Source organism: Proteus sp. G2609 (assembly GCF_963896135.1).
In the GTDB taxonomy this organism is placed as follows: Bacteria; Pseudomonadota; Gammaproteobacteria; order Enterobacterales; family Enterobacteriaceae; genus Proteus; species Proteus mirabilis.
On sequence record NZ_CAWQNB010000009.1, the window covers coordinates 1 to 203,125 of the forward strand.

General features: G+C 39.5%; 168 protein-coding genes, 1 other RNA gene, 1 pseudogene and 1 other annotated feature. Of the genes and pseudogenes, 73 read left to right on the forward strand and 97 right to left on the reverse strand.

Annotation, left to right across the window (positions count from 1 at the left end):
- A pseudogene (locus AACV01_RS03335) lies at positions 1-550 on the forward strand (hypothetical protein); the annotation flags it as partial.
- A gap of 101 nt (positions 551-651) precedes the next feature.
- On the opposite strand, the gene brnQ reads toward AACV01_RS03335, so the two are convergent.
- The 3 genes from brnQ to phoB form a co-directional block, all read right to left on the reverse strand.
- A complete protein-coding gene (gene brnQ / locus AACV01_RS03340) occupies positions 652-1,989 on the reverse strand; it encodes a branched-chain amino acid transport system II carrier protein (protein WP_012367452.1) in 1,338 nt (445 codons plus the stop codon).
- A gap of 497 nt (positions 1,990-2,486) precedes the next feature.
- On the reverse strand, positions 2,487-3,779 hold the full coding sequence (gene phoR / locus AACV01_RS03345) for a phosphate regulon sensor histidine kinase PhoR (protein WP_004245160.1): 1,293 nt from the start codon (positions 3,777-3,779) through the stop codon (positions 2,487-2,489).
- Positions 3,780-3,802: 23 nt separating this feature from the next.
- Complete coding sequence (gene phoB / locus AACV01_RS03350) at positions 3,803-4,492, reverse strand: phosphate regulon transcriptional regulator PhoB (protein ID WP_004249004.1); 690 nt, start codon at positions 4,490-4,492, stop codon at positions 3,803-3,805.
- Positions 4,493-4,713: 221 nt separating this feature from the next.
- On the opposite strand from phoB, the gene sbcD reads away from it, so the two are divergent.
- The 3 genes from sbcD (at position 4,714) to AACV01_RS03365 (ending at position 10,397) form a co-directional block, all read left to right on the forward strand.
- Complete coding sequence (sbcD, locus tag AACV01_RS03355) at positions 4,714-5,946, forward strand: exonuclease subunit SbcD (RefSeq protein WP_161682429.1); 1,233 nt, start codon at positions 4,714-4,716, stop codon at positions 5,944-5,946.
- On the forward strand, positions 5,943-9,668 hold the full coding sequence (locus AACV01_RS03360; protein ID WP_161682431.1) for an SbcC/MukB-like Walker B domain-containing protein: 3,726 nt from the start codon (positions 5,943-5,945) through the stop codon (positions 9,666-9,668). The genes sbcD and AACV01_RS03360 overlap by 4 nt, the downstream gene beginning before the upstream one ends.
- 129 nt (positions 9,669-9,797) lie before the next feature.
- The gene (locus AACV01_RS03365) at positions 9,798-10,397 is read left to right on the forward strand and encodes a nitroreductase family protein (RefSeq protein ID WP_004245165.1); all 600 of its coding nucleotides are present in this window, start codon (positions 9,798-9,800) and stop codon (positions 10,395-10,397) included.
- Between the two features lie 121 nt (positions 10,398-10,518).
- On the opposite strand, the gene AACV01_RS03370 is transcribed toward AACV01_RS03365, so the two are convergent.
- The 6 genes from AACV01_RS03370 to AACV01_RS03395 all read right to left on the reverse strand — a co-directional run bounded on the left by AACV01_RS03370 (position 10,519) and on the right by AACV01_RS03395 (position 17,075).
- A complete protein-coding gene (locus AACV01_RS03370; RefSeq protein WP_004245166.1) occupies positions 10,519-10,845 on the reverse strand; it encodes a type II toxin-antitoxin system RelE/ParE family toxin in 327 nt (108 codons plus the stop codon).
- Entirely contained in the window at positions 10,820-11,050 is a 231-nt protein-coding gene (locus AACV01_RS03375; RefSeq protein ID WP_004245167.1) for a ParD-like family protein, read from the reverse strand. Before AACV01_RS03375 ends, AACV01_RS03370 begins: the two co-directional genes overlap by 26 nt.
- 292 nt (positions 11,051-11,342) lie before the next feature.
- Positions 11,343-12,965, reverse strand: coding sequence for a bifunctional metallophosphatase/5'-nucleotidase (locus AACV01_RS03380; protein ID WP_161682433.1), 1,623 nt, complete (start codon positions 12,963-12,965; stop codon positions 11,343-11,345).
- Between the two features lie 18 nt (positions 12,966-12,983).
- Entirely contained in the window at positions 12,984-13,760 is a 777-nt protein-coding gene (locus tag AACV01_RS03385) for a ribonuclease T2 family protein (protein ID WP_004245169.1), read from the reverse strand.
- Positions 13,761-13,842: 82 nt separating this feature from the next.
- Positions 13,843-15,798 (reverse strand): bifunctional 2',3'-cyclic-nucleotide 2'-phosphodiesterase/3'-nucleotidase, encoded by a 1,956-nt coding sequence (locus tag AACV01_RS03390; RefSeq protein ID WP_004248998.1) that lies wholly within the window; start codon positions 15,796-15,798, stop codon positions 13,843-13,845.
- 86 nt (positions 15,799-15,884) lie between these two features.
- Positions 15,885-17,075: a porin gene (locus tag AACV01_RS03395; protein ID WP_223231988.1), complete on the reverse strand. Its 1,191-nt coding sequence runs from the start codon at positions 17,073-17,075 to the stop codon at positions 15,885-15,887.
- A gap of 1,332 nt (positions 17,076-18,407) precedes the next feature.
- On the opposite strand from AACV01_RS03395, the gene rdgC reads away from it, so the two are divergent.
- Entirely contained in the window at positions 18,408-19,316 is a 909-nt protein-coding gene (rdgC, locus tag AACV01_RS03400) for a recombination-associated protein RdgC (protein ID WP_004245172.1), read from the forward strand.
- A gap of 82 nt (positions 19,317-19,398) precedes the next feature.
- Here rdgC and yedF read toward each other — a convergent pair whose 3' ends face one another.
- From yedF to exbB, 14 genes are all read right to left on the reverse strand, one after another.
- Positions 19,399-19,641 (reverse strand): sulfurtransferase-like selenium metabolism protein YedF, encoded by a 243-nt coding sequence (yedF, locus tag AACV01_RS03405; RefSeq protein WP_004245173.1) that lies wholly within the window; start codon positions 19,639-19,641, stop codon positions 19,399-19,401.
- On the reverse strand, positions 19,638-20,864 hold the full coding sequence (yedE, locus tag AACV01_RS03410; RefSeq protein ID WP_004245174.1) for a selenium metabolism membrane protein YedE/FdhT: 1,227 nt from the start codon (positions 20,862-20,864) through the stop codon (positions 19,638-19,640). Before yedE ends, yedF begins: the two co-directional genes overlap by 4 nt.
- 193 nt (positions 20,865-21,057) lie before the next feature.
- Positions 21,058-22,077 carry a hydrogenase expression/formation protein HypE gene (gene hypE, locus AACV01_RS03415; protein ID WP_004245176.1) on the reverse strand — a complete coding sequence of 340 codons (1,020 nt, stop codon included), beginning with the start codon at positions 22,075-22,077 and terminating at the stop codon, positions 21,058-21,060.
- Positions 22,074-23,210 (reverse strand): hydrogenase formation protein HypD, encoded by a 1,137-nt coding sequence (hypD, locus tag AACV01_RS03420; RefSeq protein WP_004248992.1) that lies wholly within the window; start codon positions 23,208-23,210, stop codon positions 22,074-22,076. Before hypD ends, hypE begins: the two co-directional genes overlap by 4 nt.
- Positions 23,197-23,463, reverse strand: a complete 267-nt coding sequence (gene hybG, locus AACV01_RS03425; RefSeq protein ID WP_004245178.1) for a hydrogenase maturation factor HybG — start codon at positions 23,461-23,463, stop codon at positions 23,197-23,199. Before hybG ends, hypD begins: the two co-directional genes overlap by 14 nt.
- Positions 23,454-24,677 carry a hydrogenase nickel incorporation protein HypB gene (gene hypB, locus AACV01_RS03430; protein WP_161682435.1) on the reverse strand — a complete coding sequence of 408 codons (1,224 nt, stop codon included), beginning with the start codon at positions 24,675-24,677 and terminating at the stop codon, positions 23,454-23,456. The genes hybG and hypB overlap by 10 nt, the downstream gene beginning before the upstream one ends.
- Positions 24,678-24,738: 61 nt before the next feature.
- The gene (gene hybE, locus AACV01_RS03435) at positions 24,739-25,233 is read right to left on the reverse strand and encodes a hydrogenase-2 assembly chaperone (RefSeq protein ID WP_004245180.1); all 495 of its coding nucleotides are present in this window, start codon (positions 25,231-25,233) and stop codon (positions 24,739-24,741) included.
- Complete coding sequence (locus AACV01_RS03440) at positions 25,230-25,718, reverse strand: HyaD/HybD family hydrogenase maturation endopeptidase (protein ID WP_161682437.1); 489 nt, start codon at positions 25,716-25,718, stop codon at positions 25,230-25,232. The genes hybE and AACV01_RS03440 overlap by 4 nt, the downstream gene beginning before the upstream one ends.
- A complete protein-coding gene (gene hybC, locus AACV01_RS03445; RefSeq protein ID WP_004248989.1) occupies positions 25,718-27,421 on the reverse strand; it encodes a hydrogenase 2 large subunit in 1,704 nt (567 codons plus the stop codon). Before hybC ends, AACV01_RS03440 begins: the two co-directional genes overlap by 1 nt.
- Positions 27,418-28,599: a Ni/Fe-hydrogenase cytochrome b subunit gene (hybB, locus tag AACV01_RS03450; protein WP_004245183.1), complete on the reverse strand. Its 1,182-nt coding sequence runs from the start codon at positions 28,597-28,599 to the stop codon at positions 27,418-27,420. The genes hybC and hybB overlap by 4 nt, the downstream gene beginning before the upstream one ends.
- Positions 28,586-29,599 carry a hydrogenase 2 operon protein HybA gene (gene hybA, locus AACV01_RS03455; RefSeq protein ID WP_004245184.1) on the reverse strand — a complete coding sequence of 338 codons (1,014 nt, stop codon included), beginning with the start codon at positions 29,597-29,599 and terminating at the stop codon, positions 28,586-28,588. The genes hybB and hybA overlap by 14 nt, the downstream gene beginning before the upstream one ends.
- On the reverse strand, positions 29,596-30,720 hold the full coding sequence (gene hybO / locus AACV01_RS03460) for a hydrogenase 2 small subunit (protein WP_004245185.1): 1,125 nt from the start codon (positions 30,718-30,720) through the stop codon (positions 29,596-29,598). The genes hybA and hybO overlap by 4 nt, the downstream gene beginning before the upstream one ends.
- A gap of 1,824 nt (positions 30,721-32,544) precedes the next feature.
- The gene (gene exbD, locus AACV01_RS03465) at positions 32,545-32,973 is read right to left on the reverse strand and encodes a TonB system transport protein ExbD (RefSeq protein ID WP_004245188.1); all 429 of its coding nucleotides are present in this window, start codon (positions 32,971-32,973) and stop codon (positions 32,545-32,547) included.
- Positions 32,974-32,979: 6 nt separating this feature from the next.
- Positions 32,980-33,990, reverse strand: a complete 1,011-nt coding sequence (gene exbB, locus AACV01_RS03470; RefSeq protein ID WP_161682439.1) for a tonB-system energizer ExbB — start codon at positions 33,988-33,990, stop codon at positions 32,980-32,982.
- Positions 33,991-34,320: 330 nt separating this feature from the next.
- Between exbB and metC the strand changes: the two genes are divergently transcribed.
- Positions 34,321-35,514 carry a cystathionine beta-lyase gene (gene metC / locus AACV01_RS03475; RefSeq protein WP_004245190.1) on the forward strand — a complete coding sequence of 398 codons (1,194 nt, stop codon included), beginning with the start codon at positions 34,321-34,323 and terminating at the stop codon, positions 35,512-35,514.
- Positions 35,515-35,638: 124 nt separating this feature from the next.
- Positions 35,639-36,310: a DedA family protein gene (locus tag AACV01_RS03480; protein ID WP_004248983.1), complete on the forward strand. Its 672-nt coding sequence runs from the start codon at positions 35,639-35,641 to the stop codon at positions 36,308-36,310.
- Positions 36,311-36,487: 177 nt separating this feature from the next.
- Here AACV01_RS03480 and AACV01_RS03485 read toward each other — a convergent pair whose 3' ends face one another.
- Positions 36,488-37,270, reverse strand: a complete 783-nt coding sequence (locus AACV01_RS03485) for a class I SAM-dependent methyltransferase (protein ID WP_004245193.1) — start codon at positions 37,268-37,270, stop codon at positions 36,488-36,490.
- A 187-nt stretch (positions 37,271-37,457) separates the two neighbouring features.
- On the opposite strand from AACV01_RS03485, the gene AACV01_RS03490 reads away from it, so the two are divergent.
- From AACV01_RS03490 to AACV01_RS03500, 3 genes are all read left to right on the forward strand, one after another.
- Positions 37,458-38,615, forward strand: coding sequence for an iron-containing alcohol dehydrogenase (locus AACV01_RS03490; protein WP_087740912.1), 1,158 nt, complete (start codon positions 37,458-37,460; stop codon positions 38,613-38,615).
- Between the two features lie 27 nt (positions 38,616-38,642).
- A complete protein-coding gene (dkgA, locus tag AACV01_RS03495; RefSeq protein ID WP_161682441.1) occupies positions 38,643-39,473 on the forward strand; it encodes a 2,5-didehydrogluconate reductase DkgA in 831 nt (276 codons plus the stop codon).
- 297 nt (positions 39,474-39,770) lie between these two features.
- Positions 39,771-46,847 carry an Ig-like domain-containing protein gene (locus AACV01_RS03500; protein ID WP_161682443.1) on the forward strand — a complete coding sequence of 2,359 codons (7,077 nt, stop codon included), beginning with the start codon at positions 39,771-39,773 and terminating at the stop codon, positions 46,845-46,847.
- A gap of 71 nt (positions 46,848-46,918) precedes the next feature.
- On the opposite strand, the gene AACV01_RS03505 is transcribed toward AACV01_RS03500, so the two are convergent.
- From AACV01_RS03505 to ribF, 9 genes are all read right to left on the reverse strand, one after another.
- Positions 46,919-47,062, reverse strand: a complete 144-nt coding sequence (locus AACV01_RS03505) for a Hok/Gef family protein (RefSeq protein ID WP_012367444.1) — start codon at positions 47,060-47,062, stop codon at positions 46,919-46,921.
- 483 nt (positions 47,063-47,545) lie between these two features.
- Positions 47,546-50,773, reverse strand: a complete 3,228-nt coding sequence (gene carB / locus AACV01_RS03510; protein ID WP_049200827.1) for a carbamoyl-phosphate synthase large subunit — start codon at positions 50,771-50,773, stop codon at positions 47,546-47,548.
- 15 nt (positions 50,774-50,788) lie between these two features.
- The gene (gene carA / locus AACV01_RS03515; protein WP_161682445.1) at positions 50,789-51,952 is read right to left on the reverse strand and encodes a glutamine-hydrolyzing carbamoyl-phosphate synthase small subunit; all 1,164 of its coding nucleotides are present in this window, start codon (positions 51,950-51,952) and stop codon (positions 50,789-50,791) included.
- Between the two features lie 435 nt (positions 51,953-52,387).
- A complete protein-coding gene (gene dapB / locus AACV01_RS03520; RefSeq protein ID WP_012367441.1) occupies positions 52,388-53,209 on the reverse strand; it encodes a 4-hydroxy-tetrahydrodipicolinate reductase in 822 nt (273 codons plus the stop codon).
- Between the two features lie 242 nt (positions 53,210-53,451).
- On the reverse strand, positions 53,452-54,405 hold the full coding sequence (gene ispH, locus AACV01_RS03525) for a 4-hydroxy-3-methylbut-2-enyl diphosphate reductase (RefSeq protein WP_161682447.1): 954 nt from the start codon (positions 54,403-54,405) through the stop codon (positions 53,452-53,454).
- Positions 54,386-54,856 carry an FKBP-type peptidyl-prolyl cis-trans isomerase gene (fkpB, locus tag AACV01_RS03530; protein ID WP_004245205.1) on the reverse strand — a complete coding sequence of 157 codons (471 nt, stop codon included), beginning with the start codon at positions 54,854-54,856 and terminating at the stop codon, positions 54,386-54,388. Before fkpB ends, ispH begins: the two co-directional genes overlap by 20 nt.
- A 70-nt stretch (positions 54,857-54,926) precedes the next feature.
- A complete protein-coding gene (gene lspA / locus AACV01_RS03535) occupies positions 54,927-55,442 on the reverse strand; it encodes a signal peptidase II (protein WP_026164640.1) in 516 nt (171 codons plus the stop codon).
- A gap of 3 nt (positions 55,443-55,445) precedes the next feature.
- Positions 55,446-58,256, reverse strand: coding sequence for an isoleucine--tRNA ligase (gene ileS, locus AACV01_RS03540; protein WP_004245207.1), 2,811 nt, complete (start codon positions 58,254-58,256; stop codon positions 55,446-55,448).
- A gap of 29 nt (positions 58,257-58,285) precedes the next feature.
- Positions 58,286-59,227: a bifunctional riboflavin kinase/FAD synthetase gene (gene ribF / locus AACV01_RS03545; protein ID WP_004245208.1), complete on the reverse strand. Its 942-nt coding sequence runs from the start codon at positions 59,225-59,227 to the stop codon at positions 58,286-58,288.
- Positions 59,228-59,657: 430 nt separating this feature from the next.
- Here ribF and rpsT point away from each other — a divergent pair, with 430 nt between their 5' ends.
- Positions 59,658-59,918, forward strand: a complete 261-nt coding sequence (rpsT, locus tag AACV01_RS03550; RefSeq protein WP_004248964.1) for a 30S ribosomal protein S20 — start codon at positions 59,658-59,660, stop codon at positions 59,916-59,918.
- 74 nt (positions 59,919-59,992) lie between these two features.
- Here the strand turns inward: rpsT and nhaR are convergent, their stop codons facing one another.
- From nhaR to tal, 7 genes are all read right to left on the reverse strand, one after another.
- On the reverse strand, positions 59,993-60,910 hold the full coding sequence (gene nhaR, locus AACV01_RS03555; RefSeq protein ID WP_004245210.1) for a transcriptional activator NhaR: 918 nt from the start codon (positions 60,908-60,910) through the stop codon (positions 59,993-59,995).
- Positions 60,911-61,098: 188 nt separating this feature from the next.
- The gene (nhaA, locus tag AACV01_RS03560; RefSeq protein WP_004245211.1) at positions 61,099-62,277 is read right to left on the reverse strand and encodes a Na+/H+ antiporter NhaA; all 1,179 of its coding nucleotides are present in this window, start codon (positions 62,275-62,277) and stop codon (positions 61,099-61,101) included.
- Between the two features lie 542 nt (positions 62,278-62,819).
- On the reverse strand, positions 62,820-63,956 hold the full coding sequence (dnaJ, locus tag AACV01_RS03565; protein ID WP_004245212.1) for a molecular chaperone DnaJ: 1,137 nt from the start codon (positions 63,954-63,956) through the stop codon (positions 62,820-62,822).
- 106 nt (positions 63,957-64,062) lie between these two features.
- Complete coding sequence (gene dnaK, locus AACV01_RS03570) at positions 64,063-65,988, reverse strand: molecular chaperone DnaK (protein ID WP_004248962.1); 1,926 nt, start codon at positions 65,986-65,988, stop codon at positions 64,063-64,065.
- A 512-nt stretch (positions 65,989-66,500) separates the two neighbouring features.
- Positions 66,501-67,088: a molybdopterin adenylyltransferase gene (gene mog, locus AACV01_RS03575; protein ID WP_004245215.1), complete on the reverse strand. Its 588-nt coding sequence runs from the start codon at positions 67,086-67,088 to the stop codon at positions 66,501-66,503.
- 161 nt (positions 67,089-67,249) lie between these two features.
- Entirely contained in the window at positions 67,250-68,233 is a 984-nt protein-coding gene (locus AACV01_RS03580; protein WP_004245216.1) for an SEL1-like repeat protein, read from the reverse strand.
- 184 nt (positions 68,234-68,417) lie between these two features.
- Complete coding sequence (tal, locus tag AACV01_RS03585; protein ID WP_004248961.1) at positions 68,418-69,371, reverse strand: transaldolase; 954 nt, start codon at positions 69,369-69,371, stop codon at positions 68,418-68,420.
- Between the two features lie 302 nt (positions 69,372-69,673).
- Here tal and yaaA point away from each other — a divergent pair, with 302 nt between their 5' ends.
- Positions 69,674-70,459, forward strand: a complete 786-nt coding sequence (gene yaaA / locus AACV01_RS03590) for a peroxide stress protein YaaA (RefSeq protein WP_004245218.1) — start codon at positions 69,674-69,676, stop codon at positions 70,457-70,459.
- 83 nt (positions 70,460-70,542) lie between these two features.
- On the opposite strand, the gene AACV01_RS03595 is transcribed toward yaaA, so the two are convergent.
- The 4 genes from AACV01_RS03595 to thrA form a co-directional block, all read right to left on the reverse strand.
- Complete coding sequence (locus tag AACV01_RS03595) at positions 70,543-78,873, reverse strand: calcium-binding protein (protein ID WP_161682449.1); 8,331 nt, start codon at positions 78,871-78,873, stop codon at positions 70,543-70,545.
- Positions 78,874-79,052: 179 nt separating this feature from the next.
- Complete coding sequence (thrC, locus tag AACV01_RS03600; RefSeq protein ID WP_046335271.1) at positions 79,053-80,345, reverse strand: threonine synthase; 1,293 nt, start codon at positions 80,343-80,345, stop codon at positions 79,053-79,055.
- 3 nt (positions 80,346-80,348) lie between these two features.
- On the reverse strand, positions 80,349-81,278 hold the full coding sequence (gene thrB / locus AACV01_RS03605) for a homoserine kinase (protein ID WP_041700933.1): 930 nt from the start codon (positions 81,276-81,278) through the stop codon (positions 80,349-80,351).
- Between the two features lie 2 nt (positions 81,279-81,280).
- On the reverse strand, positions 81,281-83,740 hold the full coding sequence (gene thrA / locus AACV01_RS03610) for a bifunctional aspartate kinase/homoserine dehydrogenase I (RefSeq protein ID WP_004245224.1): 2,460 nt from the start codon (positions 83,738-83,740) through the stop codon (positions 81,281-81,283).
- A 21-nt stretch (positions 83,741-83,761) separates the two neighbouring features.
- Positions 83,762-83,880, reverse strand: a sequence feature (Thr leader region).
- Positions 83,881-84,558: 678 nt separating this feature from the next.
- On the opposite strand from thrA, the gene arcA reads away from it, so the two are divergent.
- A complete protein-coding gene (gene arcA / locus AACV01_RS03615) occupies positions 84,559-85,275 on the forward strand; it encodes a two-component system response regulator ArcA (RefSeq protein ID WP_004245226.1) in 717 nt (238 codons plus the stop codon).
- Between the two features lie 183 nt (positions 85,276-85,458).
- Here arcA and creA read toward each other — a convergent pair whose 3' ends face one another.
- Complete coding sequence (gene creA, locus AACV01_RS03620) at positions 85,459-85,935, reverse strand: protein CreA (protein WP_004248955.1); 477 nt, start codon at positions 85,933-85,935, stop codon at positions 85,459-85,461.
- A gap of 201 nt (positions 85,936-86,136) precedes the next feature.
- Here creA and robA point away from each other — a divergent pair, with 201 nt between their 5' ends.
- Complete coding sequence (gene robA / locus AACV01_RS03625) at positions 86,137-87,039, forward strand: MDR efflux pump AcrAB transcriptional activator RobA (protein WP_012368859.1); 903 nt, start codon at positions 86,137-86,139, stop codon at positions 87,037-87,039.
- A 43-nt stretch (positions 87,040-87,082) separates the two neighbouring features.
- On the opposite strand, the gene gpmB is transcribed toward robA, so the two are convergent.
- Positions 87,083-87,730 carry a 2,3-diphosphoglycerate-dependent phosphoglycerate mutase GpmB gene (gene gpmB / locus AACV01_RS03630; RefSeq protein WP_004245229.1) on the reverse strand — a complete coding sequence of 216 codons (648 nt, stop codon included), beginning with the start codon at positions 87,728-87,730 and terminating at the stop codon, positions 87,083-87,085.
- 51 nt (positions 87,731-87,781) lie between these two features.
- Between gpmB and yjjX the strand changes: the two genes are divergently transcribed.
- Positions 87,782-88,321, forward strand: a complete 540-nt coding sequence (gene yjjX, locus AACV01_RS03635; RefSeq protein ID WP_004248953.1) for an inosine/xanthosine triphosphatase — start codon at positions 87,782-87,784, stop codon at positions 88,319-88,321.
- Positions 88,322-88,410: 89 nt separating this feature from the next.
- On the opposite strand, the gene trpR is transcribed toward yjjX, so the two are convergent.
- Positions 88,411-88,722, reverse strand: a complete 312-nt coding sequence (trpR, locus tag AACV01_RS03640; RefSeq protein WP_004248952.1) for a trp operon repressor — start codon at positions 88,720-88,722, stop codon at positions 88,411-88,413.
- 101 nt (positions 88,723-88,823) lie between these two features.
- On the reverse strand, positions 88,824-90,743 hold the full coding sequence (gene sltY / locus AACV01_RS03645; RefSeq protein ID WP_012368858.1) for a murein transglycosylase: 1,920 nt from the start codon (positions 90,741-90,743) through the stop codon (positions 88,824-88,826).
- A 341-nt stretch (positions 90,744-91,084) separates the two neighbouring features.
- Between sltY and ettA the strand changes: the two genes are divergently transcribed.
- On the forward strand, positions 91,085-92,752 hold the full coding sequence (ettA, locus tag AACV01_RS03650; RefSeq protein ID WP_004248950.1) for an energy-dependent translational throttle protein EttA: 1,668 nt from the start codon (positions 91,085-91,087) through the stop codon (positions 92,750-92,752).
- 96 nt (positions 92,753-92,848) lie between these two features.
- Here ettA and AACV01_RS03655 read toward each other — a convergent pair whose 3' ends face one another.
- Positions 92,849-93,640: an energy transducer TonB gene (locus tag AACV01_RS03655; RefSeq protein WP_004245235.1), complete on the reverse strand. Its 792-nt coding sequence runs from the start codon at positions 93,638-93,640 to the stop codon at positions 92,849-92,851.
- A 171-nt stretch (positions 93,641-93,811) separates the two neighbouring features.
- Between AACV01_RS03655 and AACV01_RS03660 the strand changes: the two genes are divergently transcribed.
- The 5 genes from AACV01_RS03660 to AACV01_RS03680 all read left to right on the forward strand — a co-directional run bounded on the left by AACV01_RS03660 (position 93,812) and on the right by AACV01_RS03680 (position 102,777).
- Complete coding sequence (locus AACV01_RS03660; protein ID WP_004248947.1) at positions 93,812-94,360, forward strand: RNA polymerase sigma factor; 549 nt, start codon at positions 93,812-93,814, stop codon at positions 94,358-94,360.
- Positions 94,350-95,363, forward strand: coding sequence for a FecR family protein (locus tag AACV01_RS03665; RefSeq protein WP_012368855.1), 1,014 nt, complete (start codon positions 94,350-94,352; stop codon positions 95,361-95,363). The genes AACV01_RS03660 and AACV01_RS03665 overlap by 11 nt, the downstream gene beginning before the upstream one ends.
- Positions 95,364-95,466: 103 nt before the next feature.
- Positions 95,467-98,217: a TonB-dependent receptor gene (locus tag AACV01_RS03670; RefSeq protein WP_161682450.1), complete on the forward strand. Its 2,751-nt coding sequence runs from the start codon at positions 95,467-95,469 to the stop codon at positions 98,215-98,217.
- A gap of 62 nt (positions 98,218-98,279) precedes the next feature.
- Positions 98,280-99,989 (forward strand): ABC transporter ATP-binding protein/permease, encoded by a 1,710-nt coding sequence (locus AACV01_RS03675; RefSeq protein ID WP_020945167.1) that lies wholly within the window; start codon positions 98,280-98,282, stop codon positions 99,987-99,989.
- On the forward strand, positions 99,979-102,777 hold the full coding sequence (locus tag AACV01_RS03680; RefSeq protein ID WP_161682452.1) for a M16 family metallopeptidase: 2,799 nt from the start codon (positions 99,979-99,981) through the stop codon (positions 102,775-102,777). Before AACV01_RS03675 ends, AACV01_RS03680 begins: the two co-directional genes overlap by 11 nt.
- Before the next feature lie 116 nt (positions 102,778-102,893).
- On the opposite strand, the gene AACV01_RS03685 is transcribed toward AACV01_RS03680, so the two are convergent.
- The gene (locus tag AACV01_RS03685; protein ID WP_004245241.1) at positions 102,894-103,310 is read right to left on the reverse strand and encodes a DoxX family protein; all 417 of its coding nucleotides are present in this window, start codon (positions 103,308-103,310) and stop codon (positions 102,894-102,896) included.
- Positions 103,311-103,579: 269 nt separating this feature from the next.
- On the opposite strand from AACV01_RS03685, the gene AACV01_RS03690 reads away from it, so the two are divergent.
- Positions 103,580-105,598: an oxidoreductase gene (locus AACV01_RS03690; RefSeq protein ID WP_161682454.1), complete on the forward strand. Its 2,019-nt coding sequence runs from the start codon at positions 103,580-103,582 to the stop codon at positions 105,596-105,598.
- A 138-nt stretch (positions 105,599-105,736) separates the two neighbouring features.
- Here the strand turns inward: AACV01_RS03690 and sstT are convergent, their stop codons facing one another.
- Entirely contained in the window at positions 105,737-106,990 is a 1,254-nt protein-coding gene (sstT, locus tag AACV01_RS03695) for a serine/threonine transporter SstT (RefSeq protein ID WP_004245243.1), read from the reverse strand.
- A gap of 723 nt (positions 106,991-107,713) precedes the next feature.
- Between sstT and AACV01_RS03700 the strand changes: the two genes are divergently transcribed.
- The 5 genes from AACV01_RS03700 to AACV01_RS03720 all read left to right on the forward strand — a co-directional run bounded on the left by AACV01_RS03700 (position 107,714) and on the right by AACV01_RS03720 (position 110,202).
- Complete coding sequence (locus AACV01_RS03700) at positions 107,714-108,382, forward strand: DedA family protein (protein WP_004245245.1); 669 nt, start codon at positions 107,714-107,716, stop codon at positions 108,380-108,382.
- Positions 108,383-108,626: 244 nt separating this feature from the next.
- A complete protein-coding gene (locus AACV01_RS03705) occupies positions 108,627-108,932 on the forward strand; it encodes a DUF883 family protein (RefSeq protein WP_004245246.1) in 306 nt (101 codons plus the stop codon).
- Positions 108,933-108,938: 6 nt separating this feature from the next.
- Positions 108,939-109,349 (forward strand): phage holin family protein, encoded by a 411-nt coding sequence (locus AACV01_RS03710; RefSeq protein WP_004248939.1) that lies wholly within the window; start codon positions 108,939-108,941, stop codon positions 109,347-109,349.
- Positions 109,333-109,638, forward strand: a complete 306-nt coding sequence (locus AACV01_RS03715) for a YqjK-like family protein (protein WP_004245248.1) — start codon at positions 109,333-109,335, stop codon at positions 109,636-109,638. The genes AACV01_RS03710 and AACV01_RS03715 overlap by 17 nt, the downstream gene beginning before the upstream one ends.
- 171 nt (positions 109,639-109,809) lie before the next feature.
- Positions 109,810-110,202: a DoxX family protein gene (locus AACV01_RS03720; RefSeq protein ID WP_012368850.1), complete on the forward strand. Its 393-nt coding sequence runs from the start codon at positions 109,810-109,812 to the stop codon at positions 110,200-110,202.
- A 72-nt stretch (positions 110,203-110,274) separates the two neighbouring features.
- Here the strand turns inward: AACV01_RS03720 and AACV01_RS03725 are convergent, their stop codons facing one another.
- Positions 110,275-111,177 (reverse strand): LysR family transcriptional regulator, encoded by a 903-nt coding sequence (locus AACV01_RS03725; protein ID WP_004245250.1) that lies wholly within the window; start codon positions 111,175-111,177, stop codon positions 110,275-110,277.
- Between the two features lie 114 nt (positions 111,178-111,291).
- Between AACV01_RS03725 and AACV01_RS03730 the strand changes: the two genes are divergently transcribed.
- Positions 111,292-111,996 carry a pirin family protein gene (locus AACV01_RS03730; protein ID WP_020945163.1) on the forward strand — a complete coding sequence of 235 codons (705 nt, stop codon included), beginning with the start codon at positions 111,292-111,294 and terminating at the stop codon, positions 111,994-111,996.
- A 106-nt stretch (positions 111,997-112,102) separates the two neighbouring features.
- On the opposite strand, the gene rnpB is transcribed toward AACV01_RS03730, so the two are convergent.
- Both rnpB and rsmI read right to left on the reverse strand, forming a co-directional pair.
- Positions 112,103-112,477, reverse strand: an RNA gene (gene rnpB / locus AACV01_RS03735) — RNase P RNA component class A.
- A 59-nt stretch (positions 112,478-112,536) separates the two neighbouring features.
- Positions 112,537-113,415 (reverse strand): 16S rRNA (cytidine(1402)-2'-O)-methyltransferase, encoded by an 879-nt coding sequence (gene rsmI / locus AACV01_RS03740; protein WP_004248938.1) that lies wholly within the window; start codon positions 113,413-113,415, stop codon positions 112,537-112,539.
- A gap of 61 nt (positions 113,416-113,476) precedes the next feature.
- Here rsmI and AACV01_RS03745 point away from each other — a divergent pair, with 61 nt between their 5' ends.
- The 4 genes from AACV01_RS03745 to dolP all read left to right on the forward strand — a co-directional run bounded on the left by AACV01_RS03745 (position 113,477) and on the right by dolP (position 116,932).
- Positions 113,477-115,249, forward strand: coding sequence for a penicillin-binding protein activator (locus tag AACV01_RS03745; protein WP_049196385.1), 1,773 nt, complete (start codon positions 113,477-113,479; stop codon positions 115,247-115,249).
- A gap of 104 nt (positions 115,250-115,353) precedes the next feature.
- Complete coding sequence (locus tag AACV01_RS03750) at positions 115,354-115,731, forward strand: YraN family protein (protein ID WP_004245256.1); 378 nt, start codon at positions 115,354-115,356, stop codon at positions 115,729-115,731.
- A gap of 22 nt (positions 115,732-115,753) precedes the next feature.
- On the forward strand, positions 115,754-116,344 hold the full coding sequence (gene diaA, locus AACV01_RS03755; RefSeq protein WP_004245257.1) for a DnaA initiator-associating protein DiaA: 591 nt from the start codon (positions 115,754-115,756) through the stop codon (positions 116,342-116,344).
- Between the two features lie 9 nt (positions 116,345-116,353).
- The gene (gene dolP / locus AACV01_RS03760) at positions 116,354-116,932 is read left to right on the forward strand and encodes a division/outer membrane stress-associated lipid-binding lipoprotein (protein ID WP_004248935.1); all 579 of its coding nucleotides are present in this window, start codon (positions 116,354-116,356) and stop codon (positions 116,930-116,932) included.
- A gap of 94 nt (positions 116,933-117,026) precedes the next feature.
- On the opposite strand, the gene ureG is transcribed toward dolP, so the two are convergent.
- From ureG to AACV01_RS03795, 7 genes are read right to left on the reverse strand one after another with little or no spacing between them, the layout of a single operon-like run.
- Positions 117,027-117,644 (reverse strand): urease accessory protein UreG, encoded by a 618-nt coding sequence (gene ureG, locus AACV01_RS03765; protein ID WP_004245259.1) that lies wholly within the window; start codon positions 117,642-117,644, stop codon positions 117,027-117,029.
- A 9-nt stretch (positions 117,645-117,653) separates the two neighbouring features.
- Positions 117,654-118,322, reverse strand: a complete 669-nt coding sequence (locus AACV01_RS03770) for an urease accessory protein UreF (RefSeq protein WP_012368848.1) — start codon at positions 118,320-118,322, stop codon at positions 117,654-117,656.
- Positions 118,323-118,349: 27 nt separating this feature from the next.
- Positions 118,350-118,835 carry an urease accessory protein UreE gene (ureE, locus tag AACV01_RS03775; protein WP_004245261.1) on the reverse strand — a complete coding sequence of 162 codons (486 nt, stop codon included), beginning with the start codon at positions 118,833-118,835 and terminating at the stop codon, positions 118,350-118,352.
- Between the two features lie 27 nt (positions 118,836-118,862).
- On the reverse strand, positions 118,863-120,566 hold the full coding sequence (ureC, locus tag AACV01_RS03780; RefSeq protein ID WP_049199601.1) for an urease subunit alpha: 1,704 nt from the start codon (positions 120,564-120,566) through the stop codon (positions 118,863-118,865).
- Positions 120,563-120,889 carry an urease subunit beta gene (locus tag AACV01_RS03785; RefSeq protein ID WP_004245263.1) on the reverse strand — a complete coding sequence of 109 codons (327 nt, stop codon included), beginning with the start codon at positions 120,887-120,889 and terminating at the stop codon, positions 120,563-120,565. The genes ureC and AACV01_RS03785 overlap by 4 nt, the downstream gene beginning before the upstream one ends.
- Positions 120,890-120,897: 8 nt before the next feature.
- The gene (ureA, locus tag AACV01_RS03790) at positions 120,898-121,200 is read right to left on the reverse strand and encodes an urease subunit gamma (protein ID WP_004245265.1); all 303 of its coding nucleotides are present in this window, start codon (positions 121,198-121,200) and stop codon (positions 120,898-120,900) included.
- Between the two features lie 21 nt (positions 121,201-121,221).
- The gene (locus AACV01_RS03795; RefSeq protein ID WP_004248933.1) at positions 121,222-122,046 is read right to left on the reverse strand and encodes an urease accessory protein UreD; all 825 of its coding nucleotides are present in this window, start codon (positions 122,044-122,046) and stop codon (positions 121,222-121,224) included.
- Positions 122,047-122,539: 493 nt separating this feature from the next.
- Between AACV01_RS03795 and AACV01_RS03800 the strand changes: the two genes are divergently transcribed.
- Positions 122,540-123,421: a helix-turn-helix transcriptional regulator gene (locus tag AACV01_RS03800; protein WP_004245268.1), complete on the forward strand. Its 882-nt coding sequence runs from the start codon at positions 122,540-122,542 to the stop codon at positions 123,419-123,421.
- Positions 123,422-123,424: 3 nt separating this feature from the next.
- Here AACV01_RS03800 and mtgA read toward each other — a convergent pair whose 3' ends face one another.
- The 3 genes from mtgA to arcB all read right to left on the reverse strand — a co-directional run bounded on the left by mtgA (position 123,425) and on the right by arcB (position 127,370).
- Entirely contained in the window at positions 123,425-124,126 is a 702-nt protein-coding gene (gene mtgA / locus AACV01_RS03805; protein WP_049199599.1) for a monofunctional biosynthetic peptidoglycan transglycosylase, read from the reverse strand.
- A 20-nt stretch (positions 124,127-124,146) separates the two neighbouring features.
- Entirely contained in the window at positions 124,147-124,797 is a 651-nt protein-coding gene (gene elbB / locus AACV01_RS03810; RefSeq protein ID WP_012368845.1) for an isoprenoid biosynthesis glyoxalase ElbB, read from the reverse strand.
- A 236-nt stretch (positions 124,798-125,033) separates the two neighbouring features.
- Positions 125,034-127,370, reverse strand: coding sequence for an aerobic respiration two-component sensor histidine kinase ArcB (arcB, locus tag AACV01_RS03815; RefSeq protein ID WP_004245272.1), 2,337 nt, complete (start codon positions 127,368-127,370; stop codon positions 125,034-125,036).
- Positions 127,371-128,035: 665 nt separating this feature from the next.
- Between arcB and gltB the strand changes: the two genes are divergently transcribed.
- The 5 genes from gltB to AACV01_RS03840 all read left to right on the forward strand — a co-directional run bounded on the left by gltB (position 128,036) and on the right by AACV01_RS03840 (position 138,154).
- Positions 128,036-132,493 carry a glutamate synthase large subunit gene (gene gltB / locus AACV01_RS03820; RefSeq protein WP_161682456.1) on the forward strand — a complete coding sequence of 1,486 codons (4,458 nt, stop codon included), beginning with the start codon at positions 128,036-128,038 and terminating at the stop codon, positions 132,491-132,493.
- Between the two features lie 10 nt (positions 132,494-132,503).
- On the forward strand, positions 132,504-133,901 hold the full coding sequence (locus AACV01_RS03825; protein ID WP_004252677.1) for an FAD-dependent oxidoreductase: 1,398 nt from the start codon (positions 132,504-132,506) through the stop codon (positions 133,899-133,901).
- A gap of 523 nt (positions 133,902-134,424) precedes the next feature.
- Positions 134,425-135,699: a C4-dicarboxylate transporter DcuC gene (gene dcuC / locus AACV01_RS03830; RefSeq protein WP_004245277.1), complete on the forward strand. Its 1,275-nt coding sequence runs from the start codon at positions 134,425-134,427 to the stop codon at positions 135,697-135,699.
- Positions 135,700-135,713: 14 nt separating this feature from the next.
- Positions 135,714-136,979, forward strand: a complete 1,266-nt coding sequence (locus tag AACV01_RS03835; RefSeq protein ID WP_161682458.1) for an amidohydrolase — start codon at positions 135,714-135,716, stop codon at positions 136,977-136,979.
- A 149-nt stretch (positions 136,980-137,128) separates the two neighbouring features.
- Positions 137,129-138,154, forward strand: coding sequence for a MerR family transcriptional regulator (locus AACV01_RS03840; protein WP_049216740.1), 1,026 nt, complete (start codon positions 137,129-137,131; stop codon positions 138,152-138,154).
- 78 nt (positions 138,155-138,232) lie between these two features.
- Here the strand turns inward: AACV01_RS03840 and sspB are convergent, their stop codons facing one another.
- The 5 genes from sspB to zapE form a co-directional block, all read right to left on the reverse strand.
- Positions 138,233-138,742: a ClpXP protease specificity-enhancing factor gene (sspB, locus tag AACV01_RS03845; RefSeq protein ID WP_161682460.1), complete on the reverse strand. Its 510-nt coding sequence runs from the start codon at positions 138,740-138,742 to the stop codon at positions 138,233-138,235.
- 6 nt (positions 138,743-138,748) lie between these two features.
- Positions 138,749-139,390, reverse strand: coding sequence for a stringent starvation protein SspA (sspA, locus tag AACV01_RS03850; protein WP_004245282.1), 642 nt, complete (start codon positions 139,388-139,390; stop codon positions 138,749-138,751).
- Between the two features lie 635 nt (positions 139,391-140,025).
- Entirely contained in the window at positions 140,026-140,418 is a 393-nt protein-coding gene (gene rpsI / locus AACV01_RS03855; RefSeq protein ID WP_004245284.1) for a 30S ribosomal protein S9, read from the reverse strand.
- Positions 140,419-140,433: 15 nt separating this feature from the next.
- Positions 140,434-140,862, reverse strand: coding sequence for a 50S ribosomal protein L13 (gene rplM / locus AACV01_RS03860; RefSeq protein WP_004245285.1), 429 nt, complete (start codon positions 140,860-140,862; stop codon positions 140,434-140,436).
- Between the two features lie 449 nt (positions 140,863-141,311).
- Positions 141,312-142,430, reverse strand: coding sequence for a cell division protein ZapE (gene zapE / locus AACV01_RS03865; RefSeq protein WP_020945151.1), 1,119 nt, complete (start codon positions 142,428-142,430; stop codon positions 141,312-141,314).
- A gap of 202 nt (positions 142,431-142,632) precedes the next feature.
- Here zapE and zapG point away from each other — a divergent pair, with 202 nt between their 5' ends.
- The 3 genes from zapG (at position 142,633) to degS (ending at position 145,918) form a co-directional block, all read left to right on the forward strand.
- Positions 142,633-143,037: a Z-ring associated protein ZapG gene (gene zapG / locus AACV01_RS03870; protein WP_004245287.1), complete on the forward strand. Its 405-nt coding sequence runs from the start codon at positions 142,633-142,635 to the stop codon at positions 143,035-143,037.
- A 227-nt stretch (positions 143,038-143,264) separates the two neighbouring features.
- Complete coding sequence (gene degQ / locus AACV01_RS03875) at positions 143,265-144,656, forward strand: serine endoprotease DegQ (RefSeq protein ID WP_020945150.1); 1,392 nt, start codon at positions 143,265-143,267, stop codon at positions 144,654-144,656.
- A 191-nt stretch (positions 144,657-144,847) separates the two neighbouring features.
- Positions 144,848-145,918, forward strand: coding sequence for an outer membrane-stress sensor serine endopeptidase DegS (gene degS / locus AACV01_RS03880; protein ID WP_004245290.1), 1,071 nt, complete (start codon positions 144,848-144,850; stop codon positions 145,916-145,918).
- 40 nt (positions 145,919-145,958) lie between these two features.
- Here the strand turns inward: degS and AACV01_RS03885 are convergent, their stop codons facing one another.
- The gene (locus AACV01_RS03885) at positions 145,959-147,008 is read right to left on the reverse strand and encodes a DUF2157 domain-containing protein (protein ID WP_161682462.1); all 1,050 of its coding nucleotides are present in this window, start codon (positions 147,006-147,008) and stop codon (positions 145,959-145,961) included.
- A gap of 328 nt (positions 147,009-147,336) precedes the next feature.
- Between AACV01_RS03885 and AACV01_RS03890 the strand changes: the two genes are divergently transcribed.
- Positions 147,337-148,248 carry a hypothetical protein gene (locus AACV01_RS03890; protein WP_161682464.1) on the forward strand — a complete coding sequence of 304 codons (912 nt, stop codon included), beginning with the start codon at positions 147,337-147,339 and terminating at the stop codon, positions 148,246-148,248.
- Entirely contained in the window at positions 148,241-149,545 is a 1,305-nt protein-coding gene (locus AACV01_RS03895; RefSeq protein WP_049237054.1) for an SIR2 family NAD-dependent protein deacylase, read from the forward strand. Before AACV01_RS03890 ends, AACV01_RS03895 begins: the two co-directional genes overlap by 8 nt.
- Positions 149,546-149,628: 83 nt before the next feature.
- Here AACV01_RS03895 and murA read toward each other — a convergent pair whose 3' ends face one another.
- The 7 genes from murA to mlaF form a co-directional block, all read right to left on the reverse strand.
- Positions 149,629-150,891, reverse strand: coding sequence for a UDP-N-acetylglucosamine 1-carboxyvinyltransferase (murA, locus tag AACV01_RS03900; protein WP_004245292.1), 1,263 nt, complete (start codon positions 150,889-150,891; stop codon positions 149,629-149,631).
- Between the two features lie 48 nt (positions 150,892-150,939).
- Positions 150,940-151,194, reverse strand: coding sequence for a BolA family iron metabolism protein IbaG (ibaG, locus tag AACV01_RS03905; protein ID WP_004245293.1), 255 nt, complete (start codon positions 151,192-151,194; stop codon positions 150,940-150,942).
- 140 nt (positions 151,195-151,334) lie between these two features.
- Positions 151,335-151,628, reverse strand: coding sequence for a lipid asymmetry maintenance protein MlaB (mlaB, locus tag AACV01_RS03910; protein ID WP_004248922.1), 294 nt, complete (start codon positions 151,626-151,628; stop codon positions 151,335-151,337).
- Position 151,629: 1 nt separating this feature from the next.
- Positions 151,630-152,259, reverse strand: coding sequence for a phospholipid-binding protein MlaC (gene mlaC, locus AACV01_RS03915; protein ID WP_004245295.1), 630 nt, complete (start codon positions 152,257-152,259; stop codon positions 151,630-151,632).
- A 73-nt stretch (positions 152,260-152,332) separates the two neighbouring features.
- Entirely contained in the window at positions 152,333-152,869 is a 537-nt protein-coding gene (mlaD, locus tag AACV01_RS03920) for an outer membrane lipid asymmetry maintenance protein MlaD (RefSeq protein WP_004245296.1), read from the reverse strand.
- 3 nt (positions 152,870-152,872) lie between these two features.
- Positions 152,873-153,652, reverse strand: coding sequence for a lipid asymmetry maintenance ABC transporter permease subunit MlaE (gene mlaE, locus AACV01_RS03925; protein ID WP_004248921.1), 780 nt, complete (start codon positions 153,650-153,652; stop codon positions 152,873-152,875).
- 3 nt (positions 153,653-153,655) lie between these two features.
- A complete protein-coding gene (mlaF, locus tag AACV01_RS03930) occupies positions 153,656-154,468 on the reverse strand; it encodes a phospholipid ABC transporter ATP-binding protein MlaF (RefSeq protein ID WP_004245298.1) in 813 nt (270 codons plus the stop codon).
- A 243-nt stretch (positions 154,469-154,711) separates the two neighbouring features.
- Between mlaF and AACV01_RS03935 the strand changes: the two genes are divergently transcribed.
- From AACV01_RS03935 to rnk, 12 genes are all read left to right on the forward strand, one after another.
- Positions 154,712-155,692 (forward strand): calcium/sodium antiporter, encoded by a 981-nt coding sequence (locus tag AACV01_RS03935; RefSeq protein ID WP_036896005.1) that lies wholly within the window; start codon positions 154,712-154,714, stop codon positions 155,690-155,692.
- A gap of 17 nt (positions 155,693-155,709) precedes the next feature.
- The gene (gene kdsD / locus AACV01_RS03940) at positions 155,710-156,684 is read left to right on the forward strand and encodes an arabinose-5-phosphate isomerase KdsD (protein ID WP_017628220.1); all 975 of its coding nucleotides are present in this window, start codon (positions 155,710-155,712) and stop codon (positions 156,682-156,684) included.
- Positions 156,685-156,711: 27 nt separating this feature from the next.
- Positions 156,712-157,269 carry a 3-deoxy-manno-octulosonate-8-phosphatase KdsC gene (gene kdsC, locus AACV01_RS03945; protein ID WP_004245301.1) on the forward strand — a complete coding sequence of 186 codons (558 nt, stop codon included), beginning with the start codon at positions 156,712-156,714 and terminating at the stop codon, positions 157,267-157,269.
- A 17-nt stretch (positions 157,270-157,286) separates the two neighbouring features.
- Positions 157,287-157,865: an LPS export ABC transporter periplasmic protein LptC gene (lptC, locus tag AACV01_RS03950; RefSeq protein WP_004245302.1), complete on the forward strand. Its 579-nt coding sequence runs from the start codon at positions 157,287-157,289 to the stop codon at positions 157,863-157,865.
- Positions 157,846-158,379, forward strand: a complete 534-nt coding sequence (gene lptA, locus AACV01_RS03955; RefSeq protein WP_004245303.1) for a lipopolysaccharide ABC transporter substrate-binding protein LptA — start codon at positions 157,846-157,848, stop codon at positions 158,377-158,379. Before lptC ends, lptA begins: the two co-directional genes overlap by 20 nt.
- A gap of 6 nt (positions 158,380-158,385) precedes the next feature.
- Positions 158,386-159,111 carry an LPS export ABC transporter ATP-binding protein gene (gene lptB / locus AACV01_RS03960; protein WP_004245304.1) on the forward strand — a complete coding sequence of 242 codons (726 nt, stop codon included), beginning with the start codon at positions 158,386-158,388 and terminating at the stop codon, positions 159,109-159,111.
- A gap of 59 nt (positions 159,112-159,170) precedes the next feature.
- The gene (gene rpoN / locus AACV01_RS03965; RefSeq protein WP_004248917.1) at positions 159,171-160,646 is read left to right on the forward strand and encodes an RNA polymerase factor sigma-54; all 1,476 of its coding nucleotides are present in this window, start codon (positions 159,171-159,173) and stop codon (positions 160,644-160,646) included.
- Between the two features lie 23 nt (positions 160,647-160,669).
- Complete coding sequence (gene hpf, locus AACV01_RS03970) at positions 160,670-160,957, forward strand: ribosome hibernation promoting factor (protein WP_004248916.1); 288 nt, start codon at positions 160,670-160,672, stop codon at positions 160,955-160,957.
- Between the two features lie 155 nt (positions 160,958-161,112).
- Entirely contained in the window at positions 161,113-161,580 is a 468-nt protein-coding gene (gene ptsN / locus AACV01_RS03975) for a PTS IIA-like nitrogen regulatory protein PtsN (protein WP_004245307.1), read from the forward strand.
- Positions 161,581-161,664: 84 nt separating this feature from the next.
- Complete coding sequence (gene rapZ, locus AACV01_RS03980) at positions 161,665-162,519, forward strand: RNase adapter RapZ (RefSeq protein WP_004245308.1); 855 nt, start codon at positions 161,665-161,667, stop codon at positions 162,517-162,519.
- Entirely contained in the window at positions 162,516-162,788 is a 273-nt protein-coding gene (gene npr, locus AACV01_RS03985; protein ID WP_004245309.1) for a PTS phosphocarrier protein NPr, read from the forward strand. Before rapZ ends, npr begins: the two co-directional genes overlap by 4 nt.
- Positions 162,789-162,962: 174 nt before the next feature.
- Positions 162,963-163,373, forward strand: coding sequence for a nucleoside diphosphate kinase regulator (gene rnk / locus AACV01_RS03990; RefSeq protein WP_004245312.1), 411 nt, complete (start codon positions 162,963-162,965; stop codon positions 163,371-163,373).
- A gap of 105 nt (positions 163,374-163,478) precedes the next feature.
- On the opposite strand, the gene pmbA is transcribed toward rnk, so the two are convergent.
- Positions 163,479-164,807 (reverse strand): metalloprotease PmbA, encoded by a 1,329-nt coding sequence (pmbA, locus tag AACV01_RS03995; RefSeq protein WP_004248914.1) that lies wholly within the window; start codon positions 164,805-164,807, stop codon positions 163,479-163,481.
- Between the two features lie 186 nt (positions 164,808-164,993).
- Here pmbA and yjgA point away from each other — a divergent pair, with 186 nt between their 5' ends.
- A complete protein-coding gene (yjgA, locus tag AACV01_RS04000; RefSeq protein WP_004248913.1) occupies positions 164,994-165,554 on the forward strand; it encodes a ribosome biogenesis factor YjgA in 561 nt (186 codons plus the stop codon).
- A 90-nt stretch (positions 165,555-165,644) separates the two neighbouring features.
- Here yjgA and AACV01_RS04005 read toward each other — a convergent pair whose 3' ends face one another.
- The 10 genes from AACV01_RS04005 to mreB all read right to left on the reverse strand — a co-directional run bounded on the left by AACV01_RS04005 (position 165,645) and on the right by mreB (position 177,463).
- Positions 165,645-165,926, reverse strand: a complete 282-nt coding sequence (locus AACV01_RS04005; RefSeq protein ID WP_004245317.1) for a barstar family protein — start codon at positions 165,924-165,926, stop codon at positions 165,645-165,647.
- Positions 165,926-166,432, reverse strand: a complete 507-nt coding sequence (locus AACV01_RS04010; protein ID WP_161682466.1) for a ribonuclease — start codon at positions 166,430-166,432, stop codon at positions 165,926-165,928. The genes AACV01_RS04005 and AACV01_RS04010 overlap by 1 nt, the downstream gene beginning before the upstream one ends.
- Before the next feature lie 93 nt (positions 166,433-166,525).
- Positions 166,526-167,971, reverse strand: coding sequence for a metalloprotease TldD (tldD, locus tag AACV01_RS04015; RefSeq protein WP_004245322.1), 1,446 nt, complete (start codon positions 167,969-167,971; stop codon positions 166,526-166,528).
- On the reverse strand, positions 167,968-168,828 hold the full coding sequence (gene nit1, locus AACV01_RS04020; protein WP_161682468.1) for a deaminated glutathione amidase: 861 nt from the start codon (positions 168,826-168,828) through the stop codon (positions 167,968-167,970). Before nit1 ends, tldD begins: the two co-directional genes overlap by 4 nt.
- Positions 168,825-172,628 carry an AsmA2 domain-containing protein YhdP gene (gene yhdP, locus AACV01_RS04025; RefSeq protein ID WP_161682470.1) on the reverse strand — a complete coding sequence of 1,268 codons (3,804 nt, stop codon included), beginning with the start codon at positions 172,626-172,628 and terminating at the stop codon, positions 168,825-168,827. The genes nit1 and yhdP overlap by 4 nt, the downstream gene beginning before the upstream one ends.
- Before the next feature lie 44 nt (positions 172,629-172,672).
- The gene (gene rng, locus AACV01_RS04030; protein WP_004245326.1) at positions 172,673-174,142 is read right to left on the reverse strand and encodes a ribonuclease G; all 1,470 of its coding nucleotides are present in this window, start codon (positions 174,140-174,142) and stop codon (positions 172,673-172,675) included.
- The gene (locus AACV01_RS04035) at positions 174,139-174,726 is read right to left on the reverse strand and encodes a Maf family protein (protein ID WP_004248907.1); all 588 of its coding nucleotides are present in this window, start codon (positions 174,724-174,726) and stop codon (positions 174,139-174,141) included. Before AACV01_RS04035 ends, rng begins: the two co-directional genes overlap by 4 nt.
- A 51-nt stretch (positions 174,727-174,777) precedes the next feature.
- Positions 174,778-175,266, reverse strand: coding sequence for a rod shape-determining protein MreD (mreD, locus tag AACV01_RS04040; protein ID WP_026090452.1), 489 nt, complete (start codon positions 175,264-175,266; stop codon positions 174,778-174,780).
- A 5-nt stretch (positions 175,267-175,271) separates the two neighbouring features.
- Positions 175,272-176,318 carry a rod shape-determining protein MreC gene (gene mreC / locus AACV01_RS04045; protein ID WP_004245329.1) on the reverse strand — a complete coding sequence of 349 codons (1,047 nt, stop codon included), beginning with the start codon at positions 176,316-176,318 and terminating at the stop codon, positions 175,272-175,274.
- Between the two features lie 101 nt (positions 176,319-176,419).
- Positions 176,420-177,463: a rod shape-determining protein MreB gene (gene mreB, locus AACV01_RS04050; protein ID WP_004245330.1), complete on the reverse strand. Its 1,044-nt coding sequence runs from the start codon at positions 177,461-177,463 to the stop codon at positions 176,420-176,422.
- 686 nt (positions 177,464-178,149) lie between these two features.
- Here mreB and acuI point away from each other — a divergent pair.
- The 9 genes from acuI to fis all read left to right on the forward strand — a co-directional run bounded on the left by acuI (position 178,150) and on the right by fis (position 186,296).
- A complete protein-coding gene (acuI, locus tag AACV01_RS04055) occupies positions 178,150-179,124 on the forward strand; it encodes an acrylyl-CoA reductase (NADPH) (RefSeq protein ID WP_012368829.1) in 975 nt (324 codons plus the stop codon).
- A 433-nt stretch (positions 179,125-179,557) separates the two neighbouring features.
- Positions 179,558-180,001, forward strand: a complete 444-nt coding sequence (gene aroQ / locus AACV01_RS04060; protein ID WP_004245332.1) for a type II 3-dehydroquinate dehydratase — start codon at positions 179,558-179,560, stop codon at positions 179,999-180,001.
- Positions 180,002-180,033: 32 nt separating this feature from the next.
- Positions 180,034-180,504 (forward strand): acetyl-CoA carboxylase biotin carboxyl carrier protein, encoded by a 471-nt coding sequence (gene accB, locus AACV01_RS04065; RefSeq protein WP_004245333.1) that lies wholly within the window; start codon positions 180,034-180,036, stop codon positions 180,502-180,504.
- Between the two features lie 12 nt (positions 180,505-180,516).
- On the forward strand, positions 180,517-181,866 hold the full coding sequence (gene accC, locus AACV01_RS04070; protein ID WP_004245336.1) for an acetyl-CoA carboxylase biotin carboxylase subunit: 1,350 nt from the start codon (positions 180,517-180,519) through the stop codon (positions 181,864-181,866).
- Between the two features lie 230 nt (positions 181,867-182,096).
- Positions 182,097-182,345 (forward strand): YhdT family protein, encoded by a 249-nt coding sequence (locus AACV01_RS04075; protein ID WP_004245337.1) that lies wholly within the window; start codon positions 182,097-182,099, stop codon positions 182,343-182,345.
- Positions 182,335-183,780 carry a sodium/pantothenate symporter gene (gene panF, locus AACV01_RS04080; protein WP_004245338.1) on the forward strand — a complete coding sequence of 482 codons (1,446 nt, stop codon included), beginning with the start codon at positions 182,335-182,337 and terminating at the stop codon, positions 183,778-183,780. Before AACV01_RS04075 ends, panF begins: the two co-directional genes overlap by 11 nt.
- A gap of 24 nt (positions 183,781-183,804) precedes the next feature.
- Complete coding sequence (prmA, locus tag AACV01_RS04085) at positions 183,805-184,686, forward strand: 50S ribosomal protein L11 methyltransferase (RefSeq protein WP_004245340.1); 882 nt, start codon at positions 183,805-183,807, stop codon at positions 184,684-184,686.
- Between the two features lie 321 nt (positions 184,687-185,007).
- On the forward strand, positions 185,008-185,979 hold the full coding sequence (gene dusB, locus AACV01_RS04090; protein WP_004248899.1) for a tRNA dihydrouridine synthase DusB: 972 nt from the start codon (positions 185,008-185,010) through the stop codon (positions 185,977-185,979).
- A 20-nt stretch (positions 185,980-185,999) separates the two neighbouring features.
- Entirely contained in the window at positions 186,000-186,296 is a 297-nt protein-coding gene (fis, locus tag AACV01_RS04095; RefSeq protein ID WP_004245342.1) for a DNA-binding transcriptional regulator Fis, read from the forward strand.
- A gap of 40 nt (positions 186,297-186,336) precedes the next feature.
- Here the strand turns inward: fis and AACV01_RS04100 are convergent, their stop codons facing one another.
- Together AACV01_RS04100 and AACV01_RS04105 are read right to left on the reverse strand one after the other, a co-directional pair.
- Positions 186,337-186,549: a DUF1240 domain-containing protein gene (locus tag AACV01_RS04100; protein WP_012368827.1), complete on the reverse strand. Its 213-nt coding sequence runs from the start codon at positions 186,547-186,549 to the stop codon at positions 186,337-186,339.
- Between the two features lie 104 nt (positions 186,550-186,653).
- Positions 186,654-187,610: an acetyltransferase gene (locus AACV01_RS04105; RefSeq protein ID WP_237584990.1), complete on the reverse strand. Its 957-nt coding sequence runs from the start codon at positions 187,608-187,610 to the stop codon at positions 186,654-186,656.
- A gap of 296 nt (positions 187,611-187,906) precedes the next feature.
- Between AACV01_RS04105 and AACV01_RS04110 the strand changes: the two genes are divergently transcribed.
- Positions 187,907-189,103 (forward strand): cyanate transporter, encoded by a 1,197-nt coding sequence (locus AACV01_RS04110; protein WP_046335254.1) that lies wholly within the window; start codon positions 187,907-187,909, stop codon positions 189,101-189,103.
- Between the two features lie 62 nt (positions 189,104-189,165).
- Here the strand turns inward: AACV01_RS04110 and AACV01_RS04115 are convergent, their stop codons facing one another.
- Positions 189,166-189,882, reverse strand: a complete 717-nt coding sequence (locus AACV01_RS04115) for a glycerophosphoryl diester phosphodiesterase (RefSeq protein ID WP_041700910.1) — start codon at positions 189,880-189,882, stop codon at positions 189,166-189,168.
- Between the two features lie 175 nt (positions 189,883-190,057).
- Here AACV01_RS04115 and ugpB point away from each other — a divergent pair, with 175 nt between their 5' ends.
- The 5 genes from ugpB (at position 190,058) to AACV01_RS04140 (ending at position 195,500) form a co-directional block, all read left to right on the forward strand.
- Positions 190,058-191,362, forward strand: a complete 1,305-nt coding sequence (gene ugpB, locus AACV01_RS04120) for a sn-glycerol-3-phosphate ABC transporter substrate-binding protein UgpB (protein ID WP_041700908.1) — start codon at positions 190,058-190,060, stop codon at positions 191,360-191,362.
- Between the two features lie 67 nt (positions 191,363-191,429).
- Positions 191,430-192,314 carry a sn-glycerol-3-phosphate ABC transporter permease UgpA gene (gene ugpA, locus AACV01_RS04125; protein ID WP_161682474.1) on the forward strand — a complete coding sequence of 295 codons (885 nt, stop codon included), beginning with the start codon at positions 191,430-191,432 and terminating at the stop codon, positions 192,312-192,314.
- Positions 192,314-193,162: a sn-glycerol-3-phosphate ABC transporter permease UgpE gene (gene ugpE, locus AACV01_RS04130; protein ID WP_012368825.1), complete on the forward strand. Its 849-nt coding sequence runs from the start codon at positions 192,314-192,316 to the stop codon at positions 193,160-193,162. Before ugpA ends, ugpE begins: the two co-directional genes overlap by 1 nt.
- Position 193,163: 1 nt before the next feature.
- Positions 193,164-194,258, forward strand: a complete 1,095-nt coding sequence (gene ugpC, locus AACV01_RS04135; RefSeq protein WP_020945134.1) for a sn-glycerol-3-phosphate ABC transporter ATP-binding protein UgpC — start codon at positions 193,164-193,166, stop codon at positions 194,256-194,258.
- Between the two features lie 489 nt (positions 194,259-194,747).
- Positions 194,748-195,500 carry a M48 family metallopeptidase gene (locus AACV01_RS04140; protein WP_036969674.1) on the forward strand — a complete coding sequence of 251 codons (753 nt, stop codon included), beginning with the start codon at positions 194,748-194,750 and terminating at the stop codon, positions 195,498-195,500.
- 39 nt (positions 195,501-195,539) lie between these two features.
- Here AACV01_RS04140 and AACV01_RS04145 read toward each other — a convergent pair whose 3' ends face one another.
- Positions 195,540-196,016 (reverse strand): MarR family transcriptional regulator, encoded by a 477-nt coding sequence (locus tag AACV01_RS04145; protein WP_041700905.1) that lies wholly within the window; start codon positions 196,014-196,016, stop codon positions 195,540-195,542.
- A gap of 113 nt (positions 196,017-196,129) precedes the next feature.
- Between AACV01_RS04145 and AACV01_RS04150 the strand changes: the two genes are divergently transcribed.
- Both AACV01_RS04150 and panM read left to right on the forward strand, forming a co-directional pair.
- Entirely contained in the window at positions 196,130-197,317 is a 1,188-nt protein-coding gene (locus AACV01_RS04150) for an MFS transporter (protein ID WP_020945132.1), read from the forward strand.
- 11 nt (positions 197,318-197,328) lie between these two features.
- On the forward strand, positions 197,329-197,745 hold the full coding sequence (gene panM / locus AACV01_RS04155; RefSeq protein ID WP_046335252.1) for an aspartate 1-decarboxylase autocleavage activator PanM: 417 nt from the start codon (positions 197,329-197,331) through the stop codon (positions 197,743-197,745).
- Here the strand turns inward: panM and AACV01_RS04160 are convergent.
- The 5 genes from AACV01_RS04160 to ftsY form a co-directional block, all read right to left on the reverse strand.
- Complete coding sequence (locus AACV01_RS04160; protein ID WP_060555042.1) at positions 197,721-198,869, reverse strand: glycerate kinase; 1,149 nt, start codon at positions 198,867-198,869, stop codon at positions 197,721-197,723. The two genes, panM and AACV01_RS04160, sit on opposite strands and share 25 nt — an antisense overlap.
- A 93-nt stretch (positions 198,870-198,962) precedes the next feature.
- Complete coding sequence (gene rpoH / locus AACV01_RS04165; protein ID WP_004245383.1) at positions 198,963-199,817, reverse strand: RNA polymerase sigma factor RpoH; 855 nt, start codon at positions 199,815-199,817, stop codon at positions 198,963-198,965.
- A gap of 341 nt (positions 199,818-200,158) precedes the next feature.
- On the reverse strand, positions 200,159-201,136 hold the full coding sequence (ftsX, locus tag AACV01_RS04170) for a permease-like cell division protein FtsX (protein WP_004248880.1): 978 nt from the start codon (positions 201,134-201,136) through the stop codon (positions 200,159-200,161).
- Positions 201,129-201,794, reverse strand: coding sequence for a cell division ATP-binding protein FtsE (ftsE, locus tag AACV01_RS04175; protein ID WP_004245385.1), 666 nt, complete (start codon positions 201,792-201,794; stop codon positions 201,129-201,131). The genes ftsX and ftsE overlap by 8 nt, the downstream gene beginning before the upstream one ends.
- Before the next feature lie 5 nt (positions 201,795-201,799).
- Positions 201,800-203,125, reverse strand: a 1,326-nt coding sequence (gene ftsY / locus AACV01_RS04180; RefSeq protein WP_161682476.1) for a signal recognition particle-docking protein FtsY, incomplete at its 5' end; no start/stop codon positions are given.

A 203,125-nucleotide genomic window follows, 5' to 3' on the forward strand; every position in this document is an offset into this window, starting at 1 on the left:
TAGCTGGTGGGAGTATATAAAAGCGTATAACTCCGGTGAATTTTTTATTGATAGCCAATATGATAAATACCTCGTCATCGGCTGGCTAATTTTTTTCCCCGGTTTTTTATGGCTATTTGGCTATCTCTCTTTCTTTACACCTCCTGTGTACCTTATTGCGGATAGGCAAAGAGGAATACTGTATAGCTATGGCATGGGAAAAGTGCGTTTAACCCGCTATAAAGAGGCGCAATTTGGTTATGCGGGCAATATGTTGGCAATTAAACTATATGGCATTAATGAAAAAACAGGCCAATTAAAAACGATCCTCTATCGCCCCAATGTGTCCCACTACTCCAGTTTCCTAACCAGTACTGACAGTGAAAACCACCGTTTTATCACTTTCCTTAATGCCTATATGCAACAAGGTCGAGATGCCGTTTCATCTGCTGATTACCAAGCCCGTAAGCCCTTTTTATCTTTTGGTAAAAACCCACTTCCTGCTGATTTTGAGCAACAGGTCAAACAGATTCTGGCAAAGCTTGATCAGGAGAAAGAACATCATGCGTAGTTTGGTGAATGGCAGATAAATTATTAAAGAGGTCTATTGAATACATAAAATTAAGCGGGATAAAAATTCTTTCCCGCTTTTTGTTATTTATTTAAAATTAATTATTTGTTTATCCCAGAGTGGATCACTTTTTTATGTTGTGAGCCAGCTACTTTATCGTAAATAGCGCATATAACAATAGTCACTAATACAGGAATTAACCACGCTAATCCTTGCTCACTTAATGGTAATTTAGCCGCCCAATCCGGTAATAAATGTTTTAAATGATCGGATGCTTTAATGGCATCAAAAATGCCAAAAAATAAGCTTATTGCCATTGCAGGGGCAATAATACGGCTTGGATTATGCCAAAAACGTAAAGTGAAACTCATCAGAATAATCACAATACAAGGAGGATAAATCATCACCAGAACAGGAATGGAGAACGCAATCAGTTTACTTAAACCAAGATTAGAGACTACCGCGGAAAATACAGCCAAAATCAATACTAATGTACGATAAGAAATAGGCAAATAGCGGCTAAAAAACTCCGCACAAGCACAAGTTAAACCTACCGCTGTCACCATACAAGCTAAGAAAATAAGCAGAGCTAAAAAGAAACTACCAAAATTACCGAAAGTATGTTGCACATAAGCATGTAAAATATCTGCGCCATCTTTTGCTTCTGGAATAATGCTGCCGCTAGCAGAACCAAGCTTAAATAAACTAAGATAAATCGCCGTTAATAACACACCCGCGATAATTCCCGCCCACATAGTATAACGTGTTAATAAAGACGAATTATCAATCCCTCTTGAGCGGGCCGCATTGACAATAACAATACCAAAGACCATCGCGCCTAACGTATCCATGGTAAGATAGCCATTAATAAAACCTTGGGTAAATGCCATATCTTGATATGCTTGTGTAGCGGGGATCGGCGTTCCTGCTGGCCAAAATAGCGCAGCTAAACCTAATACAGCTAAGGCTAAAATTTTAATCGGTGCCAGAATGTGACCAACACTATCAAGTAATTTTCCCGGATACAGTGAAATACCGATAACAATTAAAAAGTAAATAACACTATAAATAAGTAAGGCAATATCACTATCACCCACTAAAGGGGCAATGCCAACTTTAAAAGAGACCGTTGCGGTTCGAGGGGTGGCAAATAAAGGGCCGACAGCAAGATAAGCGACTATTGCTAATAAAAGTCCCATAGATTTACCAATGGGGGTGCTTAATGCTTCAATTCCCCCTCCCACTTTCGCTAATGCCACCACTGTTAGCACAGGTAAGCCAACTCCGGTTAGCAAAAAACCAATGGCCGCAGTCCAAACAAACTCCCCTGATTGCAACCCCACCATCGGGGGAAAAATAATATTCCCTGCTCCAACAAATAGAGCAAAAGTCATAAAACCTAATGCCAGAATGTCTCTGGAAGTTAATCGATGTGCCATAAGATTTGTTAATATATCGTTATTAGATGGTTAATTTACATTTACTATATAAAGTAAATACAACAAAAATATCAGCAGTATCTATTTTGCTTCATGATGGGTTATTCAGAATAATATTTAAGAATAATCATTTTACACAGAGCAATTACATATTAAATAGAAAAAAGCGCCGATAACTGCTCACAAGTAAAACTTTTATAATGAAAAAAGGCAATAGCTGATCTAAAAAGCAGAATAATCATCTAAAGTATTTTTTCAGGCCAGTGATAACTGTTATATATCGCCAATTATCCCCGATATGATTTGTATATTTTTCACTCACCAAACGGCAATCTAGCCATCAATTAAAGTTCCCATTAATTAATAATATTAAAATTTAACGCTACGATATTAGATTTTATTGATATTGATTTGATGGGTATATGACAAAAATACCTTTATCACCTCTTTTAAAAATAGGTGATAAAGGTACTAATAAAATAAGGATAAAAACGAAATTATTTTTTTTCTGTTAACAATGTTTGCGGCATGATAAAAGAAAAAGTGCTTCCTACACCGACTTTACTTTCAATATTCAGTATTGAGTGATGATGTTGTAAGGACTTTTTGACAATCGCCAATCCAAGCCCTGTACCACCGGTGTGGCGGGAGCGCGCTTTATCTACACGATAAAAACGTTCGGTTAAGCGCGTTAAATGTTCAGCACTGATACCCGGCCCATTATCTGACACACTAAACAACATACCTTGTGGTACTTTTTTCCAACTCACGCGAATAGTCGTACCCTCAGGGGTATGATTTATGGCGTTATAGACAAGGTTAGATACGGCACTACGCAATTGCTCTTCATTACCACGAACAGCCCATTTATGGTCAATATCAAAGATGATATTTTGTTGTTCTTGGCTTAATGAGTGCGCGTCATGCTCAAGCACGCTTAATAGCGCAGGCATATCGACAACCGTGTTCAAATCAATATGAGGCGCAGATTCAATACGTGAAAGCTGTAACAGTTGTTGTACTAATAAGTCCATACGCTTTGCTTGCTCTTGCATGGTCTTAATCACTTTATGTTCAGCTGGGTTTTCTGCGGTATTCTCTTCCATCATCTCAAGATAGCCTTGAATAACCGTTAAAGGTGTTCTTAATTCATGGCTCACATTAGCAAAAAAATCACGTCGCGAATTTTCTAACTTATTCTTCTCGGTCACATCGCGAGCAACCATTAAACGTTGATCATCCGCATAAGGCATTACCCGAAATTCAACAATAGCACCATTATTTAATGCAATAGTTAAAGGGCGGCTAAAATCGGCGACGGTGAAATAATGTAAAAAATCGGGATAGCGCAATAAATTAAAAATATTTTGTCCATTATCATCAGGCCAACGAAAGCCTAGAAGATGCTGAGCAAGACTATTACACCAAAAGATATTTCCTTCATTAGTGATCATCACAACGGCATCAGGTAGGCTTTCCGCCCCACTACGAAAACGCTTAATTAAATCACCTAATTCTCGACGGCGTTTACGGTTACGTTGCTGTGTTTGTCGTATACCATAAAAAATAGGCTCCCAGCCCCCTTTCCCTTCTGGAGGTAATACCGATCTATCGAGCCATAACCATTTAGATAATTTCATTAAATTATAGGCGTGCCATATCAAGGCACTCAGTAATGAGACCACGAGCAACCAAGGAAGGTGGCCAATAAATAGTGATAATACAAAGGCAGGTAAACAAAATAGAAATAGCCCCCACACGAGGGCTTTCCATGAGAGTCGTTCTAACACCAGTTAATTACTCCCTTATCAACTCAAAATCGAGCAGAGAAACGATATCCCGTTCCTCGTACCGTTTGTATCATTCGGTCATGGCCATCTTGCTCTATAGCTTTACGCAATCGACGAATATGTACATCGACAGTACGATCTTCGACATAAACATTGGTGCCCCAAACATAGTTTAGCAACTGCTCTCGGCTATATACACGTTCGGGATGGGTCATAAAAAAGTGGAGAAGTTTAAATTCGGTAGGCCCCATATCAATGGGTTTATCTTGACTGGTAACTCGATGTGAAACAGGATCAAGACTTAATCCATTAAATTCAATCACATCTTCTGCCGACATCGGTGACAATCGTCGTAAAATAGCCTTTACCCGAGCCACCAGCTCTTTAGGCGAAAAAGGTTTAATCACATAGTCATCTGCGCCTGTTTCGAGACCTTTGACTTTATCTTCTTCTTCCCCTTTTGCTGTTAGCATAATAATAGGAATATCACGGGTATTATTTTCACGCTTCATCTGTTTAATCACTTGGATACCCGAGCCTCCGGGGATCATCCAATCTAATAAAACCAGATCAGGGTAAGGGTCAATCAGAAAACTCAATGCAGTATCATAGTCCTCAGCTTCAATAGGCTGAAAACCATTTTGCTCTAATACAAAACAGATCATCTCTCGAATTGCGGTTTCATCTTCAACAACAAGAATACGCCTTGCCATACTCTATCCTGTGTTATTTATATAGAGGGTCATAATGATTATGAGGCACTTTTATGACAGATTTATGACTGACTATGACAATACTGGAATACAGTGTCATTGTTAAGGTAAATAAGGCTAAAATTGGTGCAATTTCACTCAAAATACGTAGCTCATAGGTGGATTTTCACTAAAAAAGTAAGGTGCGCTATACTGACGGCAGTTAACATTAAGGGATAGCAATGCGGATTATTCACACCTCAGATTGGCATTTAGGACAATATTTTTTTACAAAAACTCGCGCCCAAGAGCACCAACAATTTCTCGATTGGCTATTAGCGCAAATCCGTGAACAACAAGTTGATGCAGTTATTGTTGCAGGGGATATCTTTGATACTGGCTCCCCCCCCAGTTATGCCCGAGAGCTTTATAATCGATTTGTCGTCGCAATAAGAGATACTCAGTGCCAACTGATTATTTTAGGGGGTAATCATGATTCTGTGGCAACGCTAAATGAATCTAAATCACTGTTAGCGTGTTTAAATACCACCGTCATTGCTAATGTTCACACTGAAACCCCACAAGCCCCTATTATTCTTTATCAAAAAAATCACACACCTGGAGCATTACTTTGTGCAATCCCCTATTTACGCCCTAGAGATATGATAAATAGCAAAAGTGGGCAATCGGGAGCAGACAAACAGGGCGCTTTAAAAGAAGCGATCGCAGATTATTATCAACGCCAATATCAAGCCGCGCTCGACTTACGAAAACAACTCAATGTTAACATCCCTATCATTGCCACAGGGCATCTGACAACGATTGGCGCCAGTGTTAGCGATTCGGTACGTGAAATTTATATCGGCACATTAGAAGCCTTTAACGCAACCCTATTTCCTCCATTTGACTATATCGCCCTTGGTCATATTCATCGTCCACAGCGCGTCAATAAATCGGGTCATATTCGCTACAGTGGTTCACCTATTCCATTAAGTTTTGATGAAAGTGCACAACAGAAAAGTGTTTGTCTTATCGATTTTGAGCAAGATAAATTAGCGGAAATGACACTATTACCCATCCCTGAGTTTCAGCTATTACGCACTCTTTCAGGCTCGTTACAAGAAATTGCCACACAACTCGAAAAGTTAGCAACACAATATAATGAAATGGATACCACGATTTGGCTAGATATTGAAGTTTCAACTCAAGATTATCTCAGTGATATTCAAAACCGTATTCAAGAGCTAACTCAATCGCCACTCTTTGAAGTGATCGTATTAAGAAGAGCGAGAAAACAACGTCAAGCACTGATGCAAAATGAGAAAGAAACCCTAACTGAACTGACTGTATATGATGTATTTGAAAGGCGCTTAGCTCAACACCAGTTTGAAACCGAGGAAGACAAAATACGGTTAACCACACTCTTTAAGCAAGCGGTTGAAATGGCAGAGCAAGAGGATAACAACGCACGATGAAAATCTTAAGTCTGCGCTTTAAAAACATTAACTCACTCAAAGGCGAATGGAAAATTAACTTTGATCAAGAGCCTTTTGTTAGCAATGGACTATTTGCCATTACAGGCCCGACAGGTGCGGGTAAAACCACGCTCTTAGATGCAATTAGTTTAGCCTTATATCACAGAACGCCACGCTTAGATAAAGTAACCCAATCTCAAAATGAATTAATGACTCGTCACACTGCAGAATGTTTAGCTGAAGTGGAATTTGAAGTTAAAGGGGTTGCCTATCGGGCATTTTGGGAACAACGTCGTGCTAATTATAAAGAAGAGGGAAACTTACAAGCCCCACAGGCTGAGTTAGCAAAAATTAATCGTTTAGGCGGTGAAGATAAAGTTTTAGCCAATAAAATTAGCCAAGTAAAAGAAAAAATAATCTCGATCACCGGATTAGATTTCGATCGCTTCACTAAATCCATGTTGTTATCACAAGGGCAATTTGCTGCATTTCTCAACGCTGATGACAAATCTCGTGCAGAGCTACTTGAAGAGCTTACTGGTACAGATATCTATCGCCATATTTCACAAACAATTTTTAAACATTGGCGCGAAGAAGAGCAGGCTTTAAACACGCTAAAACAACAAGCTCAAATGATGGCATTATTGGATGCAACAACACGCCAAGAGCTATTAACACAACAAGCCAATATTCAAGCACAAGTAACAAGGTTACAAAAAGAGCAACAGGAATACCAAGTTGCTAAGCAATGGCAAGAAAAAGCGCTAGAAATTCAGCAGCAACAACAATCAGCCCAAGCGGGACTCTATGAGGCTCAACAGGCATTAATTATTGCTCAACCCGATATTCAACGCTTAGAAAAAAATGAGCCAGCAGAAAAAATTCGCCCTCTTTATGATGAAAAAAATCGTCGTCTTACAGAGCAAAACTATTTAGCAACACAGTTAACAAGCTTAAAAACAGAAAAACAGGCTATTGAACAACAAAGCCTACCTATCAATAAAAAATTGGCAGATTTTCATGAACAATTAAAAACGCATCATGAGAAAAAACAGCACACTTTACAGTTAATTCGTGAGAAGGTACTGCCTTTAGATAATCAATTGGTGCTGTTACAACAAGAAATTAGTACTAATAACCAACACAAGCATAAATTAGAAAAAATATGCGCTGAATATCTGCAACATTCTCAGTTAGCCGAGAAAAAATTAATCACCACACAACAACAAGTTAATCAATTAAATAACGACTTAACACAACACGCCTATCATGCACAACTTGCGGAAAATCTACCCTTATGGCAACACTATTTTCAGCAATATAATGAAATATCAAACCAATATCTTGCCAACAAAAAACGAGAAACAGCAGAGCAGGAAAAAGTCATAAGTTTGGAAAAAGCATTACAACAAGCTACCCAAACATTAGCCACCCAACAAGAGCAACTTAATTTACAGCAACAGCAACTACAATCTTATCAAACACAATTGGAAGCGCGTCAAAAAGCAGACAAACCCGATGAAATAAAACCGCGATTACAACAAATTAATCTGCAAAAAAATGCATTGGCAAAAATTATAAATTTACACACTCAATTACAACGTAATGGCAAAGAGCAGCAACATTATCAAACTACATTGAGTGAAAATCAGCAAAAAATAGCGACTCTAACCCAAACGATTGCAGAAAATGATCTGGCACTAAAAGAGAAAGCACAACATCTTAAAGATTTAAATGACAACTATCTTTTGCTACAAAAAGTCGCCGAATATGAGCAAGAGCGTGCACGTTTACTGAAAGATAAACCTTGCCCTCTATGTGGCTCAACACAGCATCCTTATGTAGAAACCTATCATGACATCAAACCAGATGAGACAAAGCTACGTTTAGAAGCATTACAACAGCAGGTGCATTCACTCACCATCACCTTAGCCGAACAGCGAACCCAACGGGTAAACTATGGCTCACAAAATAGCACCTTGAGTGACAATATCGCTCAGTTAACCCAAGAGAATAGCGTACTGACCCAACAGTGGCAGACGTTAGCACAAGCACACCATTTACCGTTAGTTGATGATGCAGATAACTTACTGACATTAGAACAATCATTAAATCAGCAAGAGCTTATTCTCACAGAAAAACTTGACAGTTATCAGCAATTAGAAGCCCAAACACATCAAAAGAATACGCATTTTCTCAATGCAAAAGAGCAATTTAATCAACAACAACAATCGGTTAAGCAACAGCAAAATGATTTAGATTATTTGCAAAAAACAATCAAAACCTATCAGCAACAAAGCGAGCACTTGCACCAACAGCAACAACAATTAGCACAACATATTCAGTCAGCGATTGAAAAACAAGGCTATACACTCCCTGAATTTGAGCAGTTCACGCCATGGTTGGCGGCTCGTCAACAAGAGCACCAGCAATATCAAAGTCAGTTAAAAGAGCTTCAGCTATTACAACAAAGCCTACGTGAACAGCAAGTGACGCAAAATGAAAAAAAACGTTATTTAGCAGAAAAACAGGCTGAACTTGAAGCACTATTGGCAAAATTAAGCCAACAACAGCACCAACAAACACAATGGCAGGATCAACGACAAGCCTTATTTGGTTCACAATCTGTAGAGCAGGTACGCAGTGAACTTGATAAACATAGCCAATTTTTACAAACCCAGATTGAGCAATATACTCAAGAAAAAAACCAACTAGAAAACCGACTTAATCAATTAATTGGCCAATATCAAGAGAATGAAAAAGCCCTACAACGAGCAATAACACAAGCACAACAAGCCACTGAACACTATCAACACGCGTTAAAAGAGAGTCTTTTTGCCGATGAAAATGACTTTTTAGCCTCTCTATTATCGGTAGAGGAAAGAACACGTCTGCAAGAGCAGCAAAAACAGCGACTTGATAAACTTTTACAAGAAAAAACGCGCCTTGAGACTCAAGAAAAAGCCTATCAACAACATTTATTACAACAACCATTACTCTCAACACAATGTACTGCTGAGCAATGTAATATCCATTTAGACGACTTAGCAAAGCAACACAAAGCGTTGCAAGAAACACTATTTAGTCTGCAAATACAATTACGCCAAGATGATGAAAAACGGATAGAGCAACAAACACTATTAGCGCAAATAGCCAAGCAGCAAGCGCATTATGATGATTGGAGCTATTTAAATGAGTTAGTTGGCTCTGCATCTGGTGATAAATTTAGTCGCTTTGCCCAAGGGTTAACCCTCGACCATCTTATCTATCTGGCTAATCGTCGCTTAGAAAAACTACATGGTCGTTACTTTTTACAACGCAAAACGACAGGTAGCCTTGAATTACAGATTGCCGATACATGGCAAGCAGATGCTCTACGCGATACACGTACACTTTCTGGTGGAGAAAGTTTTTTAGTCAGCTTATCCCTTGCCTTAGCGTTATCTGATTTAGTCAGTAATAAGACGCAAATTGAGTCACTTTTTTTAGATGAAGGCTTTGGCACTCTCGATCCTGATACACTAGATATTGCTTTAGATGCCTTAGATAGCCTTAATGCTTCTGGCAAAATTATTGGTGTGATCAGTCATGTTGAAGCGATGAAAGAGCGTATTCCGGTACAAATAAAAGTGAAAAAAGCGGGGGGTTTAGGAATAAGTCAGCTAGCACCTGAGTTTAGATATGGTAATAAGAGCAATGAAAATCAATCAGTTAAAGACTAGCTCTAATAATTTGATGTAAGTGGTTAAAATTTTTAGATATCAATAAATCACCCACAGCGTCTATAGTATGTGCATAGATTAGCTCAGGCTAAACAGCTTTAAACGCTTATATTTATCAAGGAGATAAGCATGTCTAACGCATTCACAGAATTAATGAAAAAACGTAGAACAATTTATCATTTAGGTAATCAACTGCCTATTAGCGAAGACAGAGTTGCTACGATCATCAAAGAAGCGGTTAAAGAAAGCCCTAGCGCATTTAACTCACAAACTTCTCGTGTTGTCGTTTTATTTGGTGAACAACATCAGAAACTATGGAATATCGTTAAAGATACTCTGAAAAAATTAGTCCCTGCGGATGCATTTAGCGCAACAGAAGCCAAAATTAATAGCTTTGCTGCCGGTGCAGGTTCCATCCTTTATTTTGAAGATACTGATATCGTTAAAGGGCTTCAAGAGCAGTTCCCACTGTATGCTGAAAACTTTCCTGTTTGGTCAGAGCAAGCCAGTGGTATGGCTCAGCTTTCTGTCTGGACTGCCCTTGCGGCTGAAAATGTAGGGGCATCACTGCAACACTACAATCCAATTATTGATGATGAAGTTCACGCAACTTGGGATATTCCTCGCCATTGGAAATTAAGAGCACAAATGGTCTTTGGCTCTATCGAACAAGAAGCAAGTGAGAAAAATTATATTGAAGATGACGCTCGTTTTAAAATCTTCAAATAATAGACTTTAATATAGACATCTGATCCAAATACCCTCTTTTTATTTTCATTCCTTGCCCACAGCCTCTGTGGGCTTTTTTTTGCCCACGACAAATAATAAAGGGAGCATTAGCCCCCTTCTTTTATGACTTGATCAGTTTAATATCATGCTTTCGCTGCTTTTTCTGAGCTTCATAAAAATTTTCATGAGAGCCTATATGTAATAAATACAGTTCCAGCTTATTGGCAACCCATGAGTAACCTAGTAGTACGGTTAAATCATTAAGTCTAAACTTATGTACTCTAAGATGAGCAAGATCGCCTTTTTTTTGCTCTCCAATTAATGGATTATCGATTATTTGATCAATTTCATCTTCAATGATCTTCACATCAGATCCCGGCAATTTTTTCATTGCCTTTTCAAAACGAGCTGACTGGTAAACATCAATCTCTTTTTGTGGTTCGGACATATCGAGAAACCTTTTTGTTTTCGACTTCCGCCTGTGCCAGTAACAATTCTTCGATAAAGCTATATGGCAGATCGGGATTATCTTCAGCTATACGGCCTATTTTTGCCCAGTGTTCTATTTGTTTAGGAACACTTCTGCTTTTCGCTTCCGCATGAATTTTAGCATCAGACACAAAGTCTTCATCTAATCTTACGGAAATAGCCATTACTTATACTCCAAGCCTCACAGCAGTTATAACTTTAGAACTTTATAATAACGACAAAACGCAATCTTTTGTCGCATAACAAAACAATACACCACAAATTATTCCTTGTAAAGACATTGACTCTTATGTTTATTCCTCCACATTTGGAACAAAAAAACATAAAAAAAAAGAGCAAAGTGCGTAATGAATACAAAGGTAGGGATGGACCCTTTGTGTTCAACACTTTGCTCTCTTTATTTAGTTACGCACCTCTTATAAGAGGTGCTATTTTCACAAGGCGTATGAAAATATGTTATTTACGAGTAATGTTGTTCGCTTTTGGTTGAGCAATAGGTGACTGCTCAGCAAAGTATTTCACTACTGCATCAACATCTGGCACGCTGTAAACCGGATCTTTACCTTCTTTCAGTACAGAGAAGTTACTACCACCTGTTGCTAAGTATTCATTTGCAACTACACGGTAATTCGCTTTCATATCCACAGGCTTACCATCAATACGCATTGATTCAACAATCACACGTTGTCCAACAGGTGCTTTGCTGTCCCATGTATATTGGAAATTACCCGATACCGCTAATACTTGTGGACGTGAACGATCCCACTGTTGCTCTAATAAGCGTTTGATCTGCTCACCCGTTAATGTTTGTGTTAACAGTACATTAGAGAATGGTTGTACGGTATAAATAGCGTTATAAGAAACATCACCACCCGTCATATCAGCACGAATACCACCACTGTTCATTAAGGCGATTTGTGCGCCACCCATATCTTTTGGTTTTGCCGTATATAAATGGGCATCAGCAATAACTTGACCTAGACCCGATTCGCCTGCATCGTTAGTTTGCTTGGTTAAGTTACCTTCTAGTTTACCAATAATACGGTTCGCTAATGGTGTAGCAATTTTCTCGTAAGCTTCTAACAGTTTAGTGACAGCAGGATCTTTTTCATATTTGCGGTTATCAACCCAAATATTACGCGCTTCTACATCAACAACATCTTTCGTTGTTTTATCTAATTTCAGGTCGATACGCGTTAACATTGCGCCATTAGATTGTGCAGAAGTCACTGATCTACCGTTAATAGTACAGTTATAAGCTTGGTGAGTATGACCCGTTACAACAAAGTCAACCGCTGGATCTAATTGTTCAACCACACCAAGTACTTTACCTGTAATACCATTACATGCGTTGATATTTACTGGACCACCATCACGGCGCTGTGCAGCACCTTCGTGGATCAGAACACCAATCGCCTGTACACCTTGAGCTTGTAACTTAGGCACTAAAGCGTTGATTGTTTTTGCTTCATTGTGGAAGCTTAAACCTTCAGTTCCTTTTGGTGTCACGATAGCCGCAGTACCTTCTAAAGTTAAACCAATAAAGGCAACCGGAATACCATTGAACTCTTTAATCACATATTCAGGGAATAACGTTTTACCTGTTTCGTTAACAGTCACGTTAGCCGCTAAATATTGGAAATCAGCACCTTTAAATTCAGTAGGACCTTGACAACCTGTAACTGGATGGCAACCACCGTTTTGCTTACGCAGTAACTCACCCATACCTTTATCAAATTCGTGGTTACCCACTGAAGTTGCTTCTAAACCTGCTAATGACAGCGCTTCAATAGTTGGCTCATCATGGAACATTGAAGATAACAGTGGGCTAGCACCAACCATATCACCGGCAGCTACCACAATATTATTTGGGTTATCTTTTTTCAGCTCTTTGACCAGCGTAGCCATATGCTCAATACCACCAGGCTTGTTTGGACCTGGTGCTTTTAATGCACCATGGAAGTCATTGAGTGCAATCACACGGACATCAATGACGTTCGCTTCGTCATAATTTTTAGCACAACCTGCTAATAAGACGGAGCTTACTGCAAGGGCTACGAGTTTATATTTATGGTTCATTTAAGTTTTATCCCTAGATCAATATTCACGTTTCGGACAATCAATCACTTCGAAATCTTTGCTATAACAAATATAGAATTCATCTCGATTAATTTGAATTTCTTTATCCTTCAATGATGGATTATTTTCTTTTAAGAACTTAATCAATTCACTATTTGAAGGGCGGCCTTCTGGTAACACTAATGCGTCAAATAACGCTTGTTGCTGACCAAAGAATGCTTCTGGCGTATCAAAGGCACAAACGCCATGTTTTTCCCATTCACCTTGCAATAAGTCAATACCCGGTGATGAACATAAGTAAGGTTTAATCGCTGAGTATTCTAATGGTGGTAAATCCCCTTTACATAAACGAGGATGCTTGCGTATGTCTTTCCAGTCACGGCATTCATCCCATGATTTACCATCGCAGGTTTCAGCCCATAGCCCATGAACAATCCAGCCAAATTTATTATCTGAGAAACACTGGATTTCAAATTTATCGAATTCGCGTTTAGCACGCTCTTTTTCGTTATCGTTATTTAAACGCTTAATATTATTTTTTTTATAATCACAAAAAGCCGGTGAGTAATTAATGGCTAATTTAAAGTAATCTGTTGATGCTTTACTATTTTGACCATAACGATCATTTGTCGCAATATAGTCATAATTGGCAGTAGGTGCATCAGGTAAAATACAAGATACGCCTTCAACTAATTTTGCTTGCGGTTTTAATGGTTGTTTAACTTCAGGTGCTTGTGTCACACAACCCGCTAAAATAACAGCTAAAATAGCAGGTAATAGCTTTATAAAGCGCATAAAATCCCCTTAAAGAGCAATAACTGCACTCTTTCACGCCAAAACATGAGAACGACCTGCCCGAATGGACAGGTCTATAAGATTATTTCTTCTCAGTTAGGTCGATTTTGTAAATTGCAAAACCGATATCGTCATTTTCCACAAAGGTCATTGGATACTGAGCAAAATCTTTAATAAAGTTAGCGGCTTTTTCACTTGGTGAAGTTTCAAAGCGAACATCTAATTGTTTATCTGTCTTAATCGGTAAGAAAGACCAATTATTCGCAGCTTTTGTTGCAACTTCGCCATTTTCTTTCGTTTGCTTAGCAATATAAGAAGCTAAGATTGCACGGTTTTCATCTGGTGATGCAAAGGCGATATTGCTTTCACCTGTACCCGCAAATTTACCACCGTATCCACGATAGTTATTGGTTGCAATTAAGAAAGTTGCTTTAGGATCGATAGGTTTGCCTTGGTAAGTGACATTTTTGATACGGTTTGCATCTTTATTGACAACTTGGCAATCAACGTCATATTTAGCAGGCTGAGTTAAATCAACTTTATACTCTACGCCACTGATAGTGTCGAAGTTATAAGTACGGAAACCATCCCAGTTGATTAAGTATTGTGGTTTGGTTGAGTTAGGATCAACTTGGTTCCACATACCCGCTGAACATTCTAACCACTCAACAACATCTGCACCGGTTGCTTTTACAACCACTAATGTATTTGGATACAGATATAAGTCTGCTGCGTTACGGAATGTTAAGTCACCCTTTTCTACTTCAACGAAGTCTGCAGGTGCATTTTTACGTCCGCCGGCTTTAAATGGTGCTGCTGCACCTAATACTGGCAGGCCGTCTAAGTTCGGATCACCTTGAATAAAGTGTTTAGTATAATCAACTTGTGCATCGTTAACGATTTGTACCGTTGGATCACTTTGTACTAAAGCTAAGAAGCTATACATATTAGCTGACGCTTTACCAATATGTTTTCCGACGAAATCACGAGTACCTTGGTGTGCTTTTTCAATGATTTGCGCTAACTCGGCATCACGTTCAACTAATGCTTTTTTGTTTGCTTTATCAAAGATAGGACGCGCTTCACCTGTTGCTTGGGTCATTACCCATTTGCCGCTGTCGTTATTGATAACCATATCGACAACACCTAAGTGATCACCCCATTGGCCTGGCATTACTGCTGGAACACCATTTACAGTGCCTTTAGCAACATCAACACCTTTAATGCCTTCAAATTCTTTACTTGGGAATACGCCGTGAGCATGACCAAACATAATAGCGTTAATGCCATCAACTTCACTCAGATAATAGACTGAGTTTTCAGCCATAGCTTTATAAGGTTCAGAAGAGAAACCAGAGTGAGGGATAGCCACAATCAGATCCGCACCCTCTTTTTTCATTTGAGGAACGAATTTTTTCGCTGTTTCTGTAATATCATTGACAACGACTTTTCCATCCAGATTGGCTTTATCCCAGATTAAAATCTGTGGTGGTACAAAGCCGATATAACCAATCTTGATAGTGTGCTCTTTGCCATCACGATCTTTTACTGGTGTATCAACAATGATATAAGGTGTGAAATAGTTTTTGCCTGTTTTCGCATCCATGATATTGGCATTGATATATGGGAATTCAGCGCCCGCAATGGCTTTTTTCAGGTAATCTAAACCATAGTTAAATTCATGATTACCAAAGTTACCTACGGTATACCCCATGGTATTCATTAACTGGTGCGCTGGATGAGCTTCCCCTTTCTCTAAGCCTTTAGCTGCTTGATAGTCAGCCAGTGGACTACCTTGGATCAAGTCACCGTTATCCACTAAAATCGCATTGGTTGCTTCAGCTTTCGCGGCTTTAATTAAATTTGCCGTACGAACATAACCAAACTGTTCTGTTGGTTTGTCTTTGAAGTAGTCAAAGTCGATTAAGTTACTGTGAACATCCGAAGTCTCCATAATACGGAGATCGACTGTCGCAGCATTCACATTGAATGCGACCAACATTGCTAATGTTGAGATTTTCAACACATTCTTAACCATTACACACCCCTTATATATTGGTTAACAGGAGAGCACAGTTGCTCTCCTTTTATTACTTCTGTCAAACAATACTTGCTTTGATAAAACTAGAAGTACAGACGCATACCAGTTTCAAAGATATATTGTTTTTTATCTTCATAGGCTGGGTTTTCGCTACGAGCATCATCATATGCCATTTCAGCGAATAAACGTAAGTTGTTGTATTTAGATACCGCAAAACGTTTATCTACACCCACAGTATAGGTTTCTTTTTTGTAGTTGAAAGTGTTAGCATCGCCATCACGCAGGTAATAACCCGCATACATACCACTTTCGATACGATCCCAGTGCCATTTCACACCAACACCATATAAATTCGCTTTCCAATCGCCTTTAACTGAGTTCCATTTATAGTCTTTCTCAGTTGCACCTTCTCTTAAGGTTAAGCCAGTATTTTTACCGCGAGATTGACCATAGTCGATACCGATAGAGAATTCGCGACCAGGGAAGAAGTATTCAGCACCGAATGCTAAGATACTATTTTCTGGTTTTTTATTACCAACAACACTATCTGGGTATAGATTAGGCTCACCTACAGCTGCTGAGTAACCCGCATCAAACTCTAAACCGAAAGTTGATTTATAGAAACCAACGACAGAATAGGCATGACGGATATCACCGGTTCTGCGATCGCCATTTTTTCCATCACCATCATTATCTTTACCATCTTTACCCGTTAAAGTTGCCGCTAATTTAAAGCCTTCATAACGGTTTGTTTCAATAAAGATAGTTTGTGGTAAACGGGTCATAAAGTTGTTTTTACCAACCCCTTTACTTGAATAACCTACTGCACGGCCTAATACATCACTAAAGTAAAATACCCCTGTATTACCATAGCCGTAGCTTGATTTTTTCACCCAGTCAATTGGGATATAAGTACGACCAAATTGGATTTGTCCATAATCACGATGAGAAAAACCGACATAGCCTACGCGGTTGTACAGATCAAAGTTTGTTTTCTCATTATCACTGTTGGTTTTTTGAGTATCTGAACCCCACTCTAACTTACCAAACACTTTGATATCGTTAGTCAGTTCATGTGAACCAAAGAAACCGATACGGCTACCATCATCACGCATACGCATTTCATGATCTTTACTTGTCACTTGCGTTTTTAAACGGAACTGACCGTTAACATCAAAACGTGTACCTTTATCGTTGTACACATTTACTGCGTTTGCAGATCCCGACAGAACCAATAAACCTACCAGCGCTGCTAAAGGCTTTAAGCTTTTCATGATTAAAATACCCATCTATTTTCTATAGTTTTATGATTTTCTTTCTAAGGTTAAAAATAATACCGCCGTCTATGATTAACCCTGATTTCAGTTCAAAGAGCCGCCGCCACGGATCTCAAACAAGAAAATCGCTTTTACAACCGTTCATTTTTATAACTGCTATTATTACTCTACTTAATTTTCTTACAGGCTTTAATTTCCTTGACACAGAGATATTCACCAATAAGACACAAAAATAATGTCCTCATTACTATTTAAATAAGGGCATTGCTTTTATTTCTATCCACAAATCGAGTAGAGCATTGAATTTTCGCTGGCATGTTACTCAAAAAAAAGCCTAACTTTCGTGATATAGCCCACAATTACATCAAAGTATATTTTCATGGTTACATACCTAAGTGATGAGCTTCACAATTAAGCTTAAAGATACGTATTTTTTGAACTTAATCAACTTTTTCAAAATACCATTTTTTAATTTTTCTTTTATATTTCATTTTGTTACATAGCTAATGTTTTTGCTAATAAAAAAATTTACCTTGCTATTTAATATATTTAAAAGGACGTATTATTTTTAACCACTAAATAAATAACCCTAAAGATTTAAATATTATTATCTCAATTCTATAATTTTCTATTTTTATATTTACTTGTTATTTAAATAAGCTTAAAAATAAATTTAACTACAATTTAACTCGCAGTAATGAATGACCTACACACTTTATAAGGATAATTAACTAAAAATATCAACCAAGATAGGACAAGAGTAAGGTTTAATTACAATCTCTAATCAATGTTTGTTTATGAACGACGGATTCTATTAATCATAACTAAAGCTAAACTATAACCATAGTTAACATAAAAAGGCTATTTATGCGTTTTTGTCAATTTTCCGCAAAAAAATATTTATATTTGTGATTTAGATCACCATCGTTACCATGAAAAACAACCTGTTACTTTTTCTTAAAACTGTGATAAAAATCACATCCAATCGTCAAGATAAATTTTCTTTTGTAAATTAATGCAGAGATAAATCTGAAAGTGTTGCAAAGAAAGCGTTCAAAAATAGGATAAAAACCCAACTACGTGATAATTATCACATTACGACAATTCTTGAGATTTAGATTATCTCTCCCGTAAAACGATAAGTTAATTAGCAGCAAATAAGAATAAAACTCATTTTCATAAAGTAATTTTACTAATTATTCGATTCAGCTTGAGCACTGTTTTTATACTGTGAGCCGATAATAAATTTCTTTTAAAGGATATTACCTTTTAGATACTGCTAACATTCAGTATCATATTGCTGTTAATCATGATTAAGGGGAATGTCAGATGCTGTGGTTTAAAAATATTTTGGTCTATCGCTTAAATAAAGAGATAGCGCTGTCAATGGATGAGTTAGAACAACAGCTGGCTTCATTAGCATTCACCCCTTGTAGTAGCCAAGATATGACCAAAACGGGTTGGGTTTCACCTATGGGTGATCGTGGCGAAGCACTTATCCATGTTGCAGGTAAACAAGTCATGATGTGCGCACGGAAAGAAGATAAGATCCTCCCCGCCACCGTCATTAAGCAAGCGCTACAAGATAAAGTTGAAAAGTTAGAGGGTGAACAAGGTCGTAAATTAAAGAAAACCGAAAAAGCGACATTAAAAGATGAAGTTGTCCACACGTTACTTCCTCGCGCATTTAGCAAATTCTCACAAACCTTTATTTGGTTAGATTTAGATAAACAATTAGTGATTGTTGATTCAGGTAGTGCAAAACGTGCCGAAGATAATTTAGCCTTATTGCGTAAAACATTAGGTTCGCTACCCGTGGTTCCACTCAATTTTAATGAGTCTGTCGAATCAAAAATGACACAATGGGTTCGTTCCGGTGAACTCCCTGCTGGTTTTACATTAATGGATGAAGCCGAGCTTAAAGCGGTATTAGAAGAAGGTGGCGTGATACGTTGTAAGAAACAAGAGCTTGTCTCTGATGAAATTGCCACTCATATTGAAGCCGGTAAGTTTGTCACCAAGCTTTCTCTTGATTGGGAAGATCGCCTGCAATTCATGCTTTGTGATGATGGCTCTATCAAGCGCATTAAATTTAGTGATACCTTGCGTGAGCAAAACGATGATATTGATAAAGCCGATTTTGCCCAGCGTTTTGATGCCGATTTTGTCTTAATGACAGGTGAACTAAGCGCGCTAATTGAAAGGGTTATCGAAGTACTTGGTGGTGAAGCCGAGTAATTTTATCACCCGATATCATAGTACAAAAAAACAGCCTATCTCACGCTATGATCAGGCTGTTTTTTTATCAATTATTCCGCCGCTATTTTTGAATTAAATAGCGTATTGTCGGCCCATCTTGCTGAATATCTAATACGGTATAACCGTAGTTTTTCGCATCTAAGGGAATATTATTAATAGACTGAGGACAATCGCTTACCACTTCAAGGATCTCACCTTTTTTCAGTGACGGCATCGCTTCTAATGTTGCCACCGCAGGATAAGGACAAGGCTCACCGACCATATCAAGACGATAATCTGGCACTATGGTTTTTTTCTCGTTCATGCGATTTCCTTATTAATTTGTGTTGAAAGCGCTTGCGCTTGTTGCGCTCTTTTGCGGAAGAAATGTTTTTCCCACCAAAGTAGTAATATAAAAGAGAGACCAAGTAGCAGGTAGGTGATGGCTAATCCACCAACTGGACCAAAGGTATCTAATAGGTTGATTTTATCGTAGTCGGTAGCCAGTACCGCAGAAAAATCATCCCAATAGTACGCCAGTATTGTTGAACCAATCACGTTACCTAAACCTACCCACCAAAAGTGGATTTGCCCTTCAACTGCACGATACATCCAGCCTGTTTCACAACCACCAGCAAGCACGATACCAAAACCAAACAACAAACCACCAATAACTGCATTAGGACCGGCCCACATAATTTTCGGTGCAGCACCTAATTGTACATAGCTAAAAATACCCACCGCACTTACTGCCATACCGATAATAATCGCTTTCGCCATATGCGTTCTACCGGTTATCCATAAGTCACGAAATGCGGAAGTAAAACAGATTTGCGCACGTTCAATTAAGATCCCAAAGCCAATTCCCCCCAGCATAGCAAAGCCGAGTTTGGGTGAATCAAATAGAATGATTAATGACCATGCGATCATGGCAAAAAAGATAACCATCCCCAATCGAAAGCGACGTTTTGCACGTTGTTTATCTTGCGTAATAGGTGATGCTTTACTGACTTTTTGCAGTTTTACCGGTATACGAAATAGTGGCATTAATGAAAGTTTGGCACCAAAATAAGAGCCAATAGCAGTAGCAACAGCAAAGAACCAAGCATGCAATGAAAATTGAGGAATACCGGTAAAGAATGCCGCGAGGTTACACCCCATGGCTAAACGTGCACCAAATCCGGCAATAATACCGCCCAAAACGGCCTGAAGAATACGCACTTTATGTTGAGGATGACGAAGTTTGACATTATTGGCCCAAAGTGCTGCCATAATACAACCACCAAACATCCCAATAATCATTACCCCATCAATACGAGTGAGAGGTGTCCCTTCAAGACCAATGATTTTAAAGTAACCCCATTCTTCTGGATGCGCACCAAACCATTGCATCACATGACCGCCCCAGCGAGTAAACTCACCAGTAACTGCCCAGAAAGTGCCGGTTAAACCAAAGTAGTAAGTAGATAAGATACCTGCTGCAATAACCGCCGGAAGAGGCTTCCAGAAACGGATCAGGTATTGAGATTTAAATTCTGACCAAGACATGTTTTTCCCTAGAACTTACCCCCACGAGAGACCCTCTCCACGCAGTAGGATTGGTCGAACATGTTACTCCAAAAATATTTTTATCAAAGGATCAGAATTAAGATAAATGACAGAAGTTTGCGTTATAACAAACTTCTGTAACAGAGAAATAACTTATGAGTATTTAAAAGATCAGTTGAGTGATTTGATTTAATTAACAAATACGGGGTAATGGCTCGTTATAAGGGAGATCTAAAATACGACTTGTGCCAAAAATTCCCGTTAAACGAATATAACGCTCTTCAGTTACTTCACCAATGGTACAAGCATCTTGACCTAAAGTATGTTGATGCAAAGCCTCAAGAACTTGTTTTTCTGCTTGCGGTGACACGACTAATACAATTTTACCTTCGTTAGCAAAATTGAGTGCTTCCAGCCCTAATAATTCACACACACCACGTACAGACTGTTTCATTGGCAGTTTGTTTTCATATACATTCATGCCACAGCCACAGGCTTGAGAAAACTCATGTAAAATAGCGGTCACGCCACCACGAGTTGCATCACGTAATGCACGAATACCGTCAATTTGACGTAAAGGCGCGATCATTGGTTCAAGCACGGCACAGTCACTTTGCAGATCAGCTTCCAATCCTAAATTTTCACGTAAATTTAAGATAGTGGCACCATGATCGCCTATTGTACCGCTGACGATGATCTTATCACCAGCTTTAATGTGACTCGCTGCCCAATCAATTTTACTTGGGATCACCCCAATACCCGCAGTATTAATGAAGATCTTATCCGCAGCACCACGAGGAACCACTTTGGTATCCCCCGTTACAATCTGAATACCTGCTTGTTGTGCGGCTTTTGCCATCGCCATCACCAATGTTTCTAGCGTTTCAAAAGCAAGTCCCTCTTCTAAAATAAAACCACAAGAGAGATAGCGAGGTACAGCTCCACCTACAGAAAGATCGTTCGCGGTTCCGCAAACAGATAATTTACCAATATTTCCACCAGGGAAAATGATCGGATCAATCACATAACTGTCGGTACTAAATGCCAGACGATCGCCCTGTGCTGTGAGATCGGCTAATGCAATACGAGCCTGATCTTCTTTTTCATTCAATAATGGATTATCGAATGCTTTCAAAAATAGCCCTTCGATAAGTTGTTGCATACCTTGCCCACCATTTCCTTGAGCTAAGGTGATTTCATCAGGTTGTTTCATATATTACCTTCACGGCGATACTGATAATAAGCCGCACATGCACCTTCTGATGACACCATTAAGGCACCTAATGCCGTTTCTGGTGTACAACTTTTACCAAATAATGGGCAATCAGAAGGTTTGCATCGTCCGGTTAATACATCGCCACAGCGTGATTGTGGATTATCAGCCACTTGTTGTGGTGCTGGTGTAAAACGTCGTTCAGCGTCAAACTCAGCATAAGCGGGTGTTAGTTGAATACCAGACATAGGGATCTCCCCAAGTCCACGCCATTCACTGCTCTCTTTTAGCATAAAAACATCTTTCAATGCTTTTTGCGCAAGTTTATTGCCTTCATTAGGGACAATACGGCTATATTGATTTTCAATACTTAAAACATAATCTGCATTCTCAGCTTTTGCTTTAAGCTGTTTTACTACCATCAGTATAGCTTGTAATAAATCCAACGGTTCAAAACCTGTCACCACAAAGGGTTTTTCAAATTCATCACATAAAGGTTGATAAGGCGTGCAGCCAATCACCATACTGACATGACCGGGGGCAATAAAACCATCAATACGTACATCTTCTTGCTCTAATAAGCAACGTAAAGTCGGTACGATAGTAATGTGCTGACAAAATAGCGAAAAATTTTTCAGTCCACGTAATTTCGCTTGTTGCAGTGTCATCGCCGTACTTGGCATGGTAGTTTCAAAACCTAAGCCAAAAAATACCACTTGTTTATCAGGGTTATCTTGCGCAATTTTTAATGAATCAAGCGGTGAGTAAACAATACGGATATCACTACCACGACGGCGGGCATCAAGCATTGAACCATGACGACCGGGCACCCGCATCGCATCACCGAAAGTACAGAAAATGACTTCTGGACGGGCTGCAATTTCTAAGCAAGCATCAATGCGCCCCATAGGTAACACACATACCGGGCAACCGGGACCATGAACAAACTCAATCTCTTGTGGTAATAAGCGGTCGAGACCAAATTTAAAAATGGCATGCGTATGTCCGCCACACACTTCCATAATCTGTAATGGGCGAGTGATGGGATGGGGCCATTGTGAAATAGTTTCACGTATTTGAGCTAATAATGCTTTGGCTAATTCGGGATCACGAAATTCATCAACGTATTGCATCATCAGCCTCTTCAAGGGTAACACCATATACATGTTGTAATGCATCCAGAGTATCTTGAGCTTCTTGTTCATCAAGAATACTCATGGCAAATCCAACATGAATAAGCACCCACTTATCTAATAACTCTGACGGGTCACCCTCACAAACCATAGAGATATTAACGGCACGTTTTACGCCACTGACTTCAGCATAAGCGAGTTGGTGGACGTCATCGCCCACCTCAACTATCTTGGCAGGAACACCTAAGCACATAAACGGCTCTCCAACCAAGCTAACCACTCTTCCATACCTTCGCCAGTTGTCGCAGATAATGCAATGATCTCAATATTAGGATTGACGCGACGCGCTGATTCAATGCACGCTTGCACATCAATATTAAGATGTGGCACTAAATCAATTTTATTGATAATCATCAGATCTGCAGCGGCAAACATATGTGGATATTTTAATGGTTTATCTTCCCCTTCCGTTACCGAAAGGATAGCCACTTTATGTTTTTCACCCAGATCAAAACTGGCAGGGCAAACCAGATTGCCAACATTTTCAATAAAGAGAATACTGTTGTCTTTTAAACCTAATTGATGGGTAGCATCATGCACCATTTGTGCATCAAGGTGACAACCTTTACCCGTATTGACTTGAATAGCAGCAACCCCGGTTTCACGAATACGATCAGCATCATTCGTCGTTTGCTGATCACCTTCAATCACCGCACAAGGTACACGTTGCGTTAGCTGTTTTAACGTTTGAGTTAGCAACGTTGTTTTACCGGAGCCGGGACTTGAAACTAAATTCAGCGCCAATACATTTTGCTGGGCAAAATGTTCACGATTATGAACGGCAATTCGATTATTTTTATCCAGTACATCCATCTCAATTTTTAACATTCGTTTTTGGCTAATTCCGGGAGCATGAGTACCGGCTTCCCCTTGCCCATAATGCATGTTGTCATTATCAATAACTGGACTAAATTGTTCTTCGTGTTCATGGCTATGTTCGTGATCATGGCTATGTTCGTGATCATGGCTATGTTCGTGATCATGGCTATGTTCATGTTCATGGCTATGAGTATGTTCATGAGAATGTGCATGATGATCGTCATCATGCCCATGATGATGCTCATGGAACACTTGGGCTTCATTTTGCTGTGCATCATGATAAAAATGGAGATGAACATCGCCACTATTATGGTAATGGTGATGATGAATAATGATAGGCTGACCATGAGTTTCGTAATTGTGCTTATGCTTTTGCTCAGACTTATCAATATATTTATGAACAGTATTCGCTGGAGTAGCATTGTGTTCATGATGATGATCATGCCCATGATGATGGTGATGACCGTGATGGTGATGGCCATGGTCGTGATGATCATGGTCGTGAGAGTGATGGTGGTGATCGTGTGAATGAGGCGCTACGCCTTCAATGCTGACATTACCTTCACCACAACCGCAAGTGCTACACATATTCTGACTCCTGACTATTCAATAAGAAGAATTTGACTCGGTGTCGCGTAAACGTTCTACATTATGATCTTAACTGACCACGAAAAAGGGAACGCCGACTTAAATCAACTTCTGTGACGGATTGTGTCTGAACAGGAAGAGAAAGAGCCATTTTTGCACTGTTTTCTGCTAACTCAACCGCTTGCTCACCTTGTAAATGGCGATCAAGTGGCGACATTAATGAACAAGCCAGATATTGAGCACCATTAGCAAGTTCACCAACGACAAATTTAACCTGACCACAAGGAAGCGCTAAGGCGATACGCTCACCAATTTTACGTCTTGGCCACTCTTGTGATGGCCCGGGCAACACAATAAGCTCTAGCATCCAAGGCGTTAAAATTGTTCCAATCCATTGCTTTTCAAATAAAGTAAATCCCCCTGCTTTTACGGGAATATTTTCTCTATAAAAAGGCAATGCTTGCATCTCTTTTTTGGCAATCTCTCGAAAACTGCTTTCAAGTAATTCAATAGGTGGTTCATCGTATCCCGTGATATCCCAATTTAATTCACTCATGCTGTTACCTCTTTAGGGGTTACGGTGATCCCATGTTCACGCAAAATATTAACCACTTGTTCAAGTGCTATTTCCATCGATCGCTGACCAATATCTGACAATGACATACTTGGCGCTAATGAAGCAGGTTCAATACCCACTAAAATCAGTTTGCGAGGAAATTCATCGGTCATACGTAAAGCCATTAATACATCCGATAGCCCGAGTTGATGCGGTGAAATTTTCTGGGTAAATAATGCAGGTACATCATCATCATGTAATACAAAGATACTGCCCGGCTCGTGCTGGCTTCTTACTGCATCAGCAACAATCAATAAATCTCTTGCAGCAATATCTTGCAAAATTTCCATGCCTGATGTGCCACCATCAATAACATCGACGTTCTCCGGTAAAGAGAAGCGCTCTTCGAGCGCTTCTACGATACGAACACCAATGCCTTCATCGCTTAGTAATAAATTACCAATACCTAAGACAAGTGTACGCATTACAATACCTTCACCTTACTTAATTCTTTACCTGTTAAATCAACCATATGCACAGCACAAGCCATACATGGGTCGAAAGAGTGAATGGTTCTTACCACTTCCAGAGGTTTGTTAGGATCAGCCACCGGCGTTCCCACTAGTGATAACTCATAAGGACCCGGTTCATCATTAAAGTTACGAGGACCCGCATTCCATGTTGAAGGAACAACCGCCTGATAGTTTGTGATTTTGCCATCTTTAAAGACTATCCAGTGAGATAGCATACCGCGCGAAGCCTCTTCAAAACCGACGCCACGATACTCTTTACCCGGCTCAAACTCAGGTTTAATAAAGGAAGCAGTATCTCCACGGCCAATATTATCAACCAGTGATTGCCATAAGAAGTTAAGCGAATCTTGTAATACACAAGCATGAACAGTACGACCAATAATGCGTCCCCAAGTTGACTCTAACTGCTCTGTCACCAAGGTTTGACCGGTTAATTTGGTGTAGATCTGATTAACTTCGTTATAGTGTTTTACTGTGCCTTCATGTTTACCCGCTAAACCACACACTAACCATGCTAAAGTACCTACTTCTACAGGTTTGCCGTAAAATGTGGGTGACTTAACCCATGAGTATTTATTATTTTCATCCCAACCGGTGTATTTAGGACGAGTTAAACCTTCCCATGGTTTTAATGGTTCATCATCTTCATACCATGCGTGTTTACCACTCTCTTCGATGCCGTCTTTCAGGTTTTGATCTTTCCAATCTTTAATTGGACGATAAGTAGAAAAATCAACGCCTTCCATATAGCCACCTGAGAGTAAAAACTCAGTATTATTGCCATTAATAGGCAATTCAGGCACAGATAAGTAGTAATTAGCCCCTTTACCGATTTTTAACCACTCTGGATAATAAGCAGCAAAAATAGCAGTATCCACTTTATAAACCTGTTCAATAAAATCACCCAAGTTATCAATAAAGTGTTTTACATACATTAAACGTTCTAAATTGAGAACATTCGGTGCATCAAGGTTAATTGGGTTAGCAACACCGCCCACTGCTAAGTTTTGAATATGCGGTGTTTTACCCCCTAACACGGCCACAATGCGGTTTGCATCGCGCTGGCATTCCAATGCTTGTAGATAGTGGGCTACCGCAATCAAGTTCACTTCAGGAGGTAATTTCATGGCTGAGTGACCCCAGTAACCATTAGCGAAAATACCTAACTGACCGCTATCAACCAAATCTTGAATTTTCTTCTGCACTTTTCTGAACTCTTCAGCAGAGTTCAATTGCCATTGAGAAACCCCTTTAAGCATCGCTGAGGCTTTTTCAGGATCTGCCTGTAATGCTGCCGTAATATCAACCCAATCCATCGCAGACAACTGATAGAAATGGACGATATGGTCATGAATAATGTGAGAAGCCAAAATTAAGTTACGGATATACTGAGCATTAACCGGAATATCCATCCCTAAGGCATCTTCTACAGCACGTACTGAGGCTATTGCGTGAACCGTTGTACAAACACCACAAATGCGTTGCACAATAATCCATGCATCACGAGGATCGCTTCCTTTTAGGATCTCCTCCATTCCACGCCACATAGTACCGGAAGACCAAGCTTTAACGACTTTTCCGTTATCGATTTCACAGTCGACGCGTAAATGCCCTTCAATACGGGTAATAGGATCAATAGTAATGCGTTGGCTCATGATTTAACCTCAGCCTTTTTTAATTGTATATTTGACTCTGTTTGTGCTGGTAGTACCGGCAGTAAACGGATAATAAGAATGTAAGCAGTAACTTCGAATGCAACGAAGCCAATAGAAATCAACAACTCACTTGCAGTTGGGAAATAGTGATAACCGTTGCCTGGGTTATAAGCGACTAATGAATAGTTCATACGCCACATTGCCGCACCCACTAACATAAATAATGCGCAGACAAATAACATTCTTGGGCTACGACGATTATTTTTCAGGTGCATCAATACCAGAGGAATAAACAACAAGGCACTTTCTGCAAGGAATAACCAAGAGAACATATCCCCTTTAGCGATATAACTCAGCTTACCGTTCCAGATCACTTCACCCCAACGTAATACCAAGAAGGTGATCAGAAGTACTTCTATGATTTTAGTTAACTTGGTAAATAGCGGTGTTTCATCGTCATTAATAGTACGGCTCGCTTTTAATAAAGAACCTTCAAAAATAACAATAGTGAAACCGAGGATAAAGGCGGTTAATAAAGAGAATAGCGGTAGCATTTCATAAGATTGCCACAGAGGATGCACCTTCCAACCTGCCGAAATCATTAATGATCCCATGGAGGATTGGTGCATGGTTGGCAATAAGGCGCCTAGACCAATAATAAAGAACATCGCTTTATTAAGGCGTCTTAACGAAACTTTCCAACCTAAACGTTCCAGTAGTGCAGGTAAAAACTCTAATGCCATCACCATAATGTAGATGGTCATACAAGTTGCTGTTTCAAACAACACGGAGTTAACGTTAAAGTATTGAGGCATAAAGAAGTGAGGCATGTTCCAGTAACGACCAATATCGATTGCAATGGATAATCCACCTAACGAATAGCCGAACAAGCTCGCTAATAATGCAGGACGTACTAAGGGATGAAATTCACCTTTATTACAAACATAAACAGCCCATGCCAGTGCCCAACCACCACACGCAAAGCCTGTTCCGATAAGTAAGTCAAAGGCTATCCAAATACCCCAAGGATAACCGCCATTTAGATCGGAAACATCCCCAAGACCCAATACCAAACGCTTACCAATAAGAATAAAACCAAGCACAGCAAGCGGTAAAAACACTCTAACAGCTAAAGTAAATAACTTACCGCCAAGTGGACGAGGATCATGACTCGACATCGTTATCCTCCTTATGGTGTTCCTGCTCTTGTTTTTTACTATTACGGTTAACCAAATAAGTAATGCCCGCAAGCGCTGCTATTGGTAAAACCATACCTTTATACAGCGTATGTTGAATATGTTCAGAACGCGCACCCGTTGATAATGGAGCTACTTCTGGCATACCTAGGTTTTCAAAAGGCACCGCGGAAAGTACCATCACCTGCGTACCACCACCTTCAAACTCACCATAGATATGATCTTGATATTCTGGGATCTTATGTAGATAAGTATCGCCACCATTAATGGTTTGGCGTGGATAGTGATATTCTTCACCCGCTTTTTTCGCTAACCGGCGTTTTGCTTCTTCAAGCAACTCTTCACGAGTACCAAAAATCACAGCACCTGTTGGACAAACCTCAACACAGCCGGGTAATAAGCCTTTATCTAAGCGCTCCACCCCTTTTTGGTTACATAGTTCACATTTATAAAGCTTACCGAAGGGATCATCATAATCGTATTTAGGAATGTTATAAGGACAACCCACCATACAGTAACGACAACCTGTACAGATATCTGCATGATAATGCACAATACCGGTTTTCGGATCTTTGGTTAACGCTGAAACAGGACACACAGAAACACAGTTAGCATCAACGCAATGCATACATTGTTTCTTAATAAAGGCATAACCGTTTTCCAGTTGATCTTTATTTTCACCTGTTCCATCACGCCAAATTTGAATAATGTTATTTGTGTAAGGACTTAGTTTGTCATTGTTTGACCAGATCGGATCACCATTAGCATAAGTATCACCACGCTCCATGGGTTCCGGATGATTAATTTCCTGACATTTTGTCACACATGCTTGACAGCCTACACAGAGTGTAGAGTCATAGAGCATACCGAGAGCCCCAGGAATTGGAGGACGGTTCTGCGCCGCAGCATGACTCGCAGTGGGTGCCATTCCCGCAAGGAGAACCCCACCTGATGCCAGCTTAAAGAAATGACGCCTATTCACCGTTTATCCTCCTGTGAGGCTCCTGTGGTATTTTTGTCACGGCCTAATTGACGCACAGCCATCACACTTACCCCAGCAACAGCACCAACAACTGCACCTAATAAGCCTGCTGCACCATAAGAAACACCACCACCTTCTTTGGCGTTAACATCGGGTACTTGTGCTTTTGGTGTTGGCTGATAAACATTCGCAAGTTGGAAAATACCTTTCGTAAACCCGACACCCTCTTCATTACAGCCATAGCAAGGGTGACCAATACCAACAGGCCAAATTCCTCCACCAATATCGCAAAATTCTAATGTTGGGCAGTTACCGTAAGTTTCAGGTCCTTTACAACCTAAATGGTATAAACACCAGCCTTGGCGGTGTCCTTCATCACCAAATTCTTTAGCAAAACGACCCGCATCAAAATGAGGACGGCGTTCACAGTTTTCATGTATTAGACGCTCATATGCAAATAGCGGTCTGTTTTTGCTATCTAACTTAGGTAATGAATTAAAGGTAATAATATGTGCAACTGTAGCTAAGAAGTTATGTGGGTTTGGTGGACACCCTGGAATATTGATAACTGTTTTACCCGGTAAAATAGCTTCCAGTGATTTAGCGCCAGTAGGGTTACCTCCAGAAGCTGGTACACCACCCCATGCAGAACAAGAACCGATAGCAATAATTGCCGCCGCACCTTCAGCGGCTTCTTTGATATGCTCAAGAATAGGTTTGCCTGCCACCATACAGTAAATACCGCCATCTTTGTCAGGGATAGAACCGTCGACAACAAGGACGTATTTACCTTTGTATTTCTCCATCGCATTATGTTTGTTTTCTTCTGCTTGATAACCAAAAGCGGAAGAGAGCACTTCGTGATATTCAAGTGCGATAACATCCAGAACAAGGTTTTCAAGTGTTGGGTGAGTCGCACGTAATAAAGATTCCGTACAACCTGTACACTCTTGAGCACCAATCCAAATAACAGGTGGACGTTCAGGTGATGTCATTGCTTGTGACATTTGCGCGGCTGCTTTGCCGCTTAATCCCATGGTAGCTGATAACGCTGCGCACAATTTCATAAAATCGCGTCGGTTAATACCATGTTGGGAAAAAACATTATTCCCCAAGGCCATATATCTCTCCTGATATGATGATTTTTAATTGGAATAATTTTAAAACACCGCCTTTTTAACACTCCGACACAATAATGACTTGATCATTATCAAGCGATAATTCATTAAAAAATAAATTATTCTTTTATGCGAGAAAAAACGTTTCAGCTATTTAATGTTTAAGATGGATTTTTAATATATATGGTCAATTTAAAATTAATTATTCTTTATATAGTAATGATAAAATAAGTAGTAATAATTCTTATTATCAAAAAATGAGCTAATTAAAAATAATACAAATCATTTAAAATCAAACAGATACAGAAAACACAAAAAACAATCAATTTATAAGACAATATATTTAAAATAATACAAAAATAATAATTTATTATTTCTAATTTTCAACCCACATTATTAGAAATAACTTAATATATTTTTTTAATTATAAATATGATGGTTATTTTCATATTATCAACCTTTGTATTACATTATATAAATTGTTAAAAACTGGATTTTATAAATAATAAATAATTACATTAATATCTCTAATTTCATTACTAGATTGATTAATCAACAAAGTTATCTTCATTACGATCTTTATTGATGACTTTATCGTAATCAATACTTAAACCGTCTATATTTTAACCAGTAATCAACCTGTTTTTCTCATAATTTTTCATATAGTTATAAGTATATTCGTTTTTGGAATAACAATTTAGTGTCGTAAAAACGACTTGTTAGATAAGTAATCCATTATAACAACCGGTGGTTATCTCCCAGAAATACTCCACAATAGCTAATTAATATTATTTTGAAATTATTACTAATGGTTATTTTATAACATTGCGATTTTGCTAGTTGGATAACGCTAACTCAATTTTGATGTTAAATATTGGTAGCAAATTGATGCTTGATACTGACAAAGACAAAGTAATAATGTGTTTTTGGCACAATAGCAGAAAAATGTGCCACAAAATCTAAAAACGCCTCGCGAAGAGTGTTAACAATTTGTTGGTGTAGCAGGACTTGCATAGATAGATAGATAGAAAACAACCGATGGTATAAGCGGGCTCTCGACAAGATGAAACACACATTTGCTGCGTAATAAAACAAAAAGCCATAGTACCGCGAAGTACTATGGCTTTTAAATTTATTAAAATAATAAAAATGCTATGTGTAGTTCTCTGCCTTTCTCTTTATATTTTACTCACAACCGACAAAAATATCCGTTGCAGTATAGATAAGTAAATAAAATCAACTTATCAGTAATTGAATGACTGAAAACAACGATCTACCTGGTGTAATAAAAAAAGTAAGTAACCAAAACGGAAACTTAGATAATAAATAAATTAGGCGTTGTTACAGGTTACAACATGTTTCAATTTGTAACTGGAATGCATTATATCCAATAGAATTTTTTGCGCAAGTTTTTTTACACTTAAACCAAATAGAAATAAAAACATTATTAATCATGTGGTTATAGTCATATTTACCATAAGAACAAAAATATTTATCAAATAAAAAGTGAAAAAATATGAATAGTTAACGAATATTGATACTATTGGAACTTTAATAATAGTATCTACTTATTATTAATTGATTCAGCACATAATCACTTAAGTAATTTAATTAATACTGCTATACAAAATTTAATCTAAAGACGATTAATAACATTTAACACTAAAGCTAAATTTTATTTTAGCGCAACTATTAATATACTAGAAAAATAAATAGTACAAAAAGATAACCATATTTATATCTTTGGTGAATAAAAAAGCACTCTATTAATCATTGCAATATGACTGATAGAGTGCTGATATTTTTAAGTATAATATGAGTAAAAAATTAGTTACCCGATGATACGGTTTCCATCCCCACTAGCCCTACTTTGAGGTATCCCGCTTTCCTTAATGAGTCCATTGCCCCCATTAAAGTTTCATAATCGACCGTTTTATCGGCTTGGAAAAAGATAGTCGTTTCTTTATTCGACTGCGTCATAGAATCCAAGACACTGGCCATCGTCTCATGAGTTACCATCTCTTCACCGATAAAAATCTGTTTATCTGATTTAATCGTCAAATAAACAGGTTTTTCTGGCCGAGGTTGAGGCTTGGCACTCGAAGCAGGTAAATTGACTTTAATATCAACCGTCGCTAAGGGGGCTGCTACCATGAAGATAATCAGCAGTACTAACATCACATCAATAAAAGGTGTGACGTTAATATCATGCAATTCATTATCTTCACCTGAATCATTACCAAGATTCATTGCCATAATTCATTACCTTGATTTGCTGTTTTCAATATCTAAGTCACGACTGACTAAGGTCACTACACCTGTTGCAATATCGCCAATTTCACCACGATAACCGGAAATCATACGTGCAAAAATATTGTAAATAATGACCGCAGGGATAGCGGCAATCAAGCCGATGGCGGTTGCTAATAATGCTTCTGCGATACCGGGGGCAACCACCGCTAAGTTGGTAGTTTGAGAATGCGCAATACCAATAAAACTATTCATGATCCCCCAAACCGTACCAAACAAACCGATAAAAGGAGAAATTGCCCCAATGGTCGCTAAATAACCATTACCACGTCCTAATTCACGAATAATAGCGGCGACACGACGCTCCATGCGCATCTCAACACGCTCTTTAATACCGGATGCAACGTGACTCTCTTGAGAGTAAGTACGCTCTAATTCAGCATCATTAAAAAAGTCGGCTGTCGCACTTTTATTGCCAAATTTTTTGCTAATCGCTAATGCCTCTTTGAGGGATTTCGCTTCTACTAATTGCGCACTTTCATTTCTTAAACGACGACGTAATGCTAATAAGTAGCTACCTTTAGCAAAGAACAGCGCCCAAGTGACAATAGAGGCGAGTAGCAAACCGATCATGACACTTTTTACCACGAGATCTGCATTGCGATACATTCCCATAACAGAGAGATCTTCAGCAAATCCCCCTCCAGTGACGATTTCAGGTGTCGCACCTTGCGTGGCATTTTCTGGCTCTAGAGCTGTCTGTGCAGCATCTCCTGTACTCGTCGATGTATTCTCTTCTGCCACTGGTGTTTCAGAAGTTGCAGTTTTGGCTGCTTCCCCCGTTGGCGTTGCCGTATTTTCTGCTGTTGGTGCAATCGTTGTAGTCGCCGTTCCCTGTGTAGAAGCGGTTGAAGAAGTGGCCGTAGTCGCAGGTTGCTCAGTTTGCTTAGCCGGTGTCGTATCCGCAAAAGCAGAGCCTGTCAGACCGATTGCCAATATAATAGAAGCTGTCAAATTACGCATCAGTTGGCCTTTTACTCTCTTTCTTATCTAATTATCTATTCAGTAATGAAGTTTCTATTTCACTACTTACCCAAAATCGTTTATTTACAATCATCCTGTTGCCATCAGGAAAAAGAGAAACGCTCAGATGATATCAAACATGAAGCATTTTGATAGTAATTATCATTACTATTTAGCCATTTTTTTTTCATTTGTCGATTTTTAAGACAATTTTTCGTTATTTCATATAACGTGAAATTTTATCAACTGTCGCGATCCTCTTTTGTACTTCAGTAAAAAATGCATTAACTTGGGGTAAACACATCATTACATAACAAGTAGGTATAAAGGATGACGCAAAAAAAACCAGAAACCTCACTGCTATTAAGTGGTCGATCAAAAAAATATTCACAAGGCGCAGTAAACCCTATTATACAGCGAACTTCATCGGTTATTTTTGATACGGTTGCCCAAAAACGTGAAGCCACCCAAAAACGAGCTGAAGGCGCTCTATTTTATGGGCGAAGAGGTACTACCACGCATTTTGCACTACAAGAGGCACTAACCGAACTAGAACAAGGGACCGGTTGCGCATTATTTCCATCAGGTGCGGCGGCTATTACTCAATCTATTCTTGCGTTTATTGAACAAGGTTGTCATATCCTTGTGACTGGTTCCGCTTACGATCCCACGCAAAATTTTTGTGATCAGATATTAAGTAAATTTTCTGTCACCACAACCTATTTTGATCCCTTAATCGGCACTGAAATTAGTCAATTATTACGCCCTGAAACAAAAATTGTTTTTCTAGAATCACCCGGCTCTATTACGATGGAAGTGCAAGATTTACAAGGTATTATCACTGCGGTAAGACACTATAACCCAAATATTATTATAATGATTGATAATACGTGGGCAGCAGGTTTATTACTTAAACCTCTTACTTTAGGTGCTGATATTTCTATCCAATCAGCGACCAAATATATTATTGGTCACTCAGATGGTATGTTAGGTTTTGCTGTTGCTAATCAACGTTGTTGGCCACAATTACGTGAAAACACGTATTTATTAGGCCAGTGCGCAGATCCGGATACAGCTTATATGGCAGCTCGTGGTTTAAGAACCTTAGCAGTTAGAATGAAACAACATGAGCAAAGTGGATTAGAAATTGCGCGTTGGTTAAAACAGCACCCGCTAGTGGATAATGTCTACCATCCAGCACTCTCTTCTTGTCCGGGGCACACCTATTTTCAACGTGATTTTACTGGAAGTAATGGGTTGTTCTCTTTTAGTCTAAAAAAGATCCTCACCACTGAGGAATTTTCACGTTTTCTGGATAACTTATCCCTGTTTAAAATGGCCTTTTCATGGGGTGGATTTGAATCTCTTATTTTAGGCTATCATCCCAATGATATTAAAGCGATGCGACAATATGACACTCAGCCCACTCTCGCAGGAACCTTATTTAGAGTACATATCGGCTTAGAAAATATTGATGATTTAATTGAAGATCTAGAGCAAGCATTTTTACGTATTTCTAACTAATTCATCTCTTTTTTTATTAAAAAAAAGCTATCCCTGTGGTTTCACAGGGATTAAATCAAACGATCATCTTCTTTTTACGTTAGAATAGCTCTCATATAGTTTTTTTGTGATGCGAGTTCGCCGAATGGGTACATTAAAAGAGATAATTCACGCGCTACTGCAACATGATTATATGGTGCTAGCTGATCCAAATATTTTGTGGATTATTTATATTGTTCTTTTTGTTATTATTATGCTGGAAAATGGGGTTCTACCTGCCGCATTTCTACCCGGCGATACATTATTAATTCTCTGTGGTGCATTAATTGCCAAAGATGTTTTACATTTCTTGCCAACCATTATTGTGTTAGGTACCGCCGCGAGTATTGGTAGCTGGCTTGGCTTTCTGCAAGGCCGCTGGCTAAGTGATACTAAAGTGGTCAAACGTTGGATGGCTCAATTACCCGAACAATATCACCATAAAGCCAATGATCTTTTCCATCGTCGAGGCCTGTACGCACTATTAATTGGCCGTTTTATCGGTTTTGTACGTACATTACTACCAACTTTGGCAGGTTTATCTGAATTACAACAACGTCGCTTCCAACTATTTAACTGGATTAGTGGCTTCTTATGGGTCGGTCTTATTGTCTCATTAGGTTATATACTGAACCTGATCCCTTTTATTCAAAAACATGAAACATTGGTGATGAATATTCTTATGACATTACCAGTATTACTATTAACTGCCGGTTTAATTGGCTCTATTGTGATGTATATTCGTCATCGTAAAAGTAGCAATAACAGCGCCAAATAAGCCATTTCGAGTAACACCAAAAACGCCATTATTTAAAGTAAAAATAATGGCGTTTTTTATGTATTATTCGATGCTGTGACACACGTTCAGTTGTTCATTTTCTTATCTCCTATCCTATTAAGATATTTATAAAACAGATTTATTATTGTAATGGTAATATTTCAACTAATTGATTTATTATATTTTAATGGCTTTCGAAGCAAGAAATGTTGGAATATAACTATCAATTAAAAAACGAGCCTGAGGAGCAAAATCTTCAACAAAATCTTGTAATAAAAAACCTGCTCTTAATTGCCCACCAATCAAATCTGTCAACGAATGACCAAATACAAGTCCGTCTCCCTTTGCAATTTTTTCTTGCAAAATATCTGAAGGTAATGAATTTTGATCACTATAAGGCAAACGATAAGTCGGTCTCATTAATCCTTGTGCACGCAATGCCTGATTTCTGTCATCAACAAAAACTACAGGGTTATAAAAACTCGCCATAAGAACTCCGTTTTTTCTCAATACACGATAACATTCTTGCCAAACAGGATTAACATCAGGTACATAAAGATTTGAAATTGGATGAAAAACAATATCAAAACTTTCATCAGAAAATACCGATAAATCAGCCATATCCCCTTGTTGAGTAGTTAAAGCTAACTGATGTTTTTGTGCCAATTGACTATCTTTACTCAGTTGCCCTTCAGATAAATCAAAAACGGTCACAATGCCACCAGCAGCAGCTAAAATAGGTGCTTGTTGCCCACCTGCTGAAGCTAAGCAGAGTATGTTTTTACCTTTAATATCTGCTAACCACTCCTTTTTAACGGGATTCGGCGTTAAATGTACTTTCCAGTTTCCTTTTTTTGCCTCGATAATTTCTTTATCGTCCACGGGTTTAGACCATTGATTTTGCATTGCGGCTTGTTTATCCCAATGAGCTTGGTTTAATGTTAAATAATGACTTTTCATACTACTCCTTATAAATTAACTACAATTAATAACTATAGTTATGAAAAAAAGGGTTTAACACCCGCATTCATAACCCCGCTGTTATAGTCATGTCATATTATCCCGTCTATATACAGTGAAATAATTTTTCCTAATGATTTGTCATGCTACAGCATATCAAGAACATAAAATTAAGGTGGAAACAACCATGCAAAATTTCACTTATTACTCCCCCACTCGAATTCATTTTGGTCAAGGACAAATTGCAAAATTACGTTCTGAAATTGGGAAAAATGAAAGAATTTTATTAACTTATGGCGGTGGAAGTATTAAGCGCAATGGGATACTTGATCAAGTGCATGCGGCCTTACCAGGGTATCAAATTCATGAGTTTGGCGGTATTGAACCCAATCCTTCGTATGAAACGCTAATGAAAGCTGTTGCTTACGCTCGTTATCACGGTATTACTCATTTACTGGCTGTAGGAGGAGGCTCTGTTGTTGATGGAACCAAATTTATTGCGGCTGCAATACCTTATCAAGGAGAGCCTTGGGAGATTGTCTCTAGCCGAGGTCAGGCAATTGAAAAAGCACTGCCATTAAGCTGTGTACTAACCCTTCCAGCAACTGGCTCTGAAACCAATTGTTTTTCCGTGATCAGTAAAAAACAAACGATGGATAAACAAAGTTTTGCTAGCCCACATGTTTATCCTCATTGCGCTATTTTAGATCCAACTGCAACGTTTTCTTTACCACCAAGACAAACCGCTAATGGCGTTGTTGACGCATTTATTCATATTTTAGAGCAATATCTTACTTATCCGGTAAATGCGCTTGTACAAGATGAATATGCAGAAGGCCTATTAAGGATCTTAATCGAAGAAGGACCGAAAGCCCTCACCTCACCACAAGACTACGATATCCGTGCTAATATAATGTGGACAGCATCCCAAGCACTTAATGGTATTCTTGGTGTTGGAGTACCGCAAGATTGGGCAACCCATGCATTAGGCCATGAAATTACTGCATTACACGGGCTTGATCACGCACAAACCCTCGCGATTGTCTTACCCGCGCTATTAAACGAAAAACGTCAGGAGAAATACGCTAAGTTGATCCAATATGCACAAAAAGTGTGGGGGATCCATCAAGGCTCTGATGCATTTAAAATCGATAGCGCCATCAATGAGACTCGTAAATTCTTTGAACGCATGGGACTAAAAACACGGCTGTCTGACTTTAATATCAGTGAAGCGGATATTCCAGCCTTAGTGCAAAAACTGCAACAACATGGACAAACCGCACTCGGTGAACATCAGGATATCACCTTGGAAGTCAGCCAGCGTATCTATATGGCAGCACTCTAAGTACTTAAAGGCAACTGGAGGTATATAATGAGTAATCCTAAATTGATCCAACTATCTGATGGCAACACTATTCCACAACTTGGACTTGGGGTTTGGCAAGCAGATAATGATCAAGTTATTAAAGCGGTACATCATGCTTTCGACACAGGTTATCGTCTGATTGATACCGCCGCTATTTATCATAACGAAGAAGGTGTTGGTAAGGCATTAAAGCAAAGCACTATTCCTCGAGACGAATTATTTATTACCACCAAATTATGGAACAACGATCAATCCCATGCTCGTGGTGCATTACTTGAAAGCCTTGAGCGATTACAACTTGATTATGTTGATCTCTATTTAATGCATTGGCCAGTGCCATCTCGCGAGCTATACCTTGACGCTTGGAAGCAGATGATTGTGTTACAAAAAGAGGGACTGGTTAAAAGTATTGGGGTATGTAATTTTAAAGAAGAGCACCTTGAGCGCATTATTACAGAAACGGGCGTTTCCCCTGTCATTAATCAGATTGAAATTCACCCATTGATGCAACAAGCTTCATTAAGAGCTTGGAATACCACCCATAATATTGTGACAGAATCATGGAGTCCTTTAGCACAAGGTGGTGAAGGCGTGTTTGACCAACCTATTATTCAGAAACTGGCAGAAAAATACCAAAAAACACCGGCACAAATTGTGTTACGTTGGCATTTAGATAGTGGCTTGGTTGTTATTCCTAAATCAGTTACCCCTTCTCGTATTGAAGAAAACTTCCATATCTTTGATTTCAAATTAGAAAAAGAAGAAGTTGCTGAAATAAAACAACTAGATAAAGGAAAGCGGTTGGGGCCTGATCCTGATATTTTTGTTGATATCTAGTATTTCACGCTCTATAAGTAAGCCAATAGTACTCTTGCTATTGGCTTTTTATTAACTATATCAATGAATATATTTTATATCATTACACTTTAAAATAAGACAAAGTGAATTCATTGTTTTTTAATACATGATTAGCGCATGTCTAACTAAGTCAAATTAAATCTTTATTTACATTTAAAATTTTCATCTGCTATTTTTTATATATTATTAAGTTAATTACTTAAAGTTCAGTTTCTGATATCTAAAAAAACTATAAATACGAAAATCTCATCATTATTTGTTGCGATGAGTTTAAAAATGACGACGTTAAATAATGTACCTTCCCCACGCCCCAGTTCTATTACGAGAAAAGTCGCTTGGCTTAATATTTTTATACAATTAGCATTTCCTATTGTGCCAACCATGCCTACGCAGACTTTTGCCAATGAGAATAATTTTAAAAAACATAATATTAGCGATATAAATCAAAAAAATACTTATCAAGTCAAAGCGGGTGACACCCCAGAATCTATTGCAAAAAAATTTAATATAAAATTATTTAAATTGATTGAAGCTAATCCACAACATGTATCGTTAACGGGTGAGCTAAAAATAAATGATGGAACTATTCTTAATATTCCTAATGAATATTTATTAAAAAAAAAGTGGCTCAATAATCAAGATGAAGCAATCCCCTCTACAGAGGGCGAAGAGCTCGCTAAAATTATTGTTGATAATTCATTTTTACTCAATAAAAATATCGATGTAACACAATATGCAATTAGCCAAATCTCCAGTAAATCCAATCAGAAAATAGAACAATGGCTTAATCAATTTGGGCATGCGCGAGTTTCACTTTCAGCAGATAAAAATCTCACCTTAAAAAATAGCTCAGCGGAATTGTTAATTCCATTATATGAACAAAAAGAGAAGCTGATCTTTGCTCAAACTAACTATCATCGCAAAGATCTTCGTAGCCAATTTAATTATGGTATTGGTTATCGCTATTTTACTGAAAAATTTATGGTCGGCATTAATGGCTTTTATGATCATGATTTAACGCATCATCATAATCGTTTGGGAATTGGCGCCGAAATTTGGCGAGACTATTTCAAATTAAGTTCTAACCATTATCACCGTCTATCAAGTTGGCGAGCCTCTAATAATATCTTAGATTATAGTGAACGCCCTGCGAATGGTTGGGACATTCGAACAGAAGGCTATTTTCCAGCTTATCCACAATTAGGCACTAAATTAATCTTTGAACAATACTACGGTAAAGAAGTTGGTCTATTTGGCAAAGATAAACGGGACAAAAATCCACATACCTACACATTAGGGATTAATTATACTCCGATACCATTAGTCACATTAAATGCCGAGCGTCGTATTGGCTTACATGATCGTGCTGATAATAACTTGAATATCAACTTGTCCTACCGCATAGGAGAATCACTCGCTTCACAACTTAATCCTGATAATGTCAAAGCAATACGTACATTAGCAGGAAGTCGTTATGACTTTGTTAATCGTAATAACGATATGATTTTAGAATATAAAAAGGAAACTTTAGTTTTCCTTTCTATGGTTGATTCAATAAATGGTTATGCTAAAGAGGAGCGCGATTTACAAGTTCAAGTAAAAACAAAATATCCGTTAGCCAATATTGAATGGTCCGCAAGTAAGTTAAATGCCCAAGGCGGGCAAATAAAACATCATGGTGGAACTCACTACACCGTGATTTTGCCTCAATATCAAATTGGTGCAATTGAGAAAAATAGCTATATCATTAGTGCTGTTGCCATTGATACCCATGGCAATCGTTCAGCGCCTGTTCAAACAACGGTTATTGTAGATAAATCGTTAATCAATACGCGTAATAGCCTATTTTCACCTAAACAGAGCCAACTATTCGCTAACGGTGAAGCAACCCAAAAGTTAATATTATCCATCGTTGATAATGATAATTTACCCGTTGATATTGATAGTAAAGAAATTACTTTACAGCAACAGTCTGATACAGAAAAAGGCAATAGCCGTATTTCTACTTTCTCTCGTTTAGCTGCTGGGAAATATCAATTAACGGTTACAGCAGGAAGCATACCGGAAAAATTAACCCTAACCCCCGTATTCCGTGATAATACCTTCAACTCAGCAACCGTGACACTTATTGCCGATAATCAAACTGCCCATATTGCAAAAGGCAACCTAACGGTTACAAAAGATAACGCGCCAGCCGACGGTAAAAGTCAAAATAAAATCAAAGTACGAGTCACTGATAGCAACCACAATCCATTGGCTCATTATCCAGTCAACTTTACTGCCAGTAATGGTGCTAATGTCATTAGCTCAAGAAAAACGGATGAACAAGGTGAGATTATTGCTTCAGTGACTAATACTCAAGTAGGGAGTTCGCAGATTGGTGTACAAGTAAAAGGGATAACCTATTCGACTGAAGTCCATTTTAGTGTGGATAATGATAGCGCCTATATTCCACAACAAAACTTCACGATCACACCACCACTTTCTCTAGCCGATGGTAAAACAGAAAAAACCATTTCATTACAAGTTGTTGATAAGCAAAATAATCCGATACCCGCTACTCATGTGACATTATCGGCAGATAACCAAGCACAATTAAAACAAACCATATTAACCACAGACGAGCAAGGTAAGGCGACCACCACTATGATAAGTAAAGTCGCCGGTACGGTCACCGTGAGGGCCAAAATAAACGACAAGATGACTCACGCGACAACCCAATTTATCGCCAACCAAGCTAAGGGGGTTATTGTCTCCATAACCGCATCCTCTACAACTCATGTCGCAGATGGTCAAACCCCTGTCTTCCTTACTGCATTAGTACAAGATCAGTTTGGTAAGCCGCTCCCTCATGCACAAATTAGCTGGGAAACTGAGCACGATAAAAGTATTGTTAACATTGAACATACCACAATGACTAATGAGCAAGGGATCACCACCAACAAGTTAACCAGTACACAAGCACTCAGTGTGCGGGTAACTGCGCGTATAAATAACAATGCCTTTACTGCTGAGCCAATTACTTTTATTGCTAATGGGCAACAAGCTTTGATTAGTGAATTATTGGTTAATAAAAATCAGATTGTTGCAGATAAGCAAGATCCCGCAGAACTTACTGCAATAGTAACAGATAAACTGGGTAATCAACTTCCTGATACTATTGTTAATTGGCAAGGGAGTGCTGGTACTCAATTTGCTCAGCAACAAACTAAGACCGATGCTCAAGGTATCGCCAAAAATACGCTAACAACATCACAATCAGGTATCACAACCATCACCGCGCGATTAAATAATGGTCAACATGCACAAACTAACTTAGTTGCCGTTGCAGATCTCAAAAGTGCCACTCTCACATTAACGACATTAAATAATAAGCAATCTGCCATAGCAGATAACCAAGATAGCATTACCGTAGTAGCAAACTTAACTGATGCTTATCATAACCCATTGAAAAATATCCCTGTCTATTGGCAATCAAGTATTAATCATATTGATGAAACTACTACTCAAACAGATGAAAAAGGCAGAACGCAAGTTGTCATTTCAGGAACCAAAGCACAGCCAACAACAATTACCGCCTATTTATCAAATAAAGAGAAAAAAAGCATTCAGGTAACCTTTGTTGCGGGAGCGCCAGTGCAACAAAATAGTTATTTGACGATTGAACCACAATCTATCATTGCCGATGGTAATGCCTTTGCTGTGGGTAAAATAGACCTGCGTGATAAATTTGATAATCCGGTAATAGGTCGTAGTAACGATATTGCGTTAATTGGGGATAACAGCACCATCCAATTCAGTAAAATCACAGAAACGGCTAACGGCAATTATCAAGCTCATATTAGAGGTACAAAAGCGGGACTCAGTCAAATTACCGCCACTATTGATAGTATTACGGTAACGCAATCTTTAGGATTTTTAACAGATAATAAAACAGTCAAGATCCACTCCGTTAAGGTTATGGCACCTTATACCGTAACAGCGAATGGTAAAGACAAAGTCATTATTCAAGCACAAATCACCGATAAACATAACAATCCAGTATCAAAAGGCGTTACTGTCGGTTGGATAAGTGATCTCGGTAAGCTTGCAGCACCATTAAGCATGACCAATAAGCAAGGAATAGCTGAAATTACCCTCTCAAGTACTCAGGCAGGAAAAGCGAAAGTAACGGCAGTGCTCAATAACCAACAATCTGTCAATGCTGATCACATTGTCACCTTTACGGAAGGTGATATTTCGGCCTCTCTTTCTACTGTTGCCATATTCCCTGACACTATTGTAGCAGGGGCAAATAAAGCGACCGTAACAATAACCTTAAAGGATAAAGAAGGTAATTTATTGCCCAACTTAGCCAATAAAATCACCTTAACGCCGCAGACTAATTTACAAACAACGATTACGCCCTTTAAAGAGAAACAAAAAGGCATTTATCAAGCCCAAGTGAGCGCATTAAAAACCGGAAAAACCTCGTTATCGGCTCACGTTGCTCCATTAGCAATAAAACAATCCGTTTCTTTAACGGTGCTCCCTAATAACACAACAGCAAAGGTGAAAAACTTTACTATTAGCAATATGCAACCACATGCTGGGGAGTCTATTACTTATAAAGCCTATTTAGTTGATAACCATGATAATCCTGTCGGTATGGGTGTACCTGTCGCTTGGTCAACGAATGAAGGTAGTCAACTCGAAACACCATTAACTTTTACAGATGATAATGGTGTAGCAATAGTTGGATTATCTCGACGCTCTGTCGGTGTTGCCAAAGTCAGCGCAATATTAGCAACAGGTACTTATATAGCAGATGATGTTCACTTTTTAACGGGTCACATTGATGAAACGATGTCAGAACTGTCGTTGAACCCGAGTCAAATCATTGCTAATGGCAAAGATAAGGCATTATTGACATTTGTTATTAAAGATAAAAATGGAAATATCATCCCCAACCAACAAGTAAGCGGATTTTCTAAAAATCCAACCATCAAATTTAGTCAAGCACAACAAATATCACCGGGACGCTATGAGATTGAAATAACAGGAACTCAATCGGGCACAGCACAGATTGGTGTTATGGTAAATGGCACCCATTTCAAAAAACAAAAAATATTACAACTTAATGCCGATGTGACGACATGGAAAATACGCGCTGTTGAGGTTGATAGAACAACCATAACCGCAGGAGATAAAGGTGTTAACTACCAAGCAACTGTCGTTGATGCCAATAATAATGTATTACCTAATGTTATTGTGTCATGGAAATTACTCGGATCAGCAGATGATTATCATTACAGCACTTATACTAATGATAAGGGGATAGCAACGAATCGAGTGACTAGTCATGTCTCGGGACGCTTGAAGATGAGCGCTTATCTTGATTCTAATAATTATAAATCAACACAAGATATTACTGTAATACCGGCTGAAATAGATATTCATAAATCAACCTTTAATAGTCATCGTCGTTCTATAAATGCTGATAATAAAGATAGTACGTTATTAAGCGTAAAATTAATGGATAAATACGGTAATACCATTGATGGTAAGAATGTTGAGATTAAAACTATCAGTGGTAAGCCTAATTTTAGTGACAATCCATTAAAGTCAGTGGGCAATGGTGAATATCAAACAAATGTTACAGCAAATACGATGTCCGATATTATCTTAACCGCTCAAGCTGAAACAATAACTATCGCAGAGCCATTGACGATTAAAGTGGCTATCCCTAAATCTGAAATTACCTTTGAGAAACCTATCCAACAGGAAATCTACAAATCAACTGTGATTGATGCGTTAAGTTATAAAGGTGTACCACAAAATATGCAGGTAATATGGTCAAGCTCTGATCCTACTGTTGCTTCCATTGATACAACAAGTGGGCAAATCTCCATGAAAAAGGCTGGTACTACAATTATTACCTTACAAACCTTAGGTAATGAGCAATATCCATCAGCTAAAAATAGCTATCCTTTAGTGATAGAAAAAGCGCCACCCAAACTGAAAGTAACCTCTCCTCACACCATACAATCGATCTGGAATGATGGCATTACCCATCAAATAACAGCGGAATTTGATAATCCAGAGGTTAAAAATACCCCCATTCATTTCTCTAGTAGCGATACCTTGGTAGCCACCATTGATAGTAAAGGTAACTTAACCGCCATTAAACCAGGAAAAACAAAAATAGTAATACAAAGTGATGCTACAGATAAATTCCTAGCTGATAGACAAACTGTAGACTATCAGCAAGAAAAAGCTGCACTAAGTTATTATTTTAAAAAGAATTATATTGTATTAACACCTGATTCTGCTGCAGATAAATTATTGATGGCTCAAAGCCCTACGCCAGATGTCCCCGTTGAAGCGAATGCAACTTGGTATAGTAGTCAACCTAACATAGTTGAAATCACCCCAGATGGGATTATCAAAAACCTTAATATTGGGCAAACAACATTAACACTTGAGGTGAAAAATAATAATTATTTTCAAGATCATGAGCAAAGCTATAACGTCATTATACAAGCATCGCCTCGCATCAAAATTAACTCATTTGAGTTTCTATCTGCGGGAGAGAGCAAATCAAATACACATTTGGATGATTTAACTTGGCAACCTTTATACACTTCAGACGATCAGTTTATTGTTAAATGGTCTTCATCAGACACACCTAAAGCGATTAACTTCGAGTTATTTGATGAAAACGGCACTTCTATCGCCTTAGAAGAAAGACAAAACTATGCACCTAAATATAATATACATGACCCAGTAAAAATTCAGGTACCGAAACAATATCTAACCAGTCCAAAACAATTAACACTAGAAGTCACAACCTTTGATAGTAATAATCAGCCTTATGTCGATCCTAAAAAGTATAAAATTAATATTGACTATTTTCCTGCCAATAACGCATATAAAATAATCTCTCTTGATTATAATTCTAAATTTATCTATACAGATACAGGTACCCTTGCTTCATCTTGTCAAAATGGTTGGTCAACCACTACAACACATCTTATTTTAACGCCAAGATTAGTATTTAAAGGTGAGCCGAAAAAGTTACTTTATCCCATTTATATTACTACGGAATTATATGATGTAACATTAAATCCATCGGATAAACTCATCGGACATATTAATGAGAAATTAACTTATCCAGATAAGATTATATTTAGCGAGCATTCTAAAAAAATAGCTGAAATATCGCCGACATCAGCACACTACGCATTAGACGAAGAATGTAGAATTAATGATTCTGGTCATGGTACGTTAAAAGCAAATATAACCATAGGTAACAGATCCAGTTATCTTAAAAAAGAATTTCATTGGGATGGCCAAATAGGGGGATATTTTTAAAGACCGGGTGCTTGTACCACATATCTCACAACTTGAACAAAAATTGGGGGGAGGAAACCTCCCCCATCAAGCTATTGATGACACATCAAAATAGCTTGAACGACCATGTTTCCGTTACTAATGTTAAGCGAACATAATCGTTCACCGACAATTAAAGCAAACATAAGTACCGTCACACAGACAACCGTAATGCCAAATAAGGTTATTTTCGTCAATTTGATTGACTCCTTTTAATAAAGGAGGCAGAATCAAGTTGTTGAGCTTTGAGACTGCCTCGGATTTTATGAAAATAAAATTCGGGGCTTTTGTCTTTTTGGCTCTAGCGCAATGCTTGAACCAAAACGATCCAAGCACCCACCGCTATAGTAGCAGAATTTTCCCTCACCTCTATACCTTACTGGTAGTATTTTTTTAAAATTAATCAAATTAAAACAACATGTTACATGAATAACTAATAAATATTCTTGTTGACACTGACATCTAAAAAAGACAAAATCAATCCGCTAAAACAAAGAAATTTACTTATTTTATTTTCTTGCCTCCATTCTTGAAAAAAGATCTGCACCCACCTCTTTGTTTTGCACTCGCCCTACATGTCGTTATGTGGGGCTTTCTTTTTTCTATTACATAGAAAAAAAGAAAAATCCCGAATAGGTAATTAATACCTATTCGGGATTGTTATAACAACAACTAAAAAATTAAGATTTTTTTATCTTTGCATGCATCTCTTGGACTGAAATAACATCAATAGTAGGATCAGCACTCAATGACAGTGTTGTCGCAAATCCGCCATTTAATGTAGTGTCATAGTGAACTTTATATTGTAATGCACTACGGCGGATCAGTTTTGAATCCTCAATAGCTTGGCGACCGGCAGTCGTATTGACAATATAGTCATACTCACCATTTTTAATTCTATCTTGAATATGAGGTCGCCCTTCATGCACTTTATTCACTAGGCGAGGATTGATACCGGCTTCCCCCAAGACAATGGCAGTACCATGTGTTGCATCTAACTCAAAACCATTTTTCAATAGCTTAGTTGCTAAATCAACGACACGCTTTTTATCACCTTCGCGAACCGAAAGTAGCGCTCTTCCTTTTTTCTTCATGGTGGAATTGCTACCTAACATCGCTTTAGCAAAAGCTTGTGCAAAAGTAGCACCAACCCCCATCACTTCACCGGTAGATCGCATTTCAGGCCCTAAAATAGGATCGACACCTGAGAATTTATTAAAGGGAAGTACCACCTCTTTAACCGAGTAGTAAGGAGGGATCACCTCTTTGGTAACGCCTTGCTGTTCAAGACTTTGTCCTATCATCACTCGAGCAGCAACTTTTGCTAATGGCACACCGGTTGCTTTAGAGACAAAAGGCACTGTACGTGCGGCACGAGGATTCACTTCGATAAGATAAACATCATTACCTTTCACCGCAAACTGTACGTTCATCAACCCTTTAACGCCTAATTCAAAAGCGAGTTCACGTACTTGCTTGCGCATTATATCTTGAATATCTTGGCTTAAAGTATAAGCAGGTAGAGAGCAAGCAGAGTCTCCAGAGTGAACACCCGCTTGTTCGATATGCTCCATAATACCGCCTATCACCACTTGCTGACCGTCACAAATCGCATCAACATCTACTTCAATGGCATCATCTAGGAATCGGTCTAACAGTACGGGAGCATCATTAGAAACACTGACCGCCGTTTGGAAATAACGACGTAAATCAATTTCATCGTAAACAATTTCCATTGCTCGTCCACCAAGGACATAAGATGGACGTACCACCAGCGGGTAACCAATAGATTTTGCCTTCTCTACCGCTTCTTCTAATGTCGTCACTGTGGCATTTTCTGGTTGTTTTAACCCTAACTTATCCACGGCTTTTTGGAAACGTTCTCTGTCTTCTGCCTTATCGATTGCATCAGGACTGGTGCCGATAACAGGCACCCCTTCAGCTTCTAAAGCTCTTGCTAATTTTAATGGCGTTTGACCACCATATTGCACAATCACGCCTTGTGGTTTTTCGATCCGTACAATTTCTAATACATCTTCAAGGGTGACTGGCTCAAAATAAAGTCTATCGGAGGTATCATAATCCGTTGAAACCGTTTCTGGATTACAATTGACCATAATGGTTTCATACCCATCTTCCCGTAATGCTAGAGCGGCATGAACACAACAATAATCAAACTCTATCCCCTGACCAATACGATTTGGACCACCACCTAAGACCATCACTTTAGGTTTGTCTTGATTTGGATCCGACTCACACTCTTCTTCATAAGTGGAGTACATATAAGCGGTATCCGTAGCAAATTCTGCCGCACAAGTATCAACCCGTTTATAAACTGGGTGTAATTGATATTGTTCTCTTAATTGGCGAATGGTTTGCTCTTTCACATTCAAGATATTAGCTAGGCGCGCATCAGCAAAACCTTTACGTTTTAATTGACGCAAGAAATCAGCATTTAGACCAGCTAAACCAAGTTGTGCCACTTGCTCTTCTAGGCGAACAATCTCTTCTATTTGCACTAAGAACCAACGATCGATATTGGTGAGATTAAACACCCCATCAACCGACATTCCAGCGCGGAAAGCATCCGCGATATACCAAATGCGATCCGATCCGGCTTCTTTTAATTCACGACGAATTTTGGTGAGCGCTTCAGGATCGTCGAGGTTTACTTTAGGATCAAACCCAGTTGCACCAACCTCTAGTCCGCGTAATGCTTTTTGCATTGACTCTTGTTGAGTGCGCCCAATAGCCATCACCTCACCAACAGATTTCATTTGCGTGGTTAAACGGTCATTGGTACCGGCAAATTTTTCAAAGTTAAAGCGAGGGATTTTAGTCACTACATAATCAATAGAAGGTTCAAAAGAGGCTGGGGTTCTTCCTCCAGTGATATCATTCATCAACTCATCGAGGGTATAACCTACTGCAAGTTTTGCCGCGACTTTTGCAATTGGGAAACCTGTTGCTTTTGACGCTAATGCTGATGAGCGAGAAACACGAGGGTTCATTTCAATAACTATTAAACGCCCTGTTTTAGGATCAACGGCAAATTGCACATTGGAGCCACCGGTTTCAACCCCAATCTCGCGTAATACGGCCATCGAGGCATTACGCATAATTTGATATTCTTTGTCTGTTAGCGTTTGCGCTGGAGCAACCGTGATAGAGTCACCAGTATGAATACCCATCGCATCAAAGTTTTCAATGGAGCAAACGATAATACAGTTATCATTTTTATCGCGCACCACTTCCATTTCATACTCTTTCCAGCCAATTAATGATTCATCAATTAATAGTTCATTGGTCGGTGATAAATCTAAACCTCGAGTACAAATTTCTTCAAATTCTTCACGATTATAGGCGATCCCGCCCCCTGTTCCCCCCATAGTAAATGAAGGGCGAATAATACAAGGGAAACCCACTTGGTCAGCCACTGCAAATGCTTCGTCCATAGTATGAGCGATGCCTGAACGAGCCGTATCCAGACCAATTTTTTTCATCGCTTTATCAAAGCGTTGTCTATCTTCCGCTTTATCAATAGCATCAGCCGTTGCACCTATCATTGTTACGCCAAATTCAGCTAACACCCCTTGACGCTCTAATTCTAAGGCACAGTTTAATGCCGTTTGTCCGCCCATTGTCGGTAATATGGCATCAGGGCGCTCTTTCTCAATAATCTTTCTGACCACTTGCCAATGAATAGGCTCAATATAAGTGGCATCTGCCATTTCAGGATCTGTCATAATGGTAGCAGGATTTGAATTTACCAAAACAACACGATATCCCTCTTCGCGCAGTGCCTTACACGCTTGTGCGCCTGAATAGTCAAATTCACACGCTTGACCAATCACAATCGGGCCTGCACCTAAAATCAGGATTGTTTTAATATCTGTTCTTTTAGCCATTTTTTCACTCCTGATTTATTTGTTTGTCACTGATTGCAGGTTTTGACGATATTGCTCAATAAGTTCAATAAAGTGATCAAAAAGCGGTGCCGCATCATGAGGCCCTGGGCTCGCTTCTGGGTGACCTTGGAAACTAAATGCAGCTTTATCTGTGCGATGAATACCTTGTAGCGAACCATCAAATAGTGATTTATGTGTCACCCTTAAACAATCAGGTAACGATACTTCATCAACAGCAAAGCCGTGGTTTTGGGCGGTGATCATCACACTGTTATTATCTAAATCTTTAACGGGATGATTGCCACCATGATGACCAAATTTCATTTTTACGGTTTTTGCACCACTCGCCAAGGCTAATAATTGGTGCCCTAAGCAGATACCAAATACTGGAATATCGGTAGTTAAGAAAGTTTGGATGGCGTCAATTGCATAATCACAGGGCTCTGGATCCCCCGGACCATTAGAGAGAAAAATGCCATCAGGTGAGAGCGCTAACACTTCTTGGGCTAAGGTTTGTGCTGGAACCACTGTTACTCGACAGCCTCTATCCACCAGCATACGTAAAATATTACGTTTCACACCAAAATCATAGGCCACCACATGTAAAGGGAGATCTTGTGGTGATTTAGTGGCGGGCAACTCCCCTTTTAATGTCCAACTGCCTTGTGTCCATTGATAAGGTTGTTTCACTGTCACCGTTTTCGCCAAATCCATTCCTTTTAATCCTGGAAACGCTTTCGCTTTTTCAAGCGCTTGTTTAGCATCAAGATGAGTGCCTGCGATAATACAACCGTTTTGTGCGCCTTTTTCTCTCAATAATCGCGTCAATTTACGTGTATCAATATCAGCTATCGCCACAATCTGATGACGTTTAAGGTAATCGGCTAAGCTCTCTTCGGCACGATAATTACTCATCACTAGGGGTAAATCGCGAATAATTAACCCTTGAGCATGGATAGTTGCTGATTCTTCATCTGAGGAATTAACGCCGGTATTGCCAATATGAGGATAGGTGAGAGTAACAATTTGTTGGGAGTAAGAAGGGTCGGTTAATATTTCTTGGTAACCGGTCATGGAAGTATTAAAAACGACTTCACCGATAGCAGCGCCTTCTGCGCCTATCGACCTGCCGTGGAATTCGGTCCCATCTTCTAGAACCAGTATAGCTGATTTAATCAAAACGCCCTCCAGAGAATAATAAATCACATTTCATGCATATTAATTCAGATTTAAGACTCTAAATCAATGCCAAAAACATAAATTTGGGCAAATTTTTGGCAAATTGGGCGCATTCTAAAGATCCCATGAGCAGATGTCTAGAAAAAACACTCTTTTAATTAAAAAAATATCAATCATTAGCAATTTAATCAGCTAAGTGACAATTTCCATCACCCATCTTACAAATTTAACCGTTTGCTTACCAAGATATTTTAAAAAGATGATAAAAAAAAGAAAAAAAGAGACTTAAGCGAAATTTTAACTATAAAAACGGAAGAAAACAAAGGAAATTATTAAAAAATAAAAACAACAAACAAAAACTATACAAACAACAATAAAAACCCATAAATAATATAAATAATCATGGGTTTTCAAGGAATTAAATATAAAACAAAATCATAATTCTTCTAAAGAAAGCACATCTTTCATATTATAAAGACCAGATTTTTTTTCACTTAGCCAAATAGCTGACTTAACTGCGCCATTTGCGAAGGTCATTCGACTCGATGCCTTATGGCTAATCTCTACTCGCTCACCAATATCTGCAAAAATAGCAGTGTGTTCACCCACAATATCCCCTGCACGAATAGTCGCAAAGCCAATACTGCGAGGATCACGTTCTCCTGTATGTCCAACTCGTTGATAAACCGCACAATCTTTCAGATCACGACCTAAAGTCTCTGCAATCGACTCGCCCATCGCTAAGGCCGTACCAGATGGTGCATCAACCTTATGACGATGGTGAGCTTCTACAATTTCAATATCACTATAAGATCCCATCACTTTAGCTGCCTTTTCTAATAATTTAAGCACTAAATTAACGCCAACACTAAAGTTAGCAGCAAAGACAATAGGAATAGTTTGTGCAGCACAATTAATGGCTTTTTTACCTTCTTCATCAAAACCGGTAGTTCCAATAATCATGCCTTTATGATGCTCAACACAAAATGCCAGATGGGACAACGTACCCTCTGGACGCGTAAAATCGATTAAAATATCAAATTGCCCGACTTGAGCTAATAAATTATCAGTAACAGTGATACCGATATGACCAATTCCCGCTAACTCTCCTGCATCAGCCCCTATCAATGAAGAATTAGTACGTTCAAAAGCAGCACCTAATACCACACCTTGTTGCTGATTAATCGCTTGGATCAGCTGGCGCCCCATACGCCCTCCAGCCCCCACTACCGCAAGACGAAGTTCTGTTGCAGACATAATCTATGTTCTCCTTAGTAACACTTATGATCTTTATTAATACTTTACAGATTAACGATGTCATTCGTTTGATGCCAGCATTTAACGACGATAATAAGAAAAACGAACAAAAGGATAGAGATCATCAGCAAAAGCGATGAACCGCATGATTATTCATTAAATTTTACGATTTATAAAAAAGGAGATAAAAAAAGCAGAGCCTTGGCTCTGCTTGGTAAATTAAATGTTTATAGCTATTGTTATTATTCGACTACTTTATAGTCAAGACGTAACTCTTTTGGCACTTCAAAAACAATGTTTTCTTCTCTGCCAGATAGCTCAATCACTTCTTCTGCACCAAAGGCCTTTAATCGTGCTAAGACTTGTTGAACTAAAATATCTGGTGCTGATGCTCCTGCTGTCACCCCAACAATATTGGCATGGCTTACCCATATTTCATCAATATCTTCAGCACTATCGATTAAATAAGAGGGTTTGCCTGCACGTTGTGCAAGCTCTGCTAATCGATTTGAGTTAGATGAGTTTTTAGAGCCAACAACAAACACGACATCGGCACGCTCTGCAAGCTCTCGAGCAGCTTCTTGACGATTGGTTGTCGCATAGCAGATATCATCTTTACGAGGCCCGATGATTTTAGGGAATCGCTTATTTAAGGCATCAATCACTTCGGAAGTATCATCGACTGATAATGTGGTTTGTGTCATAAAGCAAAGATTATATTCATCTTTCACTTTTAGTTTCCATACATCATCTGGCGATTCAACCAAATACATTCCCCCTTCTGGGTTATTGTATTGCCCCATCGTCCCTTCAACTTCTGGGTGTCCGGCATGGCCAATTAAAATGGCCTCTTTACCTTTACGGCTCGCCCTTGCGACTTCCATATGTACTTTGGTCACTAAAGGACAAGTGGCATCAAAAAGCATCGTTAAATTACGAGAGCGTGCCTCTTGGCGAATAGCTTGAGAAACACCGTGTGCTGAGAAGATCAAAATAGCGTTATCCGGCACTTCGGAGATTTCTTCAATAAAAATAGCACCACGTTCGCGTAAATCATTGACTACATAGCGATTATGAACCACTTCGTGGCGTACATAAATTGGCGCGCCATAGATTTCTAATGCACGTTCAACAATGCTGATAGCTCGGTCAACACCCGCACAAAAGCCTCGTGGGTTAGCCAGCAATATTTGCATTTGTTGTTTCCTCCTGTGGATCAATACTGACGACTTCAATATCAAATGTGACATCTTGTAACGCTAATGGATGATTAAAATCGACAGTAACAGAATCTTCCGTCACTTCCTGCACAATTCCTGGCATTTCATTACCATTCATTGCCGTAAACAGCATAATGGTACCTGTTTCAGGAATACCGGATTGCGCAAAATCAGAAGGCATAAAGTATTGAATAAGATCAGGATTATATTTACCAAAAATATGCTCCCCCGCAAGCGTGAAGGTTTTCTTTTCCCCTTCTTTAAGTCCTACCAACTCTGCTTCTAAAGCAGGCGATAAGCTTTCATCACCAAGACGAAATAACGCCGGTTTTCCATGTGCTTGTGTAGATTCAGCAACAGAGCCGTCTGCCAATTTTAAGGTGAAATTCAGCAATACCGCACTATTATTGAGGATCTGCATACTCATACTAATACCTTCTATTAAGCGTAACCCCCGCCATTAGGCAGGGGTTATTTTAGTTAACTGATCTGTCAGATTACTTCTGCTTGTTGGCTTCTTGTGGGCTAGCATTCTTATCAGGGAAAAAGCTCTCAATGATAATTAAACCTGCACCAAGACAAATAGACACATCAGCAATATTAAAAGTAGGCCAATGCCAATCACCGACATAAAAGTCCAGAAAATCGATGACAAATCCATGGATCAGACGATCAGAAAGATTACCCAATGCTCCGCCTATAATAAGCGCATAAGCAATATTACTTAGCTTGGCACTCGCTTTATTTTTATACATCATCACCACTAAGACAATGCAGATTGCCAGTGCGATTAATGCAAAAAACCAACGTTGCCATCCGCCTTTATCGGCTAAAAAGCTAAAAGCTGCGCCATAGTTATGAGCATAAGTGAAGTTGAAAAAAGGCATGACAGCCACAGATTCATACAGACGGAATGTCTGCATGAAATACTGTTTTGTACCTAAGTCCAACACCACTACAGCAATAGCCAACCAGAGCCAGCGTAAACCTGTAGAGCAAAGTGTTTTCTTCATCAATTAAGCAAACTTACGTTCTTCACCGTTACCGGCTACGTTAGTAACACAGCGACCACATAAATCAGCGTGTTCCGCCACTTGACCAATGTCAGTTGCATAGTGCCAGCAACGTGGACATTTTTCACCTTGCGCTTTACTCAAGACAATTTTCAGCCCCGCCATATCAGATGCTAACGCGTTTTCTGGCGCATCATGAATATCAGCAACGGTCGCTTGAGAGGTAAGTAAAACAAAACGCAATTCGTTTCCTAATGCATTCAGTTTTTCCGCTAAGGCTTTATCCGCATACAGTGTTACTGCCGCTTCTAAAGAGCCACGTAGTTGCTTATCGGTACGAGCTTGCTCTAACACCTTATTGACTTCACTACGAACGGCTAATAATTCCGCCCAGTACTCATCATTTAAGGTTTCAGATGCCTCTAAACCAAATAAATCTGTGTACCATTCTTGAGTGAACACAAATTTCGCACGCTCACCCGGTAACTGTGCCCAAATCTCATCCGCAGTGAACGACATAATTGGTGCCATCCAACGTACTAATGCTTCGATAATATGGTATAGCGCAGTTTGACAACTACGGCGAGCAACACTGTCGCTTTTCGCAGTGTATTGTCTGTCTTTAATGATATCTAGATAGAAAGATCCCATTTCTACTGAGCAGAACTGCATTAGACGCTGAATAACATTATGGAAATCGTAGTTTTCATAATGCTTGAGGATATCTTCCTGTGCCGCTTTCGCACGACCGACCGCCCAACGATCAAGTATTACCATCTCTTCAGGTTTAACTTGATGTTTAGCTGGATCAAAGCCATTTAAGTTCGCTAAGAAGAAACGCGCTGTATTACGAATACGACGATAAGTATCAGCAGAACGTTTTAAGATCTCATCGGAAACCGCAATTTCACCCGTATAATCGGTGGAGGCAACCCATAAACGTAAAATATCCGCACCCAGTTTGTTCATTACATCTTGAGGGCTAACAGTATTACCAATGGATTTCGACATTTTACGGCCTTGTCCATCTACGGTAAAACCGTGTGTTAATACTTCACGATAAGGCGCTTTGCCTTTAATTGCCGTTGAAATCATAAGAGAAGACATAAACCAACCACGATGTTGGTCTGAACCTTCTAAATAGAGATCAGCTGAATTACCATGGAATTCAGGACGAGCATCAACTACGGTTGAGTGCGTTGATCCTGAATCAAACCAAACATCAAGTGTGTCAGGTGTTTTCATGTAGTCATCAGCTTCATCACCCAACAGTTCGCGGATATCTAAGTCCCACCAAGCTTGAATACCACTCACTTCTACACGCTTAGCGACTTCTTCCATTAACTCTAGAGTACGAGGATGAGGCTCTTGTGTTTCTTTATGCACAAACAGCGACATTGGTGTTCCCCAAGTACGCTGACGAGAAATACACCAGTCAGGACGGTTTTCCACCATTGACTCAATACGTGCTTGGCCCCAATCAGGGATCCATTTAACACCTTTGATCTCTTTTAAGGATTGTTGACGTAATCCATTTTTATCCATACCGATAAACCATTGTGGAGTGGCACGGAAGATAACCGGTGTTTTATGTCGCCAACAGCAAGGATAACTATGTTGCATTGCTTCATGATGTAATAGAGCACCCTTTTCTTTTAGTAACTCAACAATCACATCATTAGCTTTAAAAACAAACACACCATCTAAGGTCGGATACGTATTAGGAAGATAACAACCATTAGGTCCAACCGGATTAGCCACTTCTAAACCATATTTTTGACCAATAACAAAGTCATCAGGACCATGACCCGGCGCGGTATGAACAGCCCCTGTACCGGCATCTAATGTAACGTGATCGCCTAAAATGGCTGGCACATCAAAGCCCATAAATGGGTGATTGAAGCGCAATAATTCTAAATCACTACCTTTACATTCACCTAAAACAGCCCAGTCTGTGACACCGATACGTTTCATAACGTGTTCAACTAAGTCTGCCGCTAAAATGACGCACTCATCATTAAATGAAACTAATGCGTAATTAAATTCGCCATTTAATGCAATTGCACGGTTAGCAGGTAATGTCCATGGTGTGGTAGTCCAAATAACTAAAGAAATAGGTTTATCAGTGACGACACCAAATTTAGCCGCTACAGCGTTTGAATCAACCGCACGGAAACGCACATCGATAGAAGGAGAGGTTTTATCGTAATATTCCACTTCCGCTTCAGCTAGCGATGAACCACAAGCCGTACACCAGTGAACAGGTTTTGCCCCTTTTAATAGGTGACCATTAGCGATAATACGCGCTAATGCACGAATAGTATTGGCTTCCGTTTTGTAGTCCATAGTGAGATAAGGTTTGTCCCAATCTCCTAGCACACCTAAACGAATAAAATCTTTTTTCTGCGCCTCTATTTGCTCATAAGCATATTTACGGCACTCCTCGCGGAATTGAGCTGCAGAGACTTTTTCTCCTGGTTTACCTACAATTTGTTCAACTTTTAATTCAATAGGTAATCCGTGACAATCCCATCCTGGAATGTACGGAGAATCAAAGCCTGACAGCCCTTTGGATTTAATAATAATATCTTTGAGAATTTTGTTTACTGAGTGACCAATATGAATATTGCCGTTGGCATAAGGAGGGCCATCATGCAAAATAAATGTTTTCTTACCACTTTTAGCTTGACGAATAGCTTGATACAAACCTTCTTTGTACCAACGTGATAACATTTCTGGTTCGCGCTTTGCTAAATCCCCGCGCATAGGGAACCCTGTTTCTGGTAAGTTCAGGGTATTTTTATAGTCACTCATTCGATTCTCAGTTCCAAGTTTCCGCTAGTTTATGACTCCGACCGCTGCAATAAAAAATCCCTAGCAGCAGCCACATCATTTGCGATTTGCTGTTTCAACGCATCCAATGATGCAAATCGCTGTTCATTACGTAATTTCTTTCGTAACACAACATCAATACGACGTCCATATAAATCCATATTAACGTCGATTAAATGAACTTCTAATTGTACACCCTTACCTTTTACGGTAGGACGACTGCCAATATTAGCCACCCCCGCTAAAGGCGATTGATGGTCGGCTAAATAAACATCAACCGCATAAACACCAGCAACAGGTGCCACTAAGCGTTTCATGGGAATATTGGCGGTTGGAAAACCAATAGTTCTGCCTAATTGATTACCATGTACCACGCGTCCACAAACGCTATAAGGGTGCCCAAGCAATGATTCAGCTAATGCTAAATCGTCATTGAATAAGGCTTCTCGTACCGCCGTACTGCTAATACGTAATCCTTTGTCACAATAACTTTCGGTATTTGCCACCTCAAATCCGTATCGAGCACCGGCTTGTTGTAAAAAATGAAAATCACCTGCTCTATTTTTACCAAAACGAAAATCATCGCCAATGGCTAAAAACTTCACACCTAATTTATCAACTAAGAGTGATGAAACAAACTCTTCCGGTGTTTGTGCCGCAAATTGCTTATCAAATTTGACACATAACAGGTAATCAATACCACACTCTGCCAAATATTTTATCTTATCGCGTAGGCGCGTTAGACGAGCAGGTGCTTTCTCTGGCAAAAAAAACTCCAGAGGTTGAGGTTCAAATGTCATCACAACAGTAGGTAGGCCACGACGTGATGCTTCTTGCTTCAAGTGTTTTAATAATGCCTGATGACCGCGATGGACACCATCAAAATTGCCAATTGTTAGAACACAACCATGATGTTGTGCTCGAATATTCTGTATACCGCGAATTAGCTCCATAACTGGCTCAATACCGTGGAAATAATTGGATTATACCTTGTCAAAGGCTCGAGAGTAACCCAATATATCAATGTTTATTGGTGAGTAATATCTTGCTTTGTCAATTCACTATGATTGTTAAATTAACATGCTCACTGCTAACAAAAAATAAACGATTACTCACTTGTTGGTTATAAAATCGCACAAAATCAACCGTAGATCCGCTTAGAATCTATTATTTATTACTCATATACACGATTTTGATGATTTTTTCACTCAAAAGACTGTATTCTACCCGTCTTAACTGATAAAATCTTGCGCCATCACAACGAAACCAGTGTCGCGTACAACGACGCTAATTTTGTATAAATCCATTGACAAACTTAGGTTGAAAAGGCATATTCCTTCACCTTTGTATTGTCCTCGCTAGAATATATTTGGGAGTTGGAACTTGGCTAATATCAAATCAGCTAAGAAACGTGCGGTTCAGTCTGAAAAGCGTCGTCAGCACAACGCAAGCCGTCGTTCAATGATGCGTACTTACATCAAAAAAGTATACGCAGCAGTTGCTTCTGGTGATAAAGAAGCAGCACAAAAAGCATTTAATGACATGCAACCAATTGTTGACCGTCAGGCAACTAAAGGCTTAATTCATAAGAATAAAGCAGCACGTCATAAAGCTAATCTGCAAGCACAAATCAAAGCAATGTAATTATTGTTTTTTGTGTTTAAAAAACCGGCTTAGGCCGGTTTTTTTACATTCTGTCTATGCAAACTCTACGTATTTCATTCGTTATTGGCTTTCTTTTCACCACTAAACAAAGCTGAAAAATCGGTATTACATACACGTTGTACTGCCGGATGCTGGATCATACGTTCAGCAAAAATAACGTAATACTCTTCTTTTACCGAGTCTAATGTGCCTATTTCCTCAATATTACTTTGGACAAATGTCTCATTGGTATAAATAGAAGGTGCAACAAAGATAGCATTATGATTTAAACCAAATGCTTTCATTAATGCGGCATCATCAAATTCACCTAAAATTTCTACTTGAAGATTTTTATTGCGTATCCAAGTTAACAAATGACGACCTAACATAGAGCGTCGACCAGGGATAAGCAATTTTCTATCTTCTAAACATTCTGGAAATGGCTTTTCTGGTATTGGCTGACTGCAGAAAAAACTGACACTACACTCACCCAATTTAACAGAGAACAGCCCCTCTTGTTGTGAGGAATCTACGGGACAATCAGATAAAATCATATCTAACTTATGCTGACTTAATTGCTCTAACAACAATTCGTGAGTCGATTCAAAACAGCGTAAATGTATTTGTTCATGATCAATAACCGCCGTTTCTAATACACGACTAACAAGTTGTTTGGATAGCGCATCGGCAACCCCAACATCAAATAACAGGTTAGATTCTCGACTATAGTTGACAATATCTAGCATCTCTTGGCTCAGCATAAACATTTTATCGGCATAGCGAAAAATAAGCTGACCTAATTCAGAGGGAACTAATCCGCGCCCTTGACGCTTGAATAATTTCCCCCCTAATCTTTCTTCTAATGCTTTAATTTGCCCTGTAATTGTCTGAGGTGTCAGATACAGCGCTTCCGCAGCCCCTACAACAGAGCCTTCTTTACACACATGCCAAAAATAATAAAGATGATTAAAATTGAGATGTGACACACGCATAGTGATTTTCCTTTCAACTTCTGTGATCTCATCACACAGACTTCGTTAACAACGCATTAGCGATTGGTGTTCCTTTCTCCAATCCTCATAAAAACACCTACGGCACAATACAAGGTATTGCGCCGTAGGTTTATGTTTATAGCTCGGTTTTTATTGTGTTTAGAAAACGAGTTCCCTACTCAATTTCGCTATTTTTGCTTCTGCTTCAACTTCGGTAAAACAGAGTTAAGCAATAAATATCCCACAACAGCAGCCATGGTGGAGCCAACTAAAATACCCAGTTTAGAGTATGTATTATAGGCTTCTATAGCACCTTCAAACGCAAGACCTGCGATAAAGATAGACATAGTAAAACCGATACCACATAAAACAGAAACGGCAAATATTTGCTTAAGATTAATCGCATCTGGCAATTTTGCAATCCCTAGTTTTACCGAAACCCAACTAAAGAGAAAAATCCCAATCGGCTTACCTAAGAAAAGCCCTAACGCAATACCAACGGGTAAGGTCGATAACATGCCATCAAGGGTAACGCCATTTAAAGAAACCCCCGCATTACTAAAAGCAAATAGCGGTAATATTAAGTAGGCAACCCACGGGTGTAAAACATGCTCTAACTCTTCCGACGGTGAAGCCCCCTCTTTATCTCTTAATGGGATCAGGAATCCAACAATCACTCCCGCTATTGTGGCATGTATACCTGATTTCAAAATACACACCCACAAAATAAAGCCTAGGACTAAGTAAACTGCTGTATTACTCACTTTACGCCAATTAAGAATAAACAACATGATGGTGATTAGCGCTGCCAATAATAACGGGACTAATGCCACACTCTTAGAGTAAAAGAGAGCAATAATCACAATGACACCAAGATCATCAATAATGGCTAGCGCTAATAAAAAGACTTTCAATTCCACAGGAACGCGACGCCCTAGTAACGCCATTACACCTAGAGCAAAAGCAATATCTGTTGCTGCCGGAATAGCCCATCCTTGTTGACCAATCGCATCGCCATGATTAAAAAATAGATAAATCAAAGCAGGTGCTAACATTCCTCCTACTGCTGCAATTGCAGGAAAAATAGCGCGATCACGTTGCGCTAATGAACCTTCTTTTAGCTCCCGTTTGACTTCTAATCCTACCACTAAGAAAAAGATGGCCATGAGTGCATCGTTAACCCATAAGATCAACGGCTTATCTAGCTCTAATGCCCCAAATTTAATCATTATTGGGATAGATAAAAACTCATTATACAAAGCACTAAGAGGTGTATTCGCCATTATTAATGCGATAATAGCAGCAACAATCAGAAGAATACCGCCTGATGCCTCTAATCTTAAAAATTGTCTAATAATTGCTGTCATATTGTTAACCTAAAAATGTCTATTTGTGTTAATAATATGCTAATTATGAATTCGTAAAAAACAGATTATTTAGCAAAAATAATTCGGCTTTTTCGATCTCAATCGCTTATATCAAGAGTAAAGAAGGGATTATGTAAAAAATAATCAATAAGTAATATCACGAAAGATAAAAAACAAAAATAAAAAAAATAAAATACAACCTATTGATACAATTATTTTTTATGATAAATATAAGTAATAATTCACATTTAAAACAAGAATTGATAGAAAATAGGTAAACATTCTATTTTTTATCCATATTATTGTGACTATAGTGTGCTTTTTATTAAGAATAGTTGATAATTTACTCACAAGAATAATAAGAGGTGAAGATAATATTGTTCAACCTTTTTTGTTACCAGAGGATACCTAATGAAATAAGAGAGGAATGAGTATTGAAGATAACAGAGAATAAGTTTCTAGGTATTTTTATGAAATTAATAAGAAAAAGCCTGATAGGCAATACATTATCAGGCTTTTTGGGAATGAAGATAACGCAAAAATTATTTGGTTAAATCATCAAAGAATTTTTTTACTCCATCTAAGAAACTCTTAGAGCGCGGTGTATTTTTTTCACCACCTTTACCACCAAATGATTCACCTAGCTGTTCCATAAGCTGCTTTTGTTTTTCATTCAGTTTCACTGGCGTTTCAACAACAACACGGCACATTAAATCACCGACACCATGGCTACGTACAGATTTAACACCTTTGCCTTTCATGCGGAACATTTTGCCAGTTTGTGTTTCTGCTGGAATTTTTAGTTTCACACGACCATCGAGAGTTGGCACCTCAATTTCTCCCCCTAATGCTGCAACCGCAAAGTTAATAGGTACTTCGCAATAGAGGTTATTACCATCTCGTTCAAATATATGGTGCTGACGAACATGAACCTGTACATACAGATCGCCCGCCGGTGCGCCTTGCTCACCCGCTTCACCTTCACCACTTAAACGAATACGATCACCGGTATCCACTCCCGCCGGGATTTTAACTGATAAGGTTTTATAACGCTCAACACGGCCATCACCATGACATTTAGAGCAAGGCTCTTTAATTACTTTACCGCGACCATGACAAGTAGGGCATGGTTGTTGAACGGTGAAGAAACCTTGACGTAAATGAACCTGACCTGCCCCATGACATGTTGAGCAAGTTTCCGCTGATGTGCCTTCTTTTGCCCCACTACCGTGGCATTTATCACAGGTTTCTAAGGTTGGAATGCGGATCTCTTTGGTAATACCACGAACAGCTTCTTCTAGCGTTAAGTCCATGTTGTATTGCAAATCTGAGCCGCGTGCAGCACGTTGTTGACGACGACCACCACCAAAAATATCGCCAAATACATCACCAAAGATATCGCTAAAGTCAGCGCCACCAAAGCCGCCACCGCCTTGACCACCAAAACCACCTTGTTCAAAGGCAGCATGACCATATTGATCATAGGCCGCACGTTTTTGTGGATCGCTAAGAACTTCGTAAGCTTCTTTAATTTCTTTAAATTTAGATTCCGAATCTTTATCACCTTGATTACGATCTGGGTGATATTTCATCGCTAAACGCTTATAAGCACGTTTGATCTCTTTTTCATCGGCTGTTTTACTTAACCCGAGTACTTCGTAAAAATCTCTTTTCGCCATTCTGGATTACCCTTGACATAAGCACACGGGCGTAGAGTTGCCTCGACGCCCGTGTTTCGGTATCAGTAACTGTTCATCATTGAGTTACCGCGGCCCGTTAAGGGCATTATTTTTTATCTTTGCCGTCTACTTCTTCAAACTCTGCATCGACAACATCGTCATCTTTCTTCGCACCTGCATCAGTTGCATCGGCAGTATTACCTGCACCCGCTTGAGCTTGTTGTTGTGCAATTTCTAACAGAGGTTTTGAAGCTTCAACTAACGCTTGCAGTTTTGCTTCAATAGCAGCTTTATCTTCACCTTTAGAAGCAATTTCTAATTCGCTTAACGCTTTTTCGATAGCTTCTTTATCGTTAGCCGCTAATTTGTCACCCGCTTCTTCAATTTGTTTACGTGTACCGTGAACTAATTGATCTGCTTGGTTACGTGTTTGCACTAACTCTTCAAATTTACGGTCTGCTTCTGCATTAGCTTCTGCATCACGTACCATTTTTTGGATTTCTTCTTCATTTAAACCTGAAGAAGCTTTAATGGTGATATTTTGTTCACGACCACTGTTTTTATCTTTTGCAGATACATGCAAGATACCATCAGCATCGATATCAAAAGTCACTTCAATTTGTGGCATACCACGTGGTGCAGGTTGAATACCATCTAAGTTAAATTGACCCAGTGATTTGTTATCACTCGCACGTTTACGCTCACCTTGTAATACGTGAATAGTTACAGCTGATTGATTATCTTCAGCGGTAGAGAATACTTGGCTATGTTTAGTTGGGATAGTGGTATTCTTCGCAATCAGCGAAGTCATCACGCCACCCATAGTTTCAATACCTAAAGACAGTGGAGTCACGTCAAGTAACAGAACATCTTTAACATCACCAGCTAATACACCACCTTGAACAGCAGCACCCATAGCAACAGCTTCATCTGGGTTAACGTCTTTACGTGGTTCTTTACCGAAGAACTCAGCCACAGTTTTTTGTACCATAGGCATACGAGTTTGACCACCAACCAGAATAACGTCGTTTACTTCACTAACTTTCAAGCCCGCATCTTCTAATGCAACTTTTACTGGATCCATTGAACGTTTTACTAAGTCTTCAACTAAAGATTCCAGTTTTGCACGAGTCACTTTGATATTTAAGTGTTTAGGCCCTGTCGCATCAGCAGTAACATAAGGTAAGTTCACATCTGTTTGTTGAGCTGAAGATAATTCAATTTTTGCTTTTTCTGCAGCTTCTTTCAGACGTTGCATTGCCAATGGATCATTACGCAGGTCAATACCTTGTTCTTTCTTAAACTCATCAACTAAGTAGTTAATTAAACGGCTATCGAAGTCTTCACCACCTAAGTGAGTATCACCATTGGTTGACAGAACTTCATAGGTTTTTTCGCCATCAACTTCATCAATTTCGATGATAGAGATATCGAATGTACCACCACCTAAGTCATAAACAGCGATAGTGCGGTTACCCACTTCACGATCTAAACCATAAGCCAATGCCGCAGCTGTTGGTTCGTTAATAATACGTTTAACATCTAAACCCGCGATACGACCCGCATCTTTAGTTGCTTGACGTTGCGCATCATTAAAGTAAGCAGGAACTGTAATAACAGCTTCTGTAACTGGTTCACCTAAGTAATCTTCCGCTGTTTTTTTCATTTTTTTCAATACTTCAGCAGAAACTTGTGGTGGAGCCATTTTTTCGTTACGTGCTTCAACCCATGCATCACCATTATCAGCTTTAATAATTTTGTAAGGCATGATAGAAACATCACGTTGTACTTCCGCGTCTTCGAAACGACGACCGATTAAACGTTTGATGGCAAATAATGTATTTTGTGGGTTAGTCACAGCCTGACGTTTTGCCGGTTGACCAACTAGAATTTCACCATCTTGTGCATATGCAACAATCGAAGGAGTGGTACGATCGCCTTCACCGTTTTCAATAACCCGGGCATTCTTACCGTCCATTACAGCAACACAAGAGTTAGTTGTACCCAGGTCAATACCAATAATTTTACCCATTTAAACGCCTCCAAAGAGAATTCTTTATCAATTTGATTACCAATCTATATGAGGATGAATATTCATTTTTCAAGTCAAAAAATTAATGGACTCAATATCATCACAAAGCGGATAAACATCAACGCAACTCAATAGTGGTAATTGCAGTTGAAAAATAGATGGGGTCATAAATACATTCATCAAGGGGAAAAATAAAAAAAAATAGTAAAAAGATAAAAAAAAGATCTAGTAAAATAACAATATAAAAAATAAATATTATATATCAATAGGTTATAGCAAGCATTGTCTTTAACCCATTATGATGATGTAAAACAACAGCGATAATCCATTAATATAAAAAATAACCAATTGAAATATAACAGTTTCAATCAATTATTACACAAAGCGGGTTATCTCAATGATCAATAAATCATCACTCATAGGTAAAAGTAGCAGGTTGTTCTTATTTAATCTTATTAGGGCAAAACGTACTCACATTCAATATTAATAACAAAAACAACCGATGCAATGTATTAAGCAGATGTAGAACGGCGTGCTGATTTAGGTCTAAAGGCAACCACAATTTCTTCGTTAGTTTCGATATAAGGGCCATCCAATAATTGAATACAATAAGGAACACTGGCAAAAATACCACTGACAATCACCTGTCCCTCACTGTCTTTTAATCCCTCTAATGTCTCTGCGATCGCTTTAGGCTGTCCCGGTAAATTTAAAATTAAGGCTTGATTACGAATAACTCCCACTTGACGAGATAAAATCGCCGTAGGAACAAATTTCAAACTGATTTGGCGCATTTGCTCACCGAAGCCTGGCATCTCTCTATCAGCAATCGCCAATGTTGCATCAGGCGTAACATCACGACGAGCAGGCCCTGTGCCTCCCGTTGTTAAAACCAAGTGACATCCTGCTTCATCAACCAGTTCACATAATGTTTGTTCAATCATCAGTTGCTCATCGGGGATCAAACGTGATTCGATATGAAAAGGGGTTGTGATTGCTTTTTTTAGCCAAGCTTCTAAAGCGGGCAGGCCTTTATCTTCATAAACACCACTGGATGCACGATCAGAAACAGAAACCAGTCCTATACGTAATTCATTCATATCAACCTCAAATTAATCAATAACTGCCAATTAGCGTGCTGATATTAACACGAGAACACGGGTGAATTAAAAACAATCTCAGTAAAAGCTATTATGTTATTTTAGCTATAAAAAAACGGGAGTTTTATACTCCCGTTTTTTATCACATTGATGATTTAATCTTAGTCATCAAGATATTTAGCAATATAAGAAGCAGCTAAAAGTTTAGCTTCTGCTAATTGGGCAGCATTGAGGGCACGGGCGGTTCGTTTTAGCATAGCCTCATCACCTTCACCATTTTCTACAGCAACAGCAAACCATGCATAGGCTTCTTTCAAGTTACGTTTAACCCCTTTGCCATAATAATAGTTTATTGCAAGGTTATTTTGTGCCAAGCCATTACCTTGTAGCGCAGCTTTTTTATACCATTCGTTCGCTTTACGTTGATCTTTTGCTACACCATCACCTTCGTCATACATCACACCAAGGTTATTTTGCGCATCTCGATTACCTTGATTTGCCGCTTTGGTATACCAGAATACCGCTTTGCTACCATCACGCTCGACCCCTTCGCCTTCATCGTAAGAGACAGCTAAGTTGTATTGTGCATCAGCATGACCTTGCTCTGCGGCTTTAGTGTACCAAGTCACCGCTTTTTCATGATCTTGTTCGATACCAATACCTTCATCATATGAAATCGCTAAATTATACTGCGCATCGCTATCACCTTGTTCACCGGCTTTTGTATACCAATACACTGCTTTTTCATGATCTTGCTCTACTCCATCTCCTTCATCAAAAGAGACGGCCAAATTGTATTGTGCTAAAGAGAGTCCCTGAACAGCCGCTTTGTTATACCAATAAACCGCTTTTTCAGCATCACGCTCAATATCATCATTCATATCATACATTAACGCTAAATTTAATTGCGCTTCTGCATGACCTTGTTCAGCCGCTTTTGTGTACCACTCCAATGCTTTTTGTGTATTTTGTTCTACACCTTCGCCACCTTCATATTTAACACCAAGTTGATACTGAGAAGCGGCATTCCCTTCTTCCGCACTTTTTTCAATCGCAGGTAAAGAGAAGGCTGTTTTATCTTCTGACATAGCAACACTACTAAAAAAGAGCGATGCCAGTACTGTTGCCAAAACCATCTTTTTCATAATTCACCAATAATAAATAGGATGTTTTTAATAATTAATTTTTATAATTATTACCGGATAAATTATTTATTCAAATCAATTTAATCTTAAAATTATTTTAAATATTATTTTGCAATAAAAAAAAAGACAACACCCCCCTATTTAAAGTGGGTGTTGTCAGTTTTTATAAGAATTAAACGCCAGATTATAATAAATCTGCAATCATTTTTTCTAATTTTTCCTGATCAACTGCAAACTTACGAATGCCATCAGATAATTTATCAACGGCCATTGGATCAGCATTATGTTGCCAATAAAATTCAGCTTCAGTGATTGGCGCAGGACGTGATTTAACTTCACCATTAAAGGATAGTTTATGCTCTACTTCACCTTGTGCTTCTGATAACTCTTTTAATAACGCAGGAGAAATAGTTAGGCGATCACAACCTGCTAATTCTAAAATTTCACCAATATTACGGAAGCTAGCTCCCATAACGACGGTGTTATAACCATGCTCTTTATAGTAGTTATAAATTTCAGTTACAGAAATAACACCTGGATCTTCTGCTGGTGCAAACTCTTTTTTATCTGTATTGGCTTTATACCAATCCATAATACGGCCAACGAATGGAGAGATCAGGTATACACCAGCTTCTGCACATGCACGAGCTTGAGCAAAAGAGAACAGTAAAGTTAGGTTACAGTTGATACCTTCTTTTTCTAATTGCTCAGCTGCACGAATACCCTGCCATGTAGAAGCAAGTTTAATCAGGATACGATCGTTACTAATACCCGCTTCGTTATACAGTTTAATTAAACGACGCGCTTTGACGATACAGGCTTCGGTATCATAAGAAAGACGTGCGTCAACTTCTGTTGAAATACGACCTGGGATCAGTTTTAAGATTTCTAAACCGATATTGACAGCAAGTTTATCACACGCATCAACGATTTGTTGCTCGCGAGAATCGCTTTGTGAACGCGCCCATTCAATCGCTTCATCGATTAATTTACGATATTCAGGAATTTGGGCTGCATTTAAAATTAAAGAAGGGTTGGTAGTTGCGTCTTGAGGTTGATACAGTTTCATTGCTGCAATGTCACCTGTATCAGCTACAACTGTAGTCAGTTTACGCAAAGAAGTTAATTTGTTGGTCATTTTGTTTATCTCATCTACTAGGTAAATCTGTTTGCAGTCACCTGCGGATATCTATTGATAATAACATGGACTGCTCACACTACAAGATGCTTAGATTCATCGAAAGCAATTATTTGAATGCCAAACGATTTCGCAAAACAAAAGTAGCAAAAAACAGAATAACAACTCAGGCTGAATCGTTTAATATGTCTATTTTATGGCACATTGGTGAAAGTATTGTTTTTTCCTATTATTATGATTTAACTTATCTACCAAACAATTTGCTATAGTAGAACTAAATCAAAATAACTATTGAGGGAATTATGCTAATTACTATTTCACCAGCTAAAACACTGGATTTCGAATCGCCTTTAGCAACAACGCAGTTCACCCAGCCTGAATTGCTAAAATATTCCCAACAACTTATTACAGAATGTCGAAAACTGTCGTCCAGTGATATCGCAAGCTTAATGAAAATTAGTGATAAATTGGCAGGACTAAATGCGGCTCGCTTTGGTGAATGGCAACCTGACTTTACACCCGATAATGCGCGACAAGCCATTTTAGCGTTCAAAGGTGATGTTTATACCGGAATGCAAGCCGCTGAACTTTTCACAGATGACGACTTTCAATTTGCACAACAGCATTTACGTATCCTTTCCGGTTTATATGGCGTATTGCGCCCACTCGATTTAATGCAACCTTACCGCTTAGAGATGGGCATAAAACTGAACAATAAAAAAGGCAGTGATCTATACCAGTTTTGGGGTAACATAATTACTGAAACGTTAAATAACGCCCTTGAAGCTCAAGGGGATAATATCTTGGTTAATTTAGCCTCTGATGAATATTTTAAATCAGTCAACCCAAAAAAACTCAATGCGGAAATTATTAAACCTGTTTTTCTTGATGAGAAAAATGGCAAATATAAAGTGATTAGTTTTTATGCTAAAAAAGCAAGAGGTTTAATGAGCCGTTTTATTATTCAAGAAAGATTAAGTGATAAGGCACAACTTAAAGAATTTAATCTAGAGGGTTATCAATTTAATGCCGCCGAGTCTGAAGGCAATACCCTTGTCTTTAAACGTGCAGAACATCTAGCAAAATAAGCCTCATTTTTTGCTATCAAATGATAGTAATTCATAAAAATAGCCCTGAAAATAGGGCTATTTTTATTGGGTCACAAGGGAAATTATAAATGCTTAACGACCACAGCTAAAGGCGACCAGTTTGATGAGGGAATAACGTCACTGCCTTGTATCGTCGATAGTTGTTGCTGATTAAATTGAGCCATTTGTTGAATAATTGTCGCAAGGGATCCCATTGATAATGTCTGTTCTTTTTCGATAACCTTCACAGGATCAGTTTCTATTTTCTCTACTCGGTTTGTTTTAACAGTCAAGACAAATTGATTATCAGCCGTTCGATACTGTTTATCTTTACCTGCTTGAGAGGATATTAATTTTTCATGCTCAGATAATCCTGATACAAAAATATGGCTCATTTCACCTTCATCATACACCGTCACTTCACCATGACGTTTTTGTACCACATAAACATTATTACCACTTCCTCCACCTAGATAATCATTTCCTGAGGTTGAAATAAACAGATCATGTCCACTTCCGCCATTAAGATTATCATTACCTTCTCCAGCAATTAAAATATGGTGCCCTTCATTGACAACAATATGATCATCACCTTTACCCCCATCAATCACTGAGCTACTTTGATTATGATTAACAACAATATCATCACCATCCATTAATTCTATCATTGGTAATAAATCTATAGCTTGAGAGAATATATCTTGTGATCTGTTTGAAAATAGTTTATTGAGAGACAAAATAGAATTAACAGGTTGATTATCATTAACAGCAATATCATCTCTCAGTAATTCTGTTACCTTTAATGGATAAGGCTCTAGTGTTTGAGTGGATATAATACGCTGTAATTGCGTTGAACGTGATGATGGTTCTTCTCTATGAAAATACTGAGGATACAATGATAATGCCTCTTTATTTAAACGTAGGGAGGGTGGGATCATCAGAACATCACTTTGATGACTCAACCTAACATCCAAAGTGATAGTGGGGCTCAGTAAACGCTGACCGCTGTCTGGCTTAGGCAAATGAAAAACTCGATTATCTTTATCAATAAATTGAAGTGTCATTCCTGAGTTAAAAATAGCACTAACACTTTCCGTATCGAAAACAAGTTTAATATGAGCATCAGGATTATAGCGATGAGATAAAACGCCATCACTAAACATCAAATCAAATCCACTCACATCGGATAAAAAGAAATGACTAGTACAATCAGATGTTAATTGTTTATCATTATCACTCAGAGAAATAATGATCTTTTCATTTCTATTTTTAGCTAGCAATGAGCTTATTTGATAATTGTCATAACCGCGACTCAGTTTAATTGATGAATGAGCCGCAATTCCAGCATAATGATTATTCTCGCTATTACCCTGTAGATTAAGCTTTAAATGTTCTCCAGAAGAGAAACCACTGTATTGTAGCTCAGGTAATAATTGAATAAGTTTAGTTTTATTTTCAGATTGAATAGACAATGTGTGTTTATCGTCATTAATAGAAAGCTGTTGAAGCTTCTCTTGCTGATTATACTTTTCTAAATAACTAAAGTTATATGATACCTCTCTTGGTTGATTATTATTTTCATTAATAGTAAGTATAAAACCATCCATAGTCACAATGGTATATCGATGGGCTAATAATTGACTATTTTTATCTTGGTATACATGACTTAATGCAATTAAATGCTCGATAAATTGATCAGGATCTTTATCATTACTAACTTTAAGCGTAAAAACAATATCTGTTTCACGACGAGAAATAGCGGTAATTTCATCAAAAGTATAATTTAACTGGATAAGACTAGCTTCTGTATGCGTCTCTTCATCAATAATAGTTTCAAGTTGTTTAACATTATTATCCGTATTTGATGCTCTTAGAATCGTATAACTATCATTCCCCGCCCCTCCTTGTGCATAACCTTCCCGTAATACCAGCGTATCATCTCCAGCTAATCCATATAATGAATCTACCCCTCCCATGCCATTTAAATAGTTATTTTTTTGGTCACCATAAATAATATCATTACCTATTTCACTGCCTACTACATTTTCAATACTCTCTAAATAGGCAATAACGGGTTGTTTTTGTAGTGTTATATTAGGCATTGTATCCGCTAATTTATGGGTATAGATTTGTCCTTGCTCTTGAAAGATAAAAAGTCTGGCATGAAAACTCTGGCTATTGGATTTATTTTCTCCCCCGATAAATTTAATATAATTTTTAGATAGGTTAACTTCATACCCTATATATTTTTTTTCTGTCTGAATAATACGTAATGTATCATTACCTTCTCTACCATAAAAACGGCTGGCATAACGAGGAGATTCAGAAGTGAACACATTAAAGGTGTCATCTTTTTCTCCTCCACTTAATCGTTTAGTCCCATTATGAACATCAAATATATTTTGTGTTATTAATGGTGCAGCAATAATATCATCCCCATTATAAGTATTAAAATAAAATAGCTCATTCTCACGCCAACTTGGCTCAAAATATTGTTTTTCAGCTGTTGATTTAATTAAATCATCTGTTAATTCTCCTGATGATAAATTTTGCCATGTTTTTTCTTTTGTTGTTCTTATTTTATCAAAAAAAGAGATATCCACCTCATCCTCAAAAACAGGATTATCATCTTCAAATGCAAAATTAATCGTATAACGATTTAATTGATTAACATAAAAATCCATATCAAAAATGAGAATTTCATCTGTTGCGATGGCTTCTTTAGGAACATAGTATTTATATTCCGTTCTTTCGACACTAAGATAATGAGAAAGCGCAGCTATCTTTTCTGCTTCTTCTTTACTTAAATTTTTCGCCACTCGTTGTACAACAATTTCTCCAAACGGATTAAGTATATTATCTAATGTTTTCCCCAATATACGAGGGATCACTTTATAATAATGATGTTCTTCATAAAATTGTTTCTCATTCGAATAAAAATAATAACTGTGAGGCTCCTGTTTTTTTATTTCTTTAAGATGTTCTTGCGCATTTTGGTCAATCATGGTTTCTAACTGTGATTTTGTCTCTAAATAGACGATTTCATTCTTTTTGCTTGGTAAGATATCCCCCATTAAAAATGCATAAAAACCATTATTAAGTTCTTCTAGTGGTGTAAATCCTATTTTTTCTTTCGCTTCTTCTATCAGTCTTGCGGCATTATAAATTGAAATGGCTAAGGCGATAACAGCTCCCGCGACAATACCAATAGGCCCCGCGACCGTAGAGCCAGCAAGCATTGCGATAGAAACCCCCAAAGTGACCAATCCGGAGACTATAGCTAAAGAGCCATTTACAATATAGTCAATCCGTCGTTTTTCATTTTTTTCTACTGAGATACGGCTAAAGTTATCGTAGATATTATAGATATCAAATCCAATAGACAGGATATTAAGCCCGATACCTATTCGAGTGCTGGTTTTACTAATATACTCCAAAGGATTATTACGGTACTTTAATAATCCTTTAGCTAAAGCGATTTCAATGAATTCAGATAAGCCATTATAGGCCATTTCTGACCATGTTATGGCAAGATTATTGATGGTCTCTCTATGCTCTTGAGGGGTTAATAGCGGATTATTAAGTTGCTCAGCAAGCATAAAGGTTGAATTAATTGATTGCCATATACCGAAGCTAATATTAGCGTAACCAATTTTACTGATAACTCTCATATGTCTGGGAATTTTTAATGAAGGTATTCTTAAATTTTCCCAATCTTGCTGATTATACTGTTTACTACCTAATGCTATTATTTTCATTAATCTTTCATGAGCCGCGACATAATCAGCTCTACTGGACATATGAGAAAGAAAATATTTAATTTTATCTTGTTTGTTATTTAATAGATAACGTAATAATGCAATAACTTCTTTATCTTTTTCATTGCCCGTCACAGATAAAAAATAATCATTAAGATGCTGAGGATCAAAAGTAATTTTTTTATCCCAGTTCTCTATCTGATTAAGATCTATCGCATCGATACTTTCACCATTTATCTTTGCACCTAAATAACAGAGTAATCTTTTGTCAATGACAAGATTATTAATTTCCACTTTAGAAGAAATGGTAGAGCTATCTTCACTTGTGGCTAAGTTAACTTCACCTTTAAACTCATTGAGTTTATTTAATGCTTCTACTGGTGATAAAGCGCTAATCTCTTCATCAGACTGACTGATAACAGCGAGTTTTTTTAAATTATTTATGGTCTCTTTATAGAGTTCAAAGCTTGAAATTTTGCTCAATAATACTCGTGATAAAATACCTTTATTACCCTCATCAAAAAAAGCATTAAGCCTATTTTTAGATAGTTCACTTAAATTATCTATTAAGTGAGGAGTATCATAAATTGCATGAATAATTTCAATAACTTGATACGTTCTTTCCGTTAAACTATAGTTCCCATAGTCTTTATTAGTTATTTCTTGCCACTGTTCAAAGTTCGTTCCATCCATTAAAAATTGGTTAAATTCTTTATTAACAGAGGGATCATAAAGTGATTGAATTAAATTCCTTTTTATTAAACTATTATCTGACGTATTAAATATTGCCGATAATTCAACAAAATATTTCTCAATTGCATTATCAATAAGTAAATCGTGATTTATTATTTTATCACTGAACTCTGCAAGTTTTTCTTTATGATATTTAAGGTTAATTTGATCGACTTTCCTAATAATTGCACCTAATTGAGCATAATTGATCTGATAGCGATTTAACTGAATGTAATTTAAAATATCAGCAATGGTCATATTGTCAGAATAGTCAGGAAAAATAGTGCTAATCTCATTCTGATAACCTAACTTAAACTCTTGATTATCTCTATAATTAGTGTAATTGTGTGAGACGAATTGATAGATTTCTGCAGCATAGTTTTTATTTTCAATATCTACTCTTTGCCTATTAGACATTGTATTAGGCTCATTAGGTACTGTTTCAGTAAGTAGCGTATTAGATGCACCTGTATCAGCAAGTAAAGGGTGACCAATAAACTGACTTTCAGTCGTCGGTTTTACCATAATGTATTCATTTTCAAGTATAAGACTGTTATCCGTCACAGTATAAATAGGCATATTTAGCCGCTGAGCAATCCCTTCAATAAATAAATGACCACTTTGATAACTAAATAAAGTCTCCTTATTGGCAAAAACAATTGTTCTTTCACCAACAAATTGATGTTGTAAAATAACATTTTGTAGTGATTCAACACGGCTTTTCTGCTTAACAAGCGCATTGGTGGCAGGAAAGTATTCTTCATTTCCAGCAGCAATCACTCTTATTTCATGTTTTAAACAATAATCAAGAAAACGGCCTATTTCTGGTTTATCTTTTAAGTATTGTGTTAATTGTTCACTTTTTACACCATTATAGAAATAAATGACGATATCATCTTGATAAACGCCACTAATGCTTTCAATAATAATATTATCTACAAAATCTCTAGTAATAAAATTATTATCAACAAATAAAAAATCAAAATTTTCTTTACTTTCATTAAATAACAGATAACTACCATCTATTTCATTTTTGTTCTGATTAAATGACTTTTCTAGTAGGGTAAGAGGATCATTTTCATTAATATAAAAATTACTAGGATGATAGCCATGGTTTCGCTCCTGATAATTATTATTAAAATAACTTTCTAATTGTGCTATTTCATGAATAATCACTCTATTATTAAACTGATGATTGCTAAAAAACTCAAGATATAAATCACGATAAATACCTGTATTATCTGTTTTTTTTATAGAATCAATTTCATCTTCAATCAAATGAAGAAGCTTATTAACATACTTGTTGTTTCTATATTCTGATAATCTTTGATAAGTTACTTTTAAGTGCAGTCTATTTTCATCATCTAAAAGAAAAATATTTTTTATTTCAGAAATATCAATACCATCAATAATTTCTTTTAACGCTTTATAATTATTTTTAAAATTAATCGTATAATCATAACCAACAACCCCGACATTTCTATTTTTATCTAATATTAAAAAAGGGTTATCAATAATTTTCTCATAAATAAAATTACTAATTCCAGTATAACCTTCATTGATTTCATTAACCATCATTCGATAAAAAATTGCTGCTACTAGGCTATTTTTTTGTGCTAATGCAATTAACTTTTCCTTTCCATAAAGGAGATCGCTATAGAATAATTTATCTTCTATTTTCTGTTTCACTTGATTCAGGATATCAACAAGAGAAATATTTTCATTGTTTTGATTAAATAGTATAATTTCATCAATTATAGAAAAACTGGCTGTTATTTTATCAAAATAAATATTCCCCCTTAGTGTATCAATTAATGAAACAATTTTATTCAATGAAAATGATTTTTTACCATTTAATAAATAACTATTAATCTTAATTAAATCTCGATAATAAACATCATTAAATTCCAGATATCCTTTTGGCTTACTCATTTTTTGATGTGCATTAAATTCAGTAAATTGAATATCAATACCATCACTATTGCTCATTATAATTACTTTACTGGATTTATTATTCTCAAGAATTTTATCTAAATTATTTTTAACTAAAAATATTCCCTCATCAACAAAAACATTTTTGGCCACGACTTCAACTAATTTACTATTTATTTTAAGTTCTAAAATGAGATCACGCTGTTCACTGTAATGAATAACTCGTCCAACAACACCATCTTTAAAAGGCAATGAAAAACCAATTTTTTTTATATTTTCAGCAATACCTTTATGTAACTCGATTTCATTTTGATCCCATAAACTACGATATTTTGTTGTAGGATTTATTTTATATTCATCAATTATAAAATATTCTTTTCCATCAGCTTTATTTAGAGTATAAGAGCCCATTGTTTTTATCAAAGCGTCTTTTATTGATTCTATATTAGAAAATTCCGTCAATTCAGAATTAGAATCAAATAGCGTAAATTTATAATGATTATTAGAATATCTCTTATAAGCAAGAGCAATGGCATGCGTTTTAAATGCAATAATCGCATAATATTCATTATAATATTGCATTATATATTCTAAGTGATAATTTATTTGTGAGAGACTACTTTCTAGCCTATTTGCATTCGATGCTTTCAAGCCATTTTCTGCTAAAATTTTTCGGTATTCGGTCGCCTTTGTTAAATCAAAAATTGTATAATTTATTTTTTCATATATTCTCTCCATTTGAAAAATCTGTGCGAATTTAATTTCCTTGATCTCTTTAATCAATTTTAATACTTCATATTCTTGTACACTATCAAATATAATTTTTTCAAGCTTATCAGATATCTTTTCTTTTTTGTCCTTGTAAAGGTTAATATTTTCCTTTAGCCAATGTAAATATTTATTCCCTCCTTCTATACCATTATTTCTAACCTCCAATAAATATTTCAAACTTATTCCATAACATACCCCTGAAAGTGGATCAAAATGGCTAAAATTATAATTATTCTCAGCTGAAGCGACAAGATTAATTCTTCCCATTATCTTTTCTAATGGTATTAATAAATCAGAAGTTTGTGAAAAATATTTAACGGATTTATCTTTCATTTTAGTAAAGAACCAATCCTTATCTAATTTATAAAGCAAATGTTCACCATTTTCTTTTAGCTGACGATGTTTAGCTACGGCAATCAAGAATGCTTCATCAATATTATTAAGATATATATGGAGTATTTTTTCTGAGTTTTCATTAGAGTCTCTAACAATAAAAATATTTTTATATGAATAACTATCTATTAATTCAATAGTTAAATGACTATCAATATGTACCTGTTTTTTTGCCTTAATATCATTAATAACTTCGGCATAAATATCTTTAGGTGTTACTTGCCAATATTTATCGAGAGTAAAGAAATTAAAATATTCGTTCTTAGCGTAAAATCGGTAAGATATAGAGTTATCAGCAATACTGTTTTTAACCATTTGATTAATAGTATGAATAAGGTCATCTTTTTTAGAAAAGAATTCTACCGTACCTTCAAAGTCAATGATTTTAAACAATTGATTGGAATTATCTATCTGTATAAATAAGTCTTTATCTTCTATTTTTAAGTGAAAGAAACCTGAAGGATAGTGCTGAAATACTGAATTAACACGTATTTTATTTAACTTTTGATAATTTTTGTTTGTAAGATAAGAATTATTAACAAATAAATTCTCTATACTTGCATTAATCTCTTTTACAATAAAATCAATCGCTTTAGTAAATTTATCCCGATTATAAAGAGATAAATTACTTTCTATTTTTATTAAAAAATCATTAGCAGCATATTCATTTTTATAAGTAAGAATATAAATATAATTCTCAATTAAAACACGTCTTACTGACTCAATATTAAAAGGTAATTCAACACTATGCTCTTTAATATATTTCACTATTTCTAGTGTAATTCTTTCAATATCATCATTGATATTAATTTTCTTAAATCCATCCATAGCCTACCTCTTTATTATTAATTACATTAAGAGATAAAAACTAGTGTAATTCTCCTTAGCATTAAATGATTATTTTCTTATTTTTATTTGGATATAAAATTATTTAAAACAATAAAAAAGCTCACCCTTATAGTGAGCTTTTTAATAAAAATAAAATTAATTAATATAAATAATTATATTTATTTAGGTGCTCGTTCTAACAAAAATGCTCTTAATTGAGAAAAATCCGCCGGTAAAAGATGCGATAGTAATTTTTTATCAGCACGCTCAGCTAATTCTTTTGGTAAAGGTAATGTATCACCTAAAATACGTTCGACATTTTCTTTAAATTTCGCCGGATGAGCTGTACCTAAAAATACCCCATATTCTCCTTCTTGTAGCTCATCACGTAATAGACGATAAGCAACCGCCGCATGAGGCTCTGAAATATAGCCTTTTTGTGCCAGTTCACGTACAGTTTCTTCCGTCGTTTCATCGCTCACAGCCCCATGCGAAAGATCAGACAACAGCCAACCTTTGCGACGATATAACTCTTCAATACGAGGCCAATTATTAGGCTGGCTAACATCCATCGCATTTGAAAGTGTTGCTATTGTCCGATGTGGTTCCCATTTACCACTATCTAAATAACGAGGAACGGTATCATTCACATTGGTCGCTGCAATAAAGCGTTTAACAGGCAATCCCATAGATTTAGCCAGTAATCCTGCAGTGAGATCACCAAAATTACCACTTGGTACAGAAATGACTAATTGTTGACGTTTTTCAGCTGGAATTTGTGCAACCGCTTCAAAGTAATAGCAGATTTGTGCCAGTAGGCGGCTAATATTAATCGAGTTAGCCGAGTTTAAATGCATGGTGTTCTTTAAATATTCATCATCAAATGCCTGTTTGACTAATGCTTGGCAAGCATCAAAGTCATCTTGAATAGCAACAGTATGAATATTCTCCCCTAATGTGCAAAATAGCTTTTCTTGTAATGGGCTGATTTTTCCTTGTGGATAGAGGATCACGACCTGGACATTATCTAGCTTATAGAAAGCATGAGCGACCGCTGCTCCTGTATCACCCGATGTCGCCGTTAATATTGTAACAGGCTGGTCACCCGCGACTTCTGATAACATTTGAGCCATAAAACGGCCACCAAAGTCTTTAAAAGCCAGTGTCGGTCCGTGGAAGAGTTCAAGACAACTAATATCCTCTTCTATTTGTGTCACTGGCGCAGGAAAAGCAAATGCCGTATTCACACGTTTTGCTAACACATCAGCAGGAATTTCATCACCGATAAAAGCACTTAAAATACAGCTACTGCGTGTTGCAAAGTCTAATTTTAATAGCGCATCAATTTCTGCTTGAGAAAATGAAGGCAAGTCTTTGGGAAAGAAGAGTCCTTGCTGTTTTCCTAAACCTTGTTTAACCGCTTGAGCAAAGCTGACTTGTTCTTGGTTATCTTTTAAATTATATAATTTCATTACTTACCCTATCTCTCTTGCGCCACGAGTATCTAAACGGCAGATGTGTACAAAGCCTTCATCGTTTTGTACATAATGTTGTTGTAACCATTGCGCCACATCTTGGGCAATAGCCAATGAATCAGTAATAGAAAACAGCGTTGGCCCTGAGCCTGAAATACCGCATGCAAGCGCGCCTTTTTGTAATGCAGCCTCTCTCGCTTTATCAAAACCAGGGAGCAACTGTGTTCGATAGGGCTCTGCAATCACATCTTTCATTAAGCTTGCGGCAAGTTTTGGTTGTTGTGTATGACAAGCATGAATAAATCCAGATAAATAACGACCATGATTAATAATATCAGCTTTATCGTATTGTTTAGGGAGGATAGCCCTTGCTTGTGCCGTTGAGACTTTGATCCCCGGATAAGCCATCACCCAATACCAATCGTCAAAAGCTGGCACAGACTGACAAATAATGTCGTTTTGTTCCAAAATAAGTTGTAGACCACCTAAATAACATGGCGCGACATTATCGTAGTGCACACTACCGGAAATACGGCCTTCCAGCTCTCCCATCATTAATAATAAGTGGCTTTCACTAAATGGTTTATGAGCAAATTCGTTTAATGCAACGAGTGCAGCCACAACAGAACAAGCACTTGATCCTAATCCTGAGCCTATCGGCATGTTTTTTTCAAGTGTCATCGAGACAGGTAATTGTTTACCTAATTTTTCACAAAATAGCTCCCAACATTGATAAACAATATTTTGCTTAGCATCAGAAGGTAATTTACTAACAAAGCGCCCTTTGCTGTGAAGTTGAAATTCTTGCGCCGCTTCAACGGTTACGCAATCTCCTAATAATTGACCATCAATAGGCGAAACTGCGGCTCCTAACACATCAAAACCGACACTCACATTGCCAATTGACGCCGGTGCATAAACTTTAACCACCTTTAAACTCCTAATTTCCATGATAGTGTACGTAATACATCTGCAAATACCCCAGCAGCAGTGACATCATTTCCTGCACCATATCCACGTAAAACTAAAGGAATTGGTTGATAGTAGCGAGTGTAGAAGGCTAGCGCATTTTCACCATTTTTTACTTTAAAGAGAGGATCGTTAGCATCAACGGCCATTATTTTGACTTGGCATTTCCCCTCATTGATGATCCCCACATAACGTAATACCTTCGCTGACTTTTGGGCTTCTTCAACTTTAGCATCAAACTCAACATCTACTTGAGGTAAGCGGTTTAAAAAACTCTCGACATCACCTGTACTATCAAATGAACTAGGTAAAACAGGCTCTACATCAATATCACTCAACTCTAATTGATAGCCCGCTTCACGAGCGAGAATAAGCAGTTTACGAGCAACATCCATTCCCGAGAGATCATCTCTTGGATCTGGCTCTGTAAAGCCTTTTTCTTTCGCAGAAAGTGTCGCTTCAGACAAGCTTTTTCCTTCATCTAGCTGACCAAAAATATAAGAGAGTGAGCCAGAAAGAATACCATTAAATTGCACCAACTCATCGCCAGCATTAAGCAAGTTCTGTAAGTTTTCAATAACAGGTAAACCCGCACCAACATTAGTGTCATATAAGAATTTACGACGTGATGCTTCCGCTGATTGGCGAATTTGATGATAGTAATCCATCGACATCGTATTGGCTTTCTTATTAGGCGTAACAACGTTAAAGCCATTTTGTAAGAAATTGGCGTATTGCTGTGCAATCATTTCGTTTGAAGTGCAATCAACAATCACAGGATTGAGGAAGTGGTACTCTTTTTCTAAGCGAATAAGCTGACTAAAGCTAAAAGGCTCTTTAGCTGCTTGTAGCGCTTGTTGCCAATTATCTAAATCGATACCTTGCATATTGGTTAGCATCGCACGTGAATTGGCAATCCCACAAACACGTAGGTCGATATGTTTGTTTTTTAGCCATGCTTGTTGACGATGGATCTGCTCGATTAGCGCGCTGCCAACACCACCGACACCGACAATAAAGACTTCTACGATTTGGTTAGTGTTAAAGAGCATTTGGTGACATAAACGCACCGCATTCGTCGCTGCATCATTGGCAATAACTGCAGAGATAGAGCGTTCAGAAGAGCCTTGAGCAATAGCAACAATATTAATATTGCCTCGAGTTAAAGCAGAGAAGAAACGGGCTGAGATCCCTTTAAGGGTGCGCATACCATCACCGACAACCGAGATGATAGCAACATTGTTCATAATATCTAACGGATCAAGTACGCCATCTTTTAACTCTAGATAGAATTCTTCTGACAGTGCTTTTTGCGCTCTAATTAGCTCTTTTTGCGGTACACAAAAACTAATACTGTATTCAGATGAAGATTGAGTAATTAATACTACCGATATTCCTGCTCGCGACATCACGGAAAAGACACGAGCCGCCATACCCACCATTCCCTTCATACCCGGCCCTGATACATTGATCATTGCCATATTATTCAGGTTAGTGATCCCTTTTACCGGCGTGCTGTCATCTTTTTGACCATCACCAATTAACGTACCCGGTGCTTCTGGATTACCCGTATTTTTAATTAAACAAGGGATTTGAAATTGAGCAATAGGTGCAATAGTGCGTGGATGAAGGACTTTGGCACCAAAGTAAGAAAGTTCCATCGCCTCTTGATAGGACATGCCTTTTAATAGGTGTGCATCTGGGACGAGGCGTGGATCACAGGTGTAAACACCATCAACATCCGTCCAAATTTCACAACATTGTGCACGTAAACACGCGGCTAATACGGCGGCTGAATAATCTGAACCATTACGACCGAGAACCACAAGCTCATTTTTTTCATTACCGGCAGTGAAACCTGCCATCAAGATCATATGATCTTTCGGAATATTAAGGGCGGAAATACGGCGAGTTGATTCAGGAATATCCACTGTCGATTCGAGATAATGACCTTGAGCAAGGAGATTTTTAACCGGATCAATGACGGTAACGTTATATCCTCTAGCTTGTAACACCGACTCCATAATGGCAATCGAAAGCTTTTCACCACGACAAATCATCGCAGCATTGATGCTATCAGGACATTGCCCTAATAGGGAGATACCATGCAGGATATGTTTAATCTCAGCAAACTCACGCTCAACTTTGTCTTTTAAACCTTGGTAATCAAAACCAGGTTGATTTTCTCTTAAACCTTGCAATAGATTAGCGAAGATTTGCTCTGCTTCTCGTACTTGAGTGAGAGGTTCTTCTCCTTCTGCCGTTTTTTCAATCATTGCCACCAAGTAATTCGTTATCTTGGCAGGTGCTGATAATACCAGAGCGACTTGTCCCTGCTCTCGTTTTTTCTCAGCGATATCAGCAACATTCAGCACCCTTTCTGCATTGGCAACTGAAGTTCCCCCAAATTTTAACACTCGCATACAGCTCTCCTGATTTTTCGCCAAAAAAAAGCCCGCATTTCTCAATGCGGGCTTTTTCGTTTTTTGTTTTTTATATGCGACAGCCCGCCCCGCAATATAAAATTCCGGTGGTGGTGGTGGTAATAATTGTATTCATAGTCACTGGGCTGTAAGTACGCATAACAATCCTGTCTGTCTCAAAATTAGTTTGACCCTATACTGGTTAAAGCAAAGCGAGAGAGATGTCAAATTTTTTCTTTTCTATTGCCTCAATTTACCTACAATTTAAATAAAATTTATTCGAGCATTACTTATATTGTAGTATACATATTACTACTAATAAGGGGGAGTTACAGAAAATAACGCTACCATTTAAGAGTTACTTAGACATTTGTACTTTTACAAATAATAAGGTATTTTATTTCACTTCTTTTTTTGTAACAAAACTGGTAAAAAGATAAAATCTCACTATATTTAACATATATTTTTCTTTTGCATTACATAAATCAAATTATATAGTTAACTATTGAAATCAAGGTTAAGCTGTTATCTTGATTTTGATATGTGTCAACAAAAGTTAGCTTTTTAGATGGTATTTAATACAACAGGTGTTATATTGCTGTTAATAGACTATGGGCATTTTACATTCTGATTTTAACGTCCATTGTCAGTAAAATAGGTCATGTTTGTAATTAATAACGTGATGGTTATTTATCGAATTTTCATCTGGGTCTAATTTTGGCGTGCTAATAACAAAAATGAATAACCACACACCTTGCACACACAGAAGTTACACACAGATATCCTTTTTCTATTTTTGGTAATTTTAGGTAGCAAATATGCAAACCCCGCACATTCTGATTGTTGAAGATGAAGTAGTTACTCGTAATACCCTGAAAAGCATATTCGAAGCTGAAGGGTATATCGTACACGAAGCCACTGATGGCAACGAGATGCATAATATTCTGTCCGACCATGATATCAATCTGGTCATTATGGATATTAATCTTCCTGGTAAAAACGGTCTTCTATTAGCCCGTGAATTACGTGAACAGGTAAGTGTTGCATTAATGTTCCTAACAGGTCGTGATAATGAAGTTGATAAAATCTTAGGCCTTGAAATTGGTGCCGATGATTACATCACTAAACCATTTAATCCTCGTGAATTAACTATCCGTGCTCGTAACTTATTGTCACGCACTATGAATTTAGCGAATGGCACAGAAGAGCGTCGTTTAGTTGAAAGCTATAAATTTAATGGTTGGGAGCTAGATATTAATAGTCGCTCTCTTATTAGCCCTACAGGTGAACAGTATAAATTACCTCGTAGTGAGTTTCGTGCGATGTTACATTTCTGCGAAAACCCAGGAAAAATCCAAACTCGTGCAGAATTACTGAAAAAAATGACGGGTCGTGAATTAAAACCTCATGATCGTACTGTAGACGTTACCATTCGTCGTATTCGTAAACACTTTGAATCAACCCCTGATACACCTGAGATTATCGCCACTATCCATGGTGAAGGTTATCGTTTCTGTGGTGATTTAGACGAGTGATATCAGTGTTACCCTAGTAAAAAATAATGCTAAAAACCCCGGATTTCAGTTTCGGGGTTTTTCTTTATTAAAACATAAAAGATAAAAATTGATCTTAGCGACTATTTTAAATAGAAACTAATTTATCAACTAAAAAAATTTCTTACACTTAATCTTATTAATTTTGTTAATTAATTAAAAAAATTACTCTTTCCATGGCATGATGGGTACTGCACTAATGGCATTTTTCGGTGAGCCATCGATAACCTTATCAGAGTAAGTAAGATATATCAGTGCATGGCGGTTTTTATCGTAAAAACGCACCACTTGTAGCTTTTTAAAGACCAGTGACGTTCTTTTTTGAAAAACAACATCACCACGATTTTTACCTTTTAAGACTTTTTCGCTTAATTCGATTGGCCCTACTTGTTGGCAAGAAATAGCTGCATCGGCGGTATCTTCAGCAAGCCCTAAACTACCGGAAATGCCCCCTGTTTTAGCACGGCTTAAATAGCAAGTGACATTTTTGACTTCAGGATCATCAAAAGCTTCAATAACAATTTTATGATTGGCACCAAAAAACTTAAAAACCGTATCGACATAACCAATTTCTTCAGCTTTCACCATTATTGACATAGGAAGCAAGATAGAAAGTGCGAGTATCTTTTTGAAATTAAACATATTAAATTTATTCCATAAAAAGAAGAAAGAATGATTTTGTCTAGGATAAAGCAAACTTTTGTTAACTGGTAGAATAATTTGTATACATGACTCATTGAAAAAGACTATATTTCATCTTTATCTAACAATATAACTTGTTATAGACGTTCAGGCTATTTACCATCTACAGCATAAATAAACGAATATGACTAAGGGAGATGTATGGATCAAACCAACATCATACGTGATTTACTCGCTTGGCTTGACAATAATCTGGATCAGCCACTATCCCTCGATAATGTCGCAACTAAAGCGGGTTACTCTAAGTGGCACCTACAACGCATGTTTAAAGAAGTAACGGGGCAAGCGATTGGTTCTTATATTCGTTCGAGGCGTCTATCTCGCGCGGCTGTGGCATTGCGTTTAACAAGTCGTCCTATCTTAGATATCGCTTTACAATATCGTTTTGATTCTCAACAAACATTTACTCGCGCCTTTAAAAAGCAGTTTGATAGAACTCCAGCCCTATATCGCCGTTCTGATGAGTGGTGTGCTGTTGGTATTTGTCCTCCAATAAAATTAGATCCTCAGCCTTTGCCTAAATGGGAATATGTGCAATTACCGGAGATAAAATTGATTGGTATTGAACAAACTTGTAGCCATACACTAGAACAATGGGCCAATGCTTGTTCCGATATGCGTCAGACATTTTGGCAAAATTATATTACTAAGGTAAACACTATCCCTCATGAGGTTTATGGCTTGCACCATACGCAACACAGTGATGAGCATGAAGATGAACAGCGCGTTATCTACACCACCGCCGTTGAGCCTGCTTATGCGAGTTTTGTAGAAGATGATACTGCTTATGAAGTCATATTAGAGGCTGGCGATTATATTCGCTTTGACTTCGAGGGAGAGGCAAAACGAGGCGCCATGCAGGAGTTTTTATTCTTAATTTATGGTGTTTGCTTGCCAACCATGGGGCTTACTCGCCGTAAAGGACATGATATTGAAAAGTATTATCTTAAAGAAGTGCACTATGACAATGTGATGACCGCCGAGCCACAAGATCATATTAAGCGTTTTGAGTATTATATTCCCATTAAACGCGAAACGGCCTAACAATAAGACTCTCTTTTACAGCAAAGAGAGTCTGTTATTGTCATTAGCGCTGTACTTCATCAAGAGCGATATCAGTAAGATGACTCACATCCCCTGCTGTTTCGATTACCCATCCATTAGCGAGCCAAGGACTGTTTTGATAGTCCACTCGTGAAATTGAACAGTTACGTAGTCTTAAACGTCGTTCAGCGTAAGCAGGTAGGCCTAACACAGTACTTAGCAGGCAACCTAATGCAATACCGTGACTCACCAGTAAAGGACGGCTATGCTCTGGTAACGCCAAGCAACTGTTTAAAGCAGCCTGCATACGATTAGCTAATTCCACCATGGATTCTCCTTGGGGAATTCGTCCATCAGGTGTACCATCAATTAAACTCTTGCGCCAAGCTTCTTCTTGTGTATTTAATGTGGCGATCTCTCGCTGTTCAAGAACGCCCATATCAAGTTCACGCAAACGGGGATCCGTGATTACGTCACAGCGACAAGCTTGTGCAATAATCTCTGCCGTCTGACAAGTCCGGCCAAGATCACTAGAAATTATGTGGGTAATACCTGCTGATTTTACTCTTTCAGCAACTTGTTGTGCCTGTCGCACACCCATTGCTGTTAGTGGGCTATCAGATTGCCCTTGTATACGTCTCGCCACGTTCCACTCAGTTTCACCGTGGCGAACAAGATAGACCTGTAACATACATTTTTTCCGTTATACTGCTCTAATTTTTCAAAGGATGATTAACTCATTATGTATCATGTCATTGCAGCCACTACGAATCCAGCAAAAATCAACGCGATCAAACTCGCCTTTGAGCAAGTGTTCGGTAAAGATACCTTTGATATTGAAGATATTAATGTCGATAGCCGCGTTCCACAGCAACCTATTGGAAATACAGAAACGAGAACTGGCGCACGCCAACGTGTGATGGCCGCAAGACAAGTACGTCCAGAAGCTGACTTTTGGGTAGGTGTTGAAGCGGGTATTGAAGACGATATGACCTTTGCTTGGATTGTTATCGAACACGAGCAAATTCGCGGTGAATCTCGCTCAGCCAGTTTAATGCTACCGGAACAGATCTTAAAAGGTGTTCGTGAAGGTCGTGAACTTGGCGATGAAATGGCATTTTTAACCAAGATTGATAATATTAAGCAAAAAGGTGGCGCTATTGGTTATTTTACTGATGGTTTATTAAGTCGCACTTCTGTTTACCAACAAGCGATTGTATTAGCTTTAGTCCCCGTCACTCATGATATTTATAAACAACTTAACAAAAAAGATGATGAATGAGTGATTAAATAGTCCTCTTGTCGCTATTTTAGAAAAATGCCATTTAACCAACTGATTAAATGGCATTTTTATTTCTAACGAATAGGCAATTATTTTTTTATCATAAGCTCTTTTTCAAGCCATAATTTCACATCATGGGGTGCTGTTTTTAAACTATTAGAGCCTCTGGTAATAGTGGCGATGCCAACCCCTAATAGCTCTTTTAGCTCTCGCTGACTTAATTCCCCACGCATTAACTCTTGAACAATACGCACTCTTGTTGCTAATGCACTGCGCTCATCTGGCGTCATTAAAAGTTGTAAAACAGGAAATTCAACTCCCTGTTCAAACGCCTGGCGTAATAACTCAACAAAACGTACCCAGTGTTCATTCTCTTCTGGTGATAATGCAGGATCTAGCATAGTGGGAACCTCTTCTAGCCACACTCATAAACTAGTACAAACTATAGCATATTTTATCCTGTGACAAAGAGGTTCCATTAATAAATCGCTTAATTATCTCATTAATAACGACTATTCCACTCAGTTTGAGTTAATACCGGTTGTTGCTCTCCGGCAAAATAGCTATAAAACACCGCAAATGAGAGTACATTTTTAACATAACCGCGCGTTTCTGCGAAAGGAATGCTCTCAATAAAAGCAATAGCATCTAGTTGGCTATTAGCATCAGATAACCAACGGTCAACCCGTGCAGGACCTGCATTATAGGCAGCACTAGATAAAATACGGTTTTGATTAAAACGCTGATAAACAGAATCAAGATAAGCGGTACCAATTTCAATATTTTTAACCGGATCTGTCAGTTGCGCACTACTTGCATACCCGGTAATACCTGCTTGTTTTACCGTGAACTCTGCGGTTTTCGGCATCACTTGCATAAGACCCGTTGCCCCAGCTGAAGAGCGAGCTTGTGGGTTCCATGCACTTTCTTGGCGAGCGATCGCCATCGCATAATTGCGATCTATCGCTTTATCTTTCGTATATCGTTCAAATTCATTTTGCCATGCAAGTGGGAAGCGCTCTTCTAAATGGTTCCACATTTTACCAGTAATCGTTGCTTGTACTGCTAAGTCAGCCCATTGTTGCTCAAAAGCATAACGCGCTAGTTGAGATTGTGTGGTAGCAGGCTGGGTGGCAACATAATTTGCCCACTCAGTACGCGCTAAATTATCCATTTGCCAATACATTAATTCGCGTACTCGTTGCACTTCAGGTTGCTGTGGAATTGTGGGTGAAACACTTGGCGCTTTGTCTATTACCATAACATAAGGTTTACCTAGCTTTTCAGCCGCCACCATAGGATAAAAACCGCGATGTTGTGTTAGTTCTTGTAAAAGCGCTTGTGCTTCACTGTTTTTACCTTGCGATTGCAACACCATCGCTCGCCAATAACGCCACTCCTCTTTATTTTTACTTTCAGGTGATAATCTTTCTAACCATAAAGCTAATTCTGCGGGCTGATTTTGGCTTAACGCTAAACGCACACGACGCTCACGCAGGGTATCTGAAGCGGTATCTTGTATCACACTATCACGCCATTTAGCCTGCTCTGGTGTGGCATATGGCATATATTGCCAAGCGACCGTATCACGCATTAATTGGCGTTCAGCTGTCGTCATTTTTTGAGCTCTGGCAATACTATCAAGCTGTGCTCTTGCACTATCGGCATCTTTTCGCGCCCAACGTGAAAATGCGGCTTGTACAATATTACGCGTAAAATCTGTTGGTGAAAGTTGTGTGGCATAACGAGCAACCAGATTAGGGTGATCTTGTAGTTCAACAATGGCATCATTAATCGTTTGATAATCCATCGGCAATCGCTTAGCTAAATAAGTTGCTAACCCAGTATTACCACTTTTTATTGCTAAATTAATCCGCTCTAACACTAATTCAATGCTTAAATTTCCTGCTTTTTGCCACTCATCAAATAGCGGATCACAGCTTGAAGGCATAGAAGTACCGTTTAACCACGCTTCTTTTGCGCCAACCCACGCCGTTTGTTTATCCCCTGTCGCCCATTTAGCATAATAGTAGTTACACCTTGCTGCTTTAGGCTTAGGAGGATTAGGACTAAAAGTCAGTAAGTTTTGCCACTCTTGACGTTTTGCTAACTCATTAACAAACAAAGAAGGTAGTGCTTTCGCGGGTGGCAAAGTTGGATATTTTTCGACAAATTCAGTCACCACAGCCGGAGCGACCACATCAAGATTGTCGGTAATTTGGCGATATTCAAGATAGGGGTAAAGAGGATAATCTTGTAATGTCGGTAATAATTTTTCAACTTGTGCTGTATCTTTAGCATCCCAAGCTGCTTTAATTTCTTGGTAACGTGTTCGTTGTTCACTTAATGAATCTGCTTGTGCCCACGCAGAGAAACACAATGTACTAATTGCCAAGACGAAGGACCACTTTTGCTTAACCACGTTACCTCTCCCACCTCAAATTTAAACATCCAAAGAATAAATACATTAGCTAATATGATAATCATTAACAATGTTAGTTCCCTCTTTAAATGAAATTTTCCTCACTTTTCGAACAAGCACTCAAGGATGATAAAAACCTCTCTTTTACCTAAGGTTTTCTTTTATAAATCGGGTATACTGGCGACTTTCATCGTTTTCGGGTCTTTGGCAAAATACTGACATTGACTTTACTATTGTTCATTTAGGTGTCATATATTCATTGCTTATTTACATTTTTTTGTGTCTAACGCAAAAACTGACACTTCAGATAAAATCTCTTTTATAATCAAAGGGTAATTATAGTGGCTCAATACGTTTATAGTATGTTGCGTGTCGGGAAAGTTGTTCCCCCTAAGCGACATATCCTTAAAAACATCTCACTCAGCTTCTTTCCGGGCGCGAAAATTGGTGTGCTTGGTCTAAATGGTGCCGGTAAATCAACCTTACTGCGTATCATGGCCGGTATCGATACCGATATCGAAGGTGAAGCACGTCCACAACCGGGTCTAAAAATTGGCTACTTGCCACAAGAGCCAAAATTAAACCCACAACAAACAGTGCGTGAAGCCGTTGAAGAAGCGGTAAGCGAAGTCAAAAATGCACTCAATCGTCTTGATGAAGTGTATGCCGCTTATGCTGATCCTGATGCTGATTTTGACCAACTGGCAAAAGAGCAAGGTCAGCTAGAAGCGATTATTCAATCTCACGATGGTCATAATCTTGATAACCAATTAGAGCGTGCAGCAGAAGCACTACGTTTACCAGATTGGGATGCCAAAATTGAACATCTTTCTGGTGGTGAACGTCGCCGTGTGGCTATCTGCCGTTTACTGTTAGAAAAGCCAGATATGCTGTTGTTAGATGAACCGACTAACCACTTGGATGCTGAGTCTGTTGCTTGGTTAGAACGCTTCTTACATGATTATGAAGGTACTGTTGTGGCGATCACCCATGACCGTTACTTCCTTGATAATGTCGCAGGATGGATCTTAGAACTTGACCGCGGTGAAGGTATTCCGTGGGAAGGTAACTACTCCTCTTGGTTAGAGCAAAAAGATGCGCGTCTTGAACAAGAAGCAGCCACTGAAGCCGCTCGCCATAAATCAATTCAAAAAGAACTTGAGTGGATCCGCCAAAATCCTAAAGGTCGTCAGGCTAAAGGTAAAGCTCGTCTTGCTCGCTTTGAAGAACTCAATAGCGTTGATTACCAAAAACGTAATGAAACCAGTGAGCTATTTATTCCACCTGGACCTCGTTTAGGGGATAAAGTGCTAGAAGTGAGTCACCTCACTAAATCTTATGGTGATCGCGTTCTGATTGATGATTTAAGTTTCTCCATTCCTAAAGGCGCTATCGTCGGTATTATCGGTCCAAATGGTGCCGGTAAATCAACGCTGTTCCGTATGATCTCAGGTCAAGAACAACCCGATTCAGGAACCGTGACTTTAGGGGAGACCGTGAAACTGGCCTCTGTTGATCAGTTCCGCGATAGTATGGATGACAGCAAAACGGTTTGGGAAGAAGTTTCTGGTGGTCAAGATATTATGCGCATTGGTAACTTTGAAATCCCAAGTCGCGCTTATGTGGGCCGCTTTAACTTTAAAGGCGTTGACCAAGGTAAACGCGTTGGCGAACTGTCCGGAGGTGAGCGTGGACGTTTACACCTTGCGAAACTTCTCCAAGTCGGCGGCAATATGTTGCTGCTCGATGAACCGACCAATGATCTGGATGTTGAAACGCTACGCGCCTTAGAAAATGCGCTATTAGAATTCCCAGGTTGTGCTATGGTCATTTCCCATGACCGTTGGTTCCTAGACCGTATCGCCACCCATATCATCGATTATCAAGATGAAGGTAAAGTCGAATTCTTTGAAGGTAACTTTACTGAATATGAAGAGTATAAAAAACGGACATTAGGTAACGAAGCTATCCAACCTCGTCGCATGAAATATAAACGCATCACTAAGTAATCATTATTTAGCTGAACGCAAAAAAGCAGAGCTCACCCTCTGCTTTTTTATTATATCTCTTTACGTTTTATTGGTTTACACTATTCAATGACGATATTAACTACTTTGCCGATAGTCAAAGCTCAAGGGCGCAATAAATGAGAAAGAGCCGTTAACTAAACGGTGGCTTTCAGGTGCCGGAAATGGCGATGCCCGTTTAATAGTGTTAATCGCTTCTTTATCAAGGATACGATTACCAGACGAGGTTTGTATACTCACATCTAATAACTCACCTTTTGCATTGAGCGAAATTTCAACTTGTGTCACTCCCGTCGCTTTAAAACGTAATGCTGCACGAGGGTAACGTTTATACATATCAATATGGCTATGGACTAAACTTTCCCACCCCATTTGGCCACTGCGAGATGATGAAGCGGTACTGGTAAAATCAGCACTACTGGTCGCGTTCTCACCCGATAACGGGGCGGTTGTGGTATCTGCTGGCGCTTCTGAAACGGGAAGATCATCAGGCACTTTTACCACGACAGGCTTAGGCTTAACCACGGGTTTCACCTTTGGCTTTTCCGCAACTCGCTCATAAGTTCCCTGTTCGACTACAGGCATTTTAGGCACATCAAGTTGCTCTTTCATCGGCTCTGGCTCGGCAGCTTCTGGAACTGACATCACCTGTTCAGGCCCAACAGGAACCTCTTTGGGTTCTGCTTTTGCCAATTGATAAAGCCCCACTTGCATCGTCATTGCTGGAGGTAAAACCGCATATTGCTCATCTTTCGTCGTTATCCAACCTATAGCAACAACAACCAAGGTGACATGAAACACAATACTGGCAGTTAATCCACCAATAGAAAAGGACCAACGGCGTGGAAAAGTCGCCGACATACTACTCATAATTCTTGCCTCTGATTTTCTTTCTAATGAATTATAGGCATAATACAAACACAAATGATATTGCTTATTATTAATAATACAATAAAAAATTAGCTAAATATTGATTATAAAAATTCCTTATTAGAAGCAGTAAGAGCTTATTATTTCACTCTTTTTTAGACACCAGAGACTATGACTAGCGATAAATCATTAGCACAAAAAATCAGTTGTGCCTACCAATCAACCTATGGTCAGCTTGTACGTTTTTTCCAAAAACGCACGGGTAATCACCATGATGCGGATGATTTGTCTCAAGATGTGTTTACACTATGGCTAAATCGAAAAGAACAAACTCCTGTCCAAGAGCAGCGTGCTTTTTTATTTAAAATAGCGAACCACGTTTTGATCGATCATTGGAGGAAAAACCAAAAACAAAAAAATATCTATCAAGAAGATTATCAATTAGAAGATGCGGTACAGACCTATACGACAGAGCTTGATCCCGGGCACGTCCTTGAGCATCAACAGCGTTTAGATTTACTGACACAAGCTATTGATACTCTTCCTCCCCGCCGTCGAGAAGCTTTTATTCTTTATCGCTTTGATGGATTATCACAAAGCGAAATTGCAGAACAAATGGAAATTTCGATAAGCATGGTAGAGAAACATATTGCCGCAGCACTATTACATTGTAAAAGATATGTCGATGCAGGACAGGAGAAATGCACCAATGACGAGTAAGTCGGGAAATCAACCTCACACAGATGAGGCGCCTGCAACGCTTTTGGCAGATACCCATGATCAATTAAGCCAGCAATCTATTGATGAACAAGCTGCGCTTTGGTTCACCCGTCAACATAGTCAGCAAATGAGTTCACAGCAACGACAAGCCTTTAAACAGTGGGTAGCAGATAAAGATAATCAACAAGCTTATCAAGCTATCGCGGAAATTTGGCATAGTTGTGAAGCCTTACCACGCCCTACTATTGTGCCTATAGAAAAAAGGAAATCTTCACTCTGGCGCCCCTTTATTCACACTACAGCCGCACTCTGTTTAGTTGCTGTGTTATATCTTCCTTATAGTCATTTACCTGCCCTGTTAATGGATAATATGACCTTAGCCACCAGCAATTTTCCTAAAGAGATGACCCTCGCAGATGGCTCTAAAGTTTTTTTAAATAGAAATACACAGGTACGCGTCTCGTATGTCCAAACCCAAAGACGCCTTTGGTTAGATAAAGGTGAGGCTTATTTTAAAGTAAAACCCAATCCTTATCGGCCATTTTATGTCCATGCTGATGAGCGATTAATTAAAGTTGTCGGTACTGAATTTGAAGTGAGTCGTTATCAAAATAATCAAATTAGTGTCGCCGTACATGAGGGCATTGTTGAAGTTAAAGCCACAGAAAAATCCCCTGCGACTTACCTATATGCTGGCTCTCAAGCAATTAGCCAATCAACCGATAATCAATTTGTCATTTCCTCAGTCAATGCTGATTCTGTAGGAAGCTGGCGTTTTGGGCAACTCCATTTCTTTGAACAACCACTTGGTGACGTGATCACTAAATTAAAACCTTATCTGGATATCAACGTTCATATCTCATCAGCCGATGTAGCCAAAATAAAGGTATCAGGTGTGGCAAATATTAATGACGCGAAAAGCTTTATTACTGCACTTCCGCTACTTTTACCGGTTAATGTTATTTTTACTGATAAAAATAATGTGTTAATTATCAATAAGTAAAAATAAACATGAAAAATATTCTTTTTTACAGGTGAGGATAATTCTCATTTCACCCTCTTACTTAGTAACAAAAATTATTAAGTCTATGAATGGGATTGGTGAAATGAGAATAAATAATAAAAAAAGGCCTCTAAAAAGGTCGCTACTCACATTATTAATAACGGCTACCGTGGCAGCCCCTTATAGTTATGCGGCAACCCTATCAGTCTCTTTACCAGAGCAATCTTTAGCTGATTCTTTAAACACTATCGCTAAACAAGGTCAGGTACAAATTCTGTTTGATGCCAACGCAATAAAAAACTTACGGGCTCCTGCACTCTCTGGTCAATATGAAACCCATACCGCATTACAAAAGGTGTTAATCGGTAGTGGTATGGAAATTATTTCACAGGGAAATGGCTTTGTTATTCGTCCATTAGCAACAAGCAGTACGATTGTGATCCCTGAAGTTAAAGTCACAGGGGTGGGAAGCAGTTATCATCCTGCTACAGATGTTGTTTCAGCACCACAATACATCACCTCTGAAGAGATAAAGCAACGTAATACTGGCGATGGCAATGTCACCGACTTACTTAAAAGTAACCCTGCGGTTCAATTTGCAAATAACGATAGCAACTCGATGAACCAAGGTGAAATTAAGCCCTCACGTATTTCTATTCATGGCTCCAGTAGCTATCAAAATGCCTATAAACTTGATGGCGTCAGTTTTAATAATGACTTTGATCCGGCAAATTCGGGCAATGGTGAAACCAATACCCGTATTACCAGTGATGAGCAAGGGATGTATCTTGATAGTCGACTTATTGATAGTGTCACCGTTTACGATAACAATATTCCCGTTGAATTTGGCGGATTTACTGGAGGCACAGTTGAAGTACAAAGTCGTCGTTGGTCTGGTGAAACCCATGCCAATGCCTATTACCGTACTACCCGTTCAAGCTGGAATAATATTTTCACCGATCCCAAATTAAAATTTGATACTGCAAATAATGATTTTAGTAATCCAGCCCGTTTCCAGAAAAAATATGATAAACAAAACTATGGCGGTTGGTTTGAAACAGGTTTAACGGAAAATACAGGATTAATTTTCTCAGCTTCTCGTCGGGAATCAACCATTCCGATGATGATAAGTGCTGAAGGGGGAATTGTTCACACCCCTGAAGGCGAATTAGAGCATGTATTACAAAGCCCACATTATCGTGATCAAACGCGTACTTCAGATAACTACTTTATCAAATATTCTTGGAATATCTCTGATAAACAATCTTTTGATCTATCAAGTAATATTGCCCGCTATAAGAGCTATCTGTTCTCCAGCTCTGTGTATAACTCCGGTTATGATAATGAGCATAATGGACTCAGTTTTACCGCCCTTTATAAGCATCAACTTGCGCTAGGAACCTTAGAGTTAACCGCAGGTTATCAAAATCTGGAAGATAAACGCACCAATGATCAAGACTACTTTATCAAAGTAGAAGATTACACTGATTGGCAACACCCTGATCAAGTCTCCAGTGGTGGCCAAGGTGATCTGCGTAGTAAACAAGAAACCTATAGCGCCAAGAGTATTATGCGTTTTGATCCCATCGTGTGGGGTACCGTCACTCATCGCCCCACCATCGGATTTGAAATTAGCCGCACCAAAGGCGCTTATATTCGTGATAAAACCTATTACAACTATACCTATCGTGGCATGACGGTCAATGATGAATGGATGGGAAGCTTATCACAAACGACGCGTTTTCTAGCGGGTACCCATAATGCGTCTTATACCAATTATTCATTTTTTATTGACGATAATATTCAATATAAACGCCTCACCTTACGTCCCGGTGTACGTTTAGATCGTGATGATTTTGTACAAAAAAACAACCTCTCACCTCGTTTAAGTGCTACTTACGATATTTGGGGCACAGGTAATACTTTAATTATTGGTGGGGTAAACCGTTACTATGGACGTTCAATGCTCACTTACGCCCTTTATGGTGCGCAAAATGCCGGTTTACAACACTGCTATTTTGACTGTCAAACATCGGAGGAGAAGTGGACTAATCGTACCGACTTTGATGGTGTTGATTCACTAAAAACCCCCTATAACGATGAATTCACTTTAGGTCTACAACAAGAGATAGCCTCAACCACTTGGCGTTTACAGTATGTGCATCGCAATGGTCGTGATGAGGTGCGTAGTGATACTAAATATCCAGACTCAACCATTGATGAGAAACGTGCTATTCGCCACTTCAATAATAATGGTCGTAGTACACACGATACCTTAACGCTCTCCGTGAGAAATAGCCAACCATGGGAGCTTGCTAAAGCCGACCACGTCTTTAATGCTTCGATTAGCTGGCAAAAAAGCAAAACCAATACACCAAAAGACTCAGGTTATGCCAATTTTGATCCCAGCGTTCAAGGGATGAACTATGACAAGGTGTGGTATGGCGGAAAAATTATCAATGCCAAAGACTTACCTTCTGACAACTTTAACTCGCCGTTAAAAGTGACCGCTGAGCTAACCAGTGTTTGGGATGATGTAGGGGTGACTTGGTTTAACCGTTTGCAATGGAATGGAGCTCGTTCACAAGCAGAGAAAGCCAATAATGGTGCGCCAAAACCAAGTGAGTACGGCCCGCTATTTGAATATAAAAAACGTCATTACAGTAGTCGTTTTACTTGGGATACCAAGCTCAGTTGGCAGCCTGAATTTGCTTACGGTGTAGGCATTTCCGTTGAAGTGAATAACGTACTCAATACCAAAAATGTCAATGATTACATTACCTATCAAGATAAAGAGTACAAATCTTACGAGCCAGGTCGACAGTTCTGGTTACAAGTCAGCTATGACTATTAAAAATTGATGAAGTTAATGTGAGCAACCGAGTCAATAAACAATAAAAACATGACAAATAAGCAATGAAAACAATAAAACAATTTTTCTATTTGGTTTCACCTTTTTGGGGGCGGCGTGCCGCCCTTTACTGCTGGTTCCTATTAATTCTCTCTTTAACGTTAACCCTCTCATCCGTTTGGTTTAACGTCAAAATGAATGAATGGAATGGCAGCTTCTATAACGCCCTACAACAACTCGATGGGCAAGCCTTATATAAACTGCTTCAACAGTTTGTGATTATTATTGCCGGATTAATTACCGTAGTCGTGATGGGTGATTTCTTACGCCAAAAAATGATCATTCGCTGGCGTGAAGGTATGACAGAGCAAGTGCTTGAGCGCTGGCTATCAAAAAATAGTAAACACTATATGTTGCGGTTAACCTCGCAAGAGCCAGACAACCCCGACCAACGAATTGCTGAAGATATTCGTTTACTGATTGAATCGACAATGCGCTTAACAGTGACCTTTTTACATTCACTGTTAACGCTTATCTCTTTTGCCACTATTTTATGGTCACTCTCTGGTGCGCTCTCTTTCTCTTTAGCAGGCAAAGAGTGGAATATACCGGGTTATATGTTCTGGGCCTGTATTATTTATACCCTTATCGGGATCACCATCACCCAGCTCATTGGTTCTCCATTACGTAAAATCAATATGGATAAACAGCGTAAAGAGGCGGATTACCGTACTGCGCTTATCACACGTAAACAACATGGTGATGCTATTGCCGGTCAACGGGGTGAAATGAGCGATCGTCATGAACTGATGGGACGCTTTTTAGGGGTGATCCGCAACTGGAATAACCTTATCCGTTATGAAAGAAACCTTGCTTTCTTTACTGTGGGTTATCAGCAAGCCACGGCAATGGCGCCGATTATTTTTGCTTTGCCAAAATTCCTTGCCGGCGAATTAATGCTAGGGGGATTAATGCAGTTACGACAAGCCTTCTCCAGTGTTGCTGGGGCATTAAGCTGGTTTATCTTCTCCTATAAAGAGATTGCTGCATGGCAGGCAACGGTTACCCGTCTTTATCATTTTGTGGTGTTGTTAGAGCATGATCACCAACCTGAGATCACCGAATTAGATGATAAACAAACTAAGCTGACAGCCAATTTATCGTTGTTTATGCAAGACGATAGATTATTAATTAACAATATTCACTTTTCTCTCAAAGCGGGTGAATTGGCGGTAATTGAAGGTAGCTCAGGTATCGGGAAATCAACGCTGTTACGTGCGTTAAGCGGCCACTGGCCTTATTTTAAAGGAGATATTCAACGGGTAACCAATATCAGTTGGCTCCCACAACGTATGTATCTGCCTGTTGCCCGCTTAGATAGCTTATTAGCTTATCCTTGCCAAGCATCTCAGTTCTCACAACAAGAGTACCAAGAAGTGCTTCATTGGGTGGGGCTAGATAAAATAAAAAATCAGCTCTCACTGGAAACAGATTGGACAACACGCTTATCCGGTGGTGAACAACAACGTCTTATCTTTGCCCGTTTATTACTCAATAAACCCGATCTTATTTTATTAGATGAAACCACATCCGCTCTTGATGAACAAAATGCCCTACATATGTTGTTATTACTTAAACAGCATCTACCAACCTCGGGCATTGTCTTAGTCAGTCATCAGCGTTTCACTCACGCTATTGCCGAGCAAGTAATTTCATTACAAGCGCCGACTGCGTCCTCCTCTCAATCAGCTGGAGTTACTGAATATGTATCGTAAGTTACTGATTATCTCAGTCAGTTTATCACTTCTGGGTTGTGCAACAGGCACCTCGTCTGAGCATACCAATAATGCCCTTTCACTGCGCCCCGATATTCGCCATTTTACGCTTGATAATGGCTTAAATGTCTATTTGCTACAACGCCCACAAACGGGGGTTGAAATGCGTTTACTGGTGAAAAGTGGCTCGGTACAAGAAGATGAAAAACAACTTGGCTTTGCCCACTTTACCGAGCATATGGCTTTTAAAGGCACGACTCATTTTCCGGGAACAACTGGGTTTAAACAACTTGAAAGCCTAGGAATGAAGTTGGGGAGTCATGTTAATGCGGCAACTAGCTTAAACTCAACAACCTATAAATTATCCCTGCCTAATGCCAATCCGACCCAAATAAAAACAGGGTTGAGGATCTTGTCCGATTGGGCCTTTGGCATGACATTTGATCCCGTTGAGTTTGATAAAGAGCGTCCGGTGATCGTCGAGGAGTGGCGATTACGCCAAGGTATTGGTTTTCGTATTAATCGCCAACTTGAAGAGTTACGTTATTATGGCAGTCGTTATCTAGATCGTGATCCCATAGGGGACTTAGATATCGTTAAGCATGGTGATGTCAAAGAAGCAAAACGTTATTACGATACTTGGTATCAGCCTGAAAGAATGGCATTGGTGTTAGTGGGTAATTTTAATCAAGGTGATGCGATTGCTGATATTACCCAGATGTTCAATGCAAAAAATAGTGAAAACAAAGGCGTTGACTCTCCATCATGGCACAGCTTTATCGATAATAAAGATTTATTAGTAAAGACGATTTTTGATAAAGAGCAAGGCTCACGCATTGTGCAATTCACTCTACAGCGTACACTGCCTGCACCATTAAATAGTCGCCAAGGTCAATATGATGATTTAATGGACTCGTTGTGGCTCTCCATCTTAAACCAGCGCTTTTCAACCATTGTTGATAATGGGTTAGTGCCTTCCGTCAGTGCCAATACACTAGGTGCGATGTTAGATGCCCGTCGCTCACAACAATTGATGATTGCCCATCCTAAAGGGGATGATTATCAAGGTACATTAGATATTCTATTTACTGAGGTACAGCGTTTAGCCTCACAGCCAGTATCTCAGCAAGAGTTAGATAATGCCCGCAATGCGCTGTTAAAACGTCTTAGCCAACAAGCTGCTGGTGAAGAGCGCTATGAGCATGGTTATTTAGCTAACCAAATTACTACGGCACTTGAATTAGAAATGCCAATCCAAAGCAAAAAGCAGGCGTTAAACTTAAGTTATCAACTAATAAATAACGTTACACCTGATACCTTAAAACACTATTTTGCCCAATATCTAACACAAGCTTCACCACGAGTGGCAATTATCGGCCCAGATAGTGATAGTCAGGTATTTAGTGCCACTAAAGCCTCGCAACGCTGGCAAGAGATTAGACAATCTGATCCCGGTGCGTTTACATTGAAAACCCATGCGGTGGTATTAGATATTAAACCTGAGCAAACCGGTACTGTTGTCACCACACAAACACTTCCGATTGAAAAAACACAGCAATGGACACTGAGCAATAACGTAAAAGTTATTATTAAAAATGACCAGTGGCTAAAAGACAATATCCAAGTATCACTGCGTATTCCCGGAGGTGTTTCTCTGGAAACAGGACAAAGTTTAGGCTTGGTACAGTGGGCATTAAACTTACCAGAAGTGAGTGGATATGGGCATTACAACGCAAGAGAGTTAGCGTTATTTAGTAAACAGCATCAAATCAGTTTGCGTCCATACAGTGAGTTGTTATTCCACGGCTTGCGTGGCGAAGCGCCTATTGATGAGTTAGACACCTTGTTGACCTTATTGCATTTAAAAGTGACGGCACCACAATTTAATGGGCAAAAATTAGAGCAACAAAAACAAGCAACAGCATTAGGGATCGCCAAAACACCGGTTGAACGTATTTTCTTAGATCATATTAATAAAGAGAGCTATCAAAACGGTGAGCGTTTAGTAATTTCGCCACAAGGCCCTTGGCAACAGTTTACCGCACAACAATTACAACAAACGAATCAATCACTTCTAGGACAGCCTGCCGATATGGTATTGGTGATTAGTGGGCCTATTAACCTAAATCAGGCCAAACCGATGATCGAACGTTGGATTGCAACGCTACCGACACGTTCATCGCAACGTCTATTTTGGGCTGATCCGGCGATTAATCCCAAATTAAGCTCATTTAATAAAACCTACCCTATTGCCAGTAGCGATAAGAGTATGATCAGTATTCAATACGCAGCCAAAGCCCAATGGTCACAACAGCAACTGTTAGCACTTAACTTGCTTGATACCGTTGTCAGCCAACGTTTAAGACTTAATCTTCGTGAACGAGCCGGCGGGATCTACTCGCTAGGCTTTTCTGAGTCACTAACCAAGCTGCCAAGTAGTTTTTATACCGGACGTTTAAACTTTACCGCATCACCACAGCGGGCAGATGAATTAATTGCACTTGCGCGTAAAGTGGTCAATGACGTAAAACAAGCGGGTATTACCGATAAAGAATTACAAGAGGCAAAAAATATTTGGTTAACTGAATATGGGCAAGCCAAAGAGAGTGCTAGCTATTGGACTGATGCACTTGCTCAAGTGGCAACAGATGACCAACAATATCAACGACTATTAACTGAGACTGCGATTGTCAACGGAATAAGTGTCAGTGATGTTAATCAAGTTGCTCGTCAGTGGTTGGGTGAAAATGAAAAAATCTTCAAACTAACACCACCAACAAAGCAATAAATTTCTATTTATCACTTTAATAATAAACGCCCAGCATATCTTTATTCTGGGCGTTTATTCATCTAACCTGAATAACTTAGCAATGTTTCATTCAATATTATTGTCTATTAAATTTATTAATCTTTTTTGAGCGCCCAACGACCACTACCCAAAAACATCACCGCAATCGCAGCAAACATATAGAAGCCAGCACTTTCAGGTGCCCATCCCCCCGTTTTGGGATCTAAGGCTAAAAGATCACCGGAATGTACCATCAGCACCGCAACCCCCATGGTTGCCGCCACAACAAATGCTGAAAATCGAGTAAATAAACCGATAATCAGTAAGATAGGACATAGAACTTCACCCAGTAATGTGCCATAAGCAATAAATGCAGGTAAGTTAATATTTGCCAACATTCCCTGTATACCGGCAAGTCCTCCTGGCTCCATTTTGTGTAATCCGTGTAATAACATTAAGACACCTAGCGAAACACGTAAAACAAACTTACCTAAATCGGGGTGGTTTGTAAGCTGATTAAATTTATTAATCATAACGTCTCCAAAATCAACAATGTGATGGGCATTTTTAATACGTATTAATGGGTATTTATTATTATATGATTAAAAAATATGAATGAGTGCAATTTTTATTATCATTATTTGTTATGGTTGACGAGGCATTTAGATTATTATCGTTTAATTAGGAGCTATTCACCTTTTCCATGATTAAGATCACAACTTATTAACATAATCAACTCTTAATCAGCAACTTCTCGTTATGCTATAGATATCTCATCTGACCAGTATAAAAAAGGTATCTGATGGCACACTATTCTTATTTATTTACTCCCCTTGATTTAGGGTTTACTACGCTTAAAAATCGTATTTTGATGGGCTCGATGCATACCGGACTAGAAGAAGATCCACATGATGCACCTAAGCTTGCTGAATTTTATGCTCAAAGAGCTGCAGCAGGGGTGGCACTTATTGTCACCGGTGGGATCTCCCCTAATAAGCAAGGTGTATTGTTGCCACATGCAGCAACGCTAATGTCAGAAGATCAACTCGCTTCTCATCAATTAGTCACTGATGCGGTACATAAACAGGATGGGAAAATCGCTTTACAGATTTTACATACTGGTCGTTATAGTTATCAGCCTAATTTAGTCGCCCCTTCAGCGATCCAATCGCCTATCACCCCTTTTATGCCCCAAGCAATGAGTCATGAGCAGATAGAACAGACTATTGAAGATTATATTCATTGCGCTAAGTTGGCTCAGAAAGCAGGCTATGATGGTGTTGAGATCATGGGGTCTGAAGGCTATTTAATTAACCAGTTTTTAGTAAGTCATACGAATCAACGCGATGATCAATGGGGTGGCTCTATTGAAAATCGTTGTCGTTTTGCATTACGTATTTTAGCTGGCATAAGAGAAGCTGTGGGTGAACACTTTATCATTATCTATCGTTTATCAATGTTAGATTTAATTACCGAGGGAGCTAATGCCTCAGAGGTATTTTATCTTGCTCAAGCAGTAGAAAAGGCCGGAGCAACCCTAATCAACAGTGGTATTGGTTGGCATGAAGCCCGTATCCCCACTATTGCCACTATGGTACCAAGAGGACAATTTGCTTATGTCACTCGCCAATTGATGGGAAAAATCAACATTCCTCTTATCACTTCTAATCGTATCAATACACCTCAAGTGGCTGAAGCTATTTTAGCGGAAGGCTGTGCAGATATGGTGTCTATGGCGCGTCCTTTTCTTGCCGATCCGCAATTCGTATTGAAAGCGCAACTTGGTCGCGAGGATGAGATAAACACCTGTATTGCCTGCAACCAAGCCTGCTTAGATGAGATATTCAGTGGTCACCCAGCATCTTGTCTTGTAAACCCTTTTGCCTGTCGAGAAACAGAGCTTATTTTAACCCCGACTCAAGCCCCTAAAAAAATTGCTGTCGTTGGCGCAGGCCCCGCAGGATTAGCATTTGCCATTACAGCAGCTAAACGTGGTCATCATATTACTTTATTTGAAAAAGAAGACCGTATTGGTGGACAACTCAATATTGCCAGTCAAATTCCGGGTAAAGAAGAATTTAAAGAGACATTGCGCTACTTTAAGCGGCAATTGCAAATCACGGGGGTGATCGTAAAAAATAATACGGAAGCGACACTTTCCCATCTGAAACATTTTGATGAAATTATTTTAGCCAGTGGTGTTATCCCTCATATTCCAGAGATTGATGGCCATGATAATCCGATAGTAAAAACCTATCTTGATGTCCTTAAATATCATCAGCCAACCGGCGAAAAAGTGGTGATTATTGGCAGTGGTGGTATTGGTTTTGACACTGGCCTTTATCTTACCCAAACAGGCCAATGCAGTAGTTTAAGCCCTTGTGCATTTAATAAAGAGTGGGGAATTGACCCAACACTTACGCATCGCGGAGGGATCACCTCAGCCGATCCTTTTATTAAAAAAGACAAACAGATTGTTATGACGCAACGTAAAAGTGGGAAATTTGGCTTAAGTTTAGGCAAAACAACAGGCTGGATACATCGCTTAACATTGCAGAAAAAAGGGGTCAAATGGCTAACGGGCTGCCATTATCAAAAAATTACCGAACAAGGAGTAATAATTGAACATAATGAACAACAGCAACTGCTCGCAGCTGATAGCGTGATTTTATGTACCGGACAACAACCTTATCGTCCGCTACTGCAAGCGTTACAACAAGAAAATAAAACCGTCCATCTTATTGGCGGGGCAAAAGAGGCTAAAGCATTAGATGCCAAACGAGCCATTAAGCAGGGAACAGAATTAGCACTTACTATTTAACATTCGATTTATCATATCAATAACCAGAAACCCCATATAGTTTCCTATATGGGGTTCTGTTTTTATTATTAATTTTTGTTGTTACTTACTACCCTTCCTGTCTTACTACTCTTTATATCTATTTACTACTTATACTCTTTAGCCATTATTTTTTTCAGTTAATGGATTGGCAACTAAACGCTCATCTTCGGCTATGCAGACCGTTGCGGTAAATAGCACATCAGTTGATGAGTTTAATGCAGTCTCTGCTGAATCTTGTAAGACACCAATCATCACACCTACCGCAACTACTTGCATCGCCAAATCATTACTAATACCGAACATGCTACAAGCAAGCGGAATTAACAGTAGCGAGCCACCAGCAACCCCTGATGCACCACAAGCACAAATAGCAGCAACAAGGCTTAGCAATAAGGCTGTTGGAATATCCACAGGCATACCCAAGGTATTTACCGCAGCAAGTGTTAAAATAGTAATAGTGATTGCCGCTCCCCCCATATTAATGGTCGCACCTAATGGGATCGAGACAGAATAGGTATCTTCATTTAAATTCATACGACGACACATTGCCATATTCACCGGAATATTAGCCGCTGAACTACGCGTAAAGAAGGCAGTAACACCACTTTCACGTAAGCAAGCCCATACTAATGGATAAGGATTACGGCGAATTTTCCAAAATACAATCAATGGGTTGACAACGAGCGCAACAAACAGCATACAACCAATTAAAACAAGTAAGACATGCAAGTAGCCAGCTAAAGCTTTAAAGCCAGTCGTAGCAATGGTTGATGATACCAAGCCAAAAATCCCGATTGGCGCTAAACGGATCACCACACGCACAAGGTTAGTTACCGCATCTGCAAAATCTTGTGTTAATGCTTTAGTCGTATCACTTGCATGGCGTAACGCTAAACCTAAGCCAATAGCCCAAGCTAAAATCCCCATATAATTGCCGTTAATCAGTGCATCTACAGGGTTAGCCACCACATTAATTAATACACCTTTTAAGACTTCAGCAATATTTTCAGGTGGCGATAGTTGTGAATTATTGACAACTAGCGTTAATACTGAGGGAAACACAAAGCTTGCCACTACTGCTGTTAGTGCAGCAAAGAAAGTCGCGAGCAGATAAAGCACTAATATGGGACGTATACTGGTTTTTTGTCCTTGACGGTGGTTGGCAATCGAAGCCATAACCAATACCCAGACTAAAACAGGCGCAACGGCTTTTAAGGCACTAATAAATAAGTTACCTAATAAGCTCATCATTTTAGCCACTTCTGGTGCTAACCAAGCCAGTAAAATACCCGCAATTAAACCAGCAAGTATTTGTTTAACGAGACTTCCCTGAAAAAGCAGGTTAAGTACTCTGGATTGTTGTTTATCCATAGTTATTCCATTACTTAAAATAATATTTAAAAAAGCAATTGTGTGCTTGCTTTTGCCAGTATAAGGAAATGAATCTTGCTGAAAAGCTTATTTTGCAAAATATACATCATTAGCTATTTTTGTTAACAATAAAATAACACAATTGTGATCATAATAGGATTTTGTTCTTTTTAACGTACAGTCCACAAATGAAAGAAATTATTATTATCATAAGGTTAGATTTAATCGTTAAATAAAAAACTAACTCTTATACTATTTACCTTGATTTTTCTTAATCACTTGATGAGTTTAATTTTAACTTTTTAATAACATTTCAATCAGTTTAACTAGCCAATTGGCAACTTTAAAACACTTTTTTTGATGAATAAATAACCATGACATTAGCTTCAATCAGCAAGGAAAAATAATGCTTTTTTATCTCAGTAAAACATCATCATAGTAATTCTATTATTACGTTTTCTTAAGGTTTTTTCTTTAAAACAACGTATCCTAAACTGGAAAACAAAAGTGAATGTCTTTTTTCAAATATTCTTGCTCAATGAAGCGCTTGTAGGGTATTTAAGTGAAAAAATTTTCTGTCTAGTTTTTATTGATTTTGTTAGAGTGTTGCTGTTTTAAACAATGAAAAATAAACCCTATGATATGTATTACGGGTAAATAGATAACAAGAGAGAATGTTTTTGTATTTACCCCCGAATGACTCAGTTTTAGGAAGCCTTTTATATGGAAATCGTAAGAGAGCTGTTCTTGGCGCTTTGGCATCAAGATTACGAAACCTTAGCGAATCCCTCACTGCTTTGGATTATTTACATTTTATTATTCAGCATACTATTCCTAGAAAACGGAGTACTACCCGCAGCTTTCTTACCAGGAGACAGCTTATTAATTTTAGTGGGTGTGTTAATTGCTAAAGGAACCATGGATTTTCCATTAACCTTACTTATTCTAACGGCAGGTGCTAGCTTAGGTTGTTGGCTGGGTTATCTGCAAGGGAAGTGGCTTGGTAACACCCGACTTGTACGAAGTTGGTTATCACATTTACCAGAACACTACCACCAACGAGCCCATGGACTTTTCCATCGACATGGCTTGGCGGCGTTACTTATTGGTCGTTTTCTCGCTTTTGTTAGAACATTATTGCCGACTATTGCCGGCCTTGCTGGCTTACAAAACGGTCGTTTTCAAGTTTTTAATTGGCTAAGTGGTCTGTTATGGGTTGGTATTTTAACCACATTAGGCTATTTATTAGGAAATAGTCCGTTATTCCGCCAATATGAGCATCATTTAATGAATTTTCTGATGCTACTGCCTGTTTGTTTATTAGTGATTGGCCTAATCGGGAGTGTATGGGTCGTCATTAAGAAGAAAAGTAAACAGAGTAATCAACCGTAATCTATCGCTATTTCTATTATTTTTTATAGCGTTAATATTTAGCATCTTAAAGCCTGTTTTATGATTAAAACAGGCTTTTGTTTTTTATTTCAAGCTATTACTGATTATTTTTTTAATATCACCCTTGGCAAGAATAAGACTTTTCTCTTTTTTAGGGAATAAAGTCATTATTTAATTTTATTATATGGTAAATCTAGTCTATTGTTATAGGTATAACCTCATATCTTGATTAAAGGAGTTACTCATGTCACACCAACGTTCAAATGAAGATCTGCGTAGTGAATTAAAATCTCTGGCTGATACTCTAGAAGAAGTTCTGAACTCCTCGGCAGATAAATCAAAAGAGGAATTACAAAGTTTACGAGAAAAAGCTGAATATGCGCTACGTGGCTCTCGTGCAAAACTCAGTGATGCAGGTAGAGAAATCGTCGATAACACTAAAGAAATGGCGGGTAAAGCGGACAACTATGTGCGTGAAAACCCATGGACAGGTGTTGGTATTGGCGCGGCAGTAGGTGTCGTACTCGGTGTTCTACTTTCGAAACGTTAATCCATAATGAGTGATACTCAAAGACCACAGGGCCCCGCATCCGGGGTTCTGAATTCTCTTAGTCGTATTGGCGCTGTTATCGTTGGCATGGTTGAAACCCGCCTAAAATTAATCGCCATCGAACTAGAAGAAGAAAAAATTACACTTATTCAGCTTATTTTAATGGCGGGGATCACCTTATTACTCACCGCCTTTGGCTTAATGAGTCTACTTATTCTCCTCTTTTGGGTGATCCCACCTGAATATCGTATTCATGCTTTAGCGATTACAACGGCTATTTTGCTAGTTGGTGCCTTAATAGGTGCTATCATGACATTGAGAAAAGCCCGCAATTCAACGCTGTTAGGTGATACTCGCCAACAACTAGAATTAGATAAGCGTCTTTTGGAGCAATATCGCGATGAGCAAACAAAATAGACGCACCCTAGCATTAGCAAGACGCAAAAAGCTGTTGTTGGATGAAATTCAACAACAGCGCACTCAATTAGCGCAAGAGGGGCAAACATGGTTAGAGGTCACCGCGCCTTATGATAAAGCATGGAATATCTTAACCTCGTTAAAACCTATCTTGTTAATAGGGGCAAGCGTGGTATCTCTTTATAGCATTAAGCACCCTAAAAAACTGGTTCGTTGGGGACGACGGGCGATAGGCGCTGTTGGTTTAATACGCACATTACAGAAGTCTGTCAAAAAAACCGCTGACTAAACATCAATTTTTTTGTGTAAGAATGTTAATTCTTCTTAATATCCTCCATATTATTTTTTCTTTATTGTATATCTCAAGCCAAACAGTGGTTATTTACACTAAAAACTGGCAATTAAACAAATAAAATACAGATATATTAAATAATATAAAATTTTATCAGGAATAAACATCATGAAGAATTTTGAAAACATTGCCTTATTAATCGCACGTATTCTCATGCCAATTTTATTTATCAGCGCAGGGTATGGAAAAATTGAAGCCTATGAAGGTACTCAACAATATATGCAATCAATGGGTGTTCCGGGAGCCTTATTACCTTTAACCATTTTATTAGAGTTAGGGGGTGGATTAGCCATATTATTCGGTTTCTTAACTCGCACAACGGCTATCTTTACCAGTGTATTTACGCTGTTAACCGCACTACTGTTCCACACTAACTTTGCAGAAGGTGCAAATCAGTTAATGTTTATGAAAAATATGACTATTGCGGGTGGCTATTTATTACTGGTTATCACAGGTCCGGGTAAATGGAGCTTAGATCGCCTACTTAAGAAAAATTGGTAATAATAGATTTAATAATAAAAAGATCCTCTAGGGGATCTTTTTTAATTGTATTCTCAAACTCTAGCGAACAAACTATTTTTTATCTGCGGCAAAAAGTTTAGGAATTTCGCGTAAACACCAGGATTTAGCTTCTCCCATGCTGTCTCTGCGCCACGCCATAATAATATTATTTTCATGATGATATTCAGGGCCAACCACACGTAAACGCCCCTCTTTTAAATCATCTTCAATTAAATCAATAGGCATAGTAGCAACCCCTAAACCGGCAATTAATGCTCGACGTTTATCTTCAATCGAACTCACCGTTAAACGACGCTGTTTATCTAATAACAGTACAGTTAAAACAGGTCGTTCTCTTGCGGTATCGGCGATAGCAATACCGCGATATTTTAAGCGAGTTTCTTCTGCAAGTGGTTCAGGTTCATTATGGATAGGGTGATCAGGGCTGGCAACATAGACACTGGTGGTATTATATAAAGGGCGGAAATTGATTTCTGATGAAGAACGAAAATGCATATCCGGTGAAATAACAATATCACATTTACCACTTTCCAAGCTTTCCCATGCTCCAGCAAGCACTTCGGTGACTAAAGAGAGTTGTGTATTTGATTTTTCAGCTAATTTTTCAACTAACGGGAATAAGCGAGATGCGGGTGTTAATGCTTCACACACAATCGTAATATGTGGCTCCCAACCACGAGCTAGCGCTTCAGCATCAGAAGTTAATTTATCTGCAGCTTCAAGAAGAATACGCCCTCTTTCAAGTAACATTCTTCCCACATTAGTAAATTTAGTTCGATGTCCTGAACGGTCAAATAGCACAACATCCAAATCTTCTTCTAATTTCTGCATGGTATAACTGAGTGCTGATGGGACGCGATTTAGCTCATCAGCGGCGGCAGCAAAACTTCCTCTACGATCAATGGCATCCATCACTCGTAGAGATTCCAATGTAATGGCTTTATCTTTACTCATTATACTTATCTCTATCAAATAATTTGATTATTGGCACCAGATTAACTTGCTAACAATCTACAGTCCATATCTCTAAGATGAATATATTGATTAATCGACTCGAAAAGTACCGCGATGATAAAATACAGAACAGCACAACAGTGTGGCAAAGCGGACTATGGCTGGCTACAAGCTCGCTACACATTCTCCTTTGGCCACTATTTCGATCCTCATTTTTTAGACTATGGCACATTAAGAGTACTGAACCAAGAAGTGCTCGCACCAAATTCTGAGTTTAAAGCAAAAACCTATCCTCATGTGGATGTCGTCAACCTGATCTTAAGAGGTGAAGCGACTTATCTTGATAATATGGGGCGAACACTTACCGCCAAACAAAACGAGTGTTTATTAATTTCGCCTCATAATACAGAAACTTACATTGAAAGAAATAGTAGTCCAGATACCCCATTAACTCGTATTCAATTATGGCTAAACGCGTGTCCACAACAAGAGAGCATCGCTTCACAAAAATTAGCTTTAAATGAAGATTTAAAATATCAATTATTGGCTTCCCCTTCAGGGGATAATGGCAGTTTGATGCTAAGGCAAAATATCTGGCTCTATCATATTAACTTAGCACAAGGGGATGAAATAACCTTGCCGATCCAGGGTCAGAAAGGCTATTTGCAATCTATCAAAGGCGGTATCCATTTCCAAACCTCAGAGCAAGAGCTTGGGGAAATCCGTTGTGGTGATGGTGCTTTTATTCAAGATAGCAATATGCTAGCGCTAAGATGTCAAAAGGCTTTTCGTGGTCTTTTTATTGATATCGTTTCTTAATCAGCTAGCGATATCAGCGAGCAATCATTTATCATCACACTAGCAATAGCAATAAAGCAGAAAACCCTCGAGCCACGAGCCACAGAGTGAATCGAGGGTTTTATATAAGGTGAGTTGACCGTTAAGCCGGGTTCTGTCGTGGACAACCATTCATCTAGGCCAGAACTTGCGCGCTGGCTCCAGCAACCTACCCGGGTTCAATGCGGGCCGCACCATAAGAACCCCTATTTGGTCTTGCTCCGGGTGGAGTTTACCATGCCACAAACTGTTACCAGTTGCGCGGTGCGCTCTTACCGCACCCTTTCACCCTTACCTGATCCTGTAAACAGGCCATCGGCGGTTTACTCTCTGCTGCACTTGTCGTAGGCTCGCGCCTCCCAGACGTTATCTGGCACCCTGCCCTGTGGAGCCCGGACTTTCCTCCCCTCTATCCGTCTCCCCGAAGGGACAACGATAAAGCAGCGGTTGTCTAGTCAACTCAGGGGGCGGATTATAAGGATTTTCCGCGTTAATGTATAGCGAAAGAAACAAAAAATCGTTTTACTGATCTTGTTCCGCTTCATTTTGCGCAATGACGTGTTTGTACAACGCATTTTTCTTCACGCCATAAATCTCAGCGGTAACTGCTGCCGCCTTTTTCAAAGGTAACTCTTTTTGTAAAATCGCCAATGTGCGTAATACTTCTGGGGCAAAATGGTCTTCTTGTGGCTTTTGATACCCTTCAACAATTAATACCATTTCCCCTTTACGGCGATTTTCATCTTCACGAACCCAGTTAAGTAATTCCCCAACAGGCATTCCTTGAATGGTTTCCCACGTTTTGGTTAATTCTCTTGCCAATACAACATAGCGCTCTTCCCCCCAAACCGTCACCATATCCGCTAAACTATCTAATAAACGGTGGGTGGACTCATAAAAGATTAAAGTACGTGGCTCTTGTGCTAAATCACGCAAACAATCTTGACGACTTTTTGTTTTTGCTGGTAAAAAACCTTCATAACAAAAACGGTCAGAAGGTAATCCGGCGGCTGATAGCGCGGTAATTGCCGCACATGCCCCAGGTAATGGCACCACTTTTATACCGTTTTTGCGACACTGATTGACTAAATGATAGCCGGGATCATTAATTAATGGTGTACCTGCATCAGAGACTAATGCGATACTTAGCCCTTGTTGTAATTTGCTAATTAATTGATCTGCTTTTTGCTGTTCATTATGATCATGTAACGCAAACAAACGTGCGTTAATGGCAAAATGCTGTAATAGAAGCCCTGTATGTCGGGTATCTTCTGCAGCTATTAAATCGACATGAGACAGCACATCAAGTGCCCGCTGGGTGATATCGCCCAGATTACCAATGGGTGTGGGTACTATGTACAGTGTGGATGTCGTTACCGCTGCTCGATTAGGTTGATTCATTGTTTATTCCGAATGACCGATTTAAAATTGAGCATAATTATAAAACATCACTGGGTACAGTATGCTTTCCTCAATTTTTGTGCGTTTTAAAACAGGTTTATCCTATACTGCAATACTTTCTGCCTTGATTATGTCAGGTTGTACCCTGACGGGGCAACAACAACAGCCACTGACACCTGCTGAAAAAGCGCAAGTGGAAATGAAACAATTTCAGAAAGTCATTGATGATGCGAACGGACAAGCCTCTTTAGATGTGATCCGTGCCTATATTGGCCTAGAACCCCTTATCACTGATCCTGTATTACATCAGCAAAATATTGATGATACTTGGTTAACACTCACGAAGCTTACACCTGAACAACGTCGTAGTGTGGTGATCAAAGCTGATGAAAATACATTACAAGGCTGGTTAGATTTACTCAACACTTATGAATATAACCAAGATGATGCGGGTAAATTATCCCAAGCAATACGCGAATGGCAAACACGCTATCCACGCAATCCAGGAGCGCTAACATTACCGACGCTGTTATTGCGCCAATCACAATCTGCCGTCAGTAACAGCGGAAAAATCGCATTATTATTACCGTTAACAGGACAAGCTAAAGTGTTTGGTAATGCTATTATGCAAGGCTTTACCGATGCTAAAGAAGGTTTACCTCAAGTTCAAGCTAACGCAGCGCCAGAAGCGCCCCAACAAGATAGTTTAGCTTCCATTTTAGCAGAATTAGGTATTTCATCTTCGAATGCAGACACAGCAACAACGGAAAACGATAATTCAACGGATGATAATACAGCGGAAGGCGCTGAAAATAGTGATGCTACTTCAGCAAAAGAAACCGAAGCCTTTGCGGGTAATAGCCGCGTGCAATTAGATCCTATTGTCCAAAATAATCGCCAAGTGATTATGTATGATACCAATAGCCAACCCATTGATCTGTTACTGAAACAAGTGCAACAAGAGGGTGCTGATTTAATTGTGGGGCCACTATTAAAACCCGAAGTGATCAAAACTATTGAATTAAAAAGTGGTTTACCTGTTTTAGCACTAAATGAAGTTGATAATATTCCTCTTGCTACTACAGTGTGTTTCTTTTCACTTTCCCCAGAAGATGAAACTCGTAATGCGGCTCAACACTTACGCCAGCAACAAAAATCTAACCCACTCATTATCGTTCCTGACAATAAATTCGGTCAAAGAATGGCACAAACTTTTGCGGATGAGTGGCAGCGTAGCGGGGGTGGAACCGTCTTACAACAAACTTTTGGCTCTCTTGATAGTCTAAAAAGTTCAATTAATCGCGGCGTGGGTATTCGAATGACAGGAACCCCGGTATTGCCAACAGACAATGCACCACTGCCATTAGATACCGCCTCAATGCCAACAACAAACGGTGCTATTGATTCTGTGTATATCATTGCCACTAGCGATGAGTTAACATTGATTAAACCAATGATTGATATGGCAATCAGTACCAAAAAACGCCCACCGATTTATGTCAGCTCACGCAGTAATCAAGGGGGAATGGGGCCAGATTTTCGTATGGAAATGGACGGTATCCAATTTAGTGATATTCCTCTTATGACGGGAGCAAATTTACCGTTAATGCAAAAAGCATCCAGTAAATTTGCGAACGATTACTCATTAATGCGCCTTTACGCTATGGGTATTGATGCATGGTCATTAGCAAACAATTACAATGAACTCACCAAAGGAACCTTACAGTTCAATGGTGTTTCTGGCTCTTTACGTGTGGAAGATAATTGCACTATTTATCGACAACTCCCATGGATGCAATTTAAACAAGGTAAAATTGAACCTGTGGGACAATAAGTAAGCAATTTACCCCATAAACCGCCTCTTTGAAGTCTCCGGATAAGGAGCTGACTTTATCTTGAGGCGGTTTATTTATAAGAGATAACATCAGGAAATCATGGATGATTATTCCTAAAAGTACTTATCTAGTCGGACAATATTATGAGAGAAAAGCGTTAAATTACTTGCGCCAACAAGGGTTAAAGTTAATTGAGCGTAATGTCCGATATCCCTGTGGAGAAATTGATCTTATTATGCAGGGTAATAGAACATGGATATTTGTTGAAGTCCGCTTTCGGCGTAGTGCACAATTTGGTGATGCAATCAGCTCAGTGACCTACAGTAAACGGCGCCGTTTATGGTACGCCGCCAATTGTTGGTTAGCTCAACGCCAACAAAGTATCGAGACGGTTAACTGTCGCTTTGATATTTGTGCATTTGATCAACGCCAGTTAATATGGCTAAAAAACATTCTCGATCATACGGAATTTATTCGTTAAATTAGATTATATAGGTCTTAACGTGCTTGATAGAATAAAAGTCTGCTTTACAGAGAGTATTCAAACTCAAATTGCAGCAGCAGAAGCGTTACCCGATGCCATTTCCAGAGCTGCCATGATGATGGTTCAATCTTTGTTAAACGGACATAAAATATTAAGCTGTGGCAACGGTAGCTCAGCAGCAACGGCTCAACGCTTTGCTGCTAGTATGATCCATCGTTTTGAAACAGAGCGCCCAAGTTTACCGGCATTATCTTTAAATACCGACAGTGTTGTGATGACCGCCATTATGGGAAATCAGCAACATGATGAAATTTATGCCAAACAAGTACGGGCATTAGGGCAAGCAGGTGATGTACTGTTAGCTATTTCCACTCATGGTAATAGCAGAAGCATTATTAAAGCTGTTGAAGCCGCTGTTACTCGAGATATGACCATTGTTGCACTGACTGGCTATGATGGCGGTGAGCTTGCTGGATTACTAGGCCCTCAAGATGTGGAGATCAGGATCCCCTCTCAACGTACAGTCAGAATACAGGAAGTGCAGATGTTAACGGTCAATTGTCTCTGCGACTTAATTGATAATACATTATTCCCACATCAGGATGACTAAGGAGTTACTATGAAATTGCTTCCGATTACCGCAGTACTTTGTTCCGCGCTATTGCTACAAGGCTGTATTGGTGCCGCTGTTGTGGGTACTGCTGCCGTTGCTGGCAAAACCGCAACCGATCCTCGTTCATTAGGACAACAAGTTGATGATGGCACATTGGAAGCCCGAGTTTCTGGTGCTCTAAATAAAAACCAACAGATCAAGAACAGTAATGCGCGCATTGTCGCCACCGCTTATCAAGGTAATGTATTGTTAACTGGGCAAAGTCCAGATATGTCGGTTGCTGAGACGGCCAAACAAGTTACCAGCAAAGTGGAAGGAGTAAACAATGTTTATAATGAAGTTCGCCAAGGTGAGCCTGTGACATTAGGCACTGCTTCTTCAGATACATGGTTAACCACTAAAGTACGTTCACAAATTTTAGCTAGCGATGCCGTCAAATCATCTTCCGTAAAAGTGATCACCGAAAATGGCGAAGTATTTTTATTAGGGATATTAACCCGTCAAGAAGGGGCAGCAGCCGCTAAAATTGCCAGTGAAACCAAAGGTGTTGTTAAAGTAACAACGGCATTTACCTATCTAAACTAAATGTATCGCTGATGGGTATCACGTGGTGATAGCGTATTATTTTACCAGTATCGGTCATTGTAACAGCGATAACCGATACTGGTACTCATAGTGATTAACGTCTCAACATACCTTTATCAATAATAAAATCGATAATCGTCTCTAAACCTACTTTCTCTTTTAAGTTAGTAAAAACATAAGGTTTCACAGGACGCATTTTTGCTGTATCCGCTTCCATCACTTCTAATGACGCTCCCACATAAGGCGCAAGATCGATCTTGTTGATCACCAGCAGATCAGAATGTGTGATCCCCGGCCCCCCCTTGCGAGGGATCTTCTCACCTTCTGCAACATCAATAACATAAATAGTAAGATCAGCCAATTCAGGGCTAAAGGTCGCACTTAAGTTATCTCCACCACTTTCGACAAAAACAATATCTAAGTTTTTATGGCGCATCGCCAACTCTTCTACGGCAGCCAAATTCATTGAAGCATCTTCACGAATAGCCGTATGAGGACATCCTCCTGTTTCAACACCAATGATCCGATCCGCATCAAGAGCCTGCGCACGAGTTAAAATTTTTGCATCTTCTTGTGTATATATATCATTGGTAACAACGGCGATTTGGTAACTATCGCGCATAGCTTTACAAAGAACTTCTAATAGTGCTGTTTTTCCTGATCCAACAGGGCCACCAACACCAATACGCAGTGGTTGATTATATTCTTGCATCTCTTTATCTCATGAACGAAAAAGTCGAGTATATTGAGTTTCATGGCGACTACTGGCGATCACTTGAGCTGGCGTAAAACTGCCAATATCCTCTTGTGGCCAATGTGCCGATAACTCAACAATAGCGGGGATCTGCTCAGCTAGAGCAAACAACATTTTTTGCCCTGCGCTTTGCCCTAATGGCACCAGTTTTACCCCAGACATCACCGTATTTTCTAACCAGCCCCAAACATAGGCACAACAGAGCTTTTCACTATCGATATGCCAATGCACGGCAGCTAACGCAAACGCCATTAATTGCGTCTGTTTAACCCGCTGTTGTAACGTATCGTCTAATTCAATGCCTAATTGAGGAAGTAAACGGGCAAAAGCGATCCCCCGTTGACGCTCTTCCTGCCTTAACTCTTTGGTTTCGCGACTTGCGACCATAAAGTCACACCAATATTTCACTGTATCGCTATCACCCTTTGCCAAACTCGTTTGTAATTGCCGCAATATAGGAAGCTCGAGTGTGGCTAATGTTCCGGTCATTTGTGCGCTTAACCAATCTGACAAGGTTTCTGCTGAGCATACCCAACCTTTTTCAATGGCCCACTCTAACCCTTGAGAATAAGTAAAAGCACCTACCGGAAGAGAGGGGCTAACTAATTGATATAAGCGCAGATCAGCTAGCATCATGCACCTCCTTTGATGATCGCTGTGCCATTAATGGTGGTGATCATGGTGGTGGTGATGACCACCGGATGATCCACCATAAGCCCCCGGCTCAGGTTGGTATTTTTCTAAGCCAACCACCACCGTAGCCCCTAAGCCGCGAGCCATATCATCTAATACATGATCGTGAAAATAACGACACCAACCCGCTTCTATTTGCAATGGTACATGTCGGTTACCTAAGTGATAACAAACACGAGCAAGCAATAATGGATCGTCACTATAAACCGTTGATACTTGCTCTTTAGCCGCTTCAATGGTGACAACATCGCCCTCTTCTGACAGCAGAATATCCCCCTCTTTAAGTACGGTGCCTCGAGGCAAAAATAGCCCGGCTTCTTGCCCGTCACTTAAAGCCACTTTTAAGCGACTTTTGGTGCGCTCATCCATGGTAAGACAAAGGGTTAACTTTGGCTTTTCTGTAGAGGTTAGTTCAAGCGCTTTTTGTTGATCAATAATCTGAGTAAATTTTTTCATTCAATAAATTCTCAATAAAAACGCTGGTTAAAATAAGAAATAGCGTTGAGCCATCGGTAATTCAGTCGCTGGCTCACAAACCAGTGGTACACCATCCGCTTTAACAATGTAAGTTTGTGGATCTAATTCGATATGAGGAACATAGTTATTGTGGATCATCGAAGCTTTTGTGATATGACGACAGCCCTCCACACGACCAATTAAGCTTTTTAAGCCTAATTTTTCTGGCACTCCCGCCTCAATACCCGCTTTTGACATAAAGATCATCGACGTTTGATATTTGGCTTTTCCTAAACAGGCATACATTGGACGATAATGAACCGGTTGCGGGGTTGGAATAGCCGCATTAATATCCCCCATTGGCGCATAAGCGACCATACCACCTTTTATGATAAGTGCCGGTTTGACGCCAAAGAAAGCAGGATCCCATAGCACGATATCCGCAAGTTTACCTTTTTCTATTGATCCCACCGTATGAGCAATACCATGTGCCAGTGCCGGGTTAATCGTGTATTTAGCGATATAACGTTTAATACGATTATTATCATTATCTGCGCTATCACCCGCTAATGTGCCTCGTTGCAATTTCATTTTATGTGCACACTGCCAAGTGCGTAAGATAACTTCTCCGACTCGTCCCATGGCTTGTGAGTCTGACGACATCACCGAAATTGCCCCCATATCATGTAAGATATCTTCTGCAGCAATGGTTTCGCGACGAATACGAGATTCAGCAAATGCCACATCTTCAGGAATAGAGGGATCGAGATGATGACAGACCATCAACATATCAAGATGCTCGTCCACGGTATTAATGGTATAAGGCATCGTTGGGTTGGTTGATGCAGGTAAAATATTGGGCTCTCCTACCGACTTGATCACATCAGGGGCATGACCGCCACCTGCGCCTTCGGTATGGAATACATGGATCACTCGACCGGCAATGGCTTTTACTGTCTCTTCATAAAAACCACCTTCATTTAAGGTGTCAGAGTGAATAGCCACCTGTACATCCATTTCATCGGCGACATTAAGGCAATTGTGAATTGCCATTGGCGTTGCCCCCCAGTCTTCATGTATTTTAAGACCTATAGCACCCGCTGTTATTTGTTCGCGGATTGCTTCGGGCTGACTGACACAACCTTTGCCAAATAAACCCACATTAATAGGTAATTCATCCACCGCCTCTAACATGCGGTGCATATTCCAAATACCGGGGGTAACTGTGGTTGCATTAGTACCCGCCACAGGGCCTGTTCCTCCACCAATAAAGGTGGTTACGCCAGAAACGAGACCTTCTTGGGCTTGTTGTGGACAAATAAAGTGGATATGGGTATCAATACCACCAGCAGTGACTATTTTACCTTCTCCAGCGACAACTTCTGTTCCGGGGCCAATGACAATATCCACATTGGGCTGAACATCTGGATTACCTGCCTTGCCAATACCGACAATACGGCCATCTTTAATGCCAATATCTGCTTTTACAATGCCCCAATAATCTAAAATAATGGCATTGGTGATCAGAACATCGACACACTCAGCACTAACAACTTGGCTTTGCCCCATACCATCACGAATAACTTTACCACCACCAAATTTGACCTCTTCGCCATAAGTGGTGAAATCTTTTTCAATTTCAAGAAACAGCTCGGTATCTGCTAATCGCAAACGATCGCCTGTTGTTGGGCCAAACATATCCGCATAAGCTTGACGTGAGATAGTTTTCATTTTTTCTCACTCTCCAATTTACCCATCACTTTGCCATGAAAACCATAAATTTCACGTTTTCCTGCAAAAGCCACTAACTCAACAGTGCGACTTTGACCTGGCTCGAAGCGCACAGCCATACCAGCAGGAATATTTAAACGAAAACCTAATGTCTCTTCTCGTGCAAACCTGAGTGCCTCATTCACTTCATAAAAGTGGTAATGAGAGCCGACTTGTACAGGTCTATCGCCATGATTAGCCACCTGTATGGTTTTTGTCTCGCGACCAGCATTCAGTTCAATATCGCCTAATGCTGCATTAACTCTAATTTCACCGGGGATCATGTTATTACCTACACAATAGGTGAGTGAATTGAAACCAATTTGGTGCCATCGGGGAAAGTGCACTCTACTTGAACATCTTTTATCATCTCTGGCACCCCTTCCATTACTTGCTCTGCGGTTAAAACAGTACGTCCTTCACTCATTAATTGAGCAACTGTTTTCCCCTCTCGTGCGCCTTCCATAATGGCGCAACTAATCAAGGCGACAGCTTCAGGGTAATTAAGTTTTAATCCCTTAGCTAAACGTCTTTCTGCAACAAGGCCTGCAGTAAAAAGCAGTAATTTATCTTTTTCTCTTGGTGTTAATTCCATTTCTGCTCCTAAAATAAACGATTATGTCGCCCAGATCCGCGGTGGCTCAGGGCAATAACCTAGCCAGTGCTGTCTGACGATTTGCCATACTTGCGCAAAACACGCCATCATCGGCTCGGTTTGCGTCCCTAATACACGTAAAACTAAAATGCCATCAACATCCGTTAAACCATATTCAACTAGGGGATTTACCTTCTCTAAATGGTGTTGAATAATCTCTTTTAATGCATCGGTTGCAGGATAAATATAAAGCGAGCCAAACATAGGAAATTCACGCATTGCGGCAGCTTGTTTTTGTAAGCCTTCAACCCGCATTGACTCTGTTAAAATTAATCTCTCATCAACATAAAAATTTAAGCGCCCTTTTACCTTGCCAGTTTCAAACCACTCATTTAAAACTGGGCGTCCAAAACACTGCATTTCCCAGCCGATAAATTTCGCTGATGAGGCTAAATGAATATGTGTGGTTAAACACACTTGAGCATCAGGAAAAAAGATATTCTCTTGGGGTAACCACTCTAAAAAGCCCTCTTGTGCAACCGTCAATGTCTGCGTTTGCGATGCAGTGCCTCCTGCACTACGATAAAATTTTGTCGCCCCCGGCGTTGTTAATAGGGCATGTGCGTAAGGTTGCACATTAATATTAATGGATAACGTATCACCACCGACCACCCCACCAGGAGGATGCAACAAATAGGTATGTGCAACACCTTGCTCTGGATAAAAAGGTCGCTGAACCATTAAGGGGCCGAGATGACGTTTTTCAGTAAGACATGTCTTTCCTCGCTTTAACTCATATCGTAAAGCGATGTCAGCAAGCCAACCCTTCTCAGAAAAGTCAGGCATACCCACTCCTGCCAACTTGGCAAAATTGATCAAATAAATCAGGAAATAGACGAATATATACCGCACTACCCATCAGATTATGTCATTCAAAATCACCGAGAAAATAATGAAATGAATGTTGGGTAGGGTGTGAATAAAGATAAATTGCATTTTCCTCAAACAGGATAAAGCGCTCCATCAATGCCGCGCGATTTTACACCGAGTTTCAAAAAATGCGTTTTAAATAAACAGCAATTTGTTTAGAAAAAATAACAATGGTAAAAATAAAAGTAAAAAATGAACAGATATCGATATTGTTATTGCTCAGCAACAAGATTATATTCTGAGCCACTCTTATACTATTCGGTATAACGACGCGGTTTCGCAATAGGAATATTGTGATAATAAAACCCATGCTTACTGCTTATAAGTTCACAAATTAAGTGGTTAACTTTAAGCTTTGTTTATTTTAACCCATGTTCATTTTGAACTTGCCTGTGGTATATCTAAGACAATGGAATACAAACACATACTTTCTTCTAACCAAATATCCTTAAAAACGTTTTACATCGAAAACCCGATGATCGCGATGGTATATGGTGCAAAAGGTGAGATTTGTATTAATGGGCAAACTATCACAGTCACCACTAATCTCACGTTGATTATTCCTAAATATAGTCAAGTTTCTTGTGATGTGACAAATTTTTTCCCGACCAAACCGATTGAATTACATACCTTAGTACTGTCTGAAACTGAATTACAATCTGTGTTCTCTTTACTTAAACCATTAATAAAATCAGGGGCGCCGATTACTCGTCATCTTCCTGATTATCATCTATCAACACCTGAGGTGGTTAAAACTAATTTTACGTTACTTCAGCAATGTCTACCGCTTGAACATGGCACCCCCTCTCAAGAGACCCTGTTTATGCAACAGAGCCTCTTTTTTATTTTGCTGGCGGTTTATCACGAAGGGGTCGATATTCTTAATATTTTTCGTTTTAATTATGATGAGCCAAAAAATCAGGCGATTACTCATCTAATAACACAAGATCCGCAACGTAAATGGCATTTAGAGGATGTAGCAAAAACGCTCTATACTACGCCATCAACATTACGTCGTCATTTAAGTAAAGAGGGCGTTTCGTTTTGTCAATTACTGTTGGATGTCAGAATGGGGATCGCATTAAATTACCTCACCTTTTCTAACTATTCTGTGTTTCAAATTAGTCATCGCTGTGGTTTTGGTAGTAATGCTTATTTTTGTGACGCATTTAAACGTAAATATGGTATGACACCATCGCAATTTCGCACTCAATCCCGCCAAGCAAACGATCCGAATGCAATAGCCACAATGGCGTCACAAAATGACGAATCAATAAAAAAAGTATTTTAATGGTTATAACAACGCATTTTTGCTTAAAAACGAAGTTCCTCCCATTAATCGCATTTGATTTAAGATCCACTGCTGTCGTTTTAGCAAATACGCGGAAGGCTTATTAACATGAAGAATATGTGGATTAGGTAAAACAGCGGCTAATAAAGCCGCCTCATGGGCGGTGAGTTGTTTAGCCGGCTTGTGAAAATAGTGCTGAGAAGCCTGCTCAACCCCAAAAATACCGTCGCCAAACTCTACGATATTCAGATAAACGGTTAAAATACGTTTTTTAGACCAAATTAGCTCCACCACTGGCGTCATTCCGGCTTCAAGTCCTTTTCTTATCCAACTACGCCCATCCCACAAAAATAAGTTTTTGACCGTTTGTTGTGAAATAGTAGAGGCACCTCGTATCGTTTTTGAGCTTTGCAGGCTATTTTGGAAAACTTTTTCAATCGCATCGAAATCAAATCCCCAATGTTTTGGAAAATTTTGATCTTCAGAGGCTATTACCGCTAAATAGATCTGTGGGGATATCTCATTTTCACTAACCCATGTAGAATGGGATACATAAGAAAAATCAAACTTACTCCACGAAGAAATTTGTCTTTGTAGCATTACAGCAGAAAAAGGCACCGGTAAAAAAGAAAACAGGACAACTATCCCTAACCATAAAGCAATTAGAATAATTAATAGTTTCTTTAACTTTCTCACTAGTACCATCTGCTGTATTCACTCTATTGTTATGCCATTTCTAGTACTTTTTTAACCAGCTTCTCAATCCCCACCTGAGCTTGTGCTATCGATTCTGCCAGCATATATGCAGGGGTGGTCACAACCCGATACTCATCATCAACCACTATTTCGTCGACAGGACAATTAATATGTATCCCTCCCATTTCGGTGATCATTTCTGCCGTTTTTGCATCATTACCAATGGTTAGTTTTACTGGGGCATTTAACATCTTTGGTAACATAACGGGGGCGATACACATTAAACCTAGTGGTTTTTTCTGTTGATGCATCTTTTGAACAAAAGTTAAGAGCTGTTGGTTAATTTCACACTGAACACCTTTCGTGGCGAAATTACATAAGTTCTTTGCTGCACCAAAACCTCCGGGGATAATTACTGCATCAAAGTTTTCAGCCTTAGCATCTGATAAAGGCGATATTTTCCCACGAGAAATACGCGAAGCCTCCTCCATCATATTCCTTTTTTCTGCTTTTTCTTCTCCAGTAATATGATTAATTACAGTAGGTTGAAAATCATTAGGTGAAAAATAATGAACCTCAGCTTTATTTTGGCTTAAAGCAAGCATTGTGAGCACTGATTCGTGAATTTCACTGCCATCAAAGACACCACAACCACTTAAAATTACCGCAATTGATTTCATATCTTTCTCCATTTGTAGTAGATTACTAGTTACCCATTTATAGGTGTAAACACCAATCGCCATCACATATTTAAATGTTTCTTGTAACAAAAAAACTTATATTTGCTATTTTGTTGCTTGTATGATGTATGGAATAGCTTCATCCTATTCGCCTATGTAATGATAATCAAAAAAGCGAGTAGAAAAGTTTCCCTGGTGTTGGCGCAGTATTCGCGCACCCCAACCTTCGGTTGGGGTTATTTTTTTCTAGCGTCTGCCAACCAGTTTCTTAAACTTTCTACATCCTTTCTCCAATCTCTTTCTAACTCGTCTACCCATTCCTGAACATTATCCCACCATGCAGGTAATTCTGGAGATTGGATCTGTTTTGCCAGTTGCTGTAAATGTTTTAAACCTATAGAGCCTGCCGCGCCTTTGATTTTATGTCCTTCCTCAGTGATGCCCTTTTGATCACGTGCCGTCAGATTAGATTCAAGGACAGACAGGTAACTTGGCATCATCTTTTCAAAAACATCTAAACCATCCGTGATTAATTGAGGTCCGACAAGTTCGATGTATTGATTCAGCATGTCGATATCGAGTAACTCTTCATTTTTACTCAACAATTGAGGTGACTCACTCGATGTCACGGAAACCGCTTCATCTCCCCAGAATTTATTAATAATGGCTGTCAACGCATCCACAGAAAGCGGTTTACTAAGCACATCATTCATTCCAGCGTCTAAATACTCTTTTTTGTCTTTTAAGACATTGGCGGTTAAGGCAATCAATGGCGGCAATTCACTGCTATCAAACTCTTGACGTAATTTTCTTGAAATATCAAATCCGGTCATATCAGGTAATTGAATGTCTAACAGCACTAAGTCATATTCACCCGGCTTAAACATTTGCAAAGCCTCTTGCCCAGTCATCGCCACATCTACCGTGTTGCCTAATTTTTCTAATACTGAACATGCTACGATAACATTTAGCTCAATATCCTCAACCAGTAAGATATTAAGGGCTGGAAGCAATAATTCATCATCCTCTTCAAAATCACTTTGCTCTTTAATCGCAGGAGCGACAATGGAAAGCGTAAAGATAGAACCATGTCCTAACTCACTCTCCACATGAATATCGCCTCCCATATGCTGTGCTAAGCGTTTTGAGACAGCAAGACCAATACCTGTTCCCGTTGCAGAACGTCCACCTTGACTGTCGTTGACCTGATAGTACATGGCAAAGATTTTCTCAAGTTCACCTTGAGGGATACCAATACCACTATCTTTTACCTCAAAGAACAACTTATCAGGCGCTTCTTGCCAAATGCGTACTTTAATTTCCCCTTCTTGGGTAAATTTCACCGCATTACCAATTAAGTTCCATAAGATTTGACGCAAACGAGTCCCATCGGTGGTAATTTTATGCGGTAACGTTTCTTGCGCTTCTAAGGTGAATTTTAACCCTTTAGGTTGGACTAATAATCCCGATAGGTTTTCTAAATCAGAGATAAATTCAGTAAAGTCGATAGGTTGGTTATCAAGCTGGATCTTTCTGCGCTCAATTTTATCCATTTCAATCACATCGTTAAAAATATTACCTAACGTTATGGCACTGACATGGATAGTTTTTAAGTAGTTGAGCTGTTCTGGTGATAATTCGGTATCCAATAAAATACGACTTAACCCCACAATCCCATTAAGCGGCGTACGTAGCTCATGGCTGATTGTAGAAATAAAGGTGGTCTTATCACGGCTAGCATTTTCTAACGCGTCTTGATAGCGCTTACGCTCTGTAATGTCACGTCCAAAGCCCATTAAGCCGTGACGCTTACCAATTCGGTCATAAAAGGGCACTTTGCGTAACTCAAAACACGCTTTACGCCCATCCGGATACACCAACCACTGCTCATAAGTGAGTGACACATTATGGCGAAAGACTTTCTCATCGGTTTCCATCACTTTGACGGCGATATCTTCGTCATACACATCCAGTGGTGTTAAGCCAATTAATTGTTTTTCACTTTTACCGGTCAATAGCTCTGTAGCACGGTTACAACCAGAAAACTCATTATCTTCGTTGCGATAGTAGACCAGATCTGGCGAGGCATCTAAGAAGGAGCGTAACAAGGAAGATTGTTGCTCTAGTTCAATTTGCGTCAATTCACGACGCTTCATTTCACTTTTGAGTTTTTCCAATAGTTCAAGATGGGCTTTTTCTACTTTTTCACGCTCTTGGATCTCTAAATTTAATTGCTCAATATTCTCTTTTAATTGTGAATTCAGCTCTAAGTCTCGCTGTCGCATTACGCCTAATTTATCGACCATCCGCGATAAACGACGTCGTGATTCTTCAAGTTGCTCTACCACCACGGAAAGAAAATAGACAGCCCAAGGGGTAATAATCAAACCAAAGAAGATAGAGCGTACCAGATCGATACTAGTGACATCACCGGCAAGTAGGAATGTCACGGCCATCTGTACGACCATCGCTAATACAACCAATGCGGATGCTAACAGTAATGAGAAGCGGATTAACCCTAGCCTCATCATTAAATCTACATAATATTGGGCAAGCCCTTTGAGCAATTTCATTGAAAACTCCAATAGATTGAATCTAGAGAATGATACCTTAAAAATACATTGACGAAGTGGTGAACATTCAGAAAATTGTAGCCAAAACACGATTTTTCACCTTGTATCTTGCCTTTGCATTATTTTGTATCAGTGATCCTCCTTTTCCCGCGGGTATTTATAAAAACAATTTATAGAGGTATTACATAAATAATAGTTATATTCTTTACCAAAGAGAGAAATTAAAAAATGCAATTTGTCTTTTTTTAGATAAAAAGTATAAAAACAATAAAATACTAAAATAGATTAATAATTAAGATAAATTCACTGGCATTATCTAACATCAAAGAATGCAATAAAGCAGAACCCCATAAAAAAAGTGAGATAGCTCACACTCACTATCCCATAACCAATGAAATAATTTTCAAATAATATTTTTATTTATCAAATAATTAAAGAAAAAAAACGCTCATCACGCTGGCTATAGTCAAATATCCTTGCTGATTGACCTGTTTTTTATTTATCGATAATTTGACTAGTAGCTTAGCAAAATAAAAAACCGAGATAGCAAAGCTAAAGACACCATCACCCGATGAGCACCCATAAATTTACCTACACCCTTGAGACAAAATCGTTCCTTTTGCGCTCGTTCTTGAGGTGCCCATAAACTGAGTAGGAAGCAAACTATGCTCTATCAAAAAACAGCGGAAAAAGAGAATTGTGGTTTTGGGTTAATAGCCCATATTGAGGGGAAAGCCAGCCATAAAATTGTCAGAAATGCGATCCATGGCCTTGCCCGTATGCAGCATCGTGGCGCGATCCTTTCTGATGGAAAAACCGGCGATGGTTGTGGGTTATTATTACAAAAACCAACGCGTTTTTTTCAGTTAATTGCCGAGGAAAATGGCTGGCATTTAGCGAACAATTACGCAGTAGGCATGCTGTTTCTAAGCCAAGATAATGCTATCGCTGCACAGTGCCGTCAAATTGTTGAAGAAGAATTGCAACGAGAAACACTCTCTATCGTTGGCTGGCGTAAAGTACCAACTAACACAGATATTTTAGGCAGTATCGCCCTCTCTTCTTTACCGTCAATAGAACAAATTTTTGTCAATGCGCCTGCCGGATGGCGTATTAATGATATTGAGCGCCGCTTATTTATCGCTCGTCGCCGAATTGAAAAACGTATTACCGATAATGATTTTTATATTTGTAGCCTCTCTAATTTAGTGACTGTCTATAAAGGGCTGTGCATGGCAATTGATTTGCCTCGCTTTTTTACTGACTTAGCGGATTTACGGATGGAATCGTCCATCTGTCTTTTTCATCAACGTTTTTCCACCAATACCACCCCAAAATGGCCGCTTGCGCAGCCTTTTCGCTATCTTGCCCATAATGGTGAAATCAATACCATTACCGGAAATCGTCAATGGGCAAGAGCAAGAGCCTATAAATTTCATACACCGCTGATCCCCGATTTACAAACTGCAGCGCCTTTTGTAAATGAGAGTGGCTCAGACTCAAGCTCACTGGATAATATGCTCGAACTCTTTCTTAATGGGGGGATGGATATTGTCCGCGCTATGCGCCTATTAGTGCCGCCCGCATGGCAAAATAATCCACAAATGGATGATGATCTACGTGCTTTTTTTGATTTTAACTCTATGCATATGGAGCCTTGGGATGGACCTGCGGGGATCGTGTTATCTGACGGTCGCTATGCAGCCTGTACACTAGATAGAAATGGCCTGCGTCCAGCTCGCTATGTTATCACGACCGATAATATTATTACCTGTGCTTCTGAAATTGGCATTTGGGATTATCAACCTGATGAAGTTCTAGAAAAAGGGCGTGTCGGCCCTGGCGAACTAATGGTAATAGATACTTATCAAGGTCGCATTTTACATTCTGCTGAAACTGACGAAGATTTAAAAAGGCGACACCCGTATAAACTTTGGTTGGAGCGTAACGTTAAACGCCTGATCCCTTTTGAGCAATTGCCTGAGCCACAAGCGACAGGAGAGCGCGCTTTTGATGATAGCTTACTGGCGACATACCAAAAACAGTTCGCTTATAGCCAAGAAGAGCTGGAAACGATTTTGCATGTACTGGCTGAAAATGGGCAGGAAGCCACCGGCTCGATGGGAGATGACACGCCCTTTGCCGTACTTTCTCAGCGTCCACGCTTAATTTATGACTATTTTAGACAAAAATTTGCGCAAGTGACCAATCCGCCGATTGATCCATTAAGAGAAGCGCATGTGATGTCTTTAGCAACCTGTATTGGTCGCGAAATGAATGTCTTTAGTGAAGCGGAAGGACAAGCCCATCGCCTCAGTTTTAAATCACCCATTTTGCTTTATAGTGATTTTCAACAATTACTCAATCAAGAAAGCCCTTATTATTCATCCATCACGCTAGATATCACCTATCAACCGACTGAAAATAATTTAGAAACCGCACTACACATCTTATGTGAAACGGCGCAACAAGCGGTTAATCGTGGCGCAGTATTACTGGTTTTATCCGACAGAAATATCACTCAAGCGCGATTACCTATTCCTGCGCCTATGGCGGTAGGTGCGGTACAAAAAGCCTTGGTAGATAATAATTTACGCTGTGATGCCAATATTATTGTTGAAACTGCAAGCGCCCGTGATCCCCACCACTTCGCTGTACTATTAGGTTTTGGCGCAACCGCTATTTACCCTTACTTGGCTTATGAATCCTTAGCGCAACGAGTCGATAAAAAAATATTGTCGGGTACTTATGCGCAAGTCATGCTCAATTATCGTAATGGGATCAACAAAGGTCTGTATAAGATAATGTCCAAAATGGGGATCTCCACCGTTGCCTCTTACCGTTGCTCACAGCTATTTGAAGCCGTAGGGTTGCATGATAATGTCGTTAAACGTTGCTTCGATGGGGTTGATAATCGTATTAACGGTGCAGATTTTAGCGATTTTGAACAAGACTTATTTAATCTATCCAAACGTGCTTGGCTAACTCGCTATCCTCTAGACGCTGGTGGGTTATTAAAATATACCCATCAAGGAGAATATCACGCCTATAATCCTGATGTGGTTCAAGCGTTGCAAAAAGCGGTAAATAGTGGTGACTATGCTGATTACCAACATTATTCCCAATTAGTGCAACAACGCTCTATTACCACCTTACGTGATCTATTAGCTCTCAATGACACAACCCCTATTGCAATTGAAGATGTCGAAGCAGAAAGTGAACTGTTTAAACGCTTTGATACTGCGGCGATGTCAATTGGTGCATTAAGTAAAGAAGCCCATGAAGCCCTTGCGCAAGCAATGAATACCTTAGGCGGATTTTCAAACTCTGGAGAAGGTGGTGAAGATCCGGCACGCTACAACACCAACAAAGTTTCGCGTATCAAACAGATAGCTTCAGGTCGTTTCGGTGTCACGCCGTCTTATCTAATGAGTGCGGATGTATTACAAATCAAAGTGGCACAAGGGGCAAAACCCGGTGAGGGTGGCCAGTTACCCGGTGATAAAGTCACGCCTTATATTGCGCAACTGCGTTATGCCGTACCGGGCGTCACACTGATTTCCCCGCCTCCCCATCATGATATCTACTCTATTGAAGATTTAGCACAACTGATTTTCGATTTAAAACAGATTAATCCCCGTGCGCTTATTTCTGTCAAACTGGTCTCTGAGCCGGGTGTTGGTACAATCGCCACCGGAGTCGCTAAAGCTTATGCAGACTTAATTACTATTGCAGGTTATGACGGCGGTACTGGTGCCAGCCCATTAACGTCAGTTAAATATGCAGGTAGCCCTTGGGAATTAGGGCTAGTAGAAGCGCAACAAGCATTAGTTGCCAACAATCTGCGTCATAAAGTGCGCTTACAAGTTGATGGTGGATTAAAAACGGGGGTTGATATTATAAAAGCGGCCATTTTAGGAGCTGAAAGTTTTGGTTTCGGTACCGGGCCAATGGTGGCGTTAGGCTGTAAATATCTGCGAATTTGCCATTTAAATAATTGCGCTATGGGGGTTGCAACCCAAGATGAAACCCTACGCCGCCAACATTTTCATGGTTTACCTGAGCGCGTTATCAACTATTTCCGCTTTATTGCCCAAGAAACCCGTGAACTTATGGCACAACTTGGCGTAAGGAAAATAACCGATTTAATCGGCAGAACGGATTTGCTTTCTTGCTTAGAGGGGATAACCAGTAAGCAGCAAAAATTATCACTCACAGGATTATTAGAAACCGCGTCCTCTCCTACAGGTAAAGCGCTCTATTGTCAGGAGCACAATGATACTTATGATAAAGGAGAATTAAATCAACGTATTGTTGCGCAAACCATCACAGGCGTCGAACAAAAGATAAGCCAAACCCACTATTTTTCCATTCGTAACACAGACCGTTCAGTGGGAGCCACGTTATCCGGGCTCATTGCCAAAACCTATGGTGAAAGTGGTTTATCTGCTACACCAATAAAACTTCACTTTACGGGTACTGCTGGTCAAAGTTTTGGCGTTTGGAATGCGCAAGGGGTGGAATTAACCTTAGTGGGTGATGCCAATGATTATGTCGGGAAAGGCATGGCGGGTGGACGCATTGTTATTTCACCGCCAGTCGGTTCTGCCTTTAAAGCCCATCAGACCACGATTATGGGAAATACCTGTTTATATGGCGCAACAGGTGGAAAACTCTATGCATCTGGATTAGCGGGTGAACGTTTTGCAGTCAGAAACTCTGGCGCCATTGCGGTGATTGAAGGGGTTGGGGATAATGGCTGCGAATATATGACCGGCGGTATTGTCTGTATTCTTGGTAAAACAGGGATTAACTTTGGTGCAGGGATGACGGGGGGCTTTGCCTATCTGTTAGATGAAGATACCACACTATCACAACGGATCAATAACGCCTCTATTGAGCTTCTTCCCGTGGCTAATTATGCGATTTTGGCAGAGCATCTTCGCGGTATGATCGCAGAGCATGTACGGCTAACTGGCTCCCAACAAGGAGAAAGACTACTTTCTCAATGGGAATATTGGTCACAACACTTTAAATTAGTCAAACCTAAATCGAGTGATGTTCATGCCTTATTAGGTCATCCTCGCCGTTCAGTCGCTGAATTACGCGTTCAGGCACAATAGGAGAAAAATGATGGGTCAGAATGTGTATCAATTTATCGACTTAAATCGCGTTGAACCGACTAAAAAGCCGTTAGCTGTGCGTAAAATTGAGTTTGTCGAAATTTATGAGGCATTTTCTGCTGAGCAAGCCTCTGCACAAGCCGATCGCTGTTTAGACTGTGGTAATCCTTATTGTGAATGGAAATGCCCGGTGCATAACTATATCCCTAATTGGCTAAAATTAGCCAATGAAGGACGAATAATAGAAGCAGCAGAGCTTTCTCATCAAACCAATAGCTTACCGGAAATCTGTGGTCGTGTTTGTCCACAAGACCGATTATGCGAAGGCGCTTGTACGTTAAATGATGAATTTGGTGCGGTCACTATTGGTAATATAGAACGCTATATCAATGATACCGCCTTTGCGCTGGGCTGGCGCCCTTCCCTGTCTCAAGTCACCATGACAGATAAAAAAGTCGCCATTATTGGTGCAGGCCCTGCGGGATTGGCTTGTGCTGATGTGCTGATCCGCCAAGGAGTAAAACCCGTAGTCTATGATAAACACCCTGAAATCGGTGGATTACTCACTTTCGGTATTCCCTCTTTTAAACTTGAAAAATCGCTGATGGTAAGACGACGCGAGTTATTTAGCGAAATGGGAATAACCTTTTGTCTTAATACAGAAATAGGCAAAGATATCTCACTAAAAACACTGACGGAGCAATATGATGCTGTTTTCCTTGGCTTGGGTACTTATCAAAGTTTGAGTGGTCATTTTGCCCATGAGAACGCAATGGGGGTTTATAATGCCTTACCTTATTTAATTGGTAATACTCGCCATTTAATGGGTTATGCAGAAGATCCCCAATCACCTTATATCGACCTCAATAAAAAGCACGTGATGGTGTTAGGGGGTGGGGATACGGCGATGGATTGTGTACGAACCGCGATCCGCCAAGGTGCCACTAAAGTAACTTGTGTTTATCGTCGCGATGAAAATAATATGCCCGGCTCTAAACGTGAAGTAAAAAATGCCAAAGAAGAAGGTGGCGAATTTTTATTTAATCGCCAACCCCTTGATATTGAAGTAGATGCTAATAATAACGTCATCGGTGTTCGTGTAATAAAAACACAAACCAACGGGGAATTAAAATATATAGAAGGCAGCGAACATATATTATCCGCAGATGCGGTTATTCTTGCATTTGGTTTTAAACCTGCACACTATCCGTGGTTAGATGAAAATAATATTCAATACGCATCATCGGGTAGAATTATTATTAATGATGATCCACTATTACCTTTGCAAACGACCAATCCTAAGGTATTTGCTGGAGGTGATATTGTAAGAGGCTCCGATCTGGTGGTCACCGCGATAGCACAAGGAAGAGAAGCAGCGGAAGGGATCTTGCGTTATTTATCTTGTTAAAGATAGCAATATTCAATATTACTTATCTTTAATACTAAAATAGTAACAATACAATTTTATTTATAAATTACCCTGTTTTATTAAAATGGGGTAATTTATTTTTAACTATTATAAATATTAATCCCCCCTCCTAAAAACAACTATTTTAATAATTATTCTCATTATTGTTTAATAATAATTTCCTCCAACACCTTTCTACAAAAAATAGTTGTTTTATTTTGTATAAAAATAACATCTATGCTCTATAGTTAATTTAATTTATTTTCCTAATTTTTACTTTATCTGTTTTTATTTAACTTTTACGCTAATTTTTGTCCATCATTATTTGACTGCAATTGTTAATAACATCACAGTCTAAAAAAATAGATTTTATTTCAGTGCGCAAACTTGATAACAATCAAATATTGTCAGCCTAGCAACTTCATAATGGAATTACCTGATAACTTTACCGAAAAATATAACTTATTGATATTGGGTTATTTTATTCATTAAGCACATTGTCATAATTAACTAGGGGATCACCATGGTGATGCAACTTATAGCCGTAGCCGTTATTATCGTAACGGTCTATTTGCTAATAAAAAAATATGAAACCCGTATGGTATTGATCGGTGCCGGCTTATTGTTATGTATTTTAAGTCTGACACCGCTCGATGCTTTCACTGCATTTAGTGATCGCATGGTTTCATCATCATTAATTCAAGCTATCTGTTCAAGTATGGGTTTTGCCTACGTGATGAAATACACCAAGTGCGATATGCACTTAGTCCATGTTTTATCAAAAGTCCTGACTCGTCTTGGTTTCTTTCTTATTCCAGCAACAGTGATCGTCACTTATTTTATTAATATTGCGATCCCATCAGCAGCCGGATGTGCAGCGGCCGTTGGTGCAACGCTTATTCCGTTATTAATCGCGGCACGTATTCACCCCGCAATCGCAGGTGGTGCGGTGTTATGTGGTACTATCGGTTCCATGTTAAGCCCTGGTATGTCACATAACGCTTTTGTGGCGAATATGGCCAATATGGAAGTCGTCGATTTAATCGCTCGCCATAGCCCATATAGTTTAATGGCAGGAGCAATAGCAGCAGTTTCACTCGCTGTTGTCGCTTTAGTGAAAAAAGAGTTTAAAGTCTCTTCTGTAGCCACAGATGTCGCCAACTCATCTTCTCAAGCAACACCAGAAGCAGTACGCCCTAATTATTTATATGCAACTGCGCCTTTTATCCCATTAATTCTATTAATACTGCCTTTCTTCGAAACATTTAGTACTTTTAAACTATCTGTGCCAGCAGCAATGTTAATTGGTGCCATTTATGCACTGATCATCACATTAACCAATCCGGCTCAAATTACTAAAGAGTTCTTTAAAGGGATGGGTAATGCTTATGGGGATGTGCTGGGGATCATTATCGCAGCAGCCGTATTTGCAGCCGGTCTAAAAGCATCAGGTCTGATTGATGCCTTTATCAACTTCTTAACTCACTCACCTGAATTTGCCCGTTGGGGTGGTACATTAGGGCCATTCTTAATGGGGATTATTACTGGCTCTGGTGATGCTGCAGCATTTGCTTTCAACGAAACCGTCACACCACACGCTGCACAATTTGGTTATGAAATTCCTGACATGGGTATGGCAGCAGCATTATCAGGCGCATTAGGTCGTACAATGTCACCATTAGCAGGGGCAGCCATTGTTTGTGCTGGTCTTGCCAATATCAACCCTATGGAAATCGCAAAACGTACTGCACCGGGTATGATTATCGGCGTCATCGCTGTTGCGTTATTCATGTTATAAGTGGAGAAATGATTATGTCAGTTTCACTAGAACAATTAATTAAATGGCGTCGCGAATTTCACCAATACCCTGAAATTGGCTGGTCTGAATTTTTAACCACTGCCAAAATCGTCAAAGTGCTACGTGGCTTAGGATTAGAAGTTAAAGTCGGCCCTGAAGTTATTAACCAAGACTTTGCTTTTGGACGCCGTCGTCAGGTGGTTGAAAAAGGATTGGCGGTAGCAAGAAAACACCATGTTGACGAAGCACTGCTTGATGAAATGCAAGAGCTTACGGGTTGTGTCGCTATTTTCGATAGTGGCAAACCAGGGCCTACTGTTGCACTGCGTTTTGATATTGACTGTGTTGGGGTAACAGAAACAACAGAGACTCAACATCGTCCACAAGTAGAAAATTTCGCCTCTTGTCATCCTGGCGAAATGCATGCTTGTGGTCATGATGGTCATATTACTATTGGTTTAGGGGTTGCTCACTGGTTAGTCGACAATAAAGATAAAGTGAGCGGTAAAGTAAAAATTTTATTCCAACCCGCAGAAGAAGGCGTTCGTGGTGCAAGAGCAATGGCGGAAAGTGGCATTGCTGATGATGCAAATTACTTCTTAGGCTCACACTTAGGCTTTATCGCCAATAGTGGTGAAATCGTTCTTAACCCAACACATTTTTTATGTACCACTAAATATGATTTCCGTTTTAAAGGTACGCCTTCTCATGCGGGGGCAGAGCCAGAGCTAGGTCGTAACGCATTAGCAGGCGCTTGCCATGCCGCAACACAAATGCTGGGGATCTCTCGCCATGGTAAGGGGATGTCTCGTATTAATGTTGGGGTATTAAAAGCCGGTGAAGGTCGTAACGTCACTCCTGCCAATGCCGAAATGCAAATCGAAGTGCGTGGTGAAAATGAAGAGATCAATAGCTTTATGGCTGCCAATGCTGTACGTATGGCAGAAGGTGCCGCACATAGCTTCCAATTAGAAATGGAAAGCGAAGTGATGGGGGAAGCGGTTGATTTAACCAATGACCAAGAACTGATTGATGTGATGGCCAAAGTGGTGGGTAAACACCCAGAACTCACTGCGATCCCAACCCGTCCATTCGGCGGAAGTGAAGATGCAACGGTGTTAGCAAAACGAGTACAACGCTGTGGTGGTAAATCTCTTTACTTTATTGTTGGTGCCGATAGAACTGCCGGACATCACCAAGCAGGCTTTGATTTTGATGAACAACAACTGATGACTGCGGTAAATCTTTACACGGGTTGTTTAGAAGAATTACTGAAATAATCTCTTTTATTTAATTGACTCATTAAAACGCTCTATATCACTATAGGGCGTTTTTTATGCTGTTTTATCGTACAAAAAAATTTAAATTAACCTATTGACCCTTACGTTACGTGAGGTTTTAACCTGCATGACATACAGGAGGTGAAGATATGCTATTTCAAGTAGGAGAGATCGCTAAAAAGACGGGATTAACGATCCGTACTCTCCATCATTATGAAGAGATAGGTTTATTGCAACCGACTGCAAGAACCGATGCAGGTTATCGACTCTATGATATGAAAAGCATAGAGCGATTAACGCAAATTCAAATGCTACGTCAAATTGGCGTCAAACTGAAAGACATCGGTCATATTCTTAATGGTCATAGTGCAGAGATAGCTTGTTTAATTGAAGAGCGCATTAGCCAATTAACCACGCAAATGCAACAAATTGCCAAATTGCGTTATCAGCTAGAGCATGTTCAACAACAAATACAAACAGGCACTCCATTTACGCAACATGACTGGTTTTCTTTATTGGAGATGATGTCTATGTACGATAAATATTTTACTTATTCTGAGTTAGCGCAGTTACCCCTCTATACTGCGCACACATTAAAAAGCCAAGCATGGCAACAGCGTATTTCAACTGTCAATAATTTGATTAAACAAGGTAAATCAGCCGATTCAAATGAAGCGATGCAAGTTTCAAGAGAGTGGATGATAGCTTTAGAGCAAGATACTGGGGGAAATCCCGACTTTTTTGTCCGTTTAAATAAAATGCATATTTCTGATGATAAGTTTGCGACGGCTACCGGTATTACTAAACAGATGATAGATTTTGTTGCTAAAGGCTTTAGCGAATATCAATTATCTGTTTTTAAACCTCATCTGACTCCAGAACAATTTGCCGTAGTACATCAGCACTATTTTGATGCTGGCAGTGTCTGGCCTGAGCTTATTTCTGGATTATATAATGCACTCACTTGCGGAGAAAAAGCAGATTCAGAGCAGGTGCAAAACCTCGCTAAGATGTGGCTAAATATGTTCAATCAATTTACACAGGGTGATAGTGATATTCAGGCCAAGATCCGTACCATTTATCAAACTGATCATGAAATCGCTAAAGGTACATGGATGACACCTGAGATTGGTCAATATTTATTTACGGCTATTAGTTTGCTAGTGCAAAAATAGCGTTAATTGAAAAATCAAATAGATATAAAAAAGCCCAGCATTTAACTGGGCTTTATGCAATGAAAATAAAAACGTTATTTATTTCACTACACGCAATGATGGGCGACCTGTTGGGCGAGGAGGCTCAGGATCATCATCTGGAGAAGATGGGTTTTCAGCCTGTGTCTCATCTTTCACTAAAGACAGTCCTTCAGTGGCCGAAGCTGAACTGCCGTCTTGCTGCTCATCATCCACCAATGATGGTGTATAACCTTCCTCATAGGCTGGCTCTGGCTCAAACATCATACCCGCACCATTTTCTCGCGCATATATTGCTATTACAGCCGCCATAGGTACGCGCACTTTACGAGGTACACCACCAAAGCTTGCACTAAATAGTACCTGATGCGGCATCAATTCAAGATGACTTACCGCAAAAGGAGAAATATTTAGTACGATTTGACCATCGTGCGCATATTCCATAGGGACTTGAACACCCTCGACATTAACATCTACCACTAAGTGGGGGGTTAACTCGTTTTCAAGGATCCAATCATAATGCGCACGCAATAAATGCGGACGGCGCGGAGACATATCCTTAATCTCCATGCTCTATTATCCTCTTGAAGGTAAACGCATTTCGCGCTCTGCTTCGGTTAATGACGCAAGGAAAGAATCCCGCTCAAAAACACGTTGCATATAAATTTGTACATCTTTCGCACCTGCACCGCTTAAATCCACGCCTAATACAGGTAAACGCCATAAGAGAGGAGCTAGGTAGCAATCCACTAAGCTAAACTCTTCACTCATAAAATAAGGGTATTCTTTAAATACCGGAGATACCGCCAATAGCTCTTCGGCGAGTTGTTTACGTGCTGCATTAGCTTGTTGATCGTTACCCTTTTCAATAACATTCATTAAAGAGTACCAATCTTGTTCAATGCGATGCATCATTAAACGGCTACTACCACGAGCAACAGGATACACTGGCATCAAAGGAGGATGAGGGAAGCGTTCATCAAGATATTCCATAATAATACGTGAATCATATAAAGTCAGTTCACGATCGACCAAAGTCGGCACACTCTGGTACGGGTTAAGATCGATAAGATCTTGTGGAAGATTACCAGCTTCAACCTGTTCAATTTCAACACTGACACCTTTCTCCGCAAGGACAATTCTGACCTGATGGCTGAAAATATCAGTCGGACCGGAAAACAAAGTCATTACCGAACGTTTGTTGGCAGCGACAGCCATGAAAACCTCCAAGTTAATCAATTAAAGGAACAAACATGCTTATGCATCTTCCATTCCCCCATTCCTACAAGACAAACGCACTCATGCCGTTAACTTAAAAAGTTATAAATAACTTAACTTCATTGAGTACGACATTGAGTACCACCTGCATAATAGTCTTATCCTAAGATAATTGTATTTTACAGGTTCAAAAAACCGTTTGTCTTTGCGGCACATATCATAATCAAGCAATACCAAAACAATCACAATATCAATTTGTCATAATAGTTTTGGTATGACTGTCAAATTCTTTATGGACATTAACCACAGTAAAATGGCCATAGGCAGCATGCAGCATTAAGAAATCGTCGAAAGAAAGACACTAAAGCAGGCTATTCTATCAGATTTCATGTCACTTAGGGTGAACAATGCGAATAATTCAATTCAATCTGCTAATATACACAAAAACTTAGTTTATAATATCATAAAAAAAAGATATTAAGGATTAAACTCTAAAAAAACGTATTTTTGATCTGCTTTTAATCCATGCTTTTTTCGGCCACAACACCACATTTTCAAAACAATTTTAAAAATAAAAAAACCCGCCTGTAAAGACGGGTTTTTCAACATCAAATTGATATCTAAAAGATAACAAATTAACGTTTTGAGAACTGTGGACGACGACGTGCTTTGCGCAGACCCACTTTTTTACGTTCAACAGAACGCGCATCACGGGTAACGAAACCAGCTTTACGCAGATCAGAACGTAGAGTCTCATCGTACTCCATCAGTGCACGAGTGATACCGTGACGAATCGCACCTGCTTGACCAGAGATACCACCACCTTTAACAGTGATATATAAATCCAGTTTACCAAGCATATCAACTAATTCCAGCGGTTGACGAACAACCATACGTGCTGTTTCGCGGCCGAAGTAAACTTCAAGGCTACGTTTGTTGATTACGATATTACCGCTACCTGGCTTAATGAAGACACGTGCGGAAGAACTTTTGCGGCGACCTGTGCCGTAGTATTGATTATCAGCCATTGCCTATTATCCCGATTAAATGTCCAGAACTTGCGGTTGTTGTGCCGCGTGGTTGTGCTCAGCGCCTGCGTAAACTTTCAGTTTACGGTACATAGCACGACCCAGAGGCCCTTTTGGCAGCATGCCTTTTACCGCGATTTCGATTACACGCTCAGGACTACGGGCGATCATCTCTTCGAAAGTCGCTTGCTTGATACCACCTACGTGACCAGTATGACGGTAGTAAACTTTGTCAGTACGTTTATGACCAGTTACCGCTACTTTCTCAGCGTTTAAAACGATGATGTAGTCACCAGTATCAACGTGCGGAGTGTATTCCGCTTTATGTTTACCGCGTAAACGGCGTGCGATTTCAGTTGCTAAACGACCTAAAGTTTTGCCGTCTGCATCAACAACATACCAGTCGCGTTTTACGGTTTCTGGTTTAGCTGTAAAAGTTTTCATTATTGAAAATTACCCAATGTTTAGTTACACGTTGGTGAACACTCGGTTCAAATGCTATTGAGGTTCACACGACTCTTGTGTCCAGCAAACCTACCCCTTCGAGTAGCACTGCTGACTCTAAAATGCGAGTTTTTTGGGAAATAAAAAACTTGCTGCAACGTGGGGTCGCAAGATTATAGAGAAGTCAGAAAAAAAAATCGAGTCATAATTGAAAAACAATTGGATTCTTTTTCAATATTTCAGCAAAAAATACCTTATGGCGCTATTTTTGTTAGCCTACTCGCCATCTCTGTCATCAACTATTACCACCTGAAGAGAAGCATTCTCCCTTGCCAAAGCGATTGTAATCACTTAATAAGTACCGTTTTGCCATTTTTATAACAATCAATAGCATCAAGCGTTACAATGAGCGCCATCCTACCATAATCAAAACAGAGTTTCTTTAACAATTAAGCGAGATGAGGCTGTGAAAGATACTCTTCACTTTGCATTTCTTGCAAACGCGATAAACAACGTTGGTATTCAAAACGTAAAAATTGCCCTTGATAAATCTCGCTCATCTCAACATCAGCATTAATAATTAGTTTCACCTTACGCTCATAGAACTCATCAACCAATGCTAAGAAACGACGGGCAACATCTTCATTTCTACTCCCCATCTGCACCATTTCATAAAGCAACACAGTGTGATAGTGCTTTGATAATTCAATATAATCAAGTTGACTCCGCGCTTGTACACATAACGTATCAAAGTTAACCGCCAGTACACCATTAGCCACTTTTCTCATTACCATTGGACGATGATTAATGGTTAATGTGGGCGCGAATACAACTTCACTACTGCTGGCAAGCTGAGTAAAAATTTTATCCATTTGCTGGCGGTTATGCTCTGTTAATGGAGATAAAAATAGATGGGCTTGAGTTAATGTTCTTAAGCGATAATCAATCCCCGCATCAACATTCAAAATTTCACAATGGCTTTTTATTTGTTCTATAGCAGGTAAAAAACGTGCTCGTTGTAGTCCATTGCGATAGAGATCATCAGGGGGAATATTAGATGTCGCCACTAAAGTAATACCTCTGGCAAATAACGCTTCAAGTAATGTTCCTAAAATCATCGCATCAGTAATATCTGAAACAAAGAACTCATCAAAACAGAGTACATCGGTTTGCGCTTTAAAGCCGTCAGCAATGATATCCAGTGGATTTTCTTGCCCTTGTAAGCCTTTTAATTCATCTTGCACCCGTAACATAAAGCGGTGAAAGTGCAGACGCAGTTTTCGTTCTGTGGGTAAGCTTTGATAGAACATATCCATCAACCAGGTTTTACCTCGCCCAACCCCTCCCCACATATAAACACCACGCTCAGGGACAATTGCGCTTTTTTTCGCACGAAACTTTCCTAACAACCGCTGAGTAATAGAACTTTTTTCTGGTGATGTCCGGTTTAATAATGCATGGTATAACTGTTGCAGATGGAGAACGGTTTGTCGCTGAACCTCATCAGGTTGATAATCCCCCTGCTGTAACGCGGTTTCATAAAGTGATAATGGCGTGCTAACGGTCATGGATGCTCTCTTATCCTTAAAATTTTGACATAAGTAAATACCTTGCGAATGCCTCTATTATAAGCAGTAAGAATTGTTTTAACATCGATGTAACACAGGAATTTTCATATTAAGCTTAAGGATATTATTCCACCCATGCCTTTTAGCGGTTATGATGTTATAAGAATCCATCGTCCTCACTATTAGATGAAAAGGAGTTGCCATGGTTTGGGTTTATGCACTGATTGGATTAGTTGTTGGTCTTATTATCGGCGCACTGGCAATGCGTTATGGTAATAAAACCATGCGCCAACAAGATGCTATAAAAGCAGAATTAGATACTAAAAAAGAAGAACTTGATACATATCGCAACGAGCTTGTCAGCCACTTTGCTCGAAGTGCTGAACTACTGGACAATATGGCGAAAGACTACCGCCAACTTTATCAACACATGGCAAAAAGCTCCAATGAGTTAATGCCAGACATGCCTGTTCAAGATAACCCATTTAATTATCGGTTAAGTGAATCAGAGGCAGCCAATGATCAATCCCCGATCAAAATGCCGCCACGGGATTATTCCGAAGGGGCATCTGGATTATTTAGACCTACCGATAAAAAAGATGATTAACACACAAACGCCACAACTATTGTGGCGTTTATTTTATATTATTTTGTAAAAAGTTAATGATTTAATAGGACGGTTTAAAGATAGCTATTGTCTTGTAAATCCATGTAAAAGAAAGCCCTACTGATAGCTTACCAATGAACTTTCCTTTATTTCTATATGTCTTAGTAACATCGAGCTCATATTGAGCAATAAATATTTTTGATAACAATATCAAGAGACTCATATTCATGTTGACTAAAAAAAGAAAATTGCTACTTAGCGCATTAGCGATGAGTGTTGGTTTATCACTCTCTACTCTCCCGGCAACCAGTATGGCTGCCCTGCCTGCGGTAATGCCATCTGGAGAACAACTACCTAGCTTGGCTCCAATGCTAGAAAAAGTCTTGCCCGCTGTGGTCAGTGTGCATGTTTCTGGAACTCGAGTGCAAAGCCAGCAGGTTCCAGAAGAGTTTAAATTTTTCTTTGGTCCAAATTTTCCTTCACAACAACAAAGCATCCGCCCTTTTGAAGGCTTAGGTTCAGGGGTGATTATTGATGCTGAAAAAGGTTATGTATTAACCAATAATCACGTTGTTGATGGAGCCGATAAAATTCAACTCCAAATTAATGATGGCCGTGAATTTGACGCCAAATTAATTGGTAGCGATCCACAAACAGATATCGCCCTGCTACAAATTGAGAAACCCAATAACTTAACCGCCATTAAAATGACTGACTCAGATAAATTACGTGTTGGTGACTTTGCGGTTGCTGTGGGTAATCCATTTGGTTTAGGTCAAACCGCGACTTCCGGTATTATTTCAGCCTTAGGTCGTAGTGGTTTAAATCTGGAAGGGTTAGAAAACTTTATTCAAACTGATGCATCAATTAACCGTGGTAACTCTGGTGGTGCTTTAGTTAATCTCAATGGTGAACTTATCGGTATTAATACCGCAATTTTAGCACCAGGTGGTGGCAATATTGGTATTGGTTTCGCGATCCCAAGTAATATGGCGCGTGATCTCAGCCAACAACTGATTACACATGGTGAAGTAAAACGCGGTATTTTAGGTATTCGCGGTACTGAAATGAATGCTGATTTAGCGAAATCCTTTAAAATTGATGCCCAACGAGGTGCTTTTGTCAGTGAAGTATTGGCGGACTCTTCCGCAGCTAAAGCCGGTATAAAACCAGGTGATGTCCTTATTTCTATTGATGGTAAACGCATTAATAGCTTTGCTGAATTAAGAGCAAAAGTTGGTACAACACCACCAGGTAAAGAGATCCTGATTGGTTTGATCCGCCAAGGAAAACCAATGGATGTCAAAGTTACACTAGAGAAACAATCAGCAGATGCAACGCGAGCGGATAACTTCTCTCCCGCACTTCAAGGGGCAACGCTCAGTAACTATGTTAACAAACAAGTTAAAGCGGTTGCTGTAGATTCTGTGGAGAAAGGCTCAGCGGCAGCAGCATCGGGGTTACAAAAAGGCGACCTTATTATTGGTATCAACAATATGCCAATTGGCTCCTTAGGTGACTTACGTAAAACCATCGATGCTAAACCACCGGTTCTTGCATTAAACATTAAACGTGGCAACGAAGAAATTTATCTTCTGTTACGTAACAGCTCGCGTTAAACCCCACTTACTTGTATCTAATTTATTTGTTCCTTTCAGCCCTATTACTTCGGTAATAGGGTTTTTTTCTTGATTTCATATCACTAAAAAACGATTTTCTACGCTGACATATCCTTTCAAAAGCGAAACTGTGCTATTCTCATGACACTTACGACGCTATCCTCTTATTCAAACATAAATACAGGATTTTTATGTTAAGCAAGCTACTGCGATCTACCTTGATTGGTGTTTTAACAGCTGCCATTCTTTTGGTTGCGGTACCTTCTATCCGCCCTATCTTTATTGAACACCTGATTAATGGTGATTTTCTTAATGCCCCATTTAGCTATAACAAAGCCGTGCGCCGTGCGGCACCTGCGGTAGTTAATGTCTACAGCAGCACAATGGGAAGCTTTTCTCAAGAAGGGCGCGAGCTGACCTCGCTAGGTGCGGGGGTGATTATGGATCCGCGGGGCTATATTCTTACCAATCAGCACGTTATTAATAATGCAGATCAAATTATTGTGGCTTTGCAAAATGGTGATCTCTATGAAGGGTTATTGATTGGCTCAGATCCCTTAACCGATCTTGCAGTATTAAAAGTTGATGCAGAAAAATTACCTACCATCCCCATCAATAGTAAGCGTATTTCTCATGTGGGTGACGTCGTTTTAGCCATTGGTAACCCATTTAATATTGGGCAAACTATCACACAAGGTATTATTAGTGCCACAGGACGTGTCGGCTTAAGCCCAACACGTTACCAAAACTTCCTTCAAACCGATGCGTCAATTAATGAAGGTAATTCAGGGGGGGCACTGATTAATACTGAAGGTGAGTTAGTGGGTATTAATACCATGACCTTTGATTCAGGCACCTACAATGGCTATCGCCCCAGTGCGGAAGGACTTGGTTTTGCTATTCCAACACAATTAGCCGTAAAAATTATGAATAAGCTTATCCGTGATGGGCGAGTTATTCGTGGTTTTATTGGTATTACCGCGAAAGAGCTACCTAAAATTCGCTCTTCAAATACCGATATTAAACAGATCCAAGGATTACGTATCTTCCGCATTACGCCCAATAGTCCTGCTGATAAAGCGGGAATGAAAATTGGCGATATCATTTTAAGTATCGACCATGCTCCCGCTAAATCAGCTATGGAGATGATGGACTATATTGCAGAAACACGTCCTGGTACCGTTTTACCGGTAACCTTATTACGTGATGGTAATGAAATAAATGTTGATGTCACTATTTCAGAATATCAGCCAGAGTCATAGCCATAGCTAACTTTCGCGAGTTACCTTGTTATTCACGACATTATTGCTTATTTACCATGCGGCTATTTTCAATGGCATGCCAAATTTTTTCTGCTTTACGTCCAATAAAAATCAGTGAAATAGCCAAGATAAAAAAGAAAATTGCACTATGTAAGCTATTCCAGAAATATTCAAAAAAGCGGGTATAAAGATTGATACCAAGGAATGTTAGTCCAAAGCCTCTCAACATACCATCATCGGTTTTTAAGCTGATATAAATACAAATGACAGCAACAACAGCAAATAATAAAGCCCAAGGTAATAACTGCACACTTGAAATGTAATACCACGTATCCGGATCATAATTACCAAAAATAGACATGATCCACAACGCAATAAAGAGATAAGACAGTCCCATTATCTTTGTCATAAAAAATAAGCGACGGCGCATTAAAATATTTTGCAAAAAATAGCATCCCGCTAATAATGCAGAGCCAAATAACACAAAACGAATAGGATAATTCATGCCTAGCCAATAAGCGCCCCAACCGGACATATAACCCGTTTTAGCACCAAACCAATTGCCCAACATTAATAAGAAAAATAACCACACTAATGAAGAGTGACTGATAAAGCCAATCACAGCATAAATAATGCAACCCATTAAAAGAAGTGGCGCAATATTACCACTACCATCATCTAACAACTCACCGAGTTGCCAAAGAAAAACCGCCGTAAATAATATCCCTAAAAAGAGAATAAACTCAGTACTGTAATGCCATAGTATTTCTTTGCGTTGGCGTTTAAAGCCCCAAAAATAAAACATACCAGCAATAAGCGCAGGAAATACCACACGCATAATCTCAGAGACACTAAATAATTCGATAAGATAATGAATTAATGCGGTATCACTAAAAAGGTTAACGGCAGCAATAATTAAGCAGGCAATAGCTATCCAAAAAGCATAGCGACTCAATCTTTTCCAATCAAAGGGAAGGCGTTGTAATGTACTTTCTAGTTGTTGATGCTGTTGTGCTGATAGCTCACCAGATTGTTGCCAATAATCAAGTGCTTGACGAATAACACGCTCTTGTTTCCTTGTGACCTGCATAGCGTTTTTTCCTTTTTTATTGGTAAGCGGTTAATAAAGAATGACCTAACACAGGCTGACTTTCTTTACTGTATCCTGCTATCAAAGAATTACCATAGGTATTATTTTATTAATTTCATTTAGAATGATGGATATACCACGTTATAATAAAAAATAATATATATTAATTTTTTTACTTAACTGATAGGTGAATAATCCTAAATAGTTATTTATCATTACACAGCGCACATTTTTTATCCATTAAGCAGAAATTCAAAAAAGCATATGATATTTATCATTTAATAAAATACAAAATAAATATAAAAATAATACGTAAAAGAGATTTTCAATGAAAATAGAATTAGCCAAAAGCCTTGAATTAAATAGAAATATTACAGCAGAAGAAGTTGATAATTTATTTTCAAAAAAAATAATAACATCAAAATATCTTTTTGAATGTACTGAACCTGATTGTCATGCCCAAGTAACTTGTGCCAATCTTGATAAACCAAACCGATTACGAAAAAGAGTTCCTCATTTTAAATTTGTTTCTGAACATAGTGATACATGTAAAATAGGGATCAATGAAGAAAATGAATTTCGTAGAATAAAAAAAATGAAAGAAGATCCAGAGGCTCTTCCTTTTATTCTCGATGATATTGTTGAGCTTGATCTCTCAACACCTTATAAAACTAAATTTCATGATATCTCTTCATCAAAAGAGGAAGATGGCATCAACAAACGCTTAAAAACAAAAAATATTGATGACGAAAATAGTAATAAAACACGTCATTCAAAAAAGCGTTTATCAGGACTCGTTAATGATTTTATCGATAAAAAAAATTTCTTTCTCAATATTGCAGAAGGAAAGATCCATTTAAGAGATTTCTTCATTTATATTAATGATAAAAAAGATCTAAGCGAATATGTAGATGAACCTCGAATATACTTCGGTAAAGCTTGGGTTAAGCGTATAGATAATTATTACCTTGTCCGTTTTGATAAAAAAATGAAAAAAGGTGACTTAATTTGCAAGCCAACATTTTTTATTTCTGAACGTCTTGTAAATAAATCAGAGTATAAAAGAACCTCTCGGCAAGAATTAGATAAAATAGCACTATCAACACCGCCAAAACCTCTTTATTTATTTATATTTAGTGAATTACCACCTGTAAAAATGAATAATGGTGATTTTATCAATTTCAAATTAGATGACTTAACATACTTATATTACAAAACATGGGGTAAAAAAAGTGAATGAAATATATGAAATAGCCTATTCAGCGGCAGCAAATAGATTATGTTTGTTTACAGGAACCGGTTTTTCTAAAGCACTAACGAATAACAAAGCTCTTGGCTGGCAATCTTTACTTGAAAAAGCCTGTGATAAATTAGATGGTTTAAATAAAGTCAAAAAATCACTTTTTCCCGAAAATGGAAAAAATCCATTAAGCTTAGAAGAAGCGGCTCAAGTTATTTATATTGAATATCAAAAAAAAGGAGAAAATTTACATGAAAAGATAGCAGAAATAATAAAAGAAATTCATTTATCAAAAGATAATAAGCATGTAAAGAATTTCTTAGATAATAATTCAATAAGAATAATAACAACAAATTATGATAAACTTATCGAAGAAATGATCCCAATAAAAAAATGTCAATCTCTTGCACCTGGTTTACCAATACCAAAAGCATCTTCCAGTACAAAAATTTATCATGTTCATGGTTCTATTGATTCGCCTAGTAATATGGTAGTTACTTCTGATGATTATTTTAAATTTATAAACTATAACTCTTATTTTTCTAAGAAAATAAGCTCCATGATTTATGAAAATACAATCGTTATATTAGGCTATTCTCTTGGAGACACTAATCTTAAAGCAATTATTAATGAGTACAAAAATTTCTCACGAGAAAATGTTATTGGTTCCTCTATGTTTTTAGTATCGAGAAAGAAAGTAGAATCTTATTTAAAAGAGTATTATTTTCATTGTTATGGCATTAGAGTCATTGATAATTTAGATATTCATGACTTTTTTGATAAATTAAATTCAAAAATTCAAGATGTACAAAAAAGAGTAGAAGATTCGTTAGAGAATATCGAAAAAGTACTGAGTGGAAAACACAGCTTTTCTAAAAGTTTTCTCAAGGTTGAAAATAATTTTTATGAAATAATTATGTCCTTAGCTGCATTTGGTGTTCTTGTGACAGATGCCAAGGCAATGAATATGATAGAAAAAATAATACAGGAAAAAATAAAACTAACGAGCGAAAATAGTGCATGGGAACAATATGTTCATTTAGCAAATTGGCTAATTTATCTTGCAACAATTATCGAAATAAAAGATACATCCTTAGAAAAAATATATCTTAAAGCGGTATTTCATTCGATGAATCATATGAGTAAAGACTATTCTATAGGATATTCTTGGCACGCCTATAAAGCATGGGAAAGTAAGTGGTTTTCGCTTATTGTATCAAATAGAGTCATGCTAAAAAACTATGTAAGCAAAAACATTAATAACCAAGATGCTGTTAACTTAGTGAAAAATCTATAAATACGCTTGATGAATAATAAAAAACCATAGCACCAATAAAGTGCTATGGTTTTTAATCACGATAACAGGGTAACTAAACTTAATTAGTCATTAGAATGTAGACGTTCGATTTTAGCCCCTAAACCCTGTAATTTGGCTTCAATATTTTCATAGCCACGGTCGATATGATAGATACGATCAACAATCGTCGTACCTTCAGCAATGCAACCGGCTAATACTAAGCTGGCAGAAGCACGTAAATCGGTAGCCATCACTTGAGCGCCTGAAAGCTTATCAACACCATGACAAAGTACAGTATTGCTTTCGATTTCAGCATGGGCCCCCATACGGATAAGTTCAGGAATATGCATAAAACGATTTTCAAAAATCGTTTCAGTGATCATTCCTGCTCCATCAGCCACAAGATTTAAAAGACTAAACTGAGCTTGCATATCGGTTGGGAAACCAGGATGTGGTGCCGTACGCAGAGTCACCGCTTTAGGACGTTTACCATGCATATCAAGGCTTATCCAGTCTTCGCCCGTTTCAATATCAGCACCCGCTTCACGTAATTTAGCTAATACCGCATCAAGCGTATCTGGTTTAGCATTGCGACAAACAACACGACCACGAGAAACCGCCGCCGCGACTAAGAATGTCCCCGTTTCAATACGGTCTGGTAAAATTTGATAGGTGCCTCCACCAAGGCGTTCAACCCCTTCAATAGTAATGCTATCGGTGCCTGCACCACTGATTTTTGCGCCTAAGGTATTAAGAAAATTCGCGGTATCTTCAATTTCTGGCTCTCTCGCCGCGTTTTCAATAATGGTTTTACCTTCGGCTAAAACAGCGGCAGTCATAATGGTAATAGTGGCACCTACGCTCACTTTATCCATTACAATATGTGCCCCTTTTAAGCGACCATCAACACGCGCTTTCACATAACCTTCATCCAGCGTAATTTCCGCACCAAGCTGCTCTAAACCTGTAATATGCAGATCAACTGGGCGCGCACCAATCGCACAACCACCCGGCAAAGAAACCTGACCACGTCCGAAACGTGCAACTAATGGCCCTAATGCCCAAATAGAGGCACGCATCGTTTTAACTAATTCATAGGGAGCACAAAATTCGTTGATATGACGAGCATCAACAAAAACAGAGCCGTTGCGTTCGACTTTAGTACCTAAACGATTAAGTAACTTAATGGTGGTATCAATATCTTTTAGCTTAGGAACATTGGTTAATTCTACTGGCTCTTCGGCAAGGATAGCAGCGAACAGAATTGGTAGTGCAGCATTTTTTGCGCCTGAAATAGTGACCTCACCGGATAAGCAGGTAGGCCCTTGTACTCTAAATTTATCCATCTGTAGAACTCTCTTTTTTATTTTGCTGTACGCTGTATACCTACTGAATTAAAGCCCGCTGAGTTTACGATCCCTTTTCCACTCTTCGGGTGTGTAGGCTTTAATAGATAAAGCGTGAATACGATTATCTGCGATATATTCCATCAAAGGGGCATAAATGGTTTGTTGTTGTTTCACTCTGCTCATTCCTTCAAACATCGCGCCAACAACCACAACCTGAAAATGACTGCCATCACCATTAACAATGACTTCATCTAAAGATAGGGTATCCATTAATACTTGTTTGATTTCATTTGTATCCATAATTGCTCAATCTCAACGTTAAAATAATAATCAGTTGCCTATCCTAATAGAATCCGGCCTACTCTTAAACCATGAAAAACCCCCTTAATGATAAAAGTATCAATAAGGGGGATTTTTTTATTGCTTTATCGGGAAAAGCATTAAGCAATATTCATAATTTCATCAAGATCATAGAGTGTGATTAGCGTTTGAAAGCGCTCACTAACACCTTGAATAACACATTGACGATCAAGTGCTTCCATTTCGGCCTTTAGATGGACAAAAAGTGCTAATCCGGTTGAGTCAATATGATCAAGTTGAGAAATATCGATGATATTAATATCAGCTAATAACGCTTTACGTTGTTGCCAAACTGGCAATAACGTTTCTCTATCTAGCGTTCCTTGGAAAGAGAGTATTTCACCCTCTTTTTGCCAATTTAACGAAGCTGACATACTATTTTTTCTCATCTAATGTAATCGGTGTTTTGGCACTAATTTCTAATTGCTTAGTTAAACCATCAACCCCTTTCGCACTTAAAATATCAGACCACTCATTTTGTTTGGTGGTGATCATGCTAACGCCTTCGGCAATCATATCATAGGCTTGCCATTCACCCGTTTTACTGTTCTTGCGCCATTGAAAATCAAGGCGTACTGGTGGTCGACCATTTTTATCAATAATAGTGACACGAATAGTCAGGTTTGATTTATCCGCAAAAGGTTTAGCGGGTTCTATGCGATATTCTTGCCCTTCATACATTGCTAATGCTTGACCATACACTTGTGCAAGATAATCTTTAAAAGCGGCAAAGTAAGCATCACGCTGAGCCGGCGTTGCATTACGATAATAAGGCCCTAACACTAATGCTCCAGCATATTTGATATGTACATAAGGTAACAACTCTTGTTGAACAATCTCACGTAACAGTTCTGGATTTTTACGAATTTCTGGTTGCTCAGTTTTTAATTTATCAAAGGTTTTTTGCGCGGCATCTTCCATCAATGCATAAGGATTGGTTTTATCGACCGCCATCGCAAAAGGTGTTATCACCAATAATGCGACCATTAATAAGCGTTTAAACATACTCGCTTCCTCTTGGGATTATATTTCAGTAAATACGGTGCACTAAATAAACCACACCGTAAGCGAATGATCATTAAGGTAATGCTGGTTGTTCGGTTTGCGTTTTTGAGTCAGAGGTTGTTTTTCCATCTCCGTCACCGGTTTTATAAAGGAACTGACCAATCAAATCTTCAAGCACCATGGCTGAATGGGTATTGGTAATTCTGCCACCATCCTTTAGAAAATCAGAACCTAAATCTTCATCATAAAAGCCGAGATTTAAGGCCAAAAACTGTTCACCTAATAAACCTGATGTGCGAATAGAAAGAGAACTGCTGTCAGGAATATGGTCATAAATGTTTAAAATATCGAGAGCAACTTCAGGACGATAGTTACCTTCCACCTCTTCTTTTAAGGTAATAGAGGCAACGCGACCAATAACCACCCCACCGATTTTAACCGGTGAACGCTCTTTTAAACCACCAATATTACCAAAACTTGCGTAGACACGATAAGTAGGTTGATTACCCACTTCTTTAATATCAGCCACTTTTAAGCTTAAAAAGACAACCGCTATCAGTGCAATAACAACAAATAAACCAACCCAAACTTCAATTTTTTTACTTTGCATGACTTAATTCCCAAACATCAGTGCAGTTAGCACAAAATCTAAACCTAATACGGCTAACGATGAATGAACAACGGTACGCGTTGTTGCTCTGCTAATCCCTTCCGATGTTGGGATTGCGTCATATCCGTTAAACAGCGCTATCCAAGTCACGGTAATGGCAAACACGACACTCTTAATAAAACAATTCACTAAGTCTTTTTGCCACTCAACCGCACCTTGCATTGATGCCCAGAAAAAGCCTTCATCAATGCCTTTCCAATCCACGCCGACAATAGCACCACCCCAGATCCCCACCGCAACAAAGATCAGTGAAAGTAATGGCATACTAATAAACCCGGCCCAAAAACGTGGCGCAACCACACGTCTAAGAGGATCGACAGCCATCATTTCTAAACTGGATATCTGCTCTGTTGCTTTCATTAAACCTATTTCTGCGGTCAGTGCAGAGCCTGCACGTCCAGCAAATAATAGTGCCGTCACCACAGGGCCTAACTCTCGTAACAAAGAAAGCGCCACCATCATACCTAGGCTCGCTTCCGCACTAAATGTCGTCAGTACTAGATAGCCCTGTAAACCAAGAACCATGCCAATAAAAAGTCCAGAAACCATAATGATCAGTAGCGACTGAACACCAACACTGTACAGTTGCTTCATTAATAATGGCCACTGCTTACGAAACTCAGGCTTACCGATCAATGCTCGAAATAGCATGATGCCGGCTCTACCAAAAGTCGCAAAAATCGACAGTGATCGCGCGCCTAACCGCGCTAGTAAATTAACCACGTACTAATTACCTCGTCCTAATAGATCATCCTGATAGTTCCCCGCAGGAAAACGGAAAGGTACAGGTCCATCAGCAATACCATCTAAAAACTGTCTTACTTGTCTGTCTGGATTTTCCTGTAGCTCTTTTGCACTTCCCTGAGCAATGATTTTCTGTTCTGCAATAATATATGCATAATCGGCAATACTCAGTACTTCAGGGACATCATGAGACACCACCACACAAGTGACCCCTAATGCATGGTTTAATTCATCAATCAGTTTTACTAATACCCCCATGGTAATGGGATCTTGTCCAACGAATGGCTCGTCAAACATGATTAAATCTGGATCAAGGGCTATCGCTCTTGCTAAAGCGGCTCTGCGCGCCATTCCCCCCGATAATTCAGATGGCATTAAATTAGCTGCCCCTCTTAACCCTACCGCTTCTAACTTCATCATCACGGTAGTGTGAATTAACGCCTCGGGTAAATTAGTATGCTCTCTTAATGGGAAGGCGACATTTTCAAATACATTCATATCAGTAAAAAGGGCGCCTGATTGAAAAAGCATACTCATTTTTTTTCTTGACTGATATAAAGCAGAGCGTGATAACTTAGGAATATTGTCACCATCAAACCAAATATCACCACTATCAGGCAGAATTTGTCCCCCCATCAAGCGTAATAAGGTGGTTTTACCTATCCCTGAAGGCCCCATTATTGCAGTCACTTTTCCTCTAGGCACATCCAGATTGATTTGCGAAAAAATCTTTCTGCTACCGCGAGTAAAGTTCATATTGCGCACTTCAATTAAATTGTCTGGTTGTGCGTTCATGAATAAAACGTCCTTAAGCCTGTCTGCATAAACAAAATTTATACGCTATTTTGGCAGGTCATTGTCAATGTTACAAAGAAATCACCACTATTTAGCAATTTATTGCACGGTTGATTTTACTTTTCGTGCTTGGCTAGTCAAAATATGGTTAATTAGCAAAACCTTTTGACAATAATGTTTTTTATCAGCCCTGTCTTATTGGTTTTTTCTTTATTTTTCACTCATTGTTGGAAAACTGATGGCATGTTGATTACTTTGTCTCTTCTCATTGTTGGGTTGATGTTATTAGTCTATGCATCAGACCGACTGGTGTATGGTGCAAGTGTGTTTGCTCAATCATTAAAGCTCCCTCCTGCCGTTATCGGTATTGTTATTGTGGGAATGGGTACTTCATTGCCGGAGCTTTTTGTTGCAACCGACGCGGCCATCCACAATTTACCCGAGATAGCGATAGGTACAGCAATAGGATCTTCATTAACGAATCTGCTACTGATTGCTGGGATTGGAGCGATGATTTATCCCATGAATATCCAATCTGCGGTACTAAAAAAAGAACTTCCTTTGATGATTATAGTCATCTTATTAGCAGGACTGGTGGTTTCTAATGGTCATCTAGGGTTGAGAGAAGGCTGTTTACTTTTTTTCATCGGCTTCGCCTCTCTTTTTCTAATGATAAAAATGCTCCATAAAACCTTAACACAAGTGCGCCATGTGTTACCGCTAGAGACACTTTCACGTTTTGAATTACAAACTAATCCACGTAATTCTGTTGCCCTATTTTGGGTGGTTATTGCATTACTGATAATCCCTGTTGCAACAAGAATGATCATTGATAATGTTTTTATCATCATGCAACAGTATCATCTCAGCGGTTTTTTAGTTGGACTAACCTTGCTATCTATTGGCACCAGTTTACCTGAATTAGCAACGACCGTTGTGGCAGCCTTAAGACGTGAAAATGAACTGGCTCTAGGCAATATTATTGGCGCTAATATTTTTAATCTCACCTTTGTGCTAGGCATGCCCGCATTACTCTCTCCTAGCACATTTAATATGCAAGCATTCTATTTTAGTTTTACTGTGCTGGTGGCCGCGGGCCTACTTTTCTCACTCTTTTCATTGGGGCGCAAACAGCGGCTAAACCGTGGAAAGGGGATTTTCTTATTAGTTTGTTTTATTGTTTATATTACGGTGTTGTGCGTTGCACATTCTCTCTTAACCTAAAATAAATGGTACAAAAAATGACCGGATTTGATTTTCAGCAAGCAGGTAAAAAGGTTCTTCAAATTGAACAAGAAGGATTAGCTGAGTTAGCACAATATATCAATGACGATTTTTCTCTTGCCTGTGAAAAAATCTTTCACTGTCAGGGAAGAGTGATTGTTATGGGCATGGGAAAATCAGGTCATATTGGGCATAAAATTGCCGCCACCTTTGCCAGTACCGGCACCCCTTCTTTTTTTGTTCACCCCGGTGAAGCCAGTCATGGCGATTTAGGTATGGTGACAGAAAAAGACATTGTGCTGGCAATTTCAAATTCAGGTGAAGCCAGTGAAATTCTCGCCCTTATCCCTGTCCTCAAGCGTAAACAGATCCTTTTAATTTGTATGACACGCTCACCTCAAAGTACAATGGGGAAAGCTGCTGATATTCATCTTTGTATAAAAGTCCCTAAAGAAGCTTGTCCGTTAGGTTTAGCCCCTACCACCAGCACGACGGCAACACTGGTGATGGGAGATGCCTTAGCTATCGCTTTATTGCGCGCTCGAGGTTTTACGGCGGAAGACTTTGCACTATCGCATCCCGGTGGTGCATTGGGGCGCAAATTATTGCTTCATGTCAGTGATTTAATGAATAAAGATGATGATATTCCACGCGTCAGCAAAGAAGCGACATTACGCGAAGCACTGGTAGAGATCACCCGTAAAAAATTAGGTATGACCGTTATCTGTGATGATAATATGTTGATTAACGGTATTTTTACTGATGGTGATTTGCGTCGTATCTTTGATTTAGGTATTGATCTTAATAATGCCAAAATATCAGATGTAATGACGAAAGGCGGAATTCGCATTTCCCCAGATAGCTTAGCGGTAGAAGCGCTTAATTTAATGCAAGCAAAACATATCACTTCACTGTTAGTCACTGAACCAGATAGTGATATTTTATTAGGTGTTTTACATATGCACGATTTATTGCAAGCTGGGGTTGTTTAAGCTTGTTATGCGTTCATAAGGATAAAGATGAATACAATGATAGAGACCTGCTACGGTGCAGTAAGCAAGCAAATAATGCAAAAAGCAGAAAAAGTCCAATTGCTGATTTGCGATGTTGATGGTGTGATGTCTGACGGACTTATTTATATGGGCAATAACGGTGAAGAGTTGAAAGCGTTTAATGTCCGTGATGGCTATGGCATTCGTTGTTTACTTACATCGGGTATTGAGGTCGCTATCATTACGGGTCGTCAATCTAAGCTTTTAGAAGATAGAGCCAAAACACTTGGCATTACATATCTTTACCAAGGACAGCATAATAAGCTTTTGGCGTATCAACAACTGTTAGATACACTAAACCTTAAACCAGAACAGACAGCCTATATTGGCGATGATCTGATTGATTTACCGGTAATGGAAAAAGTAGGACTGTCAGTTGCCGTTGCTGATGCCCATCCATTACTCACACCTCGTGCCGACTATGTTACCCATATTTTAGGTGGACGCGGTGCAGTACGAGAATTATGTGATTTGATCCTATTAGCCCAAGGTCGACTTGAAGAAGCTAAAGGTTTATCGATTTAAACGTATAACGACACAGAATGAATAAATTAAAATCCTGGTTTACCCTGATTTTAGCCATTATTGCTCTTGGGCTAATTGGCTGGAACTATACTAACAATACTGAGCTTGATGATGGAAAGATTGTTGAAGATGGTCAACCCACCTACCAATCTAAATCATCAATATCCTTTGTTTATGAACCAACAGGTATACTGGGATATAAACTAGTTGCTGATGATGTCAAAAACTATGCTCAGCAAAAGTTTACATGGTTTACTAATCCTGTCTTAACGACTTATTCGCCGACAGGAGATGCAACATGGACAGTGCGTGCAAATAAAGCCAAACTGACAAACAGTAAAATGCTCTATCTTTATGGCGACGTTCAAATTGATAGTTTAACTGATGACTCCCAACTTCAGCGGATCAGCACAGAAAATGCTATCGCAGATCTGGATACACAAGATGTTTCCTCTGATGATGAAGTGACTATTATCGGCGTCGGACTGAAATCAGTCGGCTTAAAAATGCGAGGCAATCTGCGTGAAAAACGTGCAGAGCTGATTGAACAGGTGAACACCTATTATGAGATCCCTAATGAATCGAAAAATCCGTAATACACTAATTATCAGTACGTTATTCTCAATAAGTGTCCCAGTTATGGCACTTAAAGATGATACACAACAACCTATTGTTGTTAATTCCGAGAAACAGTCACTTAATTTAGAAAAAAATATTACCACTTTCACACAAAATGTTGTGGTAAAACAAGGCTCTATTGATATAAGAGCTGATAAAGTAGTGGTTACACGTCCTGGTGGCGATTCTAAAAAAATCGTGATTGAAGCTTTTGGTAACCCTGTGACATTCTATCAGTTACAAGATGATGGTAAACCAATCAAAGGTCGTGGTGATAAAATGACCTATGAGATGGACAAAGAGCTGGTGACCTTAACAGGTAAAGCTTATCTTGAACAATTAGACAGTAATATCACCGGTGATAAAATCACTTATCTCGTACCGACACAACAAATGGAAGCATTTAGCGGTAAGGGAAAACAAGTCACCACCGTTTTACTCCCTTCTCAGTTACAAGAGAAAGGTCCCGGTGTTAACAACAAAGGTAAGTAACACTTTATGGCGCTGTTAAAAGCTGAAAATTTAGCAAAAGCATACAAAGGGCGCACCGTTGTCGGTGATGTGAGCCTCAATGTTAACTCCGGTGAGATTGTTGGCTTACTTGGTCCTAACGGTGCGGGAAAAACCACCACCTTTTATATGGTGGTAGGTATTGTCGCCCGTGATGCGGGTAGCATTACTATCGACGATGAAGATATTACCTTACTCCCGTTACATGAGCGTGCGCGTAAGGGTATTGGTTATTTGCCACAAGAAGCCTCTATTTTTAGACGCTTAAGCGTTTATGACAATATCATGGGAATTTTAGAAATACGCCATGATTTAACGGCCGAACAACGAAAAGATCGTGCAGAAGAGCTACTTGAAGAGTTTAATGTCAGTCACTTACGTAATAGTTTAGGGCAATCTTTATCAGGGGGTGAACGCCGTCGTGTAGAGATAGCACGGGCGCTAGCGGCAAATCCTAAATTTATTTTATTGGATGAGCCTTTTGCCGGTGTTGACCCTATTTCCGTTTTAGATATTAAGAAAATTATCCAACATCTACGCGATTATGGCTTGGGCGTATTAATTACCGACCATAATGTACGCGAAACCTTAGATGTGTGTGAACGTGCTTATATCGTCAGTCAAGGACACCTTATTGCCCATGGTTCACCAGAAGAAATTTTGGCAAATGAGCAAGTTAAACGTGTTTACTTAGGTGAAGGCTTCCGCCTGTGATCTGAGTGACACTTTTATTTCGTCACGGATGACAACATAAGAGGATCCATCGCATCACTATGAAACAAAGTCTGCAACTTCGTCTTAGTCAGCAATTGGCCATGACGCCACAGCTCCAACAGGCTATTCGTTTGTTGCAACTTTCTACGCTTGAATTACAACAAGAAATTCAACAAGCCCTTGAATCTAACCCATTGCTTGAACAAGAAGACGATCAAGCGGATGTAACGCATTCTGATAGCTCATCAACACAAGAGAGTGATGATAGTACACCAGACAATGAGCGTGATAATGAGGTGTTAGATACCCTAGATGCACTAGAGCAAAAGGAGATGCCTGACGATCTTCCTCTCGATACCCAATGGGAAGAAATTTACACCGCAGGCACCCCTTCAGGCACCAGTAATGATTATGCGGCTGATGAATTACCACTCTATCAAGGTGAAACCACGGCTTCACTGCAAGATTACCTAACTTGGCAAGCTGACCTAACACCTTTTACTGATACTGATCGTGCTATCGCGACAAGCATTATTGATGCTGTCGATGAAACAGGATATTTAACAGTTTCAACAGATGACATTCTTGCCGGAATGGGTGATGATGAGTTAGAGCTTGATGAGATTGAAGCGGTATTAAAGCGTATTCAACGCTTTGATCCCGTAGGTGTCGCTGCCAGAGACTTAAAAGAGTGTCTGTTAATTCAATTGTCGACATTTCCAACTAATACACCTTATTTGAAAGAGACTCAACTTGTTATTGAGCACTATTTAGCGTTATTAGGTAATCGTGATTTTCGCCAATTAATGCGTCACACTAAGCTACGTGAAGAGACATTAAAAGTAGTAATTGAGACCATTCAATCTCTTGATCCAAAACCGGGTTTAAGTATTGATACAGAGGAATCACAGTATGTTATTCCTGATGTACTGGTAAAAAAATCAGGAGAACACTGGCAAGTTGAGTTAAATACGGATAGCATTCCCCGCCTACGCATAAATGAGACTTATGCAGCGCTTGGGCAATCAGCTCAAAACGAAAGCGATGGGAAATTTATTCGTGACAATTTACAAGAGGCTAAATGGCTGATAAAAAGCTTAGAAAGCCGTAATGAGACATTATTAAAAGTCGCTCATTGCATTGTTGACACACAGCAGGCGTTTTTCGAATTCGGTGAAGAGCATATGAAACCCCTTGTTTTGGCCGATATTGCAGAACAGGTTGAGATGCACGAGTCCACCATTTCTCGCGTTACAACGCAAAAATATTTGCATTGTCCTCGGGGAATTTTCGAATTGAAGTATTTTTTCTCAAGCCACGTAAATACTGATAACGGAGGTGAAGCCTCTTCAACAGCAATTCGGGCTTTAGTGAAGAAACTAATCGCAGCAGAAAACCCAGCGAAACCACTAAGTGATAGTAAACTGGCAAATATGCTCGCCGAGCTTGGTATACAGGTTGCTCGACGAACTGTTGCGAAATATAGAGAGTCATTATCCATCCCGCCTTCAAATCAACGTAAAGAGTTGGTTTGAGCATAATTGAGAAGGAAGACACTATGGAACTTCAAATCACTGGTCATAATATTGAATTAACTGATGCTCTGCGTGATACCGTCAAAGCAAAAAGCGCTAAATTACCTCAGTTCTTTGACAAAATTAATAACGTCCAAGTTATCCTCAAAGTCGAAAAAGTGACTAAAATTGCGGAAGCGACGATTCAAGTAAATGGCGGTGAATTACATGCCTCTGCGGAAGCAGAAGATATGTACGCAGCAATTGATGGATTAATGGATAAACTGGCTCGTCAATTAACCAAACACAAAGATAAACTGAGACAACATTAATTCATTTCCCATTGTAAAATGGGAATACAATCGGCGATGTTAGGGTGTTATTGATGTCGCGTTTGTTCAATTAAAAACAGCGCCTAAATAATCCGCTAACAAAAACCAGATGTCACTCTGTGGCATCTGGTTTGCTGGTCTAAGTGAATAAGACAATGAACAACGATACAAAGATGAATATTAGCGACGTACTTACTCTGGCATGTACACATAACAATGTGCATTGCACAAGTAAAAAACGCGCGTTAGAAATTATCAGTGAGAATGCAGCTCAAGCACTGAATTTACCAGAAACACTGATTTTTGAGGCTTTATTAACGCGTGAAAAAGTCGGTACAACAGGGATTGGGGGTGGATTGGCTATCCCTCATGGGCGTATTGAAAGTGATGAAACTGAAAAAGTTGTTGGTGTGTTTCTTCACCTAAGCGAGCCTATTGCCTTCGACGCTATTGATAATCAACCTGTCGATTTGTTGTTTGCATTACTCGTTCCTGCAACACAATGTAAGGAACATTTACACACACTGTCTTTGATTGCAAAACAGTTGGCTGACAAAAATTTATGTCGCCGACTACGCTCCGCACAAAGTGATGAAGAGCTTTATCAGATTATCACAGAATAAACCTAATGGGTTTGGGTTTATCAGGACGCGAATAGCATACAGTGGAATGATATTCATCACTGGGAAATTAAGGGGAGCTACCTCATGGTGCTGATGATAGTCAGCGGACGCTCTGGTTCAGGTAAGTCAGTCGCTTTGCGTGCGCTTGAGGACATGGGATTTTATTGCGTTGATAACTTACCTGTCGATCTGTTACCGGAGCTTGCGAAAACACTGGCTGAGCGTGATGCTGCCGCTGCCGCAGTCAGTATTGACGTACGTAATATGCCAGAATCACCGGAGATTTTCGAAAAGGCGCTGGAAAGTTTACCCGCGGAATATTCTCCACAACTGTTATTTTTAGATGCTGATAGAAATACGCTGATCCGCCGTTATAGTGATACTCGACGCTTACACCCTCTTTCAACGAAAAACCTCTCGCTAGAAATGGCGATTGATACAGAGAGTGATCTGCTCGAACCTTTACGATCACGGGCTGACCTGATTATTGATACCTCAGAGATGTCAGTGCATGAATTAGCCGAAATGCTACGTACACGCTTACTCGGTAAACGTGAACGCGAATTGACCATGGTATTTGAGTCTTTCGGTTTTAAACATGGTATTCCTATCGATGCTGATTATGTCTTTGATGTACGATTTTTACCTAATCCCCACTGGGATCCCAAATTACGCCCAATGACGGGGTTAGATCGTCCAGTCGCAGCCTTCCTCGATCGCCATACTGAAGTGCATAACTTTATTTATCAAACAAGAAGTTATCTAGAACTTTGGCTACCGATGTTAGAGACGAATAATCGTAGTTACCTAACTGTTGCTATTGGTTGTACTGGCGGCAAACATCGTTCTGTTTACGTGGCTGAACAACTGGCTGACTATTTCCGCTCTAGAGGGAAAAACGTACAATCACGCCACAGAACACTTGAAAAGCGCAAATGACCCAATATCGACGCGTAGCGATAAAAAACCGTTTAGGCATGCATGCAAGGCCTGCCATGAAATTGTTTGATTTGGTCAATACATTTCAATCAACGGTGACGTTACGTAACCATGAAGGCGTTGAGGCGCAAGCAGATAGTGTGATTGCGATGTTGATGTTAGATTCCGAACAAGGCAGTCACATCGATATAGAAGCCAGTGGCTGTGATGAAAAAGAAGCGATTGATGCGATTATTGCATTATTTGAATCAGGGTTTGATGAAGATTAATTCTAATTAAAAACAATAGATTAGCATTTCTTAACAAAAATCCCAGAAAGAGACTGTGATCACTGCCTCTTTCTTTTTGCTACAGAACCGCCTATTATCTTACATAGAGTTTAACAACACCCCCACCTAATCCGTGGGGGTGTTGTTTTGCATTGGAACAAATTGGAGTGTGGTATGACAAAGCCAACAATTATCATCAATGAACTTGATGCAGAACGTTTAGATTCATTACTAGAGCAACCTGCCTTTGCAGACAGCCCAATTGCAGAAGCTTTAAATGAAGAGTTAGATCGTGCTGACATTGTTACACCAGCTGATATCCCTGCTAACATCGTCACCATGAACAGCAAAGTCCGTTTTATGGACTTAAAAAATAATGAAGAGCGTATTCGTACTTTAGTTTACCCTGCTTCATTAAAAGATAGTGCGACTGAATTATCAGTCATGGCGCCAATGGGTGCGGCACTATTAGGTTTAGCTATCAATGATGAGATCAGTTGGCAGCTTCCTAATGGCCTTGAAACTAAGGTCAAAGTATTAGAAATTCTCTACCAACCTGAAGCTGCTGGTGAATTACACCGTTAAGCAATGCTGAAGGTTCGCGTGTTATTTTTTATCTTATTAACGCAATAAAATACAAGTAAGCGCGATATCTCAGCCCACTTATGGGCTGAGATTAAAGGTAAGGTGCTACTGACCTGCGATACTCATTTCTGGTAATAGTAGCGATCCACACTGAATATTACTGCGGGTTTCAATATCATCACCTATTGTGGCAATATTCGCCCACATCTCTTTCAAGTTACCGGCAATAGTCACTTCACTCACTGGATACTGAATTTCACCATTTTCGACCCAGAAACCGCTCGCACCACGGGAATAATCCCCTGTCACCGTGCTAACCCCTTGTCCCATTAATTCAGTGACCACAAGCCCTGTGCCCATCTCTTTTAACAACTCATCAAAGGAGAGACCTTGCCCTGGGATACGCCAGTTATGAATGCCCCCCGCATGTCCATTGCTTTTTAACCCTAATTTTCTTGCGGAATAGCTAGTAAGGAGCCACTCTTGCAGTACCCCATCTTTAATAATATCTGCATCTGATGTGCGTACCCCTTCACTATCAAAAGGCGTTGATGCTAATCCCCCCACAATATGTGGGCGCTCTTGAATATTTAACCATTGAGGGAAAATCTGTTTTCCTAAGCTATCTAACAAACAAGATGACTCACGGTAGATCATGCTACCACTGATGGCTGCCACTAAATGACCGAAGATCCCCGTTGCTACTTCCGCTGAGAAGAGAACAGGCGCTTTCATGGTGGATAATTTACGGGGAGCTAGACGAGATAAGGTACGGCGTGCACACTCTTGTCCTACCCATTCAGGAGATTGTAACGCCTCAAAACGGCGACTAATGGTATAGGCATAATCGCGCTCCATATCCTCACCCTCACGAGCGATAACGCAACTCGACATTGAATAACGAGATGAAGAGTAGCTTTTTAATAAACCAAGGCTGTTACCAAAGACACGAGTTCCACTATGACTATTAAAGCTTCCCCCTTCGGTATTGACGATACGGCTATCACTGTCTAATGCAGCTTGCTCCGCACGAGACGCTAGCTCAATCGCTTTATCTGCTGTTATGTCTGTTGGGTGGTAGAGATCAAGAAAAGGGGCATCGAAGGCTAACAGGGCTTTATCAGCAGGCCCTGCATAAGGATCAACAGAAGTGTAGCGCGCAATATCTACAGCCGCTTGTACTGCACGTTTAATCGCATCAGGACTTAAATCTGTAGAAGATGCACTCCCTTTACGTTGTTGCTGATAGACGGTGATCCCTAATGCACCATCACTATTAAATTCAACATTTTCTACTTCACCATAGCGTGTACTAACGCTTATGCCTGTTGATTTATTAATTGCAACTTCTGCACCGTCACACTGTTTTGCGGCGATCTCCAGTGCAAGAGAAACTGCCTCTTCCAGCTGTTTTACCTGATCTGTATTATTCATTGAGAACCATTTTCCTAAGGAGAACATCACTTTTTACTTATTTTTGCTAAAGTAAATCAATTGACAGGTGGTCAACAAGCGATTTTCCCAGTTACAATAGAAGATATATGAATGTTATCACCCGTCGGGCTTTTGGTCATTCACCAAATCACACTCCCGGCTTACTCTGCAACAGGAATTTTTATTATGGCAAAGCAGCCAGAAGAGTGGCACTACCTCAATCCTGAATTTGACAATACACCGTTAGAAGAGGAAGAAGAGGAAGAGATCATTTGGGTCAGCAAAAGTGAAATTAAACGTGATGCTGAAGCGTTAAAGAAATTAGGCACCGAACTTGTTGAGTTAAGTGCTCAAGAGCTTGAACGTGTTCCTCTTGATGAAAAACTACTCGCTTCAATTAAATTGGCGCAAAAGGTACAACGCGAAGCGCGTCGTCGCCAAATTCAATATATCGGTAAGTTACTCCGTAATGTTGATGAAGAGCCGATCCGCCAAGCACTAGATAAACTAAAAAATCGCCATAATCAGCAAATTTTAGTGTTACATAAACTAGAAGATCTGCGTACACGTCTGATTGACGGTGGTAATGAAGTGATTGAGGAAGTGGTAGCGCTTTATCCTATGGCCGATCGCCAGCAATTACGCACACTTATTCGTAATGCTAAAAAAGAGAAAGAAGCCAATAAACCGCCAAAATCATTCCGCTTATTGTTTCAATATCTAAAAGATCTCTCAGAGTCAGCTTAACGACTGATGCTCCTGAAAACGCAGTGCTAAATCATGATACCACTGCGGTTTTCAGGATACCTTGTAATACTTATGGGCTTTCAGCTAGCTCTACTTGGCTTTTTTATGTTCACAATGAAAGCGAAATAGCTCTTTACCCAGCGTCTCTTGCGCTTCTTGCATTATCTCAATAATGGGCTGGAAGGTGCGGGAATGATGCGGTGCATGTCTGAAAACAATATTAACAGGCAATTCAATTTCTCCTGTTAATACATCCCATAACGCATCAAGATTATTACCGAATGCTTCATCTAATTGAAATTGCTGAGCAAACTGATGATAAAAAGCATCTCGATCCGCCAATGTGCTGAAATCAAAAATAATCTGTTTCATTAAGGTGCAACTCTTTGCATGGTACGGTAATGATCGGTGGTTAAATAAATTAATCCGTCATTAGAATATAGCAGGCGATCGCTACCACGATGTCCACATTGATAATTGACATCTGCTTCAAACCATTGACGCCCTACTTCTTCAGGTAACTGTTTTTCACGGTTCATAAAGCGATCACCACCAATCGCCCGTCCTGGTAAAACTTCACATAAATTGCCCGCTTTCGCATTCCAACCTTTAGCTCGAGCCTCTTTTTTGCTGATATAAAAATCAGGTAAGCGAGCGTGTTGTTGCAAATAATCAGCCACTTTATTGGCTTGTGTCTTTTCATCAATTGCTAAAGGACGTTGAGACTCAGGCTGACTGATTGAACTCTTTGACGATGTAGATGTTGTTGATGTAGGAGGCGCTGTTGCTGGTATCTGCGTTTCAGGTACTAATCCTTTATAAAGAACAAAAAATAAAACAGCCACAACAATAAGAACAGGGAATAGACGTTTGCCCATAAATAGCTCCATTTACTCACTTAAATAGAAACTCCATCATAGCGATGGAGTTTTATTGGGGTAATTTGTATAAATAGATAACAATAACAACTGTTAAGCAGTACCACCAACGGTTAACTTATCCAATTTCAGTGTCGGTTGCCCAACCCCTACCGGCAAGCTTTGCCCCTCTTTGCCACACACCCCGACACCTTTATCTAATGCGAGATCATTACCCACCATAGAAACTTGTTGCATCGCTTCAATACCTGAACCTATCAAGGTTGCGCCTTTAATTGGTTTAGTAATTTTACCCTTTTCAATTAAATAGGCTTCTGAAGTTGAGAAAACAAACTTACCCGAGGTAATATCAACTTGCCCACCACCAAAGTTTGGCGCATAAATACCGCGATCGACACTGGCGATGATCTCTTCAGGAGAAGATTTACCCGCAAGCATATAGGTGTTGGTCATACGTGGCATTGGCAAATGTGCATAGGATTCACGACGCCCATTGCCCGTCGGTTTTACCCCCATTAAACGCGCATTCATCTTATCTTGCATATAGCCTTTTAAGATGCCATTTTCGATTAATACGTTGTATTGACCCGGTACGCCTTCATCATCAATCGCCACGGAGCCTCGTCGGCCTTCAATTGAACCATCATCCACGATAGTACATAACTCAGAAGTTACCTTATCGCCAATACGCCCAGAGAATACCGATGTTTGACGACGATTAAAATCACCTTCTAAACCATGTCCAACAGCTTCATGTAATAAAACACCGGGCCATCCGGCGCCTAAAACTACAGGCATTGTACCTGCTGGTGCAGCAATAGCCGATAAATTAACTAATGCCATGCGTACCGCTTCACGGGCATAAGTCGCTGCATGGGTTTCGCCATTTTCTTTAGTCAGAAAATAATCATAACCAAAACGACCACCGCCACCACTTGAACCACGTTCACGTTTACCGTCATCTTCGACCAGTACGCTTACAGAAAGACGTACAAGAGGACGCACATCCGCCGCTAAAGTACCATCCGTTGCTGCAACTAGCACATGCTCATACACTCCCGTTAATGAGGCATTGACTTGTTTAACACGTTTATCTTCAGCCCGTGCCACACGATCAACGTCATGTAATAGTGCTATTTTTTCTTCACGAGACAAACTTTGTAATGGATCATTTAGGTTGTATAACGGAGTATGTTGAATAGCACCCAGTGTATGGATCTGCCCATTGCCTTGTGCTTGCACAATACTACGCGCAGCATGAGCACTTTGGTTAAGTGCGTTGAGTGTTAATTGGTCTGCATAAGCAAAACCTGTTTTTTCACCATAAATCGCTCTAACGCCAACCCCTTGGTCAATATTGTAAGAGCCATCTTTAATTATCTGATCATCTAATATCCATGCTTCGTGGTAGCTTGATTGAAAATAAAGATCACCATAATCAATTTGACGCTGTGCAAGCTGCTCTAGTGTCGATGCTAAATCATCTAAACTCAGGTTGTTCGCTTCCAACAGACTTTCGCTGACAACAGCTAAACTCATAATTCTTTTTTATCCTTAACTTTTTTTATTAAGTGTGTCAGTTTCGGGCGAAAGCGATTATGTTTCACAACCCGTATCTGTTCACGCATACCTTCTAAACTATCGACTCGAATATTGAGCGTTAGGGCACTGACCGCATCAGGGTTCTTTTTCAATACTTTCCCCCAACCATCCACTGCCATTGTATGACCCCATGTGCGACGAGCATCATGGGTACCGACTTGAGCCGATGCCAAAATAATACACTGATTTTCAATAGCCCGCGCGCGTAACAATGGCTCCCAGTGCGCCTTACCCGTTAAACGAGTAAAGGCTGCTGGTACAGAAATAATTTCAGCACCTTTTTCTCTTAATGCTTGGAAAAGACCGGGAAAACGTAAATCATAACAAATCGTTAAACCTAATTTCCCCACAGGTGTATCCACTACAGTCAAGCGTTCACCACGTTGATAAATGGCTGATTCATTATATTCGCCTTGTTCATCATCAATGTTCACATCAAACATATGAATTTTGTCATAACGAGCGCGGATCACCCCTTCATCATCAAAAACTAAACTACTACTGGTGATCTGCTCAGGAGAATCTCGGCTAATCAATGGCATTGAACCCACTAAGATCCACACCTTATAGCGCTGCGCCATATTAGCAATCGCATCTTGTAATGGTCCTTTCCCCTGAATTTCAGCATGTTTATGATAATCTTTTGCGCTGGAGAAAAGTAATGCATTTTCAGGCGTTAATACAAGCTTGACTGAATCGGGGAGTTGCTTAATCTGTTGCTCTATTTGCGCCAGATTATTTTTTATATTTTTTCCGCTACAAAGCTGCAAAAGTGCGACATTAACTTTTTTCATAACGCCTGATCCTCCTTAAGTTGACGCAGTACTTCGTCAATCTTGGGTTGTTCTACCGTTCCGGTAACATGATAACGTATAACTGAAATCTTACTCCAAAGTGGCCCCAGTACTTTTGAAGCTGCAAATACAGCAGCACCAGCGATGGGGTTAATAGCAAATGCGGTAGCAACGCCTACTGTAGCTGATATTTCAGGAGTTACCACTACTTGTAAGTCCATTTTACGCGCCAACAGATCCACTTGACCTTTTATAGCAATATCGGCAATAACACCATCTACAGCAACGCTTTTCGCGTTTAAAACACCTTGTTTAACCGTCAAATCACCTTTAATGGAATCATACTCAAAATTATCACTAAAAGTATCTCTAAAGTCGAATTGCAACTTACGTAACAGGGCATCAAAACTGACTAGACGTAATAATTTTCCTGCTTGCCCAACATCCACCTTTTCAATACGCCCTTTTCCAAGAGAAGCATTCACTTCACCATTGAGTGTTTTTAGATCAAAATTCCAAGGGGTATTGTGCCACTGCAGTGAGAAATCTGCCGTAAGTGGTGACTGAACAATCGGAATGATATAACCAAAGTAAGCCGCCATTTCATCGACTTCCGGTGCCGTTAGTTTACCTGCCAACTTAGTGATACTGTTGCCTAAACTATCTTCTGACCACACACCACTCACAGATAGCTCGCCACTGCTATTTTTAAGCTTACCTGCAGTTAACAATAATGCTCCGTCACGAGGCTGTATTGCACCTTCAATATTCCCTAGTAATAATCCATTCACCCAACACTCTTGGCAGGCGAAATTGATAGCAGGAATATCTTTAAGTGAAAATTGAACTGCTTTTTTGGCATCAGGCACATTTGCCATTTTTAAGGATTTATTTTCTTCTGTTGGGCTAGCGCCATTAAAATAGAGATAGGTAATATTCACCTGCCAAGGTTGTGCCGTATTGGGTACAAATAAGTCACCTCGTAACTCACTCCCTGAGAAGGATAATTTTACACCATCATCAGCACGCATAATTTCTGTTTGTGGCGCAATCCATTGCTGACCAGCAAAATTAAGTTCAGGCAGACTAATATGAATATTGGTAGGGAAACGTATCGCGTTTTCAGAAGGGGCTAATGATGAAAAAGCCATTAAAGTAGGTAGCCATTTATCGCCTTGCAATCCCTGCAATGCAATAGTCAATCGTGATTGATCATTTAATTGAGGTAGTGTGAGTGAGGAAGAAACTAAATTACCTTGTAATAGACGCAATGGTTCACCTAACGCCCATTCACTATTTAATGACCACTGATCTTGTGCATCGGCACTAACGTTAAGTTTTTCACTATTCCCTTTTGCTGAAATCACAATGGGGGAAGCGTTTTTAAAATCATTGGTACTTGGCGCAGCTAACTGACTTTGTAGCGCATTCACTTGTCCGGTCAGATCCACTTGATAATTAACATCCGCTGTTTCTGGAATATTAACACTCACCACGCCATGCCAAGGTAAAAAACCGCTTAATTTATGTTGTATATCATTAGGTAATCCCTTAATTTTCGCGATATCCCATTGTCCTTTTAGATCAACACCAACTTGATAAGCATCCCGTTGATCACCACCAGCAAAAGAAAATGTCAGAGGTTGACCAAACCAATTCGCGGTTAAAGTATCACTCTCTAATTTATCATTATGGTAACGAAATTGTCCCGTAACACCTTCTAGGGTGGTATCCATAAAGGCTAATGTGACATCATTATTGTTTAAGTTTACCTGACCAGAAGCGACCACCTGCTCGCCATCAAAAGGAATGTCGAGATGCAAACTCCCGTTAATTTTTCCAGCCACTTTTAGTATTTCAAGTGTATGACCAATCGTTGCCATTTGCGAAGCTAGAAAATACTCTTTTAAATCATCACCCGTGGCTTCAATATCTGCATCAATAACAATTTTTTCTTTGTTATAGTCCTCAATAATCGCCGTCAAGTTTTTAGCGGTGGCTTTACCAACCTGAACATTATCAGAGGACATCCATAAGCCGTTATTCTTAAAATTAAGATTAACATTAAGATCAAACAGTGCCGGCCATTCACTATCATATTTGAAAGTTACCTGTTTTACTGGGGCATAGACTTGAAACCAACCATTATGTTGTTCAAAAGGGAAATCCCGCGGATCACCATGAAAAATAAACGTACCGTTTTTAACGTTTCCGGCAATAATCGCGTCAGAGAGATATTGTGTTAAATCTTTACCGACATATTTTTCAGGTAAATAGCGCCATGTCTCACCGGCATCGGTCACATTCACTCCCGAAAGAATAGACAGTTGTTGATGCTCTCCTTGTTTTTGATAACGAAAATCACCGGCAACCCAAGCGGAGGTGGCTTTTATATCAATCCCTTGACTCCATAACGACAGAGAATCTCCCTGATGCTGCCAGTAAACCGTACCAGTGCCTTTTTCTATATTAAGTGGCGCTTTAAAAAGCCCATCAGTATCAATTTCACTGTTATTAAGCGCAAAATTAAGCGCTCCTTGCTGTAATGTGCCCTTTAAATGACCATTAAAATGTGCCACAGAAGGGATTTCTTGCCAGCGTTTCCAAGCAACATTTTGCCAACTGATATCAATGGCACTACGTTTAAAATCATCGGGAGCTACATCAAGAGCAAATGAGTCGACCATGCCAGAAAATTGACGATACTGCCATTGGCGCACGACATCAGGCGTTAAAAAGGAGAACAAAGGCAATAACGCAGATAACCGTTCTAATTCAATATTTTTAGCACGGATACGCCAAGCTTCATCTTGTTGTTTTTCTTTAGGTTGATAAAGTACCGCTAAATAACCATCTGGCCATTCATCGCCATCCATCGTTATTTTTCGGGTATAAGGGATATCAGCAAGCCAGCCATTTTCTTGGCGTCTCATACGTAGAATTAAATCTTCTACCTTTAATACATGTGTGCGCCCTTCATTACGCCAATCCATTTCACCTTGATGGATTTGTAACTGGCTACCCGTGATCCGCCCATTACTGATCTCTATCCAATTAGATAGGCTGGCTTTCGCTTCACCAAGGCCACTGTTACTTTTAACCCATTGGCTTAACCAAGGGGAAATATCAACCTCATCAGCGGTGACAAACACCTGTCCTTTATCCAGTGCCCCCTGCTTTTTCGTATAGAGATCAAGACGTACTTTTAGTCCACCATAGTGATTTATTGGGGTATCTAAAGTAACTTCCCCTTGCGCACGATGGCGGTTTTTCTGATTGAGCCACATTAATTCGGGAATATGGAGCGTGCTAGTATCTCCAGAAGGTGATAAAAACACGAAACGGCTATCAACCAATTTAAATCGATCAAACTGTTTTAAGAAAATGGAAGAGATATCATCAGGTTCAGTGAAAGTAATATCACCATTTTGCCCAGTAAAAATAGGCTTTTTGTAATTTACTGCTAATTGTTCAAAGGTTAATTCACGAAAATAGAGTTGAAAATGAAGTAGTGAACGCCAAACATCAAAAGAGAAAGTGATCTGTTCAGCACTCACTTCAACACTGTTATTATCAATATACAGCCCAGTAATTTGGATATCAGGGCCAAAGTTTTGCCATTCTCCTTTCACCTGTGTCATGGTGACTGGGCTATTGAACTGTTTAGATAAATAGGTTTCAATTTCAGGGCGATAATTATCTAAACGAGGCAGAAAATAACGAAATCCACTTAATACTACGGCGAAAATAATCAGGCAAAAAAGGGTTATCAATAATAAAGATTTAGACAGCCGCTTCATTTAGTCTCCTTTCTGCCATCATATTTATTAGCAAGGCGAATCCATTACATCATCACCACATCAAACTGCTCCTGACTATAGAGTAGCTCAGTTTGCACTTTGACTTGCTTCCCAACAAAAATTTCCACTTCGGCTAAAGCATGTGATTCATCACCTTTTAGTGCTTCCACAACAGCGGGGGCGGCATAAACCAAAAAGCGATCTGCGTCTATGGTTTTATGAACACGAACAATTTCTCGTAATATTTCATAACATACCGTTTCAACTGATTTTACTGTACCACGGCCTTGGCAAGTAGGACAGTCATCACAAAGTACATGCTCGAGACTTTCACGGGTTCGTTTACGTGTCATCTCAACCAAACCTAATTGTGAAAAACCATTGATGGTCGTTTTCACGCGATCTTTGCTCAATGCTTGTTCTAAGGAAGCTAATACTCTACGGCGATGATCTTCATTACTCATATCAATAAAATCAATAATGATAATGCCGCCTAAATTACGTAATCTCAGTTGCCGCGCTATCGCCTGACTCGCCTCAACATTGGTATTAAAAATCGTCTCTTCTAAATTACGATGACCAACAAAAGCGCCCGTATTGATATCAATCGTTGTCATTGCTTCGGTTTGGTCGATAATCAGATAGCCTCCTGATTTTAACTCGACCTTTCGCTCTAACGCGCGCTGAATTTCACTTTCAACCCCGTAAAGATCGAAAATAGGTTGATTACCTTGGTGTAATTCAAGTTTAGCGGTTAATTCAGGAATATATTCACCAATAAACTCCTGTAATTGATGATAAGTTAATTTAGAGTCAACCCGAATGCTATCTAATTCAGCCCCTGCAAAATCACGTAAAATACGTTGTGCTAAAGCGAGCTCACCATAAATTTGAATACGCGTTTTATTTCTTTTTTTACGCTCAATGATTTTATTCCATAGGCGCTTTAAAAAAGCAGCATCTTGTTTTATTTCATGTTCGCCGACACCTTCAGCGGCAGTGCGAATAATAAACCCGCCATTTTCATCACAATACTCTTCTACCAAGCGTTTTAAGCGCTCACGTTCTTCTTCACTTTCAATACGTTGTGAAACACCCACATGAGAAGCCCCCGGCATAAACACCAAGTAACGTGATGGTAATGTGATATCTGTTGTAAGACGTGCCCCTTTTGTACCTAGAGGATCTTTCACCACTTGTACAATCAAGTCCTGACCTTGATGTACAAGTTGCGCAATATCACGAACATTAAATTTTTTCTGCTCTTCACCCGCGATACATTCCGTGTGAGGCATAATATCAGAAGCATGTAAAAAAGCGGCTTTCTCAAGCCCAATGTCAATAAATGCAGCTTGCATCCCAGGTAATACACGACTTACCCGACCTTTGTAGATGTTTCCGACAAGACCTCGTTTGGCTTCTCTTTCAACGTGGATCTCTTGTAGTATGCCCCCGCTGATATAGGCCACTCGGGTTTCAGAGGGAGTCACATTCACTAATAGCTCTGCTGTCATGAAATCTCCTTATCATTCGCTAGAGACAAAAATTGAGCTATCAATGCTTCGGTTTCAACAAGCGGTAAGCCGACAACAGCATGATAGCTACCCTCAATCCGTTGTACAAAACGGCCTCCTTTTCCCTGAATACCGTAAGCGCCAGCTTTATCCATTGGCTCTCCCGTTTCAATATACGCACTAATTTCACTTTCTGTCATCTTTCTAAAAGTCACATCCGTGACAACTAATTGGCTTATTGTTCGGGTTTTATCTGAAATAGCAATCGCCGTCATCACTTGGTGGGTTGCACCTGAAAGATTACTTAGCATTTGTGCTGCATGCGCTTTATCTCGTGGTTTTTCCAGAATACGACCTGCTTGAACTACGATAGTATCAGAGCCTAATACTGGATAGTCATTTGTCGCTTGACGTACCCCCTCTTGAGATTTCTCTCTCGCCAAACGGATAACATAATCTTCCGGTGCTTCACCTTGTTGCCAAATTTCATCAATTGCCGGTGTAATGGTGCTAAATTGAACATCCAACAGTGACAGAAGCTCTCGCCTTCTGGGGGAACTCGATGCAAGGTAAAGAGTGATCACAATAATATCCTCATGACGGTGACACAAAAATACCGTCATGATCCAGAGAGGTTAATGAACTGAAAACTGGTGACGGACTTTGCGAAGCAAAAAATAAAGCCATGGCCAAAGAATACCACTGACTGGACTATTCCAGAATACTTGTGGGTGAAAAGTCACGGGAGAAAGCAAAAATTCTGCCCAAAATACAGTAAGATCAACCACGCCAATCGCTAACATTACCACTAATGACTGTTGCCATAACGCTAAGTTACAAAATAATTGATATTTAAAGGCGATAACATAACTTACTAGGGTATAAGCCAACGCATTCACCCCTAATGTTGTCCCTTGCACTAAGTCCATGCTCATCCCAAGAACAAATGCTGTTCCAACGCTAATACGATGAGGTAATGACGTTATCCAATAAATCAGAAACAACACTGGCCAAATAGGGCGATAAACTTCTAGTTGCTCAGGCCAAGGCATAATTTGTAACACCAAAGCTATTAGAAACGAGAGCCAAATAATCCAACGCCCACGGCTACGATAAGGATTGATTGTCACTATCTACCTCGATTCGTATTAGGTTGAGGTTTATTGTTTTCCGTTGGTGGTACTGGTGCTATATCACTTGGGGTGGCGCTATTTTCCGTTGGCTCTTGTGACATAGAACGAGGCAGTGGTGGCCCCGCTTGTTCATAGTTAGGCAGTACCTGTGGCATTAATTGCATCAAACGTTCATTGGCAGCACGGTAAACCTCTGAAGGTAACGGTGGCGCTTGTTTCTTCTCTGAGGCGTTCCATAATAGCAACAGATAACGTAAACGTTGTAATTCAGCAGAAGGTCGCACATTAATCACCGAATAAGCACGTTGATTATCGACTTTTACCGAAGAAACAACCCCAACAGGATAACCTTCAGGAAAGCGTCCCCCTAATCCTGAGGTGACTAACACATCCCCTACACGAATATCGATATTCGCAGGTAGTGCCTCTAACAGTAGATCATCCGCACACCCAGCCCCTGAGGCAATAACGCGAATATCATTACGTAATACTTGTACCGGTAATGCATGAGAGGTATCACAAATTAACAGTACTCGGCTGGTTAACTCACTTACGGCAATAACTTGTCCAACAACGCCTTTATCACTAATAACAGGCTGACCTTCATACACCCCATCATTAGTGCCTTTGTCTATCACCACTTGATCTCGATAAGGCGTACTATTACCAGACAACACTTGTGTTACCGTCATTTGCTCATTTTGACGTAAAGGTGAACCAAGTAATTCTCGTAAGCGGGCATTTTCTTGTTTAAATTGTTCCAGTAGCTGACTTTCACCACTGCGAACAAGAAGCTCTTTTCTTAGCGCTTGATTTTCAAATTGTAAACGTTCGCGAGTTGCAAAGGTTTCAGAGAGTTGATCAAGGAAACGACGAGGCCCATTTGCAAGAAAATAGAAAGGACTCACAGCAGTATCCAAATACTGACGGACTTTTGAAAAAGCACCTATGCGATTATCAGCAATTAACAACGATATCGCGATAATCACAGCGATTATTAATCTTAGTTGCAGGGAAGGCCCCCGACTAAAAATAGGCTTCATAAACTCTAAGATCACTCACACGGAGAAGTAAAAGAACAGGTGTTAATATTGTTATATTGTGATTAAGGGGGAATCCTTTCTCCCTTACACGCACAATAATATTAATCTTCGCTAAATAGATCGCCACCGTGCATATCGATCATTTCTAATGCTTTACCACCACCACGAGCCACACAGGTAAGCGGATCTTCAGCCACAATAACAGGAATACCTGTTTCTTCCATTAATAAACGGTCTAAGTTACGTAACAGTGCCCCACCACCCGTTAAGACCATACCTCGTTCTGAAATATCAGAAGCAAGCTCTGGCGGACACTGTTCTAAGGCAACCATCACAGCACTTACAATACCTGTTAATGGCTCTTGTAAGGCTTCGAGGATCTCATTGGAATTTAAAGTAAAGCTACGTGGTACCCCTTCCGCTAAATTACGTCCACGTACTTCAATCTCATTTAATTCGTCTGAAGGATAAGCCGAGCCAATATCATGCTTAATACGCTCAGCGGTTGCTTCACCGATCAATGAACCGTAGTTACGACGTACATAATTAATGATAGCTTCATCAAAACGGTCTCCCCCAATACGTACAGAAGAGGAATAAACCACACCATTTAATGAGATAACCGCAACTTCTGTAGTCCCACCACCAATATCAACGACCATTGAACCCGTCGCTTCAGATACCGGTAAACCTGCACCAATTGCAGCAGACATAGGTTCTTCAATTAAAAAGACTTCGCGAGCACCCGCACTAAGTGCCGACTCGCGGATAGCCCTACGCTCAACTTGTGTCGCACCAACAGGTACACACACTAATACACGAGGGCTTGGACGCATAAAGCTGTTGTTATGAACCTGTTTTATGAAGTGTTGAAGCATTTTTTCGGTTACATAAAAATCAGCGATAACACCGTCTTTCATTGGACGAATAGCTGCGATATTCCCAGGTGTACGCCCTAGCATCTGTTTGGCTTCATGCCCGACGGCTGCAACACTTTTTGATGTACCTGCGCGATCTTGGCGGATCGCAACTACAGAAGGTTCATCGAGAACAATACCTTGTCCTTTGACATAAATCAGGGTATTGGCGGTACCCAAGTCAATAGACAGATCGTTGGAAAACATGCCACGAAATTTTTTAAACATACGAAAGGATAATCCTGCAAGCCGGGACGGAAAAATCCGTCTACTCTACCAACCACAATAAGCAGCGACAAGGCGCGATCCGCTACTTAGTTAAAAGTGGACACGTGAATAATCATAAAGGCACAATATTCTACGTTACTTTTCCCAATTGGAGCAGAAAAAAACTGCATAAAAATGGGCTAATTAAAACGATTAACGCATAAATTCGATCCTACGTAAGATTTATTTGACTTAATCACAATACAAATCACGTAGATATCGACAAAGAAAAATCTTACTTGGTTGCCACACTGTGACACAAAAGTAAGGGTTCAAGTTCAAATAAAATTTATTCATTTAATTATTCACATCAGCAATATCTATTTTCGATAACATTTACCCCATCATTTGATGAAGATAGCGATCATCATACTCATCTTGATGGTGGCCAAAACAACCTATTAGCTTAATTTCAATAAACGAAGATAAATGTTATTTTTGGCCCAATCGTAAAATATTTTAAGTATCAACTCACAACAAAAATGTAAAACTCAGAATAATCTCTGCTTAAATGAACATAGAACCCATCGTTTATACACTAAAAAGCGTTAATTTGTCTCATTATTACACGAGATATTGTGCACAATCACAACGCTTGCTAAAAAATCACCTATCATGACAGAAACGGATAGCAATAAGAGGTCATCATGAAAGCATTATTAGTCGAACAACACAGCGATAAACTTAGCGCCGGCGTCCAACATATCGATGAATCACAACTCCCTATTCATGAGGTCATTGTTGATGTCCACTACTCGACACTAAACTACAAAGATGGCTTAGCCATAACAGGTAAAGGAAAAATTCTACGCCAATTTCCGATGGTCCCCGGTATCGATTTTTCAGGGGTGGTTCACCATACAGAAGATCCCCGTTTTCATATTGGACAACATGTGTTACTAACCGGTTGGGGTGTAGGTGAAAACCACTGGGGCGGTTTAGCACAAAAAGCGGGCGTTAAAGGTGATTGGTTAACGGCGCTGCCCGAAGGACTGTCGTTAAAAAATGCCATGATCATTGGTACAGCAGGTTTTACTGCCATGCTTTGTGTGATGGCGTTAGAACAAGGTGGCATAACACCCGATAGTGGTGAGATTTTGGTTACAGGTGCCAGCGGTGGTGTCGGTAGCACCGCAATTAGTTTATTAACCGCACTTGGCTATCAGGTTACCGCTCTCAGTGGCAGAGCCAGCAATCACGATTATTTACGTAAACTGGGGGCCGAGCATATTATCACCCGTGAAGCATTTGAGGCTGCAGGTAAAGCGTTAGATAAACAGCGTTGGGCAGGCGCTATTGATACCGTAGGTGGACAAATCCTTGCCAATATCTTGTCACAAACACATTACAATGGCACCGTTGCCGCCTGTGGATTAGCAGGAGGATATACGTTACCTACTACAGTCATGCCATTTATTTTACGCAATGTTCGTCTGCAAGGTATCGATTCCGTTTATTATCCTGCAGAAAAACGCGCTCAAGTATGGCAACGTTTACTACAGCTATTGCCTGATACATTTTATCAGCAAACAGTAACCGAAATTACACTCGATGAGGTGCCACGCTATGCTCAGATGATAATGGATAATCAAGTAACAGGTAGAACCTTAGTTAAGTTGTAATTATTTATCATGATTTTGAGCTAATTTCTGGCATTAAACAGATTAATTTAATGCCAGATTATTGCGTTTTTAATATTAAACCTGCTTAGCAATGTGATCTAGATCACATTTATAACATATATTATCGATCTAGCTCAAAGAAGCGTAGATTTCCTGTCACATCAATAAATAACGTCATGTTATGATTATTTTTTAAACTTCTGTTTATTTTACTTTCTTGGTTTTACAATCTTGTAAAAACTTTTAACTTTTCATCAAAATAATCCCATCTTTCCCTGATTAGACCAGTATTTTGCTGTTATCTTCTGTGAAATGTCTATAATGTCGGACTTTGTGATTTATATCGTAACATTCGATACAATAAAAGATGACAAAACGAAAAGCACAGGTTATTTTGTCATTTCGTTGACGAATTGACGGAGATAGAAGCATAATGTCGGAAAATTTTCATATTTTGCTCCTGAATGGTCCGAACTTAAACCTGCTTGGCACTAGAGAGCCGGAAACTTACGGACACCTAACTCTGAATGATATTGTTCAAAGTTTGTCAGCGGATGCTCAAGCATTAAATGTGAAACTGACTCATTTTCAATCAAATGCTGAACATGAGCTAATAAATAAAATTCATGCGGCGCGGGGAAATGTTGATTATATTCTTATCAACCCTGCAGCATTTACGCACACCAGTGTTGCACTGCGTGATGCATTATTAGGGGTGAATATTCCATTTATTGAAATTCACCTATCCAATGTCTACAGTCGGGAACCTTTCCGTCACCACTCTTATCTTTCTGATATCGCAACTGGCGTAATCTGTGGATTAGGTGCTGAAGGGTATCGATTTGCTTTACAGGCAGCGGTCAACCGCTTGTCTTAATAAAAAACATCAAAAGAGTACGGAATCAACTCATGGATATTCGTAAAATTAAAAAACTGATCGAGCTAGTCGAAGAGTCTGGCATTTCTGAACTGGAAATTTCTGAAGGTGAAGAGTCAGTACGCATCAGTCGCAACTCTGGCGTTCAGGGTCAAATGGCTCCTCAGCAATATTTTGCGGCACCAGCAGCACCTCAACCTGCATTAGCAGCTGCTGTGGCACCTGTAGCACCAGAAACACCAGCGGCTACAGCAACGCAAGAAATTAGCGGCCATGTTGTTCGCTCACCAATGGTAGGTACCTTCTATCGTTCACCAAGCCCAGAAGCAAAAGTCTTTGTTGAAGTGGGTCAGCAAGTCAATGTTGGCGATACACTGTGTATCGTTGAAGCAATGAAAATGATGAACCAAATCGAATCTGATAAAGCGGGCGTTGTTAAATCTATCCTTTGCCAAGATGGCGATACTATTGAGTTTGACGATCCACTCTTTGTCATCGAATAACGAGGCAGGCCCATGCTAGAAAAAATCCTCATTGCCAACCGTGGTGAAATTGCACTGCGTATCCTAAGAGCTTGTAAGGAACTTGGGATCAAAGCAGTCGCCGTTCACTCCACGGCAGACCGTGATTTAAAACACGTTCTGCTGGCAGACGAGACTATCTGTATTGGTCCCGCTGCTTCAGCAAAAAGTTACTTAAATATTCCGGCAATTATTGCCGCGGCAGAGATAAGTGGCGCGCAAGCCATTCACCCAGGATATGGCTTCCTGTCTGAAAATGCCGATTTTGCCGAACAAGTTGAACGCTCAGGCTTTATTTTTATTGGCCCTAAAGCGGAAACCATTCGCCTAATGGGTGATAAAGTTTCCGCTATTGAAGCGATGAAAAAAGCCGGTGTTCCTTGTGTACCAGGCTCAGATGGCCCATTAGGTAACGATACAGCCAAAAATATCGAAATCGCCAAACGCATTGGTTACCCTGTTATCATCAAAGCATCAGGTGGTGGCGGTGGTCGCGGTATGCGTGTTGTTCGCTCAGAAAAAGACTTAGCGCAAGCAATCTCCATGACCCGTGCGGAAGCCAAAGCGGCATTTAGCAACGATATGGTCTATATGGAAAAATACCTTGAAAATCCACGCCACGTCGAAATTCAGGTGATGGCCGATGGACAAGGTAATGCTATCTATTTAGCTGAACGTGACTGCTCAATGCAACGTCGCCACCAAAAAGTGGTTGAAGAAGCACCAGCACCAGGTATTACCCCTGAGATCCGTAAAAATATCGGTGAACGCTGTGCAAATGCGTGTATTGAAATTGGCTACCGCGGTGCGGGTACGTTTGAATTCCTCTATGAAAATGGCGAATTCTACTTTATCGAAATGAATACCCGTATTCAGGTTGAGCACCCTGTTACTGAGATGATCACCGGTGTTGACCTTATCAAAGAGCAACTGCGTATTGCATCAGGCTTACCATTATCGGTCACGCAAGATCAAATTCACGTTCATGGACATGCTATTGAGTGCCGTATCAACGCAGAAGATCCAAAAACCTTCTTGCCAAGCCCGGGAACCATCACTCGTTTCCACTCACCAGGCGGATTTGGTGTACGTTGGGAATCACATATTTACGCAGGTTACACCGTTCCACCACACTATGATTCAATGATTGGTAAATTGATCACTTACGGTGAAACACGTGAAATTGCGATTTCTCGTATGAAAAATGCGTTGGCAGAACTTATTATTGACGGCATTAAAACCAATATTGAGCTACACCAATTCATTATGAATGATGAGCAATTCCAAAAAGGTGGTACTAATATTCACTACCTAGAAAAACGCCTAGGTTTAACTGAAAATTAATCTTTTTAGCTTATCAGTAAAAGGCATAGTTTATCGACTATGCCTTTTTTATTCGACTAAATAGTCTATTAAATAACCCAAATAAGTTCCTGCAGCACACTTAACCGCCAATCAATTCCTCATCATTTGATGCCACCAATAAGTTTATGATCAATTTTCACTGAATCACCTCTCACTTTCCCGTACAATCCTTCCCATTCGTTTTAATCCTATAAAGATTGGGAGAACAGATGGACAAGCGTTTTGTTCAGGCCCACAAAGAAGCCCTCTTGGCCTTAGTGCTTACTTTTATCTACTTATTGGGTTGGTTACTTACTGCCTATTTACCCGATAATACTGTGGGGCTAACCGGCCTACCGGTTTGGTTTGAGCTTTCATGCCTATTTTTGCCTGTGCTATTTTTTTTACTGTGCTATCTGATGGTACGCTATTTTTTCAAAGATATGCCGTTAGGAGATGAGCATGACAATGCAAACTGAGGTTATCGTGCCACTGGTTGGCTATCTCTTATTGGTCTTCCTATTATCCGCATACGCATATCGTAAACGTGAAAAAGGGCAATTTCTTAACGAGTATTTTCTTGGTAACCGCTCTATGGGTGGATTTGTCCTTGCAATGACCATCACGGCAACCTATGTCAGTGCTAGCTCTTTTATTGGTGGACCAGGCGCGGCTTACAAATACGGCATTGGTTGGGTACTTCTTTCGATGATCCAGCTCCCCGCGATTTGGCTCTCCCTCGGGGTACTAGGTAAAAAATTTGCTATTTTGGCGCGTCGTTATAACGCCGTCACCCTAAATGATATGCTCTATGCTCGCTACCAAAGTCGCTTTTTAGTCTGGTTTGCCAGCTTAAGTCTACTGGTAGCTTTTGTCGGTGCCATGACCGTACAATTTATTGGTGGTGCTCGCTTATTAGAAACCGCTGCGGGTATTCCCTATGAATTTGGTTTGCTGATATTTGGTATCTCAATCGCATTATATACAGCGATTGGCGGATTTAGAGCTAGTGTATTAAATGATGCCTTACAAGGCCTTGTGATGTTATTGGGCACCTTTATTTTGCTTTTTGCCATTATCTACAAGGCGGGTGGTTTAGATATTGCAATACAAAAACTAAATGCTATCGATCCTGCCCTTACCTCTCCTCATGGTGCTGACGGCATTTTAACTGGCCCCTTTATGGCGTCATTTTGGGTATTGGTCTGTTTTGGGGTTATCGGCCTTCCCCATACTGCAGTGCGCTGTATCTCTTATAAAGACAGCAAAGCCATGCACAGAGGGATCATCATCGGCACCATCGTGATGGCGTTATTAATGTTTGGTATGCACTTTGCGGGCGCATTAGGTCGGGCAATCATTCCTGATCTCACCGTGCCAGATCAAGTTATTCCAACTTTAATGGTTGATGTATTACCGCCTTTTGCTGCCGGTATATTTTTAGCGGCACCGATGGCAGCCATCATGTCAACGATTAACGCACAACTGCTACAATCATCAGCGACATTGGTCAAAGATCTCTATCTCAATCTCGCGCCTCATGCCATAAACAATGAAAAACGCATTGCGCGTTTATCTAGCCTATCTACTTTGATTTTAGGGATCTTATTGCTATTTGCTGCATGGAACCCGCCATCAATGATAATTTGGCTCAATTTACTTGCCTTTGGTGGACTACAAGCGGTTTTCTTATGGCCTCTAGTACTTGGCCTTTACTGGAACAAAGCAAACCGTTATGGCGCGATTGCGGGCATGATAACCGGTGCCACACTCTATGCTACACTGGCAACATTTAATATCCAGATTGCTGGATTTCATCCTATTATTCCTGCGCTGTTATTGAGCTTAGTGGCTTTTCTTGTCGCAAATAGGTTTGGAGAACAAACCTTGCCTCAATCTGCTCCATTACAGTGAACTTGTTTTTAAAAGAGATTAATTATGCCTTGGATACAATTAAGACTAAATGCCACCTCAGAAAACGCCGAAGCCATTGGTGATGAGTTGGTTGAAAGTGGCGCGGTATCAGTAACCTTTCAAGATAGTCACGATACCCCTATTTTTGAGCCATTACCGGGAGAAACTCGCCTCTGGGGTGATACCGATGTTATTGGCTTATATGATGCAGAAACCGATATGAGTATCATCGTGGCTATGTTAGAAAACACGGCGGTGCTGGGTAAAGGATTTGTACATAAAATCGAACAATTAGAAGATAAAGATTGGGAGCGCGAATGGATGGATAACTTCCACCCTATGCGCTTTGGCGAACGTTTATGGATTTGCCCAAGCTGGCGTGAAGTGCCTGATCCTAACGCTGTAAATGTCATGCTCGATCCAGGTCTGGCATTTGGTACAGGTACTCACCCAACCACCTCTTTATGTCTACAATGGCTCGATGGTTTAGATCTCGCAGGTAAAACCGTTATCGACTTTGGTTGTGGCTCAGGTATTTTAGCCATTGCAGCATTAAAACTGGGGGCTGCGAAAGCGATAGGTATCGATATCGACCCACAAGCTATCCAAGCAAGTCGCGACAATGCGCAACGTAACGGTGTCGCTGATGCACTGACGCTATACCTTGCTAAAGACCAACCAGACAATCTCAGTGCCGATGTAGTGGTCGCAAATATCTTAGCTGGTCCATTACGTGAATTAGCTCCTATTATCAGCACACTGCCACGTCAAGGGGGGCATTTAGGTCTTTCCGGTGTTCTTGCCACACAAGCTGACAGTGTTGCACAAGCTTATCAAGAACAATTTACTTTAGATCCTGTGGCTGAAAAAGAAGAGTGGTGTCGTATTACCGGAGTGAAAAAATAACATAGGTTAAATATTAAACAATTTGCGATAATATTAAACAGTTAAAGTTTCACTTAATGATTATTTATCAGGCATTAATCACAATTTTGCCTGATAAATATCACCTTGTTGCTTGAGTTTGTTACTTCTCTATATTTAAATTTAAAATTTTAGAAAAACAGTAACTTTTTGTTTTTATTGACTAAATAATCTATTTATAAAAAATCAAGTATAAAAAAGTAACTTTTTTTCGCGATTTGGTTAAACTTTGTCCTTTCATATCTGGTAAAAAATGCGTAATATACGCGCCCTTGCAGTCACAGTTTGGCCCTCTTTTCATCTATGCGAATCGGACAGTATCAGTTAAAAAATTGCCTCATTGCAGCTCCAATGGCTGGCGTTACAGACCGACCTTTTCGGTCACTTTGCTATGACATGGGTGCGGGGATGACAGTTTCTGAAATGCTTTCTTCTAATCCTCAGGTTTGGAAGACAGACAAGTCTCGGTTACGGATGGTACATAGCGATGAATTGGGGATCCGCTCCGTACAAATTGCGGGAAGTGACCCTGTTGATATGGCTACAGCTGCGAAAATAAACGTAGAAAGTGGCGCTCAGATTATCGACATTAATATGGGTTGTCCGGCAAAAAAGGTGAATAAAAAGTTAGCAGGCTCAGCATTGCTGCGTTATCCGGATTTAGTCGCAGAGATCCTTTCTGCGGTGGTCAATGCGGTTGATGTACCTGTTACACTCAAGATCCGTACAGGATGGTCACCTGATGAACGAAACTGTGTAGAGATTGCCAAATTGGCTGAAGATTGTGGTATTGCGGCTCTCACCATTCATGGACGTACACGCGAGTGTTTGTTCAAAGGTGAAGCTGAATACGACAGTATTCGGACAGTTAAGCAGAGTGTCTCTATTCCCATTATTGCGAATGGAGACATAACTGACCCGCTAAAAGCCAGAGCAGTGCTTGACTACACTGGAGCCGATGCTTTAATGATCGGTCGCGCTGCTCAGGGAAGACCCTGGATCTTTCGGGAAATCCAGCACTATCTGGACACAGGTGAACTGTTGCCTCCTCTGCCGATTGCAAAGGTGCAACAAATAATGCAAAAGCATGTGCGTGAATTGCACGACTTTTACGGTCAAGGCAAAGGAACTCGCATTGCACGCAAGCATGTCTCTTGGTATCTCAAGGAACATGCCCCTGATGACCAGTTTCGGCGCTCCTTCAACGCCATAGAGGATGCCAGCGAACAGCTGGAGGCGTTGGAAGCATATTTCGAAAATTTTTTGCGTAAATAAATAAAAGAGCTGACAGAACTATGTTCGAACAACGCGTAAATTCAGACGTACTAACCGTTGCCACTGTAAATTCACAAGATCAGGTAACCCAAAAACCTTTACGTGACTCAGTTAAACAAGCACTGAAGAACTATTTTGCTCAATTAAACGGTCAAGATGTTAATGACTTATATGAGCTGGTATTGGCTGAAGTTGAACAGCCATTGTTGGACATGGTGATGCAATACACCCGTGGTAACCAAACACGTGCTGCGCAAATGATGGGCATTAACCGTGGCACACTGCGTAAGAAACTGAAAAAATACGGCATGAATTAATAGAAGTCGTATAATACATTGAATTAAAAAGCCCTTTTCATTATTTGTTAAGGGCTTTTTTGTTATTGCAAAACGATAATTCTTTTACATATGTAGTGGGTGATAGCCACGAAATTTTATCACACGTTTTATATCCTTCATCAAGAAGAAAGATATTTACTACAAATGAGATAGGAAAACTGAGCAATACACCGGCAAGTCCTAAATAGACTAAATATCGCATTATTAATTTATTAAATGTCATTAAAGACATAAAATAATTGATTTATACAAATAAAACAAATTAATAGTGAACATACGATTTTATTCTTAGTGGAGAAAAATTAATGACATTCTTCTCCACTCATGTTGACTAAGCTATCGGATATTAAAAGTTGGGCTAATAAACCAATGAATAAGCTTAATTGATGCCAATAATAGTGCTAGGCTAATGGTGATAACAGTGAGTGCAAAAACCATCGGTAATGTAAGAGATAACTGAAAAAAGATTATGCCTTGAAAAAGGATAAAGCAAATGATTGGATGAATTAGATAAACACCTAACGCATTATTGGCAAGAGAAGCGTATTTTTGAGTGGTTGGTGCAAGGTAAATAATTCCTGCACTTAAAATAAAACTTATCAATAAAGAAATAATATATATAATTAACTTTGCAAAAAATAGACTCCCTTCTAATTTTGTTAGAATAATATAATTTATATTAGATTGATAATAAAGTATAAATATTGATAATAAACTTATTAAAGCAATAACCACAAAAGATTGACTTCTCAATTTAGCAATTGTTTGTTGGTCTACTAAATAAGCGATAATAAAAAATGGAAAATATTGTATTATAGCCAAGAAAGTAGATAGTTTAGTTTCATAGCCCTTAGTTAACAACGATAGCAAAATACTGACAAGCAGAAGAGAGAATAATATTGGTTTATGATGTCTGATGTATGAAGGTAACAATAGGAAAAAAGCTTGCCAAATAGGTGTAGCAAGAAAAAACCAAACACCGTTTTGAGGAAAAAGAAGGTAAGTATTAAGGTCAAATTGCCCTGAATAATAAAGAGGGATCATATCAATAGTTTGGAAAGTCGCATAAATCACTAAGGCAGCCAATAAATTATCACGCCAACTTTTCCATGTTCCATTCTTAGTAATAAACCCGATAATAAAAACAAACATAGGAATTAATGTTAAATCAAATATATTAATCAGTAATGAAAAGTCAGGGGTATGGCTTTGTTTCAAATAGAAACTAAAAACAATAAGTGAACTTAATATCAATTTTAATGCTGGCCAATAGGGTTGCTTAATTTTTTCCATACTCAACATTAACTTACCTTAGTTATTTATATTTTTCGGTATAAAATAATAAACCAGTTTACACCTTCCTGCTAATATTAATATAAAAGAAACCAAATATCATTTAGATAAATTTACTTAGGAAATAACTGATAGATCAAATTCGGGAAAATATCATCTTCAGATTAGAGTTCTATATTCTGTCAATAATGCTAACCTTAACTGAAAACAATGATACTTTATCTTTACTATTAGCATTTTTTTAGACAAACTTTGTCTATACAATAGACAAATTTGATGTTTATCAGGGAATTACTATGACAGCCTTACCACGAAAAAATATGTGGCAGATTGTCCTTACTATCATTTTAGTAGGAATAAATTTACGCCCTTTTTTAACCGGGCCTGGCCCTGTTATTGACAATATTATTGCTTCAACAGGCATGAGCTATAGCCAAGTCTCATTACTCACGTTATTACCCATGATTTTAATGGGAGTCGGTGCTTTGGTTGTGCCCTTTTTACAATCTTATATTCAAGCTCGTAGAGGGCTACAAGTTGCGATGCTTATCTTATTATTAGCATCGTTTTCTCGTGCCTATGTTTCTGATGGTGATCAGTTACTTATTACTGCTCTATTTTGTGGTTTAAGTGTCGCTTATATCCAAGCGGTTTTCCCTGGCATCATCAAAGCGTGGTTTGGACAGAAAACCCCCATTATGATGGGTCTCTACTCAGCTATGCTAATGGGAGGAGGTGCATTAGGTGCTCAGTTATCCCCTGTTCTTACGGCACCTGATGGCAATTGGCAACAAGCTCTCGCTTGGTTTGCGTTACCCGCAAGCGTCGCATTAGTTGCTATTACGCTATCAATTAAAAAGAATATTTCCGAAACCAATAAACTGCCACTTAATACATTGATTTGGCGACCAAGAACAGCCTTATTAATTGTTGGATTTGGCTTTGTTAATGCCGGTTACGCTTCGATGGTGGCATGGTTAGCTCCCTTCTATCAATCATTAGGTATGCCAAGTGCACAAAGTGGCTCATTAGTTGCTATTTTGTCACTTTTTCAAGCATCAGCAGCATTAATTATTCCATTTCTTGCTGCCAAAAATCATGATCGCCGTTTTTGGCTACTTTTAACACTGACAAGCCAACTTATTGGATTTTTAGCGCTGATGACAATGCCAATGAGTGCCCCTTATCTATGGAGTATCTTTTTAGGCTGTGGGTTGGGTGGTTGTTTCTCAATGATGATGATTGCCGCATTAGATCATGTTCCTCATCCATTACACGCCGGAGCACTATCAGCCTTGATGCAAGGTGGCGGATTTATTATTGCCTCTTTTGGGCCGCTGATCGCAGTATGGCTACAACAAGATGATGGTAGTTTTACCTATGCTTGGGCTTTTCATGCTGTCTTAGTGATATTAACTATGGGATTATTTGCACGGTTAAATCCTCGTCATTATAATAAGGCCTATCCTACTAGCCATATATTGACAGATTAGTGATAAAAATAAGCATTATAAGGCATCTGTGTCATTCACTCAGATACCTTATAAAAAGCACATTAATTCTGTCGATAAATATCTGGGACATCAGTGATTAACATATCGACTCCCCATGCTTCAAAATCTTTCACTTCTTTAGGGTCATTGGGGGTATAGCAATAAATTTCATAGCCTGCTTGTTTCAACATAGCCGCTTGTTGCTGCGTTAAATATTGATAATTACAATGCACGCTAAACCCCTCTATAGCTTGTAAAGTTTCTAGTGCATTATCAGGAATATCATCCCATAGCTGTCCTCGACGAATGGCGGGCAGATAACGTTTCATCACCATTAATGCGTGAGTATCGAAAGAGGAAAACAGGATTTGTTCGTTAGGGATATCTGCGCTTTTTATCATTTCAGATACCGCTAAACATAAGCGCTCTACATCATCATCAGGCCATGTTTTAAGTTCGATATTGAGCTTAGTGCCTGAGCGCTTTATCAACTGCAAACCTTGTCTTAGTGTGGGAATTTTTTCCCCTTGATAAAGTGAACTAAACCAACTGCCTGCATCAAGGCGGTGTAAATCATCCAAACTATGAAAGCGCACCGCACCTTGTCCATTCGTGCAACGATTAACCGTCTTGTCATGGATCAGTACAGGTACATGATCTGCCGTTAATTGCACATCGGTTTCAATCCATTCACACCCAAAATCAATCGCCATTTTAAATGCGGCTAATGTGTTTTCAGGTGCCTTTCCAGAAAATCCTCTATGAGCGGCTATTTTCATCTTTCTCTCCTTATTCGTTGATATCGCCATCATGACAACCATTTATGACAGCAATTTGACAGTCACACCATCAACATATCTTCATTTAATTGTCACCCATTTGTCATAAAGAACGCTTAGGGTATTTCTTAAATTAGATTGCGCCTTTCGTATTTAAATAAAAAGGAAATTTTGCATGTCGATTAAATCCTTCAGTACGCTTGCCATAGCAATAGCATTATTTACTTCACCAACCTACGCAAAAACCGAAATAGAGTGGTGGCATGCTATGGGGGGCGCCTTAGGTCAAAAAGTCAATCAAATTGCCTCAGACTTTAATGCCAGCCAATCAGAATATGTGATCAAACCTGTCTATAAAGGGACTTATCCAGAAACGATGACCAGCGCTGTTGCTGCATTTCGAGCCAAAAACCAACCTGCAATTGTTCAAGTGTTTGAGGTGGGAACAGCAAGTATGATGGGAGCTAAAAAAGCCGTTTTTCCTGTTTACCAATTAATGGAAAAAACCAACGAGCCATTTGATCCTAATAGCTACCTCTCGACAGTTACCGCTTATTACACCACCAGCGATGGTAAGATGATATCTCTACCTTTTAATAGCTCAACGCCTGTGCTTTATTACAACAAAGCACTATTTAAACAAGCAGGCATAGAGCAACCTCCTAAAACATGGAAAGAGATGGGGGCTGTCTCTCAGAAACTACTTGATGCTGGCGTGAAATGTGGTTTTACCACCACTTGGCAATCATGGACCCAAATAGAGAATTTTGGCGCTCGTAATAACTTACCTATCGCCACCAAAAATAACGGCTTTGATGGAACTGATACCTCATTTTTATTTAATCAGGCACCGTTTGTTGCTCATATCCAACGCATGGCGGATTGGTCTAAATCCGGTATTTTTAAATATGGTGGCCGTCAATCTGATGCTATGCCACTATTTTATACTCAAGAATGCGCCATGGTGATGGAGTCATCTGCAGGCTTTGCGGGTATTAAAGAGAATATGAAAGGCGTTGATATTGGTGTTAGCCAATTGCCTTATGACGATACTTTAGTTGCTAAACCTGCTAATAGCATTATTGGAGGTGCCTCATTATGGGTAATGGCAGGTCGCCCTGATGCTGAATATAACGGTGTCGCTAAATTCTTTACCTATCTTTCTAGTCCTGAAGTACAAGCAGATTGGCATCAAGCAACCGGTTATTTACCTGTGACGAAGGCCGCTTATGCATTAACACAACAACAGGGGTTCTATCAGCAAAATCCTGGTGCTGATACGGCTATTTTACAAATGACCACCTCTGACTCTACAGCAAACTCAAAAGGCTTACGCTTTGGTAACTTTTTACAAACGCGAGAAATCGTCGATGAAGAATTAGAAAAAGTGTGGTCAGGCAAACAGAGCGCACAAGCCGCCTTGGATAATGCGGTTAAACGGGGAAATGAACAACTACGCCGATTTGAACGCACTCAGTAAGGTATTTGGTATTCGGCGAACATCAATAAGTGTTCGCCTGTTATTTTGTCAGATCTCTGGATACAGTATGGCTTCCCAATCCGTTTACTTTAAACAAAAATGGTTACCTATCGCGCTGATCTTCCCTCAATTAGCCATTACTTTAATTTTCTTTATTTGGCCAGCTGGACAAGCATTGTTGCAATCTTTTCAGTTAGAAGATGCTTTTGGCCTTAGTAGTGAATTTGTTGGTTTAGAAAATTTTCAGCGCTTATTTAATGATAATTATTATTTTGACAGCTTAATCACCACGCTTATTTTTAGTACCAGTGTTGTATTACTTTCAATGTTATCTGCGGTTATTTTAGCGGGTATTGCTGAGCAAATATTACGGGGTAAATTGTTTTACCGCACAATACTTATCGCTCCTTATGCTATTGCTCCTGTTATCGCTGGTTTTCTCTGGTTGTTTATGCTCGATCCTACCATTGGTGTATTAAGCCGAGTATTAAACAAAATCGGTATCAATTGGGATCCGGTCTTAAATACATCTCATGCAATGTGGATGGTGATTTTAACCGCCACATGGAAACAGATAAGCTATAACTTTCTGTTTTTTCTTGCCGCGTTACAATCTGTGCCTAAATCGTTGCTAGAAGCAGCAGCCATTGATGGCAGTGGTCCAATTAAACGTTTTATTACCATTAGTTTTCCATTAATTTCGCCGACAACTTTTTTCTTATTGGTGGTGAATTTTGCCTACGCCTTTTTTGACACCTTTCCCATCATTCATGCCATGACCCAAGGTGGCCCCGGTAATAGCACCTCAACATTAGTTTATAAAGTGTATAACGATGGATTTGTTGGATTAGATTTAGGCTCATCAGCGGCACAATCGGTTATTTTAATGTTGATTGTTGCCATATTGACCATTATTCAATTTCGTTATGTTGAGAAAAAGGTGGCTTACTAATGGTTGAACGTAGACCTCTCTTCCACGCTTTTTGCCATCTTATTCTGATTGTTGGCATTCTTTCTGTAGCATTTCCGGTATGGATCGCTGTTGTTGCGACTACCCACCAAAATACCGAATTTGCCACAGGCTCGCCTCTTTGGTTTGGTCAGGAGGGTATCGAGGTTTTTAAAACGCTCTTTTCATCAGCGGGAACGACTCAAAATAGTGCAATTACCATTAATGGTATGCTATTGAATTCTTTGGTTATGGCATTAGTGATCACTATTGGTAAATTGGTTATCTCTATTGCCTCCGCTTACGCCGTGGTGTTCTTTCGTTTTCCTGGCAGAATGCTGGCTTTTTGGACAATCTTCTTTACCTTGATGCTCCCCGTCGAAGTGCGGATCATGCCGACCTTTGAGGTAGTGACAAATCTTAATATGTTGAACTCCTATGCAGGACTGACCATTCCACTGATTGCGAGTGCAACGGCTACATTTTTGTTTCGCCAATTTTTTCTTACTATCACCCCAGAGCTGATTGAAGCGGCCAAAATTGATGGTGCAGGGCCAATAAAATTTTTCTTTACTATTTTATTGCCTTTATCCCGTACCAATATTGCCGCACTTTTTGTTATCACCTTTATCTATGGCTGGAATCAATATCTTTGGCCAATGCTTATCACCACAGATACTCAGTACTACACCATTGTCATGGGCATCAAACAGATGGTGGCCGTATCTGATGGCGTGATTGAGTGGAACAAAATTATGGCAACCACTTTAATTGCAATGTTGCCACCTGTCTTTATCGTCATTTTGATGCAAAGAGCCTTTGTTAAAGGCTTTGTTGATACGGAGAAATAATATGACTACCGTAACACTGACTAATTTAGAAAAACGTTATCCTAATGGTTATCAAGCAATTTCCACGCTCAATCTCTCTATTGAGCAAGGCGAAATGGTGGTTTTAGTAGGGCCTAGTGGTTGTGGAAAATCAACACTACTGCGCATGATAGCGGGATTAGAAACCATCACAGATGGCGATTTACTGATTGATAATCGACGCGTAAATGAACATGAGCCTAGTGAGCGAGATATTGCGATGGTTTTTCAAAATTATGCCCTCTACCCTCATATGTCTGTCTATGACAATATGGCGTATGGTTTGCGTAATCGAAAAGTCCCCAAAGCTGAAATCATAGCCCGAGTCGATCGCGCTGCTCATATGCTAGAAATAAGCCATTTACTGGATAGAAAACCTAAAGAGCTTTCTGGTGGACAACGCCAACGCGTTGCCATGGGCAGAGCGATTGTCCGTGATCCCAAAGTCTTCTTATTTGATGAACCGCTCTCTAACCTTGATGCCAAACTACGCGTACAAATGCGTCTTGAAATCAAAAAGCTTCAGCAAAAATTAGCCACTACTTCTGTTTATGTCACTCATGATCAAGTGGAAGCCATGACCTTGGCGGATAAATTAGTAGTACTAAACCAAGGTCATATAGAACAAGTTGGCTCCCCCTTAGAGATTTATGAAAGCCCAGCTTCTGTATTTGTGGCAACATTTATGGGATCACCGGCGATGAATATTTTAACCACTCATATCAATCGCGGTATTATTGAAATTGCGGATGGTCATCTTGCTATTTCTGCCCACTCATTACCTAATGGTGAGATCCAACTAGGATTACGTCCTGAACATTTGCTCATAAATCAACAAAATCCACTGTTTCATGCTAATGTCGATTTTATTGAAGCTTTAGGGGCTGATGTTTTAATTTACGCCACCACTTGTGACCAACAATCTATTGTTATTCGAGCCACAAACGATCATGGTGTTAATGTGGGTAATAGAATAGGTGTTGCTATTTATCCAGAAAATCTACATTTTTTTGATCGACAAACCCAAAAACGGATTGAACGTCCTACCATGTTGTTAAGTGAACGATTAGTCTCTTAATTTATTCTCACTGTGATTCATTTTCAGTTTAATCTTAATAGCAATGTTTTTAGCATTGCTATTATTTTTTCATTGATGAGAAAACACACATAACATCAATATACTTAACACTTAAAATGTATAAAGTAGATTATTTTGATGCTATCCATTGCGATTAATCTTTGCTAAAAGAGAGATGATAAAAAATTTACAACATATTAAAATTTAATAAAAATTTTACAAAAAATACCTTTAAATCCATTTTAAAAACAATGATTACTTACATTAATAAAAGTACATTTATTAAGGATTTTAATATTTTATATAATAAGTTTAAAAAATAGAAAAATACGCGTTTAAAATAATAAAAATAATTTTTTATAACAGTAGAATAATATAATTGGAATATCCGCATATTGCACCACTAGATAAGCACTGCTATTCTTTTGCTCGCATTTAATGTGCAACTAATAATATTAAACTGCTAAGCAGAAAAGGACTTAATTGATAATGAAAATAAAACTACTTGCGACAGTGATGGTATCCGCGGCATTACTCTCTGGCTGTAAAAATCTTGATACTTCTATGTTAGCACAATCAGGTACACAACTTTTCCAAGCGGCAACATTAAGTGATGACGATGTCAAAGCGCTAACTAATGATGCATGTAAAGAAATGGATGCTAAAAACAAAATTGCACCTGCAAATAGTAACTACACTAAACGCTTAAATAATATCGCGAAAGCGTTAGGTAATGAAGTTAATGGCACTCCAGTAAACTATAAAGTTTATCTCACTAAAGATGTCAATGCATGGGCGATGGCAAACGGCTGTGTGCGTGTTTATAGCGGTTTAATGGACATCATGACTGACAACGAAGTGGAAGGTGTATTGGGTCATGAAATGGGACACGTGGCATTAGGCCATACACGTAAAGCAATCCAAGTAGCACATGCCACCGTTGCGGCTCGTACTGCAGCCTCTTCAGCGGGGGGAGTAGCAGCACAATTAAGTAGTTCCCAGTTAGCAGAAATGGGTGAAAAACTGGTTAATGCCCAGTTCTCTCAACACCAAGAAACACAAGCTGATAACTTCTCTTACGATCTGCTGAAAAAACGCGGTATCAATACTTCAGGCTTAGTGACTGGCTTTGAAAAATTAGCTAAATTAGGTGGTAGTGATTCAAGCATGTTTGATTCTCACCCACCATCAAAAGAGCGTGCTGACAATATTCGTAACCGCATTGCCGAAGATAAAAAATAAACTTTATCGCCCCTATATTTAACCATATGGGGGTTTTCTTTATGCTTTTTCCTTGTGGCGAAAACGATTTGCAACATCAGCTAAAAAGCGTTTAATTGCCAGCCTTTCATTTTGATCATACTGTTCAAATAAGGTTATCCATTTTGCCTGAGATTGTTGATGTAACAATTCATGAGTGTGAAACAGCTTTTCCCCTTCAGTAGTTAAAATAAAAAATATCTCTTTTTGGTTATCCGCTAATTTTATTTTCTCAATAGCGCCTTTACTCTGTAAGCGACGACAAATTTTTGAGACTGCCCCACGTGTCATTGCCATATAATCACTGATCGTTGTGAGGTTGCGCATACTCTCTTCACCAATACAATGGATCACATGAAGCTCTGTGAGTGAATAATTTTCTAACCCCTTCTCTGCTAATACTTTCTTATGGCTTTCATCATTATTCGCTTCTTTTAAGTGCAACAATTCACTTAAACCATTAAGCAATTCCTGTGTGGTTACTTGCTGTTTTGTCATTTTGTTTCCTTGGAAAAAATATTTTAAAAAAATAATACCAAAACTATTTACAACAATCAAAATATCGCTATTATCTATTTTGTTTCCATGGAAACAAACTAAGAGGCAATATAATGAAATTATCAATCCGTAGTCTGTTTTACCTTGTTTGCTTTAGCGCTTTATTAGGCTCTCTAGCACAAAATATTTATACTCCTGTGCTGCCATTGATCCAGCAGCAATTTAATACCACATTATCACTGGTTAACCTTACGGTATCAGCTTTCACTTTTGCTATGGCTGTTATGCAGTTATGTTATGGTTCATTGATTGACAAATGGGGCAGAAAACCTATTTTGCTCAGTGGGTTAACGATTTCAATTATCGGCGCACTTATTTGTATATGGGCTAATTCTATTAACCTATTAATTTTTGGACGAGTGATCCAAGCCATAGGTATCGCTGCCATCCCTGTTGTCGCAGCAACTATTTTAGGCGATCTCTATCAAGGGAATGAGCGTGCTAAAGCAATGGGAAGTTACCAAATGTTGCTAGCATTAGCACCAGCGAGTGGTCCTTTATTAGGCGGCTATTTAGCACAACATTATCACTACCAGAGTATTTTTGTTTTCTTAAGTATGGTGGGACTTGTTTTGCTGATTGCCCATCTGTTTTATTTACCTGAAACTCGCCCAGAACAAAAACAGTCCGTTAAAAGCTTATCTGCTATGCGACAAGTGCTCGCCGCCCCAGAGGGTAAATCTGTTTTTGTGATAAGTTTTATGGTGTTTTATAACTACTTCTGCCTATTAGTATTTTTACCTTTAATTGCTTTTCACCTTTATCACTTAAATAGCAGTGAAATTGGTGGGCTTTATGTTCCTATGTCCATTGCCCTGGTGTTAGGCAGTTACCTTTACCGTAAGGTTTGTCATTTGTTTAGCGCTGAATATGGTGTGATCATAACTTCATGTATAAACCTTGCCATGTTGTCGTTATTTGCCCTATTTTGGCAAATCTCATTACCAATAATGTTAATATTAACGGTGTTATATGGTCTCTCTTTAGGATTAACTATGCCTACACACACGACCTTATTAACCAGCCACTTTAGTTCAGTAAGAGCAACGGCAATGGGTATTTATAATTTTATCCGCTACTGTGGTATGGCAGCTGGGCCTATGGTCGCAAGCTATTTTGTCACCGATAATCATTATCAATATGTCTTTTATTCTTGTGTGATCTTAACAAGTTTGGCATTGTGTTTTGCCATCAAAACGCTACTTTCCACATTAAAACAACAACGACAAACCATCGACTAACAGGACATTTGATGAAACTAACCATTGAAAATCTGCCGCAGCTTTCAGCACAAGATAAAATAGATTTAGGGAAAATTTGGCAAGATAGTGAGTACCAAATGGCACTCACTGCACCAATCACCACAGAGCATGCTCTTTTTGTCGCCCGTTTTAACGGGCGATTGCTAGCGGCTTGTCGTATAAAATACCGAGCAAAAACAGCGCTTATCAGTGATTTTATGGTAAGAGAAGTGACTCGTCGCCGTGGTGTTGGGCATTACTTACTAACACAATGCCTTGAAAAAAGTCCAACCATTACACATTGGCAAGCTTTATTGAAAAAAGGGCAAATCAACGATCCTGTAGCACAGGCTTTTTTAGCGCATCATCATTTTGCTACTTCATTACAGGCTGATACTTATGATTATTTCTGCAATGATAAAGCATAAAGCCTCGCTACATTATAAGCGGTTTCCTGTAAGTTTTTCTCAGCATTATCAAAGGCTTGCTGTAAAGTAGCAACACCGGGCATGATAGAGAAAACCGCATCAATACCCTGCTGATGAACCACATCATAATCCGGTAAATAACCACCAACTAACGCAATCACTGGGCGATGGTATTTTTTAGCTAATTTAGCAACACCTATCGGGGTTTTACCTTGCGCCGATTGGCTGTCCATTCGCCCTTCGCCAGTTATGACCAAATCTGCATCGATTAACTGTTTTTCTAATTCAACAGCGTTAGCAACCAAATCAATACCTGGTGAAAGTGTTGCTTGCGTAAATGCCAGCAAAGGCAGAGCCAATCCTCCTGCTGCACCACTTCCTGCAATATTGATAAGAGTGCGTTGTGTCATTTTCTCAAGATAAGTACCAAAATGGTGTAGTGCGCTATCCAGTTGCGCAATATCTTGTTCTGTCGCCCCTTTTTGCGGGCCAAAGACTTTTGAAGCCCCCAATTCGCCACATAATGGATTAGTTACATCACAGGCGATCTCTATATCAACAGAGGCAAGTTTTGGATGTAGTTGATTGATATCTATTGAATGAAGTTGACTTAATGCATGTCCACCAAAAGGCAAAGATGTTCCAGACTTATCTTTAAGACCAAGACCGAGCGCTTGCATCATACCTGCACCGCCGTCATTTGTGGCACTTCCTCCTAAGCCTAAAATGATCTTTTTAACCCCCAAATCTAGTGCGGCACAAATTAACTCACCGGTACCATAACTCGTCGTTAAATTGGGATTACGTTGAGATGAAGGGATAAGATGAAGACCTGATGCCTGTGCCATTTCAATCACGGCAGTAGTATTATCTCCTAACACTCCCCAAGTGGCTGTTACCTGTTTACCTAATGGATCACAAACTGGCGTTGTGATAAAACGACCATGGGTAGCATCAACTAATGACGTTACTGTACCTTCACCGCCGTCGGCCATAGGAATACAACAATAATCAGCATCAGGTAAATAACGTGAAAAGCCTTGTTTAATCGCCTCTGCCACCTCTTTGGCACTTAAGCTCTCTTTAAAAGGATCTGGGGCGATAACTATTTTTATCTCTTTCACGTCATGTTCTCCGCGATAAAAAAAGCGATATATCAATATCGCTTTTATATCATACTCTACAATCAGAGAGGTTGGATTGGCTTTAAAATGTGATTAATCTTCAATCGCTAAACGCAATTTTTTCATCGCATTTTTTTCTAACTGGCGAACTCGCTCAGCAGAAACACCATATTTATCTGCAAGCTCCTGTAAAGTTGATTTATTATCATCTTCTAACCAGCGAGCGCGGATAATGTCTTGGCTACGTTCATCCAGTGTTTTTATCGCTAAAGTCAGTCGGTCAGCTGCATGGTTATCCCAGTTATCTTCTTCAATACCATCAGCAAAGTCAGAAGATTTATCTTCTAAGAATAGCACCGGAGCTACAGGATGTGAGTCATCACTATCATCAGCACTCATGTCAAATGCCATATCTTGTGCCGACATGCGAGATTCCATTTCACGCACATCGCTCTCAGAAACCCCAAGCTCTTTCGCAACTAGCTCGACTTCATCTTGGTTAAACCACCCTAAGCGTTTTTTGTTTTTTCTTAAATTAAAGAACAGTTTACGCTGTGATTTCGTTGTCGCGACTTTCACGATACGCCAATTACGTAACACATATTCATGAATTTCGGCTTTGATCCAATGCACGGCGAAAGAAACCAGTCTAACCCCAACTTCAGGGTTAAAGCGACGCACCGCTTTCATCAAACCAATATTACCTTCTTGGATAAGATCCGCCTGAGGTAAACCATATCCTGAATAACTGCGAGCAACATGAATAACGAAGCGTAAATGAGAAAGGATCAGCGTTTTCGCTGCTTCCAAATCGCCCTCGTAATGCAGCCGTTCAGCCAGTTCCTTTTCTTCCTCTGCCGTTAACATCGGATAGGAATTGGCTGCACGGATATACGCTTCAATGCTGCCTTGCGGAACCAATGCTAAGGATTGCATTTCTTTTGTCATTCAAATCCTCATGAAAATCAAATAGATAATTAATATTAATACTGTATGGTGAGCAGGAAGAACCTTTTAATAGTACTTAACAGGTCATCGTTGGTGGTAGATATTATGTTTTTACAACATTATTGACCAGCATAAAGACTAAAGGTTCATATCGCATCTATGTTTACATATCTTTGTACTTTACCAAGCAAACCGCAAATTCATCTATTAAAAATAGTACTCAATTCATCTAGGTTAAGTGTAGAACATTATTATGCCAAAGATAGGGGTTTGATAAAATGGCAAGGTTGCCATAATAATGCAACCCGCCATAATAAAAAGGAAAAAAGGGACTAATATGGCTATTCTGGTGTGAATTGACGTAAATGTTGCATGGTGGTCAACCAAGCAGCAAACCAGCCAATGGTCATCGAAACGAGGATCAAAATAACCGATTCATCAAAACCTAATCCAGATATTGAGAAAGTCGTTCCAAATACGGTCGCCGCTTGCGTAACAACATCAGATAACTTCCATACCAATAATGCAGAGAAAATAATCGCAAAAATAGCCCCGATAAAGCCGAGTACTAAACCCCAATTTAAAAAGGGGCGCATGATAAAGCCATCAGTAGCACCAATTAATTTCATCACATTAATGGTATCACGACGACTGAAAATATTAAGACGAACACTATTACCAATAACCAATAGCAGTGCCACAATCATTAAGCTACCGATCACCATTGCGATTTGTCCAACTAATGAGGTTAAAGTAGATAACCGAGTAAACCAGCTATCGTCCATTCTCACTTCGTCAACACCGGCAATATTTGCCACTGCATCACGCAGATTAACCATTAATTGCTCGTCGTTAGGATCCATAACAGGAGTCACAATCGCGACAGCGGGTAATGGATTTTCTTCTAGCATATCTAATGCGCTACTAAATCCAGACCATGAGCGAAACTCCACTAATGAATCTTGACGAGAAAGATAGTTAACCTCTTCGACTTTATCTAATGCCTCGATATTTTTTATCGTTGCCTGCGCTAAGCTGTCATCTAGAGATTTATCAAGATAGACCGTCAGTTGCGGAGTGGGATACCACTGCTCTGCGGCTGTTGATACATTTTTCCAGACAATGTAACAGATACTAGGTAGTGTTAATGAAATCGCTACTACCATCACCGTTAAGAAAGAAGAGAGGGGTTGGCGTAAAAAGTCGGCCATGGTATTACGCCATGCATAACGCCACTGCTCACGGCGTCCACCACGTAATGCTTTTGTTTTCGCTTTTGGTGTTGGCATTGCCTTACGGGAGTGTTTTCCTTTAGCCATTTTGTCCTCCCACCATACGCCCTTGACCTAAGGTTAGAATACGGTAATTCCTGCGCTCTACAAGTGTCATATCATGCGTTGCCATTAACACGGTAACCCCCACGCGATTAAACTCTTCAAACAGACGCATAATGCCTTCTGAAAGTTCACCATCAAGATTCCCTGTTGGCTCATCAGCCAATAACACCGTGGGTTTATTCACAACAGCACGAGCTATTCCCACCCGTTGCTGTTCCCCCCCTGAAAGCTGGATAGGGTAATTTTTCGCTTTATCAAGTAGTCCGACTTTATCCAAGGCGGCTGAAACTCGGCGTCGAATATCCTCTTCACTTGCGCCTGCAATAATCAAAGGTAGAGAGACATTGTCATAAACCGTTCTGTCCATCAGCAAATGGTGATCTTGGAAGATCATCCCTATTTGACGACGTAGAAAAGGGATCTCACTATTTTTTAGCCTACTGATATCATGACCAGCAAACCAAATAGCGCCATCACTTGGACGTTCTATGCCACAAATTAATTTAAGCAATGTACTTTTACCAGCACCAGAATGTCCGGTTAAAAAAGCCATCTCACCAGGGCGAAGATGAAAATCAACCCCCTGTAATGCTTGTCTTCCACCTAAATAAGCCTTGCTGACGTGTTCGAAGCGGATCATTACAACTACTCCTCGCGGGCAAACAGAGCCTCAATAAAATCGTCGGCCTTAAACGGACGTAAATCTTCAATACCTTCACCGACGCCGATATAGCGAATAGGAATACCAAACTGATCAGCGATAGAGAAGATAACGCCCCCTTTTGCAGTACCATCCAGTTTCGTCAAGGTTAATCCTGTCAGCCCAACCGTTTCATTAAACAATTTTGCTTGGCTAACAGCATTTTGCCCTGTACTGGCATCGAGTGTCAGCATCACTTCATGTGGTGCTTCCTCGTCTAATTTTTTCATTACACGGACGATTTTTTTCAGCTCTTCCATTAAATGAGATTTATTTTGCAATCGTCCCGCGGTATCCGCAATCAGAACATCGACACCTTTTGCTTGCGCCGATTGAATAGCATCAAAAATAACTGATGCTGGATCAGCCCCCGTATGCTGAGCAATAACAGGGATATGATTACGCTCACCCCAAACTTGTAGTTGCTCAACCGCCGCTGCACGGAAGGTATCTCCTGCAGCTAACATCACCGATTTACCTTCAGCTTGGTATTGGCGGGCTAACTTACCGATAGTGGTCGTTTTACCGACCCCATTAACTCCGACCATTAAAATGACAAAAGGTTTTTTACCTTCAATATTTAATGGCTTATCCACTTTATTTAAAATATCGCCCATCTCTTCACGCAACTTACCATAAAGAGATTCAGCATCTTTGAGATCTTTACGACTAGCATGCTGAGTCAAACTGTTAATGATCTTGCTAGTGGTATCCATTCCCACATCGGCAATTAACAACTGCTCTTCTAACTCTTCGAAAAGCTCGTCATCAATTTTCTTACCGCGGAATAGCCCCATAAAACCGGAGCCTAAATTTTGTCGTGTTTTTAATAATCCCTTTTTCAAGCGAGAGAAAAAGCCTTCTTTTTTCGGTCTCTCTTGCTCTACGGGTTTATCGACTAATACCTCTTCGCGTAACGCGACAATATCTTCCGCTTCGGCTTGTGCTTGTGCAATACGCGCTTTTTCTTCAGCTTCGGCTTCTTGGCGTGCTTGTTCAGCTTCAAGTTGCGCTTGACGTTGGGCTTCTTCTTCGGCTAAACGTGCCTGCTCTGCACGTTCAGCAGCTAATTTTTCAGCTTCTGCTCTTTGCGCTTCTTGGCGTGCTTGTTCAGCTTCAAGTTGCGCTTGACGTTGAGCTTCTTCTTCGGCTAAACGCGCTTGCTCTGCACGTTCAGCAGCTAATCGTTCTGCCTCTGCTCTTTGCGCTTCTTGGCGTGCTTGTTCTGCTTCAAGTTGCGCTTGACGTTGAGCTTCTTCTTCGGCTAAACG

Bases quoted from the DNA above. Each gene is read 5' to 3' on its own strand.
- brnQ (WP_012367452.1), bottom strand. From the start codon at position 1,989: ATGGCACATCGATTAACTTCCAGAGACATTCTGGCATTAGGTTTTATG.
- phoB (WP_004249004.1), bottom strand. From the start codon at position 4,492: ATGGCAAGGCGTATTCTTGTTGTTGAAGATGAAACCGCAATTCGAGAG.
- sbcD (WP_161682429.1), top strand. From the start codon at position 4,714: ATGCGGATTATTCACACCTCAGATTGGCATTTAGGACAATATTTTTTT.
- AACV01_RS03360 (WP_161682431.1), top strand. From the start codon at position 5,943: ATGAAAATCTTAAGTCTGCGCTTTAAAAACATTAACTCACTCAAAGGC.
- AACV01_RS03365 (WP_004245165.1), top strand. From the start codon at position 9,798: ATGTCTAACGCATTCACAGAATTAATGAAAAAACGTAGAACAATTTAT.
- AACV01_RS03370 (WP_004245166.1), bottom strand. From the start codon at position 10,845: ATGTCCGAACCACAAAAAGAGATTGATGTTTACCAGTCAGCTCGTTTT.
- AACV01_RS03375 (WP_004245167.1), bottom strand. From the start codon at position 11,050: ATGGCTATTTCCGTAAGATTAGATGAAGACTTTGTGTCTGATGCTAAA.
- AACV01_RS03380 (WP_161682433.1), bottom strand. From the start codon at position 12,965: ATGAACCATAAATATAAACTCGTAGCCCTTGCAGTAAGCTCCGTCTTA.
- AACV01_RS03385 (WP_004245169.1), bottom strand. From the start codon at position 13,760: ATGCGCTTTATAAAGCTATTACCTGCTATTTTAGCTGTTATTTTAGCG.
- AACV01_RS03390 (WP_004248998.1), bottom strand. From the start codon at position 15,798: ATGGTTAAGAATGTGTTGAAAATCTCAACATTAGCAATGTTGGTCGCA.
- AACV01_RS03395 (WP_223231988.1), bottom strand. From the start codon at position 17,075: ATGAAAAGCTTAAAGCCTTTAGCAGCGCTGGTAGGTTTATTGGTTCTG.
- rdgC (WP_004245172.1), top strand. From the start codon at position 18,408: ATGCTGTGGTTTAAAAATATTTTGGTCTATCGCTTAAATAAAGAGATA.
- yedF (WP_004245173.1), bottom strand. From the start codon at position 19,641: ATGAACGAGAAAAAAACCATAGTGCCAGATTATCGTCTTGATATGGTC.
- yedE (WP_004245174.1), bottom strand. From the start codon at position 20,864: ATGTCTTGGTCAGAATTTAAATCTCAATACCTGATCCGTTTCTGGAAG.
- hypE (WP_004245176.1), bottom strand. From the start codon at position 22,077: ATGAAACAACCTGATGAAATCACCTTAGCTCAAGGAAATGGTGGGCAA.
- hypD (WP_004248992.1), bottom strand. From the start codon at position 23,210: ATGCAATACGTTGATGAATTTCGTGATCCCGAATTAGCCAAAGCATTA.
- hybG (WP_004245178.1), bottom strand. From the start codon at position 23,463: ATGTGCTTAGGTGTTCCTGCCAAGATAGTTGAGGTGGGCGATGACGTC.
- hypB (WP_161682435.1), bottom strand. From the start codon at position 24,677: ATGTGTAGCACTTGCGGTTGTGGTGAAGGTAATGTCAGCATTGAAGGC.
- hybE (WP_004245180.1), bottom strand. From the start codon at position 25,233: ATGAGTGAATTAAATTGGGATATCACGGGATACGATGAACCACCTATT.
- AACV01_RS03440 (WP_161682437.1), bottom strand. From the start codon at position 25,718: ATGCGTACACTTGTCTTAGGTATTGGTAATTTATTACTAAGCGATGAA.
- hybC (WP_004248989.1), bottom strand. From the start codon at position 27,421: ATGAGCCAACGCATTACTATTGATCCTATTACCCGTATTGAAGGGCAT.
- hybB (WP_004245183.1), bottom strand. From the start codon at position 28,599: ATGTCGAGTCATGATCCTCGTCCACTTGGCGGTAAGTTATTTACTTTA.
- hybO (WP_004245185.1), bottom strand. From the start codon at position 30,720: ATGGCCTTGGGGAATAATGTTTTTTCCCAACATGGTATTAACCGACGC.
- exbD (WP_004245188.1), bottom strand. From the start codon at position 32,973: ATGGCAATGAATCTTGGTAATGATTCAGGTGAAGATAATGAATTGCAT.
- exbB (WP_161682439.1), bottom strand. From the start codon at position 33,990: ATGCGTAATTTGACAGCTTCTATTATATTGGCAATCGGTCTGACAGGC.
- metC (WP_004245190.1), top strand. From the start codon at position 34,321: ATGACGCAAAAAAAACCAGAAACCTCACTGCTATTAAGTGGTCGATCA.
- AACV01_RS03480 (WP_004248983.1), top strand. From the start codon at position 35,639: ATGGGTACATTAAAAGAGATAATTCACGCGCTACTGCAACATGATTAT.
- AACV01_RS03485 (WP_004245193.1), bottom strand. From the start codon at position 37,270: ATGAAAAGTCATTATTTAACATTAAACCAAGCTCATTGGGATAAACAA.
- AACV01_RS03490 (WP_087740912.1), top strand. From the start codon at position 37,458: ATGCAAAATTTCACTTATTACTCCCCCACTCGAATTCATTTTGGTCAA.
- dkgA (WP_161682441.1), top strand. From the start codon at position 38,643: ATGAGTAATCCTAAATTGATCCAACTATCTGATGGCAACACTATTCCA.
- AACV01_RS03500 (WP_161682443.1), top strand. From the start codon at position 39,771: ATGACGACGTTAAATAATGTACCTTCCCCACGCCCCAGTTCTATTACG.
- carB (WP_049200827.1), bottom strand. From the start codon at position 50,773: ATGGCTAAAAGAACAGATATTAAAACAATCCTGATTTTAGGTGCAGGC.
- dapB (WP_012367441.1), bottom strand. From the start codon at position 53,209: ATGTCTGCAACAGAACTTCGTCTTGCGGTAGTGGGGGCTGGAGGGCGT.
- ispH (WP_161682447.1), bottom strand. From the start codon at position 54,405: ATGCAAATATTGCTGGCTAACCCACGAGGCTTTTGTGCGGGTGTTGAC.
- fkpB (WP_004245205.1), bottom strand. From the start codon at position 54,856: ATGAGTATGCAGATCCTCAATAATAGTGCGGTATTGCTGAATTTCACC.
- lspA (WP_026164640.1), bottom strand. From the start codon at position 55,442: ATGAAGAAAACACTTTGCTCTACAGGTTTACGCTGGCTCTGGTTGGCT.
- ileS (WP_004245207.1), bottom strand. From the start codon at position 58,256: ATGAGTGACTATAAAAATACCCTGAACTTACCAGAAACAGGGTTCCCT.
- ribF (WP_004245208.1), bottom strand. From the start codon at position 59,227: ATGGAGCTAATTCGCGGTATACAGAATATTCGAGCACAACATCATGGT.
- nhaR (WP_004245210.1), bottom strand. From the start codon at position 60,910: ATGCGTGTGTCACATCTCAATTTTAATCATCTTTATTATTTTTGGCAT.
- nhaA (WP_004245211.1), bottom strand. From the start codon at position 62,277: ATGACAGCAATTATTAGACAATTTTTAAGATTAGAGGCATCAGGCGGT.
- dnaJ (WP_004245212.1), bottom strand. From the start codon at position 63,956: ATGGCGAAAAGAGATTTTTACGAAGTACTCGGGTTAAGTAAAACAGCC.
- dnaK (WP_004248962.1), bottom strand. From the start codon at position 65,988: ATGGGTAAAATTATTGGTATTGACCTGGGTACAACTAACTCTTGTGTT.
- mog (WP_004245215.1), bottom strand. From the start codon at position 67,088: ATGAATGAATTACGTATAGGACTGGTTTCTGTTTCTGATCGTGCATCC.
- AACV01_RS03580 (WP_004245216.1), bottom strand. From the start codon at position 68,233: ATGAAAAAGATGGTTTTGGCAACAGTACTGGCATCGCTCTTTTTTAGT.
- tal (WP_004248961.1), bottom strand. From the start codon at position 69,371: ATGACCAACAAATTAACTTCTTTGCGTAAACTGACTACAGTTGTAGCT.
- yaaA (WP_004245218.1), top strand. From the start codon at position 69,674: ATGCTAATTACTATTTCACCAGCTAAAACACTGGATTTCGAATCGCCT.
- AACV01_RS03595 (WP_161682449.1), bottom strand. From the start codon at position 78,873: ATGGATGGATTTAAGAAAATTAATATCAATGATGATATTGAAAGAATT.
- thrC (WP_046335271.1), bottom strand. From the start codon at position 80,345: ATGAAATTATATAATTTAAAAGATAACCAAGAACAAGTCAGCTTTGCT.
- thrA (WP_004245224.1), bottom strand. From the start codon at position 83,740: ATGCGAGTGTTAAAATTTGGGGGAACTTCAGTTGCCAATGCAGAAAGG.
- arcA (WP_004245226.1), top strand. From the start codon at position 84,559: ATGCAAACCCCGCACATTCTGATTGTTGAAGATGAAGTAGTTACTCGT.
- creA (WP_004248955.1), bottom strand. From the start codon at position 85,935: ATGTTTAATTTCAAAAAGATACTCGCACTTTCTATCTTGCTTCCTATG.
- robA (WP_012368859.1), top strand. From the start codon at position 86,137: ATGGATCAAACCAACATCATACGTGATTTACTCGCTTGGCTTGACAAT.
- gpmB (WP_004245229.1), bottom strand. From the start codon at position 87,730: ATGTTACAGGTCTATCTTGTTCGCCACGGTGAAACTGAGTGGAACGTG.
- yjjX (WP_004248953.1), top strand. From the start codon at position 87,782: ATGTATCATGTCATTGCAGCCACTACGAATCCAGCAAAAATCAACGCG.
- trpR (WP_004248952.1), bottom strand. From the start codon at position 88,722: ATGCTAGATCCTGCATTATCACCAGAAGAGAATGAACACTGGGTACGT.
- AACV01_RS03655 (WP_004245235.1), bottom strand. From the start codon at position 93,640: ATGAGTAGTATGTCGGCGACTTTTCCACGCCGTTGGTCCTTTTCTATT.
- AACV01_RS03660 (WP_004248947.1), top strand. From the start codon at position 93,812: ATGACTAGCGATAAATCATTAGCACAAAAAATCAGTTGTGCCTACCAA.
- AACV01_RS03665 (WP_012368855.1), top strand. From the start codon at position 94,350: ATGACGAGTAAGTCGGGAAATCAACCTCACACAGATGAGGCGCCTGCA.
- AACV01_RS03670 (WP_161682450.1), top strand. From the start codon at position 95,467: ATGAGAATAAATAATAAAAAAAGGCCTCTAAAAAGGTCGCTACTCACA.
- AACV01_RS03675 (WP_020945167.1), top strand. From the start codon at position 98,280: ATGAAAACAATAAAACAATTTTTCTATTTGGTTTCACCTTTTTGGGGG.
- AACV01_RS03680 (WP_161682452.1), top strand. From the start codon at position 99,979: ATGTATCGTAAGTTACTGATTATCTCAGTCAGTTTATCACTTCTGGGT.
- AACV01_RS03685 (WP_004245241.1), bottom strand. From the start codon at position 103,310: ATGATTAATAAATTTAATCAGCTTACAAACCACCCCGATTTAGGTAAG.
- AACV01_RS03690 (WP_161682454.1), top strand. From the start codon at position 103,580: ATGGCACACTATTCTTATTTATTTACTCCCCTTGATTTAGGGTTTACT.
- sstT (WP_004245243.1), bottom strand. From the start codon at position 106,990: ATGGATAAACAACAATCCAGAGTACTTAACCTGCTTTTTCAGGGAAGT.
- AACV01_RS03700 (WP_004245245.1), top strand. From the start codon at position 107,714: ATGGAAATCGTAAGAGAGCTGTTCTTGGCGCTTTGGCATCAAGATTAC.
- AACV01_RS03705 (WP_004245246.1), top strand. From the start codon at position 108,627: ATGTCACACCAACGTTCAAATGAAGATCTGCGTAGTGAATTAAAATCT.
- AACV01_RS03710 (WP_004248939.1), top strand. From the start codon at position 108,939: ATGAGTGATACTCAAAGACCACAGGGCCCCGCATCCGGGGTTCTGAAT.
- AACV01_RS03715 (WP_004245248.1), top strand. From the start codon at position 109,333: ATGAGCAAACAAAATAGACGCACCCTAGCATTAGCAAGACGCAAAAAG.
- AACV01_RS03720 (WP_012368850.1), top strand. From the start codon at position 109,810: ATGAAGAATTTTGAAAACATTGCCTTATTAATCGCACGTATTCTCATG.
- AACV01_RS03725 (WP_004245250.1), bottom strand. From the start codon at position 111,177: ATGAGTAAAGATAAAGCCATTACATTGGAATCTCTACGAGTGATGGAT.
- AACV01_RS03730 (WP_020945163.1), top strand. From the start codon at position 111,292: ATGATAAAATACAGAACAGCACAACAGTGTGGCAAAGCGGACTATGGC.
- rsmI (WP_004248938.1), bottom strand. From the start codon at position 113,415: ATGAATCAACCTAATCGAGCAGCGGTAACGACATCCACACTGTACATA.
- AACV01_RS03745 (WP_049196385.1), top strand. From the start codon at position 113,477: ATGCTTTCCTCAATTTTTGTGCGTTTTAAAACAGGTTTATCCTATACT.
- AACV01_RS03750 (WP_004245256.1), top strand. From the start codon at position 115,354: ATGATTATTCCTAAAAGTACTTATCTAGTCGGACAATATTATGAGAGA.
- dolP (WP_004248935.1), top strand. From the start codon at position 116,354: ATGAAATTGCTTCCGATTACCGCAGTACTTTGTTCCGCGCTATTGCTA.
- ureG (WP_004245259.1), bottom strand. From the start codon at position 117,644: ATGCAAGAATATAATCAACCACTGCGTATTGGTGTTGGTGGCCCTGTT.
- AACV01_RS03770 (WP_012368848.1), bottom strand. From the start codon at position 118,322: ATGATGCTAGCTGATCTGCGCTTATATCAATTAGTTAGCCCCTCTCTT.
- ureE (WP_004245261.1), bottom strand. From the start codon at position 118,835: ATGAAAAAATTTACTCAGATTATTGATCAACAAAAAGCGCTTGAACTA.
- ureC (WP_049199601.1), bottom strand. From the start codon at position 120,566: ATGAAAACTATCTCACGTCAAGCTTATGCGGATATGTTTGGCCCAACA.
- AACV01_RS03785 (WP_004245263.1), bottom strand. From the start codon at position 120,889: ATGATCCCCGGTGAAATTAGAGTTAATGCAGCATTAGGCGATATTGAA.
- ureA (WP_004245265.1), bottom strand. From the start codon at position 121,200: ATGGAATTAACACCAAGAGAAAAAGATAAATTACTGCTTTTTACTGCA.
- AACV01_RS03795 (WP_004248933.1), bottom strand. From the start codon at position 122,046: ATGCCTGACTTTTCTGAGAAGGGTTGGCTTGCTGACATCGCTTTACGA.
- AACV01_RS03800 (WP_004245268.1), top strand. From the start codon at position 122,540: ATGGAATACAAACACATACTTTCTTCTAACCAAATATCCTTAAAAACG.
- mtgA (WP_049199599.1), bottom strand. From the start codon at position 124,126: ATGGTACTAGTGAGAAAGTTAAAGAAACTATTAATTATTCTAATTGCT.
- elbB (WP_012368845.1), bottom strand. From the start codon at position 124,797: ATGAAATCAATTGCGGTAATTTTAAGTGGTTGTGGTGTCTTTGATGGC.
- arcB (WP_004245272.1), bottom strand. From the start codon at position 127,370: ATGAAATTGCTCAAAGGGCTTGCCCAATATTATGTAGATTTAATGATG.
- gltB (WP_161682456.1), top strand. From the start codon at position 128,036: ATGCTCTATCAAAAAACAGCGGAAAAAGAGAATTGTGGTTTTGGGTTA.
- AACV01_RS03825 (WP_004252677.1), top strand. From the start codon at position 132,504: ATGGGTCAGAATGTGTATCAATTTATCGACTTAAATCGCGTTGAACCG.
- dcuC (WP_004245277.1), top strand. From the start codon at position 134,425: ATGGTGATGCAACTTATAGCCGTAGCCGTTATTATCGTAACGGTCTAT.
- AACV01_RS03835 (WP_161682458.1), top strand. From the start codon at position 135,714: ATGTCAGTTTCACTAGAACAATTAATTAAATGGCGTCGCGAATTTCAC.
- AACV01_RS03840 (WP_049216740.1), top strand. From the start codon at position 137,129: ATGCTATTTCAAGTAGGAGAGATCGCTAAAAAGACGGGATTAACGATC.
- sspB (WP_161682460.1), bottom strand. From the start codon at position 138,742: ATGGAGATTAAGGATATGTCTCCGCGCCGTCCGCATTTATTGCGTGCG.
- sspA (WP_004245282.1), bottom strand. From the start codon at position 139,390: ATGGCTGTCGCTGCCAACAAACGTTCGGTAATGACTTTGTTTTCCGGT.
- rpsI (WP_004245284.1), bottom strand. From the start codon at position 140,418: ATGGCTGATAATCAATACTACGGCACAGGTCGCCGCAAAAGTTCTTCC.
- rplM (WP_004245285.1), bottom strand. From the start codon at position 140,862: ATGAAAACTTTTACAGCTAAACCAGAAACCGTAAAACGCGACTGGTAT.
- zapE (WP_020945151.1), bottom strand. From the start codon at position 142,430: ATGACCGTTAGCACGCCATTATCACTTTATGAAACCGCGTTACAGCAG.
- zapG (WP_004245287.1), top strand. From the start codon at position 142,633: ATGGTTTGGGTTTATGCACTGATTGGATTAGTTGTTGGTCTTATTATC.
- degQ (WP_020945150.1), top strand. From the start codon at position 143,265: ATGTTGACTAAAAAAAGAAAATTGCTACTTAGCGCATTAGCGATGAGT.
- degS (WP_004245290.1), top strand. From the start codon at position 144,848: ATGTTAAGCAAGCTACTGCGATCTACCTTGATTGGTGTTTTAACAGCT.
- AACV01_RS03885 (WP_161682462.1), bottom strand. From the start codon at position 147,008: ATGCAGGTCACAAGGAAACAAGAGCGTGTTATTCGTCAAGCACTTGAT.
- AACV01_RS03890 (WP_161682464.1), top strand. From the start codon at position 147,337: ATGAAAATAGAATTAGCCAAAAGCCTTGAATTAAATAGAAATATTACA.
- murA (WP_004245292.1), bottom strand. From the start codon at position 150,891: ATGGATAAATTTAGAGTACAAGGGCCTACCTGCTTATCCGGTGAGGTC.
- ibaG (WP_004245293.1), bottom strand. From the start codon at position 151,194: ATGGATACAAATGAAATCAAACAAGTATTAATGGATACCCTATCTTTA.
- mlaB (WP_004248922.1), bottom strand. From the start codon at position 151,628: ATGTCAGCTTCGTTAAATTGGCAAAAAGAGGGTGAAATACTCTCTTTC.
- mlaC (WP_004245295.1), bottom strand. From the start codon at position 152,259: ATGTTTAAACGCTTATTAATGGTCGCATTATTGGTGATAACACCTTTT.
- mlaD (WP_004245296.1), bottom strand. From the start codon at position 152,869: ATGCAAAGTAAAAAAATTGAAGTTTGGGTTGGTTTATTTGTTGTTATT.
- mlaF (WP_004245298.1), bottom strand. From the start codon at position 154,468: ATGAACGCACAACCAGACAATTTAATTGAAGTGCGCAATATGAACTTT.
- AACV01_RS03935 (WP_036896005.1), top strand. From the start codon at position 154,712: ATGTTGATTACTTTGTCTCTTCTCATTGTTGGGTTGATGTTATTAGTC.
- kdsD (WP_017628220.1), top strand. From the start codon at position 155,710: ATGACCGGATTTGATTTTCAGCAAGCAGGTAAAAAGGTTCTTCAAATT.
- kdsC (WP_004245301.1), top strand. From the start codon at position 156,712: ATGAATACAATGATAGAGACCTGCTACGGTGCAGTAAGCAAGCAAATA.
- lptC (WP_004245302.1), top strand. From the start codon at position 157,287: ATGAATAAATTAAAATCCTGGTTTACCCTGATTTTAGCCATTATTGCT.
- lptA (WP_004245303.1), top strand. From the start codon at position 157,846: ATGAATCGAAAAATCCGTAATACACTAATTATCAGTACGTTATTCTCA.
- lptB (WP_004245304.1), top strand. From the start codon at position 158,386: ATGGCGCTGTTAAAAGCTGAAAATTTAGCAAAAGCATACAAAGGGCGC.
- rpoN (WP_004248917.1), top strand. From the start codon at position 159,171: ATGAAACAAAGTCTGCAACTTCGTCTTAGTCAGCAATTGGCCATGACG.
- hpf (WP_004248916.1), top strand. From the start codon at position 160,670: ATGGAACTTCAAATCACTGGTCATAATATTGAATTAACTGATGCTCTG.
- ptsN (WP_004245307.1), top strand. From the start codon at position 161,113: ATGAACAACGATACAAAGATGAATATTAGCGACGTACTTACTCTGGCA.
- rapZ (WP_004245308.1), top strand. From the start codon at position 161,665: ATGGTGCTGATGATAGTCAGCGGACGCTCTGGTTCAGGTAAGTCAGTC.
- npr (WP_004245309.1), top strand. From the start codon at position 162,516: ATGACCCAATATCGACGCGTAGCGATAAAAAACCGTTTAGGCATGCAT.
- rnk (WP_004245312.1), top strand. From the start codon at position 162,963: ATGACAAAGCCAACAATTATCATCAATGAACTTGATGCAGAACGTTTA.
- pmbA (WP_004248914.1), bottom strand. From the start codon at position 164,807: ATGAATAATACAGATCAGGTAAAACAGCTGGAAGAGGCAGTTTCTCTT.
- yjgA (WP_004248913.1), top strand. From the start codon at position 164,994: ATGGCAAAGCAGCCAGAAGAGTGGCACTACCTCAATCCTGAATTTGAC.
- AACV01_RS04005 (WP_004245317.1), bottom strand. From the start codon at position 165,926: ATGAAACAGATTATTTTTGATTTCAGCACATTGGCGGATCGAGATGCT.
- AACV01_RS04010 (WP_161682466.1), bottom strand. From the start codon at position 166,432: ATGGGCAAACGTCTATTCCCTGTTCTTATTGTTGTGGCTGTTTTATTT.
- tldD (WP_004245322.1), bottom strand. From the start codon at position 167,971: ATGAGTTTAGCTGTTGTCAGCGAAAGTCTGTTGGAAGCGAACAACCTG.
- nit1 (WP_161682468.1), bottom strand. From the start codon at position 168,828: ATGAAAAAAGTTAATGTCGCACTTTTGCAGCTTTGTAGCGGAAAAAAT.
- yhdP (WP_161682470.1), bottom strand. From the start codon at position 172,628: ATGAAGCGGCTGTCTAAATCTTTATTATTGATAACCCTTTTTTGCCTG.
- rng (WP_004245326.1), bottom strand. From the start codon at position 174,142: ATGACAGCAGAGCTATTAGTGAATGTGACTCCCTCTGAAACCCGAGTG.
- mreC (WP_004245329.1), bottom strand. From the start codon at position 176,318: ATGAAGCCTATTTTTAGTCGGGGGCCTTCCCTGCAACTAAGATTAATA.
- mreB (WP_004245330.1), bottom strand. From the start codon at position 177,463: ATGTTTAAAAAATTTCGTGGCATGTTTTCCAACGATCTGTCTATTGAC.
- acuI (WP_012368829.1), top strand. From the start codon at position 178,150: ATGAAAGCATTATTAGTCGAACAACACAGCGATAAACTTAGCGCCGGC.
- aroQ (WP_004245332.1), top strand. From the start codon at position 179,558: ATGTCGGAAAATTTTCATATTTTGCTCCTGAATGGTCCGAACTTAAAC.
- accB (WP_004245333.1), top strand. From the start codon at position 180,034: ATGGATATTCGTAAAATTAAAAAACTGATCGAGCTAGTCGAAGAGTCT.
- accC (WP_004245336.1), top strand. From the start codon at position 180,517: ATGCTAGAAAAAATCCTCATTGCCAACCGTGGTGAAATTGCACTGCGT.
- AACV01_RS04075 (WP_004245337.1), top strand. From the start codon at position 182,097: ATGGACAAGCGTTTTGTTCAGGCCCACAAAGAAGCCCTCTTGGCCTTA.
- panF (WP_004245338.1), top strand. From the start codon at position 182,335: ATGCAAACTGAGGTTATCGTGCCACTGGTTGGCTATCTCTTATTGGTC.
- prmA (WP_004245340.1), top strand. From the start codon at position 183,805: ATGCCTTGGATACAATTAAGACTAAATGCCACCTCAGAAAACGCCGAA.
- dusB (WP_004248899.1), top strand. From the start codon at position 185,008: ATGCGAATCGGACAGTATCAGTTAAAAAATTGCCTCATTGCAGCTCCA.
- fis (WP_004245342.1), top strand. From the start codon at position 186,000: ATGTTCGAACAACGCGTAAATTCAGACGTACTAACCGTTGCCACTGTA.
- AACV01_RS04100 (WP_012368827.1), bottom strand. From the start codon at position 186,549: ATGTCTTTAATGACATTTAATAAATTAATAATGCGATATTTAGTCTAT.
- AACV01_RS04105 (WP_237584990.1), bottom strand. From the start codon at position 187,610: ATGGAAAAAATTAAGCAACCCTATTGGCCAGCATTAAAATTGATATTA.
- AACV01_RS04110 (WP_046335254.1), top strand. From the start codon at position 187,907: ATGACAGCCTTACCACGAAAAAATATGTGGCAGATTGTCCTTACTATC.
- AACV01_RS04115 (WP_041700910.1), bottom strand. From the start codon at position 189,882: ATGAAAATAGCCGCTCATAGAGGATTTTCTGGAAAGGCACCTGAAAAC.
- ugpB (WP_041700908.1), top strand. From the start codon at position 190,058: ATGTCGATTAAATCCTTCAGTACGCTTGCCATAGCAATAGCATTATTT.
- ugpA (WP_161682474.1), top strand. From the start codon at position 191,430: ATGGCTTCCCAATCCGTTTACTTTAAACAAAAATGGTTACCTATCGCG.
- ugpE (WP_012368825.1), top strand. From the start codon at position 192,314: ATGGTTGAACGTAGACCTCTCTTCCACGCTTTTTGCCATCTTATTCTG.
- ugpC (WP_020945134.1), top strand. From the start codon at position 193,164: ATGACTACCGTAACACTGACTAATTTAGAAAAACGTTATCCTAATGGT.
- AACV01_RS04140 (WP_036969674.1), top strand. From the start codon at position 194,748: ATGAAAATAAAACTACTTGCGACAGTGATGGTATCCGCGGCATTACTC.
- AACV01_RS04145 (WP_041700905.1), bottom strand. From the start codon at position 196,016: ATGACAAAACAGCAAGTAACCACACAGGAATTGCTTAATGGTTTAAGT.
- AACV01_RS04150 (WP_020945132.1), top strand. From the start codon at position 196,130: ATGAAATTATCAATCCGTAGTCTGTTTTACCTTGTTTGCTTTAGCGCT.
- panM (WP_046335252.1), top strand. From the start codon at position 197,329: ATGAAACTAACCATTGAAAATCTGCCGCAGCTTTCAGCACAAGATAAA.
- rpoH (WP_004245383.1), bottom strand. From the start codon at position 199,817: ATGACAAAAGAAATGCAATCCTTAGCATTGGTTCCGCAAGGCAGCATT.
- ftsX (WP_004248880.1), bottom strand. From the start codon at position 201,136: ATGGCTAAAGGAAAACACTCCCGTAAGGCAATGCCAACACCAAAAGCG.
- ftsE (WP_004245385.1), bottom strand. From the start codon at position 201,794: ATGATCCGCTTCGAACACGTCAGCAAGGCTTATTTAGGTGGAAGACAA.